This window comes from Ruegeria sp. G10, from assembly GCF_056533645.1.
The window spans coordinates 57,672-279,835 of sequence record NZ_JBQFOQ010000005.1 but is presented as its reverse complement, the minus strand read 5'-3'; the positions used below and the strand labels follow the sequence as shown (position 1 = coordinate 279,835).

Here is a 222,164-nt window from a genome sequence, read left to right as displayed (position 1 = left end):
GGGTCAGGTCGTTGATCTCGGCATTGGTGCCCAGCTTGGAACTCGCCGCGCCCAGCACGTTCAGGATTTTGCCGCGCAGGGGCAGCAGTGCCTGCGTTTTGCGGTCGCGGCCCATTTTGGCGGAACCGCCCGCCGAGTCGCCCTCGACGATGAATAATTCGGTTCCGTCCCGTGTTGAACTGGAACAGTCCACCAGCTTGCCGGGAAGACGAAGTTTTTTAGTGGCGGACTTGCGTTGTGTTTCCTTCTCGGCCCGTCGGCGCAGGCGTTCCTCAGCCCTTAGGATGAGGAAATCCAGTATCGCGCCGGCGGATTTTGTGTCGGCGGCGAGCCAGTTGTCGAAATGGTCGCGGACCGAGTTTTCGACCAGCCGTTGCGCCTCGACCGTGGCGAGGCGGTCTTTGGTTTGGCCGACGAATTCCGGTTCCGAGATAAAGCATGACACCAGCGCGCAGCCACCGGTTATCAGGTCGTCGCGGGTGATCTGACCGGCCTTTTTGTTGTTGATCAGCTCTCCGTACGCCTTGATGCCTTTGAGGACGGCGGCCCAGAAGCCTGCCACATGGGTGCCGCCTTCGGGGGTAGGGACGGTGTTACAGTAGGACTGGATGAAGCCGTCGCGTGAGGGCGTCCAGTTGATCGCCCATTCGACCTTGCCGGGGGTGCCGAATTTTTCGTTGAAATCCACGGTTCCGGCAAAGGGTTGTTCGGCGTAGGTGGAGGAGCCGTTCATCGTTTCTTTGAGGTAATCCGAGAGGCCGCCGGGGAAGTGGAAGGTCGCCTCGGTCGGGGTTTCGCCGTCGTCGATGGCGGATTTCCAGCGAATCTCGACGCCCGAGAACAGGTAGGCCTTGGAGCGGATGGATTTGAACAGGCGGGCGGGTTTGAATTTGTGGTGTCCGAAGATGTCGGCATCGGCGTGGAAGGTGACCGTTGTGCCGCGCCGGTTGGGGGCTGCGCCGATCTTTTCCACGGGGCCCAGCGGGATGCCGCGTGAGAAGCGTTGTTCGAACAGCGTCTTGTCGCGCGCCACCTGCACGACCATTGAGTCGGACAGCGCGTTCACGACCGAGGCACCGACGCCATGCAGACCGCCCGAGGTCTGGTAGGCTTTGCCCGAGAACTTGCCGCCCGCGTGCAGGGTGCACAGGATAACCTCGAGCGCGGATTTGTCGGGGAATTTCGGGTGCGGGTCGATGGGAATGCCGCGCCCGTTGTCACGCACGGTCAGGGCGTAATCTGCGTGCAACTCGACCTCGATCCGGTTGGCGTGGCCGGCGACCGCCTCGTCCATCGAGTTGTCGAGGATTTCGGCGACCATGTGGTGCAAAGCGCGCTCATCGGTGCCGCCGATATACATGCCGGGGCGTTTGCGGACCGGTTCCAGACCTTCGAGCACCTCGATCGAGGAGGCGTCATAGGTGGTGGTCGCTTCGGGCGTCAACAGATCGTCGGGCATCGGTGCTGCTCTTGTTTTTGAGTTTCCCCCATTATGGCAGGTGATGTGGTCCGGGGGAAGAGGGGCGCGAGGTGTTGTAGGTGGTTTGCTGATGCTGCCGCGTTGCAATCCGATGAAATCCCGGCTCAAGTGGTTGATGAAACAGGAGGTGCAGGCGATGAGTTGGATCAAGACAATTCCATTTGACGAAGCGACGGGCAGGTTGAGGAAGCTCTATGAGCGGGTGACCGGGCCGGACAACAATGTGGACAACATCATGATGGCGCATTCGCTGCGGCCACATACGATGGAAGCGCATATGGCGGTCTACAAGAACGTGCTGCATCACTCGGCCAATCAGGTGCCGAAGTGGTTTCTTGAGGTGTTGGGCGTATGGGTCAGTGCCTTGAACCGGTGCGGCTATTGTGTCGAGCATCATTTTGCCGGGTTGCAGCGGTTGCTGGGGGATGAGGCGCGCGGCAATGCGATCCGTGCCGCGATCGAGGCGGGTGAGCCGGGCGACGCCCCGTTGGATGCGGCGCAGGTTGCGGCGATGCGCTATGCGCGGGTGCTGACCGAGGCTCCGGCGGAGTTGACCGAGGCGGATGTCGAGGCGTTGCGGGGCGCGGGTTGGGACGATGGAGAGATATTGGAGATCAATCAGGTGTGTTCCTATTTCTCATATGCCAATCGGACGGTGTTGGGGTTGGGCTGTTCGACTGAGGGGGATGTGTTGGGGTTGTCACCTAACAACTCGGATAACCCCGATGATTGGGGACATCGGTGAGGGCTGGGTCAGGGGGCGCTGCCCCTCCCGCTCCCCGGGATATTTATGGCCAGATGAAGGGCGGATCAGCGGTTTTTTGACCAGTCGAGTATCTTTTGGGCGACCTGTTGTGGTTGTTGATGGTGGAGCCAGTGGTCGGTGCCCGGGATGGTGATGCGGGTCAGGTTCGGGGCGAAGGCTTCGAGGTCTGCGGTGGAGGCGGGGAGCAGGGCGCGGTCCTCGGGACCCCAAAGCAACAGGTGGGGGCAGGTGACACGCAGCCGATCGAGAGGCAGGTCAGGCAGGTTTGTGCGGGGCTTGCCGGGTTCGGCTACAATCAGCGGTGAGGCGCGATACCAGTTGAGCATGGCATTCAACCGACCCAGGCGGGCCCATTCGCGGCGATAGTCTTGCATCCGCGCATCTGAAAGCCAGTCGTTGCCCATGCCGTGGCGAAAGAAGCGTTCGAGTTTGGAGAAGTTTTGGGCGGACAGGCTTGCGGCGGCATCGGGCGCCCTGAGATGGTTGATGTATTGTGATGCGGCAGACTGCGCACCGCCCGAAGCCATGGCGCGCTGGAACGGAACCGGGTGAACACCGTTTGCGATGATCAGGTGGCTGACCCGCTGCGGGTGGAACATCGCGAGGCCGTAGGCCACCGACGCGCCCCAGTCGTGGCCGAGTACATGCACGGGGCCGCCGATCTGGTCGATCAGCGTCGCCATGTCGGACGTGAGCTGCGAGAGCGTGTAGTTTCCAATGCCCTCAGGTGCCCAGCTTTGCCCATAGCCGCGTTGATCCGGGGCGATGCAGTAGAAAGTCTTGGCCAGATAGGGCGCCAGGTCGGCCCATGCGCCGCCATATTCCGGGAAACCATGCAGCATCAGCAGAGGCGGAAGGTCTGGATCCCCCCACTGGCGCAGGAAGAACGGGTGGCCGTTGAGGTTTGCATATTCGGTGCGCATGGGCGCCCCTTTGGGTATTTTGAAAAGATAAGTCACTTTGACACCAATCAAAGCGGAAAAGGACAGGCTCTGCTAGGCGTTCGCTCAAACAGCCAAGCTAAGGAGAATATGCATGGACGCAGCGCCCCAGACCCCCTCGCAGATCAAAGTTGTTCCGGCCAAGGCGTCGGAGGCCTCGGCACCGACACCCGAGAAGATTCGGCAGGCCTTTGAAAGCGGCAAGTATCCCTATGGCCGCAAGATGGCGCGGAAGGAATACGAAGCGCAGAAGGCTGAGTTGCAAGCTGAATTGCTGAAGGTTCAGTTGTGGGCGCAAGAGACCGGTCAGCGTTTCGTGCTGCTGTTCGAGGGGCGCGACGCAGCCGGTAAGGGGGGTACGATCAAGCGTTTCATGGAGCACCTGAACCCCCGTCAGGCCCGTGTGGTCGCGTTGAACAAACCCAGCTGGGAAGAGAAGGGCCAGTGGTATTATCAGCGCTACGTGCAGCAACTGCCCACCGTAGGGGAAATGGTGTTCTATGACCGCTCGTGGTACAACCGCGCAGGCGTGGAACGGGTGATGGGCTTCTGTTCGCCCAATGAATATCTGGAATTCATGCGGCAGACCCCCGATCTGGAACGGATGCTGGTGCGTTCGGGCATCCAGCTTTACAAGTACTGGTTCTCGGTCACGCAGGAAGAACAGCAGCGTCGGTTCAGAAGCCGTGAAACCGACCCCCTGAAACAGTGGAAACTGTCGCCGATCGACAAGGCCAGCCTCAGCAAATGGGATGACTATACCGAGGCGAAAGAAGCGATGTTCTTCTATACGGATACTGCCGATGCGCCCTGGACCATTGTCAAATCCAATGACAAGAAACGTGCGCGTCTGAATTGCATGCGCCATTTCCTGTCGACGCTGGACTACCCGGACAAGGACCACAAGATCGTAGGTAAGCCGGACCCCTTGATCGTCGGGCAGGCGCATCACGTCATCCACCGCTCGGACCATATTCTGGGCGCGGCACTGCACCCTGATGCAAAGATCAGCAGCTAGGCCGTCGCTGCGATATTCGCGCTCTGTCACAGCCATCACCCCTTTGGGTGGTGGCTTTGCGTGATTTGAATATAAGAGTCTCATCTTGAAATAACTCTGTCTGCTCTTGTCTCTGGCTCGGGCCGGGCCTAAGGCTTTGGGCGTGAACAAGGTGATGACATATCCCGCCCATTTCAGGGCGATTTCGGTGCTGGGCCTGCCTTTGATCGGTGGGCATCTGGCGCAGTTTGCCATTGGCCTGACCGATACCATCATGCTGGGCTGGTACGGGGTCGAGGCGCTGGCTGCGGTGACGTTGGCCAACAGCTACTACTTTGTTCTGTTTCTGTTTGGCGCCGGGTTTGGCTGGGCCGTGATGCCCATGGTTGCCACTGCCGCCGCCGAGGAGAATGAGACCAGCATTCGCCGCTCGACCCGCATGGGTCTGTGGTTGTCGCTGATCTATGCGACTGTGATGATGCCCTTGTTGTGGTGGTCTTATCCGATCCTGATCGCCTTGAAGCAAGAGCCGCAAGTGGCTGAAACAGCAGCGAAATACCTGCGTGTGGCGGGTTGGGGGCTGTTCCCGGCGCTGCTGGTGATGGTGTTGAAATCGTATCTGGCGGCGCTTGAGCGGACGCAGATCGTTCTGTGGATCACGATTGTCGCTGCCTTGGTCAACGGGCTGACGAACTATGCGCTGATCTTCGGCAATTGGGGTGCACCCGAGTTGGGGGTGATAGGTGCGGCCATCGCGTCGGTGGTGACACAGATCGTGTCGCTGGTGGCGGTGGTGATCTATGCGGTGCGGGCACTGCCCGAGCACAGCCTGTTCCAGCGCTTCTGGCGCCCGGATTGGGAGATGTTCCTGAGCGTGCTGCGTCTGGGTGTTCCTATCGGCCTGACAACGCTGGCCGAGGTGTCCCTTTTTGCGACCTCGGCCATCATGATGGGCTGGCTGGGGCCGGTGCCTTTGGCGGCACATGGGATCGCGCTGAACCTCGCTTCGGCGACGTTCATGGTGCATCTGGGGCTATCGAACGTTGCAACCATCCGTGCGGGCAATGCGCTGGGCCGTCGGGATCGTCCGCATCTTGAGAAAGGGGCGATCGCGGTAACTGTGATGTCGCTGATCATGTCGGTTTTGACGGTCATCCTGTTCCTGACCTGCGCCGAGCCGCTGATTTCGTTGTTCATGGAAGCTGATGATCCCCAGCGGCCGCAGATTCTGCTGATTGGCGCTGGTCTGCTGGCGATGGCGGCGCTGTTCCAGTTGGTAGATGGCGCGCAGGTGATTGCGCTGGGCCTGTTGCGGGGCTTGCAGGATGCCAAGGTCCCGATGGTGATGGCTGCACTCAGCTATTGGGTGATCGGTATCCCGGCCTCTTACTTCTTCGGCTTTGTGCAGGGGATGGAGGGGATTGGCGTATGGTTGGGTCTTGTCGTGGGGCTGGCCTGTGCCGCAGTTTTGCTGATGGCACGGTTCTGGCTGCGCTCGGTCCGCGATGTGGGCGGTGTGCCGGCCTGACGGGTCACTCTTTGCTGATCCGGTCGGATTTCTTGCGCACAAGCACCGAGCGTAGATCATGCATCGCCATCAGGAACTGATCGGTGATCTCGTCCAGTTGTTCGTCGGTCGCCTTGGACTGCGCCCATTGCGTGGTCAGGTTCAAGTGGTCCACGGTGCGGCGGATATCGTCCATATCGCGTCTCGCCAGATAGGTCTTTCGGTCCTCCATCCAGCGCGCGATCTCGGCCTTGTCCGGGTCGGTCAGGGTATACTGACCGTGCGGTTTAACCTCGCCATTGCGGATGTTGATGATCGCGATCTGGTCCATCTCGATCCTGCGCTGGCGGTTTTCCGTGTCGATCCGGAACACCGCTGCACCGTTCTCGCGGACGCGGAAGTAATACTCGGGCAGGGCGGTTGACATGGGAACCTCAGCTCAGCGATGCGCAGAAACGCTGGATGCGGGTGCAGGCCTCGGTCAGTGCCGCGTCCGAGGTTGCATAGCTGACCCGGAAATTCGGGGACAGGCCAAAGGCCGCGCCGAAGACGACGGCGACATCAGCCTCTTCCAGCAGGGCCGTGGCGAAGGCCTCGTCTGTGTCGATCAGCGTGCCAGCGGGCGAGGTTTTTCCGATCAGTCCGGCGATGGAGGGGTAGACATAGAACGCGCCTTCGGGCGTGGGGCAGGTGATGCCGTCAATCTGGCCCAGCATATCGACCACCAGATCGCGGCGGCGTTTGAAAATCTCGTTGTTGGGCGCAAGGAAGTCCTGCGTGCCGTTCAGCGCCTCAACCGCCGCCCATTGGCTGACCGAACAGGGGTTCGAGGTGGATTGAGACTGCACCTTGCGCATCGCCGCGATCAGCTCGACCGGACCGGCGGCGTAGCCGATGCGCCAGCCGGTCATGGCATAGGCCTTCGACACGCCGTTGCAGGTCAGCGTGCGGTCGTAGAGCCCCGGCTCGACCTGCGCCGGGGTGCAGAATTCGAACCCGTCATAAGCCAGATGTTCGTACATATCATCCGTCATCACCCAGACATGAGGGTGGCGCATCAGCACATCGGTCAGCGCCTTCAACTCGTCCCGGTTGTACCCGGCCCCGGTGGGGTTCGAGGGTGAGTTGAAGATGAACCATTTGGTGTTGGGCGTGATCGCGGCCTCAAGCTGCGCGGGCGTCAGTTTGAAGCTGTTATCAAGGCTGGTCTCCACGACCACAGGCGTGCCCCCGGCCAGCAGCACCATGTCGGGATAGCTGACCCAATAGGGCGCGGGGATGATCACCTCGTCCCCGTCGTTTAGCGTGGCCATCAGCGCGTTATACAGCGTCTGCTTGCCTCCGGTCCCGACCGAGATCTGCGCGGGCGTGTAGTCCAGCCCGTGATCCCGTTTCATTTTGGCGCAAACGGCCTGTTTCAGCTCGGGGATACCGTCGGGGGCGGTGTATTTCGTCTTGCCCGCTGCGATGGCGGCAACGGCGGCGTCCTTGATGTTCTGCGGCGTGTCGAAATCGGGCTCGCCCGCGCTGAGGCCGATGACATCGCGCCCGGCGGCCTTCAACTCGGCCGCCTTGGCCGTCATCGCAATGGTGGGCGAGGGTTTGACGCGCGACAATGTCGCAGACAGGAAACTCATGGCGGCCTCGGTTTGTATGTTGGCTTTGACTGTCATAGGGTGCGCCCGAATAACGATCAAGCCATATGAGATTTGAGGATTGGAGACAGGTATGAGCGAGGAAAAAGACTGGTACGGGCCCGACGCGGCCACGTTCGGCGACCGGGTCGCGGGCGCACGTGAGTATGCTGGCATGACCCAAACCCAACTGGCGCGCAGGCTTGGTGTGAAGAAGGCGACGATCGTCTCGTGGGAAGATGACCTGTCCGAGCCGCGCGCGAACAAGCTGTCGATGATGGCGGGCCTTCTGAACGTCTCGATCATGTGGCTGCTGACCGGCGAGGGCGACGGCATGGACGCCACCAGCCTGACCGGCGAAGTGGATTCCGAGCTGCACGATCTGGTGGCCGAGCTGCGCACCATCCGGGGTGAGATGCGCGCCAGTTCCGAGCGTCTGGCCCGGGTCGAAAAGGCGCTGCGCCTGAAACTGGAGCGCGATCAGTGACAGAGTCCCGCGAAACCCGCATAAAGCGCATGAAAATGCGCTCGATGCGGCGTGGGATCAAAGAGATGGACCTGATCCTCGCCGCGTATGCCGATCGCAATCTGGCCACCATGGATGAGGCCGGGCTAGATACCTATGATGCGATGCTGCATGAGAACGATCAGGACCTGTACCAATGGGTGACAGGGCAGGCTGCCCCACCTGCGGAACTGGCCGATCTGATCTCGGATATCGCCCAGACCTTTCAAAAGTAAGGATTATTCCAGCTTAACCGATTTTTCGGAAATTCGCGCCATCCTGCCGGAAACAGCGCGAGTGAATCGGAGGATCGGATGAGTATGGAAATGCAGGTCTCCGCGCCCGGAGCCAAGGGGTTCATGACCAGTTATCTTGAGGCGCTGGCGCTGGTCGAGCGTCTGCATCGATTGCTTCTGGACGTGATCAAGGATGAGTTTGAACGCGTCGGCGTGTTAGAGATCAACGCGGTTCAGGCGCTGCTTTTGTTTAATATCGGCGACCATGAGGTGACGGCAGGTGAGCTGAAAAGCCGTGGCTATTATCAGGGCAGCAATGTCAGCTATAACCTCAAGAAACTGGTCGAGATGGGGTATATGCACCACCAGCGCTGCGAGATTGACCGCCGGTCTGTCCGGGTGCGGCTGACGCCGCGTGGGCGTGAGATACGCGACGTTGTGGCCGAACTGTTCTTGCGCCATGCCGAGGGGCTGCAAAGCCGTGGCGTGATCGGCGCCGAAGGGATCGAAGAGATTACCAGTTCACTCCGACGGGTCGAGCGGTACTGGACGGATCAGATCCGCTATATCTACTGACCGGTCTGGCGGGCGGGTGTTGGACAGAACCAGCCCCTCCAGTTCGCGGATCAGCTTGCGGGTCATCGCCTCTTCATAGGCCTCAAACCCAAGCGCGACCTCGACAAACGCATCAGGTCCCAGAATGACCCAGGCGGTGTAGTATGCGGAAAGCTCTCCGACCTGCACATAGCGCACGTCGCCGGTGGCGGGATCATCTGCACCTATGACAAGACCGTTGATCGTGATCCCCAAGGTTTGCAGCGCCGTCTTCACGTCGCGCGGGTGGGGGCCGAGATTATGCTTGCCATCGCCCGACAGATCGAGCGTGCGCCGCCAACATTCGGCCTGTTCCGCCAGCATATCGGCCCCAGCCAGCATCGCCGATCCGACGGCGGTTCCTTGCGGGGCCGTGGAGCGCTGAGTGTTGTTCAGCCTATGGCCGATCTGCTGAAGGTCGTCGGGTGACCGAATGTCGGTCCAGTCCAGCAATATGCGATGATGGCCTGGCTCGCTCCACTCGAACACGGCAAGGCGCACGTATGTGGCGGGGTTGGACAAGATCAAACCGGCGACCTCGGGGCGACGCAGGGCGGCGGCCAGACCGTCCAGTTGCAAACGATATTCATGGCTGTCGACCGAGCCGGACACATCCAGCCCCAGCGCCAGTGCTTGCCGACACTGGGCCGATAGCGGGGTGGCCATCAGGCACAGAAAGGTGGCCAGCGCGCGGATCATTCAGACACGCGCGGGCTGAGTTCGCTGAGTTCTAGCCCTTTCAACTCCCGCTCGAGCTTGCGGCGCATGGCGCGCTCGAAATCCGCGAACCCGGCGGCGATTTCAAGAAAGGCGCCGGGGCCGTGCAGGACGTTGTTTTGAAAGAAGGGGATCAGATCGATCTCGCCCTCAAAATCGGCGGCGTTGATGACCAGCCCGTTGACCGTCGTGTTTTCGAACGGGAAGTGCTTGTAGGCGATCTGAGGGTCATAGCCGTCATTGTTCTTGCCATCGCCCGAGATATCGATGGTCTGGAACAGACATCTGGGTGCGCGTTGCATCAGCCGCGCCCCATAGGCCAGCGCGTGACCCATCGCGGTGGGCCAGTCATTTGCCGAGCGTTCGGACAGGCCGATCCGATGCGCCGCGGCCACCAGATCGGCGCTGGTTTCGATCACCTGCCAATCCAGTAACAGGGACTGGTTGGAGCGGCCCGACCATTCGTAGACCGCCAGCGCAACCGGTTGTGGGGATAGAAAAAAAGCTTCCTGAACCTCTGGCGCGATCAGGGCGGCGGCCAGCCCCTTGCGTTGCAGCGCGTCCTCGGCGGCATCCACCGAGGTCGAGATATCCATGGCAAGCGCCAGCGCCAGGCGGCAGGGCTCGGCCCAAAGGGGGCTGCCCGCAAGGGCCAGCCCTGGCGCTGCCAACCAGCGGATCACCAGTGACCGGTGCTTTCCATGCTGGTCCAGGGTTCAGCCGGTTCCAGCGCCTCGCCGTTCTGCAGCAGCTCGACCGAGATGTTGTCAGGCGAGCGCACGAAGGCCATACGCCCATCGCGCGGCGGGCGGTTGATCACGACACCATTGTCCTGCAGGTGCTTGCAGGTCTCATAAATATTGTCGACACCGTAAGCCAGATGCCCGAAATGGCGGCTGTCGCTGGGCAGGTCATTGTCACCGTCCCAGTTGTAAGTCAGCTCGATCGGGGCGTCCTCTTGTCCCGGCGGGGCGAGGAAAACCAGCGTGAACCGGCCCGCTTCGCTTTCATAGCGGCGGGTCTCTTTCAGGCCGAGCAGCGTGTAGAACGCCAAGGATTTCTCAAGATCCTTCACGCGGACCATGGTGTGAAGATATGTCAGCCCCATCGCGGTTTTCCTTGCTTTGATTGTGATGTTCAGCAGCTTAGCGCGCCGTCACCCCATGTCGAGGGGCCGGTCGGACACATTTTGAGATTTACGCGGTACGCCGCACATATCGCGGTTCCGATGCCGTGCTGACCGATATATAGTGGTCAGCGACTCATTGCTGGAAAGGATAATTTCATGCCGCTGTCTGCCGACCAACTGGCCGAGATCGAAGCTCAACGCGCACAATCGAGCCCGACCCGCCGTGTCGTCGCCGAAGGTATGGAAGACCACCTGTATACCGCGCATCAGGTTCTGGATCACGGTTTTGTCCGCGTCATCGACTATATGGGCGACGATGCCGCGATCTGTCAGGCGGCGCGCGTGTCTTACGGCAAGGGCACCAAATCGGTGCAGAATGATGAGGGGTTGATCCGGTATCTGATGCGGCACTGGCACTCGACCCCGTTCGAGATGTGCGAAATCAAGCTGCACGTCAAACTGCCGGTTTTCGTGGCCCGTCAGTGGATCCGGCACCGGACGGCAAATGTGAACGAATACTCGGCGCGGTATTCGATTCTGGATCGTGAGTTCTATATCCCGGCGCCCGAACACGTCGCCGCGCAGTCCGAGATCAACAATCAGGGCCGCGGTGATACGCTGCAGGGGGAAGAGGCCGCGCGGGTTCTGGAAATCCTCAAGGCGGACAGCGCCCGCTGCTATGATAATTACGAGGCGATGATCGGGCAGGACGGTCAGCAGGGTCTGGCGCGTGAACTGGCGCGGATGAACCTGCCGGCAAATATCTACACCCAGTGGTATTGGAAAGTGGACCTGCACAACCTGTTCCACTTCCTGCGTCTGCGGGCGGATCCGCACGCGCAGTATGAAATCCGCGTTTATGCCGAAACCATGTGCAAGATCGTGGCCGACTGGGTGCCGTTTGCATTCCGCGCGTTCGAGGACTATCGCCTTGGCGCGGTGAATCTGTCAGCCCAGATGGTCACCTGCCTGCGCAGGATGATCGCGGGCGAGGCGGTCACGCAAGAGAACTCGGGCATGACCGCGCGTGAGTGGCGCGAGTTCGAAGCGGTTATTCGCGAAGGTTGAGACAATCAAACAAACCACATTGCGCGTCCCTACGCGGGCGCGTTTTGTCGGTTCTTACGGTTAACGGCCGGAAATTGGCCGCTAACCTTGTTTAACCTTCCCGCTGTTGCGGGCCTTGCTTTTAAAGCGGCTTCAAATCAGCAGCCATCTGGCGGCCATCACGTCCGTCCTGCAACTCGTACGAGACTTTCTGATTGTCAGCGAGTCCGGTCAGACCGGATCGTTCTACGGCCGAGATATGAACAAACACATCTTTGCCACCCTCGTCGGGTGCAATAAAACCATAGCCTTTGGTCGTATTAAACCATTTCACGGTGCCGGTTGGCATTTCCCGTGTCTCCTTCTACTTACACGTTGTCCCACAAATTGGTGGGGGCCGTCATGACAAGACCGCAACACATCACTGTTCGCCCACACGATACAGCCCGGATTGCGTGTTTCGTCTTTTTCAACATTGCACGGTGAAGTAAAAAATCAAGAATAACCGGGGCGGGCCTTTGGGTTTGCCTGAATTTCCAGCAAACATGGGGCCAGCCTAAATATGCGTCTATATGGGTTAAAGACCTGCGATACCTGCCGTAAGGCGTTGAAATCTCTGCCCGATGCCGAATTCGTGGACGTGCGGGCGCAGGGTGTGCCGGAAAATGTGATGGCGCAGGCGTTCGGGATTTTCGGCAAAGCCTTGCTCAACACCCGCTCGACAACCTGGCGTGGATTGGACGAGGGCACGCGCAATCGTCCCGTGCTTGAGCTGCTGGCAGACCACCCGACGCTGATGAAACGACCTCTGATCGAGGTGGACGGGCAGATGTATCTGGGCTGGACACCTGAAACCCGCGCGGGGCTTGGCGTTTCCTGAACGATTGCTTATGTGACTCGGTGTAACATACAGGAGACCTGTTTATGCGTAACGCGGCCATGGTACTCGGCGTCATTGCTGGGCTGATCGGAATGATCGTGGGCTTTTTTGGTTACGGCTTTGTCGAGTTCGTGGATCGGTTTGGAGAGATCGACGGCATCGCCGAACAGGTCGATAATCCCGGCCTGATCCAGACCGCCTCGATCGTGGCCCCTTTGCTGGCGATTGTCGGCGGCGCGATGGCCCATGCCCGCGCGCTGGTCGGGGGTGTTTTGCTGATGATCTCTGCGGCGGGGATGTATTACGCCTTTGGCTTCGGCGTCTTTACCATGTTCCCGATCGCATTCGCGGGCGTGGCGGGTTTGCTTGGGCTCGCCGCAGGTAAACCGGACGAGCCCAAGGCGCATTTCTAGCTTACTTCAGGCGCAGCGCCCGGTCGACCGACAGCGGGCCCGCGCCGTTGATCACGATCACCAGCAGCAGGAAGGTCCACATCGTCCGCTGATCCAGAATATTGGGCGCGGCGGTGAAGAACTCACCCAGTTGCGCGCCATGCCCGGCGACGTCCACAATGGTCTGCACCCATATAAAGCCGATCATGCCCAGGGCCGCCAGACGTGACAGCAGGCCCACCAGCACCAGTGCGGGCAACAGGAATTCGGCCCATGTTCCGGCCACGGCAACGATCCAGTGGAAGAAGCCCAGTTGCGAGCTGTCATAGCTGACGGCTTCCATCGCTTTCGGGAAGATTTGCACGTAGGCACCGTCGGACGGGAACAGGAAGCCGAAAAACCCGCTGCCGAGTTTTGTCGAAGCCGAGTTCCAATAATAAATCAGCAGGGTTGCGGCAAAGACCAAGCGGGCCAGAGTGGGTGTCAGCCAGCCGGAAACAACGTCCAGTTTCCCCAGAACATTATTGTGAATTGAGATCAGGGCAGTCATGTTTCCAGCCTTTCGATAGTCACAGAAGTTATTGCACCGCCTTGTAAAAGCAGAGCCAGAGTGGTTCCCAGGTCAAACTCGGGCGTTTCCGCCACGGTTGCCTCGAATGCGTCGCCAATGGTTTGGCCGTCCTGAATCCGGGTGATCCACGCCGCACCGCCTGCAGGCAGCAGATGGGGTTCGGGATCGTATTCGAGGCGGGTGATCAGCACATCCTGCGCCTCGGCCTGCGGCTTGGGGGCGTCGTCTTGGGTGTTGAACCGCCAGATCGCGTGGACTGGCCAATCTGACCGCAGGATCTGCATCGCCGGGGCAAGGGCCAGCTTGGCTTGCATCAGATCCTCGGGCGGGATGGCCAGCGCGTCGGCCTCGATGGGCTGCGCGTCGGCGGCGTGATAGGACCGGCGTAGTGCCAGTTCCAGCCGGGCGACATCAGGCAGATAGCCCAGATGCGAGAGCTGCTGCATTCCTTGCAGAAAGGCGGGGAAGTCTTCGCCGTAGAACATCATTAACGGGGACGAGGGCGGGTGTTGGCGCAGGAAAATACCGGCCAGACCGTCCATGTTCTGGGCCCCCAGAAGTTTGGTGATCACCGGAAAGGCCTGATGCATCGCTTCGGTCAGCGAGACGGCCACATTGTTGCGGTAGACGCTGAAACGACGCCCGGCGGGTTGGGCGTCGGCGTCGAGCAACCCGTCGGGGATGGGTTGGCCGGCATCCAGCAATGCGCTGTGGAATGTGGTCTGCGACACGCTCATGCGAGCACGCGGTCCAGTGCTTGTTGGGCGCGTTCGGCCTCGGCCCGCAGGATGGGCCAGTCGGGCACGTCGGTGTCCCATTCGACCAGCAGCGGTTTGGGGCCTGACTTGTCCAGAACATAGTCCAGAAGCGCCCAGACGGGATCCACCACCTCGCGCCCGTGGCTGTCGATCAGTAAGGGGTGGCCGTGATCGTCTTCATCCTCATCATGGCCGCCCAGATGAATTTCGCCGACCTGATCCAGCGGATAGGCGTCGATATAGCCCTGCGGCGAGAAATCCAGATTGGTGGCTGAGACAAAGACGTTGTTCACGTCAAGCAGCAGACCACACCCAGTGCGGCGGGTGATTTCGCGCAGGAAATCGGGCTCGGACCATGTGCTTTCCTCGAAGGCCAGATAGCTGGAGGGGTTTTCCAGCAGCATCTGCCGCCCGACAACCTCCTGTACCTGATCGATATGATCGCAGACCCGCGCCAGCGTGGCGTCGGTATAGGGCAGGGGCAGCAGATCGTTCAGAAAGTGGCTGTCATGGGTCGACCACGCCAGATGTTCCGAGAAGCTGGCGGGGTTCAGCCAGCCGACCAGATGTTTCAGCCGGGCCAGATGATCGGGGTCCAGCGGGGTTTCGCCGCCGATGGACAGGCCGACACCGTGGACGGAAATGGGGAATTGTTCGGACAGATGGCGCAGCTGTGCCAGAGGGCGGCCGCCGTCGCCCATGTAGTTTTCGGCATGAATCTCCAGCCATGCCACAGGCTTTGCCTGCTCAAGGATCTGCGAAAAATGCTGCGGTTTGTAGCCAACGCCGGGCGCTGCAGGCAACCTGTTCGATCTCAGTGCATCATCCAACATCTGCAAATCCTCTGATCATGACGAAAGGGCGGGCGAACCTGCCCGCCCTTCGCAATTCATTCGGACAACCTTATGCGGGCAGGTCGCGATCCAGCGGCTCGAGCGAGCCTTTGCGGTCCGAACCATCTGCAGTCTTGGGCAGCTCGATATCGGCACAGGTGCCTGCGTCAACCAGGGTCCATGCGTTGCCCTGATAGTCGACGGTCGAGGTGCCCGCACAGGTGGTGCCGGGGCCTGCGGCGCAGTCGTTCTGACCGGCCAGCGACACGCCATAGCATTTCTCTTTCGCCTGGGCAGTTGCGGTGGTGGCGGCGCCCGATACGGCGGCTGCAACTGCGCTTGCGATAACAAGGGTTTTTGCGGTGTTTGACATCTCGAGTTAATCCTCTTGCTGACTGTGTCTGTCTGCTTGTGACACCAATCAAGTTAGTGGCTTGGACACCGTGTTTGAATTCACGAGCCCGTGTCTCACAAGCGCGTCAAAGATAGTCATGCCATCTTGCGCCTTAACAAACTGTTTTTGAAGGGGAAAAATAGAAATGTTTCAATCCGGCCCGGTAATTGGGGCCGGATTTCAGGCAATATGCTGCCGAATGTTACAGCAGATCCGGCGGCGTTGCCGCTTGGGAAAGCTCATTTGTTACAGAGTCAAGCGGTTGAACCTGCGTCTGTTTTTCGCCCAGACGGCGTACGCTGACGGTGCGATCTTCGACCTCGCGGTGGCCAACGGCCAAAATCACGGGTACTTTACCGACCGAGTGTTCGCGGACTTTATAGTTGATCTTCTCGTTGCGGATATCCGCCTCGGCGCGGACACCGGCGGTTTTGAGGGTCTCAACCACCTCGGCCACATAATCGTCGGCCTCGGAGGTGATCGAGGCGACCACGACCTGACGCGGGGCCAGCCAGAAGGGCAGCTTGCCTGCGTGTTCCTCGATCAGGATACCAATGAAGCGTTCGAACGAGCCAAGCGTCGCGCGGTGCAGCATGACCGGGCGGTGTTTGCCGCCATCTGCGCCGATATAGGTGGCGTCCAGCCGTTCGGGCAAAACGAAGTCCACCTGATGCGTACCGCATTGCCAGTCCCGGCCAATGGCGTCGGTCAGAACAAATTCCAGCTTGGGGCCGTAGAAGGCTCCTTCGCCCGGATTGAGTTCTGGCTCGATCCCGGCTGCACGGGTGGCACTGAGCAGGGCGGCTTCGGCTTTGTCCCAGACCTCATCTGAACCCGAGCGCTTTTCAGGGCGGTCGGAGAATTTGACCGAGAAGTTCTCGAACCCGAGGTCTTTGTAGATCGCCGACAGGAAGCGAATGAACTCGGCGGTTTCAGATTCGATCTGATCTTCGGTGCAGAAGATATGGCCATCGTCCTGGGTAAAGCCGCGCACGCGCATGATGCCGTGCAGCGCGCCCGATGGCTCGTATCGGTTGCACGATCCGAATTCAGCCATGCGCAAAGGCAGGTCACGATAGGATTTCAGGCCCTGGTTGAAAATCTGAACGTGACAGGGGCAGTTCATCGGCTTCAAGGCGTTGATTGCCTTTTCGCGGGCATGTTCTTCGTCTACTTCGACGATGAACATGTTTTCCTGATACTTGTCCCAGTGACCTGAGGCTTCCCACAGTTTGCGATCAACGACCTGCGGTGTATTGACCTCGACATATCCACCTTTGCGCTGTTGGCGACGCATGTAGTCTTGAAGTTGGGTGTAGATGGTCCAGCCATTGGGGTGCCAGAAGATTTGGCCGGGGGCTTCTTCCTGCATGTGGAACAGGTCCATCTCGCGGCCCAGCTTACGGTGGTCCCGTTTGGCGGCCTCTTCCAGCATATGCAGGTGGGCTTTCAGCTTTTCCTTGCCGGTGAATGCCACACCGTAGATGCGTTGCAGCATGGCGCGGTCACTGTCTCCGCGCCAATAGGCACCGGCGATGGACATAAGCTTGAACGCGTCACCCGGCAATTGGCCGGTGTGCTGCAGGTGCGGGCCGCGGCACAGGTCCTGCCAGTGGCCGTGCCAATACATGCGCAGAGGCTCATCACCCGGGATGGCCTCGATCAGCTCAACCTTATAGGGCTCATTGTTGGCTTTGTAGAATTCGATCGCGCGGTCCCGATCCCAGACCTCGGTGGTCACGGGGTCACGCTTGTTGATGATCTCTTTCATCTTCTTCTCGATGAGGCCAAGATCTTCGGGCGTGAACGGCTCTTCGCGGTCGAAGTCATAGTACCAGCCGTTTTCGATGACCGGGCCGATGGTGACCTTGGTCGCGGGCCAGATTTCCTGTACGGCGCGCGCCATGACGTGGGCCAGATCGTGCCGGATCAGCTCATTGGCCTGAGCCTCGTCCTTCATGGTGTGGATGGCGATCTGAGCGTCGGCGTCAATGGGCCATTGCAGGTCCCAATGCTTGCCATCGACCGTGGCAGAAATGGCCTTTTTGGCCAGCGAGGTCGATATGTCGGCGGCCACCTGCGCGGGCGTGACGCCGGCATCGTAGGATCGTGCATTGCCATCGGGGAAGGTAAGAGAGACGGATTTTGAATCCAGGGCCATGGTCTGGCTCTCCTCGTCGGTTTGGCGCCCACTGAACGCCCGGTTGCGGGTTATGTGTATTGCGCTGCTTTGGCAGGTGGTGGTGCGCGTGTCAAGGCTTGGGGCGAGGGGCCAGCCCCTCGCGCTCCCCGGGATATTTTTGGCCAGATGAAGGGGGATCCCGGAATTGCACTTGGGCGGGGGGCGTGCATGATATCAGGAAAGTGAAGAGGGTTTTTATGGCTGAGACAGAGTTTCTGGAGACGGTGCAGGGGCGGCGGTTGGCGTATCACAAGAGTGAGGGGGCCGGGCCGACCGTGATTTTTCTGGGCGGTTTGAAGTCGGACATGGAGGGCACCAAGGCGGTGCATCTTGAGGCCTGGGCGCGGGCGCGGGGGCAGGCGTTTTTGCGGTTTGACTATTCGGGGCATGGTGAGAGTTCTGGTGCATTCACCGATGGTTGTATCGGGGATTGGCATGAGGATGTTCTGGCGGCTGTGTCGCGGCTGACCGAGGGGCCATTGATCGTTGTGGGGTCGTCTATGGGCGGTTGGCAGGCGTTGTTGCTGGCGCGTGTGATGCCCGAGCGCGTGGCCGGGCTGGTGACCATTGCGGCGGCGCCTGATTTTACCGAAGATGGGTATTGGGCGTCCTTTTCGGACGAGCAGAAGGCTGTTCTGGAGGCCGAAGGGCAGGTGGAGCTGCCTTCGGATTATATGGAGCCATATGTCATCACCAAGCGGATGATTGAAGATGGCCGTCAGCGTCTGGTGCTGCGCGCGCCGCTGGCGTTAGGCTTTCCGGTGCGGTTTTTGCAAGGAACAGCGGATACGGCGGTGTCGACGCAAACGGCGTTTCGGTTGCTTGAACATGCGACAGGTCCTGATATGCGTCTGCTTTTGGTCAAAGATGCCGATCACCGATTTTCGGATGGCCCGTGCCTTACTTTGATTGAGCAAGCTATCGCGGATGTGATGGGGGCGGCATGATACAGCGCTTGGGCCGGGTGCTGGGCCGTATCCTGCTGTGTCTGGTGTTGGTTGGTGGCGCAATCTACGCATTTGGGCCGCGCGAGCATGTCGACCTGCATCCGCGCTTTGATCCCCGCAAGTTCGGCGAAGGGGTGCAGGTGTATTTTGAAAGCACAGAGGCCGCTTACGATGACATTGTTCCCGGTGTGCAGAAGCGGGTGGTCTGGCAGGATGGGCATTATGAGCGCCGCACGCAGTATGCGATTTTGTACGTTCATGGGTTTTCAGCGTCGTCAGAGGAAATCCGACCCGTTCCCGACAGGATCGCCGATGCGTTGGGGGCCAACTTGGTCTACATCCGCCTGCAAGGCCATGGCAGAAGCGGAGCCGCTTTGGGAGAGGCGACCGCATCGGGGTGGATGCAGGATGTGGCTGAAGGTCTGGCTGCAGCGCGCGCGGTCGGCGATCGGGTTATCGTGATTTCGACATCGACCGGGGGTACCCTGGCTGCTGCTGCGGCTTTGGACCCTGAATTGAGCCAAGATGTAGCCGCTATGATATTTGTCTCGCCGAATTTCGGTGTGAATACGATGGCCGCCTGGGTTCCGTCCTTGCCGTGGGCGCGGAGTTGGCTGCCATTGTTGATGGGAGACGAGCGTGATGTGTCAGGGTCTGATGCGGAGCGCAGCCAATACTGGACTTTGCGTTATCCATGGGAAGCGGTGGTGCCGATGTCGGTGCTGGTCGATGTGGTTTATGCGCTGGACTTCTCGGGGGCACAGGTGCCGGCGTTGTTCTGGTTCTCGGATGACGATCAGGTGGTACGCTCCGATCTGACACATAAGGTGGCAGACGCGTGGGGCGGGCCGTCGACTGTTAGACTTGTGACCATGGGGGCGGGGGATGATCCGTCCTCGCACGTGGTTGCCGGGCGGCTGATGTCCCCGGGTCAGACCGATGCTGCTGTCTCGGGCATGCTGGAATGGCTGGCCGATCAGGGGATCGGGTGATGCGCAAACCCGGCAGTATGTGGAGCCTTGAGACGCTGGGCCGGGTGCGTCTGTCGAAGCATTTTTTCATGCGGGATTTTCTCTATTCCGAGATCGGGAATTTTCACCAGAAACAGAATATCCCCGAGAACCCCGACCTTGCGATTGAGACCGGGCGGGCTTTCTGTGCAACCCTGATGGACCCGCTGGAGGAGACCTTTGGCCGGGTTGCGGTGCGGTCGGGGTACCGCTCGCCGTCGCTGAACCGGTTCGGCAATGAGAACCGCCTGAACTGTGCCCGCAATGACAACCCGTTGGAGTGCCATATCTGGGATTGGGGGCAGGGGGAGGCGCGGGTTGCGGGGGCTTCGGTGGTGATCCCGTGGTTTGCGGACCGTTATGCGGCGGGCCGGGATTGGCGCGATCTGGCGTGGTGGATGCATGATCATCTGGACTATTCCGAGATCTGGTTTTTTCCCAAGCTTTGCGCGTTTAATCTGGTCTGGCGGCCAAGGCCGCGGCGCAGGATCGACAGCTACATCTCGCCGCGCGGTTGTTTGTTGCGCGCGGGGGATGAGCCTGCCGAAACGCTTGCACAGCGGCAGGCGCGATATGCTGATTTCCCTGCCTTTTGCGGAATTCCTTTACCGTGAATTTTGCGCTTGCTGCGTGCTGGCAAACTTCGCATCCTGAGGCAAAGCAAGAACGATTGAACCGTCGAACAAGAGGGGCCCCGCGTGATTGAGCCGCTGGTTTTTCTGCCCGGTCTGATGAGCGATACAAGGCTGCTGCGCCCGCAGATCGAAAGACTTTCTCAGGACAGGGCGGTGATGATTGCGCCGGTTTCCGGCGGAGAGCGGATCGAGGAGATCGCTTCGGGGCTGCTGGACCAACTGCCTCAGCGGTTCGCGCTTGCAGGGCATGGTTTGGGAGGGATGGTTGCGCTGGAACTTACCAGACGTGCGCCCGAGCGGATAAAGCGTTTGTGCCTGATATCCACTGACGCGCAGGCAGATACACCGCATATCGCGGCGGGGCGCGAGGAATTGATTGTCGGTGCGCAAGCTGGACGGATGGATGATGTAATGCGGCGCGTGATGGGGTCAGATGCACTGGCACCCGGGCCTCAGCGTATTCCCATCTTGCACGATGTCATCCAGATGGCGAATGATCTGGGACCTGAACTTTTCACCCGGCAGATGCGGGCGTTGCAGCGGCGGCAGGATCAGCAGGCGACGTTGCGGTTGATCAAGGTGCCGACGCTGGTTTTATGCGGTGTACACGACACGCTTACACCGGTGAGGCGACAGCGCTTCATGGCGGATATGATACCCGAATCTCAGTTCCTCGCGCTGGATTGCGCAGGTCATTTGCCGACGCTGGAAGCCCCCGAGGCCGTAAACACCGCGCTGACCGAGTGGTTGCAGGTTCCGCTCAAATTGTTCTAGCGATATAGCGCAGCGCGTTGGTCTTTGGTCAGGATGGTCGGTTTGACTGTAGGTGCGGCGGTCTGCGCCAAGAAGAACTGTGAGGTTCTCCAACTGCCAGACAGGCGCGATCTGACAAAGCGGTTGAGCAAACCGAACGCAGCATATCGCAGCTTTTCATGCTTTTGTTTGCCTCCAGGTTGCGGAACAAACCCACGTGTGGTGATCGGGCCCAGTGTTGACGGATCAACGAGACGTTTGACGTCAAAACCAGCAAAAGGGAACTTGCCCGTCTGCGGGGTCGTTGCCAAAGGCGCACCACAGCACCCGGCGTACCATCGTATCATTCCCTTTGGCCCAAGTTGCATCGCGGCAAGGTGTTCGCGGCCCGACTGGATGCAAATCTCCTCGGGCGTGGTCTGAAAAATATCGACAGGTCCGGGGGCGGGATCCGGTTGTTTGAAATACAGCTGTGCGGCGCGGCAATCGTTACAAAAACAGGCCACGTGGGTACCGCGTTTGACGCCGTTTGACGTCAAATGGCCTTGCAGTGCGCCGCAGGTGCAGGAAAACGAAACAGCACCCGGGTCTGAATCACTCATGCAACTTTATTGCTGTTCGCGGCTCGGCGGCGGGGTGCCTTGCGGCTGTTTTCGTTCATGAAATCAATCACAAGCGGGCGGATGTTGTCGCGCCAGCTGCGACCTGCGAAGATACCGTAGTGGCCCGCTCCGGGTTCGACATGGCTGGCCTTCTTGCTGTCCGGCAGCCCGGTGCACAGGTCCAGCGCTGCGATACACTGACCGGGGGCTGAGATGTCGTCATTCGCGCCCTCAACCGACTTCACAGCAACATCGGTTATTTTGCCGATATCGACTTTGTGCCCGGCAACGACGAACTCATTGCGCGCAATCTCGCGGTTCTTGAAAACCCGTTCGACCGTCGACAGATAGAATTCAGCCGTCATGTCCATCACGGCCAGATACTCATCATAGAATCGATTATGGGCATCATGATCTGATGCTTCATCGCGGATCACCCGCTGAATCTGATCCGAGAACGCCTTGCTGTGTCGTTCCGCATTCATCGACATGAACGAGGCCAGCTGCAGCAAGCCGGGATAGACCATGCGGCCCACGCCTTTGTATTTGAAGCCCACACGCTGGATCATGGTTTCTTCCAGCTGACCCATGGTCACGCGGCGGCCAAAATCGGTGACCTCGGTCGGGGTAGCGTCGGGATCGACCGGGCCGCCGATCAGGGTCAGGGTGCTGGGCTGGGCCTTGGGCTCGACCTCGGCCAGATAGGCGGTTGCGGCCAGCGTCAGCGGCGCGGGTTGGCAGACGGCGACGACATGGGTGTCGGGCCCCAGCTCTTTCATAAAATCGACAAGGTAGAGGGTATAATCCTCGACATCGAACTTGCCTTCGGACACGGGGATGTCGCGCGCGTTATGCCAATCGGTGATGTAAACTTCGCAATTGACCAGCAGGCTTTTGACGGTCGAGCGCAGCAGGGTCGCATAGTGGCCCGACATCGGTGCCACCAGCAGAACCTTGCGCGGCTGCTCTTCGCGTCCGTTGACGCGGAAATGGATCAGGTCACCGAAGGGGCGTTCCAAAACGGTCGTGATGTCGACCAGATGGTCTTTACCGTCTTCGCATGTAAAGGTGCGGATACCCCAGTCGGGCTTGACCACCATGCGCTGAAATGTGCGTTCGGTCACTTCACCCCAGGCAGCCATCCAGTTGAAGGCCGGGTTGGGCGACATAGAAAACAACGGGTAGGACGCCATGGCACTTGCGGTTGCACCAAGCCACTGGTTGGTGTTACGCATGGTTTCCATCAGGTCGTAGGTCATCATGTAGCGCATCGAATGTGCCTCCTGCGTAGTAGCCTGAGAGTTCGGACCATTCGCCGCTTTGCCCCCCGACGCCCACGACGTTATTCTGCATAGCAGCGAGATTAGGTGGGAATTGTTAAAATGACAACTACTGACGGCCAAACACCCAAGCTGACCGATGAACATATTGATCGGCTTAAGGAAAATATGGGCAAAGTCGAAGAATTGTCCAAGCGTCTGATAGAGGTCATGGCTGGCAAAACGCCGCACACCCCGGCGCTGGACGGCCCGAATCAAGAGCTTTTTGCGAAAGCAGCAACAGCGTATTGGACCGAGGCTTTTCAGGACCCGACCAAGCTGCTGCAGCATCAGATCGAGTACTGGGGAAAGTCTGTTCTGAACTTTGCCGAGGCGCAGAAAGCCATGACGGGTGGTGAAACCAGCGCGCCCGAGGCTCCGTCCAAGGACAAACGGTTTTCCAACCCGATGTGGGAAACCAACCCCTATTTCCGCCTGATCCGCCAGCAGTATCAGACCAATGCCGAAGCGATCTCGCAAGCCGTTGCTTCGGTTGAGGATCTGGATACCAAGGACAAACAGCGCCTTCAGTATTTCTCGCAACAGATCATCGACATGATGGCGCCGACAAATTTTCTGGCCACCAATCCCGATGCGCTGGAAAAGGCGATCGAGACCGAGGGGCAGTCCTTGATCCAGGGGCTGGAGAACCTTGTGTCGGACCTTGAGGCCAACGATGGCGAGATGGTTGTCAGGCTGGCCGATGAAAGCGCGTTCGAGATCGGCGGCAACATCGCCACCACCCCCGGCGATGTGGTCTATCGCAACCGGATGATGGAGCTGATCCAGTACAAGCCGGTCACCGAGACGGTGCATGAAACGCCGATCGTGCTGTTCCCGCCGTGGATCAACAAGTTCTATATCCTTGACCTCAAGGCGCAGAACAGCCTGATCAAATGGGTGACCGAGCAGGGCTATACCCTGTTTGTGGTCAGCTGGGTCAATGCCGATAGCTCTCATGCCGATATCGGGATGGAGGACTATATTCAGGACGGGTTCCTGACCGCCATTGAAGAGGCCAAGAAGATCTGCAAGGTCAAACAGGTCAACGCGGTGGGCTATTGCATCGCGGGGACGACGCTGAATCTGACCCTGTCGCTGATGAAACAACGCGGCGACAAGTCGGTGAAATCGGCGACCTTTTTCACCACGCTGACCGATTTCGGAGAGCAGGGCGAGTTCACGCCCTTCCTGCAGAACGATTTCGTCGATGGGATCGAGGATCAGGTTTCCAAAGACGGTGTGCTCAAGGCGTGGATCATAGGGCGGACCATGTCCTTCCTGCGGTCGCGCGACCTGATCTATACGCCGGCGATCCGCAACTACATGATGGGCGAAACGCCGCCCGCCTTTGATTTGTTGTATTGGAACGGGGACGGGGCCAACCTGCCGGGCCGGATGGCGATCCAGTATCTGCGCGGTCTCTGTCAGAGCAACGATTTCGTCACCGACGGGTTCGAGCTGATGGGGCACAAGCTGCATATTAAGGACGTTGACGTGCCCCTGATGGCGATCACCTGCGAGACCGACCACATCGCGGCTTGGAAAGACTGCTATCGCGGTGTGCAGCAGACGGGATCGAAATCCAAGACCTTCGTGGTCTCGGAATCGGGCCATATCGCAGGCATCGTGAACCCGCCCAGCAAGAAGAAATACGGCCATTACACCAACCCTGATATGAAGGCCGACGCTGACAGCTGGTTGAAAGAGGCCGACTTCCACGAAGGTTCATGGTGGCCGATGTGGGAGGCTTGGCTGAAGAAGCGGTCCGGCAAGCAGGTTCCGGCTCGCGATACCGGTGATTCGGACCATCCCCGACTATGCGCAGCTCCGGGGACGTATGTTTTGGTCAAGGCAAGTCGCTGATTTCAAATTGAAACTAAAATTATTCTGCACTGCAGCAAGAAAAAACTTGTAATGCTGCGGCGCAGCAATCATATTGTCCTCAAGCTGATGAAAACCGGGGCGGGCCCGGACAGACTAAGAGGACTAGGACAATGGCAAAGACCCAAGACTTTACCGCGACCCTGAAAGAGATGATGGGCGCATTCCCGGTTGACACGACTGCTCTGGAAGATGCATTCAAATCGACCGCTTCGCTGAACGAAAAGCTGTCGGGCGTTGCCCTGGACGCAGCTGAAAAGTCGGCTGAAATCTCGAACAAATGGACCAAGGAAACCCTGGCCAAGCTGACCGAGATGTCGAAAGCAAAAGCAGAGCCTGCTGACTACGCCAAAGCTGCAACCGACTTCGCAAGCGCGTCGGCTGAAGTTGCTGCTGAAAACATGGCTGCCTTCGCTGAAATCGCGAAAAAAGTTCAGACCGAAACCGTCGAGCTGCTGATGGCTGCTGGTAAAGACGCTGCAGAAGATGCAACCGCAGCCGTCAAGAAAGCCACCAACGAGGTGACTGCTGCTGCGAAGAAAGCTGCAGCTGCAAAGTAAAATAGGAACTGCGAAGGGCACCCATTCCTCCCAAATGGTGCAATCGCTGCGGGCAGGTCACTTGACCTGCCCTTTCTTTTTGTTCTGCAGTCGCATAACCTCTGCTGCAACGCATCATCCTTGGGGAGGGTAAACGGTGTCAGACCAAGAAAAGCCGTTGTTGATCAAGCGCTATGCCAGCCGTCGGCTGTATAACACCGAGACCAGCGACTATGTTACGCTCGAAGATATCGCCGGTTTTATCCGCGATGGGCGCGAGGTGCAGATCATCGACCTGAAAACCGGGGACGATCTGACCCGTCAGTATCTGCTTCAAATCATTGCCGAACATGAAAGCCGGGGCGAAAACGTGCTGCCGGTGAATGTGCTGAACGATCTGGTACGCAGCTATATGGTGCCGGGCGGTGGGATGATGCCGCAATTCCTGCAGAGCTCGTTCGAGATGCTGCGCGAGAGCCAGTCCAAGATGATGGAGAACATGAACGCGATGAACCCGATGTCGCAGATGCCGGGGTTCGAGGCGATGCAGGCGCAGCAACAGGCGTTTCTGAAAGCCATGACCGGCGGTCTGTCGGGCAAATGGTCCGGCCCGGATGCCGATAGCGAGACGTCCGAACCGAAAGAGGATCTGGACGATATCAAGAAGCAACTGGCCGAGCTGCAGCAGAAACTGTCCAAGCTCAGCTGATCGCTTCGATGCGCTGGCTGGCCGCGATTGCTGCACTGCTTTGGGGGCAGGTCGCGCTGGCGCAGGGGCAATTCTCACGCGTGTGGGAGCCGGTTTGCACATTGGGACAAGACGCCTCGGCGGGCTGCGAAGATATCCGGAGCCGCGAAATATTGGACGCTACGGAGGTGCCTTGGCGTGCCATTGGGCGCGTGAATTTCGCCAGCCGCAGCCAACGGTCTCATTGCACGGGGGTGTTGGTATCAGACCGTCTGGTTCTGACTGCGGCGCATTGCCTTTATAATTCTGGCCGCAAACGCTGGATACCGCCTTCGAGCATTCGCTTCGCGGCAGGGTATCAACGTGGTCAGGCCGTCGCCGTTTCGACCGTCAACGCCTACCGGCTGGACCCGGCGCAGGGTGTGAACGGTGCCTTCAATAACACTGCTGATCTGGACTGGGCCGTGTTGGAGCTTGCCGACCCGGTTGGCGCAGAGGTCGGGTTTCTGGCGATCGCCGGGGAGGCGTCAGGCGCAGGGTTTGTTGCAGGCTATCCCGGTCTGCGCCCGCACGTCCTGAGCCGCACCGGAAGCTGCAGGCCCGACACGCTTGGGTCGGGTCTGTTACGCGCGATTTGCCCGGTGATGATGGGGGACTCCGGGGCTCCGTTATTGGTGCAGACGCAAAACGGCCCAGCGGTGACGGGGGTACTGTCGCGCATCGCGCCGACCCCGGATGGGATCGACGCGCTGTTTTTGTCTGTTCAGGTGTTTGATTTATCGGGGACTTAGGTGCCGTAGACCGGCATCGGGCCGACGACTTCTCCGACCGAGGCCAGCAGGATGTCCGCGATCACATCCAGTTCCTCGCGCGTCAGGCGCACGGGCAGGCGCACGTCGCAGGCGGTCATCAGCATAGCGCGGGTTTGCGGCAGATCGACCTGTTCAGGCAGGAATTGCCAGTTCCAGAAGGCGCGGGCGTTGTCTTGGCTCAGGCCAAAGATCTGCACCTTGACGCCGCGCGCCTCGGCCGCGGCTGAGAAAGCCTTGATCTCATCATCGCTGAGGTCGACCAGATTGAACTGGATCGAATCCGGCGCACGGCGCTCGGGCGTCAACGGCGCGGGTACGTCGATGTAAGGTGATGTATTCAAGCGATTTGCGACGTAATCATGGTTCGCCAGACCGTCCCTTACGCGGCGTGCGAGTTCAGGGATCTGAGGCCGGATCACCGCGGCGCTGAGGTTGCTCATGCGCAGGTTATAAAGCGGTAAGCGGTTCTGCCAGCGGCCAAAGGCCTGCACAAGCTCGGGCGCGTCCGCGTGTTTCTTCCAGTTGTGCTCATACGCGCCAGACATGATCACCGCGCGGGCGACCAGATCGGCGTCGTCGGTGACCAGAATGCCCCCTTCGCCGGCGTTGATCATCTTGTAGGACTGGAACGAGAAGCAGCCCATCTTGCCGATGGTGCCGATATTGCGCCCGTGCCAGGTGGTCCCCAGCGAATGGGCCGCGTCCTCGATCACCGGGATATTGCGCGCATCGCACAGCGCCATGATCGCGTCCATGTCCGAGGTATGTCCGCGCATATGGCTGATGATGACAGCCTGCACGCCGTCCAGCTTGGCGGCGAAATCTTCCATGTCGATGCGATAGTTCTGTCCGACCTCGCAAAGCACCGGAATGCAATCCGCATGAACGATCGACGATGGTACGGCGGCGAAAGTAAAGCCCGGGATCAGCACCCGCGCATCCCGCGGCAGGTCCAGCGCCTTGAGCGATAGGAACAAAGCGGCAGAACAGGACGACACGGCCAGCGCATATTTGCTGCCCAACAGCGCAGCGAATTCGGCCTCAAGCAGGGCGACCGGCGCATCCTGCGGCGCGGTATAGCGGAACAGATCGCCGGATTGCATCAGGGCGTCGATGGCGTCTCGTGCGGCGGCGGGGATGGGTTCGGCGTCATGGACGTTGGGTACAAGCGTCATATTTGGATTTCCCGAATTTTACCTTTGGGAAACATAAAGTCATAAAGTGCCCACGCCAAGACCTGTTTCGCCAAATTGGCGAAATTTCACCAAACTGTCGTGATCTGAGGGATCAGAGGCCCAGCCGGTCGCGCAGGGCGAACCACGTCATCGCCAGGACCAGCAGGGGGCTGCGCAGGGCGGGGCCGCCGGGGAAGGGCAGGGCGGGCACGCGAGCCATGGTGTCAAAGCCCTCAGCCTGGCCCTGTATCGCCAGCGCCATCAATTGTCCGGCGTGGGTTGCGGTGCCCACACCGTGGCCGGAATAGCCCGAGGCGGACAGGATGTTCGGGGCAATGCGCGTTAGGTATGGCATCCGCCGCATGGTAATCCCCAGCGTACCGCCCCAGGCGTAGTCGATCCGGGCGTCTCGCAGATGAGGGAAGATCTCGATCATCGGTTTGCGGACTTTGGCGGCGATGTCTGAAGGGAAGCGATAGCCATAGCTTTCGCCGCCGCCAAACAGTAGGCGATTGTCGGCGCTGAGGCGGAAGTAATTCACAACAAATTTGGTATCGGCCACCGCCACGTCGCGCGTCAGAACTCGGGCGGCATCTGTGCCCAAAGGCTCGGTCGCGGCGATGAAATTGTTGATCGGCATAACCCGCGCCGCGACCTTGCTGTTCAGCCCGCCCAGATATCCGTTGCAGGCCAGAATGAGGTGATCGGCACTCACGTTGCCCTGAGCGGTTTGGACGATGGCGGGCGCGGAGTCTTCGACCCCCGTTACATCGGTGCTTTCAAAGATGCGCACACCCGCTTTGGCCGCCGCCTGCGCCAGCCCCAAAGCGTAGTTCAGCGGATGCAGATGTGCCGCGCCTTTGTCCAGATAGCCTCCGCGATAGGAGGGCGAGGGGCAAAGCGCATGGCCTGCGCCTTCATCCAGAATCTCCATCTGGTCATAGCCATATCGGTTGGACAGATGCGCCGCGTGGTCGTGAAGCTCTTGCTGTTCACTGCTACTTAGCCCCAGCACAGCGACGCCGGGTTTCAGATCGCACTCGATCTGGTGTTTGGCGATCAGAGATTTCACCAGAACCTTGGCGTCCTCGGCCAATTCCCACAGCTTGGCAGCGTCATCATCCCCGACCAGCCGTTCTAGGTCTTCCTGATCCATCCGTTGTGCGCTGCCCAACTGGCCGCCGTTGCGGCCTGATGCACCAAAACCTACGCGATGCGCCTCGAGCAGAACCACATCGAACCCAGCTTCTGCCAGATGTAAGGCGGCAGACAGGCCCGTGTATCCGCCGCCGACCACACAGACATCGGCCTTTACGTCCCCAGTAAGCGAGGGGAAGCGATCAATGGTGTTGGCCGTCGCGGCATACCAGCTGGCCGGAAATTCGGCCTTGCGGTCATTGGCATAGAGCAGGTTCATCGCTTGGCTCAGACGTTCATCAGCAGATGCTCACGCTCCCACGGAGAAATCACCTGCAGGAATTCCTCATACTCTGCTCGTTTTACGATGCCATAGACGCGGGCGAATTCGGGACCGAGCACCTCGTGCAGCGCAGTGGCCTCGTCGAACAGATCCAGCGCGTTGCCCATGACCTGCGGGATATCGCCATCGCCCTCATAAGCGTCGCCGTAGAACTGACGGCGGGGGCGTTCCTGTTGGGTCAGGCCAAGATAACCGCAGGCCAGCGAAAGCGCGATACCGAGATAAGGGTTGCAGTCCATGCCTGCGATACGGTTTTCCACTCGTCTGGCCTCGGGGCCCGACAGCGGCACGCGGATGCCGGTGGTGCGATTGTCGCGCGCCCACTCCAGATTGATCGGCGCGGCGTGGTCCTTCACATAGCGCCGATAGGAGTTCACATAGGGCGCCATCACCGCCAGACCCGCCGGAAGGTGGTTCTGCAGCCCCGCAATGAAGTGGTAGAACGCATCGGTTTCCCCCCCTTGCGGACCCGAGAAGATATTCTGACCGCTCTCGATATCTATGATCGAATGATGGATATGCATGGCCGAGCCCGGCTCATCCTCGATCGGTTTGGCCATGAATGTGGCGAAACAGTTGTGGCGCAGGGCGGCCTCGCGGATCAGGCGTTTGAAATAGAACACTTCATCCGCCAGCTTCACGGGATTGCCGTGGCGCAGGTTGATTTCAAGCTGGCCTGCGCCGCCTTCTTGGGTAATGCCGTCGATCTCGAACCCCTGATGTTCGGCGAAGTCATAAATGTCGTCGATCACCGGCCCGAACTCGTCCACAGCTGTCATCGAATAGGCCTGCCGCGCCGCCGCCGGACGTCCTGAGCGGCCCATCATCGGCTTGATCTCTTGTGCGGGATCGACATTCGGGGCGACCAGAAAGAACTCCATCTCAGGGGCAACAACGGGCTTCCAGCCTTTGTCGTGGTAGAGTTGCACAACGCGTTTCAGCACATTGCGCGGGCTGAACGGAATCGGGTTGTCGTCGCGGTCATAGGCGTCGTGGATCACCTGCAGCGTCCAGTCGCCCGTCCATGGTGCGGCGGATGCGGTCGTGAAATCGGGCTTGAGGATCATGTCGCGTTCGATGAACCCGTCTTCGCCTGCTGCCTCTCCCCAATCGCCGGTGATGGTCTGGTAGAAGATGCTGTCGGGCAGATGGAAATAGGTCTGTTTTGCGAATTTCGACGCAGGCACCGCCTTGCCGCGGGCAATGCCGGGAAGGTCCGAGATGATGCATTCGACCTCATCCAGTCGCTGACCGTCGATATAGGTTCGTGCCGCCTGCGGCAGCTCATCTTTCCAATCGGCCATCAGGCCCTCTCTTTCTTCAGGAACTCTGCCATGTAGCGCCCGATTTCGCGATTGTTGTCGGCGCCATCGCTGCGGTTGGCAGCGGCCTGCATCAACGCGTCGGGAACCACGCCTTTGCCGCGGGTGTCCATCAGGCCCCGAATAAATTCGTTGCCGTATTCCGGGTGCGCCTGCACCGTCCAGATGGTGTCGCCATAGGCAATCATGGCATTCTGGCAGAAGTCATTCCGACCAATCACTTTGGCCCCGTCGGGGACCTCGACAACCTGATCCTGGTGCCAGGCGTTCAGTGTTACGGTCTTACCCTCGAATGCATAATCCGTACGCCCAACCGCCCAGCCGCCTTTGAACTTTTCCACTTTTCCGCCAAGGGCTTGGGCGATGATTTGATGTCCAAAACAGACACCGATCAGCGGGTTTCCGGTGTCCCGAATATCGCGAATCAGATGTTCCAGCCTTGTGATCCACGGATAATCTTCATACGCGCCGAAGCGCGACCCGGTGATCACCCACCCATCAGCGTCCTGTGCGCTGTCGGGGAACTCGTCGTCAACAACGTTGAAGGTCTGAAACTCGAAATCGTTGCCGTCCAGCAGGGTGCGAAACATGCCGTCATACTCTCCGAACTGATCATGCAATTCGTCGGGCGGATGGCCGGTTACGAGGATACCGATTTTCATGGGTCACCAAATTTGATCAAATTTATTCTATCGAAGCCCACAGGGTCGGGCAAGGGGATCATACAGCCTCAAGGTAGCTGAGCCAGTGCGTCTCGGGTGCGTGATCCGCGAAACGTGCGATTTCCTGTCGTTTGGTCATGGCCATATTGCGGATCAACGCGTCCGGAAAGACACGCGCAACCAGCGGATCGGTCTCGAAGGCGGTAATCGCCGACGGCCAGTCGGCGGCCAGTTGAGGTAATCCGTCGATCTCATAGGCATTGCCCGAGATCGGTGCGGGCGGTTGCATCGCATCCTCGATCCCGACCCACGCCGCCCCCAAAACAGCGGCGAGCATCAGGTAGGGATTGATATCCCCGCCAGCGACGCGATGTTCGATCCGCCGTGCTGCCGGGGCTCCGCCCGGAATGCGCAGGGCGGCGGTGCGGTTCTCATAGGCCCAGCTTGCGCCGGTGGGCGCATGGGCCCCGGGCACAAGCCGCGTGTAAGAGTTGCCATGGGGCGCAAACACCAGAGTCGATCCCGGCATCGCCGAAAGACACCCCGCGACCGCTGAAAGCAGCGTTTGCGTACCCTCGGGGCCGCCATTGTCAAAGACGTTTTTCCCGTTAGAGTCCACAATCGAGAAATGAACGTGCATTCCGTTGCCCGCATCTTCTGCGTAAGGTTTGGCCATGAAGGTCGCGGTAAAGCCATGTTTGCGCGCAAGGCCGCGTGTTAATGCCTTGAAAAGCCAAGTGTCATCGGCGCAGCGCAGGGCCTCCTGATGGTTCAGATTGATCTCGAACTGACCAATGCCGCTTTCGGAAATAGCCGTCTGCGCGGGGATGCCCATAGCTTCGCAGCCATCATAAAGCTCGGTAAAAAAGGTGTCGAATGCGTCCATCTCGGCCATGGACAGCACCGCTTCACCCCGCAATCTGCGCCCGGTCACGGGGTTTAGCGGAGGCTGCGGCGCGGAAGCCGATGAGTCAAGCAGCGTGAATTCAAGCTCGGTGGCGGCGATCACGGACCAGCCCCGCGTGGCATAGCGGTTCAGCACAGCCGACAACGCATGGCGCGGATCGCCCGCAAATGCTGTGCCATGGTCGTCGTAGAGGCACATCGGCACCAGCGCGGTCGGCGTATCAAGCCACGGCATGGGCACCGGCTCGCGTTCGGTCGGGCGCAGAACGCCATCGGCATCGCCGCTTTCGAATACCAGCGGGCTGTCGGCGATATCCGCGCCCCAAAGATCGACATTCAGCGCCGAAAACGGCATCCGAACCGCGCCCTGATCCAGCTTGGCGGCGTAAGAGGGCGGCACGCGTTTGCCGCGCATCTGGCCATTCAGATCACATGCCGCAACGCGGAAGGTGTGCAGGGCGCTCAGGTCCATCTTAGGCTCCGTTGGTCGGTTTCCCGCAGGTTTAAAGGAGGGGAGATACCTTGTCACTAAATTTGATCAAATTGGCATAGGCGTTCGGCAAGCGATTGTACCCGCGCAGTCGAGTCTTGTAGTCTTTAGGTATGTTTGCGTTCCTGACCATAGTCTTCCTGATCGCCGCCGGGCTGGCCTATTACCTCTGGTCCAAGCGGCAAGCGCGCCAGACACTGCTGGCAACGCCACTCAGCGCGCGTCAGCGTGAAATCATCGACAATCAGGTGCCAATCATCCGGCGCTTGCCACCCGCTCTGCGCCAACATCTGGACGGCAAGGTAAACCTGTTCCTGGATCAGGTACGCTTTTACGGGTGTGACGGACTGGACGTGACCGAAGAGATGGAGCTGTCGATCGCGGCACAGGCTTGTTTGCTCGTGGTCAACAGCGACCTTTGGTACGAGAATCTGACAACGATCCTGATCTATCCCGATGCCTTCAAGTCAAAGCAGCAGCGGCGCTCGGGCTATGTTGTGTCCGAGAAAGAGATCGTTCGGACCGGTGAGAGCTGGGATCGCGGACCCGTGATCCTGTCTTGGGCGCACAGCCAGCAGGGCGCGCTGGACGATCATGATGGGCACAACGTCGTGCTGCACGAGTTCGCGCACCAAATCGACGATCTGTCCGGGGGCACCAATGGTGTGCCAATCCTGAGCGAAGGGCAGAGCTTTGCCGAGTGGGAGCAGGTATTCCTGACCGCCTACGACCACCACGTCCAGGCCGTTGAAAGTGGACGCCGCACCGTCATCGATCCCTATGGGGCGACCGGGCACGAGGAGTTCTTTGCAGTTTCAGTCGAGGTGTTCTTTGAGCGCCCCCGCGCGCTGCAGCACGAGGTGCCGCAGGTGTACGAGCAGCTTGCCAAGTTGTTTCGGCTGAACCCGGTCGATTGGGATTAGCGCGCGAGGTTCAATCGGAAACGCATTTTGGTTTTGCGTGCCTCAGGCAGGTGCCTGTTCAGGCGTTTGTTGACCATGCCAAAGCCCCAGACGATGACCAGCGTCAGCAGGATGAAATAGAACGCCAATATCGGATAGGGGACAAACGGGTTGAATGTCTTGTCCGCGAAGTAGCTGGCGTAATAAAGCGCATCGCCGCGTTGTTGCCAGGCTGGAAAGGCCGAGAAGAAGACAAGCGTCGTGGCATGGAACAGAAAGATCGCCTCGTTGGTGTAGGCGGGCCAGGCCAGCCGCAGCATGGTCGGCCAGATGATGCGGCGGAACCGCGCCCACCCGGACATGCCGTAGGCATCTGCCGCTTCGATGTCGCCCTTGGGGATCGAGCGTAGAGCACCATAGAAGATTTCGCCGGAGTAGGCGGCGGTATTCAGGAACAGAACGATCAGTGCGCCCAGCCATGCCGACGTGAACGCGTCGAACATGGGATAGGTCTTTTTGAGAGACAGGAAAAAGAAGTAGGCAAAGAAGAACTGGATGAACAGCGGCGAGCCCCGGAACAGGAAGATGAACCACTCGGACGGCTTGCGCAGCCATTTATTGGCAGATGCCTTCCCGACGGCCAGCGCGGTGGCCAGAAAGAAACCCGTCGCCAGCGCCATCAGGCCGAAATAGACATTCCAGATCATGCCCGAGCCGATCAGGGTGAATTGCTCGCACAAGGTAAAGTCGTTCCGTGGCAACAGGCGCTCACCAAAGCCGATGGAGCGCAGGCCATAGTCCTGAATGGTCTGGAGGCAGCTCATGCGGTCGTCTCCTTGCGCAGCAGCTCTCCGCCGGATGTGGCCTGACCGTGGGACAGGCGGCGCATCAGTCTCTCAAGCCCGATCTCAGACACGCGGGTCATGCCGAGATAAAAGATCAGCAGGGCGAGGAAATACCACATGCGCCAGTCCCCGTGGGGATAGTCGGTAAAGCGGGACGTCTTGGTACCGCCCAGTTCGCGGGCCCAATAGACGATGTCTTCGATGCCCAGCAGGAACAGCAGCGGGGTTGCCTTGATCAGTACCATCCACAGGTTGGAAAGTCCGGGCAGGGCGTAGACCCACATCTGCGGCACGAGGATGCGCCAGAAGGTCTGGCGGCGGGTCATGCCATAGGCCTCGGCCGTTTCCAGTTGCGCATGAGGCACGGCGCGCATGCCGCCGAACAGGACGTTGGCGGCGAACGCTCCGAACACGATCGAGAAAGTGATGACCGCCAGGAAAAAGCCATAGGTTTCGTGCATCCATTCAGGTGCGCTGCCCAGAGGCAGCTTTGCGGCCTGACAGACGATGAAATCGTTGCCCTGCCGGATCGGGTCGGTCCATTCCGGGCACAGGACCTTATGGCGCAGCCATTCGAACCCCTGATCCAGTGCGATCACGAAGAACAGGAAAAACGCGATATCGGGAACGCCGCGCACGATGGCGATATAGGCTTTGCCCAACCAGCTGAGCGGCGGGAAATGCGACCGCGCTGCCATCGCCCCGGCAAAGCCGAAGCTGAGTGCGACGGGCGCCGTGACGGCCAGCAGGCCCAGCACTTTGAGGAAAGACAGGTAGAACGACCAGTGGACGCCATTGGTCAGATAGCACGAGAACCAGCGGAACGTGCCCAGCGTGTCAGGATCAGCGCAATACGAGAACATAGGCGTCTTTCGAACGTCTGGCCCGGTCTCAGGTCCGGGCATGTCCGGCGCGCTGACGCGCCGGACCGTTGGTCGGAGGGCTTAGTTGGTTACAACCGAGCCGTCAGCGTTGTAGGTCGGAACGCCTTCGCCGAACCATTTCACGATCAACTCGTTCAGCGAGCCGTCCGCTTTCATCGAGGTGATGGCTTCGTCGAACTTGCCGCGCAGTTCTGCGTCGGATTCGCGGATGCCAAGGCCGATGCCGCCGCCCAGCGGCACGTCATCGCCCACAAAGACCAGCTCACCGCCCGATTCTTCGACGATCGGAACCAGGAAGTCCTTGTCGGCGAAAACGGCATCAGCTTCGCCGTTGCGCACGGCTGCGATAGTCTCTTCCGGGGTTGCGAATTCGACCAGAGTTGCGCCGGACTCGGCCACGTGGCCAGCTTGAATGGTCGCGGTCTGCGCCGCGACGATACCGCCGGACACGTCTACACCATCTGCCGCACCAACATAGGCAGAAGCCGCTGGCGGGAAGTAGTTCTGGGTGAAGTCGATGACCTCATCACGCTCGTCGGTGATCGACATGCCCGCGATGATGGTATCGTAGTTGCCCGAAACGAGGTTCGGAATGATCGAATCCCAGTCGTTCTTGACCCATTCGCAGTCCAGATTGGCGCGCTTGCACAGCTCGTCGCCAACTTCACGCTCGAAGCCGTCGATTTCGCCGGCGTCATTGATGAAGTTGTACGGAGGGTAGGCACCCTCGGTCCCCATGCGAACGGTGTCGGCCATGGCGATACCGGCGGTCAGCGCCAGTGCTGCAGTGGTCAGAATCAGGTTTTTCATTGTTACTCCCCTTATTGGTTCTGTCCGTTGATTATGCCGCCTGAGTGGCGGAGAGAAAGCCCTGAAGCCGTTCGGATTCAGGGGCAGTGAAAATATCTTCGGGTGTGCCTTCTTCTTCGATCAGGCCCTGATGCAGGAACACGACATGGCTGGAGATATCTGCCGCCATTTTCATGTCGTGTGTCACAATGATCATGGTGCGGCCTTCGGCGGCCAGATCCTTGATGACCTTGATGACTTCCTGCTCCAGCTCGGGATCCAGCGCCGAGGTGGGTTCATCAAACAGCAGTGCTTCGGGTTCCATGCAGAGCCCGCGCGCGATCGCGGCACGCTGTTGCTGGCCGCCCGACAGCTGCGCCGGATAGACGTCGCATTTGTCGCCGATACCAACCTTCTCCAGATATTTGCGGGCGCTGTCCTCGACCTCGGCCTTGTCGCGGCCCAGCACGGTAACGGGGGCCTCCATCACGTTTTGCAGGATGGTCATATGGGCCCACAGGTTGAACTGCTGAAACACCATCGACAGGTTGGTCCGGATTCGCAGCACCTGTTTGGCATCTGCCGGACGGCGATTATGCTGGCTGCCGGTCCACTGAACAGGCTCGCCCTTGAAGATGATCTCGCCCTGCTGGCTGTCTTCCAGCAGATTGCAGCAGCGCAGAAGCGTGGATTTCCCGGACCCGGACGAGCCGATCAAAGACACCACGTCGCCGCGATGGGCGGTAATGTCCACTCCCTTGAGCACCTCGAGATGTCCGAAGCTTTTATGCAGGTTCTTGATCTCGATGACGGGAGCGGTTTCTGTCACGGGCGGTCCAGCTGTTGTGAGTATCTTTGGTGCGGTACTAGGGCCGAAAAATCGGGCCAATGCAATGCGCAAATGACAAATTCAGGCGGCGAAATTGCCAAAATGACCAGGTGCTCTGGCCAGAATCGCCAGTTTATCGTTTCGGTTGTATTGGGCACCGTGCACTGTGCGGTTTCTCACCCTAGGTCAGCTTTGCAGGCAGAGAGGTTGATCGTCTACTCGCCCAGACGACTGAGTATTCGGCGATAGACGGTGGCTTGGGCATCGGCATCAGCGGGTCTCGTAAAAGGTTCTTGGTCGAACTTCAGCGTTCCCGCCGCGACTATTTGCCGGGCGATCTCGGGCGGAGTGGTCTGATCCGTGGTTCCATTCTTCCAATCGTGAAACGCCGACGAATAGCGGACTGCCGCGCCGCTGATTGGCAGATCAAGCACTCCGCCCTCGGCAAAGAAAGTCAACCCGTCGCCCATTTCTTCTCCGAACAGTCTGAGCCGGTCTTTTAGGCGATGCTTCAAGATCGCGACGAACACGATTGCAGCCGAAAACGTGAACTTATCCAAGAGCACGGCAACCTGCCTGCTTGCTGTTTCGCAGACTGCGTCGATCAAGGGCATCGTCTGAAGAAAATCGCCACCGGTATTTCCGCGGACGTCGATCAAGAGCGTTGTGGTAGGCTGAGCCTTTACCCTCTCTGCCGCGCCTGAGATCGCTTTTGGCAACACGCTTTTGCTGGGATCAAAGAAACTCGGCAGAGTTATGGAAAGCCCAAGATTCTTCCAATCCGCTATCTCTGCGAATGTCTCAGGTTCCCAGGTCGGATCAGCCCGTCCGTGCTCGTTTCTGGGATAGAGCGTCGACGCGCGAACCGTATGCCCGTTGTCCACGTCCACATCGGTAATCTGTCCATTCTCGTCCTGCACGCGGTACGTGGTTGTGTCGTCTGTTGAAGGAAACCCCAGATGAGCCAAAGCATACGGCCAAGCGAGAAGGATTGGCCCGATAACCCGTTTTCTTTGCGGCGTTCCTGCAAGATATTCCCTTGCGGCGCTTTCAATCTGGCCCAATGGCGCACCGTTGACGGTAAGCAGTTGTCCTCTGGAAGGTGTTATGCCTGGTGCAGCGAAAGTGAGGTGAATGGCTGTTCCGACGCTCACAAATCTCAGCGGAAGCACGGAAATCGCATCGTTCGGAATCAGTCGTGTGTGGCCGTTTCCGGGAAGTGCCATTAGACGCATCGCGGACAACAAGAACGCTTCTTTGGAACCGTCCAAAGCGTGCTGCCGGGCATCATTGACGCAATCGTCCATCGCCGCCTTTTCAATCCTGCCAAAGCTGGGGTCGCTTGGCAGGGCGGTTTCAAGAATTTGCTCTAAGTCTTGCGTCAGCGACATGGCTCACCGTGCGCACAGCACCTGCACGATGTCCAGATTGGACTCGGTGCAGTCCTTTGATCGCTTGAGATGGGGTGATCCGCGAGGGATCAGGCCTTGGCCGCTTTTTGCCGTGCGCGCGCTGAATCCACGTCGCTGACGCCCAGCAGGCTGACCACAAGGCGCAGCAGTGAATCCTCTTCGCCGGTGCGGTTCCCGTCAGCCAGTGCGACCGACCACATTGCCTGCACCACGGCGAGGCGGTCGTCATAGGCAACGGCCTCTTTGATCGCGCGGGTAAAGCGGACGGTGTCGGGGGCCTCGGCTTCGAGGTCTTCGGCGCGGGCGCGCAGGGCGGCGGCCTCGAACGGGGACAAGCCATAGCGTTCTGCCGAGATGCGGTCGATCCGGGCCATCTCGGTATCGGCGTAGTCGTTGTCAGAGCGCGCGATGCGCACCAGAAGGGCGGTCAGGGCCAGACGGGCGTCGTCTTCGACCAGCGGATCGGGCTGGGGCTGTGTCAGCCGGGACAGGAAATCACTGAACATTCTGAACCATATAGTTGTTGGTTAGGTCGCTTCCAACCGGCTTAGCACGCGTTCACGCGCGGCCTTGCTGTCATTGAAACTGAGGCCCATCGCAACGCGCGCCTCTTCGACAATTTTGATTTCACCCTCATCCGTGTCGCCGTCGGCCAATACGATCTCCCACAGGGCATCCAGCGCGGCCAGCCGTTCCTGCAGGTCGGTGGTTTCGCGGATCAATTTGCCGAACGTATCCGTTTCGGGGGCGGCCGCGTGCAGCTTCTCGCAAGTCGCACGGACCTTGGCGGCCTCGATGGCGTTATGCTGGTAAAGGCGGGCAAGGATCCGGTCGATCAGGCTGATCTCTTCCAGCTTATAGTCGCGATCCGCCTGCGCCACGCGCACCATCAATGCGCCCAAGGCCAGTTCGGCATCCGGGTCAGGCAGCTTGTCATGTTGTGGCGGACGCAGGGCCTGAAAGAATTTTTTCAACATGAGGTCAGGATATTCCCTAATTCGGGGCGCGCCAAGCGGCACTAACCCTCATAACCCTGAATGATCACAAGATCGCCGGTCGAGACCGGGTCGCGCAGCGCCTTGGCGGCCTGATACGCGTCGCTTTGATAACAGGCCAAGGCCTGTTCATAGCTGGGGAATTCGATCACCACGGTGCGGGCGCGGGCCTTGCCTTCGACCTCGGTCCTATCGCCGCCACGCACAAGAAATTTCGCGCCATACTCAGAGAAGGGAAGCGCATTGGCGGCGATGTAGGATTTGTAGGTCTCAAAGTCGTCCACATCGACATGGGCGACCCAGTATCCTTTGGCCATGAGGCATCCTCCGTGCGGTTACAACGCGCAAGGTGCTGAGGAATGTCTCAGAATGCAATCCCCAAACGGGATCAGGCCCTGCTTTGCAGCGCGTCGCGGGCCTTGTCCTGCAGCCATGCGAGCATTTGCCGGTAGGGAACCGGGCCATAGCTGATCCGCGCAACGCCCAGCCCGGCCAGCGTGGCCGTATCGGGGGTGCCGGGCAAGGCGATGATATTGACCGGCAGGCTGGTCGCGTCGCAGAGGCTTTTGATCATCGCTTCGTCTTTTAGTCCCGGCGCAAAAAAGCCGCTGGCCCCGGCGTCGGCATAGGCTTTCGCACGAGCCATCGCGTCGTCCAGCATCCCCTCGTCATGTGTGTCGGGTGCAGCTTTGAGGAAGATATCGGTGCGCGCGTTAATGAAGGCGGGAACGCCAGCGACATTGCAGCCTTCGCGTAGGGCCGCGACGCGGGCGGCTTGGGTTTCGATGTCATAAAGCTCTTTGGTTCCAATGATCTGGTCTTCGAAGTTGAAGCCGATGATCCCTGTTTCCAAAGCGCGTTGAGCATTGGCTGCGATGTCAGCAGGGTTTTCCGCATAACCGCCTTCGAAATCCAGTGTCACTGGAAGGTCGACCGCCTCGACGATGCGGCGGGCATTGGCCAGCGCCGCCCCTATCGGCACATTCTGGCCATCGGTGTAGCCTTGCGCCATCGCGACCGGTGCACTGCCCGTGGCAATCGCCTTGGCCCCAGCATCGCGCACGGCCCCGGCGCTGCCGGCGTCCCAGATGTTATACAGAATGACCGGGTCGCCCTTTTTGTGCAGGGCTGCAAACTGTTCCGCGTGGGTAATCTGATCGGTCATGGCCGGTCTCCTGTCGCTGTCATGGCGGCAGTTAACCGTGTGAACCCTCGGCGCGTAAAGATGTTTCGCGCCGAGGGGTACAATCGCTTGATCAGACCAGTCGCGAGGTGTCCTTGGCGGCGCGCACGAATTCGCGGAACAGGGGGTGCGGGTCAAAGGGTTTGGATTTCAGTTCCGGGTGGTACTGAACGCCGATGAACCACGGGTGATCCGACCATTCGACAATCTCGGGCAGGCGGCCATCGGGGGACATGCCCGAGAAATTCAGGCCAGCCTTTTCCAGCTTGTCGCGATACTTGATATCGACCTCGTACCGGTGGCGGTGGCGTTCCTCGATTGCGGTGCCGCCGTAGACCTCGGCCACTTTCGATCCGTCGGCCAGAACGGCATCATATGCGCCCAGACGCATGGTGCCGCCCTTGTCGTCACCGACCTTGCGTTCAACCTTGTGGTTGCCCTGCACCCATTCCTTGAGGTGGTAAACCACCGGTTCGAAACGTTTTTTCCCAGCCTCGTGGTCGAATTCTTCCGAACCCGCCTCGGTGATGCCAGCCGCATTGCGGGCAGCTTCGATCACCGCCATCTGCATTCCAAGGCAGATGCCCAGATAGGGCACCTTATGTTCGCGCGCATACTGGGCCGCCTTGATCTTGCCTTCAGTGCCTCGTTCGCCGAACCCTCCGGGGACGAGGATGGCGTGGAACCCTTCCAAGTAAGGGGCGGCGTCTTCGGTGTCGAACACCTCGGCGTCCACCCATTCGATCTTGACGCGGACACGGTTTGCCATGCCGCCATGGGTCAAGGCCTCGGCAATCGATTTATAAGCGTCTTCAAGCTGGGTGTATTTGCCGACGATTGCGACCTTCACTTCGCCCTCGGCGTTGTGGATACGGTCGCTGACGTCTTCCCATTTCGCCAGATCGGGCTTGGGGGCCGGGCTGATCTGGAACGCGTCCAGAACCGCCTGATCCAGACCTTCCTTGTGATAGGCCAGAGGGGCGTCGTAAATGGTGGAAAGATCCTGCGCCGCGATCACGCTGTCGGGGCGGACGTTGCAGAACAGGGCCAGCTTTTCACGTTCTTTGACCGGAATCGGACCCTCGGAACGGCAGACCAGAATGTCGGGCGCTAGGCCGATTGAGCGCAGTTCCTTGACTGAGTGCTGAGTCGGCTTGGTTTTCAGTTCACCGGACGCCTTGATATAGGGCAGCAGCGTCAGGTGCATAAAGATACACTGACCGCGCGGCTTATCCTGACTGAACTGACGGATGGCCTCGAAAAAGGGCAGGCCTTCGATGTCGCCGACGGTTCCGCCGATCTCACACAGCATGAAATCAACCTCATCCTCGCCAATGGCGATGAAATCCTTGATCTCGTTGGTGACGTGCGGGATCACCTGAATGGTCTTGCCGAGGTAGTCTCCGCGGCGTTCCTTCTCAAGCACGTTGGAATAGATCCGCCCCGAACTGACCGAGTCGGTCTTGCGCGCGGCAACACCGGTGAAGCGTTCATAGTGGCCCAGGTCCAGATCGGTCTCGGCACCGTCATCGGTAACGAACACTTCGCCATGTTCAAACGGCGACATGGTGCCGGGATCGACGTTCAGATAAGGGTCCAGCTTGCGCAGCCGCACCGAGTATCCCCGGGCCTGCAACAGCGCGCCCAAGGCCGCCGAAGCCAGTCCTTTACCCAAGGACGAAACCACACCACCAGTGATGAATATAAAACGCGCCATGATTTTCGGCTGCTCCCGTGAGAGGTCATTATCTGCTGCCCGACGGCTTGAAAAAACCGCAGCATCACGGGACTTCACGTATAAAGGATTCGCGCCCAAAGCGCAAGAGAACCGCAAGATGCTGTTGCAGTTCTCCTCCGTAATTCTAGGTTTTGTGGCTCAGTCCGCTTGCGGGATCAGCGGTGCATTGTCGCCCTGCGCCGGCGGAAGCAGGTCATCCGCCGTCGGAACCGCGGGTGCGCTTTCCTCGGTCGCGGCCGGGGCGGGGACGCCCAGACGGTCGATGACCGAGCTGCCCGAAGATTTCTGGGCCGCCAGGATGGTCAGCGTGATCGAGGTGACGATGAAACACCCGGCCAGAATCCATGTGACCTTGCCCAACGCGGTTGCTGCGGCACGGCCTGTCATAGCGCCGCCACCGCCGCCGCCCATGCCAAGGCCTCCACCTTCGGACCGCTGCATCAGAACGACGGCGATCAGGCCAAGGGCCAGAAGAAGATGGATGATGAGAACGACGTTTTCCATGGGTGTCCCGTACAGCGTGGCGTGTATCGCGTGGTACTTATGCAAGTTTGGTTCCGGGGGCAAGGGACGAGTTGGCATCACGGATGCTGATGTTGCACATCACGTCAAAGGGACTGGACAGGGCGTTGATCTGTAACGCAGGCTGCGTGTCATGCCACATGACGATCACGACCACCCGCACGCCCTTTTGCCATCTGAACCCGCTCTGCGCGTCAAAGCGCTTGAGACGATTCTGACCCGCAAGGGGCTGATCGATCCGGCGGCGCTGGATGAGATCATCGACACCTATCAGAACAAAATCGGCCCGCAGAACGGTGCCCGCGTCGTTGCCAAAGCGTGGAGCGATCCTGCGTTCAAGGCGGCCTTGCTTGAAGATGCGACGCCGGTTGTGGCCGATCTGGGCTATTTTGGCCGTCAGGGCGAGCACATGGTTGTGGTCGAGAACACGCCCGAACAGCACAACATGGTCGTCTGTACCTTGTGCAGTTGCTACCCGTGGCCGCTGCTGGGTATTCCTCCGGGTTGGTACAAGTCCGACGCCTACCGCGCCCGTGCCGTGCGCGAGCCGCGCAAGGTGCTGGCCGAGTTTGGCGTGACGTTGCCAGAAGAGACTTTAGTCCGGGTCTGGGATTCGACTGCCGAGATGCGCTATCTCGTGCTGCCGATGCGCCCGGAAGGGACCGAGGGGCTGGGTGAGGACGAACTGGCCGCGCTGGTCAGCCGCGACAGCATGATCGGCACCGGACTGGCGCGGGTGCCCTCATGACCCGGGTTCACGATATGGGCGGACGGTTTGGCGATGGTCCGATCAACCCTGAAGCCGAGGATGCCCCGATCTTTGCCGAGGACTGGCACGCGCGGGCGCTGGCGGTGACTCTGGCCTCGGGCTTTCTGGGGCAATGGAATATCGACGTGTCGCGTCATGCGCGTGAATGCCTGTCGCCCAAGGATTACGCCCGGTTTTCCTATTACGAGAAATGGATGGCCGGACTGGCCGATCTGCTGGTGAAGCAGGGTGTGCTGACACTGGATGACCTACGCGGAGAACCCGCGGACACGGGTCACCCGCTGGCCTCGCGCAAGCTTAAGGCCGGTAACGTGGCGACCGCGCTGGCCAGAGGCGGCCCCGCCGATCGCCCGTCGAATGTCGCGGTGCAGTTCGAGGCCGGGCAAGCCGTCCGCACCGTGCGCCCCACCGCCAACCGGCTGGTCGAGGGTGGCCATACCCGCCTGCCGATCTATGCCGCCGGCGCTACGGGCCGCATCCTGCGCCTGCACGGAACTCATGTATTGCCCGATTCCAACGCGCACGGGCTGGGCGAAGCGCCCGAGCCGCTTTACGCGGTGGTATTCCCCGCGTCCGAGCTTTGGGCCGATCCGGAACACCCCCGCGATGAGGTCGTGCTGGACCTGTGGCAATCCTATCTGGAACCGGCATGAGCGAGTGTATCACCCATTCCGCGCCCGAGCCGGTCTTTGCTGAACCCTGGCACGCGCAGGTCTTTGCCGTCACCGTGGCGCTGAACGAAGCGGGCCGTTTTGACTGGCCCGACTGGGCGGCGCGCTTTTCGCAGACGCTGAAACGCAATGGGTTGAATAAAGAGCTGGATGGCGGTGACGACTACTTTCACGCCTGGCTTGAAACGCTCGAGACGCTTCTGACCGAGCAGGGCGATGCCGCCCCCGACGACATCGCGGCTGTGCGCAATGCTTGGGAAGAGGCGTATCTGACCACTCCCCATGGTAAACCTGTGCGCTTGTCGCACGGCTAGAGGGGGCTCTGCCCCCGCCGCCCTTTGGGCGACTCCCCCGGGATATTTTTGGCCAGATGAAGCAGGGGATCCGCTCTTCATCTGGCCATAAAGATCCCCGCCGGAGGCACCGCGCGGCACGCGCGGTTCTGATCTGCGGCGAATTATCGGTTTCCCTACCGCGGTCGCGCCGTTATACGAGCCGGGTTTGAAGACTCAGCGTAAAAAGGACCGGATATGGCCAACGTGGTTGTTGTCGGCGCCCAATGGGGTGACGAGGGAAAAGGCAAGATCGTCGACTGGCTCAGCGAGCGGGCGGATGTGATCGCGCGTTTTCAGGGTGGGCATAATGCCGGGCATACGCTGGTCATTGATGGCGAGGTTTACAAGCTGCACGCGCTGCCTTCGGGCGTTGTGCGCGGCGGCAAGTTGAGCGTGATTGGCAATGGCGTTGTTCTGGACCCGTGGCATCTGATCAAGGAGATCGGCTCGATCCGGGCGCAGGGTGTGGATATTACTCCTGCGACGCTGATGATTGCCGAGAACACGCCGTTGATCCTGCCGTTCCATGGTGAGTTGGACCGGGCGCGCGAGAGTCAGAACTCGGTGGCAAAGATCGGCACCACTGGCCGTGGGATCGGGCCGTGCTACGAGGACAAGGTGGGGCGCCGGGTAATCCGGGTGGCTGATCTGGCGGATGACGCGACTTTGGCGTTGCGCGTGGATCGGGCTTTGGTGCATCACAATGCGCTACGCAGCGGGCTGGGGCTGGAGCCGATTGACCGGGATGGGTTGATCGCGCAGCTGAAAGAGATTGCGCCTGAGATTCTGCCGTTTGCGGCTCCGGTCTGGAAGGTTCTGAACGAAAAGCGCAAGGCCGGCAAACGTATTCTGTTCGAGGGCGCGCAGGGCGCATTGCTGGACATTGATTTCGGGACCTATCCGTTTGTGACCTCGTCCAACGTGATTGCCGGTCAGGCCTCGACCGGGGTGGGGATCGGGCCGGGCTCGATCGATTTCGTGCTGGGGATCGTCAAGGCCTATACCACCCGCGTGGGAGAGGGGCCGTTCCCGACCGAGTTGGATGACGCCGACGGGCAGCGTCTGGGTGAGCGAGGGCATGAGTTCGGCACCACCACCGGGCGCAAGCGGCGCTGTGGCTGGTTCGATGCCTGTCTGGTGCGTCAGACCTGTGCGACCAGCGGTGTGAACGGCATTTCGCTGACCAAGTTGGACGTGCTGGACGGATTCGAGACGCTGAAAATCTGTGTAGGATATGAGCTGGACGGAACCCGTCTGGACTATCTGCCCACCGCGGCCGACCAGCAGGCGCGGTGTACGCCGATCTATGAAGAAATGCCGGGGTGGAGCGAATCCACGGAAGGCGCGCGCAGCTGGGCCGATCTGCCCGCCAATGCGATCAAATATGTGCGCCGGGTCGAGGAACTGATCGACTGCCCCGTTGCATTATTGTCGACCAGCCCGGAGCGGGAGGACACCATTCTGGTGACCGACCCGTTTGCAGACTGATGAGCGACAAGGATAAACCCTTGCTCAGCTACAAAGCGCGGCGGCGATGGTCGTTGGTGCTGCTGCTGATCGGGCTGCCCGCTTACATCGTTGCGGTCGTAACAATCGTGAACTGGCTGGATCGACCACCGATCTGGCTGGAGTTTCTGGTTTATGTGGCGTTGGGCATCGTTTGGGCGCTGCCGTTCAAGTTTGTCTTTCGTGGTGTGGGCAAAGAAGACCCGGATCAGGATTAAAACTGCCTCCGCTCATTGCGCGCACATCGTTCGCCTGCCAAGCTCGCGACATCAGGAAAGAATAAATTAAAGGGGCAGCTCGGCATGAAAAATCGGGTGTTTGCAGCTCTGATCGCGGCTTGCGTGTCTGGCGGCGCTCAGGCGAGCGATTGGAACTACGTCGTTGCACCATACGTGTGGGGGCCGGAGTTCAAGACCTCTTTGGACGTGGGGCCGAACCCGCCCGTCAATGGCGATACCTCAATATTTGATATCCTCGATGGCGCGTTCCTCATCGCAGGCGAAGCCCGAAATGGGCGCTGGGGTATCGGCGGCGAGTTCAACTATCTGGACCTTGGAGACGACGTTACGGTTGGCCGCTTCGACGACGCGGCCAGTTGGGACCTCAATGGCATCATGTTCTCATTAGGGGTCAGCTATGCCATCCATGAGGATGACCAGTCGCGGATCGAGGCACTGGGCGGGTTGCGCCACTGGGATCTTGATGTCTCGACCACGGTGCTTGATCGCACTTTCAGTACCGATCAAAGCTGGACAGATCCGGTGATTGGAGCGCGCTATAGTCGAGCGCTGAATGAACGTTGGAGCCTAACCGCGATGGGCAATGTTGGCGGCTTTGGCTATGGATCGGAGTTCCAGTGGGAAGCGCTGGCACAGGCGAGTTGGAAATGGAAACACGGAATAAGTGTTGCGGGTGGATACCGGCATCTGGACGTTAACTTTCGCGAGGGGCGCGAAGTGATCGATCTGATCCTTACCGGGCCTTACGTCGCGATCGGCTTTGGGTTCTAGTCCGGCCAGCTAAAGACCGCGCGGGCAAAGGCGTGATATTCACCGGCGATCTCTTGCGCCATACTTTGCGGCGTCGGCCAGGCCGGGGTTAACTTGGCTGCGACTTCTCCGGTCATCAGGTTCAGGTCGGCGCTGTGCTTGCTGGCCAGGTGGCGCATCCTTTGATTGGTTGCAAGGCAGATCATATGCACCTCACGTATCCGGCGGTTGCGCGCCCCGGCGATCACGCGCGACAGTAACGCGTCGCCGATACCGCGATCCTGCCAGGGTGCTTCGACGGTGAATGCTGCCTCGGCGGCGCGAGGGTGGCTGTCGCCCAGCGGCCGCAACTCGGCCATACCGCGCAGGCACGTGTCAGGAAACGCGCCGAAAACCAATGATGCGTCATCAAACAGAGATGATACGTATCGATCCAGAAACGTGTCGGGAACGGCAGCGCCAAACCGCGCGCGAAGGGCGTCCGGTGCAAGATTCTGAAAATGTGTGGTTACAAGGGGTTTATCAAAGATGCGCAGCCGTCGAATTGCAAGGTCGTACATAACAGATACCTCAGGTCGGAAACATGGGCATTCAGAAACACGAGATTAAGCTTAGTCGGTGCCCAAAGCTTAGCAGATTTCTGCGATGCAGCATAATAACGGTGCGGCAAACTCTGAAAATGAGCGGATTTGCCGCTGTGGCGCGCGCGAACCGCACAAGGAAAGGGCCAGAGTAACCTCTGGCCCTGTCTAGTTTCGAGGGGGTATTGCAGTGCGCCGGGTTTAGCCCGCGGCGCGTTCGTCATCATCGGGACGGAACCCGATCAGGGTTGAGGCCGCGAAGCGTCCTCCGCCCGCCTTTTCGATTTTACCGTCGCGCAGAAGCTGGCCGAAAGAACGCAGGCTTTCTTCGCGATTGAACGCCTCCTGTTTCAGCGAGCGGACCTTGTTCATCAACTGCGGGCGCGAAAACTGTTCCTGGCCTTCGATGAAGGACAGGTAAGAGGCGGCGGCCTCTAGCAGATCGGGCAGCGACTGCGCGCCCTGTTCTTGTGCAAAGGTGGCAAAACCACCTTCTTCCTCTGCAATGTCTTCATCGGTCGATCTCACGCGTCGCGGCATAACCGGGCCGGTGTCGCCGGTTTCGGTATCGATACGCTGCTCTGCGACCAGTTTCAGCGGTGCGGCTTCGTTGGTCGAGGGGCGTTTGCTGGTGACTTCAACCTCGGGGCGGCGAGGGCTGACGACCGAAGCAAGATCGCCGCGATAGTCATCCTCGCGTTCGCCTGCCGCGTCCTTGCCTTCGGCACGCTCTGCCTCGGTTGCGGCAACCGCAGTGCGCAGGTGCGAATAGGCTTCGCGCTGATCGGTGGTTGCGGGATCATCAAGCTGTGCATCCGCTTCGTCCATCAGGCGCGAGACGTCCTGATCGAGACCTGAAATCTCTGCCCGATGGGAAGGTGCCTGAACGGACAGCTCGGATTCAACCAAAGCGATTTCATCCAGCAACAGTGCTTCATCCTCGGCCGAAATCACGTCGTGCGCGAGATCGTCCAGCGTATCCTCTTCGTCCGCCTCGGCTTCGTTGAGGATATTGGGCTCATCCTCGACCTGGGGATCTGAGCTGTCATCGAGGTCCGAAAACAGCACGTCAGTGTCGGTGACCTCATCCTGTTGCGGTGCGTCCTCGATGTCTTGGGGCAGAACCAGCGCGGTTGCATCGGCTTGGTCGTCTGTTTCGGGCTCGGGTGTCGCGTCGGTGGCTTGCGCAGCGGGTGTTTCGATTTCTTCCTGCTGCGGTTCAGGCGCCTGAGTCTCTTCTATTGGCGCAGCTTCCGGCGTCTCATCGACGGTCTCCTGCAGATCAGTCGGAGCAAGCGCACCGGCTTCGAACGCGGCGGCGATGGCATCGACCTTGGGTTTGGCCGGCTGCAAATAGCTGGTGTCTTCGTCCTCGGAATAAGCGCCCGGCGCGGCATCGGAGTGCGAAACGACAGCACGAATCCGCTGCAGTTTGGCGGCAATGCTATCGGCGGGCTCATCGGTGGGGTTTGCAGGCGCCGACGGGGCGTTTGTGCTGACAGAGGGGGTTTCCAGGGTCGGTGCAGGGGGCGTCGGCGCAGGGGCAGCGGGGGTCGGTGCTGCGGGTGCGGTGCCGGTGTCGGTGGCGGTATCCGTGGCGCGTAGCACCAAACCGGTATCATTCTGACTGGCTTCAACCCGGCGCGCTTCGTCGCGTTGGGCGATGCGCGTCAGCATCTGGGCGTCCGGCTGAGGGGGCTCGGACCCGAAATAGCGGTCATCCGCGGAAAGGTCCCGGAAATACTCGGCAATGGCTTTCATCGTTTCGAATGAATCGTCGAAGCCTTCCAAAGTGCACGAGAAGGTTCCGTAAGAAACGGTTAAAACCTTGTTGTTCTGTACCATCAGACGCACGTCCTCTACAAACTACCCAGTCACACTGCCCGACACGGATTTGGGCAATCGACTTCAAACTGTAGCCATGAGTCTATCATTTTGTGGTCTCATTATGTCCAAAACCGGGAAATATGGTCAATCTTGCGAAAAATGAGTCAATTGTTCGGTCCAGAGGGCCAATCGGGCTGTTTGGAGGCGGAGAAATCGGCCCGGATGACGTGAATCTGGTGCTGAAACGCGTCGATTCTGCTGTTGCGGCGGATGGCGGAGCGGTTGCTTTGATTGATTCGGGTCGTATTCCGGATGCCGTGATTGGGGATTTCGACTCGTTGTCCCCCGCTTATCAGGGCCAGATTCCCAAAGATCGGTTGTTTCCGATCCGAGAACAGGACAGCACAGATTTTGATAAGGCGCTGCGGCATGTTCAGGCCCCTCTGCTTCTGGCGGCCGGATTTCTGGGGGCGCGGGTGGATCATCAGTTGGCGGTGTTCAACAGCCTCATACGCAGGCCAGAGCGCGTTTGTATTTTGCTTGGCGCACATGAACTGGCGTTTGTTGCGCCGCCCCGGATCACGCTGAACCTGGTGCCGGGGGACACGGTGTCATTGTTTCCATTTCGGCGCACAAAAGGGCGGAGCAAGGGATTGGAGTGGCCGATCGACGCTTTGCTGTTCGAACCGGACGGTCAGATTGGAACTTCCAACCGCGCGCTCGGAGAGATCACGCTTGAGGTGGACGCGCCGGGGTTGCTGGTCATGGTGCCGCGTGCTGCGCTGGATCAGGTTATGCAGGCGTTTCTGTCGGGCCAGACCGGGCATTGGCCCGCTCGTGCAGGATGACATAAAGGCCCGCAGCGATGGTGATCAGGATACCGATGGCAGCAAGACCATTGGGGAGGTCGCGGAAGATGATCCATCCGATCAGCGTGGCCACGGGGATTTCCAGATATTGCATGGGCGCCAGCGTAGCCGAAGGGGCATAGCGCAGTGACCATGTCATCAGCAGATGCGCCACCGTGCCCAGAACGCCGATCGCAAGGAGCAGCCAGAGAGTCTGGCCATCAGGGGCAATGAACGAAAGCTGATCGACTTGGGCATATGTCCCCAGCAGCAGGAGGGGCAGCAGGAATGCCGTCGCCATCGCTCCGGACACAGCTTGAAGCGCGATTGGATCAACCTCTTTGGCGATTTGCCGGGTCACCAACATAAATAGCGCAAATACCACTGCCACGATCAGCGGCAGCAGGGCAGGCGCGCCGACCTGAGCGAAACTGGGCTGGATGACCAGCAACGTCCCGATGAAGCCGACGATACACGCGATCAGCCGTCTGGGCCCCACATGCTCGCCCAGCACGAAGCGACCCAGCAGGAGCATGATGAACGGCATCACAAAGGCGATGGCGACCGCATCGGCCAGCGGCAAGTACAGCAGCGCGCTGAACATGGCCGAGATACCCGCGATATGCAGCAGTGTGCGGATCATCGTCAGACGCAGCACGCGCCCGCGCATCCGCCAAGGGCGACCTGTTGCGACGATCAGCGGGGTCAGGATTACAACCTGTACTGCAAAGCGAACCCAAACCAGCAGGGCGATGGGAGTCGTTTCACCCAGCACCTTGGCCATGGCGTCCCCCAGAGGGGCAAGCACACAAAAGCCAAGCATCAGTACGATGCCGAATACGGGGCGATCCTGAGTCATGGCGGCGACGCTAGCGGTTTCGCGTCCCGCTGGAAAGGTCAGGCTTCGGGCAGGGGGTGCACCTTGGTGTAATCCGGGCCGATGCAGGCTGGCAGGCCGTCATCCAGGCGCAGCCAGCTCAGTTTTTCCTCATGCGCCACATTCAGGGTGGGCTGCAGCGCCTCGGGGTTTTCGAGCGTGGCGACGTACAGGTGTAGTACATCTGACATCTTCTCGGACCGAAACGAGATCGGTGTCCCGCATTGAGGGCAGAAACTGCGCTCGACCCCCGGAGAGGAGTTGAAGCGTTTGGGTTCTGCACCGGTCCAGCGCCACTGGCCGTCGCGCACGCCGAAATAGGTGGTCATCGGGGCCGCACACTGGCGGCGGCAGCTGTCGCAATGACAGGAGACACAAGACAGCACCGGGGGATCGATCTCAAAGCTGATCCTGCCGCACAGGCAATGTCCGCGCATGTCTGTCCTCCGCGATGCTGTCAGCAGTTTGGCACATTCACGGCCAGCCCGCCCAATGAGGTTTCCTTGTACCGTTCATGCATATCATGGCCGGTCTGTCGCATGGTTTCGATCACTGAATCCAGCGGCACAAAGTGATGACCATCCCCCCGCAGCGCCAGCGAAGCGGCCGAAACCGCCTTGATCGCGCCCAGTCCGTTGCGTTCGATGCAAGGGACCTGAACCAGCCCCGCCACGGGATCGCAGGTCATGCCGAGATGGTGCTCCAATGCGATTTCAGCGGCGTTTTCCACCTGTTCAGGGGTGCCGCCCATCACCGCGCACAAACCCGCTGCCGCCATCGCAGATGCGCTGCCAACCTCGGCCTGACAGCCCGCTTCGGCGCCCGAGATCGAGGCATTATACTTGACCAGCCCGCCGATGGCCGCAGCGGTCAGCAGGAAGTCTTCGATATGGTTTTCAGAGGCCCCCGGCACATGGTCGAGGTAATAGCGCAGCACCGCAGGCAGCACACCCGCCGCACCGTTGGTTGGCGCGGTGACGACCTGACCACCGGCGGCGTTTTCCTCGTTCACTGCCATGGCATAGACGCTCATCCAGTCGTTGATCGTGTGCGGTGCGGTCAGGTTCTTGCCGCGCTCGGCCAGCAGCGCGTCGTGGATACCCTTGGCGCGGCGGCGCACATACAGCCCACCCGGCAGGATACCATCCGTGTTCAACCCACGCTCGATGCAATCATTCATCACCTGCCAGAGGCGGGCCGAGCCTTTGGCAAAGCTTTCCGGACACCCGCGCGCGATTTCATTTGCGCGCTTCATCTGGGCGATGGTTTTGCCGCTGCTTTTGGCCATGCGCAGCATTTCATCTGCAGATTTGAACGGAAACGGGATGGGCGCACCTTCTTCGGTCGCCTTGCCTTCAGCCAGTTCCTCTTCGGTCAGGACAAAGCCACCGCCGACGGAATAAAAGACCTGCTGCAGGATCACATCCCCCTGCGCGTCCGTAGCCATCAGGATCATGCCATTGGCATGGCCCGGCAGTGATTGTTCGAAGTCAAAGATCAGATCGGCCTTTGGATCAAAGCTGAGCGTCGGTAGTCCTTCAGGTGTCACCGTTTGGGTCGCATGAATCTGGGCCAGCGTCGCCTCGGCTTTGTCGTTGTCATAGGTGTCGGGCACAAATCCGGCGAGGCCCAGAATGGTGGCGCGGTCGGTCGCATGGCCAACGCCGGTGAACGCCAGCGAGCCGTGCAGCGATCCGCGCAGGCCTGAGAATTCGAACGGTGACGCGCGCATCATGTCCAGAAATCGCGCGGCGGCCACCATCGGCCCCATGGTATGTGAAGAGGACGGGCCAATGCCCACTTTGAACATATCGAAGACAGAGAGAAACATATCAGATAGCTGAGCCTTCCGGAGGATTGGCGTAGGTAGGAGAAGTGAACGGCGTAGCCCCGAGCCCTTCGGCGATCAAGGCAGCGCGTGTTGCCGGGCGCTGTTCCAATTGCCCCAGAATGTACCGCAGGTTCGGAGTTGTGTTCAACTGATACCAGCTGCGGTCGGACTGCACCGGATAAAGTGCCATCCATCGCATCATGCAGGCGATGTAGTAACTCAGGACCGAAGGCTTGCTGCTGAACCAGTCGGGGCCGGTTTGGGCCAGATCATCCAGCAGCTTCAGATGCTGGCGCAGTCTGGGGCGGATGCCCGCCCGCAATGTCTCGGCCTCGGCGGCGTCGATGTATTTTTCAGCATAGAAGAGGATGCGCAAATCGGCGTGCAGCGTGTTCGAAGCGAAGAAGAGCCATTTCAGAAACGCGGCGCGCTGGGGGCTGTCGGGGGCAGGAGCCATCTGGCCGTGCGTGTCGCTCAGCCAAAGCAGGATCGCGGCGGTCTCGAAGATCGGGCCCTGCGGCGTTTCAAGCACCGGGATCAGCCCGTTGGGGTTGAGACTGCGATAGGCAGCACCGTCCTGCTCGTTCCGGGCGCGGTCCACCAGAACGGTGTCATAAGGCAGGCGCATCTCTTCCAGTGCCAGCCGGATCACCAGCGAGGCGTTGTCAGGGGCATAGTGCCGGCGGTATCGCGTTTCCATACTCCCTATCTATGTGCGGCGACCGCACGAGGTAGCCCTGATTGCGACCATTCCCATCAGAAAGGCGTATTTCAGCGGCATCTTAGCGCCGGTGCGGTGCGATTTGCCTCTCGCAGTTGGCAGGGGCATTCCGTATAAGGCCCCCCAGACTACTCGGGGGATGTTGTCATGAGCAGAGATTTGTCGCCGATCGACAAAGCCAAATATGTTGCGGCCTATCGGGCCGCGGATCTGGTCGAAGACGGAATGCGTGTGGGGCTTGGCACGGGGTCGACCGCCGCGTGGCTGGTGCGGCGTTTGGGGGAACGTGTGCGCGAAGAAGGGCTGAAGATCAAAGGCGTCCCAACGTCGACAGCGACCGCACAACTGGCGCGCGAGGTCGGGATCGAGGTTGTCTCGCTGGATCAGGCCGGGTGGTTGGACCTGACCATCGACGGCGCGGACGAGTTTGATGACGAATTCAATCTGATCAAAGGCGGTGGGGCGGCGCTGTTGCAAGAGAAAATCGTGGCCACGGCCAGTGATCAAATGGTGGTGATCGCGGATGCGGGTAAAGAGGTTGAAACGCTGGGGGCGTTTCCCTTGCCGGTCGAGGTGATTCCCTTTGGTTGGCAGACCACGCGCACTCTGATCGAGGAAGCGTTGGATACGATGGACGTTCTGGGCACCTCGGTCACGTTGCGCATGAATGGCGAGGCCCCGAAGGTGACAGATGAGGGGAACCATATTCTGGACCTGCATCTCAAACGCATTGGCAACGTGCGTCAGCTGGCGCTGGTGCTGAACCAGATTCCGGGTGTGGTGGAAAACGGGCTGTTTATTGATATCTGTGACAAGGTTGTGGTCGGGTATGGTGATGGCCGCGTCGAGCTGCGCGATATCAACGCCGGCACGGTGCAGACCGACCTTCTGGGAGAGAGCGGAGACAACCTGTTTTCTGATATCGCGGACTAGGGCCCGGCGGTGTGGTTTGTGAGTTATTGAAAGAAAACCAATGTTTCGGCTGCCCTAGGGGTTGGCAGTTGGAATTTCACGCCCAGATAACCTGTGCATTTTGGCCAAGCGGAATACAGAAGGAACGCACCCATGAGCTTTGACTATGATCTTTTCGTCATCGGAGGCGGCTCGGGCGGGGTGCGCGCGGCGCGTGTGGCGGCGGGCGAAAACGGCGCCAAGGTCGCTCTGGCGGAAGAGGATCGTTACGGCGGGACCTGCGTCATCCGCGGCTGCGTGCCCAAAAAGCTGATGGTATTCGCAAGCGAATTCTCGGGCATGGTGGGCGATGGACAGGAATATGGCTGGGATATCAGGCCCGGTGAGTTCAACTGGAACACGTTTCACGGAAAACTGGTTACGGAACTGGACCGGCTGGAGGGCATCTACCGCAACATCCTGAAAAACAACGGGGTCGAGAGCTTTGATCAGCGCGCTCATGTGGTTGATCCGCATACGGTTGAGCTGGCTGATGGGACGCGCAAGACGGCCAAGCATATTCTGATCGCCACCGGCGGTCGCCCTGTTGTGCCAGATTTTCCCGGGTCCGAGTTGGCGATCACCTCGAACGAGATTTTCCATCTTGAGAAGCTGCCCGAAAGCCTCCTGATCGTCGGCGGCGGATACATCGCGTGCGAATTTGCCGGGATTATGAACGGGCTGGGGGTCAAGACGACTCAGTTCTATCGCGGTGCGCAGATTCTGCGGGGCTTTGATGATGAGGCGCGCGGGCTGATCAGCGAAGAGATGTGCCAGAACGGTATCGATCTGCACCTGGGCACCAACGTGCTTGAGATGCAAAAGCGGGACGACAAGATCTGGGTCAAGGCCACCAACGGGTCCGAACAGTTGTTCGATGTCGTCATGTACGCCACAGGGCGGACGCCAAATGCCGACAATCTGGGACTTGAGGCAGTGGGCGTCGAGCGCGGTCGCAAGGGTGAGATCGTCGTGGATGAATACAGCCAGACGGGCGTGCCCTCGATCTATGCTATCGGAGATGTGACGGACCGGGTGAACCTGACTCCGGTGGCCATTCGCGAAGGCATGGCCTTTGTCGAAACCGTCTTCAAGGGCAACCCGACCCCCGTCGATCACGAGTTGATCCCGACCGCAATCTTCACACAGCCCGAAATGGGCACCATTGGCCTGAGCGAGGAAGAAGCTGCCGAACAGGAACCGATCGAGGTCTATGCGACATCGTTCAAGCCGATGCAAAAGGCGTTTGCCGGGGGCACGCAGCGTGTTCTGATGAAGCTGATCGTGTCTCAGGCGACGCGCAAGGTGCTGGGCTGCCATATCGTGGCACCCGGCGCGGGTGAGATGATCCAGCTGGCGGGTATCGCGGTAAAGATGGGCGCAACCAAGGAAGATTTCGACCGCACGGTCGCCGTTCACCCGGTCATGGCCGAGGAATTGGTGACAATGCGGCAACCTGTGCGCACGGCTTGATTTGCAACCGCGCGCACACAAGTTACAAGGGAACCCGTGATCACACGGTCCAATCGGTCTAAACAAGGGAAAAGACACATATGGCGGGCAACAGCGGTGGCCCCTGGGGGGGCGGAGGCTCATCCGGTGGCGGAGGAAATCGGGGCAACAACGGCGACGGACGCAAGCCGCCCCAAGACGATGGTCCGCAGATCCCCGAGATCGACGAGCTGATGAAAAAAGGCCAGGAACAGCTGCGCGTCCTGATGGGCGGCCGCGGCGGTGGTGGCCGTGGCACCAACGGTTCAGGCGGCGGCGGTGGTCCGGCGTTCACCAAGGGGACCGTTGCGATTGGTTTAGCTGCAGCAGCTGTCCTTTGGGGGCTGGCCAGCTTCTACACCGTCAAGCCCGAAGAACAGTCGGTTGAACTGTTTCTGGGTGAATTCTCGGCCGTGGGTAATCCCGGTCTGAACTTTGCCCCGTGGCCGTTCGTGACGGCCGAAGTCGTCGCGGTCACCAGCGAACGCAACGAGGACATGGGCGGTTCACGCAGCAGCGATGATGGTCTGATGCTGACGGGCGACGAAAATGTGGTCGATATCGACTATCAGGTTGTCTGGAACATCAATGACCCGGCCAAGTATCTGTTCAACCTGCGCGATCCCAGCCAGACGATCCGCGCCGTGTCGGAATCAGCGATGCGCGAGATCATTGCGCAAAGCGAACTTGCTCCGATCCTGAACCGCGATCGTGGGATCATCGCAGAACGTCTTCAGGAATTGATCCAGGCGACGATGGACAGCTACGACTCGGGTGTAAACATTGTGCGTGTGAACTTTGACAAGGCGGATCCGCCGCAGGATGTAATCGCCGCTTTCCGCGACGTTCAGGCAGCCGCGCAAGAGCGTGACCGTCTGCAGAACGTCGCCGACGCCTATGCCAACCGTGTGTTGGCCGAAGCGCGCGGTGAAGCTGCGCAGGTTCTGGAAGAGGCCGAAGCCTATCGCGCTCAGCAAATCAACAGCGCCCAGGGTGAGGCGAGCCGTTTCAGCGCGGTTTTGGAAGAATACTCCAAAGCGCCGGATGTGACCCGCAAACGTCTGTATCTGGAACGGATGGAGCAGGTTCTGGGTGACGTGGACAAGATCATTCTGGATGAAAACTCGACCGGATCGGGGCAGGGCGTCGTGCCTTATCTGCCGCTCAACGAACTGCGTCGCAACCAATCTGCGGAGGGCAACTGATGCGTAAAGCAACATTTATTCTGCCGGTCATCGTGATTGCGATCGTCGGTGTTTTGTCCTCAATCTTCATCGTGGATGAACGCGAGCGGGCACTGGTTCTGCAATTTGGCCGCGTCGTGGCCGTTAAAGAAGATCCCGGTCTGGCGTTCAAAATACCGTTGATTCAGGAAGTTGTCCGCTATGACGACCGCATCCTGTCTATCGACGTGCAACCGCTGGAAGTCACGCCCCTGGATGATCGCCGTCTGGTGGTCGATGCCTTTGCGCGCTATCGGATTTCCGATCTGGAGCAGTTCCGTCAGGCCGTTGGTGTCGGTGGTATCCCGGTGGCCGAGGATCGTCTGGACCGCATCCTACGCGCCGAAACGCGTGAGGTTCTGGGTTCGGTGTCATCGCGTGACATTCTGAGTTCCGACCGTGCCGCGCTGATGCTGCGCATTCGGAACAGCGCGATTGCCGAAGCACGGGCGCTGGGCGTCAACGTGATCGACGTGCGTCTGAAGGCGACCGACCTGCCACAGGCCAACCTCGAAGCCACCTTTGACCGGATGAAGGCGGAACGTGAACGTGAAGCGACCGACGAGCGCGCCCGTGGTAACGAAGCTGCGCAGCGTGTGCGCGCGCAGGCCGACCGGACCGTGGTGGAACTGGTATCCGACGCCAACCGTGAGGCTGAGATCATTCGCGGTGAGGCCGATGCCGAGCGCAACGCAATCTTCGCCGAAGCCTTTGGCAAGGACCCCGAGTTCTTCGAGTTCTACCGCTCTTTGTCCGCGTATGAACGTGCGCTGGGTGGCGGCAACAGCTCGATGGTTCTCAGCCCGGATTCTGAGTTCTTCAACTACCTGAAATCGCCCACAGGGCAGGCGTCCCAATAATGGGTATGATCCTTCTGGCCTTCGGGCTGGTGCTGATTGTCGAGGGGCTGGCCTATGCGCTGGCCCCTTCGCTTATTGAACGCATGCTCGAGGCGCTGCGCGCGCTGCCCGAACAGGCGCGCCGGCTGATGGGGTTGCTCTGTGTCGTCAGCGGTTTCATCCTGCTGTGGGGCGCATATCAGGTCGGCTTTTGATACAAGGTTCTCACTTGCCGGTGAATTCCCCGCGATCCCGAGTTGCGGGCAAGACCAAACTGACTACATTGTTTCTCAAGAGAGGGGGCCGAAGCCGGACCCCGTGACAAAACGATCGACAAGGAGAACCCCAAGTGCAGGCGAAAGCGCGCAGTGTATCCGTCCGGCGGGACGAAGTTGGTGTCATGGTGCGGCTGATGTGGCTGGCCTTTATGGGGATGGTGCTGGTTCTGGCGCAAAGCCTGTCGGCGCAGGCGCGCGATAGCCTTGCACCTTTGGCGCAAAAGATCAGCCCTGCGGTGGTGAATATCACCACATCGACCCTGATCGAAGGTCAGACCGGCCCGCAAGGGATCGTGCCTGAGGGCTCGCCCTTCGAAGATTTCTTCCGCGAGTTTCAGGACCGCAACGGCGGGGACGGAGAAAACCGCCCGCGCCGCAGCAATGCGCTAGGGTCCGGGTTCGTGATCTCCGAAGACGGCTTTATCGTGACCAACAATCACGTCATCGCCGAAGCGGACGAGATACTTATCGAGTTCTTCCCAGGTGACGGGCAGCCGGTCAAGGAACTGGTGGCCAAGGTGATTGGCACGGATGACAAGACGGACATCGCGCTGCTCAAGGTCGAAGCCGAGGGGCCGCTGCAATATGTTCAGTTCGGCAACAGCGATACGATGCGCGTCGGCGATTGGGTGATCGCAATGGGCAACCCGCTGGGGCAGGGATTTTCGGTTTCAGCAGGCATCGTCTCGGCCCGCAATCGGGCGCTGAGCGGTTCTTATGATGACTACATCCAGACGGACGCTGCGATCAACCGGGGCAACTCGGGTGGGCCTCTGTTCAATATGGATGGCGAAGTGATTGGCGTGAATACCGCGATCCTGTCGCCCAACGGCGGCTCGATCGGCATCGGGTTCTCGATGGCGTCGAATGTGGTGATCAAGGTCGTGGACCAATTGCGTGAATTCGGTGAGACCCGCCGCGGCTGGCTGGGTGTGCGCATTCAGGATGTGACCGAGGACATGGCCGAGGCGATGGGCCTTGATAAACCCGGTGGCGCGCTGATCAGCGACGTGCCAGAGGGCCCTGCAAAAGAGGCGGGCCTGCTGGCTGGCGACGTGATCATCAGCTTCGACGGGGTCGAGGTCGAAGATACGCGCGGTCTGGTTCGTCAGGTGGGCGAAACCACGGTGGGTAAATCCGTCCGCGTAGTGGTCCACCGCGATGGTGGTACACAGACGGTGCTTGTCACGCTGGGCCGTCGGGAAGACGCCGAACGCGCCGAGGAAGGTGGAGAACCAGAGGCTGAGGCACCTGTTGAAGAAGACAAGGACATCCTGGGACTGACCATCGCCCCGCTGGGTGACAGCCAGCGAGAGGAGCTGGGTCTGGGCGCCGAGGCAGAAGGGCTGCTGGTAACGAATGTGGATGAAGGGTCGGAAGCGTTCGAGAAGGGGCTGCGCCCGGGCGATCTGATTACTGAGGCCGGGCAGCAAAAAGTGACCTCGATTGCCGATCTTGAATCGCGGATGGATGAGGCGCGCGAAGCTGGCCGCAAGTCGCTCCTGTTGTTGGTGCGCCGGGGTGGAGAGCCCAGATTCGTGGCGCTGAGCCTGGGGGAGTAGGCGGTTACCGGGGCAGATAAAGCGTAGGTACTTTGGATCTTAGATGAGTTCGACCTACGCGCCCTAAACGACCAATCGCTGTTCGCCCATGGGGCGGGTTCTATGGAAGTCCCACACAAAGAACCGCAGGGGGAGGGCAATGCCCTCCCCGTGACGATTAGGGGCGTGCGGCCTGGCAAAATCGCCTTGGCCTACGAAGCCAGATCGGCAGGGCCGCCAGCCCTGCCTCAACAGCAGTTTCTAAAATCAAGTTCGCAGGTCCGGAGCAGAATGAGCTTATTCTGCGGTTGCACTCATGTGGGCTTTCGGATGGCAGGCAAAAACCGCTGTGCGTGTAACTACTCAGTCCCCGGCAGAGTAGATATCGCCGGGCAGTGCAGCTTCAATCGTGTTCCCGCTGATAACACCTGTAACGGTGTCCAAATCTCCCCACAAAGTTTCATGTGTAAGTCCATCTTAACCACAATAAACTATCTGAGTTTTTGTGATTAGCGGTACCTAAGCCTCGCACAGCACATACTTCATCTGCCAGAAGATTAAGAATGGTGCCGGTCCGGCACAGCACAATTGGCCGTGCAAACGTTCGTTCATACTTTGTTAAGAAGAAAGCCATATGCCGGGGAAGGCATATGGCTCTGGTACAGGGAGAGGTCGGTGGACAGATATCGGGGATGATAAAACCGACCTCCTACGGTAACAGGATTGACCTTACGGCAATCTGGGCGGTCGGTATGTGAAGCGGATCACATCTGTGCCAAAAAACTAGATTAAATCGGATTCGGCCAATTGGCGCAGCGCGTCGAGATCGTGAATTTGCAAACCACCACGAGAGGCCTCGACCACGTTGTCACGCTTCCACGTCGAGATGGTTTTTGAAACCGCTTCGCGCGTCGCGCCGACGAATTCGGCCAGTTCGCTTTGCGACAGGGTGATACGCGCGGTGGGTTTGTCCTGTTGACCGGCCAGGTGCAGCAATTTGCGCGCCAGACGGATCGGCATGGGCAAAAAGACCTGTTCGTTCAGTTGATCACCCATCCAGCGCATGCGCACACCGGCAAGGCGGATCAGGTCAACGGCCAAATCTGGGTTCTTGCGAATCTGATCCATCACGTCCTTGTGCCGGACCCGCAAGACCTTTGCAGGATCAGCGGCCGTGACAGTAGCCGTTCGCGGGCCGCTGTCGAACAGCGCGATCTCACCAAACACTTCGCCCGGACGCATCAGTCTGAGCGACAGCTTGCGCCCGCTCATCGCGAGGAATGAAACTTCAAGCGTGCCAGACAGGATCGCGTAAAGCGCTTCCCCCGGGTCCCCTTGCTCGAACAGAACCTCGCCGCTGTCCAGGGTCACCTCGGACGCCAGAGAGGCCAACATCTTGCGCAGTTCTTCAGACGCTTCGGACAGGAAGCCACTGTTGGGGAATGCCATCATACGGGCGGAAATCTCCGGTGGTGAGCGGTGTGAGCTGCCCCAACTTTCCACAGCTTGGTTCCCAAGCCAAGCTGTTTTATCAGCCTCGCCAGAGATCGCAACGCAATCTATTGCTGATCCGGATCATCCATATAGCGCTGCAGGACGCTGAATTGCAGCATCAGAAACCCCATAAGCGCTATGGGAAAGCCAAACGTTTCGATCTTTACCCAGAGGTCTGTCGACAATGTGCGCCAGACCAGTTCGTTTGCCACGGCCAGCACTGCGAAACAGGCGCACAGGCGGCGGGTCAGGATCATCCAGCCTTCGTGGCGCATCGGCAGCATCTCGTCCAGGACATAGGCCAGATAGGACTTTCGCTGCAGCAGTCCTATCCCGAGGATGAGGGAAAAGACGCCATAGACCAGCGTGGTTTTCATTTTGAAGAAGCGCTCGTCATTGAACCAGGCCGTGAGGCCGCCGAAGAAGATGACCATGAAGGCAGTGAAAATCTGCATCCGGCTGAGCTTGCCGGTGAGGTACCACAGGATCCCCATGGCGGCCAGCATCAGGGGCACAAACAGGATCGTGGCGACGATAAAACCGGAGTACTCAATACCGCCGATCACGAAATTGTCATCGCGCAGGCGTAGGTAGATGAAGAAGAAGGCCAGCGGGGGCCCGAGTTCCAGCACCTGTTTGAGGAAGGGATTGATGTCTTTGTGTTCTGCCATGATTCCGACCTGCTGCTTACCCGCCCATTTCAACTATTACCGCGCCGAGCGCAATCAATGTCATGAGTGCAATGCGTCTGGGGCCGACGGTTTCTTTCAACACCAGCCAGCCAATGAGCGCCGCGAAGACGGTGGAGGTTTCGCGCAGGATGGCGGCCTCGCCCACTTTGTCGAGGCGCGTGGCGAGCATGATGGAGCCGAACGACAGTGGCGCGATGATACCGCCCGCCAGCCCGCGCAGCATCAGCGGCCCAAGCGCGGGGCGGTGGATCATGGCGCGGTATCTCAGCGCTGCGTAGAGGGGCATCGCGGCCCCGTCGATCATGAAGAACCACGCCAGAAAGGTGAACGGGTCGGCGGTCGCGCGGATGCCGTAAGCGTCATAGGTGGTGTAGAGCGCCACGAACAGGCCGGTGGCCAGCGCCAGCCCAAGGGCGATGCCCAGCGTTTCACGATCGGTTTCGAGATAGCGCAGGTTGTAGGCCGCAAGACCGAAGATTCCTGCCATCAGGGTCGCGACACCGAGCCATTGGATGATCGAGAAGGTCTCGCCGAAGAGCAGGTAGGCGCCGATGACGGTAAACAGAGGGCCGGTGCCCCGTACGACCGGGTAGACGACGGTGTAAGAGCCTTTGGTATAGGCGGCGGCCTGCAGGACTTTATAACCGATATGGATCAGCCAGACGACCGCGAAGATGGGCCACATATGCGGTTCGGGCCATGGGACCACAAACAAGGCGAAGGGTGCCGCCATGAGGCAATAGCAGGCGTCGATCGCTCCGCGTGACATCCAGGGGTCGTGACGGCCTTTTTGCAGTGCACCGAAGACGGCGTGCAGGAAGGCAGCCATCAGAGCCAACGCGAGGGCGAGGTGGTGGCCGGATTCAGTGCCTTCCAGGGAGATCAGCCAGTCGCTCAAATCGGGGCTTTCGCTTGGGTGGAGAGGCCGGGGGCTCTGCCCCCGGACCCCCGGGATATTTGTGGCCAGATGAAGAGACGGATCAGGTTTGCAGGCCGGTGAGTGCGGCAGCGAATTCTTCGGGGTCGAAGGGGGCGAGGTCGTCGATTTGTTCGCCGACGCCGATGGCGTGGATGGGCAGGCCGAATTTATCGGCCAGCGCGACGAGGACCCCGCCTTTGGCGGTGCCGTCGAGTTTGGTCATGACGAGGCCTGAGACATCAGCCAGTTTGCGGAAGGTTTCGACCTGGCTGAGGGCGTTCTGGCCGGTGGTGGCGTCCAGCACAAGCAGCGTGTTGTGGGGGGCGGTGTCGTCGACCTTACGGATGACGCGGACGATTTTGGCCAGTTCCTCCATCAGGTCGGCGCGGTTTTGCAGGCGGCCTGCGGTGTCGATCATCAAGAGGTCTGCGCCGTCGTTCTGCGCCTTGGTCAGGGCATCAAAGGCAAGTGAGGCGGGGTCGGAGCCTTCGGGGGCGGTCAGCACCGGGACGCCCGCGCGGTCGCCCCAGACTTGCAGCTGTTCGACGGCGGCGGCGCGGAAGGTGTCTCCGGCGGCGATGACGACCTTTTTGCCTGCGGCTTTGAACTGGCTGGCAAGCTTGCCGATGGTGGTGGTTTTGCCGGAGCCATTGACGCCCACGACCAGCACCACCTGCGGGCGTTTGGGGTAGAGGGGCATGGGTTTAGCGACCGGCTCCATCACGCGGGCAACTTCCTGAGCGAGCAGTTGCTTGATCTCCTGAGTGGAAAGTTTGCGGCCCAGACGACCCTCGGCCATGTTGGCGGTGACGCGCAGGGTAGTGTCGACGCCCATGTCCGAGGCGATCAGAAGCTCTTCGAGCTGTTCCAGCATGTCGTCGTCCAGGGTGCGGCGCACAACGGTGCGGTCTTCGCCGCGCTTGAACAGGCGGCCCAGCAGGCCTTTGGATTCAGAGGTTTCAGGCGCAGGTGCCGTGGGTGCCGGATCAGCAACGGCGGGCGCTTGGGGTTCTGTCGGTTGCGGCGCTGGTGCAGCTGCTGGAGCTTCGGAGACGGGTTGCGGTTCGGGTTCGGGCTGGGGGATGACCAGATCGGGTGCAGTTTCCTCGCCGCCATCCTCGACAATCGCGTCCAGCCCCTGTTCGAGGCGCGAGGAGGATTTGAACAGCTTGTCCTTGAGCTTTGAGAAAAACGCCATTTTTGGTCTCCGCAGGTGGTCCCTTCACCTAATGCGGATTTACGGCAGTTGCAAAGGGTCAGGTGAAGGCGATCAGGAACCCGGCCTGTGCGCCCCAGTAAAGCGGCCAGATCATGTAGGGGGTCAGCCGCAGGGCGGGATGGTCGGGGCGCAGCAGGAATTTCTCGGTCGCGAGGATCAGATCAGAGGCAATGAAGGCCATTGCTGCGGGCAGCGCCCAGCGGAGCGCTCCGGTATCGGGAAGGGCCAAAACGGTGACGCCCATGCCGAGAATGATCGGGACGTAGCCAAGAACGGGGGCCTTGAGGTCTCCGGCGCGCGGGGCCAGCAGGGTGGCCATGACGATGCCGAGGATCAGCAGGGACCAGAAGATCGCGGGTTGGGTCAGGATCAGGCCGGGGTCGCTGGCGGGGTGGGTCAGGAACAGGGCGACATAGGCCAGGTGTCCGGCGGCGAAGGCGGCGATACCGGCCATGAAGGTTACGTCGGTCTCGCGCGATAGCAGGGCATCTCCGATTGCGCAGAGGGTGAGGGCGAGGATCAGCAGCCATGGGGCGTTCATCAGGGCTGCGGTCAGGGCCAGCAGTGCGACTGACGCTGTTTTCAGCCCGGTACGCACCGGGCTGGCCGGGCGGGCCGTGAGCGTCAAGTAGGCCAATGCGCAGGCTGCAGCGGCCCAGAATAAGAATGTCGGCATGGTCTTTCCCCGAAGATTTGCGCTCATGTCGTCATGATTGCGAATTCGTATCAAGATGTGACGTTGGGAGAGCGCCCGCGAAACGGTGAATGGCGCGGGCGGGCGGCATCTGACAGAATGCGGATATGGTCAGGGTATGGATGATTCTGCTGGCGCTTTCGGCGCAGTCAGCCGCGGCGCAATCGCCGTTGTCGGGGACGGAGTTTGATGCCTACACCCGCGGAAAGACCTTGTTCTACGGGTTTGACGGTGAGGTCTATGGGGTCGAGCGGTATCTGCCCAACCGCCGCGTGATCTGGTCGTTTCTGGATGGCGATTGCAAGGAAGGCGTTTGGTACGAACGCGCGGGGCAGATTTGTTTCATTTATGAGGATCGGCCCGACCCGCAATGCTGGGTGTTCACCGAATCCGGAGGCGGGCTGATCGCGCAGTTCGAAGGGGATCCGACCGCGACCGAACTGTATGAGGCCGAGGATATCGGAGAAGAGATGATCTGTTACGGGCCTGAGACCGGGGTTTAAAACAGTGATCCCTGATCCGGTGGCGGCAACTTGGCTGCGCGTTTGGGCTTGGCCGTTACGCCCTGACCTGTGCTGAGCGTCCCGTCGGCGAATTCGATGTCAAAGGTGCTGTGTTTCTCGGCCTCGGCCTTGCGGGTCAGAACCTGACCGCCCGCGCGGATGACGGCATAGCCACGATCGAGCGTCGCCTTATAGCTGAGGGTTTCGCGCAGACGGTCGGTGGCCTCGAGCTGTTGGTGCAGGCGATCCAGACGGGTGGTCTGGGCGGTGTTCAGACGCTCGGTCAGGCGGTTTAGCGTGTCGCGGCGGGTTTGCAGCTCGCGCTGGATGGGGCGCAGCGACAGGCGCGAGGACAGGTTGCGCCAGCGGTCGCGGCGGGTTTCGACCAGGCCGCGCAGGGTCGAGGGGCGCAGATGGGCCGAGCTGTCCAGCAGTTTGACGCGACGGGTCTGGACGCCCCGGATCAGGGCGTTGGGCAGGCGTTCGGCCACCTGATCGAGCCGTTGGCGCGGGCTGTCCAGCAGCGTATCGGGGCGCGGCAGGGCGCGGGACAGGTCTCGCAGGCGCTGGCTGCGGCGTTGCACCGCGTCGGTGGCGGCGCGGGACAGGCGCGCGCCTTGTTCGTTGGTCCAGGCCAGCAGTTCCATACGGACGGGTACGGCCAGTTCGGCGGCGGCGGTGGGCGTGGGTGCGCGGCGGTCCGAGACATAGTCGATCAGGGTCGTGTCGGTCTCATGCCCCACGGCTGAAATCAGCGGGATGTCCGAGGCGGCTGCCGCGCGGGCGACGGTTTCTTCGTTGAAGCCCCAAAGGTCCTCGATCGAGCCGCCGCCGCGGGCGACGATGATCAGGTCGGGACGCGGCAGAGCTCCGCCCGGAGTGAGTTGGTTGAAACCTTCGATGGCGCGGGTGACTTCCGGGGCGCAGTTTGCGCCTTGCACGGCGACAGGCCAGATCAGCACCTTGCGCGGGAAACGGTCGCGCAGGCGGTGCAGGATGTCCCGGATCACAGCGCCTGAGGGTGAAGTGACGACGCCAACGATTTGCGGCAGATAGGGCAGGGGTTTCTTGCGCTCGGGCGCGAAGAGGCCTTCGGATTCGAGCTGCTTCTTGCGTTTTTCCAGCAATGCCATCAGCGCGCCTTGTCCGGCGACGGCGACCTCATCGACGTTGAGGTTGTATTTGGACTGCGCGCCAAAGGCGGTCAGTCGACCCGTGACGACGACCTCCAGCCCCTCTTCAGGGACCACGGACAGGCCCGAGATCTGACCTTTCCACGTGGTACAGGCCAGCACGTTCCGGTCGTCTTTGATGTCATAATACAGGTGGCCCGAGCGCGCCTTGAACACGCGTCCGACCTCGCCGCGCACGCGGATTCGACCGAAGGTACCTTCCAGCGTGCGCTTTACCTCGCCCGAGATGTCCGAGACGGTGTATTCTGGGGTATTTTGACCGGGAATGGGGTCGTCGAGCAGGTCGGACATTTCAGCGCCTTGTGTCAGATGTCCGCGCAGCTTAGAACGCCGCGCAGGCAAGGCCAAGCAGATCGGAGAGCTTTCATGAACATCCTTATTCTCGGCAGCGGTGGGCGTGAACACAGCCTGGCCTGGGCGGTGATACAGAACCCCAAATGCGACCGTTTGATCGTGGCTCCGGGCAATGCCGGGATCGCGCAGATCGCGGAATGTGCCGCGTTGGATATTGAGAATGGCGGTGCGGTGGTCAGCTTTGCCGAGGAAAACGCGATTGATTTCGTGATTGTCGGCCCCGAAGCGCCTTTGGCGGCGGGGGTTGCGGATCGTTTGCGCGAGGCCGGGGTGCTGGTCTTTGGGCCATCAGCGGATGCGGCGCAGCTAGAGGCGTCGAAGAGTTTCACCAAGGAGATTTGCGATGCGGCGGCTGCGCCCACGGCGGCGTATGCGCGGTTTACCGAGGCTGAGCCTGCGAAGGCGTATATTCGGGCGCAGGGCGCTCCGATTGTGGTGAAGGCCGATGGGCTGGCTGCGGGTAAAGGTGTGATCGTTGCAATGGACGAGCAGACGGCGCTGGAGGCGATTGACGATATGTTCGGGGGGGCCTTCGGCGGGGCCGGGGCCGAGGTGGTGATCGAGGAATTCATGGAGGGCGAAGAGGCATCTCTGTTCGTGCTCTGCGATGGCGAAGAGGTGCTGTCGATCGGCACCGCGCAGGACCACAAGCGTGTGGGCGAGGGCGATACTGGGCTGAACACCGGCGGCATGGGGGCCTATTCTCCGGCCCCGGTGCTGAACGCTGAGGTCGAGGCGCGTGCGATGGACGAAATCGTGCGCCCGACCATGGCCGAGATGAAGCGGCGCGGGATGCCGTTTCAGGGGGTGCTGTATGCGGGTCTGATGATCAAGGACGGGCAGCCCCGGCTGGTGGAATACAACGTGCGGTTTGGCGATCCCGAATGTCAGGTGCTGATGATGCGGCTGGGTGCGCAGGCGATGGACCTGATGCACGCCGCTGCCGAAGGGCGGCTGGGTGAGACGCGTGTGAACTGGGCGGACGATCATGCGATCACGGTGGTGATGGCGGCGAAGGGGTATCCGGGGGCGTATGAGAAGGGCTCGGCTATTGGCGGTCTGGCGGCTCTGCCCGAGGACAGCAGCAATATGGTGTTTCATGCAGGGACCAAAGCGGCGGATGGGCAGATTGTGGCGTCAGGCGGTCGGGTTTTGAATGTCACCGCGCGGGGGGGCAGTTTGCAGGAAGCGCGGGATCGGGCCTATGCAATGGTCGATGGGGTTGATTGGCCCGAGGGGTTCTATCGCCGGGATATCGGCTGGCGGGCGCTGTGATCTGATTGTCGGGCTGCGCCCGGCTTTATCTGTGGGGCGAGGGGCGCTGCCCCTCGCGCTCCCCGGGATATTTATGGCCAGATGAAGGTGGATCAGCAGTTTGGGGCTGAGGTCAGGTCTTTGCGGTTGCGCAGCGGGCCGAGGTCGGTGGTTTGCCAGCCATTTTTGTAGGAAACGCTGATGATGCGGGACCAATCCGCGCTTGCGAGGATCAGTTCGGGACCTGTCGCGCAATAGCGTAGTCCGCCGGCGATAAAAGCATCTCCGATACGGTGATTGGTCAGGCCGGGAAGGGTTGCGATTTCGGTCAGGGTGCCGTCTGAGTAGCGCCAGATGCGCAGGGTTTTGGCCAGGTGTGGGCGATCCACATAGGCGATTTCGATTTGGCCGTCATTGTCCAGGTCCCAAATCCCTGCCGGGGCGAGCCAGCGGTAGCGCGTGCCAATATGTGGCGTGGCAGCTATCTTGTCGCCGCGTGCGTTGTAGATGGCGAGTTGCGCTCCGGTGTTGTTCTGCGATTCGACGACGATGACCTCGTTCGTTCCATCAAGATCAACGTCTGATAATCGGGGGGCGAGGTCCTCGAACACCCGGTCCTGTGGCAGTCGGATCGTCAGCACCGTTTGTTCGGCCGACCGTTGCTCGGGGTCGGCGTTCTCAACGGTGATTTCCAGTGCGCCATATTCGATATCGTCGCCCAGCACGCCATGGGCATAGCGTGTGGTAGGTTCGGTATACCGGGCAGAAGTGATGGTTTCGGCGCCAGAGGCAGAGGCTTGTCCGGCCAGCCACATGCACAAGGTCAGAAGCGCGCCGCGGGCCCTGCTTTGCCACAGGTGGGCGCAGGGACGCGGCGCTTTGGTTTGCATCAGATCTGTTTTTCCGGCATTTGAACCACAAGGCCATCCAAGGCGTCGGTGACCTTGATCTGGCAGGTCAAGCGCGAGCGGGCGGGGTCGGGTTCGTAGGCAAAATCCAGCATGTCCTCTTCCATGTCGTCCTTGGCCGGAACTTTCTCGACCCAGTCTGGGTGGATATAGACATGGCAGGTCGAGCAGGCGCAGGCGCCGCCGCAATCGGCCTCGATGCCGGGAATGTTATTGTCGCGGGCCCCTTCCATGACGGTCAGTCCGTTGGCGACCTCGACTACATGTTCGGTACCGCCATGCTCGACATAGGTGATCTTTGCCATTGCGTGCGTCTTCCTTCTGCGATGTTCCAAACCTTCCTTAGTGAACGGAGTTAGGTGTTTCCAGAGGCAAATGCCAGTCCCCGCTAAACCTTGAGTGCATCGACACAAGTTTTCGATGTTCGTTCCAGCGTATTTCGCGCCCTTGGGATGTCAGCGGTGCGACCGGATGACAGATCGAATGTACTTCGAGGCTGATCGAAAATGGCTTGCCCCTGCAGCTTCGGCCCAGCGCCCCGGAGTCCACGCATTCTTTGCGCCTTTCATCGGACCTGCATAAAGCTCGGCGTCTGAATGTTCCTGAAGAAACACCATGAGCATGGCTGCACGTTGTTCCAAAAGCGCGACGGCATCGGGCCAGCCCAGGCCGGATTGGCGATCACGCAGATCTGCGTTGTAACGTTTGAGATCATTCCACTTGTAGCCTTTGGCGGGGAAGTAGACGGTCTTTCCGGCTTGCCCGTCCCGGTACCAACCCAGAAACAGATCGATCCAATGGGCGCGGTGAGCAATGACATCCTTGATCGAGGTATCCTCGTCGCGTTTTTCCATTGCAAAGGGTGAGCTAAGATCGCTGATCAATCGAGAAAGCTTGTCATATTCCTTACCCGTGATCTCGATAAGCTCTGTTTTGGTCTTCGCCACCATGCGGTTTCACTCCTGTCTCGTCTGACAGTGAGCATTCCTGTGCGGCGCGCGCTTTGCGGCAGGTCAAAAAGGTGCATGAGGGACGCGGCGCTGATCACCGCTTGAACAAAACACCTTGGGACTGCTTGTCCCGATGATCGCCGCGCAATTCCGCATGCAACGCGCGGCCGGCCTGAACGCCGGGGCGGGCGCTCATCATGTCCAGCCAGCGGGTGAAGTGCGGTTTGTCGTCCAGCACCTGCTGCTGCCCCTCCCACAGGCTGGCCCAGCCCCAGATCGACATATCGGCGATGGAATAGAAATTGCCTGCGACGTATTCGTTTTCGGCCAGACGCCGATCCAGAACACCGTATAAACGCCCGACCTCGGCGCGATAGCGATCTTTGGGGTAGGGCAGGTCTTGGGGCGGGTCCAGTTGCGGGGCGTATTTCAGGAAGTGATGCGCCTGACCGGCCATCGGACCGACGCCGCCCATCTGCCACATCAGCCATTCCTCGACGGCGATGCGGTCGCGTTCGGTCTCGCCGTAGAAACGCCCGGTCTTGCGCGCCAGATACATCAGGATTGCACCACTTTCGAAGACCGAAACCGGTGCGCCGTCCGGCCCATCCGGGTCGACGATGGCAGGCATCCGGTTGTTGGGAGAGATTTTCAGGAACGCGGGGTCGAATTGGTCACCCTTTCCGATGTTTATCAGGTGCGTGGTGTAGGGCAGTTCCATCTCTTCCAGGGCGATGGATACCTTCCAGCCATTCGGCGTGGGCCAGAAATACAGATCAATCATGGGGCCTCCTGCGTTTGGTGTGATCATGAGAGTTTGGGGCCATTCGGCAAGAGGGCGTGCAGCCGTGTTACGAAAGCGTGACCAATGTGCCGCCGGGCTTGACGATGGTCGGGACGGGGCGTAAACGCATCCGCATCACGTGGCGATTTGTTACCGGATTGCGGGCCACGCTAAACAACACCGCTAAAAGGTCAGGATGAAAGACCCCTTTCGCTTGGCCGCGTCTGGGGTTTTTTGTTTGCCCCCAAGGGGCTGAAAGGAATGACATGAGCGAGAGCTGGAACAAGCGTACCCAAGCCGTCCATGGCGGCATCCGTCGCAGTCAGTATAACGAGGTCAGCGAGGCGATCTTTCTGACGCAGGGCTTTGTTTACGACAATGCCGAGCAGGCAGAGGCGCGGTTCATCGAGACCGGCCCGGATGAGTTCATCTACGCTCGCTATGGCAACCCCACCGTGTCAATGTTCGAACAGCGCATCGCCGCGTTGGAAGGGGGCGAGGATGCCTTTGCCACAGCCTCCGGGATGGCGGCTGTGAACGGTGCGCTGACCTCGGTGCTGAAGGCGGGGGACCATGTGGTCTCGGCCAAGGCACTGTTCGGGTCTTGCCTGTACATCCTAGAGAATATCCTGACCCGCTATGGGGTCGAGGTGACCTTTGTCGACGGCACTGATCTGGATGCTTGGAAGGCCGCGATCCGGCCCGACACCAAGGCGGTATTCTTCGAATCCATGTCGAACCCGACGCTTGAGGTGATTGATATCGCTTCGGTTTCTGAACTGGCCCATGCGGTCGGTGCGGTGGTGATCGTGGATAACGTATTCTCGACGCCTGTCTTCTCGCGCGCGATCGAGCAGGGCGCGGATGTGGTCGTGTATTCGGCCACCAAGCATATCGACGGGCAGGGGCGCGCGCTGGGCGGTGTGATCATCGGCACCAAGGAATTCATTCGCGGCACGGTCGAGCCCTACATGAAGCATACGGGCGGCGCACTGAGCCCGTTCAGCGCTTGGATCATGGTCAAGGGGCTGGAAACTATGGCGCTGCGCGTGAATGCGCAGGCCGAGAGCGCGCAGAAGATTGCCGAGGCGCTGGAAGGGCATCCGGCGTTGGAGCGTACGCTCTATCCCGGTCTGAAAACCCATGCTCAGAATGCACTGGTGCAGGAGCAGCTGGGTGGCAAAGGTGGCACGGTTCTGTCGCTGGATATCAAGGGCGGCAAGGCGGGGGCGTTTGCGTTCCTGAATGCGCTGACGATTCCGGTGATCTCGAACAATCTGGGCGATGCCAAGTCTATTGCGACGCACCCGGCCACCACCACGCATCAGCGCCTGAGCGAGGAACAGCGGGATGAGCTGGGCATCACACCAGGCTTGATCCGTCTGTCGGTGGGGCTTGAGGATGCGGGCGATCTGCTGGCGGATATAGAACAGGCATTGGCCGTTTCGCAGCGTTAGCGGCCTATCGGACGGCTTCAGGTCGGGCGGAATTGATCCGCCCGATTGGGCGCTTTCGGTTGAAAAGTGACGGTTTTTCGCATCTAATTTAAATCCGGGATGGTATCCCGCGCGTATCTGAGTGGACTGGTAATTCAACCTCGGTCGTATATAACCGTCGGCCTAGCAAGGGACCCGTGCCAATGAACATTCATCCGCGCGATATCAACGAGACACCCGATCACGATCAGGCTGCCGCCGCGCTCAAGGTTCTGCGCGCATGGGCCAAAACGGCATCTTCTGCCGAGATCAGCCAGTTGGATCCCGCTGTCGCTCAGCTTGTTCCGGGCCTGCTGCCGTCGAACTACCCGGCCCTGTCGCGCGAATACCCGGACGGGTTCGAGGTCGACGCCGCGTATAAGGCCACTCTGCCGGATCTACAGAATGGGCCATCCAGTCTGATCCGCGGTGCGAAACAGCAAATCCAGCACGTGGGAATATCGAATTTCCGGCTGCCGATCCGGTTCCATCGCAAGTCAGGGTCTGAACTTACGCTTGAAACGTCGGTGACCGGATCGGTCAGCCTTGAGGCTGAGAAGAAGGGCATCAATATGTCCCGGATCATGCGGTCGTTCTACAAGCACTCGGAACGCACTTTCAGCTTCGAAGTGATGGAAGCGGCGCTGAATGACTATTTGTCCGACCTCGACAGCCTTGATGCGCGCATCCAGATGCGCTTTGCCTACCCCGATCAGATCCAGAGCCTGCGTTCGGGCCTGTCGGGTTATCAGTATTATGACATCGCCTTGGAGCTGGTCGAACGGGGTGGCGAACGCCTCAAGATCATGCATTTGGACTATGTTTATTCCTCGACCTGCCCCTGTTCGCTTGAACTGAGCGAGCATGCGCGCGCCACGCGCGGGCAGCTGGCGACGCCGCATTCGCAGCGTTCGGTGGCTCGGATCTCGGTTGTTGTGGATTGCAATGCCGATTGTTTGTGGTTCGAAGACCTTATTGCTCTGTGCCGTCGCGCGGTTCCGACCGAGACGCAGGTGATGGTCAAACGTGAGGATGAACAGGCTTTTGCCGAACTGAACGCAGCCAATCCCATTTTTGTCGAAGATGCCGCGCGCCTGTTCTGTGCGGAACTTCAGGCCGATCATCACGTCGGTGATTTCCGCGTGATTGCAAGCCACCAGGAAAGTCTGCACAGCCATGATGCCGTTTCGATCCTGACCGAGGGCCCAACCTTCGATTCTGCCAGTCTGGACCCGCGTTTGTTCACAACGCTGTTCCATGTTGGCTGATTGACCCAGCGGAAGCCTTTGAGAAAACCGATAAAAACCGGCCATTGGCGCTTTATTGCCGCAATGCAGCAATTAATGCTGCATGCGCGGCAGGCTTTGCGCTAGACTGTACCCGAGTGCAGCTGCTGCGTATCCGGCAAACCGGGGCGCAGCCTGAAAGGAAGCCGGGACATGCGACGCCTTGGATCGCGAACCTGCAATCCTGCCCAGACGATTGGGGCGGGCGGCGTGCTTTACTCTTTTTCCGGCTGCCTCGGTTTTATCAGGAGAGACATGCAATGAATCCGATTTCCCAACCGCTTGAGTTTCAGGCAGCGGCCATCCGTATGGCCGGATATGCGATGGTTAGCCAGATGGAGATCATGCAGATCATGACCCGTGCGGCGTTTGAACTGCCGATGGCTCCGCTGCAAGGGGTGAAAACAGCGGCGGCCCCCGCACCTGCTGCCCGCAAGGCGGCACCGGCAAAACCCGCGGCTGCCAAGGTAAAACCCGCAGCCAAGCCGAAAGTAGTGGCCTCTAAGCCCAAGGCGGCTGCAAAGCCTGCCGCGCCTAAGGCAAAGGCCGCACCCAAGGTGAAGCCTGCCATGGTAAAAGCTGCGCCCGCGGCCAAGCCTGCGGCCAAGGCTGCTCCGGCCAAGGCTCCTGCCAAAGCACCGGCCAAACCGGTCTCGACCGCTGCCAAGGCTGTCGCGGCAGTGAAATCGGCGGCTGCGGCAAAAGCCAAAGCGGCCCCGAGCGCGCCGAAACCGGCGGTGGCGTCCAAACCTGCACCCGCCAAGCCCGTGGCCGCCAAGCCCGCTGCGAAGCCTGCGCCTGCCAAACCTGCGGCTGCGAAACCTGCACCTGCGAAACCTGCCGTGGCAAAAGCGGCTGCGCCGAAACCGGCTGCGGCCAAGCCTGCACCCGTCAAGGCAGCGGCAAAACCGGCAGCAGTCAAACCGGCCCCTGCCAAGCCCACTACGGCCAAGGCCGCAGCGCCAAAGCCTGTCGCGGCGACCGGTGCTGAAGGATCCAAACCCGCCACCCGCCGCACCCGTGCACCGTCGAAACCGCCTGCAATGCCGACCGCTGCGGCAAAATCCGACACCTGACGCGGATCATCTGCTTGACACTGTCGGGCTGGCGCGCCAACGCTGCCCGTTATGATGGATCTTCGCCCGGTTGGATATGTGATTGGCCTGCTGGTCGCCATTCTTGGGGCGACCATGCTGCTGCCGATGCTTGCCGACCTGATCGAGGGGCGGGGCGAATGGCACGTCTTTTTTGAAAGCGCGGTTCTGACGCTGCTGGTCGGCAGTGTGCTGGCGATGAGTTGCTCAAACGGGGTGGGTGAGGGGCTCACCATCCGGCAGACTTTTTTGCTCACCTCGGGCGTCTGGGTAGCGCTGCCGATTTTCGGTGCCATACCGTTTCTGTTCGGCGAGACCGAATTGCGCTTTGTCGACGCCTATTTCGAGGCGATGTCCGGTTTGACCACGACGGGCTCGACCGTGGTGTCGGGTCTTGATGATCTGCCCAGCGGGCTGCTGCTGTGGCGCGGGATTCTGCAGTGGCTTGGCGGTATTGGTATCATCGTTGTGGCGATGGTGTTCCTGCCAGAACTGCGGGTCGGGGGGATGCAGATCTTCCGCTCGGAAGGGTTTGAGACCATGGGGAAAATCCTGCCCCGTGCGCAAGAGATCGCGGGTCAGATATCGCTGATTTACGTGTTTCTTACGGTCGTCTGCGCGCTGGTCTATGCTGGGTTCGGCATGAGCTTTTTTGACGCCGTTGTGCATTCCATGACCACAATCGCAACCGGGGGGTTTTCGAACTACGACAGCTCGTTCGCGCGCTTTTCGGGGCCGATGGAGTATGCTGCGGCTGTCTTCATGATCCTCGCGGCGCTGCCGTTCGTGCGCTATGTACAACTCGCCAACGGGTATACGAGTTCATTATGGCGAGACAGCCAGATCCGCGCGTTTCTCGCGACGATCGCTGTTTTGGTACTGGTGATGTCAGTCTTCCTGACCTGGGTTTTCCCGCATCACTGGGAGCGGGCGTTCCGCGAGTCTCTGTTCAACATCACCTCGATCATTTCAGGCACGGGATATGCCAGCGTCGACTACATGGGCTGGGGCAGCTTCCCGGTCATGCTGTTCTTTCTGATCGGTCTGATCGGTGGCTGTGCGGGGTCGACGGCGTGCTCGATCAAGGTGTTCCGCTACCAACTGCTGTTTGCCTCGATCAAAACCCAGATCCGGCGCATCCGCTCGCCGCATGGGGTGTTCGTACCACGCTATGACGGGCGCGCGATCAGCCGCGATGTTCTGACCTCGGTCATGAGTTTCTTCATGTTCTTCGTGCTGTCGATGGGCGTTCTGTCCTGGGCGCTGGCGCTGACGGGGTTGGACTTCATCACCTCGGTCTCGGGCGCGGCGACGGCGCTGGCCAATGTGGGGCCGGGGCTGGGGGATCAGATCGGGCCTGCGGGCAATTTCGCGGGGCTGAATGATGGCGCGAAATGGCTGCTGATCATCGGCATGCTGGTCGGGCGGCTGGAGCTGTTGGCCGTCTACGCAATCTTCACGCGCCAGTTCTGGAGAGGGTGATGAAGCGACCTCTGGGGGCTCAGATATCTCATATGCTGAAGGATCGCGGCGTTGATGTGATCTTTGGCATTCCCGGTGTTCATAACCAAGAGATGTATCGCGGCATCGAAGAGGCCGGGATCACCCATGTTCTGGCCCGGCACGAGCAGGGCGCGGGGTTCATGGCCGATGGCTATGCACGCGCAACGGGCAAGCCGGGTGTGGCCTATGTGATCACCGGGCCGGGGCTGTGCAACATCATGACGCCGATGGGGCAGGCCTATTCGGATTCTGTGCCAATGCTGGTGCTGTCGTCCTGTCTGGACGAGGTGCAGGCGCAGCGCGGCCAGTTGCACCAGATGAAAGATCAGCGCGCGGCAGCTGAGACGGTGGCCGACTGGTCCTGTCAGGCGCAGGACGCGCAGGCCGCCTATGGGCTGATCGAGCGGGCGTTCGAGGAATTCGAACTGTCGCCTCCGCGGCCTAAGCACATTCAGGTGCCTATCGCGCAGTTGGAGGCGGATGCCGATCCTGCGCCCTTCCCGAACCAGCCTGCGCTGCGGAACAAGGTGCTGCCGCCGGATGTGGCCTCGGTTCTGTCGTTGTTGAATATCGCGCAGCGGCCCTTGTTTATTCTGGGCGGAGGGTGCCGGTCGAACCTGTGGCGGCAGATCCTGACGCAGTTGGGGGCGGCCTGTTTCACCACCTATGCCGGCCGCGGGCTGGTCGGGGTCGGCTATCCGCTGGATTTTGGGTCAATGCTGCCGCGGCCGGGCAGCGCCGAGGTGATCGCCTCGGCCGATCTGGTTGTGGTCGTGGGGGCCGAACTGGGCGAGGTCGATCTGTGGCGGCACGATCTGGGGCACACGGCCAACATGGTCCGCGTCGATCTGGACCCCGAGGTCCTGTCGGATCGCCACCGCGCGGCGGTCAAGCTGCAGGCGGATGGAGAGAGCTTTGCCCATGCGCTGTGGGCGTCGGCTGAGAAGGTGAAGCCCGCGACCGGCTGGTCCGAAGCCGAAGTCAGCGCCGCCCGCACTCGCTGGCGGGCTGAGGTGGATGCCGGGCGTCCGGGGATCACGCCGGTGATCGACGCCTTGCGCGCGGCGATGCCTGCCGAGACGATGATCTATTCGGACATGACCCAGTTCGCCTATGTCGCCAAAGAGGTCTGGGACATGGCCGTGCCCTATCACTGGCACCACCCGACCGGGTTTGGCACGCTGGGCTACGCGCTGCCTGCCGGGATCGGCGGAGCGGTGGCGCGGCGGGGTAAGCCCACGGCGGTGATCGCGGGGGATTACGGGTTCCACTACACGATGCAAGAGCTTGGGGTTGCTGTGGAACTCGGTCTGTCGCTGCCCATCATCCTGTGGGACAACGGCAAGCTGAAAGAGATCGAGGACAGCATGGTGCGTGGCCAGATCGCACCCAATGCGGTCGTTGCCCGCAACCCGGATTTCTGCAAGCTGGCCGAGGCGTTCGGAGCCTTGTCTGCCGCGCCGGGAACGCTGGAGGAGATGCAGGAGGCCGTGCGCGCCGCGTTCAAGGCCGAGGGGCCAACGCTGATCCGGGTGACGCCGGACATCCTGTAAGTCCAAGAAAAAAGGCGCCGCACCGGGGTGCAGCGCCTTTTCATCAATCCCGACAGCTTAGTCCCAGCAGTGAACCAGAACGGTCATGCCATTGGCACGGCGGCTCAGTTCATTCGGCGAAATCTGGGCCGAAGCCTGCGCGGGCTGGCCAGCGATGCCTGCCTTGGTCAGAACTTCGGTCAGACGATCCACATCGGCGGCAAGGCTGACCGAACCGGGCAGGGCGCGCCCATCCGATGGCTTGGGCAGCAACATGCCGACGACGCTGCCGCTGTCGTCAAAGACCGGCCCGCCCGCGTCTCCGGGCTGCGACGCCAGTGCAAGGCGCTTGACGCCATCTTCGCCATTCAGACCGCGGATATCTGCGATTTCGCCAAAGGTCAGGGTGGGGGCTCCCAACGCGCCTTCGTAGGAAAAGCCCGAAACGGTGACCGGAGACTGGATGCGCGGCGGGTCCGCCCGGAACTCGGCAACGCTAATCGGCGCGAGCGTCTGTTTGGGGCGCAGAACGGCGATGCCGAGGGCTGCGTCCTGCCATGCGACCTGCAACTCCTGATCGCCGTCCAGCGTGATGCGGGTGCAACTGTCGGCGGCCTCGGCGACGGTCAGAACGGTGCCGTTGGTGTCGGCAAAGAAGCCTGAGCGCGAGAGGCGCGGTTTGCGGATTTGCAGGCCCGAGATCAGATCGATGCGCTGCTCTGCATCCGCCCCGGCACCGGCATCCAGCACGGCATCGGTGGTGGTAAAGCTGGCCCGCATCGCGGCCAGAACGCGGGCACGGCGGGCGTCGTCGCCTTCGGGCCACACCAGCGTGAAGCCTTTGATCTTGCCGTCTTTCAGCCCCGCCTGCGTGTAGGAAACGATCCCGTTGCCACGTCCTTCGATGGTAAAGCTGTTGCCGCGCAGGGCGCGTTCACCATCCAGCGGAATGATCTCGAGCGACTGCATCACCTGATAGAGCGCGCGTAGGGTGGCGGGTGAGCCCTCTTGCGAGATCAGCAGCGCCTTGGCGTCCAGATCGGAACTGGGTTTGAAATGGGCGAAGGGGGCCTCATACCGGTCAAATTCCAGAACGCCCAGCGGCAGGTCCAGTGCGATCCCGGCTTGCGGGTCGGTGTATTGCTCCATTCCGACGCTGATCAGCGGGGCGTTGTAATCGTCCAGCAGGGTCTTGCGTTGCAGGGTGGTCAGAACGCCGGTGGCCTCGAACCCGTTGAACCGCTGCCAATCGCTCATCGAGCGGCGGGTGCCCTGGCCGAAGGCCCCATCGATGGTCGAGTTGTAGAACCCGGCGGCCTGCAGCGCGGTCTGCAGGTCTTTGCGCTCTTGCGCCGTCAGCAGGCGTTCGCCCTGCAACGCCTGCGCGCGGGTTTCGTCCGAGGCTTGAGGTGTCAGACCAGCTTGCGGCTGTTCCTGCGGTTCGGGCTGGACCGGGGGCGTGATCACGCCGCGGTTCAGGATGTTGGCCCCGACGGGCCAGAATTGCTGCCCGAAGGTGTTGGAAAAGGCGATGAAACTGTCTGCGGGGATTTGCCGCTCGGCCCGGTAGACGCGCAAGACCTGCTCGGCATCGTCTCGCAAATAAGGACCGATAACAATGGCATACCAGCCAGAGTTCAGGCGAAACCCATTCACATCTGGCAGAGAGTTCGCATAAGCTTGCGCCCGGTCCTGCGCTTCGCGCAGCGAGGGTTGTGCCTCGACCTGAACCCAGACGCCAGCGTCCTGCTGGGCAAAAGCGGCGCGCAGGCCGAAGAGGAAAAAGAATGTAATAACCGTAAATACGCGTGTCATTGTCTGCCCGTGTTATGCAGTGTTTTCACTTTGGCGCAGAGTACGCGGAATCGCGGCCTGATTGCCATGCCCGGAATACGGGGAATTCTGGGTGTGGCTGCGCAGCGACAGCAAGGGCGGATTGGCCCGTTGACGCCCCTTGGTGGCTTGCATAGGAAGGGCCGAACCCACCGGAACCCGCCCAAGGGGAATGATATGACCGAACCCAGCAGCGCACCTCGTTCGTTTCAGGAGATCATCCTGCGGCTTCAGACCTATTGGGCCTCGAGAGGCTGCGCGATCCTGCAGCCCTACGACATGGAGGTCGGCGCGGGCACGTTCCACCCGGCGACGACTTTGCGCGCATTGGGGTCCAAGGCGTGGGCCGCAGCATATGTGCAGCCTTCGCGCCGCCCGACGGACGGGCGGTACGGTGAGAACCCGAACCGGTTGCAGCATTATTATCAGTATCAGGTGTTGATCAAACCCAGCCCGCCGGATTTGCAAGAGCTGTATCTGGGCTCGTTGCAGGCCATCGGCATCGACATGGACCTGCACGACATTCGGTTCGTAGAGGATGACTGGGAAAGCCCCACGCTGGGTGCCTGGGGGCTGGGCTGGGAGGTCTGGTGCGATGGCATGGAGGTTAGCCAGTTCACCTATTTCCAACAGGTTGGCGGCCATGATTGTGCACCGGTTTCGGGTGAACTGACTTATGGGCTGGAACGTCTGGCCATGTATGTGCTGGGCATTGATCACGTGATGGACATGCCGTTCAACGATCCTCAGTCCCCCAGCCCACTGACCTATGGCGACATCTTCAAGCAGACCGAAGAGGAATACGCCCGCTGGAATTTCGATGTGGCCAACACCGAGGTTCTCCTGCGCCATTTCGAAGAGGCCGAGGCCGAGTGTGCCACCATTCTGGCGCAGGAACATGATGATCCCAAGACTGGCAAGCGTATCGTCATGGCGCACCCAGCATACGATCAGTGCATCAAGGCGTCTCATATCTTCAACCTGCTGGACGCGCGCGGGGTGATCTCGGTGACCGAGCGGCAGGCTTATATCGGCCGCGTCCGCGCACTGGCCAAGCAATGCGCCGATGCGTTCGTGCAGACCGAGGCCGCCGGGTACGAGGTCTGATGGCGGGCTCAGGCCAATCCGGGCAAAAGCGCCTTCAGGCCATCGGCGATCATGCTGATCGCAATGGCCGACAGGATCATGCCCATAAAACGGCTCATGATCACGCGTGCGTTGTCCGACAGCCGCTGGGCCAGCCAAGCGGCATTCCAGAAGGTGATCAGCAGCAGGGCGACAACGGTCAGGAAAACGTCAGTATAAGCAATGGCTTCGACCGGGGTTTTGATGTGGTGGGCATACAGGATCAGCGTTGTGATCGTGCCGGGGCCGACCAGAATGGGAAAGGCCAGCGGGTAGAACGCGACGGTCTCGGGTTCGGGGTAGCTTTGCTTTTCCCCGTCGGTGCCGTGATGCGAACTGCTTTCGTTGCCGTTCAGCATGTTCAGCCCGATCATCAGAACGACCAGCCCGCCCGCGACGCGCAAGTGATCGACGCTGATGCCAAAGAGCCCCAGCGCCTGACTGCCGACCGAGGCGAAAGCGCTGCCCAGAACGATGCAGTAAATCGCTGTTTTCACGGCGACTTTGCGCTGGTCCGCTGCGGGCAGGTTCTGAGTGACGCTCAGAAACACGGGCAGGTTGGTGATCGGGTTCATGATTGCGAACAACGCGCCGAAGAACCCGACGGCAAGGGTGGTTTCCATATCTGTCGCCTTATATCAACCCGTAATGGGCTGAAATCTGGACCATTTCCGCACAACATGAAAGAGGCTGCATAAGAGATGACCGGGAAAGTGCTGGCTCTGATCCTTCTGTTCTCGGCCGCTTTGGCCGGGGGCGGTATGTATTACCTGCAGGTTTACGGGTTCTACTACGATGTCGAACCGCGGCCGGGGCAGGACGTCGCGCTGCTGGCGCAAGGGGCCGATGCGCCCGAGGCGATCAGCTATACCGCGTTTCAGGCGATTGATGCCGACAGCTCTCCGATCCGGTATCGGGCCTGTTTCGAAACCGATCTAACCCCGGATCAACTGAGCGGCTTTACCCCCGTCGAGACCCCCGAGCCGCTGACCGCGCCGGGATGGTTCGATTGTTATGATGCCGTCGCCTTGGCTGATGCCTTGAAGTCGGGGCAGGCGAAGGCGTTCATGGGCGCGAAGAACATCCACTATGGTGTCGACCGCATTGTGGCGATCACGCAGGACGGCAAGGGTTACGTCTGGCACGCGCTGAACAATTGCGGTGAAAAGGCCTATGACGGCACGGTGGTGGGCGAGGAATGCCCGCCCAGACCGCAGGAGTAAGCCCATGGGCCAGGCCGTCGCGATCCCGGACTTTCTGACCGCAACGCTGGGCTTTGCGGTCTATTTGCTGGGGGCCGAGATCAATGCCCGCGTCGCGACCTTGCGCAACTTCAACATCCCCGAGCCCGTGACCGGAGGGCTTCTGGCCTCGCTGGTGGTGCTGATGCTCTACCTCGTGTTCGGGATTGAGCTGTCCTTTGGTCTGACCGCGCGGGACTTCCTGCTGGTGCTGTTCTTTGCGGGGATTGGCCTGAACGCCCGGCTGTCGGATTTGATTGCGGGCGGCAAGCCGTTGCTTTTGTTGCTGATATTGACCCTTCTGACCATCGTCGCGCAGAACGTGATCGGTGCTGGTGGGGCGGTTCTGTTTGGATACCCGGCGCAGGCGGGCGTGCTGTTCGGCTCCGCCGCGCTGATCGGCGGACATGGCACCGCGATTGCATGGGCGCCCGAAGTGGCCGAGGCGACAGGGCTGGCGGGCGCGACTGAACTGGGCGTGGCGGTGGCGACCTTGGGACTTGTGCTGGCGGCACTGGTCGGCGGCCCCATCGCGCGGCTACTGGTCGAGGGCCGCAAGCTGAGCCCCAGCCGCCCCGAGGAAGAGCATACCGTGGGTCTGCCCGATGAGGTTGACGCAAAAACGGCGATTGATCATCAGACCATCATGCGGGTGCTGCTGCACCTGAACCTTGCGATCATCGCGGGCTATATCCTCAGCGATTTTATCAGCGCTGCGGGGCTGAAACTGCCGCTGTTCGTGCCTTGCCTTATCATGGGCATTGTCATCGCCAATCTGCGCACCGCGCTGTTCCCCAAAGCGCCGCCCGTGGCTCGGACACCGTCGCTGGCACTGATCTCGGAATTCGCTCTGGGCGCGTTTCTGGCTATGTCGCTGATGAGCCTGCAACTGTGGACCATCGCAGAGCTTGGCCTCGCTATCGCGGTGATCATGACGGCCCAGACCCTGTTCGCGGTCGCGTTTGTGCTGTGGGTCTTGTTCCCGCTGATGGGCTCGAACTACCGCGCCGCCGTGCTGGCCGCTGGTTTCGGAGGCTTCGCCCTGGGCGCAACCCCGACCGCTATCGCGAATATGACCGCAGTCACCAAGCGATATGGCCCGTCGCCTATTGCCTTTATCGTGCTGCCCCTTGTATCCGCCTTCTTTGTGGATATCGCCAATGCCATCGTCATCCAGACGATTGTAAGTTTCTAAGGACCGAAAATGCCCGACCTGCTGATCGAACTGTTTTCCGAAGAGATCCCCGCGCGGATGCAAGCCCGCGCCGGTGAGGACCTGAAAAAGCGGATCACCGATGGTCTGGTCGAGGGCGGTCTGACCTATGCCTCTGCCGCTGCTTTGACCACGCCGCGCCGCCTGACGCTGGCCATTGAGGGGCTGCTGGCCGAAAGTCCGACCATTCGCGAGGAACGCAAAGGCCCGAAAGTGGGCGCGCCGGACAAGGCAATCGAAGGCTTCCTGCGCGGCGCGGGCCTGACCCGCGACCAGTTAGAAGAACGCGAGACACCCAAGGGCGCGGTCTATTTCGCGACCATCGAGAAAGCCGGGCGTCCGGCGGCGGACATCGTGGCCGAAGTGCTTGAGGCCACCATCCGCAACTTCCCATGGCCCAAATCGATGCGCTGGGGGGCTGGCTCGATGCGGTGGGTGCGGCCGTTGCATTCGATCCTGTGCATCCTCAGCGATGAAGCGGGCGCTCAGGTCGTGCCGTTGGAGGTCGAGGGGATCACGTCCGGGGACACCACCGAAGGCCACCGTTTCATGGCCCCGAACCGGTTCGCGGTGACCTCGTTCGACGACTACGCTGCCAAACTGAAACGCGCCTTTGTGGTGTTGTCACGCGAGGAACGGGCCGAGAATATCTGGAACGACGCCCAGAACCTCGCCTTTGCCGCTGGTCTGGAAGTGGTCGACGACAAGGGCTTGCTGGCCGAGGTCGCGGGTCTGGTCGAATGGCCGGTGGTGCTGATGGGGCAGATCGATGACGAATTCCTCGACCTGCCGCCCGAGGTGCTGCAGACCTCGATGAAAGAGCATCAGAAGTTCTTTTCGGTGAAGAACCCGAAGACGGGCCGGATTGAGCGGTTCATCACGGTCGCCAACCGTGAGACCGCCGATAATGGCGCGACCATTCTGGCTGGGAACCAGAAGGTTCTGTCGGCGCGTCTGGCCGATGCGAAGTTCTTCTGGGAGAATGATCTGCGCACCGCCAAAACGGACATCGCCCAATGGGTCCGCGCGCTGGAGAACGTGACTTTCCACAACAAGCTGGGCACGCAGGCGGAACGCATCGACCGCATCGCCGCACTGGCCCGCGAACTGGCCCCGGTTGTGGGCGCGGATGCGGATCAGGCCGAGAAAGCCGCGCGTCTGGCCAAGGCGGATCTGAGTTCCGAGATGGTTTATGAATTCCCGGAACTTCAGGGACTTATGGGGCGGTATTATATCGAAGCGGCCGGCGAGGACGCCGCGGTTGCTGCGGTGGCGCAAGAGCATTACTCACCGCTTGGGCCGTCAGATGATGTGCCGACCGCACCGTTGTCGGTAGCCGTGGCGCTGGCCGACAAACTGGACACGCTGACCGGTTTCTGGGCGATTGATGAAAAACCGACAGGGTCAAAAGACCCGTTTGCCCTGCGCCGGGCTGCGTTGGGGATTATTCGGTTGGTCTTGGAAATGGCCCCTAAAATGCCACTGTTGCCGGTGCTTGTTGAAGGACTTGTTTCAAGTATCAACGTTCTGGAAAAGGTCGAAGCGCCTTTCGGAGATGTAGAAGCTAAGCAATTCATTGGAGATGATTATAAATATCTCCTTCAGAACTTAGACTTTTTGGGATTGTCTTGGTGCGCGGTCGAAAGCTCTCCTGAACATCAGGCTATCCTAGAATTCATAGATGCTGACTTTAAGAACTTGCCTGAAAACTCTGAAACGGCAGTAGCCGCTTGCCGAAAGCGGTTGAAAGACGTTTGGCTTTTTGCGCATCTGAACCGCAACCGACTAGCCAATTCGGCACACTTTCAAAATTATCAAGGTGAACACAAGGACTACGTCAACGCTAGACCTTACTTCGAGGAGGTGTCTCTTCCCGTTGCTCGCGACCTTCTTTCCTTCTTCCACGACCGCCTCAAAGTCTTCCTCCGCGACGAGGGCATCCGCCACGACATCATCGACGCCTGTATCGCGATGGACGCTAATGATGACCTCAACCTTCTGGTCAAACGTGCCCGCGCGCTCAACGCGGTGATTGCGACTGAGGATGGGGAGAACCTTGTGCAGGGGTTCAAGCGGGCCAACAACATCCTGTCTCAGGCGGAAGAGAAGGATGGGGTCGAATATTCATACGGTGCGGATGTGAAATTCGCCGAGACCGACAGCGAAAAGGCGCTGTTTGCAGCGCTGGATGCGGCGCAGGCGCAGATCGATCCGGCCTTGAAGGCTGAGGATTTCCCGGCTGCTATGGCTGCGATGGCGGCGCTGCGGGCTCCGGTCGATGCGTTCTTTGAGGATGTGCAGGTCAATACCGACAATGACATCCTGCGGCGCAACCGTCTGAACCTGCTGAGCCAGATCAGACAGGTCTGCTCTAGCGTTGCCGATCTGACCAAGATCGAGGGATAACGCCCTTGCGCCAAGGGCGCAGGGGCTTATGCTGCGGTGAAACCAAAAGGTGCCGCAGTGCAGAATAATCCGCAGACCACGCTTATCACTCCAAAAGCGCCCGTTGCCGCTAACACCCATGGCGGGCGGGCAAAATGCCTTCAACGGCTGGTCCGACTGGACATGCCGGTGCCGCGCACAGTGGCGCTGTCTTTTGACGCGGTGCAGCAGATTGCCAAGGGCGACATGCCCGATATCGCGGCCATCATGGAGCAGTTCGACGCCGAGGCGTTGTTATGTGTGCGGCCTAGCTCGGAAGACCCTGATTGGGGCGGGCCGGGGGCGGTTCTGAACATCGGTATGAACGACGCACGCTATCTGGACTTGTCGGCGGATATGGGGGCTGACGCGGCAGCTGCGCTATATCTGCGGTTCGTCCAAAGCTATGCGATTCATGTCGCGCGTCTGGATGCGGATGTGTTCGACGATATCGAGGCGGACGGTCGCGAGGGGCTGAGCCTGTCGCTGCGTGCCTACGAAGATGAAACCGACGAGACATTCCCGCAGGACCGTGGTGAGCAATTGATCGGGGTGCTGCGATCGATGGCACGGGCTTGGGATGGGACTTCGGCGCGCTTGTTGCGGCAGGCCAAGGGCGCACCTGCGGATGCCGGACTTGGTTTGGTGATCCAAGAGATGATACCGGGCGTCGGTCAAGGCGAATGCGGTTCGGGCGTGTTGCAACTGATCGACCCGGCCACCGGCATGACGCAGATCACGGGGCGCTATCTCAGCCAGAGCCAGGGGCGCGATGCGCTGGGGGAAGGGGTTTCGGCGCTCTATCTTGAGAAGGATGAGCGGGGGCGCTCGCTTGAAGATGTGGCACCTGAGGCGTTTGCTGATCTCAAGGCTCACGCGGCGCTGATGCGGAAAAAGCTGCGCGAAGAGATGCAGGTGGAGTTTGTGGTCCAGAATGGCGATGTGCACATTCTGGATGGTGTGCGCGTTCAACGCGGTTCGCGCGCGGCGATGCGGATTGCGGTGCGGCTGGCCGAAGACGGGATCATCCCGCCGCAAGAGGCCGTCATGCGGATCGACCCGCATTCGCTGAATGAGCTGCTGCACCGGCAGGTCCACCCCGGGGCAGAGCGTGATGTCCTGACGACCGGCATCGCCGCCAGCCCCGGTGCGGCCACCGGCCGGATCGTATTCACCGCCGCCGAGGCGCAGGCCAGTGCTGCGCGCGGTGAGCCTTGCGTGCTGGTGCGGCGCGAGACGTCTCCGGAAGACGTGCGTGGGATGCACGCCGCTGTGGCGGTACTGACCGAAAAGGGGGGTATCACCAGCCATGCGGCGGTGATTGGTCGGGGGCTGGGTCTGCCCTGCATCGTTGGCGCCTCCGAGATGCGGTTTCAGACCAAAAAGAAGATGCTGAGTGCGCCGGACGGACGTGTGTTCAAGACCGGAGACATCCTGACCATCGATGGCACCTCGGGTCAGGTTCTGGCCGGGCAGCCCGAGATGCTTGAGGCGGCGCTGGACGATTGCTTCCAGACCCTGATGGGCTGGGCTGACGCCGAACGTGACATTGCCATCCGTGCCAATGCCGACACGCCTGCGGATGCGCAAACGGCGCGGAATTTTCAGGCCGAAGGGATCGGTTTGTGCCGGACCGAGCATATGTTTTTTGATCCCGGCCGCCTGACCGTGATGCGCGAGATGATCTTTGCGCAAACGCCCTCGGGCCGGGCGGCTGTGCTGGAACGCCTGTTGCCGATGCAGCGGCAGGACTTTGTACAACTGTTCCGCATCATGGAGGGGCAGCCGGTCTGCATCCGTCTGTTCGACCCACCGCTGCACGAGTTCCTGCCCACCACCCGCAGCGGTCAGCGCGAGCTGGCCGAGGCGCTGGATCTACCCGTTTCGGACGTGGAGCGCCGGGTTGAGGCGATGCGGGAATACAACCCCATGCTGGGCCTGCGTGGGGTGCGCCTGGGTGTGACTGTGCCCGAAATCTACGACATGCAGGCCCGCGCCATCTTCGAGGCGACGCTGGATGCCAGTAAGGACGGTGCTCCGGTGGTGCCCGAGGTGATGATCCCTCTGGTCTCGGCCAAGCGCGAGGTGGAGCTGGTCAAGGCGCGCATCGATGCGGTCGCGGCCGAGGTTGCCTCGGAACGCGGGCAGGAGTTTGATTACCGGCTGGGTGTCATGGCAGAAACGCCGCGGGCCTGTCTGCGGGCAAATGAAATTGCACCGCATACCTCATTCCTCAGCTTCGGGACCAACGATTTGACCCAGATGACCTATGGTCTGTCGCGCGACGATGCGGGGCGGTTCATGTCGGCATATGTCCGCTTAGGCGTGTTTAACGAAGATCCGTTTCACGTTCTGGATGCAGATGGGGTGGGTGAGTTGCTGAAACTGGGGGCTGAACGTGGCCGCCAAGCACAACCAGACGTTACACTTTCTGTCTGTGGCGAGCATGGGGGCAACCCCGAATCAATCGCCATCTGTCGGGCGCTGGGATTCGACTATGTGTCCTGTTCGCCGTTCCGGGTGCCGGTCGCTCGGCTGTCTGCCGCTCAGTTGGCGATTTCGTCCAAACTTGGGGGTTGACTAACTGTCTCCCCTCTAGAAATAGTGGCTTGTGAAACGTTCCGCTGTCGATGAATTTTGACCGCGTGAGCGATTTTTTTCTTGCTTTTTTCAGAAAGCTGGACGTGTGCCCCTAAGTGGGGTATCAGCCTCGTCGCGCCCGCCGGGGGAGGGTTTGGCGCGTTTGTGCCTGTGCGAGGTTATCTGATGAGACGCTACATATTGGCTGTTGCCGTGGGGGCCACAGCCTTGCTGCCGAGTTTGTCCGTCGCTGAGAAGCCGGACGACAATACATCTGCTGATTTGGTTGCTCGTAACGAGTTGCCAGCGCAAAATTTCCGCGACTATCTGAAGCTGTTCCAGCCGCGTAAGTCGCAGGAAAAGACTGAGGTTTCCTACACCAAGGATTGGTTGGACCAGCAACCCAAAGCGACCGGAGACCAAGGTTTCCGCTGTCTCGCTGAGGCGCTTTATTTCGAGGCGCGCGGCGAAAGCGTGCGCGGCCAGTTCGCGGTGGCCGAGGTGATCCTGAACCGTGTCGACAGCGGCCGGTTTCCAGACACGCTGTGTGGTGTGATCAATCAGGGCACGGGCAAACGGTACCAGTGTCAGTTCACATATACCTGCGACGGCCAGAAAGAAGTCATCCGCGAAAAACGCGCCTATGAACGTGTGTCCAAAGTCGCGCGCGCTGCGATTGACGGTATCGCCGAAGAGATGACGGCGGGGGCCACACATTATCACACCAAGGCGGTCAAGCCGTCCTGGTCGCGGGTCTACAAGGAAACCGCGCGCATCGGCGTGCATATTTTCTACCGCCACAACTATCGCACCGCGAGCAACTGATTGACGCACCAGCGCTGGAAGGGTGCTGGTGTGCTGGGGTTTTCGCCTTATGTTGCGGGCCAGGAGGTCCGCAATGTCATTATCCCGCAGACAATTCTTAAGCTCGGCACTGGCCGTGTCGATGCTGCCGCGTGCCACAATGGCATCCGTCGAAACCTTGGCTGCGCAGCAGACACGCCAGCAGATCGCACCAGACGGCTATCCCGCGACCTCGGTCTGGAGCTATGGCACGGGTGTTCCTGGCCCTGAAATCCGCCTGCAGCAGGGCGCGCGCGTACAGCGACGGTTGGAGAACACGCTGCCTCAGGCGACGTCGGTTCATTGGCATGGTATTCGGATCGACAATGCGATGGATGGTGTGCCCGGGCTGACGCAGGACGCGGTGCCGACGGGAGGCCGTTTTGACTATGATTTCGTTGTCCCGGATGCGGGAACCTATTGGTATCACGCCCACAACCGCTCGGTTGAGCAGGTGGCGCGGGGGCTCTATGGCCCGCTGATCGTGGACGAGGCCGCCGGGCCGGATGTCGATCAGGACCTGACGCTGATGCTGGACGATTGGCGGCTGGACCCAGAAACCGGGCAGATCACCGAAGACTTTGACAACGGGCATGATCAAAGCCACGCGGGGCGTTTGGGCAATCTTGTTGTGGTGAACGGGCGGTTTGATCCGTCTTACCCCGTGAAATCCGCCGAGCGCCTGCGCCTGCGGCTGATCAACGCCGCCAACGCGCGGATTTTCGACGTGGCGCTGGACGGGCTTACAGGATGGATCGTAGCACTGGACGGGATGCCGCTAGAGGTCCCGCTGCCCATCGAAGACCGCTTTCCGCTAGCGCCGGCTCAGCGCGCGGATCTGATTGTCGATGTCACGGCCGAGGCTGGCCAGACCGCAAGCGTCGTCAGCGTCGAGCGGGACGGTGCGTTTGGGCTGATCGGATTCGACGTGACCGGGGCGTCTGCGAAGGCGGCGAGGAGCGGTGTTGAGCCATTGCCTGCGAACCCTTTGCCAGCGGTCGAGGTGCAGGATGCGCCCCTGCATCGCATGACGCTGCAGGGCGGGGCGATGCGCTGGCTCGACAGCGCCGTTCTGGGTGAGACCACGCTTTCGGGCCGCGAACTGGCGCAGCTGGGGCGGTTCTGGGCGCTAAATGGCTATGCAGAACGGCCCGCTGATCCGTTTCTTGATGCGCAGTTGGGCGACACTCATATCATTGAGTTTGTAAACGAAACGGCCTTTCCGCACGCGATGCACCTGCACGGGCATCATTTCCAGCTGATCCTGCCCGATGGCAGCCTAGGCCCGTGGCGCGATACGGTTCTGGTCGAGCGGGGACAGACCCGGCAGATTGCATTGGTGGCCGACAATCCCGGTGACTGGCTGCTGCATTGCCACATGCTGAGCCATGCCGCATCGGGGATGATGAGCTGGTTTCGGGTGACCTGACGCCGCATTCGACGGCTGGAAAGGCGTTTGTTGCGGTGCTATACGCCCGGCAAACGCCTAAATTGGGCTGATCAGTCCAACCGAGCCCGAAAAGGTCCGTCAGATGAGTTCCGAAATCCGCCTTGCCTTTGCGCACCCGTCCGAGCGCTCTGAGGCGACCGCATCGCGTGGCCCTCTGGATCGCATCTCGCTGCGCGATCATATCGTCGAGGTCGAGATCGGGGCCTTTCAGGCTGAACGCGGCACCACGCAGCGCATCTGTTTCAATATCGTGGTCGAGGTGCGCCCGCTGACCGACCCAATCGACGATGACGTGGATCGCATCCTGTCCTATGACCGGGTGACTGAGGCGATTGCGTTCGAACTGGCCGCTGAACGTCTCAACCTGCTTGAGACGCTGGCGGATCGCGTGGCGGAGCGGATATTGCTTGAACCTCAGGCTGTAAGAGCCTTTGTTCGCATCGAAAAACTGGATCGTGGCCCCGGTGCGTTGGGGGTTGAGATCGTGCGGGGGAAAGATGCGGGCCATCATGAAATCACCGAAGAAGAACGCCCCCATCCCCGGCTGGTGTTCCTGTCGAACGAGGCAATTGCCTCGGGCAATCTGACCGGCTGGATCGACCAGCTTGAGAACCGCCAGCGCCCGCTGATCCTGTGCGTTGGTGCCTCTGATCTGGCGGTATCACAGACGGGGCACGGGATGACTCAGCGCCGCATCGACCTGCTGGCGATTGAGCAGAATGCCTGGGTTCTGGCCGCACGGGATCATCGTTGCGTCGTGGTCTCGACCCGGACCGAGCTGGATTGGGCGATGAAAAACGGTCAGATTTGCGTCTGGGCCCCATCCAAGATCGTTTTGGATGCGGTGGATGGTCCCTCGGCGGCTCCGTCGGACGCGGTGGCGCTGGCGGCATGGTTTGCCGCAACTTTTGAAGCTAGCGAGATGCTGGTCATCGGCGGCGACCTACCGGAAGCTCCCAAAACACCGCTGCGCGCGGTTCCGGTGGAGCAGGCGCAGCTGTGACCGTCTACTACCGACCGCTGGTGCAGCATGGGCCGCTGCGTCCGGAGGGAGCCGTGTCGTTGGCCGGGCAATCCTTGTGGTTAACGCATGCTGAATGTCTGCAGCGGGGCAAGGTGCCCTGCATGGTTGATATTGGTTCAATACCAGAGGCTTATCTGCATAAGTTCACCCGTCTGCGCGCGCCTGTTTCCGGGCTGGATATGGCGCAACCGCAGATCATGGGCATTCTGAACGCCACGCCCGACAGCTTTTCGGATGGTGGCGTTCACAACTCGGTCGAGGCCGCCCGCGCTGCCGCCGCCGGGATGGTCGCCCACGGGGCAAGCATTCTGGATATCGGCGGGGAATCAACGCGCCCAGGTGCCAGTTTTGTTCCCGAGGACGAAGAGATCGCCCGCACGCAACCGTTGATCGAAGCCATCCGGGCCGAGACCGATGCGCTGATCTCAATCGACACGCGCAAGGCCAGCGTCGCCCGTGCTGCGCATCAGGCCGGTGCGGGGCTGATCAACGATGTCTCGGGCTTCACCTTTGATCCGCAGCTTGCGCCGTATTGTGCCCGGATCGGAGCGCCGGTCTGTGTGATGCATATGCAGGGCGATCCGGCCACGATGCAGGACGATCCGCAATATGATAACGTCTTGCTGGACGTGTACGATTTCCTTGAGGCGCAGATTGCGCATCTGGAAAGCCTCGGGCTGAGCCGCGATCTGATTATCGTCGATCCGGGCATCGGGTTTGGCAAAACCACCGAGCATAACCTGGCCCTGTTGCGCAATCTCAGCCTGTTTCACGGGCTGGGCTGCCCGATCCTGCTGGGCGTGTCTCGTAAAGGCATCATCGGTGAAATCGGCAAAGAGCCGCGCAAGGACGCCCGTGCGCCGGGATCAATCGCCGTGGCTCTGGCGGGATTGTCCCAAGGCGTGCAGATTATACGTGTCCATGACGTGGCCGAGACCGCTCAGGCCTTGCGTTTATGGGCGGCCGTCCGTTAACCCGGGCACAAGTTAGTGTTAGGAGTCTAGGTTCATGCGCAAGCTGTTCGGAACCGACGGGGTGCGGGGCACCGCCAATACCCATCCGATGACCGCTGAGATGGCCCTGCGCATCGGGGCCGCCGTGGGCCGGTATTTTCGCCGGGACGCAGGTGGCGTGCACCGGGTTGTCATTGGCAAGGACACGCGGCTGTCGGGCTACATGCTTGAAAATGCGCTGACGGCGGGGTTGACCTCGACCGGGATGAACGTGCTGCTGCTGGGGCCGGTGCCGACGCCTGCGGTTGGGCTGATGACCCGGTCGATGCGAGCCGATCTGGGTGTGATGATCTCGGCCAGCCATAACCCGGCAGAGGATAACGGGATCAAGTTTTTCGGGCCGGACGGGTTCAAGCTGTCGGATCAGGCCGAACTTGAGATCGAACGGTTGATCGAAGAGGGCGTAAATCCGGCGCAGGCCAAGAATATTGGCCGCGCCCGCCGGGTCGATGACGCACGGTTCCGCTATGGCGAGCGGGTGAAATCCTCGTTGCCGCGCGACGTTCGGCTGGATGGTCTGAAAGTCGTGATCGACTGTGCCAACGGTGCGGCGCACCGGACGGCTCCGGAAGTGCTGTGGGAGTTGGGCGCTGACGTCATCCCGATTGGCGTCGCCCCGAATGGCAAGAACATCAATCTGGACTGTGGATCAACCAAGCCGCGCGTGGCTGCGGAAACGGTTGTGGCTCATGGTGCGGATGTGGGCATCTGCCTGGATGGTGATGCCGACCGGGTTGTGGTTATTGATGAAACTGGTGCGATTGCAGATGGCGATCAACTGATGGCCCTTTTGGCGGGTGCGTGGTCGCGCGCTGACCGGCTAAAGGGCGGTGCCCTGGTGGCGACGGTGATGTCGAATCTGGGTCTGGAACGGCATCTGGCCGGGCAGGGGCTGCGGCTTGAACGCACAGCCGTTGGCGACCGCTATGTGGTCGAGCGGATGCGCGAAGGCGGTTTCAATCTGGGCGGGGAACAATCGGGCCATATCGTCATGAGCGACTATGCCACCACCGGCGATGGGTTGATGGCTGGCCTGCATTTTCTTGCCGAGATGGTGCTGTCGGAAAAGAAAGCCTCGGAACTGGCACATCAGTTTGAGACCGTTCCGCAATTGCTGAAGAATGTACGGTTCACGGCGGGACAAACGCCGCTTGAGGCGGCGAACGTCAAAACTGCGATCTCCGATGCCGAAGCGCGGTTGAATGGGCAGGGTCGTCTGCTGATCCGCAAGTCAGGCACCGAACCTTTGATCCGTGTAATGGCAGAATGCGAGGATGCGGCCCTGTTGACAAAGGTGGTCGATGGCATTGTGGCCGAGGTCGAGGCAGCGGCGGGTTAACGCCCGATCAGCATCTTGCGCAGGCTGAACCACTGGCTGATGGCCAGCCCGCACAGGATCATGACCAGTGCGATGAAAAAGCGCAGCGGTAGGGCCTCGGACAATATCCATGCTCCGAACACCATCGACCAGATGGGTACCTGATAGTTCACCAAGGTCATGAATACCGATCCCGCGCTGAGGATGATCGACACGCGCAGCAGCGTGGCGAAGGCGGTAGGGATCAGGCCCAGAACGATGATCGCCAGCCCCGAGCGGGTCCCTTGCCATGAGGGCAGACCTTCGGTCATCAGCATGATCGGCAACAGGATGACCGCGCCCACAACCAGCGTCAGCGCGGACAGGACCACCGGATCAATCGGTGGGCAACGGCGCGTGAAGATGGACGATGTTGCATAGCACAACGCCGCTCCGACGCAGGCCAGTTGTGCCAGGGGCTCGGCCCCTTTGCCGAGTTGCGCGAGGCCCGGCCCGATCAGCACAAGTGCGCCGGAGAAGCCCAGGGATACTCCGATCAACCGGCGCAGGTTCATCGGCTCGTCCGAGAAGAAATGGGCCAGTGGCAGTACCATCAGCGGAACTGCCGCCATCGACAGGCCTGCAAAGGCTGAAGGTACATATTGCTGACCCCAGCTGAGCAGAATGAAGGGCAGGGCGGTGGATAGGACTCCGATCACGGTGATCGAGGCCCACAAAGCCCTGTTCAAGTGCGGCAGTCTGCGCCCGGTCAGCCGCATCAGCAGCAACAGCATGACCGCACCCAGCGTGGTGCGGGCGGTTGCAACGGTCACGGGGCCGTACCCCTCCAGCGCTATGGCGACGACCATAAACGTGGCGCCCCAGATCAGGCCCAGAGTGATGACGCCGCCCCAGTCGCGGCTGTTGGGTTGTTGAACCATTCCATCCCCTTATCCCGCGAATCTGGCAGTGTCACGGGGTGATCTTGACTAAATGTAAGTTTTTACTTACCGTTAGTCATGGCTTACCATGATGCATTTTCAGCGTTGGGCGACCCAACCCGCCGGCAGGTGTTTGAGGCAGTCGCCGACAAGCCGCAGGCCGTTGGTGAGCTGGCCCGTGAATTGCCGGTCAGTCGCCCCGCAGTGTCACAGCATCTGAAAGTGCTTTCAGACGCAGGGCTTGTTGAATGCCGTCCAGAAGGCACCCGACGAATCTATGCCGCGCGGCCCGGTGGGCTGCGTGAAATGCGCACTTGGCTTGAGCGATACTGGTCCGACGTTCTGGAAAGTTTCGCAGCCGAAGTTAATGAAGAGGGACGGGAGTTATGACGGCGCCCATCGTCAAAACTGTGGTCGTGAACGCAGCGCCTGACACGGCTTTCGATGTCTTCGTGAACCGCACAGCGACATGGTGGCCAATGGATCGGCACGCGGTGTCGGCAGGGGCGGGTAAATCGGCTTTGGGCGTGGTGATCGAACCTCGGGTCGGGGGCGCCGTCTATGAGGTGATGCATGACGGTACGCGAGCTGATTGGGGTGAGGTTTTGTCCTTTGAGGTCGGGCGCTGCTGTGTCATGAGCTGGCATCCGGGCACTGCCCCAGACAAACTAACCCGCGTCGAAGTGACGTTCGAAGAACATGGGGCCGGGCGGACCAAGGTCACGCTGACTCATTCCGGCTGGGACGTGTGGGCCGCCGAAGCGCAAGCCAAGCGTGATGGCTATGATGGTGGCTGGGATCACGTGCTGGGGGCGTGCTACACAAGTGCCTTCACCAACTAAAAAGGGCGACCACGTGGGCCGCCCTTGCGCTGACAGAGGTCAGACTTGGGTCGTTTTGCGTTTGATTTGAACCGAAATACGCTGCCTCTCCCTTCGGTCGAACGCACATTTCGATGCCTTTTTTCTGATAAAACGCTAAACGCCTCAGTTCTTTTCTTTATCGACCATTTTACCGGCCGAGATCCACGGCATCATGGCGCGCAGTTTGGCGCCGGTTTCCTCGATCATGTGCTCGTCATTGGCACGGCGCGACGCTTTGATGGTCGGCTGGCCAACAGCGTTTTCCAGCATGAAGTCACGAACGAATTTACCCTGCTGGATATCGTTCAGAACCTCTTTCATACGCGCTTTGGTCTCGTCGTATTTCAGGATACGCGGGCCGGTGACGTACTGGCCGTACTCAGCGGTGTTCGAGATCGAGTAGTCCATGTTGGCGATGCCGCCTTCGTAGATCAGGTCAACGATCAGCTTCACTTCGTGCAGACACTCAAAATAGGCCATTTCGGGCGCGTAGCCGGCCTCGACCAGCGTTTCAAAGCCGCAGCGGATCAGCTCGACCAGACCACCGCACAGAACGGCCTGCTCGCCGAACAGGTCGGTTTCGCATTCCTCGCGGAAGTTGGTCTCGATGATGCCCGAACGACCGCCACCGATGGCCGAGCAGTAGGACAGACCGATTTCAAGCGCTTTGCCGGTTGCGTCTTTGTCGACGGCCACCAGGCAGGGCACGCCGCCGCCTTTGGTGTATTCACCGCGCACGGTGTGGCCGGGGCCTTTGGGGGCCATCATGATGACGTCGACGCCTTCTTTCGGCTCGATCAGGCCAAAGTGGACGTTCAGGCCGTGGGCGAACGCGATGGCCGCACCCGGCTTGATGTTGTCGTGGACGTATTTCTTGTAGGTCTCGGCCTGCAATTCGTCGGGCATCGTGAACATGATCAGGTCGCACCAGGCGGCGGCATCTGCGATGCTCATGACCCGAAGGCCTTCGGCTTCGGCTTTCTTGGCCGAGGGCGATCCTTCGCGCAGGGCGACGACAAGGTTCTTGGCACCCGAGTCGCGCAGGTTCAGCGCGTGGGCGTGGCCCTGGCTGCCATAGCCCAGGATGGCCACTTTTTTGTCTTTGATCAGGTTGATATCGCAATCGCGATCATAATAGACGCGCATTTTGCCGGTCCTTTCAGTTTCGATTGCGGCGTTTCTATCCTGAGGTTTGGGTATTGGCGAGAGCGTTGGGATTGAGTATTTGAGAAAAAGGTGAAGAATAATTCTTAAAATGGCAACCATGTGAAAAAATCATGCTTGATGATGTTGATCGGCGTATTCTGCGCCAGTTTCAGGCCGAACCCAGCCTGACCACGGCGGAACTGGCCGAGCGCTGCCGCATCAGCGCGGGCGTCTGCTGGCGGCGGATCGAAAAGATGCAGGCCGCAGGGGTGATCGAGGGGCAGGAGGCCGTTATCGACTGGGCGGCGCTGGGATACGCGGTCGAGGTGTCGTTGCGGGTGACGCTGGATAAGACACAGGCGCGGGCGTTCGACGAATTCACCGCTGCGGCGCGTGAGGTGCCCGAGGTGATCGAGATCCAGACCTTTCTGGGCCGGGTCGATGTGCGCCTGTCGGTTCTGGCGCGGGACATGAACCATTATCAGCAGGTCTATCGCGACCGTATTCTGATCCTGCCGCATATCGCCGATATTGAGGCGCTGATGCATATCGCGCGGGTCAAGCGGGATGAGGTGCTGCCGGTATGATCGAGTTGGATGAGATCGACCGCAAGATCCTGCGCGCCTTGGTGCAGGATGCCACGCAAAGTGCGGGCGCGTTGGGGCGGCGCTTGGGCTTGTCTCAGCCTGCCACATGGCGGCGGATTCGGCGGCTGGAGCAGGCGGGTGTGATCAAGGGGCGACGGCTGCGCCTGAATGCCGAGGCTCTTGGGTTTGGTGTGACCGTGTTTCTGGGCGTCAAGCTGGCGCGCAAGGGGCAGGTGAGCCTTGAGGATTTCGAACGCGCTGTCAGCGCCATCCCCGAGGTGCAGACCGTCGAGCATGTGCTGGGGCTCTATGACTACCGCCTACGCGTCGTCGCGCGGGATCTGGCCGATTTCGAGCGGGTGCTGCGGCGGCGGGTGATGACGCTGCCCGGCGCCGGAGAGGTCGAGGCCAACGTGCTGCTGAGCGAAGAGCGCCTGCCGGGACCGATCGGTTAGTATTTGGTTCGGATGCGGAATCCGGGATGATGCGTCATCCGGGCAAAGGTCATGGGCTGCCCGTCTTTCCATGTTGTCCGTTCAAGCTGGATCATCGAGGTGCCGGTGGTGGTACCCATGAAATCGGCCAGACGGCTGTCGGCTGAGATAGCGCAGAAGGCGATCTCGGCCTCGGTAAAGGGTGCCGCGTTCAGCAACCATTCGTGCGGGCCGCTTTTGTTCAGGTCTGCATGCTCGACCTCGGGTACGGCTTCGATATTGATCCAGCGTTCTTCCAACTGGAAAGGGCGGTTGTCGGCATAGTGCATGCAAATCACATGCAGGACCCGTGCGTCCGGCTCGACATTTAACTGCGAGGTCAGCCACCCGGGGCTATAGACCACGTTCCGTTCGACCAGCGCATAGCGATAGGCTGAGTTCTGGTTCTCGACGGCCTGACGTGCCAGAGAAATCTCAAGCTTTGCCTGTTTGCGGGGCTCTTTCTTGACCCTTGTGCCGCTTTTGCGCTTGCGTTCGACAAAGCCCTGTTCGGCCAGCTCGCGCAGAGCCCGGTTTACCGTGGCACGGGCGCAGTCGAACTCTTCCGCAAGTTGCGTTTCGGTGGGCAGAAGCGAGCCCTGAGGCCAGATGCGGGATTCAATCCGCCGTTTAACTTCGTCCCTGACGATCTGAAAACTAATCCGCTTTTGCGCAGTCACGTGTTGAAATGCCTGTTCTTGTTCAAAGTGTGTGTATCTGTTCAGAAACACGTCAGAGTGTAAAGAGAGGGTGACTCTAATTAGCGTCATTTCTGTGCGGTTTTTTGCCCGAGATATCAGGGCAATACTTCATTTTTTGCTGACCTAGGGTCAAGCTGATCACTGCTTAGGCTCTTTACCGGGCGGGGCAGACACGGCAGAAACAGATGACCAATCAGAAAGGATTCATGATGTCTGCGTTGCTGGAAACTGTTGACCCCGACGGGCTCGAGGAATTCTCGGTCGTTTTCACAGATCGTTCGCTGAACCATATGTCTGCCAGTTTTCAGCAGGTAATGCGCGATATCTCGGGTATGTTGCGCGAGGTCTACAATGCCGATGGCGTGGCTGTGATCCCGGGTGGCGGTACCTATGGTATGGAAGCCGTCGCGCGGCAGTTCGCACGCGATGCCAATGTCCTTGTGGTGCGCAATGGCTGGTTTTCCTATCGCTGGAGCCAGATCATCGAATCCGCTGCGTTGACCGCGCAGGCGACGGTGCTGATGGCGCGCGAGACTGGCAATGCCAGCCCGTCACCTTTTGCGCCGGCGCCGATTGATGAAGTTGTGGCGACAATTCGTGAGAATCGCCCGGATATTGTCTTTGCGCCGCATGTTGAAACCTCTGCCGGGGTGATTCTGCCTGATGACTACGTAACCGCGATGGCGGCGGCTGCGCATGAGGTCGGGGCGTTGATGGTGCTGGACTGCATCGCGTCGGGATGTGCCTGGGTCGACATGAAGGCGACTGGCGTAGACGTTCTGATCTCGGCTCCGCAAAAGGGGTGGAGTGCTACGCCTTGCGCCGGTCTGGTGATGCTGTCCGAGCGCGCCGAGGCGCGGTTGGAGCAGACCAGTTCGGACAGTTTTGCGATTGATCTGAAGAAATGGCGGCAGATCATGCAGGCCTATGAAAACGGCGGTCATGCCTATCACGCGACCATGCCGACAGATTCGCTGCGGGCCTTTCGCGATACGATGGCTGAGACGCGGGATTATGGGTTCGAGATGCTGCGCGCGGCGCAATGGGCGTTGGGGGATGGTGTTCGCGCCTATCTGAACGACAAGGGTGTCATGTCGGTGGCGGCCGATGGCTTTGGCGCGCCGGGCGTGGTGGTCAGCTATACGACGGACCCCGAGGTGCAGAATGGCAAGAAATTCGCCGCTTTGGGGATGCAGATCGCCGCCGGTGTGCCGTTGCAATGTGACGAGCCCGAAGGGTTCAGCACCTTCCGTCTGGGTCTGTTCGGGCTCGACAAGCTGTACGATGTCGAAGGCACGATTGCGAGGCTGAAACGCGTTCTGGATCAGGTGCTTTGAACGAGGTGGCGGGCTGAAGCCCGCCCTATGCCTAGCGGACGCCGAGGCCCATTTGCATCAGCGTCTTGCGCACGGGTGGCAGGGAATAGAGCGCATTCAGCCCCATCGCCCGTGCATCGCGCAACGGACGCGCCTCGATCATCGAGGCGCGGTTCAGCAGGTCGATGCCTTTGACGCGCAGCTCGATCTCGGGATGACGGGCCTTGTGATAGGCCGCCAGCATCTGCGCGTCGCCCAGACCTTCGGGGCGGGCCTGCGCCAACTCCAGCAGACTGCGCAGATCACCCAGCGACATATTCAGCCCCTGCGCGCCGATGGGGGGCACCACATGGGCGGCCTCGGCCATGAGTGCGATACGCTCACCGGACAGGCGCTCTGCCGACTGGCTGATGATCGGCCAGATGGTTCGGCGCGACGCCAGTTTCAACGGCCCAAACAACCCGCACGACCGCTCGGTCATCAGCGCCTCAAAGGCTTCGGGCTCGGTGTTGAACAGTTCTACTGCACGTGGGCCCCGCTCCATCCAGACGATTGCCGACGAGGGCTGACCCTGCCAGTCAGGTAGCGGCACCAGCGTGAACGGCCCGCCCGAGCGATGGATCTCGGTAGAAACATTATCGTGCGGGATCGGGTGCGTTACCGCAAAGGCCAGCGCTTTTTGTCCATAGCGCGTGGTACGGACATTGACCCCGGCGGCCTCGCGCATGGGCGAATTGCGCCCGTCGGCGGCCACCACAAGCTTACAGTGGATGCGGCTGCCGTCGCTGAGGCCCACGCGTGCCTCATTGGTGCGGGTGAACAGGCTGACGGTGCCTGTGCCGGGGCGGAAATCGACAGTGGGTAACTCGGCCAGACGGGCGACCATTTCCCGGCGCAGCAGCCAGTTGGGCAGGTTCCAGCCAAACGGCTGGTCCGAGATATCGGCGGCGTTGAAGTCCCGCACGACGCGGGGTTCGGGCACATCACCGCCCGCGTCCACGATGCGCATGATCTGCAGCGGCGCGGCATGGGTGTCCAGCCGATCCCACAGACCACATTGTTCCAGCAATCCGTGGGCAGGTTGCAAAAAGGCTGTGGTACGCAGGTCGGAGCCGTCCACGTCGCGCTCGGTGATCGGTGGGGTGGGGTCGACGCAGATTACGTCGAAACCGGCGGCTCCGAATGTGGCGGCGGCGGTCAAACCGGCGATACCGCCACCAGAAATCAGGATGTCACAGCTGTCAGTCATGAGGGCATTTCTCCGTTGCTGCGGACACTAGTGCCGTTGGCGGTCGCCCGCCAAGTGACATCCTGTCTCGTGCCTTATCCTCTGGAAATCAGGATCAGGACCAGAAACATCACCGGCACCATCAACAGGGCCGGGATATAGAGGCCGGGAAGGCCAAACAGCAGGATGGAACAGCCCCACATGCTGAATACGGCAGCGGCGGAATAGTACAGGTCCTCGGCTTCGGCATTGGCTGCATCCCTGGCCATCCAGCCAAACAGGGGAATTGCAAAGAAGAGGCGCTGCCACCAGGGCAGACGCCGCGGCATGTCAAGCGCGGTCATTTGGGTCTCCGATTCTGTTCGTCGCACGGTTGCATATGGGGGCAATGCCGCAGGCGCGAAACGCACAGATCGTCGCAGTGTGACAGCCTAGCGCAGGGCGCTCAGAAACAGTGTCAGATCATCGGTGTGGTGGTGGATATGGTCGGCGTCATGAGGGTCGGGCGCGACATGCACCGTGCGCATTCCCATCTCGTGCGGGGCGGCCAGATTGCGCGGATCATCTTCGAACATGGCGGCCTTTTGGGCCTCGATGCCGTCTTGTGCAAAGATCGCTTCGAACGCGGCCTTCTGCGGCTTGGGGCGATAGCCTGCGTGCTCGACACCGTATATTGCATCAAACAGACCCTCTAACCCGCGCGCGGCCAGAACACGCTCGGCATAGGGTGCTGACCCGTTGGTATAGACGATGCGGCGACCGGGCAGGGCGCGGATATGGTCGGCGAGCTCCGCATCGGGTTCCATATGGCTCATGTCAACCTGATGGACGGCGTGCAGGTAAGGATCGGGGTCCAGATCGTGTTCTGCCATAAGGCCGGCAAGTGTGGTGCCATACTGCCGCCAGTAATAATCGCGCAGCCGATCCGCCTCGTGCCGGTCGATGCCGATGGCCTGCATCACGTAATCCGTCATCAGCACTTCGATCTGATCGAACAGGCGCATATGCGGCGGGTAGAGCGTGTTGTCGAGGTCGAACACCCATTGGGTGACGTGAGCAAAGGCAGGTTTGACCATGTTTTGGGTTTAGGGCGGTTGCTGAAGGTTTGCAATGCCGCTCTTGATGGGGGGGCACGTGGCGGATAGACAGGTCCGAACGAGGAGACAAAACAGCCGATGCCCCAGTCCAAACAGTCCAACACGGACGCCTATACACTGATACTCGAAGCGATCGATGTGGGTGTTTACAAGCCAGGCGACCGTTTGGTCGAAAGTGAGTTGGCTGAACGGTTCGGCGTCTCGCGCACCCCGATCCGCGAAGCTCTGCAGCGGCTTGAGACGCAATCGCTTCTGGAACGTGATGGGCGATCCCTGATCGTGGCTTCACTGGATCACAACCAGATGGCCGAGCTCTATATTGTGCGGCGCGAGCTAGAGGGGCTGGCGGCCCGCCTTGCAGCCAAACATGCGACGGAAGAGGAAATCCGTGTGCTGCAAGAAATGGTGGCCGCCGACGATGCGCTGGTCAGCGATCCGCCCGCCCTGTCGCGCGCCAACCGCAGGTTTCACGAACAGATTCACCTCGCCTCGCACAACCGGTATTTGGTTCAGCAGCTTGATCTGGTGCACCGGACCATGGCGCTGATGGCAACGACCTCGCTGGCGGCGGAAGGACGCGGCGAGATTGCCCAGGGCGAGCATAAGGGTATTGTTCAGGCCATCGCCGCGCGGGATGAAGATGCAGCGGCCAAGGCGTTGCAGGATCATATCTCGGTCGCGTTCATGACGCGGCTGAAACAGGATGCGATTCGACGCGAGAAATAGGCGGGCCGGTTTCCTCAATCGCATGACCGTGCTGGGTTTTGTCCCAGAAGAACGGGTAGACTGCCAATTCCCACAGGCCTTTGTAGGCTGCCAGCACACCCAGCGGGTAATAGAGCACCATCGTAGGCACCCAAGGCAGCAGAAAGCGGCGCTGGCCCGCAATGACGCCAAGCGTACCGACCAGAAGATTGGCGGCCTCGGCCAAAAGGAAGACATAGACGCATGCGGTCAGGAAGCCGGGCGTCATGATGGTGTGGTAAGGGTGCGGCAGATCGAAAAAGATCAGCCAGAACACCCATAGGACAGGGGCCAGCAGGAATTGCCCCAACGTTCCAAGAAAGAATGCCTGCAACCCCAGAAAACGCAGCACGCCGAGATCGCGCATCAACTGGCGGGGCGCGCGCATATGCACCAGATAGGTAACCATAAAGCCTTTGAGCCAGCGTGAACGCTGTTTGACCCAGGGCCAGGCGCGAAAGTTTGCCTCTTCATAGGTCGCGGTGTTGACGATCTCGGTCCGGTAGCCAGCCCGGCTGAGCCGGACACCCAGGTCGGCATCTTCGGTGACGTTATGTGCATCCCAGCCGCCCAACTCCAGCAGCTTGTCGCGACGAAAGAAGAAGGTGGTGCCGCCCAGCGGAACCACCAGCCCCAAGCGTGCGATCCCTTTCAGGATCACCCGAAACCAACCGCTGTATTCGATGGTGAAACAGCGCGATCGCCAGTTGGTGCGGGGGTTATAGTAGTCGAGGACGCCCTGCAGGCAGACGACCTCGTCAGGGGCGGCTGCAAAGTGGCGAACAACCGTTTCGATCTGATCCGGGACCGGCGCGTCTTCGGCGTCCCAGACCCCCAGGATGTCTCCGCGGCAAAAATCCAGCGCGTAGTTCATTGCGCGCGGTTTTGTCGTCAGGTCCCCGCGCTGTGGAACCGTGATGGCGCGCATCCAACTTGGCAGTTCGATCTTCCTGAGCGCCTCTTTCGTTACGTCGTCCTGTTCTTCCAGAACCAAAATGACGTCCAACAACGCTTTGGGATAGGTCAGGCGGCGAAGCCGGGCGATCAGGACATCGGCTATCTCACGCTCCTTATAAAGGGGGACGAGGATCGAGACACAGGGCAGCCGTGGCGCACCGTCAGTGTCGGGATGGATCGGTGCCTTGCGGGGCCAGAGATAGGCCATCAATCCGGATAGTCTGAGGATCAGGAACAGGCCGAGCGTCAGCAGGGTCGCCCCCAAAAGAAGGCTGAGACCGGTGATCGGAAACAGAGCGAACAGGATTGCCAGCCCGAGAAACCCAATGACCGGACCTGTCCGTGTTCGGGCTGACCAGTTACGGCAGCTTTGCCCGGCCTCGACCCGCATCTCTGCCGCGTGCGCCAGCGGCATGGCATAGTGACGCGCAATAGCCGTATCGATCTGATCAGAGCTTGCCAGAACCGGCAGGACGGTATGGCCGCTGCCCTTCAAGGCGATCTCGACCACCGAGAAAGCGTCCGGGCGCGCGGTCGCAACCAACAGGATCGGGCCCAATCGCATCCACGGCACCACGTTATGCGCCAACCAGAATTCGACCGGTTTCATGGCACACAGCTCGGCTGACGGCGGCGTCTGTTCCAGATCAGCGATCTGCAGGCCCGTTTGGTCGGACAGGGCCGACAGAACCTGCGCCCGGCTGGCCCAACCCTGTCCGACCAGTATTTCGCCCAGTGGTGCGTTCTGCGAGGTCTGCATCCGCAGCGCCTGCGCCAGTTGATCGGTCGTGATTACGCCCTGATCCAGCAGCCATGTGCCCAGCGGTTTGCGCGAATGCGGCCCCGGCACCGGTTGCGCCAGCGTCTGCCGCTGAAGATTCAATTCGACCATAGAAAAACCCCGCCGCATGTCACGCTGGGCAGGGTTGCTCAAACAGGGTTAACGCGCGGTTAACGCTGATGATTTCGATCTTAAGCCTGTGCTTTTTGATTTGCCATAGCAGCTGCGAAGCGTTCGAACAGGTAGAAACTGTCCTGCGGACCCGGTGAGGCCTCGGGGTGGTATTGTACTGAATAGACCGGGCGATCCGTCATGCGAATGCCGCAGTTCGACCCGTCAAACAACGAGCGGTGGGTCTCGACCACCCCGTCGGGCAGTGATTGCGCATCAACGGCAAAGCCATGGTTCATCGAGGTGATCTCGACCTTGCCGGTCTCAAGGTCTTTGACCGGGTGGTTCGCACCGTGGTGGCCGTGGTTCATTTTGACGGTCTGGCCGCCAAGGGCCAGCGCCAGCATCTGGTGGCCGAGGCAGATGCCAAAGACCGGCAGGCTGGTGGTGTCCAGCACCTCTTTGATCATGGGCACCGCATATTCGCCAGTGGCGGCTGGGTCGCCGGGACCGTTGGACAGGAATACACCATCGGGGTTATGCGCCAGTACCTCGGCTGCAGTCGCGGTGGCGGGCAGGACCGTCACGTCACAACCCGCCGAGGCGAGGCAGCGCAGGATGTTGCGTTTGGCACCGAAATCCAGGGCGACGACCTTGTGCACAGGCGCTTCCTGACGGGCATAGCCATCGGGCCATGCCCACCGCATTTCGTCCCAGCGATAGCTTTGGGCGCAGGTGACGTCTTTGGCCAGATCCATGCCTTCCAGCCCGGCAAAGCCGCGTGCAGCACTGACCAGAGCTTCGATGTCGAAATTGCCCTCGGGGTCGTGGGCCAGCGCCACATGCGGGGCACCCTGCTGACGGATGGCGCGGGTCAGGCGGCGGGTGTCGACGCCACCGATGGCGATGCGGCCACGGCGCGCAAGCCAGCTTTTCAACTCTTCAGCCGAGCGCCAGTTGGATGGCTCGGTCGGGTCCCATTTGACGACCATACCCGCGGCCACCGGATCGCCGGTCTCGTCATCCTCGGGGTTCACGCCGACATTACCGATATGGGGGAAGGTGAAGGTCACGATCTGGCCCGCGTAGGAAGGGTCCGTCATGATCTCCTGATAGCCGGTCATGGCAGTGTTAAAGCACAGCTCGGCCACCGTTTGGCCGGTTGCACCGAAGCCAACTCCGTAGAACAGCGTTCCATCGGCCAGTGCCAGACATGCGGTGGGCTTGGACGGGGCGTTCTGGGCCATGGCGCGACTCTCCTGCAAGGTAAACGGGCGCATACCTAAGGGGGATAGAGCGCCGGGTCAAGCCTGTTCAAATTTTGGGCTATTGTTGAAAATCAATGACTTAAGCGCAATCATCGCCCATTGTGCCCGCCTTTTTGTTTCGATATGGTCGGGGTTCCTTTGCCATGGGGATGGACAGACCATATGGATATGCGATCACGGGTGAATGCCGCCCTGAAGCAAGCAATGAAAGACAAAGCTGCCGAGCGCCTGTCGACGCTGCGCCTGATCAATGCCGCGATCAAGGATCGCGACATTGCCTCGCGCGCCTCCGACAATGAAGAGGCCAAGGGTTGCGGCGACGCCGAGGTGCTTGAGATCCTTGGGAAAATGACCAAACAGCGCAAGGAAAGCGCGCGCGCCTATGAAGAGGGCGGACGCCTTGATCTGGCCGAGCGCGAGCTGCGCGAGGTCGAGGTGATCGAGGAGTTCCTGCCCAAGCAACTGGATGAGGATGAGGTCAGCAAAGCCATCAAAACTGCCATTACGGCCACCGGCGCAGGGTCGATCCGCGATATGGGCAAAGTGATGGGCGAGCTGAAAACGCGCTATACCGGCCAGATGGATTTCGGCAAGGTCGGGCCGATGGTCAAAGACCATTTGTGTGCGGCGTCCAACGGCGGCTGATTACTCCGGAACACGCAGTTTCTGATTGAGATCCTTGAAAAGCGCGATCCTTTCGTCCTCGGACAGGAACGCGCCGATCTCGACCTCGCGACCGTCTCCGATCAACGTTACATAGTGTGGCACCGGCCCGCCGCTCGGGTGCATCTCGGGGCGGGCCCAATATCGGTTGCAACACCATTCCTGATCACCCTTGCGGGGATGATGATGCACAAGACGCGCTTGTGTTTGATCCAGTGTCAGCACTTCGAACACGCTGCGCGCGCGATAGTTGGTTTGGATCGCCAGCCAGAGCCCCAGCACGGTGAGCAGCAGGAACGGCAGCAACCCCCAAAGAATGACCGACCCCAGCATTGCAAGCAGCGGAATCAGTCCGAACAGAAACACTGACAGGATGACGACCATTGCGCCGCGTGGGGGCAGAGAGTTATGCGGCCAAAGGCGCAACTCCTGTTCTTCTTCCGCGTTTTCTGTCCATTTGTAAGGCATGGCCGGAACCTAGCGCAGGGCATGGCAAAGTCGAAGCAAAAACTGTTAGACGACGTGCCCGACGCGTGCCCACGACAGAGCGTCGTCCAGTCGGTCATCGCCCCAGAATACCTCATCCCGGACAACAAAACTGGGCGCGCCGAACACACCCAGCTGAATGGCGGTTTCAGTCTCGGCTTCCAGGGCGGCGGTGACGTCCGGGCCGCGGGCACGGCCAAGGATCAGGCGTGGGTCTTGTTGTGCGCGGTGCAGGGCCTCGGTGATGCCGGTTTCGGAACCGGCCTCGATGCCGTCTTCGAACCAGATCCCATAGAGCGCCTGCGTATAGGTCTTGCCCCAACCTTCTGTCATGCCCAACAGGGCGACCTGATTAGCCAGCGCAAGGTCCGAGATGGGGTAGGGGGCGGGCAGCTTGGCGTGGATTTGGTACTTAGCGGCCCGGCGTTCGATATCGCGCCACATATAGGCGGTTTTGACCGACTTGCCTGCGAACGGAGTGTTCTGTTGTTCCGCCATTATGGTGCGCACGTTGAAAGGCCGCCAGTTCACGGTGGCATCATGCTGGGCGCACCAGTTGTCCAGACGTTTGATGGTCAGAAAGCTGTAGGTGCTGCCGATGGAGTACCAGAAGTCAATCTCGGGCATCGCAAAACCCTCCGGCCCCAGAATACCCGATTTCTGCCGTTTTGGCGATTGTTAGACGCACCAAACGAAAAACCCCGCCCTGATGAGCGGGGTTTTCAGTTTTACTCAGAGCGGGTTCAGTGCGCGTGGCCCTTGTCCCAGTCTTCCTGCTTGGGCAGCTGCTCGAACGTGTGTTCGGGCGGCGGGGTGGGCAGGGTCCATTCCAACGTATCCGCGTATTCGTTCCACGGGTTCGGACGCGTCTCTTTTGCGCCACGCAGCAGGGCGTAGATCACGATGCCGAAGAACAGCAGGAACGAGGCGAACGAGATGAACGCACCGATCGACGAGACAAAGTTCCACTGGGCGAATGCCTCGGGGTAGTCGATGTAGCGGCGCGGCATGCCCTGACGACCCAGGAAGTGCTGCGGGAAGAAGGTCAGGTTGGCGCCGACGAAGAACAGCCAGAAATGAACCTTACCCCAGAATTCCGAGTACTGACGGCCCGTCATTTTCGAGAAGTAGAAGTAGACACCTGCGAAGATCGCGAAGACGGCGCCCAAGCTCATCACGTAATGGAAGTGCGCAACGACGTAGTAGGTATCGTGATAGGCGCGGTCGACACCGGCCTGCGACAGAACCACACCGGTCACACCACCAACGGTGAACAGGAACAGGAAGCCGAAGGCGAACAGCATCGGAGTTTTGAACTCGATGGAACCACCCCACATGGTCGCAATCCACGAGAAGACCTTAACGCCGGTTGGAACCGCGATGACCATCGTGGCCAGCATGAAATAGGCCTGCTGACGCAGCGACATGCCAACGGTGTACATGTGGTGCGCCCAGACGACGAAGCCCAGAACACCAATCGCGATGATCGCCCAGACCATCGGCAGGTAACCGAAGATCGGCTTGCGCGCGAAGGTCGCGATGACGTGGCTGATGATGCCGAAACCGGGCAGGATCACGATGTACACTTCCGGGTGGCCGAAGAACCACAGGATGTGCTGATACAGGATCGGATCGCCACCACCGGCCGGATCAAAGAAGGTGAAGCCAAAGTTGCGGTCCATCAGCAGCATAGTGATTGCGCCTGCAAGAACCGGTAGGGACAGCAGAATCAGCCACGAAGTGACGAAGATCGACCAGCTGAACAGCGGCACCTTGAACAGGGTCATGCCCGGGGCACGCATGTTCAGGAAGGTGGTGATCATGTTGATCGCGCCGAGGATCGAGGAGGCGCCCGATACGTGCACGGCAAAGATCGCAAGGTCCATGGACATGCCGCCCTCGGTCGTCGAAAGCGGTGGATAGAGAACCCAGCCAACGCCCGAACCAAGCTGGTCATTGCCACCGGGGCTCAGCAGCGAGGCCACACCCAGCGAGGTACCGGCCACATACAGCCAGAAGGACAGGTTGTTCATCCGCGGGAACGCCATATCCGGCGCACCGATCTGCAACGGCATGAAATAGTTGCCAAATCCGCCGAACAGGGCGGGGATGACAACGAAGAACATCATCAGGACGCCGTGATAGGTGATCATCACGTTCCACAGGTGTCCGTTCGGGGTGCACGGGTCGGCCATGAAGCCTTCGAGGCACATATACTGAACACCGGGGTGCATCAGTTCGAGCCGCATATAGACGGTCATCAGGACCGAGATCAGACCGGCGAATGCCGAAAAGATCAGGTACAGAATCCCGATATCCTTGTGGTTGGTCGACATGAACCAGCGGGTAAAGAACCCACGCTGGTCTTCATGGTCATGACCATGAATGGCTGCGTCTGCCATTAGGTGCCTCCTGTTGCAACTACACCGCGCAGTCGGACCTCTCCAACGCGCGGGATTCCTGCTGGTTTTAGAATGCGAAGGGGCGACCTTCAATGGCCGAGTTTGATCTGGATCAAGAATAATTGTCGCGGGCAGGATGGACTGCGCGCGGGAAGCTGACCCTGGATGCGGGGTATCTGGGGATTGCATCCGTGATTTCAAGGGGCTTGACGCGTCCCTGGGGCCGGATCAGAACAAGGGGACGTTCAAACCCCGGAGGCCCGCCATGACCGCGTATGATCCCGAGAACATCTTTGCCAAGATCCTGCGCGGGGAAATCCCGTCGAACCGCGTCTATGAAGACGACGATACAGTCGCCCTGATGGATATCATGCCCCGGTCCGACGGGCACTTGCTGGTCATCCCGAAAACACCCTGCCGCAACATGCTGGACGCAACGCCCGAGCAACTGGCGGCGGTGATGGCAACCGTTCAGAAAATGGCGCAGGCAGTGAAGACAGCCTTTGACGCCGATGGCGTCACGGTTCAGCAGTTCAACGAGGCTGCGGGCGGGCAAGAGGTCTTTCACCTGCATTTCCACGTGCTGCCGCGCCACGAGGGCGTCTCGATGCGCCCACCGGGTAACATGGGCGATTTCGACCAGATCGCGCAGCACGCGGACAAAATACGCGCCGCGCTGGCCTGAGACTGGTCGGTTTCGGTGATAGGTTCCGGTCAGACGCGAGGCGTCCGTGTCGGGCGTTCTGAAAAACAGGGGCCCTAAAATGAGAATTGCCGTTCCGATATGGGGTCGGAACGGCAGACTCGTAACCAAAACACTTCACGGATTTCGCTGGGCAGCCCTGCGAGCACCGGTAACACACCACTCACTCTTGAACGGTCCTTACATACTATGTGGTCAGATGGCGTTTGTAAGGAGAGGATGTGAAGAATCCCTGAATTTGAGGCGAATTGAGGCAATTCAAAGGAAACGCGTGGGTGGTTTGCGAAACAGAAGGCACGGATAACTTGGATTGTTGTTTTTGCGCGGGGAAGCGCGCGATTCGACCCCGAGGGAATCGCTCCTGCCTCACGCGTCCTCGATTGCAAAAACCTCGGCAAAGGTCTTTTTCAGCGCCACATCCACGTCATCCATCGTCACCGGCAGGCCCAGATCGACCAGAGACGTCACCCCGTGTTCCTGAATGCCACAAGGCACGATTCCGGTGAAATGAGACAGATCGGGTTCGACATTGATCGAAATGCCGTGAAAACTGACCCACTTGCGCAGCCTGATCCCAATAGCGGCGATTTTGTCCTCGGCGGTCTGGCCGGTCACCGTCAGAGGTTTGTCGTGACGCTGGACCCAGACGCCCACGCGGCCCTCGCGGATTTCGCCGGTGATATTGAACTCGGCCAGCGCCGCAATCACCCATTCCTCAAGCTGTTGCACAAAACGGCGGACGTCATGGCCACGTTTGCCTACATCCAGCATCACATAAACCACACGCTGCCCCGGCCCGTGATAGGTGTACTGCCCGCCGCGCTTGCTGTCGTAGACGGGAAAGCGATCTGGATCGGTCAGATCTTCGCGCTTGGCTGAGGTGCCAGCGGTATAAAGCGGCGGGTGTTCCAGCAACCAGATGCACTCATCCGCTTCGCCTGCCGCAATCGCTGCAACGCGCGCCTCCATAAAAGCGGTGGCCTCGTCGTAGTCGATCAGCCCGTCGGTGGTCTTCCATTCCATGGCCGTTCCTTAGACCGTCTGCAGGGCGGGGGGAAGGGGTCAGGCGGCCTCGGTGAGGCATCGTTGCAGAACCTGAGCATAGGTTTCCGTGCCCTGCGCGCCGGTCAGCAGGTACTTGCCCCCAAATACCATCGACGGCACGCCGGATATGCCGCGGCTGGTCCAGAACTGCTGCTTTTCGCGCACAGGCTGGACATGCGCCCCTGAGGCAAGCGCGCTACGTGCCGCGTCCGGGTCGAGCCCGGCGGTCGTAACGGCGTCCATCAAAACGTCAGTGTCCGAGACGTCCTGTTGCAAGGTGAAATAAGCGTCGAACAGCGCTAGCTTGAGCGGATGCTGGCGCCCCTGCGTCTCGGCCCAATCCAACAGCTGGTGCGCGGCGAAGGTGTTTACGATGCGGCTGTCATCGTTGAAATTGAAGGTAAAGCCCAGCTCGGCGCCCAAAGCGGTCAAGCGATCCCGCGCCTGCTGGCTCTGCTCGGGCGTCGAGCCATATTTCTCGGCAATATGCTCACGCAGGTTCTGACCTTCGGGGCCCATATTCGGGTTCAGTTCGAAAGGGTGCCAGCGCAGACGGGCAAGTACATTCTCTTCTTTGAGGGCTGCGTCGAGTTGACGAAACCCAACAATGCACCATGGGCAAACCACATCCGACACAACGTCGATCTGAACGGTAGGACGGGGATCGGACAGTGTCATGGGGCGCTCCGGGATTGTGATGTCTGGCGCTAAGATATGACCGGGATCCGTGAATTCAATCGCGCGTGTTTTTGCCTCTTCACATCGCGCGGTTCAGGGTCTATACGCGCCTCTACCAAGTCATTGGCAGTGCGGTCGTGGCGGAATTGGTAGACGCGCAGCGTTGAGGTCGCTGTGGGGTAACACCCGTGGAAGTTCGAGTCTTCTCGACCGCACCATTTCACATTTTGATGTGAAATCCGCTAAAAAATCAAAAATTACAGACGTTTGTGGAGTTCGATAGCCGTTTTGGCGGTCGTATGCTAATGGGGCTTTGAAGGCTGCATTGAGGATAGTTTTCTTCACGAGAAGTGATCCGTTTTCATAGATATTCCAAGGACTTGAGAGGAAATCTCGCAAGAGTTCGATAATTTCACTGAGGCTGCGTGTAGGTTTCGTGGTGTGGGATATCTTATCGGTCAGCAACAGTTTGTCCTCTTCCAGCTTGGCGATTTTGCTTTCAAGCACCGCCATGACTTTTGGATTCGACGTCTCAATCATGCGCTCAACAAGCGCATCCTGTTGCTTGTCCAACTCTTTGTGCTGGCGTTTGATTTCGGCCTTCGCTTGCTTGGCCTGATCGCCGCGCTGATCCCATGCGTCTTTCAACATCGACATCGCGATATCGAGCATGTTCTTGCTTGGTGTCAGCGAGTGCAAAATTGCCTCAAAACCTGCGTCGATTTTCTCTGCACGAATACCTTTGCGGTACTCAGAGCAGCCTTTCGTCTGACAGTTGTAGTAGGGATAGCGTCTGCCTGTGGCGCTCCGCGCATGGTACGCGGTCATGGGTTTGTCGCAGCACGCGCAGTTCACTGCGCCACGCAGAGGGAAGTTCTCGTTGATGTCAGGGCGCTTGGCCGCAATACCTCTGCCATTGCGTCGCTCTTGAATGACCTCGAAAGTTTCCAGCGAGATCAGAGCTTCATGATGACCTTTGCGGCGGGAGATGCCCCACGGTTCATGTTCAACATAGCCCGCATAGATCACGCGGCTCAGCATGTCCGTCACTTTTTGCTGGCGGATTTTTCCATCTGGCAGGTCTTTGGGGAAGTCAGGCTGGCTTTCTAGAAAGCGCCGCACATCCGCCTGTGCAGAGAACCGACCAGAGGCGTAACCTTCCAACGCTTCCTTGATGATGCAAGCAATGGGTTCAACACGGGTGAGAAGTTTGCCGTGCGATCCGGTTTTCATGTACTCGTAGCCGATAGGGGCGGCGAAGACGGAATAGCCGTTCATCATTCGCCCTTTCATGCGATTGGAAGTTTGTTCAGCGTTCTTTTCGCGTTGGTGCTGGGCGACTGATGCCAGCATGTGTTCCACGAGCCGAGAGTCGCTATCTTCACCAAATTCAATCGATGGGCTTTCCAGAATGCCCCCCGCATCGCTGAGCATCTCGCGCAGGGCAATATGAGCCTGCACATTGCGGGCAAAGCGGCTGATGTCGTCAATGATGACCACAACGCTGTTCTTCGGATGCAGGCGCAGGAAAGCCAACATGCGATCCATTGCAGGTCGGCGTTCGAACTTGCCGGACATATCGTCCATGAACACCTCAACCACATCATAGTCTTTGTAAGTGGCGTATTCCCGACAACGGTTTTCCTGAGAGGCGAGGCCATCGCCTTCACGCACCTGCTTGGCACCGGACACACGGGCATAGATAACGGCCTTTGTTGGTTTTGATGTTACTCCTGCCATTGGTCCTCCTCAGCGCGGGTCTGCGCCCATTTGTTGTTCAACAAGGATACCAAATCTGTGGAATCCTGATCCAATGCTTCTCCATCTTCTCCACAGATTTGCGGGATGGGGTGTAGGTCATAGCCAAGATCGACAAACATCACGACGATGGACCATAGAGTTTCGATCAGTTCTTGCTGCTGATCCAGCGGCATATCGCTGTCTTCCAGCATGGCTGCATAGACTTCCCAGTCTACGGAGAGGCTGGGTCTAGTAGGCATGTCTTTCTTATCTGGCGGACAGGTCATGCACGAGCTCCTTTCTTCAAAATGTCTGGTGATGGGTTCGTTCCACTATGGTCTCACCATAGGCTGGAATGAGAACAAATATAGAACATACAACCACATCATCTTGCCTCACGCAAGAATAATTCTTCAATTATCCTATGCGCTTAGATGTGACCTTACCGTGGCAGGCCCACGGTCATCTCAGGTGAAAGGAGGGTGTAAACGGGTGATCGAGAGTGCTGAAACGATTACCCAATGGGGTTTTCGGGCCAGTTCTCACGGCCATGACGCACACGCAAAATTCTGACCATCCGGTTATCGTCAACCAGATAGATGATTACATGCGCATGCACCGGATGGATGCGGACGGGTGGGGTGATTTCATCTCGCAGACGAGCCATCTCTGGATTGTCGGCAATCAGTTCTATCGTTTGGTCGATCTTGTCCTGATAGGCTTCTGCCTGCACGACGCCAAAGTCTTGAACACCATCAACATAGATTTGGATCAGATCGGCTTCCGCCTTTGCAGAAAGGCGATAGTTCATTCTGAGGCTGTAGTTCCTGCCTGTTGTCTGGCGATGGCACGGATTTCTGAAAGCGATTTGTCGCTGTCTCCGCTGGCCATAGCCTCATCGACCAGACGTTGCATGGCTGCGATCTTGGAGGCGCGGTCCTGATCATGGCGGATGAGGTCACGCATGTATTCGCTGGCGTTGTCGTAACGCCCGGTTTTCATTTGCTGTTCCACCCAGTCCCGCATTGGATCGGGGAGGGAAATATTCATGCTGGCCATATCTGGTCCTCCTACGCATAGTATGTCAGAAAATGACAAATATTGCCATAGGAATATAGTCCTCATGTCATTTGATCCAAAGAGCAAAGCGCATAAAGCGAAGCTTTACAAAGCCCTAGTTGCAGTGGCGGAACTGGCAAATGAACCGTTTGATCAGTTCCTGCAAACGCCGTTCAATCCTCCATGGAGCTTGGCGGACAACTATCGGCGCAACCTGCAACGAGGCGAATACTCGGCAATTCGGGCGAAGGTGCTATATGACTTCCTGCTCAATCATCACTTCAATATCGCGCATTTGGAAGCACCGGAGATATTCCCACAAACGCCTGAGATGAGGTGGCGAGAGATATTAGATGAAATGGCGACATCAGATCGGTTTCGATTGGCCTTGGTGTCGACGGCGATGGGGATCATTGAGCGTGAAAGCGAGTTGAAATCAGCGGACACTGCTATTCGGCTTGGTGAGCGCTTTTGCTTCGAGCTCGATAGTGAGGCTGATGGGCACGTGGTTGCATTCCAAGGTGTGAGGGGGCAATGGCATAACATCCCGCTCGGCTCAGACGGTGAACCATGCGCTGAAATTCAAGCGGGTCAAAACCGCCTGCCAAAAACGATGGAAGGGAAACTTGATCCGCTGACTGAAAGCCAAGACCAAGGTTTGCATGAATTTGTACTTATTTCCGGCGATACCCCTGATATTCCAGCAAATATTGTTCAACTGAATATCTGGGTGAAAGAACACAACTGCTTAGTCCATAAAACTACGGCCAGATTCAGAGCGTAAAAGTACCAACCCAACGCGATTTACTGGCTGCGGGTTGGGTTCATTGAATTGAATCAATATCCAAACAAGTTCTTTAGGCATACGAACAATGATGATGAAATAGCCCAAGTTAGCATCGCTACGGTTGCGACAACCGCGAGCAGCATTACTCTTGCGAGACCCCGAATGATCTTCCAAGTGGGTCGCCAATTGGGGTGTCTTATTTCTGTCTGATCGCTAAATGTACCAAGAGGTGCCGTGAGGAAACGATCCCAAAGACCTCCACGATCCAGTTGAGTTCGTATATTTTTGGGTTCCAGTGCGGAGGAATGAGAAAACAGCTGACTGTGCACGTTTTTTACACACAAACTATTGAAACCCAAGTAACCCGCAGGGCCTGAATCCGGGATGGCAAATTGTGCAACCCTCACGGGTAGGTCCTTCCCGCCGCTATGGCAAAGCACGGCTTCGACACGACCTGCGGCTATGTGTCTTTCCCAGTCATATTGGGGGGAGATTACTGATCCGACGCAAATCACTCTGCCGAACTTCTGATCCGAAAACTCCTGGGACAACAATAGCTTTGAAAATAAGAGGCTACCGAAACTGTGGACGATCACATCGGGTGGTTCCGTTCGTGCTGACTTCTTTGAGTTCTCAATAGCAGATAAAATTTCTGCACCCAGCTTTCTGACCAGCTTTTCATGACGGAAACGAAAAAAAATCCCCAACCGTTCAAATCCATACTTGTAGATTAGAACTGGTGCGGCATACGCAAGTTTGTTTGAAATGCACCAACTTAGTTCTTCTTGCCAAGGCCCCCTAGTGTTGAAGCCGTGAATGACTATCATCCAGCGAATGTCTCTACTTATTGGTGAACGAGTACTGTAGTGCCGCTGCTCAAGTGGTTCACCAGCATCTGCAAAGCTCTGGTCGCATACATTACATTTTTCTGCTTCAAGTTCTTCGTCTGTCAGCGGTCTCGATACTCCAGCTTTTTCACACGATTCCGATGAGCAGTACTGGGCATCAGTGGAATAGATTATTCCTTCTTCTAGAAGCTCATCGAGAAGTGTAATCACTTCTTCAGTGCTGACTTTGTATGAGGCATCTTTTCTTATCAGGTCAGGGTCTAGTACTGATGATGTGTTGGTTTCCAATCTTGATTGAATAACCTCAACCAATTGTTCATCGTGACGACCAATGTATCTGGCAGGGTCAATTGTCATCTTGACGAATTCACTTCGTGTACAATCAAACCAACGTCTTCTCGTGTGCACTGAGCCCAAATTCTAATGCGGGAGTCCGTTCCTGAGCCCTCAACCTTTACTTGCCGAGAAAGGCCAGGAAGATTTTCTGAGTTGAAATGAAAAATTCCATCCGATGACGAAAACTGGTTTGCATCAATGCCGTTTTGAGCTTGCCGAATTGCCTCGATATCGTGAATCCCAGTTTGTGGAGCGGTTGCAACCAAATTGACATGACCTCCGTCCACGTTCATCTTGACTGAGTTAACCTTCAGCTCTGGTTTTTGATTAAGCTTGCTGAATGAGTTGCTTAGCGAAATTTTTTGCAACGGAGTGTCGGTCACAGAGAAGGTGTCCAGGTCTGACCAAATTTGTGCAAGAATCTCATCGTGGACCCCACTTTCATTAGGGTGCGTGATGAATACTGCGCAGAACGGGCTCTCAAACTCCCAAACGAAACGAGCAATTTTTCTTTCCGATTTCTCTCTATAGGCTCGGAACTCATACTCATCGCCATTGATGTCTTGTCTATAGTCTTTTGCCTTCGAACGTACCCAACTGTCTCTTCCTTCTCTCCACCCCAAGGACAGTTCTGTATCGCTCAGGGTTGCAGTTTTGAGGGTCAACTCATCTGGGAACTCGTAGTTCTCATGATCTTGTAAAATTGCGGAATGTGGTGACGCGTGCATGGCATCTGCAAGGTCCGCTTTTTCAATCTTAGGGAGTTCGAACAAATAAACATGCTGATTTCCCCAGCCTTCAATGTCGTGAAGCCACTTGTCGATCTTGGTTTGATCGATCAGACCGTCGTCAATCCCTTGACGAAGGTTAATAAGGAATTCCTCCTTGTTTTTCCCGATCCTCACACCATTGTTGCGAAGAAGCTCCTTGATAAACTTGTTCCCTTGGGAAAGTACGATTTTTTCTGCAATTTCTTTTAGTTGAGCTGTATTCATATCCGCCACATACTACTCTATTATTATTCTCTTGTGTGCAAATGCATTCAAAGTATCCACTTACCTTGACACGGATGTGAGCACCTGTCGAGGTCTCTGGATTTTGTCAGGCTTAAGTGGCCGGCTACTATACTTGGCTACCTTCTGTTCTATCTAGGGTCGAGTGATGCAAGCCGAGTACGAATGAATGATTTTGGGACCCAAAGTTACCGGGAAACTGCGGGGCTGAGGAGAAGAGAGCTCTAGGTTTGGAAGCTATCTGCAAGAAATGGTTTTAATGCTTCGTTAAAGGGCCACAATTTCGCCCACTCATTTGCACCTGTTGTAACCAGATCATCCCACTTGCCAAATTTTGCACGAGTGATGTCAGCAAAGAAATCCTCGGGCGTGCCTAGATCGGTAGCGATGATTTGAGCACCCACAAAATTTGATAGCTCCACTACATTCCAGTACGCACGCAAGACCACGTTTGAATTGAACGCTTGAATTTCTGCGGGCGGGGGTAGGGGTACATCGCTTGTACTTGACTTGCTCTGTGGTGTGGTTTTCGTGTGTGCAGGGATTGACCACATATCTACTAGATGCCCCAATAGCTGAAAAATTCGCGTTGCTGCTTTCGGGTGAGTCACTTGATTGATGCCATTTTCGGTGTCGATCGTTTCGATGAAAATCATGATGAATGCTATGCTTGTGACTTTGGCCCTCAGTTCCGCCCAATTTTCGCGGGAGTACGCACCCAGCATTACTTCGATAGCTTCATGATCAGCTTGCAACTCAAAACACATCTGAGCGTTGGAACGAAGTTCTCCAGAATGAACGGTGTGTGAGCAGAGCTTTTTGATGGTGCGTTGGACGACACCAAAATTTTCTGCGAAAGAGAAATGCCCAAGGTGGGCGTGAGCAAATTCGTGCAAAAAAAGCCACGTGTACGCAATGGTATGATTGTACCCGTTAGGTTCCAGTTCTCGCCATTCATCTAGTCGTTCAACGAATGAAGAGGTGATTAGCATTTTCCGCCCATCATAGGTCAAAGAAAGCTCTCTACTGTCTAACACTTCAAGGCAGCACTTCGGCGTAAACGCACCGCTCCAATTCGCATCAAGTAACGCCATCGCGCGTTGCAGGTAGCCAGCCAAATGTTCTGAGGTGTAAACAGCATTTTTCATGTGGAGAAAAGGCTCGTAGGTTCTTGGAATGTTCCTGACGTGAGGGTAAGGTCTGTTCAAACACAAGAGGTTAAAATGAGCAGTTTTCCAAAGCCTTCTGAGATCATGAGAGAACGTCGACCCTATCTGTATTCTGATAGCTCGAAAGTTGGAGCCTATACGCTCAGTCAGTCGGAGTTTAGCCATTTTTTGGATACTTTAACAGAGCGAAACCAACACAAGGATTTCGAAGTATTTTGTCGCCATTTGTGTGAGCGAACGTTGTGCCCAAACCTAAGGACGCAAACTGGCCCTGAGGGTGGAGGCGACGGTAAAGTTGATACCGAGACCTATGCTGTGTCTGACGAAGTGGCACAACGCTGGTATGTCGGCGGCGCCAACGCAGGGAAAGAACGTTGGGCGTTTGCAATGAGTATTAAGGAGGCGTGGGCAGCAAAGGTCCGAAGTGATGTCAAAGGCATCGTCGAAACTGGCCGAACGTATGACCGTATCTACTTTCTAACCAGCCGCCCTGTTAAGGCAAACAAATGTCATGACGCGGAAAAGAAACTAACTGACGAATACGGTGTTCCCGTTACAATTCTGGACCGCGAGTGGATTATCGAGAAAACGATACAAAATGGCTACGAGGACCTTGCTTACGAAGATCTCGGAGCGGGTCGCCACGATCCTGAAAAGTTGATGATCGGGCCAAACGATCACCGACGAAGCCAACAGTTGGACCAAATCGAAGATCGTATTTCTAAGTTGGGGAACGAGCCAAGTGATCAGACTCAGTTGGTTTCAGACACCTTTGACGCGGCCAAACTGTCGCGAGAGTTGGAACGTCCGCGATTTGAAACTGAAGGTAGGTTTCGACGCGCTATCGATATTGCCACCAAAAGCGGTACTCACGATCAGATTCTCCGTGCGAAGTACGAGTTTTCTTGGACAATGCTTTGGTGGCACGATGATATTGAGCCGTTAAATCAAAGTTACGAAGATATCGAACAAGCGGCCACAAAACTTGATCATGCGGCGGACCTTTCCAAACTTGGAAATCTGTTGCAGGTACTCGCGGCGCGTGTCCACCAAGGATGGGAAACTTCCGAACATCTAGATTTGGAGGCGAGAAGAGAACGTTTCAGTGCAAAGCTATCTGATCTTAGCCAAGACAAATCTCGCCCTAATAATGCGCTATACGCTGAAACCCTGTTGGTTTTGAACAAGCTGACCGACACAAAAGCCAAAGGTGATGCACAGGTTCTTGAAGAAGTTTGGTGCGCGCTATCTGATATTCTCGACCGCGCTGCCGGTTTGGGCGAGTTTCCAGCCGATCTTATTGATCAAGTTGTGGATGCGATGTCAGGTTTAGTACCTGAAAGTTCTGCGCTCGATAGCTTAGCAGAAAAACTAGCTGAGTTTATGGGGCAGAGGCAAAAGGAAGGTAAGGCGGGCGAAATTTATCTTCTGCGCGGGAAAAGAAAGCTAGACAACGAACTTCCCGTAGAAGCTATAAGCTGGTTGGGTAAAGCGTCTATCTGCTTTATGAAGGAAGAGTACAAAGAGGAATTGTTTGAAACCCTCTATTGTTTGACCGTTGCCTACCGTGGTGCGGGCTTGTTGTGGGCAGCTAGAGCCGTTTGTCTTTCCGCTTTGGTACAAGCCAACGCGATTTCAGCCGAAGATGCTGAGACAAAGATCGAAACCATACCGACAGTTTCATTGTTGGCTTTATTGTCTTTGCAGCTAGGGCGTGTTTCCGATTTTTTGTTTTGTATTTACTGGATACGGGGAATGCTTCACTCACTCCCTCTTGATGAGGAAAGCAAATCTCGCCTTGAAGGAAAGATATCAGAGCTAGACGCTCTGTTTTCTTGTTTCCTTGCGGGGGTAGAGAGCAATTTCCTCTCAGAATTTTCTGGATTGCCAGATATTCTCGAAGCCTTGGGGTTGTTCAGGTCCAAACTCATCCTGCTCTATCGGCTTGGCCGTGAAAACGAGTTGGAACAGCATGGTTTGATGCCCGAGGATGCTAAAGCTGGCGAAATCGCTGATTTGGTCAATGCCGCAGCATCGCAGCCTGCAAGTTCCAGTCTTCCAAAGGTGCCGAGACTAAATCAAGGGTACGATTTTATTGCTCAAATCTCGATAATTGGAGTGCGCCTAGAGTTCCTAGGTGGCTCTAGTATCGAAGATATACTTCTCTGTGAGGGGTGTGTAGCCGCGATCGAGAGTTTTCTGGCAACTGCATTCTCCAATAAAGTTTGGCCAAAGACTGAAAAGCTCAAAGTGATAGTGGCGATCAAAGATGGGATCGACGAACCCGAATTAAACTTCGAACCAGAAGTAATGACGCTTAGTTTAGGCTGGCCAAAAAAACTCTCCGTTTTGGATGCAAGTTTGGTTTCTGGCTATGGGCAATATTTGTTGGAGTTTTGCACATATGTTATGGCTGCCGTCGCAACCATGTCTGAGGGTGAAGGTTCCTTGGAATACATGGTAACGCAAGAAAACTTATTTGAGAGAACGGTTTCATTCAGTTTCGCTCACTTTGCGCAAGGACGCATTCTTGGGCAGCCCGTGTCGTCTTTGGATGATCTATCGCATCTTGCTACTAAATCGTACCCGCCGTTGGAGCCGTTGCCAGTCGTTGTTCCAAAAGACTTGGGTAAAACTGAGCCCGTTCAAGAAGAAAAGCGTGAGAGAAGCGGACAGAACTCAGAATCGTTTTCGCCCCCAAAAAAGCACGATGATCTTGCAGTAAGCACTGTGATCAACACGCATCTATGGGACAAAGCTGGTTGGGGGGGTGTGTTGTATGCACATTATGGCCCAACGGACCCTCAACCTCCATTGCTTGGATTGTTGTTTGACAACAGAGAAATGGCATCTGCCATTTTTAGAGAGTGGAACGATAAGTTCGGGCGAAAAGATGTAGAAGATCGTATTCGGATTTCTATTGTTCGCGGGATCAACTCGGACAACGCCCATCACTATCGCGTCCACATATCTCAATCAATTGAGGCCAACAAAGAAACGGTAGATGCGCCAAAAACAATGATTAGTGTATCGCGCTTGAATACTATGGAGCCTGATAATTCTGTTAACCTTGAGGGGTTTCTAAAGCAGTTTGCACGATTTGGTGCATTCTTCTTAATCCCGTGCATACCGTCAAAAGATGCTGGTGAACCCGAATTGTTGCTCAATCATTCAATTTTGAGTAGGAACCTGCATGTGCGGCAAGCTTCGGAGATTGGTGAAAATGACCAAGATACAGTTGCCGTAAGAGAAAGTGACAAAATTTCCTACCCGAGCACCACTGAATAGTTAATCTACAATAGCGAACTTACTTCATACTGGGGATATATCTCAGTGCCTGTGATCACCTTCGTGCTACATGCGATTGTGGTTAGTAGGTCATCCTGACCCGTTACCGCTGCGACCCATTCGGGAACCCCACGGCATTGGTGAATACCGCAAGCATCTGTGTGAAAAATCAAGCATGATTTACAGGTTTCCCTCCATTTGAGCTGTATGAAGGCTCTACTCGAAAAACCTGTAAATCATCATACTCAGCACCACGTTTAGACGGGCGTATTCTTGAAATATCGTTTCACCTACGGGTGAATTCTTACCGCCCCGATCAAGGCTCTAGATTGAAAGGACGCCTTACCTTTGCAGAAATAAAATCTATCGAATCCTCAGAATAGCCAGCAATCCGACGACAAACAAAACTAGCGTCACACCCCATCCGACTCTGGCGTCCACCAGAAGAGGAAGAGGAATTAGAACTTCCATAACAGATCCAATTGCCGCAATAAAAAGTAAACCTTCAATTGTTTTCTGGTATAAGCTGTTTCGTCGAGATATTTGAGTTTCGTTGTATTTTTCCACTAAATTCATTTTCAGCTTTAGTCGATCTATTTCTCCTAGCAGCTTCGATGTCTTCACCATCGCGCGAAAAAATGTGTCTGCCCGACTGGAAAACGTAGAAGAAATAGCACTTTTGGCATCATCAAAAGCGCGAACAAATTGCCAATACATTTCTTGAAAGTGAGGAACATCCGCGCCACCTTCAAAAACTTGATCCGCGTACTCACTAAATACAAAGCACCTATTCCAAGTCGCTTGAAGTCTAGCTTCCAAACAAATCAAAAGATGTTTTGTTCTTTGGTAGGCTTCCTCCTCCATTGAGTAGCTCAATATTGCTGCCCATGTAATATATGTCGTCGTTCTCGATGATGGGTCAATGTCGCGGATGCTCTCAAAAACTCTATGGTCCGGCGGTGGAAATATGACGTTTCGATCTTCATATTCCTTTGATGAAACCATATCATCCATGTCTAGAATTGAAGGTTCAGATAATATCTTCAGTAGGGTTTTTTCTTTTTCATCTATTCTTTGGTTTCGAAGAATAGATGAAAATCCAAATACATAATTTACTTTAACAGGCAGGTCAGGTCTATCTATCTCTTCTTTAATTATCGACAAGACATCTAAAAGGATTCTAGGTTTCCCAGATTCGATCATTGCAAAGTGCCTTGCCGATCTAGCGGTTAACTCGGCTTCTACGAATTCCTCACTGAGTTCATCAAATATATCTTCTTCTTCGAGTACGAGACAGATTGACGATTCACAAAAGAACACCCACGCAGGTTGGTCATATGAAACAAGAGAGTAAACGTTTGTGTTTAGAGGACTGACTTCTTTCATGACCTCGCGTAGAGCGCGATCTTTTGATTGATAGGCAATCAGTTGGTCTCGCACGAGGCGCGATTCGACCTTTTGTCGAAATTTCCTCGTGAAAAGTTCGACCGGAATCACTGATATTCTTGAAATTTTAGCCAACAGACTTAACGTATTTGACCTTTTCCAATAAACCTAGCAAGCGTGCGGAGTGCATATTCATGGTGATCTCTACCAGCAGTGCTGCCACAATAGTCTTTGAGCACAATTGGCTCGATTCCAGCCTCGAATAAGTCAACGGCGCATTTGGTTACACATATGTCGGTATCTATGCCGCATATATCTATAGTTTCTATCTCATTCGCGGCTAAGTAGCTTAAGAAATTCTCTCCGACACAGGTGTAGATAGGTTTTTCTACTACAAGTGCATCCTTTCTGAGATCAAATGCTAAGTCGAATTCACTGCTGTCCCTTTGGAGACGAGTCCACCCAATAAGCTTCCTGTAGAATGACCCTTCTTCGTTGAAAAACTGAGTGGCAACTACGTATTCGTAGGAATGCTGTAGCTGTTCCACTAGAGTGGGTATGTGCTTAGTCGAGCCGTTGACGAACCCATTCTGTACGTCAACAATCAACAAGGCGTTTGATGTATTCACTTGGTCACTCATCGGTTGAAGTTTCTCAAATTCTTTGATGAAACTCAACAGCTTCCGATACGACCGGCTTCTTGCTGTATGTGACGTCAACTCGTGTTGACTCAACCTCCTTCCGCTTTGTTTTAGACCGTAGTGTGTTTCTGGGCCTGAAGCAGCAGTACGCGACTACGATGTCCCGCTTTTGCTGTGGTTTATTTGGGCACTATACGGCATTGGTGAATACCGCAAGCATCTGTGTGAAAAATCAAGCATGATTTACAGGTTTTCCCTCGTTTGAGCTGTATGAAGGCTCTACTCGAAAAACCTGTAAAGCATCATATATTCAGCATCACGCTTAAACAGGCGCATTTTTGAAATATCGTTTTACCTACGGGCGAACTTTTGACCATCCCAACCAATGCTATAGTTTGAAAGGTCGTTACCATACCCGCTGATGGTCGGATGAACGCCTTCACCCACTTGCGCACCAATTCCCAAATACGCCACCTCGAAGTTCAGGATATCTCCGCGCATCAAGTAGATAGCAATTTCGCAAGCTCGAGCGCCACAAGTTATACTGGTCTGCGGCAAGCCTGTGCAACTAATCGCACCGTCATCAAGTATGAGGTCATCTCTATTGTCACCATCAAGGTCAGCGACCGTTATGCCTTGGGGGTTGTACATCCCACTTCTGCCGTCGCAACCGTAGGTTATCCGTTCATTGATTAGATTTTTTACAACGTTGGAAAGTGGAGAAGTTGTGCCCGCCGTGTCGCCACTTTCCGGCGAAATCAACTCTGGAAACAGACCTTGAACAATTTCGTTCACATCGCTTCGAACTGTTTCGGAGCCCTTGCACGCTGCCTCGGAAAAACACTCGTTGCTCAACGAAATAACCTGCCAGATGTCCAAAACAGCCTTTTCAATCAGAGGCTGGGGTATTTGATGTGCAGTCAATTCAGCCAACAGCCCCTGCCCAAAATCGCTGCTTCTTTGGCTATCAAGTTGAAACTTAACAATTGTGGCGTCATGGCGGTCTATTGCGTAGAGGTATTCTATGCGACTTGTATCCAGTTCTAGCTGTACGAGATATCGTAGCAATGCTGGATTAACCACATCGGTCATGTTCCGCATCAGCTCAAATGACTGATCATTTCGAACCAACTCCAGAAGAGTTTGGTTCTCTGCGCTCGAACTTGAGGGTACTGTTCCCACTGCGACCGCTAGCGCCTTCAGTAGCTTCATTTTCGATAGTCCTTTTCGAAGGGTAGAGATAGTCGAGCATTAACAGCGCTCTACCGACAATGAATTTTTCATATGCTTTGCCACATCCGTTTTCTGAGATGTAGTTTCTGAGTTTTGCGTAGTCACTCGAACACGCCCACTCAACGAATTCCATTGAATAATGGCCCTTAGATCGAACTTGAGCCGAAGCTGCTGCCCTGTGGCAAGCGTCAAACATCGAAAAACCGCCATGCAATGAACAAGGGGACGTATTGCCAAGAATGTCGACTTCTTTTTGTTGCGCGAAAGAAACCAAGGGGACAAACACTAGAAAAGCCAAAGAAGAATAAAATATTATATTCACTTCAATATCTTATCATAAATTGTGAAAGCTTGTAAATCAGCACGTTTCGTCCTGTGGTGCATGCTTTGACCAAAGCCGTTCTTCTGCGATCAGTGTATTGGCGATGATCGCCAACTTTCTCATGACTGCCGTCAGCGCGACCTTTGGGTTTTTCCCGCGCCGTATGAGATTTCGGTAGAATTGCCCCAATGGATCAGCTCGACTGATCGAGCTGACTGCGCACATATAGAGCGCATTGCGAACTGATCGGCGGCCACCACGGATCATGCGATTGCCGTGCTTCGTTCCGCTATCCCAGTTCATTGGGGCAACGCCAGCTAGAGCGGCAATCTCTTTAGCGTTCAGTCTGCCAAGTTCAGGAAGATCCGATAGCAAGGTTGAGGCCGTGATCCGTCCGATGTTTGGGATAGATGTCAGAATTTCAAAACGCTTTTTCAGATTCGGTGTCGTGCTGATCAGCGTTTGGATTTCGTTTTCCAAAGCGATCTTGTGTCGGCCACATAGTGCGATCCTTGCTTTCATTTGCCGCCGAACCAACGGACTATCCGTCGTTTGAATCTGGCGTTTTAGATCAGTGACTTCATTGATGACTTGGCGTCTTGCGGTTTGAAGATCGCTCAAATTTCGTGTTTGGTCGTCTTCCGGTACGGTTGGTCCTGGTCGCATTCGCTCAGCAAAATGCGCCAACATCTCGGCGTCGATCTTATCCGTCTTCGCCATTTTGCCCATGCTATCTGAGAATTGGCGAGGCCGAAATGGATTCACAACCGCAACAGTGATCCCGGCATCGTGCATCATTTTGTGCGCGGTTCGGTGGTATTTGCTGGTCGCTTCAAGCGTGACCAGTTTGACATCGTATTCCTTGAGTTTGCCAATAAGAATACGAATGGCTTTGCTATCATTTGCGACCTGCATCTGGCGTCCATGTGGATGGACGAAAACATCGAGTTGGCTTTTGCCAACATCAATGCCGACATAGGCTGCTGATGGTTGTCGAGTTATCTTTTCTTGCATTCGAGACATCTTGAGATTCTCCTTCATCTGTTCAGATCAATTGACGTTGTATGATCCGATCCAGCTTGCGGGTGGTCCTCAAAGACCCAAGATGTGTTCGACCCAAATCATACGCTGGCAAATCCACCAGCGGGCCAAGCATTGCAAAAACCGGGCCTTAAGAAATGATGCAAGATGTGTGCGGTAGTACCGCACATCTTGGCAAGGGGGTCCGCTGCGCGCCCCCGTTGCATCCCCCTAGGCTGTGGCTGGAGCAGGGCATTGAGCCCTGAATCAGCCAGCAAACAGATCGGTGTTTGATCCCTCGTCAGGGAGAAGTCATCTCTCCCCAACACCCCATAGATCAACCCTGCGCGGATTGAATGCCGCCAGCTTATCGAAGCTGAACCCGAGCAAGGAGATTTCACTCTCCCTGCACCCATAGACTTGGGATGCTTTCCTGCCCCCAAGACCCCAGACCATGTTCATGGAGACCAAACGGTTCATCCCGTTGGATTGCTGTCTTAGGGCTGCCGCCCCCAACGCGGCACAAAGGGTGGGTCCTCGCCATGCTCGCTTCATGTGCATTGCAGCTGCGCGTGGCTCTGGTCCCGCGTAACCGCGCCTTTGTTCCTTGCACCCCCGCTCCTCGGCGGAAGCCAGACGGTTGCATGCGCAACCCGTCATGAATGAGAGGAGAAAAAGACAATGCCGCAACTATACGCACAACCATATGATACTTCCGCCACTGGGTTTTACTTTGAGAGCTTGGATGATTTCAGGAGGAAAGCTAGGGCAAATAAAAACGACCACGGCGATGCTGTTGAGGAATACGAAATCCAATTCATTGATGGGGATCATATCGACTGTGATCTGGCCAAGGCATGGGGGATTAATCAAACGAACACGGGATCATATTTCGATGCCTGTGACGGTTGGGAACCATTCCAGAAGATGATCTTTATCATCGCCGTAGGTGAAGTTGGATACAGCTTCGACCCTGACGACGTACATCCAGAGGAGTTTGAAGTTGAACTGTATCATGTGGACAGCATGAAGGAACTAGCAGAACAAATGATTGATGAAGGGCTCTTTGGGGATATTCCGGACCACTTGGAGCGTTACATTGATATTGATGCCATCGCCCACGATCTGTCCCATGACTACACAGAAACTGAAATTGCTGGAGAATATCTGATCTATCGAGCGGCGTAGTGCATTCCATTCACGGCTTACTTGATCATAGTTAGAATGCCCCTTTGGGGGCATTCTAGGCTGGCGTGATAGGATTCATCACTGCTGACGCTTGGTTTTTTTCCAGCGTGACAGGCTGAGACAGCCAAAGGCGATAGCCAGAGCCAGGAACACAAAGAAACCCGCTTTGTCCTCGGGAAAGGCATTCTCAAACCCGCCGTGGCGTTCTGTGAAGGAATAGACGTTGTGTGCGAGGAATCCGAAACCACCACACAGCACAGCCAGCGTACCGGGATGTTTGAAAAACCGTGCCAACGCTTCCCCGGGATCACCCTCAATCAATGTCTTTGATTTATCCGACCTTGGACTGGCTGACGTATTTTGCATGTAGTGTGGAAAGTCGATCTTACGCCCCTCGACCTTGCCCATTTCAAAAAACTGGCTGACGGCCTCGAAGGCTTGAACGCGACTGACATCTTCGGGGATTGGAATGAACACCTCGGGATGATCCAGATATTTCAGCCGAATACAAAGACCAGACCCTTTCTTTGCTTTGCGTTTGGCGAGGACATTTGCAATGCCTGTGCCTGCTGCATTGCCGACGCTCTCACTGGATGCCAACAAACCACGCCCCAAATAGGCGGGCGATTTGATGATCGCATCCGGTTCGATCAAGCTCACGTCACGACAATCTTCATGCGCCGCCTCAATCATGGTCCATGACCCATCACGCTCTTTCGAAAAGATCATGAGTGTTGATGTATCGTTGCGAATGGCCAACCCACCAGTCTTGCGAACAACGGCATAGTCATGCGCGGTGACGGTGTGGAAATCGAATTTACGATGAATGTTCAAAGCAATCCCTTTCGTCGCTTGAGTCGTCGGATTGCCGGGGCCGAAAGGGGTCCCTTTTTCTACATTTACCATGATCGACGCGCCAAATCACTCAGGCGTTGATTATCCACAGAAATCTCAGATCAATGAGATCACCAAACCCAAACTCAGAGCGGCTTTGCAAAGGGACCCCTTTAGACAAGGACTTTTTGCTATGAAAACCGCTTGTTCGATGGATTTTACCTGTCACACTGGAAAGGTGAAACGGATTAAGCCAAGGAAAAACGTACCCCTTCAATATGAAACCCGGCAGGGAGTTAAGGTTGGTTATGTTCGCGTCTCTGATGCGGACCAGTCAGAAGCCCTTCAGATTGATGCGCTGGAAGTTGCAAGCTGTACGAGGCTCTATACGGATCACGGAGTATCGGGGGCCGACACAGCAAGACCTGCGCTCGATCAGATGTTGAGCGATCTGAACAGGGGGGATACCCTAACTGTTTGGAAGTTGGACAGGTTGGGTCGATCAACGATCCATTTGCTAACGATCTTGGAAGACCTACAAAACCGGGGCATCCACTTCCACGCCATCACCCAAGGTATTGACACGTCAACAGCCGTGGGGCGCATGATCTTTGGTCAACTCGCAGTTTTTGCAGAGTATGAGCGGTCTCTGATTTCTGAGCGCACTAAGGCAGGAATGAAAGCCGCAAAGGAGCGTGGTGTCCATTTGGGAAGACCCAAAAGGTCTCCCCAAACGTAGATCGTTTGAACGTATCACAGCTCTGTCCGCTCAGTTGTTTCCGTGGATTTTTCCGTCCGGTGTCTGAACTTGACCTTTCCCAACGTTGATACCCTGCACAACAGTTCCCCCAATGTTAACGTGCCCAGTTCCACCGTTGATACGCTGTTCCCCCGGAATCGGTAGGGGGGTTCCAGTGCCTTTGCTGCTCATCGCTTTGTCTCCACTATAGGACACGGCACCATACCGAGCCTTAGAAGACCTGATAAATCACTTTTGCCACAAAGTCAAACAGTAACGTTTTTATTTATCTAAACTTCGAGAGCGCAGGTGTTTCCTTGTTCGTTCTCGTTGCTTCTCTTTTCGCAAAGTAAGGATTTCGCTGTCTGACATGCCCACGTAACGAGCCGCCTTGCCGCGTGCAGTAGGGAGCGCGGTGTCTAAGTCAGCAGGGATCCCGTGCTTGTATAATGCCCGATAGGCGGATTCATCGACAATGCGTAGCACCGGTCTTGGTAGCCCGCCGGGTTGACTCAGCCATGGTTTGTAAACGCGGCGCACAAACGCATCTGGCTTTTCCTTTCGATCTTTTCGGTTTTTGTAGAGTTCAGGGGCGACTTCGGGTAACGGAAGTTTCGGTTTGCTCAATCGCTCAAAAATGGCTTGAATTGCTTGAGTACGATTTGAGCCACTGATCGCATTGTCATCTAATTTGCTCTCCGCAAACTCTATAATTTCTTGAATTACCTTATCTTCCAAATCCCAATCAGTATAATATTTCTGACTAAAATAGTCAAATTTAGGTTTCTGATCCAAGGAAGCTTCGGTATCCTCGGTGATCAAAGAAGAAGGCTGGGTGTTTTCTGTCGGCTTCATAGGGGTTGGATTCCTCTTTGATAAGCTTCAAATTGAGCAACGCTTTCGGGTTTTGATTTCCGAATTAGCCGTTCGACAATACGCAGCCCACCTTTGACGCCCGAGTCTCTGTCAGCTTGGGGCACAATGAACCGAGACAAGTCTTGCATCTGGGGGTAGCCCGGATAAACCTCTTCTAAATTTTCGCGATCTAACAAAAGATTGTGAAAGTGCCGCCTCAAAGAGTCATGAAACATGGTGTTGTCAGCAATGCGCCCCCCTACAACAATCTTTACGGGCGATGTCATAAGCACGAAATCTGAGAGCATTTGTGCAACATAGAAGGCAATCAAAGAGACGGCATGAAAGTCGTCAGTGCCAATAAACACATCAGAATTCATGTTTGGCCATCGTTGTTTTATCGCTCTCAGTGACGCTAAGCTATCCAGGCATGGGCGATTTGGGTGCGCGGCACATATGGCGTAATCTGACAATGCAAACTCGTCCCTCGGAGCGGGGAGAACTGCATGATGACCAGTGTTAATAGTCGATAACCCGTGAAAAGGTTCGCCTTCTACTATCAGCCCCGCTTGTATTGACCAATCAGCTATTACAAACAGATGATTTCCGATTTTCTTGAGTTCGCTCCCTAGAGTTCCAGCCTCACGTGCTGCAAGCATTCTAGATTGGTACATAGTTGAGAACTCACCGGTAGCTGTAGCACCACCTTGATTGTAGAGGTAGATTACAACCTCGTCCGCGTTTTGGCTTTTCGCAGCCCTAAGATGTTTCCGGAACATAGTGATAGCGTTTTTGTTTCGCCAATGCGGAACTTCTGCGTTGCGCCCTATGAGGCCGTATTTCGGGTCATCTTTGTCAATGGTACGAAATGGCCCCGGGCAGATTAACCCAACACCCTCCAGTGTTGCTCCGTCCGTAAGCGCAGCTATTCCAAGTGCAGCTTGCCGGAGATCGCGGTCCATTTTCTTTGTATCTGGACCTGTTGATGCATCAACACGGTCCACGCGAGTACAGGAGGGGTCGTCGCGGTCCCGAACCGCAAATATTACATAGTCAGCCGCGAAATAGGCTGAAGCAATTGCACGTTCCATAGTGGTTTGTCGATGCCGTTTCAAAAAAAGTCAACACAGAACGCGTTTTGTTTTCTGCTTTGTGCATAGTTACCTTGATCTCACCAGTCATCTGCCATGCGAGCGCGTATGGACACGTTCAACACAGAGCCGCCTCCTAGCGCCCCATAGGTGGCTGGTGGTTAGTGGCGTCTGTCTGGCTTGATGAAAAGGGGCACATCGACGCCATTTTTATGAAGGCGTTCTTCGCTTTGAACCAAAAGCATCTCTGCATGGCCTGAAAAACTGAACCGAAAGCCGTCATAGTCAGCCTTGCCCAGATCACATTTTTTTAGCCAGTCATCCATATCGACGCCTTGCGCGGACAGCCAATCAAAATGTTTCCAGTGCTTAAGAGGCAAAGAGATAACTTCGTCATTGCCTGATGCGTTTTTAACGACACGGGGTAGACGCTCATCTCGGTTGGGTTCTTGTCCGGGATGAGCGCGCGGAAAAAGCTCGCTGCATTCACCGCGTCTGACGGCTTCTAAGAACTCATCGTAGGCATCAGGAGGGGAGGCAGATGGGTCTGACAAACCTTGCTTGTATCGACTGCATTCCAGCTTCCAGAGCGATCCCCAGATGTGTTCGCTGAGCGTCATATCGACTGGGCGCATCACATCAATCTGCCGTACCCAGTCCTTCATGTCCCATTCTTGAGCTTCGCACCAATCGAAGTAATCCCACCACCCTTTGGGCATGACCACATTTTCTTCCGTGCCAAGCGCGTTGACCACCATTCGGCCTTCTTGCTCGGTTTCAGGGAAAAGTGGAAAGACTGGTTTATTCATCTGCAAATTATATCATAAATTCTGACCAATTTCTAGAAATCATAACTCTGGATCATTCTCGCGGTCTGGCGTTTTGAACTCGCGATCAAGACCGTTATCCATCGCTTTGGCTTCTTCAACGACTTGTTTTTCAACAAAGGTCTCAGGTTCTTTCAGCCATTGGCCTTTATCAAAATGCGCTAGTATCTCTTCGTTTCCAACTTCGCCTTGGGTGACGGTCAATCGAGAAATATAGCCGCCATCAATACCGCGACTGCTCATCTCATCTTCTTTGCGAACAAGCACCGTCAGACCTTTGTTTTCATATTGAACGGTGATGTCTTCACGATCCAGCCGAACCAGTTCTTCACGGTCGGGGACTTCTTCTGAGATGACCGATATGTTGACATTGCGAGTGCCCTTGATCGCTATCGTGCCCATAGGCGAAAAAGACGCTGCGCCGAGTGATTTGACCTGTTTGGGCTTGTGGGTTGGGGCGGTGGCATCCTTATCTGCAATGGTGCGAGGGTCTTCATCGGGTCTGAATTGAATCTTCTTGTTGTTCGCGTCATCACCTTTACGAAACTGAATGCCCTTGTTTGGTTTTTTGGGATCATCGGCCATCTTAAGAATTCCCTATCCTTGAATGTGATCGCTGGTGTCGGTCTTGCTGGATGCTCGGAGGTTTTTGCCCAGTCCACTCAATTTAGGGTCATCAAACCAACGTATTTCTTGAGCCATGAGCGGGTGCATATTCTCGATCAAGATAAGCTGTTGGCCCGGTTTGAGACGCATCAACTCGTCGGGATAGATCAGCTTGCGTTGCGATGCGGCGCGCGTATCAGAATTCGTATCGGTCGTATTCACGCTATTGTTGCTGCTGCCGAACGCATGCGAAAGGGCTGACGAGAAATTCCAAACCGTTGTTTCACCACACATGGACGAGAAATACTCGGAGGTCATTTTGTCCGACGAGCCGAAGTAGTTGATCATTCCGGCATTGGCGATGAATGACTGCCAGCCCTTGTCGTAGATGCGTTCAAGCTGATTCAGGTCTTGAACAACGGCCCAAAGCTGAATGCCAAATCCGGCCATTAGGCCGTAAGCCTGCTCAATCATGCTCAGCTTTCCGAGTGCGGCGAACTCATCCAGTATAAACAGGACAGGTTTTGGCGGTAGCACGTCGATGTTGCGGGCATTGATAGTGATTGCCTGTTGGACCAGCAGACGCAGCCAGCGGCCAAAAGTGTTCAACCGATCCGCAGGCAGTACGAGGTAAATTGTAGTTGGCTTTGTCTTTAAGTCTTCAAAACTGAAATCAGAGACCCGCAGATTGTCCTGAAGACGGGCACTATCCAGAAAGTGAGTCTGGGCTTGGGCGGACGCCATCACATTGGCAATCAGTTTTTGCTCTTTCTGCAAACACCGCGCCCCTGTGCTTGCGACGATGTGGTGGGGCGATTTGTACATATGCTTGAAAAACTCTTGCTGCATTTCACCATCAAGCAATAAGAGTTCGCGGACGCGCCCAAGATGGCGTTGACCATCTTCTTGCGGGTCAGTGGCAACATAGAGAATGACGCCTTGGATAAGGGCTTTGGCCTCTTCGGTCCAAAAGCTGTCAGAGTGATTGTCTCCGACAACAAGCGCATCTGCCAGAAGCATCGAGTTTTCCCCGATGTCAGGATCATCCGCTTGCAACCAGTCGAGCGGGTTGAAACGGGATGGTTCGATGGTGTCATTGTTCACGATGTTCCATGGGTCAACGATCCGAACATCTTGGCCCATTGCCTTGCGACGATCCGCTGTGATTTTGGCGTTTTCGCCTTTGGGATCAATGATCAGGACGGAGCCCTGATATGTCAGGAGATTGGGCACGATCTGAGTTGTGCCTTTGCCCGCGCGAGTTGGGGCAATCGTCAGGAGATGCCGATCACCGCCATATGAAATTTTCTCTGAACCTGCTGCGGTGAAGATTCTGCCTAACCTAATCCCGTTTGAGCCAAGGACGCCGTTCTCGGCGGCATCCTCAGGCGTAGCCCAGCGGCTGGACCCGAATGTTGTAGGCGGCGAGAATGCCCCAGAGAACCAACCCAATCGCCAATAGCGGAAACCGACAATGAAACCGGCCACAGCAAGGATGATGGCGGCATTCCAAGCGAGGATGGCCCAAGGCGTAAGGACCAGTGCGGCCAATCCTAGGCCAATGACTGGCACGGCAAATCGCCGAAACTGCGCGGAGTTTGCGGAGAGCAGCCACCCAATGGCCAGCCCGATCAAAGTCATACCGACTATGATGCCGATACGAATGAACATGGGTGTATAACTCAGTTCTTGAGGGAGGTTCAGCATTCAAACATCCAGTTTTCTTAAGGATTAAAGGGACAAGCCAAGTCTGGGCTTGCGTGAAATTGATTTAGATGGAGCTTGGTTCGATTTACTCAGAGCTTGATTGATGGAGCGTGCCAAAAGCTGGCGCTCGCCTTGATGTCGTTTCTTCAGTGCAACAACTCGTTTTTGCAGGGCGCGACGTTCCTTCATCTGTTCCCAAACCATGAAATCTCGTTGCTTCTGATCGCGGCGGGCACAGGCGCGCGCTTCTTTTTCGTTTTGAGAACGAATGGATTTGGCTTTGCCTGTCAGGCGATCAAACAAGCCTCGCAGCCCCTTATTGAGCCTGTCGGATCGGGCCTTAGTTTCTTCGGTCCACCGTTTTACCTGACCGTCTCTTAGCTTCTGTCGCTCTTTTTGATGGGCATGTTTGAGGTTCGTATGCTCATCGCGTAGCGGGTCAAATTCGCGGGACTGGCGATCCTTTGTTTGAGAGATGAAGTCTCGCATTTGGCTGGTGACTTTGCCTCGAATGTCAGATTGCGTATCTGCAACCGACTGCAAGTTCTCAGGTGATCCCAGCTTAGCTCTGACATCCTTGGCTTTCAGGCCCGTCCATTTGGGAATGGCAAAGATATTCCCATCGACATCCAAAGCGACGAAGCCGCGCCGATCACCTTTGGCCAAGAAGTACCCTCGATCTTCAAGGGCGTTTTTGAAACCGATCTGGCTATCGCTGCACTCCCATGCCTGCTGGAACGCTTGTTTGATCTCGCGCGGGTCAAGATTCTGGCGCTTAGCTTGCTGCCATTCTTCCAAGGTAAAGTTGAGAGGGGATTTATTCCCGTAGGTCGCCAGACCATCCGGCAATTGCCACCCATGATCGAGAAAGAGGTCTCGGGACACATCCCGCAGCTTGTTTTTGAAATGGGGCAGATTGATCGCCTTCAACTCGTCGGCGTCAATGCGGGACCACACCACATGGGCGTGGCGACGGCCTTCTTTCTCATGGAGGATAATAGCGCGGGGTTGATCACTCAGGCCGAGCTTTTCTTCGGCCCGATCTGCCGCCTCAGTAAACGCATCCTCAGTGACATCATGCCCAACAGGTGGGTTCAAACTCAGTGAAAACATAAATTGCTTGCAACAGGTTGCTTTGGAAATGGCGTGTGCCTCGGATAAGGCACCATGAAGTTGATCAGATAAAAAACCACGAAACTCTAAGCATGAGACATGATCATTGTCACGCTCATTCATAAGGTGATCAGCCAAAGCCTTTGCACCGCCACGTTGTGAGCCTTTGAGGATCAAGATTTGACCCCTAACGCTTCAATCAGTGTAGCTCGCAGCCATGCCACCTCAGCAACGGCGCGCTTGAGGTCTGCTTCCAACTCCTCGTCAAGAATCAGAGTCCCTTGATTCAAGTGTTTGGCGATCTGGTTGAGATTACTCGACGTGCGAGTCTGACCAAGACGTGCCAGTACCTCAGCCAAGAGCTGTTGCTCTGCAACAGGTGGTTTTTTCCGCCTCCGGTATTTGGGGGCCTCGTCGGCAAAAACCACGGACTTGATGTATGAAGCCAACGGCATGGACCCAGCTTGGGATATTCCAGTCGCTTGCGCTCATCGTCGGTCAGTCTCAGGGAAAACGGGGCGGGGCGTGTCATGGACGCGGCCCCCGCAGAAACGATTTGTCGTGATCTTTCAGGATGTCATGCCAACGCTCTAGCTCGTTGAATACTTCATCTAAATCAGGTGTGTTTACGCAATCGGAAGAGTTCGAAGTCGCTCTTTTCGACCGCACCAGAAATCAATCCTGAACATCTGATTTTGCAATGAATGCAGTTTCTTGGGGGCGGTAGGTGATCCGAGGGCGCAATAATTTCACGTATTTCTGCCAAGCTGACGAACGATATCAGAACTCCTTTGTGTATCGTTACTATCTACAATGTTGCCCACGCGTGGATCGTCGAGCGAGACGCCGCGGAAACTGCTTTCGACTCGGCTGGTTCGAATTACTCTGTGCTCGTCGGTTTGGGTGTTCCTTGCTGATCCGCCAGTGGGACAAGAAGGTTTGTGCACTCCACCGTCTCCTATATTGCACCACCAATGGAGAGCGGAGTCTGCCCGAGGAATGCGTCCAAGGGCAACAGCGTGACCCGAGAGCCTCGGGCAAAAAACAGTTCAGATCTAGATCGGTGAATTGTTAACTGAGCGTTAACGGGATGTTTTGCGAGTATTCAACTGGGCCCGGGTATAAAGATGATGAACGGTCTCGCCCGATGATAGTTGAGGCGTTAGCAAATCTGGATAACTTCATGTTTAACATCGCAATGACGTTCGTTACCGCCTCATTTGCAATCCTCAATGCTTTTCTGGTGTGTATTATTCTTGCTCACGGCATGGCAGAGAAAGGCGCATACAAACCGCTTGTCCCCGTTGGTGGAGAAGTCGTCGCGAACCTGGTTCAGGCAGACTGAGGTGGCCCTTCGCCAAAGCTTGCCTTGCCTTCGCAGCTTGTCCCTTCTGGCCTCAAACGCGAGATCAACCAAATCTGAAAAGCTAAGGCCGACACTGTCGCGTTCGGCGCCTCCTTCTGTCTGGTTCTGACGCCCGGTTTCATTAGGGTTCCGGCCGAACGCCACTTGCACCACGCAAGTATCAGATTTTCAGTGTTTTCTTCACCGAATTCTACGGTGGTCGGACCCTTCTTGGCCGGATGAAGGTAGTCAAAGGACCTCTTGATGAGAGGTAGGGGATGCACCTTCAGAGTCTCATTTTCCAACAAACAAAAAGTTCTCATTGGCAGGGAAGAGATCGTGCGAAGTCTTGGAAGCCGACGCTCGCGTCACCGCAAACCCGGTCGCTATCAACCAGACTGCACGCGCTGGATACGCACATGGATCAGATCAAAACCTCCGACGACGGACAGCCCACTCAGAGCCTGCAACTCGGAAAAGGACCCAAACAGCTCAAGGTTCCGGCAGTTGTCACTCGAAATTTGCGTCCTCGCATGGACATGGCCAATGGTGCCTGCAGCATGCCTTCGGATGAACCTTTCTTAATTTGCAATCATCGAACACTTGATGCCATAACTTAGTAACCGGAGATTGTTTCGGCGGTAACAGCGACCTCGTTAAAGGAGAATATCGTGAAGTTCGACTTACTCAAAACAGGACTACTTGCAGGCCTTGTTGCTTTTGCCTCTGCAGCTGCCGCAGAAGCGCCAAAGAGTTGGCTTCTTATGGAAGTCGCGGATACTGCGACGCTCGATAATGGTAAGTTGGTGCTCGAAGGAATTGATGATCAGGTCGTTGTATTTACGGACCGCCCTTATCGCGAGGCAATGGATACGCCCGTGCAGCTGATCGTTGAGAATTGGGCCAAGGGCGATGACAGCTTTGCGACTGACCCTCCGAACGCGGCCCTGACCGGGCAAAGCGATGGTAAACAGGTTGGATTGATCGTCACACTGAGCAATCCGAAGCTGGAGGACGGCAAGCTGCAGTTTGACTATCAGACTGTGAACGGAATTGACGCCAGCAAGCTAGAGGCTGTGTCACTTGTGATCGACAACGCTCTGAAGCCTTACCTGGATTGCATGTTCGATAATCCGGCTTGCAGATGGTAGTGGATCAACGCCCCAAGATTGGCGTTTTGCTCTGACTCTTTGTCCTGCTCATCAAGCCAGTCCAGGTCGGTCGACTTATGTCAATTCAATCTGGGCTGCGCGATCGTGCAGACAGCGGACGTAGCAACACAGAAATGTGGTGATATGGGGTCCGGATCTTCTCGTTCTGGGTCAACCTAACCCACATCCGGATCAGCCGAGGCGTGCGCCCTGTGCATCAAAGCGATAGGTGCGATCTGCGGCGTATCCGAAATGGACGGCTTCGCCCGTCGCCACCTGATGCTGGCCGAATAGTCGCGCCGTGATCTGGTGATCCTGCATCATCGCGACCACGTTTGTATCGCCGCCCAAATGCTCAACATGGGTGACTTGAGCCGCCAGAGGACCGTCCGGGGTCAGGCGCAGGTCTTCGGGGCGGATGCCCAGCGTGGTATCCGCGCTCTCTCCGATCAGGTTGGCGGGGAAGAAGTTCATCGACGGTGCGCCCAGAAACCCCGCGACGAACTGGTTGGCGGGGTTGTTATAGAGCTCCATGGGGCTGCCGACCTGCTCGACCCGGCCGTCACGCAGGACGACGATCTTGTCCGCGAGCGTCATCGCCTCGGTCTGGTCGTGGGTGACGTAGATCATCGAGGCGTCAAGCTGCTGGTGCAGGTTGGCGATCTCCAGCCGCGTGTTCATGCGCAGGGCGGCGTCCAGGTTGGACAAAGGTTCGTCGAACAGGAATAGCTTGGGCTCGCGCACGATGGCGCGGCCGATGGCGACGCGTTGGCGCTGGCCGCCGGACAGTTCCGAGGGGTAGCGGTCGATATAAGGCTCGAGGTTCAGCATCTTGCTGGCCTTGGCGACGCGGTCTTCAATGACCTGCTTGCTCTGGCCTTCTTGTTTCAGCGCCAGCGACATATTCTTGCGCACGTTCAGATGCGGATAGAGCGCGTAGCTCTGGAACACCATCGCGATGCCACGTTTTGACGGCGGGGTGAGGTTCATCAGGTCCCCGCCGATGCGAACCTCGCCCGAGGTTACATCTTCAAGCCCAGCGATCACGCGCAGAAGGGTGGATTTGCCACAGCCCGAGGGGCCTACGAAGACAACGAATTCTCCGTCCTCGACTTCGATATTGATGTCTTTCAGGACCTCGACGGGGCCAAAGGACTTGTTCACGTTCGTCAGCGTCAGGGCGGTCATGGGCGTGCCTCTTTCAGCGAAATGGGTTGGCCGGTGCGGATGCTTTCATCTGCCGCCAGACAGATGGCCAACGATTGCACGGCGTCGTTCATGTGGCGGGTCAGGTCGATATCCTCGGCAATTGCGCGCAGCATGTAAGCTTGCTCGGCATCGCAGAGTTCCTGATGGCCGGGTTCATCGGGCATGTCGATGGTCTGGTCGCCGCTCGGACGGTGGACCAAAATGCCGCCGACTTTGGTGTGGCCGTCAATATCGGCGGATGCGCCCTTATTGCCGTCGGTGATCGAGACCGAACCGTTGGGCGAGACGATGTCTTTCACGAAGAACGCGGTCTCGGACATCATCGGCCCCCAGCCAGCCTCGTACCAGCCGACCGAGCCGTCCTCGAAGATCACCTGAAACTGGCCGTAATTGTACATGTCATCGGCGATCTCATCGCTCAGGCGCAGGCCCATGCCGTGGACGCGTACAGGGTCGGAATCGGTGATCTGGCACATCACGTCGACATAATGCACACCGCAATCGACGATGGGCGATGTGGTTTGCATCAGGGCTTTGTGCGTTTCCCACTCGGCACCGCTGCTTTGCTGATTGAGGTTCAGGCGGAACACGTAAGGCCCACCAAGGCCGCGGGCTTCAGCGATCAGGCGCATCCATGAAGGGTGGTGCCGCAGGATATAGCCGATGACCAGCTTGCGGTTGGTTTCAATGGCCTTTGCGACGACGCGCTTGGCATCGGCCACGGTGGTTGCCAGTGGTTTTTCTACGAAAACATGCGCTCCTGCGTCCATCGCCGCGCAGGCATAATCGGCGTGGCTATCGGAATAGGTGGCGACGACCACAAGATCGGGGCCTGTCTCGGCCAAAGCCGCGTGAAAATCGGAAAAGGCTGGATAACCCGCAAGATCTGGATGGGCCACGCGACCGGATCGGTTCACCAGCCCCACGATCTGCGCGTCCGGGTGGTGGTGGTGGGCCAGCGCATGGCTGAGGCCCATGTTGCCGAGGCCAGCGATCAGAACTTTGGTCATTTGACAGCTCCTGAAGTGATGCCGCGGATCAGTTGGCGCGAGAAGATGACATACAGAACCAACACCGGCAGGATCGCCATCGACAGCGCCGACAGAACCGCATTCCAGTCGGTGACGAACTGGCCGATGAAGACCTGGCTGCCCAGCGTCAGGGTCTTGGTCTCCTCAGCGGGGGCGAGGATCAGCGGGAACCAGAGGTCGTTCCAGATGGGGATCATGTTGAATACGGCAACCGTCGCCATGGCGGGGCGGACAAGCGGCAGGACCAGCCGGAAGAAGATCGTATATTCCGACAGGCCATCGACCCGGCCCGCGTTTTTCAGATCGTCCGACACTTGCCGCATGAACTCGGACAGGATGAACACGGCCAGTGGCAGCCCTTGTGCGGTGTAGACCAGAATCAGCGCCCAGAGCGTGTTCACCAGCCCGGTGGCCACCATCATCTCCAGAATGGCAACGGTACCGATGCGGATCGGGATCATGATCCCAAGCGCCAGATAGAGGCCCATCAGCGTGTTGCCCTTGAATTTGTATTCGCTGAGCGCAAATGCGGCCATGGCGCCGAACAGCAGAACAAAGGCCAGCGACACAACGGTGACGATCATCGAGTTCTGAAAGTAGAGGAAGAAGTCCCCCTGTTTCATCACCGTCTGGTAGCCGATCAGCGAAAAGCTCTCGGCATCGGGCAGGGCGAGCGGTTCGCGAAAGATGGCGCGGCGGCTTTTGAAGCTGTTGATTATGATCACAAAGACCGGGAACAGGGCGATCAGCGTGTAGATGATCAACGCGCCATGCATTGCGGCGGTGTTGAGCGGGTTGGAACGTGCTTTGTTCATCGCTTGGCCCTCACAACTGATACCGGCGCATCCGGGACTGGATGCCGAAGAGGTAGATACAGACACCCACAAGGATGATCGCGAACATGGCTCCGGCGATGGCCGATCCCATATGCGGATCGCCCAGTTGCAGCTGGAAGCCAAAGAAGGTTCGGTACATGAAGGTGCCAAGAATATCGGTCGAGAAATCCGGCCCCGCCAGCGCGCCTTGGGACACATAAATCAGGTCGAAGGCGTTGAAATTGCCCACAAATGTCAGGATCGAGATGATCCCGATCGAAGGCAGGATCAGCGGCAGTTTGATCTTCCAGAAGGCTGACGCTCCGGTGATGCCGTCGATCTCTCCGGCTTCAAGGATTTCTTCGGGGATCGACAGTAGGGCGGCATAAATCAGCATCATCGGGATGCCGACGAATTGCCAGACTGACACCAGCGCCAGCGTGGTCAGGGCGTATTCTTCCTTGCCCAGCCACGGGGCGAACAGGGACTTGAGACCAACGGCGTCCAGCATCGATGGGGCGATGCCCCAGAGCGGGGACAGGATAAGCTTCCATGCGAAGCCGACGATGACGAAGCTCAGGATCGTCGGGATAAAGATGGCCGACCGATAGAGGGCCGCAAACCGTAGACGCGGATGTGACAGAAGCGCAGCAAGCGCGATACCAATGGGGTTCTGCACCAGCATGTGGATCAGGAAGAACCAGAAGTTGTTGCCGAGCGCATTCCAGAACTGCTCGGACCAGATCGGATCGAAAAACAGGGTGCGGAAATTCTGCAAGCCCACGTAGACGCGCGCCTGATCAACTTCGGTGAACAGCGCCAGACGCAGCGTGTTGAACAAAGGGAAGATCATCACCGCCGTGTAGACCAGCACCGCAGGGGCGAGGAAAACGGCAATGTGCCAGCGGATGCGGCGGGTTTGCATGGGAATCTCCGGGGGGATAAAGGCCCGGACGCGACACGGGTGCCGCGTCCGGTGTGAGTGGTGTAGGTCTTACTGGTGCGGTGCGTACCAGCTGGCCAAGCCGTCCTGCAGTTGTTGACCCAGCGCCTCGGGTGACTCAGCGCCCTTGATGGCGGCCACAGATGCGCCCCAGGTCTCGTTTTCGAGGTTCGGCGTGCCGCGCGACAGGATCTGGTAGGTCGAGCGGATCGTGCTTTCGCACTCATCCCGCCAGCCGACGATTTCCTTGGCCAGCGGATCTTCAAGCTCGACCGGAGTGCTGGAGAGCGGGAAGAAGCCGGGCAGGGCGTTGCCAAAGATGCTGGCAAACTCGGGGCTTGCAACCCAGGCCAGGAAGGTGCGCGCGGCCTCTTGGTTTTCGCTGGCGGCGTTCATGCCGATGCCGATGTCGGTGTGGTCCGAGATATAGCAGGTATCGCCCGCGTTCTGAACTGGCGGCTTGAAGGCACCCATTTCGAAATCAGCCTGCGTGTTGAAGCCCGAGATTTCCCAGCTGCCCGCCGGATAGATTGCAGCACGGCCCAGCGTGAACAGGTTCTGACTGTCGGGATAGGTCTGTGCCTCATACCCGTCGCCCAGATACGCGCCCCACTTGGCCAGCGTCTCATAAGGGGCAACCCACTGAGGATCGGTCAGTTTCTGCTCGCCTTTGATCAGCGCCAGACGGCCTTCCTCACCTTTCCAGTAGTTCGGGCCGATGTTGTTATAGCCCATGGTGGCGGCTTCCCACTGGTCATTGGTGCCCATCGCCATCGGGATATAGGTGCCGTCTTCTTTGATCTTGTCCAAAGCGGCAAAGAACTCGGCCTCGGTGGTGGGAACTTCGATGCCCAGCTCGTTGAAGGCATCCTTGTTGTAGATGAAGCCGTGGATCACCGATGCCATCGGGACGCAGAAGCTGGCCGATGCGTCATCGGTCTGCCATGCAGATTTCGCCACGTCCGAGAAGTTGCCCATCGCCTCCAGATCGGACAGATCGGTCAGGTGACCCGCTTCATACAGCGCCAGCGAGGCGTCGAACGGGCGGCAGGTGATCAGATCGCCCGCCGATCCGGCCTCGAGCTTTGAGTTCAGAACGGCGTTGTACTCGGCCGGGGCAGAGGGTGAGAAGATCACCTTGATGCCCGGATGCTCGGCCTCGAAGGCCGGGATGATCTTGTCCTGCCACAGGGCGAGGTCGTCGTTGCGCCAGCTTTCGATCGTCAGCGTGGCGTCTTGCGCGTAGGCGCTTGAGACCAGCGCTGTGCTCAGCAGAGCAAGGCCCAGAACTTTGCGTGTCATTTGGTGTCTCCCAGGTTGATGGTTTCTTGGTTTTGTTTCAGCCGCTCCAGGGCGGGTCGAAGGTGATCGTTGGTCTCGTGCAGCAGCGCCAGCGCCATCTCTGGCGTCTCGATGCCTGCAGCGAGTAAAGCTGCGCATTTGAGATTGCCATCGGCCGCAATCAGCGCAGAGGCCGCTTGTTCGGGGGCCGCGCCGGTCAGCTGGCAGACGATCCCGTTGGCGCGGGCCCGCAGCTTATCGTTGTCTGCCCGCAAATTGATCATCATGCCGTCTTGGACATGCCCCAACTCGACTGCCATCAGCGTTGACAGCATGTTGAGCGCAATCTTCTGCGCCGTGCCAGCCCCCATGCGCGTCGAGCCTGAGATCAGTTCAGGCGGGGTCGACAATAGGATGGCATGATCCGACAGGCGCAAAAGCTCGGTGTCGGCATTGTTTGCGATGCCGATGACCACCGCACCTTTGTCGCGCGCGATGCGTGCTGCCGCGACAGTGTAGGGGGTGGTTCCACTGGCGGACACGGCAATCAAGGTGTCGGTGTTACTCAGATCAGCTAGCTCATCGGTGAGCGAGGCCGAGACATCCTCGACATCGCCGGGCATCGCCACACCCGAAGGCAGGCCGCCCGCCATGTGAATGCGAATCTGCGTTGAAGGGATCGAGAACGTGCCGCCAAGCTCTAATGCGTCCGCAGCAGCCATCAGCCCCGAAGACCCTGCTGCCAGATAACGTAAAGTGCCACCGCTGCGGATCGTTTCTGCCATGCTCAGCGCGCCATTGCAGATTGGATCAACTGCAGCCAGCGGGGCGGTGGAGGCAGTTGCCTGCGCCTGCGCCAGAAGGGCCGCCACATCCGTCAGCGGGCGAGCGTCCAGCCCGATCGCATTTTCGTGCAGCTGCTCTGTCACAGGTGTGGCCAAGTGATTCTCCCCCAAGTCTTTCGGCATCATACCTTTTAGATACCATTAGTCTACCACTTTGTCTATTTCGCTGAATTTCGCTGAGATTGGGGCGATACTCTGTATTTTGGTCTTCAATTATCGTAAAAGGTATTATAAAGGTCTGCATATGACTCGCGACCCTGATACCATTGTTTTGGCCGTAGACGGCGGCGGCACGCGGTGCCGCGTTGCGCTGTCCGACGGTGCTGAAATCTGGCAGGCCGAAATGGGGTCGGCGAATGTATCGACCGATTTTGAGGCCTCATGCGCTGAACTGGGGCGGGGTTTGTCCGCTGTGGCGCGGCGGGCGGGCATTGATGAAAGAGAATTTGCCGCGATACCGGCCTATTTCGGCTTGGCCGGTATCACCGGACAGGCCATCGCGGATCGGCTGGCCAAGGCGCTCCCGTTTGACAAGGTGCGCATTGACGATGACCGACCTTCGGCCCTGCGCGGGGCGCTGGGGCCCGCTGATGGGTTTGTGGCCCATTGTGGTACCGGCTCATTTCTGGCGGCCCAGCGAAACGGCCGACCGCACTTTGCCGGGGGCTGGGGGCCGATTCTGGGGGATCAGGCATCAGCCCAATGGGTTGGGCGGCGGGCGTTGTCCGCGGCATTGGATTGCGCCGATGGCGTGCGCATATCTTCGGGGCTTTCTGATCAGCTTCTGTCGCGGTTTGATGGGACTGCAGGCATCGTTAAGGCTGCATCCGGCATGTCGCCGACCGCATTTGGGGCGTTGGCACCCATCGTCACGCAACATGCCGGGACCGGAGACCTGGTCGCACGGTCAATCATGCAAGAGGGTGCCGAATATCTGCAGGATCAGATGGAGAAGATGGGGTGGAGGCCCGGTCTTCCCATCTGTCTGACCGGGGGGATCGGCCCGCAATATGCCATCTATCTTCCGGAAGCGATGCAGCGGGATTTGATGGCGCCCTTGGGCGATCCGCTTTCGGGCGCGATCGCACTGGCGCATGCATTCAGGGAGGAGATCGAACATGAGCGTTGCTGATTTCCTGAGGCCCGAGGGCTGGTTGGGCCAGACCGCGGGCCCGCGATATGTGCAATTGCGTCAAAGGCTTGAGCAGGGCATTGCCGAGGGTATTCTGCCGCCCAACAGCTCGCTTCCACCCGAACGCGAGATCGCCGAGTTGACCGACCTGTCGCGTGTCACCGTGCGCAAGGCCATTCAGGAGTTGGTGCGCAAAGGGACGATCGAGCAGCGGCAAGGATCGGGGTCTTTTGTGCGCGAACCGGTTGCGCGGGTAGAACAATCACTGTCCCATCTGACCTCGTTCACCGAAGACATGGAGCGGCGCGGGTTCCAGACGACGTCAACCTGGCTGGAGCGGGGTATATTCCTGCCGTCGCCGGATGAAATGCTGGCGCTGGGCCTGTCGGCCAATGATCAGGTCGCACGCATCCACCGCCTGCGCGCCGCAGGTGGCCGCCCCATGGCGCTGGAACGCGCGGCGCTGCCGCTGGACATTCTGCCCAACCCGACCGAGGTCTCCGGATCGCTCTATGCTTTTCTGGAGCGGTCGGGCCATCGTCCTGTCCGCGCGATCCAGAAGATCTCGGCCATAAATCTTGAAGCGCCCGAAGCGCGCCTGCTGGATGTCGCCGAAGGCACTGCGGGGCTGCGCATCCAGCGCACGTCATACCTTGAAAGCGGGCGTGTCGCTGAGCTCACTCGATCCATCTATCACGGCGATGCCTACGATTTCGTGGCAGAGCTGCGTTTATCAAACTGAAAGGCCGGGCACTATGTCCATCCAGACCACGCAAATGCGTCAGGAAATCAACGAGATACCGCACGCTGTTGATCGGCTTCTGACCGATGGCGCTGACGCTGTCGAACAGGCCGCGCAGGCCGTGCGCGCGCAGGACCCGAGCTTTCTGATCTCGGTCGCCCGTGGATCGTCGGATCATGCCTGCAGCTATCTGAAATACGCGTCCGAGCTGCTTTTGGGGCTACCCATGGCCTCAGTCGGCCCCAGCGTCAAATCGATCTACGGGGTGGATATGCGCTGCCCCGGCGCGCTGTGCATCGCCGTCTCGCAGTCGGGTCAGAGCCCTGACATCGTGCGCCTGACCCGGTCGCTGACGCAGGGCGGGGCCTATTCCGTCGCCATCACCAACGACACGGACTCTGCGTTGGCAGGCGCGGCCTCGGCAGCGCTGCCGATACATGCGGGACCAGAACTGAGCGTGGCGGCCACCAAGACATTCGTCACTTCGCTGGTGGCGGGGCTTTGGCTGCTGGCCGAGGTCAAAGGGGATCGTGAGTTGCTGTCGGCGATCCGCGATCTGCCTGACTATCTGGCGCAGGCCATCACCTGCGACTGGGCTGCGGTGGTTGAGGCCGTGGATGGGCAGTCGCTGTTCACGCTGGGGCGCGGGACGTCCTGGGCGATCTCGAACGAGGCTGCGCTTAAGTTCAAAGAGACCTGCCAGATTCACGCTGAAAGTTATTCGTCGGCTGAGGTGCTGCATGGGCCGGTTTCCATCGTGGATCAGGGGTTCCCGGTTCTCGCCTTCTCATCCGGAGATGCCGCCGAGGCCAACATTGCCGAGGTGGCCGATGCGTTGGCCGCGAAGGGCGCAAAGGTCTTTGCCACGACCGATCGGGTGCAGGATGCGGTCGCGTTGCCGCATGTTCGGACGGCGCATTGGATGACCGACCCTATCGCCTCGATCGCGTCTTTCTACGGCATGGTCGAAACCGTCGCCACCGGTCGCGGCATCAACCCCGACACCCCGCGCCACCTGCGCAAAGTGACGGAGACGGTATGAACGCGTCGATTCTCACCTTTGCCGGCGGCCCGATCTTTGACGGAGAGGTGCTGTTCACCGACCATGCCGCCCGGTTCGTCGAGGGGACGCTTGAGGCCATTGTGCCGGTGGCCGACTTGCCGCCGGAGACCGAGATCGAAGACCTGTCAGGAGATATCCTCAGCCCCGGTTATGTCGATCTGCAGGTGAACGGCGGCGGCGGGGTGATGTTCAACGATGATCCCTCGGTCGAGACCCTGCAGCGCATCGCTCAGGCGCATCGCGGGCTGGGGGCGGTGTCGATCCTGCCGACGCTGATCACGGACACGCCCGAGAAGACCACCGCTGCCATCGAGGCCGCGATCAAGGCCGTTCAGCGCGGTGTTCCGGGCATTGCGGGGCTGCATCTTGAGGGGCCGCATCTGTCGGTCAAACGGAAGGGCGCGCATGATGGGGCTGTGATCCGGCCTATGGAAGAGGGCGATCTTGACCAACTTCTGGCTGCTGCCCGCGCGTTGCCAGCCTTGATGGTCACGCTGGCGCCGGAGAATGTCTCAGCCGATCAGGTGGCGGCTTTGTCGGGGGCGGGCGTCATCGTCTCGCTTGGTCATACAGACGCGTCGTTCGACACCTGTATGGCCTATGCAAAAGCCGGCGCGCGCTGCGCCACACATCTGTTCAACGCCATGAGCCAGTTCGGCAGTCGCGACCCCGGTCTGGTGGGCGCGGTGCTGTCCAATGGCGATCTGTCCTCGGGGCTGATCGCGGACACAGTGCACGTTCATCCCGAATCGATGCGTGCGGCGTTAGCTGCCAAGCGCGGTCCCGGGCAGATCTTTCTGGTCAGCGACGCGATGGCTGTGGCGGGGACCGATCTGCCGGAGTTCCGGTTGGAAGGGCGGCTGATCCGGCGAGAGCAGGGCAGGCTGACGCTGGAAGACGGCACTCTGGCCGGGGCTGATCTGGACCTGACTACGGCGATCAGGGTGCTGACGCGTGACGTGGGTATCCCGTTGGCCGACGCATTGGCGGCTGCCACGCGCATTCCCGCCCGGCTGATTGGCGTGGATACTGCCCCGATGACGCTGGGCAACGCCATACGGATTGCGCCGCATCTCAGTCAGGCGCGTCCGGTTCAATCCAGCGTGATCTCCTGACGCTGTTTTCCCGTCGTTTTGTCGAAGATCAGGATGCGATTGTCGTCGGTTACGACCGCGTACCAGTTGTTCCCGATGGTCAGCGCCTGCGCGTGCGCGCCGTCAGGCAGTTCGATCTGATCCGGCAGCGTCGGGGTCCGATCCGATAGGCGGATGACAATCAGGGCGAATGTCACTAGAACCCCGCCAATCATAACCGCGGTCAGCAGCATGACCATGCGCCGCAGCAACCGAAGCTGCGGGGTTTCCTGCGGTTCCTGAGGTTCGGAAGGGACAGTCATGGGCACCCGCCTGATAGAGTTTCATATCGCGGCCGCGCCGCCGCCCCGCCTTGATAAGGCGCTTGCGCGGGATGTGCCAGCGGAAGAGAACCTGTCACGCACCCGGTTGACCCGTTTGATTGGCGACGGTGCAGTGACGGTCGATGGGGCGGTTATTGACGACCCGAAAGCGCGCATTGCAGAAGGCGCGCAGATCGGGATCACCGTGGCCGAGGCCGAAGACAGCCATATCGGGCCTGAGGATATCCCGCTGGAGGTGGTTTATGAGGATGACGATCTGATCGTGATCAACAAACCTGCGGGGATGGTGGTGCATCCGGCCCCCGGCTCTCCGAATGGGACGCTGGTCAATGCGCTGCTGCATCATTGCGGGGATGATCTGTCCGGTGTGGGCGGCGTCAAGCGTCCGGGAATCGTGCACCGGATCGACAAGGAAACCAGCGGCCTGCTGGTGGTGGCCAAGTCGGACGCGGCGCATCATGGGCTGGCTACCCAGTTCGAGGCGCATACGGTCGAACGCTACTATCGCGCGGTCTGTTACGGTGTTCCCGACGCCAACGATCCGCGGTTACGCGGCATCAAGGGTGTCAGTTTCGAACCCGGCAACATCATGCGCCTGACCACGCAACTGGCACGGCACAAGACAGACCGGCAACGGCAGGCCGTGCTGTTCCATGGGGGGCGCCATGCGGTGACGCGGGCGCGGATTGTCGAGGTTTTTGGGACGCCGGGCGGTTTGTCGCTGATCGAATGCTGGCTGGAGACCGGTCGGACGCACCAGATTCGCGTCCATATGGCCCATGCGGGTCACGGCTTGGTGGGCGATCCAGTTTATGGCGGCAAACGTAAACTGGCCGCGCGTGCATTTACGCCTGCGGCTGCCGAGGCCGTGCGCGATTTTCCCCGTCAGGCGCTGCATGCTGCCGTTCTGGGCTTTGAACATCCGGTCTCGGGCGAGATGCTGCGGTTCGAGGCTGCGCTGCCAAAGGATATGGAAGATCTGCTTTCTGCGTTGCGTCGGCCGGTGACATAAACTGCAAAGGCCCGTGAGGCCCGCAATTTCAGCTTTTCTTTACATCAGGTTAATTCCACACTGATATTGATCCTCTTGAATGTACCGGGTGTGATACCCATATCCCATGTTAAGGGCTTAAACATTTGTCCAAGGGACGGAAATAAATGGCAAATTACTCAAATCTTCCGGCACCGTCACCCGAAGGGGGGCTGAACCGCTATATGCAGGAGATTCGCAAGTTTCCTCTGCTGGAGCCAGAAGAAGAATATATGCTGGCTAAGCGCTGGGTCGAGGAACAGGATACCGAGGCTGCGCATAAAATGGTCACGTCGCACCTGCGTCTGGCAGCGAAAATCGCCATGGGCTATCGCGGCTATGGCCTGCCGCAGGCCGAGGTGATTTCCGAGGCCAATGTGGGCCTGATGCAGGCGGTCAAGAAATTCGACCCCGAGAAAGGGTTCCGTCTGGCGACCTATGCGATGTGGTGGATTCGCGCCTCGATCCAGGAATACGTCCTGCGGTCGTGGTCGATGGTGAAACTGGGCACAACCTCGGCGCAGAAAAAGCTGTTCTTCAACCTGCGTAAGGCCAAGGCGCGTATCGGTGCGTTGGAAGAGGGCGATCTACGCCCGGAAAACGTGGCCAAGATTGCCGAAGACCTTGGCGTGTCCGAAGAGGAAGTCATCAGCATGAACCGCCGGATGTCCGGTGGTGATGCCTCGCTGAACGCGACCGTGGGGTCCGAGGGCGAAGGCACGATGCAATGGCAGGACTGGCTGGAGGATGAAGACGCCGACCAGGCGGGCGATTACGAGGCGCGGGACGAGCTTGAGGCCCGGCGCGAGTTGCTGGCTGCTGCGCTGGATGTGCTGAATGATCGTGAAAAGGATATCCTGACTCAGCGTCGATTGATGGATCAGCCCGTAACGCTTGAGGAGCTGAGCACGCAGTACAATGTCAGCCGCGAGCGCATCCGTCAGATCGAAGTGCGCGCGTTTGAGAAGCTGCAGAAAAAGATGCGAGAGCTTGCGCGTGAAAAGGGCATGCTGGGCACGGCCTGATCCAGTCGCTGTATTGAAATGAAAACCGGTCTGATGCTGTCAGGCCGGTTTTCTTGTGCGCGCAGATGACAGGGTCGCCGAGTGCTGCTACACAGCCGATAGCGCTAACTTTCAGGGGAGGAATGCAGTATGAATGAACCGGTACAGTGGGGCATTCTGGGGGGTTCTAAATTTGCGCGCCAACAGATGGGGCCTGCGATCCATGCGGCGGATGGTGCGCGCCTTGCAGGGCTGGCGACCTCTGATCCCGCCAAAGCGCAGCCCTTTCAGCAGTTTTGTCCCGATATCAACCTGTATCCAACCTATGACGACCTGCTGGCCGACCCTCAGATAGATGCGGTTTATATCCCTCTGCCGAACCACCTGCACGTCGAATGGAGTCTGAAGGCGATGGACGCGGGCAAACACGTTCTGTGCGAAAAGCCCATGACAATGCATGCCTCCGAGTTCGACGCGCTTATTACAAAACGGGATCAAACCGGCCTGCTCGCGGCCGAGGCTTATATGATTGTTCATCATCCGCAATGGCAACTGGCCCGTAAACTGATTGCGGACGGAGCCATTGGCAAGTTGGTGCATGTGACAGGTGCGTTCAGCTATGACAACCGGGCCGATACGGACAACATCCGCAATCGGCCCGAAACCGGCGGCGGCGGCTTGCGTGATATCGGCGTCTATGTGATCGGCAGCGCGCGATATGCAACGGGTCAGGAGCCGACGGTGGTCAGTGGCCAGATCCGGTGGGAGAATGAGGTGGATGTGTTCACTGAAATCCGCGCACGGTTTCCCGGCTTTACCTATTCCAGCTATGTCTCAACCCGCATGCATCCGCATCAGGAGATGGAGTTTCATGGTGAGGGCGGTGTGATACGCCTCACCGCACCGTTTAACGCTCGGCTTTTCGGTGAGGCGCGTGTTGAGCTGCATCGCCCCGGGCTGGAGGTGCAGGTAACGCGCTTTCCCGGCGATGACCATTATAAGCTGCAGGTTGAAGCCTTTGGCCGAAGCGTGCGAGAGGGCTCTGAATACCCCTGTCCTCTGGAATTCGCGCGAGGGACGCAAGAGGTGATCGATCAGGTCTTTGACAACGCCGTGACGCTCTAACTTGTCAATGGCTGGACGCCTCGACTATTCTGTTTCGACTGAAGCAGGAGGGTGCAATGGCGGGCGGATGGGCGCGCGATGGCGCGGTAAGCGAACAGATCGAAGCGTCGATTTCGGACGAACTGGCACGGATGCAGGCGCAGAAGCGACCGGTTGGCGAAAGCCGGACCCATTGCGCCGAATGCGAGGAACCCATTCCCGAAAAGCGCCGTCTTGCGCTGCCGGGGGTCAAGCTGTGTCTGGAGTGCCAACAAGAGCGGGACGGAGCCTACAAAGCACGTTCGGGGATTAACCGGCGTGGGTCGAAAGACAGTCAGCTGAAATAGCGCGAGGTTCCCGTTGCAGTCCCGGTCGCAGAAATCTTCTTTGCTGCAAAACGGCCTGCTGCTGGGCTTCCTCGCCGCGTTTCTGTGGGGCACGCACAGCGTCATCGTGCGTTACCTGACCAGCGATCTCGGCGGGTTGCAGATCGCCGTGTCGCGGTTGTTTATCGCAGCCCTTGCGATCTATGTCATGCTGCGGCTGAAGGGGGCGCAGGTTTCCGTCCGGTTCAGGGACTGGAATTTCCGGCTGGCGGTCCTGTCGACTGTTGTGAACTACATCCTGTTCCATATTGGATTGGAGCATACGGGGGCCGCCAATGCCATGGTGCTGGAAAACACGGCGCCCTTCTTTGTGTTGATTTTCCTGTATTTCTTCGCGGATACCACCATAAGGCGCAGGGATGTGCTGGCCACCGCGCTGGCGATCCTTGGCGTGTTCCTGACCGTCTATCGCGATTTTCAGGGCGGCGGCGAACCCCTGTTGGGCGACCTTATGGAGATCGGCGCGGGGCTGAGCTGGGCGGTGTTCCTGATCGCAAGCAGCCGCGCGATGCAGGCATCGGAAACCACCGCTGAGCGGCTGAATTTCCTGTTCGGAATATTCCTGTGCTCGGGTGCGCTGCTGGTGCCGCTGGCGGTCTTTTCGATGCAGGTGCCTTCAGCTAACGATATCTTCTTCCTGATCCTGCTGGGTGTTCTGCCCACTGCGTTGGCCTATTACCTTTGGTACGAGGCTGCGGCGCGGGTATCGACATTGACGGCGACGCTGTTGTTCGCCGCCTCGGTCGTGTTCACCTTTGTCAACTCCGCAGTGTTCCTGGGGGCCGCCATCACACCGCTTGCGATCGTGGGGGCGACGCTTATCGTCGCGGCGATCTTCATTACGTCTGTTAACAAAACGGGCTGAACCTCTCCGAGGTGCAGGTATTCGAGTACTCAGCGGTTGACCCGAAATGCATATTGCGCACAAGTCTGCAATCTCGTCTAAGCCAACAGTTTTTTGGTGTTAGGAAGGACGTGTTTGATCTTGATCTAGGCGCGCCATTTAGATGCAAAAGCCTGTTCGTATGTGAACCGGCACGGATTGAAAAACAGTCAGTTGAAGAAAGATGCTGCATACCTTTCAAGGCAAAAAAGGGCCATTGGTCGTTCAATCAAGGTAACAAACACATCACATTTTCAATATTTATAATGATTCTAATTTAGAATTGATCTAAGTCAGTTTCTCGATCTTTTTTCCTCCGTAAACCAGCAGGGCGCGCGAGCGTTTTAGGAGAAAAAAATGTTCAGAACACTGACACTGACGAGTGCACTTCTTGTCTCGGTCGCTCAGATCGCTGGGGCACAGAGCTTGCGGGAAGATGCGCTTGAGATTTTCAAACCGCTTCCTTCGACCGTTCCTTCGGTCAAGGACAATCCCATTACAGAAGAAAAGATCGACCTGGGCAAAGCGTTGTTCTTCGATCCGCGTATGTCGGCCTCGGGCGTGTTTTCCTGTAACTCGTGCCACAATCTGGCAACCGGCGGGGATGACAACCTTGAAACCTCGATTGGCCATGGCTGGCAGCGGGGGCCACGGAACGCGCCCACGGTTCTGAACTCGGTCTTTAATGAGGCGCAATTCTGGGATGGCCGCGCTGCAGACCTTGCCGAACAGGCCAAGGGACCGGTTCAGGCAGGTGTTGAAATGGCCAACACCCCGCAAAATGTGCTGGCGACGCTGAATTCCATGCCCCAATATGTTGATTGGTTCGGCGCAGCCTTTGAAGATGAGGCAGAGCCGGTGACATTCGACAATTTCGCAAAAGCAATCGAGGCTTATGAGGCGACGCTGATCACGCCCGCGCCATTCGATGCTTGGTTGAACGGCGACGATGGTGCTATGACCCAACAGCAGCTTGCAGGGCTTGAGAAGTTCATGGATCTTGGCTGCTCTTCCTGTCATTCGGGGATCAATCTTGGGGGCAGCGGATATTACCCGTTCGGCCTGATCGAGAAACCCGGCGCTGATATCCTGCCAGCGGGTGACAAGGGTCGGTTTGCAGTGACCGAAACGGTGGACGATGAATATGTGTTCCGCGCTTCTCCGCTGCGAAACATCGCGGTGACTGCGCCCTATTTCCATTCCGGCAAGGTGTGGGATTTGTCCGTCGCCGTTGAGATCATGGCCGAATCCCAGCTGGGTGAGGAATTGGACGCGCAAAGTGTCACGGAACTGGTCGCTTTCCTGGAAAGCCTGACAGGCACCGTGCCCGAGGTCACATATCCGATCCTGCCTGCAGAAACGGCCACCACGCCACGTCCGTCGGGTGAGGTCGTGTCAGACGGTTAACAAAGCTCAAAACACAAACGGGCTGGATCACCGGCCCGTTCTTTCATTGCCAGAGCGTATGCGCGCCTTAGCTTTCCATCGCTTCCAGTTCATCAATGAAGCCCGAGATCATCGACAGGCCCTTGTCCCAGAAAGCGGGGTCGCTGGCGTCCAACCCGAACGGGGCCAGCAATTCCTTGTGGTGCTTGGACCCACCGGCGCGCAGCATCTCGAAATACTTGTCCTCGAACCCTTCCGCGCCGCTTTCGTAAACCGAATAGAGCGCGTTTACGAGACCATCGCCGAAGGCATAGGCGTAGACGTAGAAGGGTGAGTGGACGAAGTGCGGGATATAGGCCCAGAAGGTCTCATACCCCTCCATGAACTCAAATGCGGGCCCAAGGCTTTCGGCCTGAACGCTCATCCACAGGGCGTTGATGTCATCGGGGGTTAGCTCGCCTTCGCGGCGGGCGGCGTGTAGCTTGCATTCGAAATCATAAAACGCGATCTGGCGGACGACCGTGTTGATCATATCCTCGACCTTGCCCGCCAGCAGGACCTTGCGCTGTTCCGGTGTTTCGGCCTGATCCAGCATCTTGCGGAAGGTCAGCATTTCACCGAAGACCGACGCGGTTTCGGCCAGCGTCAACGGGGTTGAGGACAGCATCTCACCCTGATCGGCGGCCAGCACCTGATGCACGCCGTGACCCAACTCATGCGCCAACGTCATCACATCGCGCGGTTTGCCCAGATAGTTGAGCATCACATAAGGGTGCACCTCGGTGACGGTGGGGTGGGCGAACGCACCCGGGGCTTTGCCGGGCTTCACCGCCGCATCAATCCAGCCTTTCGAGAAGAACGGAGAAGCAATCTCGCCCATACGCGGATCAAAGGCGTTATAGGCGTCCATCACCGTCTTCTCGGCCTCGTCCCACCCGACAATACGCGTGTCTTCCATCGGCAGCGGCGCGTTGCGGTCCCAGACCTGCATCACGTCCAGACCCAGCCATTTGCGTTTCAGCTCGTAGTAACGGTGGCTGAGTTTGGGGTAGGCGGCCACGACCGCCTCGCGCAGCGCCTCGACCACCTCGGGTTCGACATCGTTCGACAGGTGGCGACCGGTCTGCGCGGTCGGCATGTTGCGCCAGCGGTCGACGATCTCTTTTTCCTTGGCTTGCGTGTTGTGAACACGCGCGAAGGTCTTGATGTTGCTTTGGAAAACACTTGCCAGTTCGCGCGCGGCAGCCTCGCGTTTGGTGCGGTCCTGCTCGGTCAGCAGGTTCAGTGTGCCTTCGATGTTGAGTTCTTCGCCATCGACGGTGAAAGTCAGGCCTGCGATGGTCTCGTCGAACAGACGCTCCCACGCATCGCCGACAACGCCGAGGTCATGCAGGAACTTTTCCAACTCGTCCGACAGTTGATAGGGCTTCATTGCGCGGATGCGGCGGAAGACGGGTTCGTAGCGCGCCAGATCGGCGTTGGCGTCGAAATGTGCCTTCAACGCATCATCGTCCAAGCGGTTGATTTCCAGCGTAAAGAACACCAGCGGGGTGGTGAAGACGGTGATCTTTTCCTGCATGTCCGACAGGAACTTGGCGCGGTCCGCGTCGGTGGTCAGCTGGTAGTAGCGCAGCCCGGCAAAGGACATGATCCGCCCGGCGATGGCGTTGATCTTCTCGTTGCGCAGCACGCAGGTCAGCAGGCCAGCGGCATCCAGTTCGGCCAGCTTGCCCTCGTAATCCGCGGCGAAAGAGGCGCATTCGCCCTCAAGCCAGTCCAGATCGCGGGACAGCTCCGGCGCGTCTTCCGAGGCATAGAGATCCGTCAGATCCCATTCCGGCAGGTTGCCCAGATCATCGGCGCCACCGCCTGCATTTGCGTCACGAACGGGGAAGGGAAGGTCGCGCATGGATCACCTCGAATAAACTGCGTTGGCAAACATTTAGGCCTGACGCGCGCGGATCACAAGCAGCCTGTCCGGGCGGGCCTTACACGCAAGGCTCGGGCTTGGGGTCGGCCTTGGCCGCCGAGAAATGGGTGGCCAGTTGATCAAAGACAGGGCCGCGCACCTCGGGGGCTTCCATCAACACTTCGTGTTCGCCGTTCGGGATTTCGACCAACGTCCCGCTGGGCCAGTTTGCCATGCGGGCGCGGATGGCCTTGCGGTCCACGATCTGTTCGTGGCTGCCAAGGAAGGTCAGGGCCGGGATGTCGGGCGCGGTCTGCTCCATCAACCAGGCGCATTCGTCCAGTGCCTCGCGCAGCCAGATTGTTGAAGGCGCGCCAAGGGCCAGTTCGGGATGTGCGGCCAACTGGTCCCGCATCATCTGGTACATCGCTGGGTCGCGGGTCAGGACATTCCCTTCAAAGGGCTGCGAGACGACATAGCTTTCCAGTGATGTTGTCGGCGGTGTTTTTTCGCCAAGCCCCAGACGCGGCCCCCAATAGGCGGTCAACTGGCTGAGCGGTTTCATGATCGGCGTAAAGAAAATGCCCCACATCGGCCCGGTAAAGGCGCAGGCGGCAAAATCTGCCCCTTCCAGCACGGCGCGCATACCGATGGCCCCACCCATGGAATGGCCGATCACGTACCATGGTTTGGGCAAATTCAACTCCCCGGCCAACGCCAGAGTGGCACGTACATCATGCTGAAAATCGGTAAATTTCTCGACGTGGCCAATGCGCGGGTCCGGCAGCAAACGGTCCGCAAGACCCTGTCCGCGCCAGTCGACAGACAGGCTGGCAAAGCCGCGGCTGACGAACTCACCCGCTGCGTTGCCGTATTTCTCGATATATTCCGTGCGGCCGGGGAACAGCATCACTGTGCCCCGCGCATCGCCGTCGGGGCGCCAATGCCCAACGCGGATGCGTTTGCCGTCTTCGGTGGTCAGCCAATGCGCCGTTCCACCGGCAGGGCCGCCGGCCACGTCTTCGAACAGGGGGGCCGGCGAGTATTCCATCAGGCCAGTACCGCGGCAAGTTTCATGGCGACACCCATATCTCCATCCACGCTCAGCTTGCCGGACATGAAAGCCCCGGTGGGGTTCAGGTCGCCGCTGAGGATTTGCTCGAACGTATCGGCATCGGCGCTGAGCGTCACATCGGCGTCGTCATCGCTGACGCGCGCGCCGCTTGCATCCAGAACGATAGCGCCCAGATCGGCGATAGCAAATTTGGCTGACGCGTCGAAATCACCGCCCGACAGTTTCTCATTCAATGCCGCTGCGGCTTTTTCCAATGTGTCGCTCATGGTCTTCCTCATTTTGTTAGTGCGCCGTGAATGGACATCCCCGGTCGCTACGCTACACTGACCATTGTTATGGGCATTGCAATCACCAATCTCAAAGGTACCGTTGCGGCACTTGCTGCGATAGTCATGTTTTCCACCACCGGCACCGCGCAACAGGCGGATTTGCGGGACGAGGCCGCGCTGTTGCAGCAACTGGCGCAGTCCACGCCCGAGCAGGCGGTTAGTCTGGACCGCCAGTTGCAGGCGTTGTGGTCGCAGTCGGGCTCGGCCTCGGCCGACCTGCTGCTGGAACGCGGCCGCGAGGCTTTGGACGATGGCGATGTCGAGGCTGCGATTGATCACCTGACCGCGCTGACCGATCACGCCCCGGGCTTCGCCGAGGGCTGGCACGTGCGCGCCTCTGCCTTCTTCAGCATTGATCGTTTCGGCATGGCGGCGGCGGATCTCGAGCACACTTTGACACTCAACCCCAACCACTACGAGGCGATCTATGGTCTCGGCCTGATCTTCGAGATCGTGGACAAGCCGGAACAGGCGCTTGATGCCTATTCGCGCGCGTTGGCTATACATCCCCATCACGAAGAAGTAACCAATGCCGTGAATCGGCTGAAGCCTCGGGTTGAAGGCAAGGCCCTTTAGGTTCCGGATCAGGGGGCAAAGGTGAGCGGGTCATCCCGGGTAGTGGCCGTACTTGGCCCGACCAACACAGGCAAAACCCATTACGCAATCGAACGTATGCTGGGCTATCGGACCGGCGTCATCGGTCTGCCGCTGCGACTGCTGGCGCGTGAGGTCTATGACAAGATCGTTGCCATTCGCGGACCGTCCGTCGTGGCGCTGGTAACGGGCGAAGAACGCATCGTGCCGCCGCGCACGCAATACTGGGTCTGCACGGTCGAGGCGATGCCCGAAGGCATGGGGGCCGATTTCGTCGCCATTGATGAAATCCAGCTGTGCGCCGACCCCGAACGCGGCCATGTCTTTACTGACCGGCTGCTGCGCGCCCGCGGTACGCATGAGACGCTGTTTCTCGGGTCCGACACCATGCGCGGTACTATTGCGGCGCTGGTGCCAGAGGCGCAGTTCGTCCGGCGTGAGCGTATGTCGCAGCTGGTCTATTCGGGCTCCAGGAAGATCAGCCGGATGCCCGCGCGCAGTGCGATCGTCGGATTCTCGGTCGATAACGTTTACGCCATTGCCGAACTTCTACGTCGCCAAAAGGGCGGGGCGGCGGTGGTCATGGGTGCGCTCAGCCCCAGGACCCGGAACGCGCAGGTGGATTTGTATCAGAATGGCGAGGTCGACTATCTGGTCGCCACCGACGCCATTGGCATGGGGCTCAATCTGGATGTGAACCACGTGGCGTTCTCGTCCCTGACCAAATTCGACGGTCGGCGGATGCGGCCCTTGGCTCCTAACGAATTGGCTCAGATCGCCGGGCGCGCCGGGCGTGGTATGTCCGATGGCACTTTTGGTGTGACCGGAGAGGCCCCTCCGCTGGACGAAGGCGTGGCTCAGGCGATCATGGACAGCCGCTTTACGCCGATGAAAAAGCTGAACTGGCGGAATGCCGCTTTGCGATTTGGCTCGATCGAGGCGCTGATTACATCGCTTGAGGTCAGCCCCGATAGCGAACATCTGCTCAAGGCGCGACCTGCCGACGACCTGAACGTGTTGAAATCGCTCTCGCAAGTGACCGAGGTGATGGCCCGCGCGAGCGACCCGCAATCGGTCCGGTTGCTGTGGGATGTGTGCCGAATCCCCGATTTCCGAGGCATCAGCCACGCTGAACACGCCAGCTTGCTTGAGGTGATCTATGGCCACCTACACGAACGCGGGTCCATCCCCGACGACTTCATGACGCGGCAAATCCGCCGGATCGACCGATCAGACGGAGATATTGATGCGCTCTCCAAAAGGTTGGCATATATTCGCACCTGGACATATGTTGCGCAGCGAAATGGCTGGGTGCGTGACGAATCCCATTGGCGCGCGGAAACGCGCACTGTAGAAGACAGGCTGTCGGACGCTCTGCATGACCGTTTGACCCAACGATTTGTGGACCGGCGCACATCCGTGTTGCTGCGCCGGCTCAAACAGAAGGAGGCCCTTTTGGCCGAAGTAAATGACAAGGGTGAAGTGACCGTCGAAGGCGAATTCGTCGGTCGTCTGGAAGGGTTCCGGTTCATTCCGGACAAAGCCGCGCAGGGGACCGAGGCGAAAGCCTTGAAATCCGCGTCTTTGCAAGCACTCGCACCGCAATTCCATCTGCGTGCCGACCGTTTCTACAATGCGCCCGATACCGAAATTGATTTCACCGATCAGGGCGGCCTGATGTGGGGCGAATATGCCGTTGGCAAGCTGGTTGCGGGGGCTGAGCCTCTGAAACCGGTTGTCGAGGTGTTCGTGGACGAGGCCGCAGGCCCGGATGTTGAACAGAAGGTTCAGCGCCGCTTGCAGCATTTCATCGACCGCAAGGTTGCAGCTCTGTTCGAACCCCTGCTGAACCTGTCGCGCGACGAAGAACTGACCGGTCTGGCAAAAGGCTTTGCCTTCCGCATGGTCGAGGCGCTGGGCGTGCTGCCCCGCGCGCAGGTCGCGCAAGAGGTCAAGGATCTGGATCAGGATGCGCGCGGCGCGCTGCGCAAGCACGGCATTCGTTTTGGTCAGTTCACCATCTTCATGCCGCTGCTGCTGAAACCCGCGCCAACGCGCCTGCGACTGGTGCTGTGGGCGCTGTCCAGCGGGTTGCAGGAATTCCCCGAAGCGCCGCCTCCGGGTCTGGTCACAGTGCCCGTCGCCAAGGATGTGCCGCAGGGCTATGACACCATGTGCGGTTATCGTGATGCGGGCGAGCGCTCGATCCGCATCGACATGCTGGAACGTCTGGCCGACATGTTGCGCGCCGAAGACAGCCGGGGCGGGTTCGAGGCGAAGGCCGACATGCTCTCGATCACTGGTATGACGTTGGAACAGTTCGCTGACTTGATGCAGGGGCTGGGCTATAAGGCCGAGCGCGGTGAGCGCGAAAAGGTCAAGGCCGCACCGGTCGAACAGCCTGCCGCAGAAGCACCCGAGCAACCTGCCGTCGAAGAAACCCCGGCAGACGCGGTTGCGACCGATGAGGTGAGTGCACCCGCCGAGGCGTCAGCCGAGGCCACCGACAGCACCGAGGCGGCAGCCGAGGCTCCGGTCGCAGAACCTGCGTCGGATGAACCCGAGGTCGAGGTGTTCTATACCTTCACATGGGGCCGCCAGCGCCAGCAAAACCGTGGCCCGCGCCGCGAGCAGGGGCAGGGCAAGGGCAAGCCGCGCGGGAAACCCCAGGGCAAGCCGCAGGGTAAGAAGGGCGGCAAACCTCAGGGTGCCAAATCCTTCACGTCGCGGCCTCCGAAGAAGGAAAAGGCCATCGATCCCGACAACCCGTTTGCCGCCGCGCTGATGGGTCTGAAGGACGGCAACTAAAAGCCGATGGCCGAGGCCAAGCTGCGGATTGACAAATGGTTGTGGCAGGCGCGGTTCTTCAAGACCCGCAGCCTGGCCGCCAAACAGGTCAGCGGCGGCCATGTCAGGCTGAACGGGAACCGGGTGCTGAAACCGGCGCAAGCCGTGGCCCCCGGGGACGTTCTGACCTTTCCGCAGGGCCGGATCGTCCGCGTCGTCCGGATCGAAGCCCTGGGTGAGCGGCGCGGCCCGGCACCAGAGGCGCAGGCTCTGTACTTTGATATGACCGAAAAACGGGACGCACCGCCCAAAAATCCGGGATTTGAGGGAAAAGGTCGTCCAACCAAGAAAGAACGGCGTGCACTTGACCTTTCTCGCACCCCAAAGGGGTGATCTTCTCTTGAAGAGGCGCGCAGACTGAATTAGCTAATCGCCAAAGCGCAAACGGGAAATCCAAAATGACCTATGTTGTCACCGAAAACTGCATTGCCTGCAAATACACCGACTGCGTCGAGGTTTGCCCGGTGGATTGTTTTTATGAAGGTGAAAACGCCCTGGTCATTCACCCCGACGAATGCATCGACTGCGGCGTCTGCGAACCCGAATGTCCCGCCGACGCCATTCGCCCGGATACTGAACCGGGTATGGAACAATGGGTTGAATTCAATCGCAAATTCTCAGAACAATGGCCTGTGATCGTGACCAAGAAAGATCCCTTGCCCGAGGCTGAAGAACGCGACGGCGAAGAAGGCAAGATGGAGAAGTATTTCTCGGAAGCGCCGGGCGAGGGTGGTTGAGCGATTCGGCGGTCAAAATCGTCGAAATGACAATTGATCCACGCGGTAAGGCTCTGAAATAAAAATACTTTACCGGCTTGAATGCAGGTCGGCCTTTTGAGTGTCGCAATTTTGTGATATACTCAATCCCGAATGATGACTGTGATTGGGATGTGCTCCGTAAGTATGCTCGCTTTGGAGTTCTGATTTTATGACAAAAAAGCCGCCTGACGGGGCCGTTTGTGGCCTCGGCTGGGGTGTTTTTGTCGTCTCATGTCCCGGTCTCGCAACGAAGGATGTATCTGAATGTCGAAGTCCAAAAAGCTTGAGTTCCGCCCGAACGATTATGTCGTCTATCCCGCCCATGGCGTGGGGCAGATCATCTCGATCGAGGAACAGGACGTCGCGGGGTTCTCGCTCGAGCTGTTTGTGATCTCCTTTGAGAAGGACAAGATGACCCTGCGCGTGCCGACCAACAAGGTGACCGAATCCGGTCTGCGTTCGCTCAGTTCGCCGGATGTCATTTCTCAGGCCATGAAAACGCTGAAGGGCAAGGCGAAGGTCAAGCGTGCCATGTGGTCGCGCCGGGCGCAGGAATATGAACAGAAAATCAACTCGGGCGATCTGATTTCGATTGCCGAAGTGGTCCGTGACCTGCACCGCACCGATGACCAGCGCGAACAGAGCTATTCCGAGCGTCAGCTTTATGAGGCCGCGCTTGAGCGTCTGACCCGCGAAGTGGCCGCCGTGTCCGGCGCGGATGAGATTTCGGCAGCCAAACAGGTGGACGAAGTCCTGACCTCACGCGCTGCCTGATCGCGATTACGCAATGGTAAGGGTCGTTCCGGTATCCGGGGCGGCCTTTTTCGTGGTCGACTGCTTGGTCCGGCGGTGCTTGTCGGGTATTTTCCTGCTACCGCAGGAGGATACGGGGCCACGATGAAGCAAACTGTAAAGTTCCTCTATATCAGCCACGAGCCAGTATCGGTCTGGTTCCGCTATGGCCTGATCCTGTTCGACATCGCCTCGATCATCTTCTTTGTCGCCACCGCAAACATCCCGCATGGGCCCGGGCTGACGGTGGCGAGTATCGGGGTGGGGTTGATCATCCTGCTGGATTTCTCGGCCCGGATGTGGATTTCCAAGGATCGCTGGAAGCTGCTGCGGCAGATTTATACGCTGGCCGATATCGTGGTGATTGTGTCGCTGATCCTTGATCCGTTTCTGACTGGAAATCTGGCCTTTCTGCGGATTTTGCGGGCGCTGCGTCTGATCCATTCCTATCACCTGCTGCGCGATCTGCGCCGCGACAGCCCCTTCTTTCGTACACATGAGGATGCGGTGATTGCAGCGATCAACCTGCTGGTCTTCGTCTTCGCTACCTCAACCGCCGTGCTGGTGTTCTTTGTGCCCGAGGATGCGCAGACCCCCTATATCGACGCGCTGTACTTCACCATGGCAACGCTGACGACGACGGGGTTCGGGGACATTACGCTAACCACACCTGCGGGTAAGCTTTTTTCCGTTTTTATCATGGTGGTCGGCGTGGCGCTGTTCGTGCGGCTGGCGCAGGCGATCTTCATGCCGCAGAAGGTGCGCTACAAATGCCCAAGCTGTGGCTTGTTCCGCCACGATCCCGACGCGGTGCATTGCAAGCATTGCGGTGAAACGCTTCGGATCGAGACCGGCGGCGCGGCCTAGAGCGATGCGGTCAGCGCCAGAAGGAAGGCAATTTCCGAGACCTGTTGTGTGGCCCCCAGAGTATCCCCGGTCTGACCTCCGATCTTGACCCTGGCAAGCCGGGCGACGATCGCAGCCCCCAGCAAGGCGCACAGCATTGGGGCGATGGCCGATCCGCCCAACAGCAGCAGAGACAGCAGGGCGGCCAGTCCAAGCCCCGACAGCACCAATAGCAGCGGCGGCGCGCCGACCGAATGGCTCAGCCCCGAGCGGCGCGCATTCGGCAGGGCGCGCATCAGCACGGGCATCAGGGCGCGGGAAAACAGGCAGGCGGCCAGAATTCCGGTCAGCAGGCCTGCGCCGATCAGGGTCGTGATGGCAGTCACGCGCAGCATTTGGGACAGCAGCAGGGCCAGAACCCCGTAGGTGCCGATATGGCTGTCTTTCATGATCTCTAGTCGGCGTTCGGGGTTGAACCCGCCCCAGAGCCCGTCGGCGGTGTCGGCCAGCCCGTCTTCATGCATTGCTCCGGTCGCGAGGATCAGGACGGCGACCAGCAGGGTGGCGGTGGCGAGGGTCGGCAGCTGTGCCCAAATCGAAATCCATGCCACCCCACAGGCCAGCGCTCCGACAACCAGCCCGGCCAGCGGATAGGCCCACGCCGCACGCGACTGGCGGGCAAAGGCGTCCTCGGGCAGGCGCGGCAGGTGCAGGCGGGTCAACAGGACCAGAGCCAGCGGGATATCCCACAGGGAAAACGGGGTGGTGTCGTTTTTGGTCACTCCCAGGCCTTTCAGGGTCTTGTTGCTTTGCCAGCAATGGTTAAACACACAGGACCACTCTGATGCAACGAGGCTTTCCATGCTGCCCGAACTCACTGACCTCAATAGTTTCCGCGATGCGCTGACCGGTGCACCTGGCCCGGATACATCCGCCATACAGGGCGCTGAAGAGCGGAATGGCCAATTGACCAAACCTCCGGGCGCGTTGGGGCGGCTTGAGGATCTGGCGATCTGGTACGCGGGCTGGCGCGGGGATGCGCGGCCTCAGATCAATGCGCCTCAGGTCATTGTGTTCGCGGGCAACCATGGGGTGACGGCACAGGGCGTGTCAGCCTTTCCGCCCGAGGTGACGGTGCAGATGGTCATGAATTTCGAACATGGCGGCGCGGCGATCAACCAGCTGGCCAAGGCTGCGGGTGCGAAGATGGATGTGCACGCGCTGGAGCTCGATCGACCCACCGGAGATTTCACCCAAGGCCCCGCGATGAGCGAAGAGGAGCTGTTGAGTGCCCTGCGCACCGGCTGGCAGGCGGTCGATCCGCAGGCGGATTTGCTGGTGGTCGGCGAGATGGGGATCGGCAACACTACACCCGCCGCCGCCATCGCCTGCGCGTTGTTTGGCGGGGACGCCGCCGACTGGACCGGGCGTGGCACCGGGGTGGATGATGCAGGGCTGGTCAACAAGACCCGCGTTGTGGCCGATGGCGTTGCCCTGCATGGGCGCAAAGATGGCCTGGAGGTTCTGCGCTGTCTGGGAGGGCGCGAGATTGCCGCCATGGCGGGGGCAATCGCCGCCGCGCGCGTTCTGCGCATTCCGGTCATTCTGGACGGGTTTATTTGCACCGCAGCGGCAGCGTGTCTGGCGCAGCTGTCGGATGCGGCGCTGGACCACACCGTTGCAGGCCACCAAAGCGCTGAGGGTGCGCATGCAGCCATGTTGGACAAGCTGGGCAAAGAGCCGTTACTGAGCCTTGGGCTGCGGCTGGGCGAAGGTTCTGGCGGGGCGTTGGCGATCAACATTCTGAAAAGTGCCGTTGCCTGTCATTCGGGTATGGCCACCTTTGCCGAGGCCGGAGTTTCAGACGGCTGACGTTGGGGGCGGGGGCTCTGCCCCCGTCGCCTGTGGCGACTCCCCCGGGATATTTTTAGCCAGATGAAGCTGGCGGGATCGGTTTTGTAGGGTCAGGCCGATTTCTTTGCGTGTTCCTCGGCCAGTTCCAACAGGGCCGTTTCCAGGTCTTTCTCAAGCTGCTGTGCGCGTTCGATGTATTTCTTGTTCTCGGCGGTGGGCATGCCGGGTATCCACAGTTCGGCCAGTTCCCGGACCGATGTCCGGTCGTGGTGATAGAAGGTTTGTTCGGCTTGCGCGGCCTCGTATTCGCTGAGGCCGATGTTTTCCAGAACATAGCGGCCGGCGCGCAGGGACCCGTCGAACATTTCGCGGACGATGTCATTGGCTCCGGCCTGATACAGCTCGTAGACATGGGTGCGGTCGCGGGCGCGGGCGATGATGTGCAGGTCGGGGCGTTGGCGGCGGGCATAGCCGACCAGTCGGGTGACCTGTTTGTAGTCATCCATGGCTGCAACCAGAACCGAGGCTTTTTCGATCCCGGCGGCGCGCAGCAGTTCGGGACGGGTGGGATCGCCGAGGAACCCCTTGACCCCGAAGCGGCGCATCAGCTGGATGGTCTCGATATCGTGGTCCAGAACCACCGTTTTAAACCCGCTGGCCTGCACCAGCCGGTTGACGATCTGCCCAAAGCGGCCGATCCCGGCGATGATGACGGGGCCTTTTTCGTCGATCATGTCGGGCTCGACCTGCGGTTTATGATCTCCGATATAGCGCGAGAGCACGTCGTAGAGGATGAACAGCAGCGGCGTGATCAGCATGGTGAGCGCGATGATCATAAGCAGTTTCTGCGACAGGGCCGGAGGGATGACGTTTTGCTGTGTCGAGAATGCCAACAGGACAAATCCGAACTCACCTGCCTGCGCCAGCCCCAGCGTAAACAGCCAGTGATCGCGCCCGCGCAGTTTGAAGGCGCGGCCGACGAGGAAGAGGATGATCCCCTTGGCCAGAATGACCAGCAGCGCCAGCCCGATCAGGTCAAACGGGTCGGCGAAGAAGTAGCCCACATCGATCCCCGCACCCACCGTGATGAAGAACAGGCCAAGCAGCAGGCCCTTGAAGGGCTCAAGATCGCTTTCCATTTCATGCCGAAATTCCGAGCTGGCCAGAACCACGCCCGCGAGAAATGCGCCGAGGGCGGGGGACAGCCCCACCAGCGTCATCAGGAACGAGATACCGACCACGATCATCAGCGCCAGCGCGGTATACATCTCGCGCAGGCGAGTGGCGTGGATGAAACGGAACAGGGGTCGGGTCAGATATATGCCGGCCAGCACCACGAACGCGACCGCCCCGATCGTGACCAGCGTGACGGCCCATCCGGGCAGCCCCTCGACCAGCGACAGCGTGGCATGATGATCCGCGCCATGGGCTGCGTCATGGGCCCGCTGGATCGAGCCGTCATCCTCGATATGAATGCTTGCAGGGAGAGCCAGCAAGGGCAGGAAGGCAAGGATCGGGATCACCGCAATGTCCTGTGTCAACAGAACCGAGAAGGTTGCGCGCCCTCCGTTCGTTTGCATCAGTCCTTTTTCGGACAATGTCTGCAACACGATCGCCGTTGAGGACAAAGACAACGTCAAACCAACTGCCAGCGCCACTGACCACGGCTGCCCGGTATAAAACGCCACCGCCGCGATGGCGGCAGTCGACAGGCCAACCTGCAGCCCGCCAAGGCCCAAAAGCTTGTCGCGCATGTCCCACAGGGCGCGGGGTTCAAGTTCGAGCCCGATGAGAAACAGCATCATCACCACGCCGAATTCAGCCACGTGCTGCAGGCTTTCTGTTTCCGCGCCAACCAGCCCGAGAACGGGGCCGATCGCGATGCCTGCGGCCAGATAACCCAGCACCGATCCCAACCCCAGTCGGGCTGACAGGGGCACGGCGATGACTGCGGCTGCCAGATAAATTGATGCCTGATAAAGGAACTCGTTCATTTTGCCCTCTTAAATCCGCTCAGGTCGGGAGCGGCGCGTCGCGTTTCAATTGGTCCATCACGATCTGGCTTTGCACCCGTGCCACTGCAGGATGCGGCAGGATCACTTCGTGAAGCAAGCTGTTGAGTGCTGAAAGGTCGTCACAATAAACGTGAAGAAGGTAATCTGCCTCTCCGGTCATCGTCCAGGCGCTGCTGATCTCGGGGCGGGTGTTCACCATACGGGCAAAACTGGCGGATTGGTCGGGGCCGTGGGTGCCCAGATGCACCTGGATGAAGCCCTGGACCTGCAGGCCCAGTTTCAGGGGGTCCAGCCGGGCGGTGTATCCGGTGATGTACCCCTCAGCCTCAAGCCGCTGTCGGCGGCGACCTGCTTGGCTGGCGGACAGGTTCAGCATCTCGCCCAGCTGATGCGCCGTCAGGTGTGCATCCTTCTGCAAAGCTGACAACAATCGCGTGTCGGTCGCGTCCAGCATATGCGGCGATTCTCCGTTTTTCGCTCAATCTGTGCGGATAGTCCGCGTTTCAACTCAGGTTACACGAAAACAACGCGCAGAAACAGCGCACGTTAAGGCGTATTTTTGAATCAGCAAAGAAATTCCTGTTTTCCGAGGAGACGCGCCATGGGTCCTTTCCCGCACAATGCCCCGAAATCTGTCATCAGCGATGAGAATCCCGCCGGGACCGACGGCTTTGAATTTGTCGAATTCGCCCATCCCGAGCCGCAGGAGCTGCGCGATCTGTTTGCGCGTATGGGGTTCGACTATGTCGGCTATCACCGCAACTCTCCCACGGTCGAGCTGTGGCAGCAGGGCGATGTGACATATATCCTGAATGCCGATCCTGACAGCTTTGCCGCCAAATTTGTGGCCGAGCATGGCCCCTGCGCCCCTTCGATGGGTTGGCGCGTGGTGGACGCGCAGAAGGCCTATGAGCACGCGATTTCCAAAGGGGCCGAGCCCTATGACGGGGCCGACAAGACCCTGGATGTGCCTGCAATCAAGGGTATCGGCGGCTCGCTGATCTATTTTGTCGATCAGTATTATGACACCTCGCCGTATAATGAAGAGTTCGAGTGGCTCAAGCAGTCCAAACCGCGCGGCGACGGGTTCTATTACCTCGATCACCTGACCCATAACGTGTTCAAAGGTAACATGGACAAGTGGTTCAAGTTCTACGGCGACCTGTTCAACTTCCGTGAAATCCGGTTCTTCGACATTCAGGGCAAGTTTACCGGGCTCTACAGCCGTGCGCTGACCTCGCCTTGTGGTCGCATCCGTATTCCGATCAACGAAGACCGGGGCGAGACCGGGCAGATCGTGTCGTACCTGAAGAAATACAAAGGCGAAGGTATCCAGCACATCGCCGTAGGCAGCGATGACATCTACAGCTCGACCGACGCGATTGCCGAGAAGGGCCTGAAGTTCATGCCCGGCCCGAACGAGGCCTACTATGATATGTCCTATGACCGCGTCACGGGCCATGACGAGCCTAAGGAACGCATGATGAAGCACGGCATCCTGATCGACGGTGAAGGCGTTGTTGATGCGGGTGAGACCAAGATTCTGCTGCAGATTTTCTCGAAAACCGTAATCGGTCCGATCTTCTTCGAGTTCATCCAGCGCAAGGGCGATGATGGGTTTGGCGAAGGCAATTTCAAAGCCCTGTTCGAATCCATCGAGCGTGAGCAGATTGAATCGGGTGAAATCTCGGCAGCCTGACCGGTGGAATGACCAAAACTTCAAAGCGCCGTATCTGCCCGATACGGCGCTTTGCTTTTATCCGCGCGGCAATTTGAGGGTGACGTTCTTGCCGCGCTTTTGATAGCGCAGTTCACTATCGCCAATGGCAACGACGTTGCCTCCGTCGATGCGGTCCCCGACTTTTAGTTTTTTGTAACGTCCGCTTGGCAACCGCACCAGCGCGCGACGATTGGCAGGTGTGCCATACACGCCGATCAGGTTCAACTTGCGCAGGTTGATCGCGTTGTCGATGGTGGCCTGTCGCGCAACCGAGGCGCTTGAGGGGATTTTGGGTTGCACTGCTTTGGCCTGGAAAGAACCAGGCTCTTCGGCATTACTGGTCACATTTGCCGTTGAACCCAGCGACGCGCTGCCAGAGGCCGAAGGCTCCGCGACACGCGCGGCGATGGCGGAAGGGCGTGTTTTGGGGCGGGGAACACGTACGACTGCCAATGCAGTAGGGGTTTCATCCACAACGGGTTCGACCTGCAACGCCTCGGGGCGCAGCCGGGGCCGGACGGAGGCAAGCTCTTGCCGCGACCGTCCGCCGAGTTGTTGCCTCTCGAACTGATCCACCAGATTCTCGGGCCGCGGGCGCGGGCGGAAGGTTGCAAGCCTCTCATCAACGTTTTCGACAACCACCGGCTCGGTTTCAAATCGGGTCGGCGGCTCGGGGGGAACGGATGAGGGGCGGCCGAGATACACCATCACACCTGCCGGGTTCAGCGTGCCATCGGCGCTTGGAGCCACGAGGCCTCGCGCGTCGAGTTCGAACCGCTGGCCCGCCTGTCCGGGCAGAGCAAGCGGTGCGAAGGGTTCATCAGTTTCCAGGCTGGCATGCGGCGGCAAGGCGACGATATCTGTCGAAAGGTTCGCCCGATCAACCGAAGTCAGATACAGATCGTCCAACACCGGGGCGGGTGGCGCGTCCAAATCCGAAGGATCGACCGGTGCGGTGCCCGTGAACGGATGAAACGACGCTGAGTCAGCCAGAGGTTCGGCAAGATCTTCAACAACTTCCGGCTCGACCTTCAACGCTTCTAGGATCGCGGCGTCCGTTGCCGTCAGTGCGGGTTGATCCTCTACCGGTTCCGGCGCGGGTGGAAGGTTTGCAAGCGCGGTGTCGGCGGGCTCGGGGTCTGGCAGTGCGGTTTCTGGTTCTGGCTGCACCTCTGGTTCAACCGGCTGGGCCAGTTCAACGTCGCCCGAATCCGAGCTGTTGAAAGACCAGATCCCAAGCAGCATGCCGATCACCACCGAGGCGGCGATTGCCGGGACAACAAAGCGTTTCGGCTCAAGCCCGGATCGCACAGGGGCAGGCGCGGCGGCAGAGGCTGGTTCGAATGCAGGCGCCCGAGGCGCTTCGGCGATCGGGTGCACCGGAATATCGTCCGGTGGATCCTCTGGCACTGTGGCAGGGCGCACGATCGCGGCTGGTTCATCCGGCGTAAGGGGCAGCTCAAAGAAAGGTTCATCCAATCGATCACTACCGGTTGCGCTAAGCCAGAAGGCCTCGGGCACAAAGCCGTGGTCGATCGCGAATGCGCTGGCCTCGTGCAGCGTCTGCCGGGCGACCGCCGCGATGCGGGTTTCGCCATCGCCCGGTTCGGTTGCGTATGCCAGTTCGGCCAGGTCATAGGGCGTGGCTGTGGCGAGTGTGTATTCGACCTTCTGAGCAGCCTCATCAGCATTCAGATCACCTGTGTTGGCGGTCAGCAGCCGTACCTGATCGGAGGGCAGGATCAGCTTGCAGCTCAGATCATTTTCCAGCGCGAATCCCTGTTCGCGCAGTGACTGGATTTGTTCATGAAGGTCCGGTGCATCCAGCGCGGCTGTCCCGATACAATACCAATCGCCATCCGACTGGTGATGCAGGGAAATGCCGTTTTCAGAAAATGACAGCGCGAAGGCGGGTTTCATAATCCGGATGAACCATAATTGTCAGCTTTAATGCAAACGCTTGTATGTTTGCCGTCCGAGAATAGAGCAGGAACCCGCCGAGGGAAAGAAAAACGCGCGTTACCCTCTTGCCGTGTGGCGCGTGCAGCACCCATCTTGAGGTCAAGTCAATGGGAGGGATCACCTTGAAGACACTTGCTTTTCTGGCTGCAATGACCGCAGCCGTGGCGGCCATGTCGGCCCATGCGGAAGAACGTCGCATCTCGGTCAGCGGCACCGGAACCAGCCTTGTTGCGCCTGACATGGCGACCATCACATTGGGGGTGACGAACCAGGATGCGCAGGCATCGGTTGCGATGCAGGCGACCTCGGACGCGGTGGCGCTAATTCTCAAGCGGCTGGATGAGATGGGGCTTGAGGCGCGCGATGTGCAGACCCGCGATCTTTCGCTGTCCCCGGTCTGGTCGGGCCGAAACAGTTCCGGAAACCAGCCGCCCGAGATCACCGGCTTTACGGCGTCCAACCGGGTCTTGGTCCGGGTGCGTGATCTGGATCGACTGGGTCAGATCATGGATGCGGTGATCAAGGACGGGGCCAACGATTTCGGCGGCCTGAGCTTTAGTGTGCAGGACCCCAAACCGCTTGAGGCCGAAGCGCGGGCCAAGGCCGTTGCAGATGCCACGGCCAAGGCGGAACAACTGGCGCAGGCGGCTGGGATCACGCTGGGGCCGGTGATCTCGATCAACGACCACGGCGGCGGCGTGCGTCCGGTGGCTCAGATGCGCGAGATGGCGATGTCAGATGCCGGTGGCGTTCCGGTTGCTGGTGGAGAGGTCTCGGTGTCGGTCAATATCGCGATGGAGTTCGCGATCGCTGAGTAACCTCAGGCGCGGGCTTGCAGCGGCTGACGCTGCTGGCCCGTTTCATCGAAGTTGTCGGGCGACAGCCATGCCTGAAAGGCATCCCGGATACGCGGCCATTCGTTGTCTAGGATCGAATACCAGGCCGTGTCGCGGTTGCGTCCCTTGTAGTGGGTCGCCTGCCGGAAAACGCCCTCGAAGGTGAAGCCCAGCCGCTCGGCGGCCTGACGCGACGGTGCGTTTAACGCATCGCATTTCCATTCATAGCGGCGATAGCCCAATTCATCGAACACACGCTGCATCATCAGGGACATCACCTCGGTCGATTGCAGCTTGCGCTGCAAAAGCGGTGAAAAGTGGATGTGGCCGACCTCAATGGCTCCAGCAGCCGGCTCGACGCGCAGATAAGAGGCCATGCCGACAGGCGTTTCATCGGCGTCTAGCACGGTGTGAAACATCGGATCGGCATCCATGCAATTGGCCTGCGCCCAAGCGATGAATTCGGCCTCGGTCTCGAACGGACCATAGGGTAGGTAGGTCCAGTTGCGGCCGTCCGTGTCGTTGGCAAACGCCCGGTACAGGCCGGGCGCATGTCTGTTTACGTCCAGGGGTACGACTGAACATAACCGGCCAACCATCGGCGTATAAGGCGGTGTGGGGCGCGGGAACGCGCCCGTGACCGGCAAGCCGATAGGTTGACCCAGATCGTTGGTGTCGTGCCCGGCCATCGGATCAGGCGCTGGCCTTGGCGAGGGCCTGATCGAGATCCGCGATCAGATCGTCCGCATCTTCGATCCCGATGGACACGCGCACCACGCCGGGGCCAGCACCCGCCGCTTCCTGCTGCTCGGGCGTCAACTGCCGGTGCGTGGTCGAGGCCGAGTGGATGATCAGCGAACGCGCATCGCCGAGGTTGGCAACGTGGCTGAAGATCTCCAAAGCGTTGACCAGCTTGACGCAGGCGTCATAGCCACCCTTGACCGCAAAGGTGAACAGCGCACCAGCCCCGCGCGGGTAATGCGCCTTGACCCGGTCGTGATAGGGCGACGAGGGCAGACCCGCGTAGGTCACGTAGTCGACGCGGTCATCCGTTTCGAGCCATGCCGCGATCTTTTGGGCGTTCTCTACGTGACGCTCCATCCGCAGGGACAGGGTTTCGATCCCCATCAGCGTATAATGCGCGGCCTGCGGGTTCATCGTCATACCCAAATCGCGCAGACCGATGGCGATGCCGTGGAAGGTGAAAGCCAGCGGGCCGAACGTCTCGTGGAATTTCAAGCCGTGATAGGCCGGTTCCGGTTCACTGAGCGAGGGGAATTTGTCATTCGCGGACCAGTCGAACTTGCCCGAATCCACGATGCATCCGCCGGTGACGGTGCCATTGCCGGTCAAGTACTTGGTGGTTGAATGCACCACCAGCGTCGCGCCATGTTCGATCGGGCGGCAAAGGTAGGGCGTGGCCGAGGTATTATCGACGATCAGCGGAATGCCCGCCTCATCGGCTACGTCGGCAAGGGCACGAATATCAGTGACATAGCCGCCGGGGTTGGCGATGGCTTCGCAGAACACCGCGCGGGTGTTTTCGTCGATGGCCGCCTTTACAGCGTCCAGATCATCGGTGTCGACAAACTTGGCCGACCACCCAAAGCGCTTGATCGTCTGGCTGAACTGCGTGACCGTGCCGCCATACAGACGGGTCGAGGCCACCACGTTGCAACCCGGTCCCATCAGCGGGAACAGCGCCATGATCTGCGCCGCGTGGCCCGAGGAACAGCAGACCGCGCCAACGCCGCCCTCAAGCGTCGCCACACGTTCCTGCAGAACGGCAACCGTCGGGTTGGTCAGGCGGGAATAGATGAAACCCACTTCCTGCAGGTTGAACAACGCGGCGGCGTGTTCGGCGTCGCGGAACACATAAGCTGTGGTCTGGTAGATCGGCGTCTGGCGCGCGCCCGTCGCAGGGTCGGGGCGGGCCCCGGCGTGAATTTGCAGCGTGTCGAAACCGTAGGTGGGGCCGTCAGACATCTTGGAAATCTCCTGTTGGAATATGTGTTGATGAATCTCTAGGACATTGATCCGCCACGTACAACGCCCGCGTCACCGCAACCAAAGCCCCTCGGATTTGATCGTCTTGCGAATGACCTGTTCGCGCGCGGGCAGGTTGTCCCGGTCAAACAGCGCCCGGATCTTTTTACCTTTGCGCTGGATCACCAGTTTCTTCAGCGGGTCATAGCCTTTGAGCACTTTCTTGATCTTGTTCGGCGCGACCACGGTTTCCAGTACCTCGACCACATGGTCGCTTTCCCGGGCATAGAGCAGCGGGAACAGGCGGTAATGGCAGCTGACTGCGCCATCCAGCAGCCCCTCGGGCAGGGCATCGCGTCCGCCGCCGAATGAGTGGATGACCAGCGGCAGGGCGACCTGATCCAGCCAGGGGGCGAGGCTCTGTCCTGTCAGCTCGGGGATGTCTTCGTCCCGGATGGTGCGGGCATAGTCCAGAAACCGTTCGCCGAACTGACGGGGGCATTTGTAGAAGAAATACCCCGCGTTGAAATACAGATAACGCCGCCAATGGCCCGCAGGTTGGCTGAGGTCGAGGGAACTTTCGAAATCCAGCCCGAACCGGTCGTAGAGCGCGCGCCAGATGCCATCATGGCCGGGACCATAGAGCGTAGGTTTCGGCCATGTCCCGTCAACGCGAAGCGATGCGCCGGGCCGGTCAAAATCAAATGGGACATCCGTCAGCTCTCCGGTGATCAGCGTATCGCTGTCGAAGAAGATAAACGGCTCGCCTTCGGGCATCGCCAACAGGGCTTCGATTTTGTTGCCATGGGGATAGCTTGCGCCAAAGGTGTGTGATTCAAAGGGCAGGATTTCGGCCCCGAGATGCTGCAGCGCCTGCAAGACCTCGGCGTCCTGAATGGCCGGATTCTGCGGCCAAAGCGGGCCGGGCTGTGGGACGCCCACGAACAGCCGACCCTGAAAGCCGGGGGCGCTGTGACGCAGGGAGGCGGCGAACAAAAGCGCTTCGTATTGCAGCCGGTTGTTTTGCCCGATGATAAGGATGTTGAATGTAGCCGGGCTTGCCTGCATCTTGTCGCGCTTTCTGATCGGGCCGGAATTCGGCATCTGCCTCAACCGGAAGTACAACAAGCTGTGAGGGGCGTCAAAACCTCAAACACCACTGGTTTGAAAACCGGTTTCCCGGTCCCATGTTATAGGGCAGCAACGCAGGAGGATGTCGATGCGCGTCAATGCAGATTTCAGTCAGCGGGTTGCCGTTCATTTCAACGATACCGATTGGGTCGCCTCTCCCGCAGCGGGGGTCGAGCGCAAAATGCTGGATCGGATCGGGGCCGAGGTGGCGCGCGCCACGACCATCGTGCGGTTTGCCCCCGGCAGCGCCTTTTCCGCCCATACCCATGATGGCGGCGAAGAGTATCTGGTGCTGGACGGCGTCTTTCAGGACGAGACTGGTGATTTCCCAGTGGGGAGCTATGTACGCAATCCGCCGACCTCGTCACACACGCCCTCGGCCAGCGAAGGCGCGACGATTCTGGTCAAGCTGCATCAATTCGATCCCGATGACCGCACCGAGGTGCGCCGATCGGTCAACGGTGTGGGGAATATCGATTTGTTCAAAGACGCCCATGAGGATGTTCAGGTGCAAAGCTGGGCCGCAGGCGAGCGCGTTGAGCTGGACGCCAGCAAGGGGCTTGAGGTGTTTGTGATCGAAGGCAGCTTTGCCGAAACGGGCGAGGAGTTCGCAACTTGGGACTGGCTACGCCTGCCGCCGGGAACCCGCTCGGTCGCCGTAGCGGGCGAAGGCGGGGCGCGGGTTTGGATCAAATCCGGCCATCTCGCCGGGATGGTCTGACGCGGCTCGTGCTGCGAAACTAAGCAATTCGCATTGAAATCCGGGCCATGGTGCCCGGATTTTTCATTTTTTGACCAGTTGGCAAATTTTACCAATTGATAAAAAATCAGATTGTGGCAAGCTGGAGCGCATAACAAACATATCTACAGGGAGTAGAGTGATGGCACAGGGCCAGATGGCACCCGGGATCGTCCCAGGGCGGCTTTCCAGCGATGAGCTGACCTCGAATTTCACCGATCTGCATCCGCCACTGGCCCCGCATGAGGCTGCGGTGGCTGCGGATCGTTGCTATTTCTGCTATGACGCCCCGTGCGTGACGGCCTGTCCGACGGATATCGATATCCCGCTGTTCATCCGTCAAATACAGGCGGGCCAGCCCAAGGCGGCGGGGCAGACCATTCTGGAACAGAATATCCTTGGTGGCATGTGTGCGCGGGTTTGTCCGACCGAGACATTGTGCGAAGAGGCCTGCGTGCGCGAGGCCGCCGAAGGTAAACCGGTCGAGATCGGACGGCTGCAGCGTTTCGCGACCGACGATGTGATGGCCTCGGGCGCGCATCCGTTTGAACGTGCTGCCGCGACGGGCAAGACGGTTGCGGTTGTTGGGGCCGGGCCTGCCGGTTTGGCCTGTGCGCATCGCCTGGCGATGCTGGGGCATGATGTGGTGATCCACGAAAGCAAGCCCAAGGCGGGCGGGCTGAACGAATACGGAATTGCGGCCTATAAATCGACCAATGATTTTGCGCAGGCCGAGGTGGACTGGCTGTTGAAGATCGGTGGGATTGCCATCGAGACCGGCTCGGTTCTGGGTGAGGCAATCTCGCTGGACGGTCTGCTGCAGAACTATGACGCGGTGTTTCTGTCGATCGGCTTGGCGGGTGTGAACGCGCTGCGCGCCGACGGCGTTGATAAGGATGGCGTCCGGGCTGCGGTCGATTTCATCTCGGATGTGCGTCAGGCCAGCGATCTGGCGGATCTTCCGGTGGGCCGGAACGTCGTCGTGATCGGCGGCGGGATGACGGCGGTGGACGCGGCGGTGAAGTCAAGGCTGCTTGGCGCCGAGCATGTGACCATCGCCTATCGCCGGGGCCGCGACGCGATGGGGGCCAGCCGGTATGAACAGGATCTGGCGGCGTCGCACGGCGTGCGCATCCTGTGCAACGTGCAGCCCTTGGCCATTCATGGCAATGGGGCAGTGGCAGAGATCGAGCTGGAGTATACTGCCAGTGAGGACGGTCGTCTGACCGGTACGGGCGAGACCGTTCGGGTGCCGGCGGATCAGGTTTTGAAGGCCATTGGTCAGACGCTGGATGGTGCGCCCGAAGGACTGACGCTGGACGGCAACAAAATCGCTGTGACCGGGGCCGGACGCACGTCAATGGACGGTGTCTGGGCTGGCGGAGATTGCGCCGCCGGGGGTGAAGATCTGACCGTCACTGCAGTGGCCGAGGGGCGTGATGCGGCGATGGACATCCATGCCAGCCTGAGCGCGTAATGGTCGGGCGGCGCAATGAGTATTTATGAAAAGATGAAGATGCACATCTGCATCAGGGAGGCCGGATAAATGGCTGATTTGACGACAAACTTTCTGGGAATCTCAAGCCCGAATCCGTACTGGCTGGCGTCTGCGCCGCCGACGGATAAGGAATACAACGTGCGCCGCGCTTTTGAGGCCGGATGGGGCGGTGTTGTGTGGAAGACGCTGGGGGCCGAGGGGCCTCCGGTCGTGAACGTGAACGGGCCGCGTTATGGGGCGATCTATGGGGCCGACCGGCGGTTACTGGGCCTCAACAACATCGAGTTGATTACCGACCGTCCGCTTGAGGTGAACCTTGAAGAGATGGCGCGGGTCAAGGCGGATTACCCGGATCGGGCGCTGATTGCGTCCCTCATGGTGCCGTGTGAGGAAGAGGCTTGGAAAGCCATCCTCCCGCGCGTGGCCGAGACCGGCGCGGATGGGATCGAGCTGAATTTCGGCTGTCCGCATGGGATGAGCGAGCGGGGCATGGGGTCTGCCGTTGGGCAGGTCCCGGAATATATCGAAATGGTCACCCGGTGGTGCAAGCAGTATTATGACCGCCCGGTGATCGTAAAGCTGACGCCGAATATCACCGATATCCGCAAACCGGCGGCGGCCGCGCGAAACGGTGGCGCGGATGCGGTGTCGTTGATCAACACGATCAACTCGATCACCAGCGTCAATCTGGACACGTTCAGCCCCGAGCCCTCGATTGATGGCAAGGGAAGTCACGGCGGTTATTGTGGTCCGGCGGTGAAGCCGATTGCGCTGTCGATGGTGTCCGAGATTGCGCGGGCCGAGGCGACACATGGTCTGCCGATCTCTGGCATCGGAGGGGTAACGACATGGCGAGATGCGGCTGAGTTTATCTCGTTGGGCTGCGGCACCGTTCAGGTCTGTACCGCCGCTATGACCTATGGGTTCAAGATTATCGATGAACTGACCGCTGGCCTGTCAGAATGGATGGATGAGAAGGGCTATACCAGCATCGATGAGGTGATCGGGCGTGCGGTGCCCAACGTGACGGACTGGCAGTATCTGAACCTGAACTACATCGCCAAGGCGAAGATCGATCAGGATCAGTGCATCAAATGCGGCCGCTGCTATGCCGCCTGTGAAGACACCAGTCATCAGGCGATTTCGATGTCGGCGGATCGGGTGTTCGAGGTGATCGACGAGGAATGCGTGGCCTGTAATCTCTGCGTAGATGTGTGCCCGGTCGAAGGCTGTATCTCGATGGTGCCGATGGCTGCCGGAGAGGTTGATCCGCGTACTGGAAAGGTCGTTGAACCCGAATACGCGAATTGGACAACGCATCCGAACAATCCGATGGCTAAGGCGGCTGAGTAGAGGGAGATTTTTCTTCGAAAAATCTTGGGTGAGAAAATTCGACGAATTTTCTCAGAACAGGATGTCGATGGGGCCGTTGTGGCAGATGACGATGTATTGGTTGGCGGTGCGGATCAGGTGGTATCCGCGCCGTTTGACTTCGCTCTGAAAGGCCGTGTGGCCCACTTCGCGCTCGACCCACGCTACCGAGCGGCGCACGACTGCGCCTGAACGTGCAGCGCGGGATGCAAAAAGTTGGGTGATCCAAGGATCGGGGTTTGGCCTGCGGGTTATCATGCCGGGAGCTTTGCCCAACAGGGTTAATCCTCCCTTAAGGGGTCAGCAGTTTTCTGTAGAGGGTTTCGACAAAGGATCCGGCACCGTCGAAGGGGTCTTCCTCTCCCAGAATGGCGCGGACCTGGACGTCGAAATCGGCGTAGTGCTGGGTCAGCGCCCAGATCGAGAAGATCAGGTGATAGGGATGAACACGCGCAATTTTTCCCTGATCCATCCAGTCGGTCAGGATCGCGGTTTTTGCATCGACCAGTTTCTTCAGATCCGTTGACAGCGACTCGTGAATGCGCGGCGCGCCCTGAACCAGTTCATTGGCAAACAGGCGGCTTTCGCGGGGCAGATCGCGGCTCATCTCAAGCTTGCGGCGGATATAGGACAGGATCTCTTCGAGCGGGTCGCCAGTCTCATCAAGCGTGTGCAACGGGGCCAGCCAGACCTCGAGCAGGCCGGACAGAAGGGCGGTGTGAATCGCCTCTTTCGAGGGGAAGTAATACAGCAGGTTGGGTTTGCTGAGGCCCGCCTCGGCCGCGATCTGGTCGACGGTTGCGCCGCGAAACCCATGGGCTGAGAACACGTTCAGGGCGGCATCCAGAATAGCTGCGCGGTTTTTCTGCTGGATCCGGGTTGGGGCGCGGTCTTTGGGCATGTTCACCTGATGTCTCTTTTTCGGCCAGTCGGGTGCTGAATATGTCGAAAATTCCGGCAGGGCACTGCAATTTCTTGACTGATATCGAACCCGTGATAGCGTGAGTTTGACCAGATGGTCAAATCAAGACATCAAAAGCGAGCCAAATCGCAAGCGACAGGGAAGACAATGATGGCAGCTCCGGCGCAGAACCTCAGGATTAATGGCGACAGGTTGTGGGACAGCCTTATGGAGATGGCCAAAATTGGCCCGGGTGTTGCGGGCGGCAACAATCGTCAAACACTGACGGATGAAGATGCCGAGGGGCGTGCGCTTTTTCAGCGATGGTGCGAGGACGCTGGCTGCACCATGGGTCTGGATCAGATGGGGAATATGTTTGCCCATCGCGAGGGGACGGACCCCGAGGCCCTGCCGGTTTATGTGGGCTCGCATCTGGATACCCAGCCTACGGGCGGTAAATATGACGGCGTGCTGGGTGTGCTTGGCGGGTTGGAGATTATTCGCACGCTCAATGATCTGGGCATCAAGACCAAGCATCCTATCGTGGCTACGAATTGGACCAACGAAGAGGGGACGCGATATGCCCCGGCGATGTTGTCATCAGGTGTGTTCGCCGGAATGCACACTCAGGACTGGGCTTACGCGCGAGAGGATGCCGAAGGCAAGACGTTCGGAGATGAACTGAACCGTATTGGCTGGCGTGGTGATGAACAGGTCGGTGCGCGCAAGATGTACGCTTTCTTTGAGTTGCACATCGAACAGGGGCCAATTCTTGAGGCTGAAGGTAAAGATATTGGGGTCGTCACCCATGGTCAGGGGTTGAGCTGGACCCAAATCACCGTGACCGGCAAGGATGCGCATACCGGCTCCACTCCGATGCCGATGCGCAAGAATGCCGGACTGGCGATGGCGCGTATTCTTGAGAAAGTGGATGAGATTGCGTGGTCTCATGCGCCTCATGCGGTTGGGGCCGCGGGGCATATCGATGTCTATCCGAATTCGCGCAATGTGATCCCGGGGAAGGTTGTGTTTACGGTCGATTTCCGCTCGCCCGAGTTGGAGGTGATCACTGATATGGAGAACCGGTTGCGGGTTGCGGCGGAGGATATTGTCAATGAGATGGGTTTGCAGATCGAGTTCGAGAAGGTCGGCGGCTTTGATCCGGTGAAATTCGATGAGGGCTGCGTGGCCGCCGTGCGCGATGCGGCCGAGAGGTTGGGGTATTCGCATACGGATATCATCTCGGGCGCAGGGCATGATGCCTGCTGGATCAACCGGGTCGCGCCGACGGCGATGGTCATGTGCCCTTGCGTGGATGGATTGAGCCACAATGAAGCTGAAGAGATCAGCAAGGAGTGGGCTGCAGCCGGTGCGGATGTTCTGTTTCACGCGGTCGTTGAGACGGCTGAGATCGTGGAATAGGGGGCTCTGCCCCCGTCGCCCAAGGGCGACTCCCCCGGGATATTTTTGGCCAGATGAAGCAAGCGGCGCAGACCGCATCAGGGAGTTTAAGATGAGCACTGTGATCAAGAACGGAACCGTTGTGACCGCTGATCTGACCTATAAGGCGGATGTGAAGGTTGAGGGTGGGGTGATTACCGAGATTGGCCCAGACCTGCGGGGTGACAAGGAACTGGATGCGACCGGCTGTTATGTGATGCCGGGGGGGATTGATCCGCATACGCATTTAGAGATGCCGTTTATGGGGACCTATTCCAGCGACGATTTTGAAAGCGGGACGCGCGCGGCTTTGGCGGGTGGAACCACGATGGTTGTGGATTTTGCGCTGCCCAATCCGGGTGAGAGTCTGCTGGATGCGTTGAAGCGTTGGGACAACAAATCGACACGGGCGAATTGTGACTATTCCTTCCATATGGCCGTAACCTGGTGGGGCGAGCAGGTGTTTGATGACATCAAAACCGTCATCGAGACGCGCGGTATCAACACGTTCAAACATTTTATGGCCTATAAAGGCGCTCTGATGGTGAATGACGATGAGCTGTTTGCATCGTTCAAACGTCTGGCGGAGTTGGGCGGTACCGCGATGGTGCATGCCGAGAATGGCGATGTAGTGGCTGAGTTGAGCGCCAAGCTGTTGGCCGAGGGCAATACGGGCCCCGAGGCGCATGCCTATTCGCGCCCGCCGCAGGTTGAAGGTGAGGCGACCAACCGCGCGATTATGATTGCCGACATGGCGGGTGTGCCGCTCTATGTGGTGCACACCTCTTGCGAAGAGGCGCATGAGGCTATTCGGCGGGCCAAGATGCAGGGCAAGCGGGTTTGGGGAGAACCTCTGATCCAGCACCTGACCTTGGATGAGAGTGAGTATTTCCACCACGATTGGGAACATGCGGCGCGGCGGGTCATGAGCCCTCCGTTCCGGAATAAGCAGCATCAGGACAGTCTTTGGAATGGTCTGCAATCGGGGACGCTGAGTGTGGTCGCCACGGACCATTGTGCCTTTACGACCGAGCAGAAACGCTATGGTGTGGGCGATTTTACCAAGATCCCGAACGGCACCGGAGGGTTGGAGGATCGGATGCCGATGCTGTGGACCTATGGGGTGAATACCGGGCGGTTGACTCCGAACGAGTTCGTGGCCGTCACTTCGACGAATATCGCCAAGATATTGAATTGTTATCCGAAAAAGGGGGCGGTTCTGGTCGGTGCTGATGCGGATCTGGTGGTTTGGGACCCGGACAAGGCCAAGGTGATCAGCGCGGATACTCAGCAGTCGTCGATTGATTACAACGTGTTTGAGGGCAAAGAGGTGCGCGGTTTGCCCCGGTTCACTCTGACCCGAGGCGCGGTGGCGGTGCATGATGGCGAGATCAGAACTCAGGAAGGGCATGGGACGTTTGTGGCACGTGAGGCGAATACACATGTGAACAAGGCGCTGAGTACCTGGAAGGAGCTGACGGCTCCGAGACCGGTAGAGCGGACGGGGATACCGGCGACGGGGGTTTAAGGTCTTTGATCCAACCGTTTGGTGATCCGGGTTCGGGTTTCTTCAAGGCAATGGAATGAATACAGAAAATACTACTCAGCCGGTCGTTGAGGCAAGCCAGCTCGATCTTACGTTTCAGACGAATGACGGGCCCGTCCACGCGCTGAAAGACGTAAATCTGACAATCGACAAGGGTGATTTCGTCAGTTTCATTGGCCCTTCGGGCTGCGGCAAGACCACCTTCTTGCGCTGTATCGCGGCGCTTGAGCATCCGACCGGCGGGTCCTTGACCGTCAACGGCATGACCCCGGATGAGGCGCGTCGGAACAGGGCGTATGGGTATGTGTTTCAGGCCGCGGGCCTTTACCCGTGGCGGACGATTGCGAAGAACATCAAACTGCCGCTTGAGATCATGGGGTATTCTGCTGCGGAACAGGACGAGCGGGTGAAGAGTGTTCTGGAACTTGTTGATCTGAAGGGATTTGGTGGCAAGTTTCCGTGGCAGCTTTCGGGTGGGATGCAGCAGCGGGCCAGTATCGCGCGGGCGCTTGCGTTCGATGCGGACATCCTGTTGATGGACGAACCCTTTGGTGCGCTGGATGAGATTGTGCGCGACCACCTAAATGAACAGCTTCTGGATCTATGGGCGCGCACGGAAAAGACCATTGGGTTCGTAACGCACTCGATCCCCGAAGCGGTATATCTAAGCACCAAGATCGTGGTGATGAGCCCACGGCCCGGGCGGATTACGGATGTGATCGACAGCCCTCTGCCGAAAGAGCGGCCCTTGGACATTCGGGATACGCCTGAGTTCATCGAGGTCGCGCATCGGGTGCGGGATGGGTTGCGGGCAGGGCACTCCTATGACGACTGATGAGGCCTCATACCAGATCAGGCGTGCGGCGCGCCATGAGGTGCCAGCCTGTGCCAAAGTCGTGCACGATTGGCTGTGCCAGACGGAATGGATGCCTGATGAACTGTCCGTCGGACAGTTGACGGCCCTGATCGAAGAAGCCTTCGATGCACGCGATATCTGGGTCGTCGGAGATTCGGTAGAGGGTTACATGTCGGTGGATCCAAAAGAGCATAAGATTGGAGCGCTGTACTGCCGCCGAACCGGGCAGGGGCTTGGCAAGCGCTTTGTTGACAAGGCCAAGGAGGGGCGTGATTTCCTGTGGCTGACTACGCATATCCCGAACCGGGGTGCGCAAAGGTTCTATCAACGCGAGGGGTTTGAGATCATCGCAGAGGAACCTCCGGTGCCGCCCGATACCGTCGCTGTTTACCGGATGGAGTGGCGCGCATGAAGCAGTTCCTCTCGGTTATGGCGGTTTTGTGTGCGATTGCTGTGCTTTGGTATCTGGCCGTTGCGCCGATGAATATCCGCGTCTCGCTGGATCAGGCACAGCGGGCGGGGGAAACCGTGACACCCGAAGCCTCGCGAGATCGTCAGCAGATCTCGGTCTGGGTTCTGATGGCGCAGAACCCCTCGCAGATCGCGCTGGGGTATGCGTTGGATCGCCCACGTTTGCCGACGCCGGTTCAGGTGGGGCAGGAGCTGTGGAAAACCACCGGAGAGATGGCGATGAAAGGTCGCGCGATGTCGAAGCGGTCGTTGATCTATCATAGCTGGATCACCTTGCAATCGACGCTGTGGGGCTTTGTGCTTGGCACGACTGTCGGCATTCTGGCTGCCGTTGCGATCGTGTATTCCCGCGTGGTTGATATGAGCCTGATGCCATGGGCGATCATCAGCCAGACGGTTCCGATTGTGGCCTTGGCCCCGATGATAATCGTGCTGAGTTCCCAACTGGGGATACAGGGACGCGGCGTTCCCAAGGCGATCATTTCGGCCTATTTGTGCTATTTCCCGGTTCTGGTCGGCATGGTCAAAGGGTTGCGATCCCCCGCTGTGTCGCAGCTCGACTTGCTCAGGACTTACAACGCAACCGGATTGCAGGCGTTCCTGAAACTACGCCTGCCGTCTTCGGTGCCGTATCTGTTCACCTCGCTCAAAGTTGGAATCGCGGCGGCTTTGGTCGGGACCATTGTGGGTGAGCTTCCAACCGGAGCGATTTCGGGCCTCGGCGCGCGCATCCTGATCGGTGATCAGTTTGGTACGCCTCTGGCGATTTGGGCGGCCCTTTTCGCGGCGGCCATCCTGGCGGGTCTGTTGGTGACCTTGCTGGATATTCTGCAGAGGATCACCCTGAAGCGCATGGGGATGAGCGCATGAGCTGGCTGATTTTTGCGCTGATCTTCTGGGCGGGTGCTTGGGCGCTGAATGCTTGGCTGGCGCGTTCGATCTACCGTGACTCGAAAGGCGTGCGCGTCTTTGTGCCTGTGCTGTTTGGCGTCACGCTGCTGATCCTGTGGGAAGGGGTGGTCCGTGGGCTGAATGTCTCTCCGGTCATTCTGCCACCGCCTTCGATGGTGGCGCAAACCTTTGCAAGCTCGACCGATATTCTGTGGCAGGACTTTAAGCAGACTGTGTTCAAGGGGGCCTTTACCGGCTTTGCCATCGGCAGTGTCGCCGCCTTTCTGACTGCAATCCTGATAGACCGCTCTGTCTTTCTGACCCGTGGGCTGCTGCCCATCGGCAACTTCGTGGCCGCATTGCCGATCGTCGGCATTGCCCCCATTCTGGTCAGTTGGTTCGGGTTTGACTGGCAATCCAAGGCCGCGGTGGTCGTGGTCATGGTGTTCTTTCCCATTCTGGTGAACACTGTTCAGGGCCTGCGTGAGGCGGACGCGATGCAGCGCGACCTGATGCGAACCTATGCGGCCAGCTATGTGCAAACGCTGCTGAAGCTACGCTTGCCTGCGGCGATGCCGTTCATTTTCAACGGGCTCAAGATCGCGACGACGCTGGCGTTAATTGGTGCTATCGTGGCCGAGTATTTCGGCTCACCGACCCGCGGTATGGGGTTTCGTATCTCGACCGGTGTGGGCAGTTTGTCGATCGACCTTGTCTGGGCCGAGATCGTCGTGGCCGCGCTGGCCGGGACGGCATTTTATGGGCTCGTGGCTCTGCTCGAAAAAACGGTGACCTTCTGGCACCCATCGCAGCGAGGATAAGAATTCAACAGACCCCGCCAACGGGGCGATAACTAGCAACTAGGAGACTTGAAGATGAAGAAGCTACTTAGCGGGGCGGTTGCCGCCTTCAGCCTGGCCGCCACCACGGCCTGGTCGGCGGATGAGGTTACATTGCAGCTGAAATGGGTGACGCAGGCACAGTTCGCGGGCTACTACGTGGCCAAGGACAAAGGGTTCTACGAGGAAGAGGGGCTGGACGTCACCATCCTGCCCGGTGGCCCTGACATCGCACCCACTCAGGTGATTGCAGGTGGCGGTGCGGACGTCACCGTGGAATGGATGCCCGCTGCGCTGGCGGCGCGGGAAAAGGGCCTGCCGCTGGTGAATATCGCGCAGCCGTTCAAAAGCTCAGGCATGATGCTGACCTGTTGGAAGGATGCCGGGATTTCCTCGCCCGATGATCTGAAGAACCGCACGCTGGGCGTCTGGTTCTTTGGTAACGAGTTCCCGTTCATGAGCTGGATGAGCCAGCTTGGCATCGACACCGGCGGCAAAAGCGAGAACGGTGTCGAGGTGCTGAAACAGGGATTCAATGTTGATCCGCTGTTGCAGCGGCAGGCGGATTGCATCAGCACCATGACCTACAACGAATACTGGCAGGTCATTGATGCTGGCGTCGCGCCCGAGGAACTGGTGACGTTCAAATACGAAGATCAGGGCGTGGCCACACTTGAAGACGGCCTGTATGTGCTCGAAGAGAATCTGAGTGATGCGGCTTTTGTCGACAAGATGCAGCGTTTCGTACGTGCCTCGATGAAGGGCTGGAAATACGCCGAAGAGCATCCGGATGAGGCCGCCGATATCGTGCTTGAAAATGACGCGACCGGCGCACAGACGGAAGAGCACCAAAAGCGCATGATGGGTGAGATCGCCAAGCTGACCGCTGGATCGAATGGCGCGCTGGACCCTGCGGATTTCGAGCGCACGGTGGCGACACTGCTGGCGGGTGGCTCTGATCCGGTGATTACCGCCCAGCCCGAGGGGGCCTGGACGCATCAAATCACCGATGGGGCGCTGAACTAGCGGCGGCGCGCATCGACTTCTTAGGCGCGGTCCCCTCAGGGGCCGCGTTTTTCTTTGGGGTGTCGGTTTTGTGTCTGTACTTGTTTGGCTGATGAATTAGTATTTCTATGTAATTTAAGGCATTTCGCGATGATATGCCAGATTATTGGAATGAAATGCAGGGATTTGCATCGGAATTCAGTCACGCGTTGGCTCTGATCCTGAACGGGGATGCAGAGCTTTGGGCGATTGTCCTGCTCTCTTTGCGGGTCTCGGTGTTTGCCGTGTTGATTTCGGCTGCGATCGGGATGCCCGTCGGGGCGGCGCTGGCGGTTGCGCGGTTTCCGGGGCGGCGGGCGCTGATCATCCTGATGAACGCGCTGATGGGCTTCCCCCCGGTTGTCGTCGGGCTGCTGGTCTATCTGATGCTGTCCCGCTCAGGTCCGCTGGGGGTGTTGGAATTGCTTTATACGCCAACAGCCATGATCATCGCGCAAGTGGTTCTGGTGACGCCCATCGTAGCGGCCCTGACCCGGCAGGTGGTCGAGATGCTGGCCGAGGAATATTCCGAGCAGTTGCGCTCACTGGGCGTATCCCGTCTAGCTTCGGTCCCGGTGCTGCTGTGGGATGCGCGTCTTGCGTTGGTCACGGCTCTGCTGGCCGGGTTTGGGCGCGCCATCGCCGAGGTGGGCGCGGTGATCATTGTCGGCGGCAACATCAACCATGTCACCCGCGTGATGACCACGACGATTGCGCTTGAGACCTCAAAAGGCAATCTGGCGCTGGCATTGGCTTTGGGGGCGATCCTGATCGGCATCGCGGTCGCAGTGAACGCGATGGTCAGCGCGCTGACCCTGCGGGCCGAGCAGGAGGGGCTGCGCCATGCGTGACGTCGTCTCCGAAATAACCGGCACGCTTGACGTGCGCGATCTGTATATCAGTCGCAACGGCACGGCATTGCTGGACGTCTCGCGCCTCAGCCTGCGGGGACCGGGTCCGACTTTGATACTGGGACCGAATGGTGCGGGCAAAAGCCTATTGCTGCGCTGCCTGCATGGTTTGATTGTGCCGGATCGGGGGCGCGTGTGTCAGGATGGGGAACCCCTGGGCGCGAGTCACAAGGCGCGTCAGGCGATGGTGTTCCAGAACCCTGTACTGCTGCGGCGTTCGGTTGCAGCGAACCTTGATTTTGTGCTGAAACGTCAGGCCCTGCCGCGCAGTTTGCGTAAACAGCGGATCGCCGAATTGCTCGCGGAAGGCGGCCTTGAGGGCAAGGCGCGCCAGTCCGCCCGCTCGCTCTCGGGCGGTGAGGCGCAACGGCTGGCGATCTTGCGCGCGCTGGCCATCGGGCCCGAAACTCTGTTTCTGGACGAACCCACCAGCGCGCTGGATCCGAATGCCACACAGATGATCGAGCGGATGATCCTGCGCGCCTCAGAGCGCGGGGTACGCATCGTTATGGTCACGCATGACATCGGACAGGCACGGCGACTGGCAGCGGACATCGTCATGATGCAGGCTGGCCATGTGGTGGAACAAGGACCGGCCCGGCAGGTGCTTGAGGCCCCCCAAAGCAGCGCGTCGCGCCGGTATCTGGCAGGCGGCTTAATCACTTGATTTATGTAAAACGGAGATTTCGGATGATCCGGAAAACTATTCTGGCGTCGTTGGTTTCGCTTGGGCTGGCCGCTTCGGCTGGGGCTGAAGAGCCCTTTATCGTGCTGCAATCCACGACATCTACGCAAAACTCGGGATTGTTGGATTACATACTGCCGGGGTTTGAGGCCGAGACCGGCATAGATGTACGCGTGGTCGCCGTTGGCACCGGTCAGGCAATCCGCAATGCGGTGAATGGGGATGGTGATGTGTTGCTGGTGCATTCCAAGCCTGCGGAAGAGAAGTTCGTGGCTGATGGCTGGGGCGTTGAGCGGCTGGATGTCATGTATAACGACTTTGTTCTGGTCGGTCCGAAAGCCGACCCGGCCGGGATCGGAGGCGGTGACGATATCGTCGCCGCGCTGGATGCCGTGGCGCGGGCGCAGGTTCCGTTTGCATCGCGCGGGGATGACAGCGGTACACACAAGGCGGAGATGCGTCATTGGCAGGCGACGGGCGTTGATCCGACTGGCGCCTCGGGCACGTGGTACCGTGAAACGGGTTCGGGAATGGGGGCGACGCTGAACGTCGCCAGCGGCATGGACGCCTATGTTCTGACCGACAGGGCGACGTGGCTGTCGTTCGGGAACCGGGGCAACCTGCAAATCCTTGTTGAAGGTGATCCGCGCCTGTTCAATCAGTATGGCGTTATCCTAGTGAACCCCGAAAAACACCCGGGCGTTCGCGCCACCGCCGGACAGCGATTCATCGATTGGCTCACTGGGCCTGATGGTCAGGATGCAATTGCATCCTATCGGCTGGAGGGCGAGCAGCTGTTCTTTCCAAACGCGCAGTAGTTTCGCCTTCGGCGAGAGTATTTGGAAAAAGATGAAGTTCTAGCCACTGGCGCCATTATGGTGGATCTGTCCCAGATCGCTCAGGTCATATCCTCCCAGTTCGGTTGCCCGTTCGCTGAAGCGCTTGGATTGCAGGAAGTGTATCAAAGTCTGCATGGGAGCCTCGAAGTAAGCGCGACGCCAGATGGCAAGGTCCAGACGCTCGGAATGGGTGGGAACGAAGCTGAGGTCATAGGGGCGCGCGAGCGCCCCAAGCCCAAATCCGGCCTCGGCCTTGCCATCGCGCAGGGCGGTGGCCAATTCCTCTTCGGTCCTTGCGCAGACAGGCAGGGCGTTCAGGTCGTCGCGGCTTAGCTCATGGGCGCTAAGTTCGGCATCGAACAGCCGTTGGCTTGCGGCGCTGTCCTGACGCAGGATCACCCGTCTCTCTTTCAGGTCTTTGAAGCCAGCGATGCCAGAGGTACCGGGGGCCAGTAGCAGGCCGCGTTGTCGGTGCGCGATCTGATAGAGGATCACCGGGGCCTCGCCCATTGCATCGCTCAGGGCCTGCGTATTGAACCCGTTGGCTTCATGAATGTGAAGCGCCGCCGCTTGTGCGCTGCGGTCGGCAAGACGGCTAAGGCCATCGAAAGACCCGTCGTAGTAAGTCGCCAGCCCCGAACCGCTTTCCCGCAGCGCCCAGTCCAGCAGCGGATCGTGGCTGCCTGCAACAATCGGGGGCAGGGGCGGCTCGGCGACGTCCGGTCCAGAGCGCGAGGCGTTGAGCCAGGCGATGATCTCGGCCTTCGGGAAAAGCAATTTGCCCATCGCACGCACGCAGGGAATCTCGCCCGAGGACGCCAGATCATAGGCCTTGCGCTCACCAATGCGCAGAAGATCCGCCAGCTCGCGGGTGGTCAGGTATTGTGGCATTCAGTCGAGGCGTACAGCTGAACCGGACGTTTGGTCCTGCGCACTGAACCCGAACTGATCCAGGGTATAGGGCGCCGCGACAGTAATTACGACCATCGCGACGACGGCTGTCAGAAAGGCTTTCATAGTCTCCTCCGGCTCAGTCCTGTGATGCGGTGGCGCTGCGCAGGAACGCGATCAGATCGATCCGGTCCTGTGCTTGCGTGATCCGCTGCATCGGCATCTTTGACCCCGGAATGTAGTGGTCCGGACCCTCGTCGAAAAGAGCATTTATGGTCTCTTCATTCCAAATGATATCAGAGTCTTGCAACGTGTCCGAGTAGAAATATCCGGGCAGGCTGCCGGCGCGGCGTCCGAAGATGGCGTGCAAGGTCGGACCGGCGCGCCGTTCGCTGTCTGGCGTCAGGCTGTGGCAGATCGAGCATTTACGGGCGAATTGCCGTTCGCCATTTTCCATCTCGTTGGGGTCCTTGAGAAAGCTTGGCTCGGTAGCGGCCATCTGTTCCTGATCGCGCAGGGCGGCAACTGGCCAGCTGTACATCGCCTCATCAATACCTCCTGCATGGATGTTCTGCCCGTCTGCAGAGAAGGCCAGCGCCCAGACCGGTCCGCGCAAGGTGGCGCGGAAATCCTGTGCGATGCGCCAGTCGACCGTGTCGATGATCATGATGTAGCCTTCGCCGTCGCCAACCGCCAAACGCCTGCGGTCGGGGCTGAGCGCCATGGCGAGGATGGGCCTGCGGTCCAGTGTGAAATCACGCTCGTCCCCGGTGGCCGGGTGCAGGATGCGCGTTACCCCGTCAACCGCCCCATAGGCGATCCAGCCGTCTTGTGTGTTGAGCACCAGTTCGTTGATACCGAACCCATGTTCGACCAGTCGATTCGTTTCCTGACCGCTGTCGATATCCCAGATGCGCAGCGTACCATCGACCCCTGCCGAATAAAGCCGCGCGCCGTCTGGTGCGAAAGCCACCGCATTTACACCGCTGCCGGTAGGACCAAGCAGGGTAGGCTCTGATCCGTCTACGGGCCACAATCCAATAGTGCCGTCCCAACTTGCCGTTGCAATGTGGGTTTTCGAGGCTGCGATGCCCACGATTTTGCCCTTGTGCCGTCCAACCACCGCGCCGCCCGGCCAGCGTCGCAAGGTGAAATCATCCCCTGCGGAATAGATCGCGGTGCCATTGAACGTGACCGAGTTCACGGCGGCTTCGTGCCCTTCCAGCCACTCGGGCTTCTGGTCAGTCCACAGGCCGATTGAATTGTCGAAACTTGCAGTGGCGATGCGCCCGTCCGGTGCTGTGGCGATCCCCATGATAGGACCGCCATGCCCCTTGAGCGTGAAGAACTCGGACCACGCGGGCAGGGGGATCAGGGCAAGCGCGACAGCGATCCAGCGCATCTATTCCGCGGGCGAGGCCGCTGCCTTGCTGGCCTCTTTGTCCTGCACCTCTTCCAGCCATAGCGAGTGATGTTCGCGGGCCCATTGCTCTTCGACCTCGCCTGATCCCATGGCATCAAACGCGCCCTCCATCCCGACCGAGCCAAGGTATATATGGGCGATGATGATCGCGATGAACACATAGGCCACCATCACGTGCCAGACTTGGGCATACTGCATTTCTTCTTGTGGTGACATCTGCACCGGCAGGTTCAGTCCCAAAGCCTGCGGAATACCCGTGGAATTGGCGACTGCGAAGGTCTTTGCGAACATTGGCAATTCGAATGGGAACAGCAAAGACAGCCCCGACAGGCTTATCGAAACGCCCAGCAGAATGCAGGCCCAGAAGATTACCTTTTGGCCCGCGTTGAATTTCTTGGCGGGCGGGTGGCTGCCTTTGGTGAACAGCCCCCCTCCGGCGGCCAGCCATTTCAGGTCGGTCCGGTTGGGGATGTTATGGGCGATCCAGTTCACGGTGACGATGATCAGGCCCAGCATAAAGGCCCAGGCAAGGTTGTTGTGCAGCCATTTGCAGGCTTGCGCAATCGTGGCAAATCCTTCTTTGCCGAAAATCGGGATCAGGAAGTCGCGACCATAGAGCGTGAGCAGGCCAGTAACCCCCAGGATCAGGAACGACCCGGCAAACAACCAATGACCGAAGCGTTCGAAACTGTTGAAGCGCAGTACGGTACGGCCCGTCTTTTCGCCGTCTATGCGGATTTTTCCGCGGAGCAGGAAGAACAGCACGATGATCGCCACCATTCCTGCAATGATATAGCTGCCGTATTCGCGCAGCGGCCCGGTGCGGAATTCCCACCACCACATGCCGCCGTCCTGGATCAGGACACTGTCGGCAGGGCCGTGTGAGGACACGGTGACGTCCGCCGATCCAAAGCGCAGCGCGCGATATACGTCACTGTCCGAGGACACACCGCTGGGCCCAAACTGGCCCAAAAGACCTTCGACATTACCCTGGCCGGTGTTTTCCGAGCGAAAGGTATTGTCAACTTTCTCGCCGCGTTGCCGGGCCAGAATATCTTCAAGCGTTGTTGCACCGCCGGTCGAGGCGCGCTCATTTGCAGGGGCCTCGGCCCCATCGGTTTGTGCGACGGTGGCTTGTGCCAGCCCGATGGTGAACAGCAATGCGATGAGTAAGCGGAGCATCTGAACCTCGGTCAAAATCCCTGTTCAGGCGACCCACATCTGCAGGTCGCCTGTTTAGGTCATGGAAAGCTGGCTTAGCCGTCTTTCTGGTCGTAGGCCGTGCCCCAACCCCATGCGCCCGAGCCAAAGCCGCGGGCGACGACGCGCTCGCGATAGATGGCCGAGACCACGTCGCCGTCTCCGGCGAGCAGGGCCTTGGTGGAACACATCTCGGCGCAGATGGGCAGTTTGCCCTCGGCGATACGATTGCGACCATATTTGGCGAACTCTGCGGTCGAGTGCGTTTCCTCGGGGCCGCCGGCGCAGAAGGTACATTTGTCCATCTTGCCGCGCGATCCGAAGTTGCCCGCCTGCGGGTATTGCGGCGCGCCGAAGGGGCACGCGTAGAAGCAATAACCACAGCCAATGCACAGGTCCTTGGAGTGCAGGACGACCCCTTCTTCGTTCTGATAGAAGCAGTCGACCGGGCACACCGCCATGCAGGGCGCATCCGAGCAATGCATACAGGCCACCGAGATCGAGCGTTCGCCCGGGTCACCGTCATTGATCGTCACCACCCTGCGGCGGTTCACGCCCCACGGCACCTCGTGCTCGTTCTTACACGCGGTGACGCAGGCATTGCACTCGATGCAGCGTTCGGCGTCGCAGAGAAACTTTGCTCTTGCTGCCATTTTCTCTTCTCCTCCTTACGCTGCCCAGATCTTGCAGAGAGTCGCTTTGGTCTCTTGCATCTGGGTCACTGAATCATAGCCATAGGTCTGGGCAGTGTTGGTACTTTCACCCAGCACATAGGGGTCAGCACCGGCAGGGTATTTGTGCCGCTGATCTTCGCCCTGGAAATGGCCACCAAAGTGGAACGGCATGAAGGCCACACCGGCACCGACCCTGTTGGTCAGCATCGCCATAACCTTGACCTTGCCGCCCTCAGGACCTTCGACCCAGACCTGTGATCCGTCCCGAATGCCAAGGTTGTTGGCATCGCGCGGATTGATCTCAACGAACATATCCTGCTGCAGCTCGGCCAGCCACGGGTTCGACCGTGTCTCATCGCCGCCACCTTCATATTCGACCAGACGACCTGACGTTAGGATTATCGGATAATCCTTTGAAAAGTCGTTCTTTTGGATCGAAGCATAAAGGGTGGGCAGGCGATAGGCCTGACGGTCGTCGTAGGTCGGATAGTCCTCCACCAGATCGCGCCGGTTCGTATAGAGCGGCTCGCGATGCAGTGGGATCGGATCCGGGAAGGTCCAGACGACCGCGCGGGCTTTGGCGTTCCCGAAGGGCGCACAGCCATGCTTGATCGCAACCCGCTGGATACCGCCGCTGAGGTCGGTTTTCCAGTTGGTCTCTGGCCCCGCAACAGCGTCGATCGCTGCGCGTTCCTCAGCCGTCAGGTCGCCATCCCAGCCAAGGTCCATCAGCATCTGCATCGTGAATTCCGGATAACCATCCTGAATTTCCGATCCAACGCTATAGACCCCTTCGGCCAGCAGGTTGTCACCATCGCGTTCCACGCCAAAGCGCGCGCGGAAGGTCAGGCCACCTTCGGCCACCGGTTTGGACATATCATACAGGTTCGGTGTCCCCGTATGACCCATTTCGGGCGTTCCCCAGCAGGGCCACGGCAGGCCATAATACTCGCCGTCGTTGGGTCCACCAATGGCTTGCAGCGTGGTTCTGTCGAACGTGTGCTGGTTGGCCATGTGGCTTTTAAGACGTTCAGGCGACTGACCGGTATAGCCGATAGTCCAGAGGCCCTTGTTGAACTCACGCGTGATGCTTTCAACATTCGGGGTTTCCGGGTCGTCCATCTCGATGTTGCGGAACAGACGATCCGCCCAGCCGAACTTGTTGGCGAACTTGGCCATGATGACCTCGTCCGGCAAGCTTTCGAACAGTGGTTCGACGATCTTGTCGCGCCACTGTAGCGACCGGTTCGACGCCGTGACCGACCCACGGGTTTCGAACTGCGTACAGGCGGGCAACAGGTAAACACCATCGGTGCGGTCATGCAGAACGGCCGAGACTGTGGGATACGGGTCGATCACGACCAGCATGTCCAGCTTCTCCATCGCCGTCTTCATTTCCGTCATCCGGGTCTGCGAGTTGGGCGCGTGGCCCCACAGAACCATGGCGCGGACGTTGTTGTCCTGATCCATGTTGGCCGGGTCTTCCAGAACACCGTCGATCCAGCGGGAAACAGGGATACCGCGCTCATTCTGCAGCGGTTTATCCTTGCCTTCCTTGTCCTTGATCGTGGCGAACTGACCCGCCAGCCATTCAGGATCTTCACCCCAGACACGGGCCCAGTGACCCCATGCACCCTTCGACAGGCCATAATAGCCGGGCAGGGTGTGGGACAGAACACCAAGGTCCGTCGCGCCCTGCACGTTGTCATGGCCGCGGAAGATGTTGGTGCCACCACCCGAGGTGCCCATGTTGCCCAGCGCAAGCTGAAGCACGCAGTAGGCGCGGGTGTTGTTGTTGCCGTTGGTATGCTGCGTACCACCCATGCACCACACAACGGTGCCGGGGCGGTTGTTCACCATGGTCCGGGCAACGCGGCGCAGCTGCGAGCCGGGCGTGCCGGTGACGCGCTCAACCTCGTCGGGGTTCCACTTGGCAACCTCTTCGCGGATCTGGTCCATACCCCAGACACGGGTGCGGATGAACTCTTTGTCCTCCCAACCGTTGTCGAAGATGTGCCACAGGATACCCCAGACCAGTGCTACGTCGGTGCCGGGGCGGAAACGGACATATTCATCCGCATGCGCCGCGGTGCGCGTAAAGCGCGGATCGCAGACGATCAGAGGAGCGTTGTTCTGCTCTTTCGCACGCAGGATATGCAGCAGCGAGACGGGGTGCGCCTCGGCCGGGTTACCACCGATGATAAAGATGGCCCGGCTGTTGTGCATGTCGTTGTACGAGTTGGTCATGGCGCCGTAGCCCCATGTGTTCGCAACGCCCGCAACAGTAGTCGAGTGGCAGATACGCGCCTGATGGTCCACGTTGTTCGTGCCCCAGTAGGCGGCGAACTTGCGGAACAGATAGGCCTGTTCGTTGTTATGTTTCGCAGAACCCAGCCAGTACACACTGTCCGGCCCGGATTCCTGACGGATGTTCATCATGCCGTCGCCGATCTCGTCGATCGCCTGTTCCCAGCTGATGCGCTTCCACTCTCCGCCTTCCTTTTTCATCGGATATTTCAGGCGGCGTTCGCCATGAGCGTGCTCGCGGACCGAGGCCCCCTTGGCGCAGTGCGCACCCAGGTTGAACGGGCTGTCCCAGCCGGGTTCCTGCCCGACCCAGACACCGTTCTGCACTTCGGCAACGACAGTACAGCCGACCGAGCAGTGGGTGCATACGGATTTGATGTTTTCAACGGCGGTGTTCGCCGCTGTCTGGGCACTGGCTGGCGTCACGGTTCCACCCGTGGCGCTGATCGCGGCAAGGCCACCGATCGTCAGGCCCGAGCCACGCAGGAATGCGCGGCGATCGACGGTTTTCTCGCCGACCTGGGACAGGATACTTGTCCGCTGGGGGCGTCTCGCAACCCCGTTGGTCTTTTTCCTAAGCATTTCTTACCTCCCTTGCGCGCCGTGTCAGTCACGGCTGGCTTGGTACTTCGCGAAACCGACGTCAGGGCCAATCGCAACCGTCAGTCGGGTGTGACAACGTCCGGCTTAGAACCGGGCGCTCTCCAGATAGGCGCGCGTATGCGCGGTATCCTGCATCCGGGTTTCGTCCGTAGGCAGCTCGGCTGCTTCGGCCTGTCCGGTCAGGCTGGCGGCGGCGACGGCAGCGGGTGCTGCAGTTCCGGCCAGTTTGAGGAAGTCGCGGCGGGTTGCGCCTTCTTCCTTGGTCTTGCTCATGGGGGTCTCCTTTCCCATTTGCAGTTTAACGCCCAGGTCTGGGCGCTGGCGAATGACAGCGCGTCACGCTGTCGTCATCCGGAAGGCCTCGCGCTCGATCTCCATGAACGCCCGACCGGCTGTGCCGACCGAGGCATAGAGAACCGAGTTCTCGGCACCTTCCAAATCAGAATAGAAATGTGCGGCCCATGGGCCGATATGCTTGTTCCAGAACGTTTTCTGATCCTCAAGCGGAGCAGGCGCGCCGAACCGACCGACGATCATGCCCGCCATCATCTCCATCAGCGAGGCGATGTTGTCCTCGGGCTCATAGACATTCTGCGCCCGTGTGATCCCGCGTGCGGCCATATCATTGCGCAGCTGCGCCAACGGTTTCTCGTTCAGGAAACCAGTCAGGTAGAAACTGGCATAGGGCAACAGCTCACCACGTCCCAAGCCGATGAAAAGCGCGTTGAACTCACGCTCGGCGGCGGCGGGTTTGGTGACCTTTGCGACCCGCGCCATCGCCTGAATCGCCTGACCCAGATCGCTGTCATCGCCGTTCAGACCGGCCATTTGGTCCAGCAACAGCTGATCGGGTGGACCAGCCAGTAGCAGCCCCAGAAAATTGTAAAAATCCGCGCGCAGACGATCCTCGGCCGAGATATCCATGTGTTGCGCTTCGCTTGCGGTCATCAGGTCATCCTTCAAATTCAAACTTCATGCGGCGAGGGGCAGGGGCGATGTCCTCTTCCTCGGGGCCTTCGGTCTCTGCCACCAAGATGGGTTCCGGGGGTACGGCGACCGGGGCTTCAGGATCTTCCTCCGCTTCTTCCAACTCGGGCGCGGCGACGTCCGGCTCGACCTCTTCCGCCTCGGCCGCCAACGCTTCGACATGAGCCAACATGCCTTTGCCCACCTGATAAGCAGTTTGCAGGTTTTCGATCACGCAGGCGGCGTCGGTATAGTCTTCTCCGTAATCGACCAGCCCATCGACATTGGCCAGAACGGGATTCAGTCGCCATAACTTTCGCAAAGCACGACGGCGCAGACGATCCGGCACGGCCTTGGCCATAAAGCCCGAAACGTCATCTCCGGCCTGCAGCGTGTCAGGATCGGGCAGGTTGAATTCGGCCAGGATCTCGGCATCGCTCTTTTCGTCTAACTCGGCTTGCTGTGTCGCGACGATCTGTTCTTCGGCGGCCAGCGCTTCGGCCTTGGCTTCGGCCTGAACGGCGGCCTTGCGGCGGGACCAGAAATCGCGTGGCTGGCTCATTGCAGCACCCTGCGCGGCGCGCGATAGACATCCGAATCCTGACGAATGCGCGCATCGCCCTTGCCGTCCTCGACCAGATCGGTGCGTTTCTTGTCGCGGCGGCGTTTGACGAAAACCTCGTCCTGATGATGCTGTAGGGTGAAATCCCGCAACCAGGCAATCAGCCCTTCGGTCATCGGAATTTTCTCGACAATCTCTTCACCGGTATCAGCGTAATCCTGACCCTCGAAGGGTGATGCCGTGACCAGCACCGCATCCATCGGGCGCTCACCATCCAGCGCGTCGCGCAGTACCAGATAGATCGAGGGCTGACCGTCCGAAAGGTTGACCATATAGGCTTCGGTCTCATCCGCCCAAAGGGTCAGTGGTAAGGTGGCCGCGTGGTACTCGACTGCTTCGCCTTCACGGCGCAGTTCAACCCAGTCTGCGGGGCCCGCGCCAGGCAACACGGCAACGGCACGCCAGTTCCATTTGGCCCAGCGAGTTACCCCCGGGGTCTTGCGCACAACGACGCCAACCGGCATTTCGATCTGGCTTGCGGCCTTGGCCACTGGCTCCTCCCCGGAAGGCTCTCCCCTGCCTTCGCTTTGGTGTACTATGGTACATAAAAGGGGCCTGTGCCAAGCCCAGTTTGATCGCAATATGTCGCATTCACTAACTCTTTATTCGTTTGTTTCCATCGCCCAAACGTCAAAGATGTAAAATAATGCACGTTTTCGGGATTTCGCACCGCAACCGCATTGTCTCTGCGCCGATAAGGTCTAAGGTGCTGCGTTACCAAGCAGCGCCGGGAGGGGACATGGCCAGCAAGCTCGTATTATGTGACTGCGAGGGAACACAGAGCCTTGACGGGGAAGGAATCTCTGCAGCCTGTGACACCGCCTGCTCGAAACTACACACCGCGTTGTGCACGCGAGAGCTTCAGGCCGCCGCCGAACTGCTGAAAGGCGATGAACAGGTGGTGATTGCCTGCGGACAGGAAAGCGCCGTTTTCACGGAACTTGCCGAAGAACTTGGGGTCGATGTGCCCGGGTTTGTTGATCTTCGCGATCGGGCTGGTTGGTCCGAGCAAGGCGCAGATGCAACGCCCAAGATGGCGGCGCTGGCGGCTGAGGCCCTGCTGCCCCAGCCTGTGACGCCCAGCGTTGATGTTATCAGTGAAGGTACATGCTGCATCATCGGGGCTGGTGCGGTCGCCTATCCATTGGCTGAACAGTTGTCCGACGTGTTGGCCGTGACGGTGCTTGTGACGGACGGGGCGGACCCTCTTAGCCGTTCGTATGATGTCGCAAAGGCCCGGGTGCGCAACCTGACCGGCGCACTGGGTGGATTTACCTGGCATTTGGATCAGGTGCAGCAACTTGAGCCCGGCGGGCGCGGGAATTTCAGTTGGAGCGCGCCGCGCGACGGCGCCACATCACGCTGCGATATTGTCGTGGATGTGACGGGTGGCACGCCTTTGGTTGCCGCCCCGCAAAAACGCGAAGGTTATTTGCGCGCCGACCCTCGGGATGCAGTGGCCGTTGCACGCCTTGCGTTTGATGCGGCGCAACTGATCGGGACATTTGAAAAGCCGCTTTATGTCCGGCTGGATGAGACGCTCTGTGCGCATTCACGGGCCGAACAGACGGGGTGTACGAATTGTCTGGATATCTGTCCGACTGGCGCGATCACTCCGGCAGGCGATCACGTCGCGATTGATCCGATGATTTGTGCCGGGTGCGGCGCATGCTCCGCGTTGTGTCCGTCAACTGCCATTACCTACGAAGACCCTCCGGTATCGGCGGCCCTGTCGCGGATGCACATTCTTGCCCGGACGTTCCGGCGCGCTGGCGGTACGGCGCCTCGGCTCCTGGTGCATGACGCGCATGGGGCCGAGATGATCCGCATGGCGGCCCGGTTCGGTCGCGGTCTGCCTGCGGATGTCATTCCGCTGGAACTGAATGTGGTTTCGGGATTTGGCCATGCCGAAATGCTGGCCGCTCTGGCGCATGGTTTTGCCCGTGTCGATGTCTTGGCGGGGCCGAAAACCGAGCGGGATGCTTTGGATCGGGAACTGGTGCTGGCGCAGGCCATCGCCGGGGAGCAGGCGCTGAGCCTGATTGATGAGGGCGACCCAGATGCGCTGGCCGATCTGCTTTACGCACAAGAGGTACCAGCGCCTTTGACGGATCCGGTGCTGCCGCTTGGCAACCGCCGTCAAATCGCACGGCTTGCGGCTCAGGCGCTGAACCCGGATGCCGAGGCGCCGTTGACCTTGCCCGAAGGCGCACCCTACGGCGCGGTCGCGGTGAACACCGATACCTGTACGTTATGTCTCAGCTGTGTGTCGCTGTGCCCCTCGGGCGCGCTGATCGACAACCCGGACAAGCCGCAGCTGAACTTCCAACAGGACGCTTGCCTGCAATGTGGAATCTGCCGCACGATCTGCCCCGAACAGGCGATCACGCTGTTGCCTCAACTTGATCTGAGCGATCAAGCTCTGTCGCAGCAGGTGTTGAACGAAGAGGAGCCGTTCGAGTGCGTCGAATGCGGCGCGGCCTTTGGTGTCAAATCAACCGTTGAACGGATCATGGAGAAGCTGTCAGGCACGCATCCGATGTTCGCCACTTCGGATCAGGCGCGGATGATCCAGATGTGCGACAATTGCCGGGTGAACGCCCAGTTCCATAGCACTGACAACCCGTTCCAGTCGGCCCCGAGACCAAAGGTTGTCACCACCGACGACTATTTCTCAAAGCGCAAGGATCACTGAAGTTGCAGCGGAGCGCCCAGATCGGCGGCGCTGAGGGCGGCGACGAAGGCCAGTATCGCTTCGAGGTCATCAAGGCTCATCTCAACTGGATGGATGGGCGAGGGGCGCTCGGGCGGGAAAGGTGGCGTCACGCCTTCGATCTGCGTGAAGGCGGGATGCGGGTTCAGCGCGAAAAAAGCCTGAAACCGCTCGGACCAGTCTGGCATTGCGCGCAGCACCGCAAAAGAGGGGGTCGAGCCCAGACCATTCATACGGTTCCGCGGACCGATCACATGGCAGCGGCCACAATGGGTCATCGACAGGTCTTCGCCCAACAGCGCGTTGCCGTCGATTTCGACGTCCTTGGTGACAACGGCGATCTCAAAGCTTGCGGTGAAGGGCGCACCTTCGCTGGGCGTAAAGCCCTCGACCGTGCGTTTGCCGATATCGGATTGCAGCCAGTCGCGGAACCGCTGTTGCTTGTCACTGTCATCGATGCGCAGGTGATAGATCACGCCGTCACGGGCAAAGACCGGATCGCCGGGTGCGGACGGGGCCAGTGACATGACACCACTTTCATCTGCAACAACGCGTATCCCGGTCTTGAGAGAGAAGCGCGGAAGAATATGTTGCAATAAGCCCGAGTCTGTCACCTCATCCGGGGCGGCAAGGCCCAGCGTCTCCTGCGACCAAGAGGGGCTGGTGGTGAGCGTCAGGCTGAGGCACAACAGGACAAAGCGCATGCGCAACCCTAACGGCGACCAACGTAATGCGTCAAATAAACTGAATGAGACGGAGAGACATGCAATGAAAATCAACCACATGGTTGGACACTTCGACGGGGCCAAGGCATGAGTATCCGCGACGCAGTTCTGGCGAACCTGAAGAAGATCACTGACCCGGTGTCCGGGCAGGATATCGTCAGCGCTGGCATTGTGCGCGCGCTGAATGTCGAAGGCGACACCGTGCGGTTCGTGCTGGAGATCGATCCCAAGCAGGCCGAGAAGATGGAGCCCGTCCGCGCCACGGCTGAGAAAGCAGCGCAGATGGTGGATGGGGTTGCCAATGTCTCGGCGATGATGACAGCCCATTCGGACAAGGCCCCGCCGGATCTGAAGCCGAAACCCAAGCCTTCGCAAACCGGCCCGCAGGCCGTGCCCGGTGTGGACCGGATCATCGCTGTGGCGTCCGGTAAGGGCGGCGTCGGCAAGTCGACCGTTTCTGCGAATCTCGCCTGCGCCTTGGCAGCCGAAGGGCGGCGCGTGGGTCTGCTGGATGCGGATGTCTATGGCCCGTCGCAGCCCCGGATGCTGGGCGTGTCGGGTCGTCCGGCCAGCCCGGATGGCAAGACGATCCTGCCGCTGCGCAATCATGGCGTCACGATGATGTCGATGGGTCTGATGACCAACGAAGGGCAGGCGGTTGTCTGGCGCGGTCCGATGCTGATGGGTGCGTTGCAGCAGATGATGAGTCAGGTGCAATGGGGCGCGTTGGACGTGCTGATCGTCGACCTGCCGCCCGGAACCGGTGACGTGCAACTGACGCTGAGCCAGAAGTTTCAGGTGGATGGGGCCATCGTCGTCTCGACCCCGCAGGATGTGGCGTTGATCGACGCCCGCAAGGGTATTGATATGTTCAACCAGCTCAAGACGCCCATTGTCGGGATGATCGAGAATATGTCGACGCATATCTGTTCCAACTGTGGCCACGAAGAACACGTCTTCGGCCATGGCGGCGTGGCGTCCGAGGCTGAATCGCTGGGCGTGCCGCTGTTGGGGGAAATCCCGCTGCACCTGGATATCCGCGTGGCCGCCGACGGAGGCGCGCCGATCGTGGTCAGCAAACCCGACAGCCCGCAGGCCGAGGCCTTCCGCAAGATCGCCCGTGATCTGATTGCTAAGGGCAGCGCATGACCCAGCCGGTCTTTCCACCCTTGCTCAGCGGGCACCCCGCCAAAGCAGCAGAAGACCCGTTCGAGCAGGCCCAAGCCATGGCTGCGCTTGGCTGTGACGGGGGGACGGTGGTCTACAACATTCAAGCGGATCGCCTGCGCGTGGCCATCATTTTTGCGCCCGAGGTGCCGCTGCAGGATGCGATGGCGATGCTGCCGCTATGTTCGGTTGGGTTCCAGAACGCACTGGGCGCGCTGGCCCCGCCCGAGGTCGCGGTGCATCTGGGCTGGGATGGGCTGATCTGTGTGAATGGCGCGAAATGTGGGGTGCTGAAGGTTGCAGCCTCGTCGACTGAGCCGGATGAGGTGCCCGATTGGCTGATCGTCGGTTGGGAACTGGCGCTGCTGCAAACCAGCGAGGCGCCGGGCGAAAACCCGGACGTCACCGCGCTCTATGACGAAGGATGCGCCGAGGTGTCGGCGACGCAGCTGGTCGAAAGCTGGTCGCGTCACACTCTGACCTGGCTGAACCGCTGGCAAGAGGACGGCAATGCACCCTTGCACGCCGAATGGATGGGCCTGCTACGCGGTGTCGGAGAGCCAATCGGCGACACCGGCGTCTTTCTGGGCACCGATGAGCGGTTCGGTATGCTGATCCGCGACGGGGCCGACACCCACCTGCGCCCGCTGACCGATTTGTTGGAGACCACCTGATGAAACTCGCCCGTGCAATCCACTTCGATGAAAGCGACATGAACGTGTTTCATTCGCCCGCAAGAACCGGCGAGTGGTGCATCTCGGGCGGGTTCGAGTTCTCGAACTGGGGCGAGGGCGATCTTGAGGGTAAGTCGCGTCAGGCCTTCGCCAATGGCTGGTTGGGGCTGGAAACCTTCGGGCGCGTGACCTTTGTTGCCGTCACGCAGGTCGAGCCAGCCGAGATTGACCAGATCACACAGTATCTGGCCGAACATTTCGTGCAGTTCTATGGCGCACCCTCGGTCGAGGCAGCGATGGAAGTGGCGCAGACCGAAATCGCGCATATGGCCGAAATGTGCGAGGATCACGCGCCGAACACGCTGCTGACCGTTGCCCGCGAATTGACCGGGGCAGGGGTGCACGAGGCGTTTCGTGTGATCACCCCGCAAGAGACCCAGCTTGAGGCTTTGGCCGTTCACGGGTCGCTTGATGATTAGATCAGATCTGCGAAACCGCCAAACTGACCGCGTTTGAAGATCAGCCCCTGACCGGGGCGGTGCATGACCTTTTCGACCTTACCGACAAGGATCAGGTGATCCCCGGCCTCGTGTCGGGCCGAGAGGCGACAGTCAAACCGGGCGAGGCACTCTGCCAGCCGGGGTCGCCCGGCGTCATCCTCTTGCCAATCCGCATGGGAAAAATCGAATCCATTGCGCGCAAACTGCAGGGCCTGATCATGCTGATCCTGCGCCATCACGTGGATCGCGTAATGCTCGCAGGTGCTGAACGCATCATACCGGTTCGAGTTCTGATCCAGGCACCACAATACCAGCGGCGGGTCCAGCGAGACCGACGCGAACGAATTCACCGTGATCGCAGCAGGCCCTTGCGCGGTATTGGTGGTCACCACCGTCACGCCGGTGCCGAAACAACCCAACGCCTCGCGAAAGGCAAGGCTTTGTTCGGGGCCGGGAATGAATGTCTTTTCGGTCATCGCGCGCTTTCCACTGGGCCTGTCTCAGGTGCCACGCGGCGCGGGGATTGTCCACGAAAAGCTGACGCGATTTCGGGAATTTCCGGTCAGTTCAGATCTTCCAGCAACCGCCCGTGTTTGCGGGTCTCTGCGATGACGTCGCCAAAGGTCACCATGCCGCGCGCGTTCAACATTGGCAGCATCAAAACCAGCACTTCGGCGGTGGCGACAGCATCGCCCAATGCCGTGTGTCGCAAGGCTTCGGGGATGGTTATGCCCAGTCGCTCACAAACCGCATCCAGGGTGTGCGTTTCGCTGGCTCCGAACAGCACCGCCGACAGCAGGACCGTGTCCAGAATGGGGTGAGTCCACTCTACGCCCATACGCTCGGCATGGCGGTGCAGGAAGGCCATGTCAAATGGTGCGTTATGCGCAACAATTACCGCCTCGCGGGCGAATTGGTGAAAGCTGCGGCCGGCCTCTGCAATATCAGGCGCGCCCTGTACCATGTGGTCGCTGACCTTGTGCACTTTGGTCGAAGCGGGGGGGATCGGGATGCCCGGATTGACCAGAGTATCCAACCGCTCCCCCTCGACGATCTTGCCTTTTACGACGCGCACCGCACCGATCTGTACGATTTCATCTTTATGCGGCAAAAGCCCGGTCGTTTCTGTGTCGAACACCACGAAACACAGATCCAGCAGGGGTCTTTCTTCAAACGCATCATCGCCCGGTGTCTCAAGCAACTCGAAATCATAGACCAGCGGGCGGGCCTCGTCAGGTTCGATCTGGGCGGCACTGTCGTCGAAGACCAGCATGTAACCGGGCGCATCGCCCAGCGGCTTCATCCGTGCCGAATAGGTTTGCCTGCCGTCAACGCTGGTCAGGGTGCAATGCACGTCCTTGCCGGTCTTGGTCAGCTTGGCATAGGCATCCGTCAGGCCCGTCGCTTCGAGGTAGTCGAACAACGAAGCATTCAGGCGCGGATGTGCGATCTGGGCCAGCACTTCGGCGGCCTGTGCATCGTAAAGAACGATCTGGTGTTTTGGCCCGGCCAGTAGCATGGCGACCGGGATCTCGGTCAGCAGCGCCGTCAGGCGTTGTTTTTCAGCGGCCAGATGGGCAGTTTCCGAGGCGACGGCCTCGGCCGTGCTCATCGCGTTGGCCGCCAGTTGTTCGGCCAGACCAGCCGCTGCGGGGGCCAGATCGCCCAGATAGCGGGCGGCCTGCAGGTCCAGATCGGTACTGACCCCGGCATGGGCCCGCGCCCGCAACTGGGCCGAGAGCCGCTCGATCGGTTTGGCGACATTGTCGTCGAACAGCAGCCAGACACCGACGATCAGGGCCAGCAGGCCGAAGGCGATCAGAATCTCGGCGAAGATGTATGCCCCGATCAGGTCAGGATTATCAGCCCGTTCATAGCTGATCCACAAAGCCAGAGCGCTGATGACCAGCCCGCCCACGGCAAGCAAAAAGAAGAACAGGAATATTCTCAGGCGCAGGCTTAGATGGTTCAGCATGATCACACCCCGCAGGTCGCGTCGATCACGGGATCATCGGCGTCTATCCTGACCCAGCTGGCATTCAGGACCCGCCCGTCATCGGCGAATTCAGCGCCATCGACCAGGTTGGCGCGGGCATTTTCGGCGCAGTTTACGGCGACAGGCACTTTCGAGACCGGGGCCCAGCGACCAAAGAAGTAAAGATCGACCAGCCGTTCGTCGGGTACGCTGGAGTTGGTGCGCACCGATGCGGCGTCGATCGCGGCAAAGCGGTCCACGAAGGGGACAGCATAAGTCCACGGACGATAGAAGGCGCGGCTTTCAACCTCTTGTACGATAGTCAGGCTTTCGGGCAGTTGTTCACGTGTGCGGTCATACCACGAATACTCGCTGGTGATCGTCATCCCGATCATACCGGCACCTGCCGCAACCGGCGCAGCCCAGCGGGGCAGGCGGCCTCCGGTCAGTTTGTTCAGCACCATCACGACGCCCGCGCAGGCGAAACCTGCAAAAATCGTGCCGATCAGTTCCAGAAACATAGTGTCTCTCCGTTCGTTCCTGCGGGGTTAGCCCAGCATGCCTTTGCCATGCCCGACCGCCGATTGCATCGTTTTTACCACGACAAAGGCATCGCGGAGATGACTTCGCTCAAAGTCGGACAATTCACTTGGCGGCAGGTAGTTGTCTGGTGCGTCATTGGATTTGACAAGTCTGACCTGATGTTCCAGCCGCGTCTCGGCGATCAGATCATATGCGTCCAGCAGATCGCGCGCGCCAGACGCGCTGAGGACGCCAGCCGCTTCGGCTGCGCTCAGGCGGGCGCGGGTGTTGGCTTCGGTCAACTGTCCTTGCAGGCTGTAAACGCGCGCCAGATCCACGATGGGGACCACGCCATTGTGCTTCAGGTCCAGCGTGTTGCGATGTTCGCCCGACCGGATGGTCGCGAAGCCGCGCAGAAGGCCCAGCGGTGGCGTGTGTTTCAGCGAGTTTGCGATCATATGCGCCACGAAGATCGAATTCGCATTGGCCGCCGCCAACGTATCCGCTTGCAGGTCAGTGAACAGATCAAACGCGCCCCCGATCGGGCGCAGGTCAAACATCACCGAGGCCAGCATCTGCGCCTCGGGGTTTGGCTTGGCGATCCAGCTTTTGAAATAGTCGCGCCAGACACGTACCGGCTGACACCAGCGTGGATTGGTCGCCATCATGTCGCCGGGGCAATAGAAATACCCGCAAGTGTCCAGCCCGTCCGAGACGAATTTGGCCAGCGCCGCGAAATAGGCCATGTCGTCTTCGGTCGCACTGTCATCCAGCATCAGGCAATTGTCCTGATCCGAAACACCCGTCTGTTCCTGTCGTCCCTGCGAACCGCAGGCCAGCCACAGATAAGGGACGGGCGGTGCCCCAAGTTCGGCCTCGGCCAGGGTCAGCAGGCGTCTGGTGGCGGTGTCGGCAATATCGGTGATCAGTCGCGTCACGATTTCATGGCGGTTGCCACCCGCGACCAGTTGGACAAGCAGTTGTGGGATTTCAGCTGTGACCACAGCCATGTCTTGCGCCGTGTCCGCGCGTGCGATCCGGCCCACCAGTTCGGCGGAATTGACCGCCTGGTAGCGTGTAAGATCGGTTTGAGTCACGATCCCGACCAGACGACCGGCCTCGGAGATCGGGATATGCCCGATGCCGCGTTCCATCATGATATGCAGCACATCCGACCCGATATCGGTGGGCGCCAGCGTAATCGGATTAGCGGTCATGATGGCCGAAACCGCCGTATCCGCAGGCATCGCTTCGGCGACGAATTTGCCCGAGATATCGCGCAGCGTCGCGATACCCAGCAACCGCTCGCCCTCGGTCACGCACAGCGATGAGATATGCCGGTCGCGCATGATCTGCGCGGCGGTCCGAACCGGAGTTTCCGGTGGGCAGGTGGCTGGTTTCTTCGCCATCAGTACATCGACAGCACTGGTGGCCAGGCTATCGGGCCCGGTCCGCGTGCTACGGGTCCGGTCGAAGAATTTTGCGATGACGTCGTGCCCGTCAATCAGCTTGCGAACCAGATCGGGCGGCAGCAGGATCAGGACCGAAGGTGTATGGGCACGCGCTTTGGTGGCGGCTTTGCCGTCTTTCAGCAATCCACGCTCACCAAAAGAGTTTCTGAGCCCCAGATGCGAGACGACTGCGCCATTCTCATCCGTGATCTCAACCTGACCTTCATAGATCACGAACACGCCGGGCATCGCGTGGCCGACTTCGTAGACCGCGCTGCCTTCATCCAGTTCCCAGACGTCGATCTCATGTGCCAGATCGTCCAGCACCTGCGCGGGCAGGGCGTCATAGGGGTGTACGGATTTCAGGAACCGGGTGATTTCGGTGTGAGACAGGGGCATCTGCGTTCTCTGGTGATCTGAATGAAAAGTCCCGCCCGGTGGTATGCCAGGCGGGAACAGTAAGTCGAAAGACGCGGTCGAAGGCAAGGGCCGTCGACCGCATCACACTCAGTGATCCTGAGCTGCGCCCGCACCACGGGGAATACGCACGCTTTCGACCAGATCTTTGATCTCCTGCGGGGTTTCCTTGGTCGCACCGGCCACCACGTAGGCGACGGCGAAGTTGACCATGGCACCGATTGCGCCGAACGAGGTCGACTTGATCGGACCCAGCAGCGGGTCAGCATCGGTGAACGAGTTGGTGCCCGGAATGAACAGCCAGCCCTTGTGCAGGAAGATGTAGACCAGTGTGACGACCAGACCAGCCAGCATACCTGCAACCGCGCCGGTGTTGTTGATGCGGGTCGAGAAGATCCCCATCATCAGCGCCGGGAAGATCGAGGCAGCCGCCAGACCAAAGGCCAGAGCAACGGTTTGCGCCGCGAAGCCCGGGGGGTTGAGACCTAGCCAGGTTGCAACCGCAATCGCCACAGCCATCGCGATACGCGCCGACAGAAGCTCGCCTTTTTCCGAGATCTGCGGGTTGATCGCGCCCTTGATAAGGTCGTGGGACACAGCCGACGAGATCGCCAGCAACAGGCCCGCAGCGGTCGACAGAGCAGCCGCAAGACCACCGGCAGCGACCAGACCGATCACCCAACCCGGCAGGTTGGCAATCTCGGGGTTGGCCAGAACCAGGATGTCACGGTTGAATTTGGTCAGCTCGTTTCCGACCCAGCCTTTTTCTTCCGCGATTGCAGTCATCGCTTCGGATTTGTCGTTGTAGTACTGGATCTTGCCGTCGCCGTTCTTGTCTTCCCAATCCAGCAGACCGGTTTTCTGCCATGTGGCCATCCAGTCATAGCGCGGATCGTTGTCGATTTCCTCGACCGAGACAGCGCCACCTTCGATGCCACCATTGGGCCACATCATGTCGGTGATGTTCAGGCGCGCCATGGCACCAACAGCCGGAGCCGTCAGGTACAGCAGGGCGATGAAGACCAGTGTCCAACCCGCCGACCAACGTGCGTCAGACACTTTGGGAACGGTGAAGAAGCGCATGATGACGTGTGGCAGACCCGCGGTACCGATCATCAGCGACAGCGTGAACAGAACCATGTTCAGCGTGTTCGAGTGGTGGGCTGTATACTCGTTGAAGCCCAGCTCGGTCACGATGGCGTCCAGCTTGGTCAGCAGAGGCTCACCGCTTGCGGTGTCGCCGAACAGACCCAGTGCCGGGATCGGCGTGCCGGTCAGCTGCAGCGAGATGAAGATCGCCGGGATGGTGTAGGCTGTGATCAGCACGCAGTACTGAGCAACCTGGGTGTAGGTCACACCCTTCATCCCGCCAAACACCGCGTATGCAAACACGACACAGGCACCGATCAGCAGACCGGAAGTGTTCGAAACCTCAAGGAAGCGGCCAAAGGCCACGCCAACGCCGGTCATCTGACCGATCACGTAGGTCACCGAGGCCACGATCAGACAGATCACAGCAACGATACGTGCAGTCTGGCTGTAGAAGCGGTCGCCGATGAATTCCGAGACGGTGAACTTGCCGAACTTACGCAGGTAAGGTGCAAGCAGCAGCGCCAGCAGCACGTAGCCGCCGGTCCAGCCCATCAGGAAGGTCGAGTTGTCATAGCCGGTAAAGGCGATGAGGCCAGCCATCGAGATGAACGAGGCCGCAGACATCCAGTCCGCCGCTGTCGCCATACCGTTGGTGACCGGGTGAACGCCGCGACCCGCAGCGTAGAATTCAGATGTGGAACCCGCACGGGCCCAGATCGCGATGCCGATGTATAGCGCAAAAGACGCGCCAACAAACAGCAGGTTGATGGTAAACTGATCCATTATCCCCGCTCTCCCTTAATCTTCTTCCACGCCGTGTTCGGCGTCCAGCTTGTTCATGCGCCAGGCGTAGTTGAAGATCAGCACGAGAAAGACCAGAATCGATCCCTGCTGAGCGAACCAAAAGCCCAGATCGGTGCCGCCAACGGCGATCCCCGACAGCAACGGACGCAGCAGAATGCCGAATCCAAACGACACCAGCGCCCAGATCGCGAGGCTGATGTAAATGAGGCGCAGGTTGGCCTGCCAATAGCCCTTGTCGGCCTCGGCAGTCTGCGCGGAGTTTGTTGATTGATCCGCCATCGCGGGTTCCTCCTTCGCTTCCTCGTTGGGCGGCCCGTTGCCCAACTCCTCCAGTGCGTTGGGCCGCTTCTCGAATGTACCAGACGCCCCGTGACGTCAGGCAAAACTTCTCTGGTCCGCCAAGGCGGGTCCATTGAAGTATTCTGTTATAAGGATCAAAGCCCTGGGGGGCTTATCTCCTCCCCTTAATTCATGACCTCACCGACCAGACCTTGCAGGTCGCGGGCGATGTCGTCGATCTGTCCCATGGCGTCGATGCCCTTCAGCACGCCCTGGCTCTGATAGTAGTCGATCAGAGGTGCGGTCTGTGCGTGATAGGCGGCCAGCCGCGAGGCGACCGTCTCGGCATTGTCGTCGGCGCGGCGTTTGAACTCGGTATGGCCACACTTGTCGCATTTGCCTTCAACGGCGGGTTGCTTGAACGTGTCGTGAAACCCTTCACCGCATCCGGCGCAGGTGTACCGGCCTGAAATCCGTGTCACCATCTCGGCGTCTTCGACCTCAAGGCTGATGGCCGCGTTGATCTTCTGATCAGCCGAAGCCAACAGTCCATCCAGCGCCTCGGCCTGAACCGTGGTGCGTGGGAAGCCGTCCAGAATGACGCCTTTCGAGCAATCGGGCTCGGCCATGCGATCACGCAGGATGGCGATGACGATGCCGTCGCTCACCAAATCTCCGGCCTCCATCACCGCCTTGGCGGCCAGACCAGCCTCGGTGCCTGCGGCGACCGCTTCGCGCAGCAGATCACCAGTGCTGAGTTGAACCAGCCCGAACTTGTCTTCCAGCATACGGGCCTGTGTACCCTTCCCGGCGCCCGGAGGGCCGAGAAGGATCAGAACAGCGGGGGTTGTGGTCGTTGCAGCGTCCATTACTTTACCGCCCGGTTCTGGATCAGGTCATCGACAACCGACGGGTCAGCCAGCGTCGAGGTATCACCCAGCGATCCAAAGTCATTCTCGGCAATCTTGCGCAGGATACGGCGCATGATCTTGCCCGAGCGGGTCTTGGGCAGGCCCGGAGCCCACTGAATGACATCTGGGCTGGCAATCGGGCCGATCTCGGTCCGGACCCAAGTGCGCAGCTCTTTCAGCAGCTCATCCGAAGGCTCACGATCATTCATCAAAGTGACATAGCAATAGATACCTTGTCCTTTGATATCATGAGGATAGCCGACCACCGCGGCTTCGGCCACGGCAGCATGTGCCACCAGCGCGCTTTCCACCTCGGCGGTGCCCATGCGGTGGCCAGAGACGTTGATCACGTCATCGACACGGCCAGTGATCCAATAATCACCATCTTCGTCGCGACGGCAGCCGTCACCGGTGAAGTAATAGCCTTTGTAGTCCGAGAAATAGGTTTTCTCGAACCGTTCATGATCGCCCCAGACGGTGCGCATCTGGCCAGGCCAGCTGTCCTTGATGCACAGAACACCCTCGACGCCGTTGCCGTTGATCTCGACACCCGATTGCGGGTCCAGAACCACCGGCTGAACGCCAAAGAACGGTTTCTGGGCCGAGCCGGGCTTCAACGCATGCGCGCCGGGCAGGGGGGTCATCATGTGACCGCCGGTCTCGGTCTGCCACCATGTATCGACAATCGGGCACTTACCTTTGCCGACCACGTCATTGTACCAGTTCCACGCCTCGGGGTTGATCGGTTCACCGACGGTGCCCAGCAGGCGCAGATCGCTCAGGTCGTGCTTTTCCACAAACTCGTTGCCCTGACCCATCAGAGCGCGGATCGCAGTCGGGGCGGTGTAGAACTGGTTGACCTTGTGCTTGGCGCAGACCTCCCAGAAACGACCGGCATCGGGGAATGTCGGGACGCCTTCAAACATCAGCGTGGTCGCGCCATTGGCCAGTGGCCCATAGACGATATAGCTGTGGCCGGTGACCCAGCCGACATCGGCGGTGCACCAGTAAACGTCACCTTCGTGATAGTCGAACGTGATCTCGTGCGTCAGCGACGCATAAACCAGATAACCACCCGTCGAGTGGACAACACCCTTGGGCTGACCGGTCGAGCCAGAGGTATACAGGATGAACAGCGGGTCCTCGGCGTTCATCTCGGCGGGGGCGCAGTAGTCGTCTGCTTCCAGTGCCATTTCGTTGTAGTCGAAGTCGCGATCGGCGACCCATGTGGTCTGACCGCCGGTGCGCTTGACCACGAGGCATTTCACGGTGTCCTTGCAGTGCAGCAGGGCGGCGTCCGCGTTCGATTTCAGCGGGGTCTTGCGGCCACCGCGCGGCGCTTCATCCGCGGTGATGATTACCTTGGCGTCACATCCGTTGACCCGTGCCGCCAGCGCATCAGGCGAGAAACCGGCGAAAACGATCGAGTGGATGGCACCAATGCGGGCGCAAGCCAGCATGGCATATGCGGCCTCGGGGATCATTGGCAGGTAGATGATTACACGGTCGCCCTTGCGCACACCCATGGATTCCAGAATGTTGGCCATCCGGCAGGTGCGGCGGTGCAATTCGGCATAGGTGATGTGCTGGGCTTCGTCCTGAGGATCGTCGGGTTCCCAGATGATCGCAGTCTGATCGCCGCGCGTTTTCAGATGACGATCCAGGCAGTTGGCCGAGACGTTCAGCGTGCCGTCGGCATACCAGTTGATTTTGACCGAGCCGAAATCATAGTTGACGTCTTTGACCTGACTATAAGGTTTGATCCAGTCTAGGCGCTTGCCTTGCTCATCCCAGAACACCTCGGGGGTGTCGGTCGAGGCCGCGTACATATCTGCGTATTTGTCGGCATCGACATGCGCACGTGCAACGGTTTCTGCAGATGGCGGATAGGTCTTGGCATCTGCCTGGGCAGCGTTGGTCATGGTTGAGGCTCCTCCCTCTAGAACTGGATTACATTGGATTGATATCGCCGCCGATCAGGCAATGTCGATCCGGTTCCTCCCCAACTCGGATAATACGGGGTTTGGAAAAGAAAGAAATAAATTGCCGTAATCTATGGATTAGTTTGTAAAGAAATTTTTAGAATGCCTCAAATTTTGTAAATAAATGAGAGTATGTCTGGTAAAAGCGGTTAAAAAACAAATGCTAAACTGTCATGCCTTCATTGCGCCTCGGAAGGTGCCGCGCCGCCTTGTCATGACACCGCGCAAGATCGGCGGAGCAATGCCGGCTGGTTCGCGGGGGTTGGCACATTCGGGACTTAGCGCTAGCTTCGATTTCAAGCGCCTCGCCAAGGGGTGCAACAATGGGAGGAAACACTATGAAAAAGATGTTGAGCGGTGCAGCCGTCACCGCGCTGAGCTTTGCGTTCGTCGCCGAGGCCGCAGCGACGGAATGGAATGCCTCGGTCTGGGGAAAACGCCGCGCTTTCACTGAGCATGTCGAGAAGCTGGCCGAACTGGTCAGCGAAAAGACCGGCGGTGAGTTCACCATCAATGTCAGCTATGGCGGTCTGTCGAAGCCGCGCGAAAATCTGGACGGGATCGAGATCGGCGCGTTCGAGATGGCGCAATTCTGTGCAGGCTATCACCGCGACAAGAACCGTGCGATCACCGTGCTCGAACTGCCGTTTCTTGGGGTGAGCACCCTCGATGAGGAGGTCGCGGTCAGCCACGCGGTCTACGACCACCCTGCGGTCCAGGACGAGATGGCGCAATGGAATGCGCGGCTTCTGATGACCTCGCCCATGCCGCAGTATAATCTGGTCGGTACTGGCGATGCTCGCGATAAGCTCGCCGATTTCGACGGCATGCGCGTCCGCGCGACAGGTGGTCTGGGGCAGGCGTTCGAAGCAGTGGGCGGCGTTCCGACCTCGGTCCCGGCGACGGAAGCTTACAATGCGATGGAATCCGGGGTCGTCGATACGGTGGCGTTTGCACAACACGCGCACCTGTCCTTCGGCACGATTAACGAGGCTGATTGGTGGACCGCGAACCTGAACCCGGGCACGGTCAATTGTCCGGTCGTGGTTAACATCGATGCCTATGACTCACTTTCGGATGCGCATCGCGAAGCGTTGGACAGTTCCGTGGACGAAGCTATCGCGCACTATCTGGCCAACTACGGTGGTTTGTTAGAGCAGTGGGACAGCGTGCTGGAAGAAAAAGGCGTGCAGAAAGTCATGATCGAGGATGCCGTGATCGAAGAATTCCGCGCCAAGGCTGCAGATCCCATTCGCGAACAGTGGATTGCGGATATGAGCGCACAGGGTCTGCCCGCGCAGGAGCTTTATGATCTGGTGCAGGCCACGTTGCAGCAGCAACGCGGTGGTAATTGATTGCACAGGCTGGGCATCATCCGATGCCCGGCTTTTCCTGACAGCGAGGTAAAACCAAGATGGCAGGCCATGCCACAGTGCTGCAGGACGGCAGCCTGATCAGCCGTCTCGACCAGCAGCTATTGCGACTGGAGCGTAGTCTTGCCTTGATCAGCGGATTGGCAGTCTTTGGGCTGATGGTGCTTGCTGTGGTCTCGGTCAGCGGTCGCAACGCCGCCAATGCACCGCTGCCGGGCTATGTTGACTGGATTGAGCAGGCCATGCCGCTGATCGCGTTCTTGGGCATTTCTTTTGTTCAGCGCGATGGCGGTCATATTCGTATGGATATCGTGATTTCGCGGCTGAAGGGGCGCGCGCTCTGGATGTTCGAGCTGATATCTGTCCTTTTGATCCTTCTGCTGATGGTGGCCCTTGTCTGGGGCAGCTGGTCACATTTCGATCGCTCTTTTGATTTCGATGCGCCGATGTGGAGCCGCGACAGCTCGATTGATATCGGCATTCCCTTGTGGCCCGCCAAGCTGCTCGCTCCGGTGGCGTTCTCGGTGCTGTGTCTGCGGCTGCTTTTGCAGATTTGGGGCTATGGCCGGGCGCTTATCACGGGCGAGGCGCACCCGGTTGCTGTCCCGCTGATTCAGGACGCGGCGGCGCAGGCAGCCGCCGAAGCCGAACAGTACGAAAGGCAAAACTGACCCATGGACACGATCGACATCGGCCTGTGGGTCACCGGAGGGCTGCTGCTTCTTGTGGTCACCGGAATGCGCGTCGCCTTTGCCGCCGGTCTGGCAGGCCTTGTGGGTCTGATCTGGATTTTCTGGGCCAAGTTCGGCTACGACCCTGACCGGTTTGGCCGGGCCGTCACGGTGGCGGTCAAGACAGCCGGACAGGTGCCGCATTCGAAAGTGGCGTCGCATACGCTCAGCCTGATCCCGACCTTCATACTGATCGGCTATCTTGCTTATTATGCCGGTCTGACGCGGGCATTGTTCGAGGCAGCAAAGCGCTGGATCGCCTGGGTGCCTGGTGGTCTCGCAGTTTCGACCATTTTTGCCACGGCCGGTTTTGCGGCGGTCTCGGGTGCCTCTGTTGCGACATCGGCGGTGTTTGCGCGTATTGCGATCCCCGAGATGCTCTCGGTCGGCTACAACAAACGCTTCGCTGCAGGTGTGGTTGCGGCAGGCGGGACGCTCGCATCGTTGATACCGCCCTCTGCGATCCTGGTAATCTATGCCATCATCGTTGAGCAAGATGTGGGCAAACTGCTGCTCGCCGGGTTCATCCCGGGTGCATTTTCGGCTGTTGTCTACGGTTTGTTGATCATTGGAATTGCAGTGGTGTTCAAATCAGTCGGCCCTCCCGTCACCGGCTTCAGCTGGAAAGAGCGATTTACAGCGCTACCGGGCGCCATCCCGATCGTCGCGGTGATCCTGATCATCATCTGCTTTGTCTATAACCCGTTCGGTGACAAAGCCTGGGGTACACCGACCGAGGGCGGTGCGATTGGTGCATTCATCGTGTTCTGCTTTGCCCTGTTCCACGGCATGCGCTGGCCCGAGTTTAAGTCGGCGCTGCTGGAGACAGCCAAGCTGACGGCCATGATATTCTCGATCATCTGGGGAGTGCTGATCTACGTCCGTTTTCTGGGCTTCGCCGATCTTCCTGGCGCGTTTTCGGATTGGATCACCTCACTTGAAATGTCACCGATGCTGATCCTGATCTGCATTCTCCTGGCTTACGCGGTACTGGGGATGTTTATGGATGCAATTGGGATGCTTCTGCTGACACTTCCTGTCGTTTATCCCGCGGTCATGGCCCTGAACGGAGGGGAAACTGTCAGCGCCGCAGACAGCGCCTTTGGCATGTCAGGTCCGATGTGCGCAATCTGGTTCGGCATATTGGTGGTGAAGATGGCCGAGTTCTGTCTGATTACACCTCCCATTGGCCTCAATTGCTTTGTCGTCGCCGGGGTGCGCTCTGATCTGAGCGTTCAGGATGTATTCAAGGGCGTCACTCCGTTCTTTATTGCCGATGCAGTCACCATCGCGTTGCTCGTGGCCTTTCCGGGAATAGTGCTGTACCTGCCATCGCTCGCCGGATAGCGCAGGGATTCTGCGAGGCTCTGCCTCGCGCTCCGGGATATTTTTGGCCAGATGAAGTAACGGACCCTTAATCATTTCGTTGGGTCAGGAGTGGGGATTACAGGCGGGACGCCGATGACCGCGCCAGATGAAGCCCCTGGCACGCGGTCAGGGGTGGACCGATCCGTTTCATCTGGCCAGAAATATCCCGGGGGGCCGCCGAAGGCGGTGGGGGCAGAGCCCCCTCCAGGATTTTGGTTTTCTGGGGTTTGAAATGGGCGCGATGCCTAAGTCGCGCGCATCAACATGCCAAACAGGTCGCGCGGGTCATCCGGGTCGGCCAGCATGTCCAACGGCTCGAAGAAATCCGTGCCTTCGATGGCGCGCTTGATGTAGCGCAGGGCTGAAAAGTCCTCGATGGCGAAGCCAACACTGTCAAACAGCGTGATCTGGCGGTCATCGGTGCGGCCCTTGGCTTTGCCGCTGATGACCTCCCACATTTCGGTGACCGGATGATCCGATTCCAGCGCCTGAATCTCACCTTCGATGCGGGTCTGTTCGGGGTATTCCACGAAGATATCCGACCGCATCAGGATATCGCGATGCAACTCGGTTTTGCCGGGGCAGTCGCCGCCGATCGCGTTGATGTGTACGCCCGGGCCAACCATGTTGTCGGTCAGGATCGTCGCGTATTTCTTGTCGGCCGTGCAGGTGGTGATGATCTGCGCGCCTTCGATCGCGTCTTCCGGCGTCTTGCATGAGATCACCGTCAGCCCTTTGCCTTCGAGGTTTGCTGCGCATTTCGCCGTAGCCTGCGGGTCGTTGTCATAGAGGCGGACGGTGCTGATCCCGCACATCGCCTTGAAAGCAAGACACTGGAACTCGGATTGTGCACCGTTGCCGATCATTGCCATTACCGTGGCCGATTTCGGGGCAAGATAGCTGCCCACCAGCGCCGAGGTTGCTGCCGTGCGCAGGGCGGTCAGCATCGTCATCTCGGTCAGCAGTGTCGGATAGCCGGTGTAGACATCGGCCAGCAAGCCAAACGCAGTCACGGTCTGAAGTCCCTCGGATGTGTTCTTGGGGTGACCATTGACGTATTTGAACCCATAAGCCTCGCCATCCGAGGTGGGCATCAACTCGATCACACCATGGGGCGAGTGTGCCGGGATACGGGGTGTTTTGTCGAAGCTTTCCCAGCGCTTGAAATCAGCCTCGATCTGCGCCGCGATCTGGATGATCATCTGCTCTAGCCCGATGTGATGGATCAGGCGCATCATGTTGTCGACGGATACAAACGGCACAAGGGCCTTGTCAGAGGGTTGGGTCATCAGAAACTCCGGGTCGGGCGGTCAAAGATGCGGCGGCCCATCAGCGAGGCGGCCAGATCGACCATCAGTTTTGCGGTTCGGCCACGTTCATCAAGGAACGGGTTCAGTTCGACCAGATCCAGTGAGCAGACAAGGCCGCTTTCGTGGAGCAGTTCCATCACCAGATGCGCCTCACGCTCGGTAGCGCCACCGGGGACAGTGGTGCCGACGGCGGGCGCAATCGACGGATCCAGGAAATCTACATCCAGCGAAACATGCAGGAGGCCATTTGCTGCGCGTACCTTGTCGAGGAAGGCCAACAGCGGAGCCTTAATGCCGTGCTCATCAATGCTGCGCATGTCGGCCAGCATGGCCTTGTCTTTCTCAAGCGCCGCGTGCTCTGCCGGATCGACCGAGCGGAGGCCGATCATGCCGACGCGATCTGTAGGGACGGGGGTGGTGAGGGGGGGGAAGGCCTCGAACCCCGGCTGTCCAGTGAAATACGCGACCGGCGTGCCGTGCAGGTTGCCGCTGGCAGTGCTGCCGGGGGTGTGAAAATCGCTATGCGCATCCAGCCACAGTACAAACAAGGGGCGACCTATACTGTGCGCGTGCGTCGCCATGCCCGCGACCGTGCCCATCGACAGCGCGTGATCCCCGCCCATGAAAATCGGCAGGCCGTGCTGCGCGGCCTCTTGCGCCGTACGACTCAGGGCGCGGGTCCAGCCGACGCATTCGGGCAGCGCGAACAGGTGTGCGTGCTCGGCCATATCGACCTGATCGGGGACGGTGTCACCAATGTCTGTGACGGTATGTCCCAGATCGGTCAGCGCCTGCGCCAGCCCGGCCACGCGATAGGCGTCGGGCCCCATGCGGCAGCCTTGACGGCGTTTACCGGAATCCATCGGGGCCCCGGCCAGAATGAGAGTTTTCTTGTCCATAAGGCTGTATATGAATGCAGGATGGGTTGAGAAAAGAGGTCAAAATGATCAAACTGGATCAGTGAAATTCGATTTGGAAAGGTTCTATGGACGAACTGGATAGCCGATTGCTGAATGCTCTGCATCGGGACGCCCGTGCCTCATTATCCGAGTTGGCCGAGCTCTTGGGCGTGACCCGCACCACTGTGCGCAGCCGGTTGCAGCGCCTCAAGCAGTCGGGTGAGATTGTGGGCTTCACGGTGGTGACCCGTCAGGGCGTCTCGGAAAGCCCGGTTCGCGGGTTGATGATGCTTGAGATCGAGGGTCGGGGGACTGAACGAATCCGGTCTCGGATCGCGGCCTTGCGCGAGGTAGGGGCGGTGCATTCCACCAATGGCAGCTGGGATCTGATCGTCGAGATCGGCACCGATACTTTAGCCGAGTTCGATGATGTTTTATTCGCGATCAGGCGGATGGAGGGCGTTACCCGGTCCGAGACCAACCTGTTGCTGTCGACCCGCAAAGGCCGGACGTAAGACCAGACGCAACATGCTTTGATCGCTTGCAAATATGTGCAAAGCTTTGATCTGACGCCGGAACCGGCAGCAGGGCAGGGACATTTCAGAATGACTTCAGAAGCGACAAATGACGAGTCGCGGGCCCAAAGGCTGGCCGAGCGCTTAACCGGATTGCTGGAAAAGCCTCTGGTCCGGGTCGCGGTGCCGGTGTTGATCACGTTGATTGCGCTGTTTGTACTGCATGATCTGTCGGCGCATGTAAAATGGGCGGATGTGAAGACGGACATTGCCGCGACCTCGTGGAAGTTAATGTTTTTTGCGCTGTGCTGGACCGCGTTCAGCTTTCTGTCGCTGTCCTTCTATGACGTTTTCGCAGTTCAGAGCGTTGCAGATGGGAAGGTTCCGCTGCCTATTGCGGGCATGGCAGGGGCCAGCGGTTATGCGGTGTCGAACTGCCTTGGTTTTTCCTACATCACCGGCACGGCAATCCGGTATCGGATCTACGCGTCGCTGGGGCTGGATCTGGGGCGCGTCGCCGGGGTCATCGCGACCTCGTGGGTGGCGTTCTGGATGGGGCTGATCCTGATTTTGGGCATCCTGTTGACCCTGCATCCCGATGGGATATCCAACGTGCTGCCGATCGGAGAGACCACCGAAACGGCGATTGGCCTGTGCCTGCTGGCCGGTCTCGCCGCCTTGTTCGTGTGGTTGTCCAGCGGGGGGCGGCGTCTGGCCTATGGCGGCTTTGGCTTCAACTTGCCCGGTGGCAAGCTGGCCAGCCTGCTGACCATCGCAGCGATTGGGGACCTGTTCGGGGCATCCATGGCGCTTTACGTGCTGATGCCGGATGATCTGGGCGTCGGCTATCCGTATTTCTTCACCATCTATATCGCGGCGATTGCGGCGGGTATCCTCAGCCACGCGCCGGGCGGGATCGGGGTGTTCGAGGCGACGCTGATCGCTGGCCTCGGCGCCTCGGGGCGTTCGGATGTGATTGCCGCGCTGCTGCTCTATCGCATCGTCTATACGTTCTGCCCGTTTGGCATAGCCAGCCTGTCCATTGCCGGGGCCTCGGTGCTGACGCAGCGGCACAAGATTGGCGGCGCGGCGACGTGGGTCTATCGCGCCATCCGCCCCATCGTGCCAATGGTCGCTGCGGGGATTGCGGCGGTGGCTGGGGTGATCCTGCTGGTCTCGGGCGCGCTACCTGCCGGGTCGCAGAACCTGAGCGTCTTGCGCGAGGTACTGCCGCTGTCTTTTGTCGAAGCCTCGCATCTGGCGGGCAGCGCTGTGGGCGTGCTGTTGCTGCTGGTGTCGCGCGGGCTGTTCCGCAAGCTTTACCGTGCGTGGGTTGTGGCGATGCTGCTGATGGTGGCGGGCTTCTTCGCATCGCTGGCCAAGGGTCTGGACACACATGAGGCCGTCTCGCTGCTAGGGACCATCGCTCTGCTGGCGATGTTTCGGGGCGCGTTCTACCGTGTCAGCGGCGCGTCGATTTTCCGGTTGAATATCCCGTGGCTGGTCAGCGTGATGGCCTTGCTGCTGGTGATCTTCTGGGTGGGGTTATTTGCCTATTCCCATGTCGAATACCAAAACGCGCTATGGTGGGAATTCGCCTGGAACGGTGATGCATCACGCTTTCTGCGTTCCAGCCTCGTAGTGGCGGTGATCCTTGGCGTGGTGGCGGTAAACTCACTGTTTGGCCGCGAGATTCCAACCCCAATCCGCACCGAAATCCCCGAAGTGGTCGAGCGGCTGGTGATGGAATGCGAGGACACCGAATCCCAAATTTCGCTGACCGGCGACAAGCAATTCCTGATCTCGGACGATGAAACCGCCTTTCTGGCCTATGCCGATACGGGCAATGCCCTGATCACCAAGGGAGAGCCAGTGGGGGACGAGAAAGCAGGCCAGCAGTTGATCTGGCAACTGCGCGAAATGGCGGATCGCGAAGGTAAGCTGTGTGCGTTTTATAGCGTGTCGACCAAGTATCTACCGACGTTTCTGGACCTCGGCCTGTCGATCCTGAAAATAGGTGAGGTCGCGCGGGTGCCGCTGACCGATTTCTCGCTGGACGGCAAGCCGCGCAAACGATTCCGGCAGGCCAAGAACCGGGCCGAGCGCGAAGGCTATGTGTTCGAGATCATTCCTAAAGAGGAGCTGGCCCCGGTGCTGCCCGAGCTGCGCAAGATCTCGGACGATTGGCTGGCAAAGAAGGCGGGTGAGGAGAAAGGTTTCGCTCTGGGTGGCTTTGACGAAAAGTACCTGTCTTACTTTGACCATGCGGTTCTGCGGGATGAGACCGGCAAGATCATGGCCTTCGCGAACCTGTTTCAAGGCGGCCACAAGTCCGAACTATCGCTGGACCTGATGCGCTATGAGCCCGACAGTCCCAGCTTTGTCATGGATGCGTTGTTTGCCGAAATGATGTCTTGGGGGGCCGAACAGGGGTTCCACTGGTTCTCGCTGGGTGCCGCGCCGTTTTCGGGGATCGAGAACCGGCAACTGGCCTCACTGTGGAATCGCATCGGCGGGTTCGTCTATGAGCATGGCGAGCAGTTCTACCACTTCGAGGGTCTGCGCA

General features: G+C 58.9%; 223 protein-coding genes, 1 tRNA gene, 1 pseudogene and 1 riboswitch (2 of these 226 cut by a window edge). Of the genes and pseudogenes, 103 read left to right on the top strand and 122 right to left on the bottom strand.

The window, feature by feature from the left end; translation table 11 throughout:
• Positions 1 to 1,459 carry the 5' portion of a DNA topoisomerase IV subunit B gene (gene parE / locus ACR0KM_RS11525; protein ID WP_480861783.1) on the bottom strand. Its footprint begins 500 nt before the window's first position, so only the first 1,459 of its 1,959 coding nucleotides appear in the window; the start codon lies at positions 1,457 to 1,459; its stop codon lies off the left edge, out of view.
• A 157-nt stretch (positions 1,460 to 1,616) separates the two neighbouring features.
• Between parE and ACR0KM_RS11520 the strand changes: the two genes are divergently transcribed.
• Positions 1,617 to 2,225, top strand: a complete 609-nt coding sequence (locus ACR0KM_RS11520) for a carboxymuconolactone decarboxylase family protein (protein WP_480865493.1) — start codon at positions 1,617 to 1,619, stop codon at positions 2,223 to 2,225.
• Positions 2,226 to 2,290: 65 nt separating this feature from the next.
• Here ACR0KM_RS11520 and ACR0KM_RS11515 read toward each other — a convergent pair whose 3' ends face one another.
• The gene (locus ACR0KM_RS11515) at positions 2,291 to 3,169 is read right to left on the bottom strand and encodes an alpha/beta fold hydrolase (RefSeq protein ID WP_480865491.1); all 879 of its coding nucleotides are present in this window, start codon (positions 3,167 to 3,169) and stop codon (positions 2,291 to 2,293) included.
• Between the two features lie 112 nt (positions 3,170 to 3,281).
• Here ACR0KM_RS11515 and ppk2 point away from each other — a divergent pair, with 112 nt between their 5' ends.
• Positions 3,282 to 4,205 carry a polyphosphate kinase 2 gene (gene ppk2, locus ACR0KM_RS11510; RefSeq protein ID WP_480821411.1) on the top strand — a complete coding sequence of 308 codons (924 nt, stop codon included), beginning with the start codon at positions 3,282 to 3,284 and terminating at the stop codon, positions 4,203 to 4,205.
• A gap of 154 nt (positions 4,206 to 4,359) precedes the next feature.
• Positions 4,360 to 5,712 carry an MATE family efflux transporter gene (locus ACR0KM_RS11505; RefSeq protein WP_480861756.1) on the top strand — a complete coding sequence of 451 codons (1,353 nt, stop codon included), beginning with the start codon at positions 4,360 to 4,362 and terminating at the stop codon, positions 5,710 to 5,712.
• Between the two features lie 4 nt (positions 5,713 to 5,716).
• Here the strand turns inward: ACR0KM_RS11505 and ACR0KM_RS11500 are convergent, their stop codons facing one another.
• Positions 5,717 to 6,118, bottom strand: coding sequence for a hypothetical protein (locus ACR0KM_RS11500; RefSeq protein ID WP_480821415.1), 402 nt, complete (start codon positions 6,116 to 6,118; stop codon positions 5,717 to 5,719).
• Positions 6,119 to 6,125: 7 nt separating this feature from the next.
• Entirely contained in the window at positions 6,126 to 7,328 is a 1,203-nt protein-coding gene (locus tag ACR0KM_RS11495) for a pyridoxal phosphate-dependent aminotransferase (RefSeq protein ID WP_480861760.1), read from the bottom strand.
• 91 nt (positions 7,329 to 7,419) lie between these two features.
• Here ACR0KM_RS11495 and ACR0KM_RS11490 point away from each other — a divergent pair, with 91 nt between their 5' ends.
• The 3 genes from ACR0KM_RS11490 to ACR0KM_RS11480 all read left to right on the top strand — a co-directional run bounded on the left by ACR0KM_RS11490 (position 7,420) and on the right by ACR0KM_RS11480 (position 8,642).
• Positions 7,420 to 7,812, top strand: coding sequence for a helix-turn-helix domain-containing protein (locus ACR0KM_RS11490; RefSeq protein ID WP_480821417.1), 393 nt, complete (start codon positions 7,420 to 7,422; stop codon positions 7,810 to 7,812).
• Positions 7,809 to 8,066 (top strand): succinate dehydrogenase assembly factor 2, encoded by a 258-nt coding sequence (locus tag ACR0KM_RS11485; RefSeq protein WP_480861754.1) that lies wholly within the window; start codon positions 7,809 to 7,811, stop codon positions 8,064 to 8,066. The genes ACR0KM_RS11490 and ACR0KM_RS11485 overlap by 4 nt, the downstream gene beginning before the upstream one ends.
• A 78-nt stretch (positions 8,067 to 8,144) precedes the next feature.
• Positions 8,145 to 8,642, top strand: a complete 498-nt coding sequence (locus tag ACR0KM_RS11480) for a MarR family winged helix-turn-helix transcriptional regulator (protein WP_480821421.1) — start codon at positions 8,145 to 8,147, stop codon at positions 8,640 to 8,642.
• Here the strand turns inward: ACR0KM_RS11480 and ACR0KM_RS11475 are convergent.
• From ACR0KM_RS11475 to ACR0KM_RS11465, 3 genes are read right to left on the bottom strand one after another with little or no spacing between them, the layout of a single operon-like run.
• The gene (locus tag ACR0KM_RS11475) at positions 8,589 to 9,359 is read right to left on the bottom strand and encodes a DUF1194 domain-containing protein (protein ID WP_480861752.1); all 771 of its coding nucleotides are present in this window, start codon (positions 9,357 to 9,359) and stop codon (positions 8,589 to 8,591) included. The genes ACR0KM_RS11480 and ACR0KM_RS11475 overlap by 54 nt on opposite strands.
• Positions 9,356 to 10,060: a DUF1194 domain-containing protein gene (locus ACR0KM_RS11470; protein ID WP_480861750.1), complete on the bottom strand. Its 705-nt coding sequence runs from the start codon at positions 10,058 to 10,060 to the stop codon at positions 9,356 to 9,358. The genes ACR0KM_RS11475 and ACR0KM_RS11470 overlap by 4 nt, the downstream gene beginning before the upstream one ends.
• The gene (locus ACR0KM_RS11465) at positions 10,057 to 10,485 is read right to left on the bottom strand and encodes a VOC family protein (protein ID WP_480861748.1); all 429 of its coding nucleotides are present in this window, start codon (positions 10,483 to 10,485) and stop codon (positions 10,057 to 10,059) included. The genes ACR0KM_RS11470 and ACR0KM_RS11465 overlap by 4 nt, the downstream gene beginning before the upstream one ends.
• 177 nt (positions 10,486 to 10,662) lie before the next feature.
• On the opposite strand from ACR0KM_RS11465, the gene thyX reads away from it, so the two are divergent.
• Entirely contained in the window at positions 10,663 to 11,574 is a 912-nt protein-coding gene (gene thyX, locus ACR0KM_RS11460; protein WP_480861746.1) for an FAD-dependent thymidylate synthase, read from the top strand.
• A gap of 121 nt (positions 11,575 to 11,695) precedes the next feature.
• Here the strand turns inward: thyX and ACR0KM_RS11455 are convergent, their stop codons facing one another.
• Complete coding sequence (locus ACR0KM_RS11455; protein WP_008758035.1) at positions 11,696 to 11,902, bottom strand: cold-shock protein; 207 nt, start codon at positions 11,900 to 11,902, stop codon at positions 11,696 to 11,698.
• A 213-nt stretch (positions 11,903 to 12,115) separates the two neighbouring features.
• Between ACR0KM_RS11455 and ACR0KM_RS11450 the strand changes: the two genes are divergently transcribed.
• Positions 12,116 to 12,433, top strand: coding sequence for an ArsC/Spx/MgsR family protein (locus tag ACR0KM_RS11450; RefSeq protein ID WP_480861744.1), 318 nt, complete (start codon positions 12,116 to 12,118; stop codon positions 12,431 to 12,433).
• Positions 12,434 to 12,477: 44 nt separating this feature from the next.
• Positions 12,478 to 12,846, top strand: coding sequence for a hypothetical protein (locus ACR0KM_RS11445; protein ID WP_480861742.1), 369 nt, complete (start codon positions 12,478 to 12,480; stop codon positions 12,844 to 12,846).
• Between the two features lies 1 nt (position 12,847).
• Here the strand turns inward: ACR0KM_RS11445 and ACR0KM_RS11440 are convergent, their stop codons facing one another.
• From ACR0KM_RS11440 to thrS, 5 genes are all read right to left on the bottom strand, one after another.
• Positions 12,848 to 13,375 (bottom strand): DoxX family protein, encoded by a 528-nt coding sequence (locus ACR0KM_RS11440; RefSeq protein WP_480861740.1) that lies wholly within the window; start codon positions 13,373 to 13,375, stop codon positions 12,848 to 12,850.
• Positions 13,372 to 14,133, bottom strand: coding sequence for an HvfC/BufC family peptide modification chaperone (locus tag ACR0KM_RS11435; protein WP_480861737.1), 762 nt, complete (start codon positions 14,131 to 14,133; stop codon positions 13,372 to 13,374). The genes ACR0KM_RS11440 and ACR0KM_RS11435 overlap by 4 nt, the downstream gene beginning before the upstream one ends.
• Positions 14,130 to 14,987 (bottom strand): MNIO family bufferin maturase, encoded by an 858-nt coding sequence (gene bufB / locus ACR0KM_RS11430; RefSeq protein WP_480861735.1) that lies wholly within the window; start codon positions 14,985 to 14,987, stop codon positions 14,130 to 14,132. Before bufB ends, ACR0KM_RS11435 begins: the two co-directional genes overlap by 4 nt.
• 70 nt (positions 14,988 to 15,057) lie before the next feature.
• Positions 15,058 to 15,360: a BufA1 family periplasmic bufferin-type metallophore gene (locus tag ACR0KM_RS11425; protein ID WP_170683089.1), complete on the bottom strand. Its 303-nt coding sequence runs from the start codon at positions 15,358 to 15,360 to the stop codon at positions 15,058 to 15,060.
• 223 nt (positions 15,361 to 15,583) lie between these two features.
• Positions 15,584 to 17,542 carry a threonine--tRNA ligase gene (gene thrS, locus ACR0KM_RS11420; protein ID WP_480861733.1) on the bottom strand — a complete coding sequence of 653 codons (1,959 nt, stop codon included), beginning with the start codon at positions 17,540 to 17,542 and terminating at the stop codon, positions 15,584 to 15,586.
• Positions 17,543 to 17,760: 218 nt separating this feature from the next.
• Here thrS and ACR0KM_RS11415 point away from each other — a divergent pair, with 218 nt between their 5' ends.
• From ACR0KM_RS11415 to ACR0KM_RS11400, 4 genes are all read left to right on the top strand, one after another.
• On the top strand, positions 17,761 to 18,510 hold the full coding sequence (locus tag ACR0KM_RS11415) for an alpha/beta fold hydrolase (RefSeq protein WP_480821441.1): 750 nt from the start codon (positions 17,761 to 17,763) through the stop codon (positions 18,508 to 18,510).
• Positions 18,510 to 19,502 (top strand): alpha/beta hydrolase, encoded by a 993-nt coding sequence (locus ACR0KM_RS11410; RefSeq protein WP_480861539.1) that lies wholly within the window; start codon positions 18,510 to 18,512, stop codon positions 19,500 to 19,502. The genes ACR0KM_RS11415 and ACR0KM_RS11410 overlap by 1 nt, the downstream gene beginning before the upstream one ends.
• A gap of 17 nt (positions 19,503 to 19,519) precedes the next feature.
• A complete protein-coding gene (locus ACR0KM_RS11405) occupies positions 19,520 to 20,134 on the top strand; it encodes a hypothetical protein (RefSeq protein WP_480861538.1) in 615 nt (204 codons plus the stop codon).
• 84 nt (positions 20,135 to 20,218) lie between these two features.
• Complete coding sequence (locus tag ACR0KM_RS11400) at positions 20,219 to 20,929, top strand: alpha/beta fold hydrolase (RefSeq protein WP_480861536.1); 711 nt, start codon at positions 20,219 to 20,221, stop codon at positions 20,927 to 20,929.
• Here the strand turns inward: ACR0KM_RS11400 and ACR0KM_RS11395 are convergent.
• Both ACR0KM_RS11395 and phaZ read right to left on the bottom strand, forming a co-directional pair.
• Positions 20,926 to 21,510 carry a DUF6151 family protein gene (locus ACR0KM_RS11395; RefSeq protein WP_480861535.1) on the bottom strand — a complete coding sequence of 195 codons (585 nt, stop codon included), beginning with the start codon at positions 21,508 to 21,510 and terminating at the stop codon, positions 20,926 to 20,928. The genes ACR0KM_RS11400 and ACR0KM_RS11395 overlap by 4 nt on opposite strands.
• Positions 21,507 to 22,781 carry a polyhydroxyalkanoate depolymerase gene (gene phaZ / locus ACR0KM_RS11390; RefSeq protein WP_480821449.1) on the bottom strand — a complete coding sequence of 425 codons (1,275 nt, stop codon included), beginning with the start codon at positions 22,779 to 22,781 and terminating at the stop codon, positions 21,507 to 21,509. The genes ACR0KM_RS11395 and phaZ overlap by 4 nt, the downstream gene beginning before the upstream one ends.
• Positions 22,782 to 22,892: 111 nt before the next feature.
• On the opposite strand from phaZ, the gene ACR0KM_RS11385 reads away from it, so the two are divergent.
• From ACR0KM_RS11385 to ACR0KM_RS11370, 4 genes are all read left to right on the top strand, one after another.
• Positions 22,893 to 24,695, top strand: a complete 1,803-nt coding sequence (locus ACR0KM_RS11385; RefSeq protein WP_480821451.1) for a PHA/PHB synthase family protein — start codon at positions 22,893 to 22,895, stop codon at positions 24,693 to 24,695.
• A gap of 131 nt (positions 24,696 to 24,826) precedes the next feature.
• On the top strand, positions 24,827 to 25,273 hold the full coding sequence (locus ACR0KM_RS11380; RefSeq protein ID WP_480821453.1) for a phasin family protein: 447 nt from the start codon (positions 24,827 to 24,829) through the stop codon (positions 25,271 to 25,273).
• 136 nt (positions 25,274 to 25,409) lie between these two features.
• On the top strand, positions 25,410 to 25,961 hold the full coding sequence (gene phaR / locus ACR0KM_RS11375; protein WP_480821455.1) for a polyhydroxyalkanoate synthesis repressor PhaR: 552 nt from the start codon (positions 25,410 to 25,412) through the stop codon (positions 25,959 to 25,961).
• A gap of 8 nt (positions 25,962 to 25,969) precedes the next feature.
• A complete protein-coding gene (locus tag ACR0KM_RS11370; protein ID WP_480861534.1) occupies positions 25,970 to 26,731 on the top strand; it encodes a trypsin-like serine peptidase in 762 nt (253 codons plus the stop codon).
• Here the strand turns inward: ACR0KM_RS11370 and ACR0KM_RS11365 are convergent.
• The 5 genes from ACR0KM_RS11365 to ACR0KM_RS11345 form a co-directional block, all read right to left on the bottom strand.
• Positions 26,728 to 27,927 carry a DegT/DnrJ/EryC1/StrS family aminotransferase gene (locus ACR0KM_RS11365; protein ID WP_480861533.1) on the bottom strand — a complete coding sequence of 400 codons (1,200 nt, stop codon included), beginning with the start codon at positions 27,925 to 27,927 and terminating at the stop codon, positions 26,728 to 26,730. The two genes, ACR0KM_RS11370 and ACR0KM_RS11365, sit on opposite strands and share 4 nt — an antisense overlap.
• Positions 27,928 to 28,039: 112 nt before the next feature.
• Complete coding sequence (locus tag ACR0KM_RS11360) at positions 28,040 to 29,344, bottom strand: NAD(P)/FAD-dependent oxidoreductase (protein ID WP_480861532.1); 1,305 nt, start codon at positions 29,342 to 29,344, stop codon at positions 28,040 to 28,042.
• Positions 29,345 to 29,352: 8 nt separating this feature from the next.
• The gene (locus ACR0KM_RS11355) at positions 29,353 to 30,711 is read right to left on the bottom strand and encodes a glutamine synthetase family protein (protein WP_480861531.1); all 1,359 of its coding nucleotides are present in this window, start codon (positions 30,709 to 30,711) and stop codon (positions 29,353 to 29,355) included.
• Positions 30,711 to 31,391, bottom strand: coding sequence for a type 1 glutamine amidotransferase (locus tag ACR0KM_RS11350; protein ID WP_480861530.1), 681 nt, complete (start codon positions 31,389 to 31,391; stop codon positions 30,711 to 30,713). Before ACR0KM_RS11350 ends, ACR0KM_RS11355 begins: the two co-directional genes overlap by 1 nt.
• Positions 31,392 to 31,449: 58 nt before the next feature.
• Complete coding sequence (locus tag ACR0KM_RS11345; protein ID WP_480861529.1) at positions 31,450 to 32,769, bottom strand: glutamine synthetase family protein; 1,320 nt, start codon at positions 32,767 to 32,769, stop codon at positions 31,450 to 31,452.
• A 131-nt stretch (positions 32,770 to 32,900) separates the two neighbouring features.
• On the opposite strand from ACR0KM_RS11345, the gene ACR0KM_RS11340 reads away from it, so the two are divergent.
• Entirely contained in the window at positions 32,901 to 33,710 is an 810-nt protein-coding gene (locus ACR0KM_RS11340; protein WP_480821469.1) for a M90 family metallopeptidase, read from the top strand.
• Here ACR0KM_RS11340 and ACR0KM_RS11335 read toward each other — a convergent pair.
• The 11 genes from ACR0KM_RS11335 to secG form a co-directional block, all read right to left on the bottom strand.
• Positions 33,707 to 34,513 (bottom strand): ABC transporter permease, encoded by an 807-nt coding sequence (locus ACR0KM_RS11335; RefSeq protein WP_480821471.1) that lies wholly within the window; start codon positions 34,511 to 34,513, stop codon positions 33,707 to 33,709. The two genes, ACR0KM_RS11340 and ACR0KM_RS11335, sit on opposite strands and share 4 nt — an antisense overlap.
• Positions 34,510 to 35,397, bottom strand: a complete 888-nt coding sequence (locus ACR0KM_RS11330) for an ABC transporter permease (RefSeq protein ID WP_480822403.1) — start codon at positions 35,395 to 35,397, stop codon at positions 34,510 to 34,512. Before ACR0KM_RS11330 ends, ACR0KM_RS11335 begins: the two co-directional genes overlap by 4 nt.
• Before the next feature lie 81 nt (positions 35,398 to 35,478).
• On the bottom strand, positions 35,479 to 36,228 hold the full coding sequence (locus ACR0KM_RS11325) for a transporter substrate-binding domain-containing protein (RefSeq protein ID WP_480821473.1): 750 nt from the start codon (positions 36,226 to 36,228) through the stop codon (positions 35,479 to 35,481).
• A gap of 31 nt (positions 36,229 to 36,259) precedes the next feature.
• Positions 36,260 to 37,036: an ABC transporter ATP-binding protein gene (locus tag ACR0KM_RS11320; RefSeq protein ID WP_480821475.1), complete on the bottom strand. Its 777-nt coding sequence runs from the start codon at positions 37,034 to 37,036 to the stop codon at positions 36,260 to 36,262.
• 215 nt (positions 37,037 to 37,251) lie between these two features.
• A complete protein-coding gene (locus tag ACR0KM_RS11315; protein ID WP_480861528.1) occupies positions 37,252 to 38,427 on the bottom strand; it encodes a S41 family peptidase in 1,176 nt (391 codons plus the stop codon).
• A gap of 89 nt (positions 38,428 to 38,516) precedes the next feature.
• Positions 38,517 to 38,954, bottom strand: a complete 438-nt coding sequence (locus tag ACR0KM_RS11310) for a tellurite resistance TerB family protein (protein WP_480821479.1) — start codon at positions 38,952 to 38,954, stop codon at positions 38,517 to 38,519.
• A 21-nt stretch (positions 38,955 to 38,975) separates the two neighbouring features.
• Positions 38,976 to 39,425, bottom strand: coding sequence for a tellurite resistance TerB family protein (locus ACR0KM_RS11305; RefSeq protein WP_480861527.1), 450 nt, complete (start codon positions 39,423 to 39,425; stop codon positions 38,976 to 38,978).
• Between the two features lie 41 nt (positions 39,426 to 39,466).
• Positions 39,467 to 39,760: a DUF1330 domain-containing protein gene (locus tag ACR0KM_RS11300; protein ID WP_480861526.1), complete on the bottom strand. Its 294-nt coding sequence runs from the start codon at positions 39,758 to 39,760 to the stop codon at positions 39,467 to 39,469.
• Positions 39,761 to 39,831: 71 nt separating this feature from the next.
• The gene (locus ACR0KM_RS11295) at positions 39,832 to 40,608 is read right to left on the bottom strand and encodes an isocitrate lyase/PEP mutase family protein (protein ID WP_480861525.1); all 777 of its coding nucleotides are present in this window, start codon (positions 40,606 to 40,608) and stop codon (positions 39,832 to 39,834) included.
• Positions 40,609 to 40,699: 91 nt separating this feature from the next.
• Positions 40,700 to 42,343, bottom strand: coding sequence for a CTP synthase (locus ACR0KM_RS11290; protein ID WP_480861524.1), 1,644 nt, complete (start codon positions 42,341 to 42,343; stop codon positions 40,700 to 40,702).
• A gap of 159 nt (positions 42,344 to 42,502) precedes the next feature.
• Complete coding sequence (gene secG, locus ACR0KM_RS11285; protein WP_480730529.1) at positions 42,503 to 42,868, bottom strand: preprotein translocase subunit SecG; 366 nt, start codon at positions 42,866 to 42,868, stop codon at positions 42,503 to 42,505.
• Between the two features lie 151 nt (positions 42,869 to 43,019).
• Between secG and nthA the strand changes: the two genes are divergently transcribed.
• The 6 genes from nthA (at position 43,020) to ACR0KM_RS11255 (ending at position 47,177) form a co-directional block, all read left to right on the top strand.
• Positions 43,020 to 43,634, top strand: coding sequence for a nitrile hydratase subunit alpha (gene nthA, locus ACR0KM_RS11280; protein ID WP_480861523.1), 615 nt, complete (start codon positions 43,020 to 43,022; stop codon positions 43,632 to 43,634).
• Positions 43,631 to 44,308 (top strand): nitrile hydratase subunit beta, encoded by a 678-nt coding sequence (nthB, locus tag ACR0KM_RS11275; protein ID WP_480861522.1) that lies wholly within the window; start codon positions 43,631 to 43,633, stop codon positions 44,306 to 44,308. Before nthA ends, nthB begins: the two co-directional genes overlap by 4 nt.
• Complete coding sequence (locus ACR0KM_RS11270) at positions 44,305 to 44,640, top strand: nitrile hydratase accessory protein (RefSeq protein ID WP_480861521.1); 336 nt, start codon at positions 44,305 to 44,307, stop codon at positions 44,638 to 44,640. The genes nthB and ACR0KM_RS11270 overlap by 4 nt, the downstream gene beginning before the upstream one ends.
• Positions 44,641 to 44,856: 216 nt before the next feature.
• Positions 44,857 to 46,149 carry an adenylosuccinate synthase gene (locus ACR0KM_RS11265; protein WP_480861520.1) on the top strand — a complete coding sequence of 431 codons (1,293 nt, stop codon included), beginning with the start codon at positions 44,857 to 44,859 and terminating at the stop codon, positions 46,147 to 46,149.
• Positions 46,149 to 46,385, top strand: coding sequence for a DUF2842 domain-containing protein (locus tag ACR0KM_RS11260; RefSeq protein WP_480861519.1), 237 nt, complete (start codon positions 46,149 to 46,151; stop codon positions 46,383 to 46,385). The genes ACR0KM_RS11265 and ACR0KM_RS11260 overlap by 1 nt, the downstream gene beginning before the upstream one ends.
• Positions 46,386 to 46,469: 84 nt before the next feature.
• Positions 46,470 to 47,177 (top strand): hypothetical protein, encoded by a 708-nt coding sequence (locus ACR0KM_RS11255; RefSeq protein WP_480861518.1) that lies wholly within the window; start codon positions 46,470 to 46,472, stop codon positions 47,175 to 47,177.
• Here ACR0KM_RS11255 and ACR0KM_RS11250 read toward each other — a convergent pair.
• Both ACR0KM_RS11250 and ACR0KM_RS11245 read right to left on the bottom strand, forming a co-directional pair.
• Positions 47,174 to 47,716 (bottom strand): GNAT family N-acetyltransferase, encoded by a 543-nt coding sequence (locus ACR0KM_RS11250; protein ID WP_480821499.1) that lies wholly within the window; start codon positions 47,714 to 47,716, stop codon positions 47,174 to 47,176. The genes ACR0KM_RS11255 and ACR0KM_RS11250 overlap by 4 nt on opposite strands.
• A gap of 222 nt (positions 47,717 to 47,938) precedes the next feature.
• Entirely contained in the window at positions 47,939 to 49,582 is a 1,644-nt protein-coding gene (locus ACR0KM_RS11245; RefSeq protein ID WP_480861517.1) for a hypothetical protein, read from the bottom strand.
• 122 nt (positions 49,583 to 49,704) lie between these two features.
• On the opposite strand from ACR0KM_RS11245, the gene ACR0KM_RS11240 reads away from it, so the two are divergent.
• Positions 49,705 to 50,412 carry a thiamine diphosphokinase gene (locus tag ACR0KM_RS11240; RefSeq protein ID WP_480861516.1) on the top strand — a complete coding sequence of 236 codons (708 nt, stop codon included), beginning with the start codon at positions 49,705 to 49,707 and terminating at the stop codon, positions 50,410 to 50,412.
• On the opposite strand, the gene ACR0KM_RS11235 is transcribed toward ACR0KM_RS11240, so the two are convergent.
• From ACR0KM_RS11235 to ACR0KM_RS11220, 4 genes are read right to left on the bottom strand one after another with little or no spacing between them, the layout of a single operon-like run.
• Entirely contained in the window at positions 50,357 to 51,271 is a 915-nt protein-coding gene (locus tag ACR0KM_RS11235) for a DMT family transporter (RefSeq protein WP_480861515.1), read from the bottom strand. The two genes, ACR0KM_RS11240 and ACR0KM_RS11235, sit on opposite strands and share 56 nt — an antisense overlap.
• 38 nt (positions 51,272 to 51,309) lie before the next feature.
• The gene (locus ACR0KM_RS11230; RefSeq protein ID WP_480861514.1) at positions 51,310 to 51,726 is read right to left on the bottom strand and encodes a GFA family protein; all 417 of its coding nucleotides are present in this window, start codon (positions 51,724 to 51,726) and stop codon (positions 51,310 to 51,312) included.
• Between the two features lie 20 nt (positions 51,727 to 51,746).
• Complete coding sequence (locus tag ACR0KM_RS11225) at positions 51,747 to 53,120, bottom strand: L-serine ammonia-lyase (protein ID WP_480821509.1); 1,374 nt, start codon at positions 53,118 to 53,120, stop codon at positions 51,747 to 51,749.
• A gap of 1 nt (position 53,121) precedes the next feature.
• On the bottom strand, positions 53,122 to 53,820 hold the full coding sequence (locus ACR0KM_RS11220; RefSeq protein WP_480861513.1) for a glutathione S-transferase family protein: 699 nt from the start codon (positions 53,818 to 53,820) through the stop codon (positions 53,122 to 53,124).
• 168 nt (positions 53,821 to 53,988) lie between these two features.
• On the opposite strand from ACR0KM_RS11220, the gene rpiA reads away from it, so the two are divergent.
• From rpiA to ACR0KM_RS11190, 6 genes are all read left to right on the top strand, one after another.
• Positions 53,989 to 54,774 (top strand): ribose-5-phosphate isomerase RpiA, encoded by a 786-nt coding sequence (rpiA, locus tag ACR0KM_RS11215; protein WP_480821513.1) that lies wholly within the window; start codon positions 53,989 to 53,991, stop codon positions 54,772 to 54,774.
• Between the two features lie 132 nt (positions 54,775 to 54,906).
• Positions 54,907 to 56,265 (top strand): glutathione-disulfide reductase, encoded by a 1,359-nt coding sequence (gene gor, locus ACR0KM_RS11210; protein WP_480861512.1) that lies wholly within the window; start codon positions 54,907 to 54,909, stop codon positions 56,263 to 56,265.
• A gap of 80 nt (positions 56,266 to 56,345) precedes the next feature.
• Positions 56,346 to 57,488 (top strand): FtsH protease activity modulator HflK, encoded by a 1,143-nt coding sequence (gene hflK, locus ACR0KM_RS11205; RefSeq protein ID WP_480821517.1) that lies wholly within the window; start codon positions 56,346 to 56,348, stop codon positions 57,486 to 57,488.
• Complete coding sequence (gene hflC, locus ACR0KM_RS11200; RefSeq protein ID WP_480821519.1) at positions 57,488 to 58,366, top strand: protease modulator HflC; 879 nt, start codon at positions 57,488 to 57,490, stop codon at positions 58,364 to 58,366. The genes hflK and hflC overlap by 1 nt, the downstream gene beginning before the upstream one ends.
• Positions 58,366 to 58,560 carry a DUF2065 domain-containing protein gene (locus tag ACR0KM_RS11195; protein ID WP_480529449.1) on the top strand — a complete coding sequence of 65 codons (195 nt, stop codon included), beginning with the start codon at positions 58,366 to 58,368 and terminating at the stop codon, positions 58,558 to 58,560. The genes hflC and ACR0KM_RS11195 overlap by 1 nt, the downstream gene beginning before the upstream one ends.
• Before the next feature lie 185 nt (positions 58,561 to 58,745).
• Positions 58,746 to 60,185, top strand: coding sequence for a Do family serine endopeptidase (locus tag ACR0KM_RS11190; protein WP_480861537.1), 1,440 nt, complete (start codon positions 58,746 to 58,748; stop codon positions 60,183 to 60,185).
• 762 nt (positions 60,186 to 60,947) lie between these two features.
• On the opposite strand, the gene ACR0KM_RS11185 is transcribed toward ACR0KM_RS11190, so the two are convergent.
• The 5 genes from ACR0KM_RS11185 to ACR0KM_RS11165 all read right to left on the bottom strand — a co-directional run bounded on the left by ACR0KM_RS11185 (position 60,948) and on the right by ACR0KM_RS11165 (position 65,164).
• On the bottom strand, positions 60,948 to 61,616 hold the full coding sequence (locus ACR0KM_RS11185) for a Crp/Fnr family transcriptional regulator (protein WP_480821521.1): 669 nt from the start codon (positions 61,614 to 61,616) through the stop codon (positions 60,948 to 60,950).
• A 107-nt stretch (positions 61,617 to 61,723) separates the two neighbouring features.
• Positions 61,724 to 62,329: an inner membrane-spanning protein YciB gene (locus ACR0KM_RS11180; RefSeq protein WP_480821523.1), complete on the bottom strand. Its 606-nt coding sequence runs from the start codon at positions 62,327 to 62,329 to the stop codon at positions 61,724 to 61,726.
• A gap of 16 nt (positions 62,330 to 62,345) precedes the next feature.
• The gene (locus ACR0KM_RS11175; RefSeq protein WP_480821525.1) at positions 62,346 to 63,248 is read right to left on the bottom strand and encodes an EamA family transporter; all 903 of its coding nucleotides are present in this window, start codon (positions 63,246 to 63,248) and stop codon (positions 62,346 to 62,348) included.
• A gap of 82 nt (positions 63,249 to 63,330) precedes the next feature.
• A complete protein-coding gene (gene ftsY / locus ACR0KM_RS11170; protein ID WP_480859824.1) occupies positions 63,331 to 64,467 on the bottom strand; it encodes a signal recognition particle-docking protein FtsY in 1,137 nt (378 codons plus the stop codon).
• Between the two features lie 58 nt (positions 64,468 to 64,525).
• Complete coding sequence (locus ACR0KM_RS11165; RefSeq protein WP_480859822.1) at positions 64,526 to 65,164, bottom strand: lysoplasmalogenase; 639 nt, start codon at positions 65,162 to 65,164, stop codon at positions 64,526 to 64,528.
• Positions 65,165 to 65,289: 125 nt separating this feature from the next.
• Here ACR0KM_RS11165 and ACR0KM_RS11160 point away from each other — a divergent pair, with 125 nt between their 5' ends.
• Positions 65,290 to 65,685, top strand: coding sequence for a hypothetical protein (locus tag ACR0KM_RS11160; protein WP_480859820.1), 396 nt, complete (start codon positions 65,290 to 65,292; stop codon positions 65,683 to 65,685).
• On the opposite strand, the gene xseA is transcribed toward ACR0KM_RS11160, so the two are convergent.
• Entirely contained in the window at positions 65,682 to 67,169 is a 1,488-nt protein-coding gene (xseA, locus tag ACR0KM_RS11155) for an exodeoxyribonuclease VII large subunit (protein WP_480859818.1), read from the bottom strand. The two genes, ACR0KM_RS11160 and xseA, sit on opposite strands and share 4 nt — an antisense overlap.
• A gap of 75 nt (positions 67,170 to 67,244) precedes the next feature.
• Between xseA and purD the strand changes: the two genes are divergently transcribed.
• Positions 67,245 to 68,507, top strand: a complete 1,263-nt coding sequence (gene purD, locus ACR0KM_RS11150; protein WP_480859816.1) for a phosphoribosylamine--glycine ligase — start codon at positions 67,245 to 67,247, stop codon at positions 68,505 to 68,507.
• A 92-nt stretch (positions 68,508 to 68,599) separates the two neighbouring features.
• Here the strand turns inward: purD and ACR0KM_RS11145 are convergent, their stop codons facing one another.
• The 4 genes from ACR0KM_RS11145 to ACR0KM_RS11130 form a co-directional block, all read right to left on the bottom strand.
• The gene (locus ACR0KM_RS11145) at positions 68,600 to 69,376 is read right to left on the bottom strand and encodes an FG-GAP repeat domain-containing protein (protein ID WP_480859814.1); all 777 of its coding nucleotides are present in this window, start codon (positions 69,374 to 69,376) and stop codon (positions 68,600 to 68,602) included.
• Positions 69,376 to 69,699, bottom strand: coding sequence for a 2Fe-2S iron-sulfur cluster-binding protein (locus tag ACR0KM_RS11140; RefSeq protein ID WP_480859812.1), 324 nt, complete (start codon positions 69,697 to 69,699; stop codon positions 69,376 to 69,378). Before ACR0KM_RS11140 ends, ACR0KM_RS11145 begins: the two co-directional genes overlap by 1 nt.
• Positions 69,700 to 69,849: 150 nt before the next feature.
• Positions 69,850 to 70,344 (bottom strand): ClbS/DfsB family four-helix bundle protein, encoded by a 495-nt coding sequence (locus tag ACR0KM_RS11135; RefSeq protein ID WP_480859810.1) that lies wholly within the window; start codon positions 70,342 to 70,344, stop codon positions 69,850 to 69,852.
• A 94-nt stretch (positions 70,345 to 70,438) separates the two neighbouring features.
• On the bottom strand, positions 70,439 to 71,128 hold the full coding sequence (locus tag ACR0KM_RS11130; protein ID WP_480859808.1) for a glutathione S-transferase N-terminal domain-containing protein: 690 nt from the start codon (positions 71,126 to 71,128) through the stop codon (positions 70,439 to 70,441).
• Between the two features lie 129 nt (positions 71,129 to 71,257).
• A riboswitch (SAM riboswitch) is annotated at positions 71,258 to 71,335 on the top strand.
• 59 nt (positions 71,336 to 71,394) lie between these two features.
• On the opposite strand from ACR0KM_RS11130, the gene metZ reads away from it, so the two are divergent.
• Both metZ and folE2 read left to right on the top strand, forming a co-directional pair.
• Positions 71,395 to 72,585 (top strand): O-succinylhomoserine sulfhydrylase, encoded by a 1,191-nt coding sequence (gene metZ / locus ACR0KM_RS11125; RefSeq protein WP_480859806.1) that lies wholly within the window; start codon positions 71,395 to 71,397, stop codon positions 72,583 to 72,585.
• A 182-nt stretch (positions 72,586 to 72,767) separates the two neighbouring features.
• Complete coding sequence (gene folE2 / locus ACR0KM_RS11120) at positions 72,768 to 73,871, top strand: GTP cyclohydrolase FolE2 (protein ID WP_480859804.1); 1,104 nt, start codon at positions 72,768 to 72,770, stop codon at positions 73,869 to 73,871.
• Positions 73,872 to 74,178: 307 nt separating this feature from the next.
• Here folE2 and ACR0KM_RS11115 read toward each other — a convergent pair whose 3' ends face one another.
• Positions 74,179 to 74,961 carry a hypothetical protein gene (locus ACR0KM_RS11115; protein WP_480859802.1) on the bottom strand — a complete coding sequence of 261 codons (783 nt, stop codon included), beginning with the start codon at positions 74,959 to 74,961 and terminating at the stop codon, positions 74,179 to 74,181.
• Positions 74,962 to 75,016: 55 nt separating this feature from the next.
• Here ACR0KM_RS11115 and ACR0KM_RS11110 point away from each other — a divergent pair, with 55 nt between their 5' ends.
• Positions 75,017 to 76,465 carry a TrkH family potassium uptake protein gene (locus ACR0KM_RS11110; RefSeq protein ID WP_480859799.1) on the top strand — a complete coding sequence of 483 codons (1,449 nt, stop codon included), beginning with the start codon at positions 75,017 to 75,019 and terminating at the stop codon, positions 76,463 to 76,465.
• The gene (locus ACR0KM_RS11105; protein WP_480859797.1) at positions 76,465 to 78,039 is read left to right on the top strand and encodes a thiamine pyrophosphate-binding protein; all 1,575 of its coding nucleotides are present in this window, start codon (positions 76,465 to 76,467) and stop codon (positions 78,037 to 78,039) included. Before ACR0KM_RS11110 ends, ACR0KM_RS11105 begins: the two co-directional genes overlap by 1 nt.
• Before the next feature lie 57 nt (positions 78,040 to 78,096).
• Here the strand turns inward: ACR0KM_RS11105 and ACR0KM_RS11100 are convergent, their stop codons facing one another.
• Positions 78,097 to 79,833: a serine protease gene (locus ACR0KM_RS11100; protein WP_480859795.1), complete on the bottom strand. Its 1,737-nt coding sequence runs from the start codon at positions 79,831 to 79,833 to the stop codon at positions 78,097 to 78,099.
• Positions 79,834 to 80,028: 195 nt separating this feature from the next.
• On the opposite strand from ACR0KM_RS11100, the gene ACR0KM_RS11095 reads away from it, so the two are divergent.
• Positions 80,029 to 80,958 (top strand): glycine--tRNA ligase subunit alpha, encoded by a 930-nt coding sequence (locus tag ACR0KM_RS11095; protein WP_480859793.1) that lies wholly within the window; start codon positions 80,029 to 80,031, stop codon positions 80,956 to 80,958.
• 8 nt (positions 80,959 to 80,966) lie between these two features.
• On the opposite strand, the gene ACR0KM_RS11090 is transcribed toward ACR0KM_RS11095, so the two are convergent.
• Positions 80,967 to 81,599, bottom strand: a complete 633-nt coding sequence (locus ACR0KM_RS11090) for a MarC family protein (protein WP_480859791.1) — start codon at positions 81,597 to 81,599, stop codon at positions 80,967 to 80,969.
• Positions 81,600 to 81,677: 78 nt separating this feature from the next.
• Here ACR0KM_RS11090 and ACR0KM_RS11085 point away from each other — a divergent pair, with 78 nt between their 5' ends.
• The 9 genes from ACR0KM_RS11085 (at position 81,678) to glmM (ending at position 94,103) form a co-directional block, all read left to right on the top strand.
• Positions 81,678 to 82,199 carry a DUF6446 family protein gene (locus ACR0KM_RS11085; protein WP_480859789.1) on the top strand — a complete coding sequence of 174 codons (522 nt, stop codon included), beginning with the start codon at positions 81,678 to 81,680 and terminating at the stop codon, positions 82,197 to 82,199.
• A gap of 4 nt (positions 82,200 to 82,203) precedes the next feature.
• Entirely contained in the window at positions 82,204 to 83,412 is a 1,209-nt protein-coding gene (gene gltS / locus ACR0KM_RS11080) for a sodium/glutamate symporter (RefSeq protein WP_480859787.1), read from the top strand.
• 9 nt (positions 83,413 to 83,421) lie between these two features.
• Positions 83,422 to 85,836 (top strand): glycine--tRNA ligase subunit beta, encoded by a 2,415-nt coding sequence (glyS, locus tag ACR0KM_RS11075; RefSeq protein WP_480859785.1) that lies wholly within the window; start codon positions 83,422 to 83,424, stop codon positions 85,834 to 85,836.
• 36 nt (positions 85,837 to 85,872) lie between these two features.
• Positions 85,873 to 88,434, top strand: coding sequence for a putative PEP-binding protein (locus tag ACR0KM_RS11070; RefSeq protein WP_480821565.1), 2,562 nt, complete (start codon positions 85,873 to 85,875; stop codon positions 88,432 to 88,434).
• Positions 88,435 to 88,620: 186 nt separating this feature from the next.
• Positions 88,621 to 89,259 carry a cell wall hydrolase gene (locus tag ACR0KM_RS11065; protein WP_480821567.1) on the top strand — a complete coding sequence of 213 codons (639 nt, stop codon included), beginning with the start codon at positions 88,621 to 88,623 and terminating at the stop codon, positions 89,257 to 89,259.
• Between the two features lie 73 nt (positions 89,260 to 89,332).
• Entirely contained in the window at positions 89,333 to 90,706 is a 1,374-nt protein-coding gene (locus ACR0KM_RS11060) for a multicopper oxidase family protein (protein WP_480859783.1), read from the top strand.
• A 103-nt stretch (positions 90,707 to 90,809) separates the two neighbouring features.
• Complete coding sequence (locus ACR0KM_RS11055) at positions 90,810 to 91,730, top strand: dihydroneopterin aldolase (RefSeq protein ID WP_480730456.1); 921 nt, start codon at positions 90,810 to 90,812, stop codon at positions 91,728 to 91,730.
• A complete protein-coding gene (gene folP, locus ACR0KM_RS11050) occupies positions 91,727 to 92,725 on the top strand; it encodes a dihydropteroate synthase (protein WP_480859781.1) in 999 nt (332 codons plus the stop codon). The genes ACR0KM_RS11055 and folP overlap by 4 nt, the downstream gene beginning before the upstream one ends.
• A 34-nt stretch (positions 92,726 to 92,759) precedes the next feature.
• The gene (gene glmM / locus ACR0KM_RS11045) at positions 92,760 to 94,103 is read left to right on the top strand and encodes a phosphoglucosamine mutase (RefSeq protein ID WP_480859778.1); all 1,344 of its coding nucleotides are present in this window, start codon (positions 92,760 to 92,762) and stop codon (positions 94,101 to 94,103) included.
• Here the strand turns inward: glmM and ACR0KM_RS11040 are convergent.
• Positions 94,100 to 95,002 carry a DMT family transporter gene (locus tag ACR0KM_RS11040; RefSeq protein WP_480859777.1) on the bottom strand — a complete coding sequence of 301 codons (903 nt, stop codon included), beginning with the start codon at positions 95,000 to 95,002 and terminating at the stop codon, positions 94,100 to 94,102. The genes glmM and ACR0KM_RS11040 overlap by 4 nt on opposite strands.
• A gap of 78 nt (positions 95,003 to 95,080) precedes the next feature.
• Between ACR0KM_RS11040 and ACR0KM_RS11035 the strand changes: the two genes are divergently transcribed.
• Both ACR0KM_RS11035 and ACR0KM_RS11030 read left to right on the top strand, forming a co-directional pair.
• A complete protein-coding gene (locus tag ACR0KM_RS11035) occupies positions 95,081 to 95,392 on the top strand; it encodes an ArsR/SmtB family transcription factor (protein ID WP_480859775.1) in 312 nt (103 codons plus the stop codon).
• Positions 95,389 to 95,844 carry an SRPBCC domain-containing protein gene (locus ACR0KM_RS11030; RefSeq protein WP_480859773.1) on the top strand — a complete coding sequence of 152 codons (456 nt, stop codon included), beginning with the start codon at positions 95,389 to 95,391 and terminating at the stop codon, positions 95,842 to 95,844. The genes ACR0KM_RS11035 and ACR0KM_RS11030 overlap by 4 nt, the downstream gene beginning before the upstream one ends.
• Before the next feature lie 144 nt (positions 95,845 to 95,988).
• Here the strand turns inward: ACR0KM_RS11030 and ilvC are convergent, their stop codons facing one another.
• The gene (gene ilvC / locus ACR0KM_RS11025; RefSeq protein WP_480859771.1) at positions 95,989 to 97,011 is read right to left on the bottom strand and encodes a ketol-acid reductoisomerase; all 1,023 of its coding nucleotides are present in this window, start codon (positions 97,009 to 97,011) and stop codon (positions 95,989 to 95,991) included.
• Between the two features lie 131 nt (positions 97,012 to 97,142).
• Here ilvC and ACR0KM_RS11020 point away from each other — a divergent pair, with 131 nt between their 5' ends.
• Both ACR0KM_RS11020 and ACR0KM_RS11015 read left to right on the top strand, forming a co-directional pair.
• Positions 97,143 to 97,598, top strand: coding sequence for an Lrp/AsnC family transcriptional regulator (locus ACR0KM_RS11020; RefSeq protein WP_480859769.1), 456 nt, complete (start codon positions 97,143 to 97,145; stop codon positions 97,596 to 97,598).
• Positions 97,595 to 98,053 (top strand): Lrp/AsnC family transcriptional regulator, encoded by a 459-nt coding sequence (locus ACR0KM_RS11015; RefSeq protein ID WP_480859767.1) that lies wholly within the window; start codon positions 97,595 to 97,597, stop codon positions 98,051 to 98,053. The genes ACR0KM_RS11020 and ACR0KM_RS11015 overlap by 4 nt, the downstream gene beginning before the upstream one ends.
• On the opposite strand, the gene ACR0KM_RS11010 is transcribed toward ACR0KM_RS11015, so the two are convergent.
• Complete coding sequence (locus ACR0KM_RS11010; RefSeq protein WP_480859766.1) at positions 98,050 to 98,751, bottom strand: GntR family transcriptional regulator; 702 nt, start codon at positions 98,749 to 98,751, stop codon at positions 98,050 to 98,052. The two genes, ACR0KM_RS11015 and ACR0KM_RS11010, sit on opposite strands and share 4 nt — an antisense overlap.
• A 230-nt stretch (positions 98,752 to 98,981) precedes the next feature.
• On the opposite strand from ACR0KM_RS11010, the gene ACR0KM_RS11005 reads away from it, so the two are divergent.
• Positions 98,982 to 100,109 (top strand): aminotransferase class V-fold PLP-dependent enzyme, encoded by a 1,128-nt coding sequence (locus ACR0KM_RS11005; protein ID WP_480859831.1) that lies wholly within the window; start codon positions 98,982 to 98,984, stop codon positions 100,107 to 100,109.
• A 31-nt stretch (positions 100,110 to 100,140) separates the two neighbouring features.
• On the opposite strand, the gene ACR0KM_RS11000 is transcribed toward ACR0KM_RS11005, so the two are convergent.
• The 3 genes from ACR0KM_RS11000 to ACR0KM_RS10990 form a co-directional block, all read right to left on the bottom strand.
• Positions 100,141 to 101,337 carry a UbiH/UbiF family hydroxylase gene (locus ACR0KM_RS11000; protein WP_480859764.1) on the bottom strand — a complete coding sequence of 399 codons (1,197 nt, stop codon included), beginning with the start codon at positions 101,335 to 101,337 and terminating at the stop codon, positions 100,141 to 100,143.
• 74 nt (positions 101,338 to 101,411) lie between these two features.
• A complete protein-coding gene (locus tag ACR0KM_RS10995) occupies positions 101,412 to 101,660 on the bottom strand; it encodes a hypothetical protein (RefSeq protein ID WP_480821589.1) in 249 nt (82 codons plus the stop codon).
• An 87-nt stretch (positions 101,661 to 101,747) separates the two neighbouring features.
• Positions 101,748 to 102,392: a pyrimidine 5'-nucleotidase gene (locus tag ACR0KM_RS10990; protein WP_480859762.1), complete on the bottom strand. Its 645-nt coding sequence runs from the start codon at positions 102,390 to 102,392 to the stop codon at positions 101,748 to 101,750.
• Between the two features lie 99 nt (positions 102,393 to 102,491).
• Here ACR0KM_RS10990 and ACR0KM_RS10985 point away from each other — a divergent pair, with 99 nt between their 5' ends.
• Positions 102,492 to 103,139, top strand: coding sequence for a GntR family transcriptional regulator (locus ACR0KM_RS10985; protein WP_480821593.1), 648 nt, complete (start codon positions 102,492 to 102,494; stop codon positions 103,137 to 103,139).
• Here the strand turns inward: ACR0KM_RS10985 and ACR0KM_RS10980 are convergent.
• A complete protein-coding gene (locus ACR0KM_RS10980; protein ID WP_480859760.1) occupies positions 103,096 to 105,006 on the bottom strand; it encodes a glycosyltransferase family 2 protein in 1,911 nt (636 codons plus the stop codon). The two genes, ACR0KM_RS10985 and ACR0KM_RS10980, sit on opposite strands and share 44 nt — an antisense overlap.
• A gap of 80 nt (positions 105,007 to 105,086) precedes the next feature.
• Positions 105,087 to 106,253, bottom strand: a complete 1,167-nt coding sequence (gene carA / locus ACR0KM_RS10975; RefSeq protein ID WP_480859758.1) for a glutamine-hydrolyzing carbamoyl-phosphate synthase small subunit — start codon at positions 106,251 to 106,253, stop codon at positions 105,087 to 105,089.
• Positions 106,254 to 106,436: 183 nt separating this feature from the next.
• Between carA and ACR0KM_RS10970 the strand changes: the two genes are divergently transcribed.
• Positions 106,437 to 106,919, top strand: coding sequence for a GatB/YqeY domain-containing protein (locus ACR0KM_RS10970; protein WP_480821599.1), 483 nt, complete (start codon positions 106,437 to 106,439; stop codon positions 106,917 to 106,919).
• Here ACR0KM_RS10970 and ACR0KM_RS10965 read toward each other — a convergent pair whose 3' ends face one another.
• The 3 genes from ACR0KM_RS10965 to ctaD form a co-directional block, all read right to left on the bottom strand.
• Complete coding sequence (locus ACR0KM_RS10965; protein ID WP_480821601.1) at positions 106,920 to 107,405, bottom strand: DUF2244 domain-containing protein; 486 nt, start codon at positions 107,403 to 107,405, stop codon at positions 106,920 to 106,922.
• Positions 107,406 to 107,450: 45 nt separating this feature from the next.
• Positions 107,451 to 108,050: a DsbA family protein gene (locus ACR0KM_RS10960; RefSeq protein ID WP_480859756.1), complete on the bottom strand. Its 600-nt coding sequence runs from the start codon at positions 108,048 to 108,050 to the stop codon at positions 107,451 to 107,453.
• Positions 108,051 to 108,166: 116 nt separating this feature from the next.
• Entirely contained in the window at positions 108,167 to 109,825 is a 1,659-nt protein-coding gene (gene ctaD, locus ACR0KM_RS10955; protein WP_480859755.1) for a cytochrome c oxidase subunit I, read from the bottom strand.
• Between the two features lie 265 nt (positions 109,826 to 110,090).
• Between ctaD and ACR0KM_RS10950 the strand changes: the two genes are divergently transcribed.
• Positions 110,091 to 110,510 (top strand): HIT family protein, encoded by a 420-nt coding sequence (locus ACR0KM_RS10950; protein ID WP_480859753.1) that lies wholly within the window; start codon positions 110,091 to 110,093, stop codon positions 110,508 to 110,510.
• 384 nt (positions 110,511 to 110,894) lie between these two features.
• Here the strand turns inward: ACR0KM_RS10950 and lipB are convergent, their stop codons facing one another.
• Together lipB and ACR0KM_RS10940 are read right to left on the bottom strand one after the other, a co-directional pair.
• A complete protein-coding gene (gene lipB / locus ACR0KM_RS10945) occupies positions 110,895 to 111,551 on the bottom strand; it encodes a lipoyl(octanoyl) transferase LipB (RefSeq protein WP_480859751.1) in 657 nt (218 codons plus the stop codon).
• A gap of 39 nt (positions 111,552 to 111,590) precedes the next feature.
• The gene (locus ACR0KM_RS10940) at positions 111,591 to 112,250 is read right to left on the bottom strand and encodes a DsbA family oxidoreductase (RefSeq protein ID WP_480859749.1); all 660 of its coding nucleotides are present in this window, start codon (positions 112,248 to 112,250) and stop codon (positions 111,591 to 111,593) included.
• Positions 112,251 to 112,381: 131 nt separating this feature from the next.
• On the opposite strand from ACR0KM_RS10940, the gene ACR0KM_RS10935 reads away from it, so the two are divergent.
• Positions 112,382 to 112,468 (top strand) — tRNA-Leu (locus ACR0KM_RS10935).
• A 550-nt stretch (positions 112,469 to 113,018) separates the two neighbouring features.
• Here the strand turns inward: ACR0KM_RS10935 and ACR0KM_RS10930 are convergent.
• The 4 genes and pseudogenes from ACR0KM_RS10930 to ACR0KM_RS10915 form a co-directional block, all read right to left on the bottom strand.
• Positions 113,019 to 113,990 (bottom strand): annotated as a pseudogene (locus tag ACR0KM_RS10930) (recombinase family protein); the annotation flags it as partial.
• Positions 113,978 to 114,277, bottom strand: a complete 300-nt coding sequence (locus tag ACR0KM_RS10925) for a hypothetical protein (protein ID WP_480859747.1) — start codon at positions 114,275 to 114,277, stop codon at positions 113,978 to 113,980. The pseudogene ACR0KM_RS10930 and the gene ACR0KM_RS10925, both read right to left, overlap by 13 nt.
• A gap of 227 nt (positions 114,278 to 114,504) precedes the next feature.
• Positions 114,505 to 114,801, bottom strand: a complete 297-nt coding sequence (locus ACR0KM_RS10920) for a type II toxin-antitoxin system RelE/ParE family toxin (RefSeq protein WP_480859745.1) — start codon at positions 114,799 to 114,801, stop codon at positions 114,505 to 114,507.
• The gene (locus ACR0KM_RS10915; RefSeq protein ID WP_480859744.1) at positions 114,798 to 115,049 is read right to left on the bottom strand and encodes a type II toxin-antitoxin system ParD family antitoxin; all 252 of its coding nucleotides are present in this window, start codon (positions 115,047 to 115,049) and stop codon (positions 114,798 to 114,800) included. Before ACR0KM_RS10915 ends, ACR0KM_RS10920 begins: the two co-directional genes overlap by 4 nt.
• 64 nt (positions 115,050 to 115,113) lie before the next feature.
• Here ACR0KM_RS10915 and ACR0KM_RS10910 point away from each other — a divergent pair, with 64 nt between their 5' ends.
• Complete coding sequence (locus ACR0KM_RS10910) at positions 115,114 to 115,833, top strand: hypothetical protein (protein WP_480859742.1); 720 nt, start codon at positions 115,114 to 115,116, stop codon at positions 115,831 to 115,833.
• A gap of 53 nt (positions 115,834 to 115,886) precedes the next feature.
• Here the strand turns inward: ACR0KM_RS10910 and ACR0KM_RS10905 are convergent, their stop codons facing one another.
• The 3 genes from ACR0KM_RS10905 to ACR0KM_RS10895 all read right to left on the bottom strand — a co-directional run bounded on the left by ACR0KM_RS10905 (position 115,887) and on the right by ACR0KM_RS10895 (position 119,181).
• On the bottom strand, positions 115,887 to 117,041 hold the full coding sequence (locus ACR0KM_RS10905; RefSeq protein WP_480859741.1) for a hypothetical protein: 1,155 nt from the start codon (positions 117,039 to 117,041) through the stop codon (positions 115,887 to 115,889).
• Positions 117,038 to 118,015 (bottom strand): hypothetical protein, encoded by a 978-nt coding sequence (locus tag ACR0KM_RS10900; RefSeq protein ID WP_480859738.1) that lies wholly within the window; start codon positions 118,013 to 118,015, stop codon positions 117,038 to 117,040. Before ACR0KM_RS10900 ends, ACR0KM_RS10905 begins: the two co-directional genes overlap by 4 nt.
• 242 nt (positions 118,016 to 118,257) lie before the next feature.
• The gene (locus tag ACR0KM_RS10895; RefSeq protein WP_480859736.1) at positions 118,258 to 119,181 is read right to left on the bottom strand and encodes a hypothetical protein; all 924 of its coding nucleotides are present in this window, start codon (positions 119,179 to 119,181) and stop codon (positions 118,258 to 118,260) included.
• A 75-nt stretch (positions 119,182 to 119,256) separates the two neighbouring features.
• Between ACR0KM_RS10895 and ACR0KM_RS10890 the strand changes: the two genes are divergently transcribed.
• Positions 119,257 to 122,490, top strand: a complete 3,234-nt coding sequence (locus tag ACR0KM_RS10890; RefSeq protein WP_480859734.1) for a hypothetical protein — start codon at positions 119,257 to 119,259, stop codon at positions 122,488 to 122,490.
• A gap of 363 nt (positions 122,491 to 122,853) precedes the next feature.
• On the opposite strand, the gene ACR0KM_RS10885 is transcribed toward ACR0KM_RS10890, so the two are convergent.
• The 4 genes from ACR0KM_RS10885 to ACR0KM_RS10870 form a co-directional block, all read right to left on the bottom strand.
• Positions 122,854 to 123,930, bottom strand: a complete 1,077-nt coding sequence (locus ACR0KM_RS10885; RefSeq protein WP_480859732.1) for a hypothetical protein — start codon at positions 123,928 to 123,930, stop codon at positions 122,854 to 122,856.
• Between the two features lie 86 nt (positions 123,931 to 124,016).
• A complete protein-coding gene (locus ACR0KM_RS10880; RefSeq protein ID WP_480865489.1) occupies positions 124,017 to 124,553 on the bottom strand; it encodes a cysteine hydrolase family protein in 537 nt (178 codons plus the stop codon).
• 315 nt (positions 124,554 to 124,868) lie between these two features.
• Positions 124,869 to 125,729 (bottom strand): hypothetical protein, encoded by an 861-nt coding sequence (locus ACR0KM_RS10875; protein WP_480859728.1) that lies wholly within the window; start codon positions 125,727 to 125,729, stop codon positions 124,869 to 124,871.
• A gap of 379 nt (positions 125,730 to 126,108) precedes the next feature.
• Positions 126,109 to 127,086, bottom strand: coding sequence for an IS110 family RNA-guided transposase (locus ACR0KM_RS10870; RefSeq protein WP_480859726.1), 978 nt, complete (start codon positions 127,084 to 127,086; stop codon positions 126,109 to 126,111).
• 687 nt (positions 127,087 to 127,773) lie between these two features.
• Here ACR0KM_RS10870 and ACR0KM_RS10865 point away from each other — a divergent pair.
• Positions 127,774 to 128,280, top strand: coding sequence for an antirestriction protein ArdA (locus ACR0KM_RS10865; RefSeq protein ID WP_480859724.1), 507 nt, complete (start codon positions 127,774 to 127,776; stop codon positions 128,278 to 128,280).
• Positions 128,281 to 128,358: 78 nt separating this feature from the next.
• On the opposite strand, the gene ACR0KM_RS10860 is transcribed toward ACR0KM_RS10865, so the two are convergent.
• Positions 128,359 to 128,973 carry a hypothetical protein gene (locus ACR0KM_RS10860; protein WP_480859722.1) on the bottom strand — a complete coding sequence of 205 codons (615 nt, stop codon included), beginning with the start codon at positions 128,971 to 128,973 and terminating at the stop codon, positions 128,359 to 128,361.
• Positions 128,974 to 129,184: 211 nt separating this feature from the next.
• On the opposite strand from ACR0KM_RS10860, the gene ACR0KM_RS10855 reads away from it, so the two are divergent.
• Positions 129,185 to 129,853: a recombinase family protein gene (locus ACR0KM_RS10855; protein ID WP_480859721.1), complete on the top strand. Its 669-nt coding sequence runs from the start codon at positions 129,185 to 129,187 to the stop codon at positions 129,851 to 129,853.
• Positions 129,854 to 130,135: 282 nt separating this feature from the next.
• On the opposite strand, the gene ACR0KM_RS10850 is transcribed toward ACR0KM_RS10855, so the two are convergent.
• The 7 genes from ACR0KM_RS10850 to ACR0KM_RS10820 all read right to left on the bottom strand — a co-directional run bounded on the left by ACR0KM_RS10850 (position 130,136) and on the right by ACR0KM_RS10820 (position 136,507).
• A complete protein-coding gene (locus ACR0KM_RS10850) occupies positions 130,136 to 130,708 on the bottom strand; it encodes a hypothetical protein (protein ID WP_480796562.1) in 573 nt (190 codons plus the stop codon).
• Positions 130,705 to 131,799, bottom strand: a complete 1,095-nt coding sequence (locus ACR0KM_RS10845) for an ROK family protein (RefSeq protein WP_480859716.1) — start codon at positions 131,797 to 131,799, stop codon at positions 130,705 to 130,707. The genes ACR0KM_RS10850 and ACR0KM_RS10845 overlap by 4 nt, the downstream gene beginning before the upstream one ends.
• 161 nt (positions 131,800 to 131,960) lie before the next feature.
• Entirely contained in the window at positions 131,961 to 132,608 is a 648-nt protein-coding gene (locus ACR0KM_RS10840; RefSeq protein ID WP_480859714.1) for a hypothetical protein, read from the bottom strand.
• A 39-nt stretch (positions 132,609 to 132,647) separates the two neighbouring features.
• Positions 132,648 to 133,211: a DUF7678 domain-containing protein gene (locus ACR0KM_RS10835; protein ID WP_480859712.1), complete on the bottom strand. Its 564-nt coding sequence runs from the start codon at positions 133,209 to 133,211 to the stop codon at positions 132,648 to 132,650.
• Between the two features lie 12 nt (positions 133,212 to 133,223).
• Positions 133,224 to 134,939 carry a type IV secretory system conjugative DNA transfer family protein gene (locus tag ACR0KM_RS10830; protein ID WP_480859710.1) on the bottom strand — a complete coding sequence of 572 codons (1,716 nt, stop codon included), beginning with the start codon at positions 134,937 to 134,939 and terminating at the stop codon, positions 133,224 to 133,226.
• A 24-nt stretch (positions 134,940 to 134,963) separates the two neighbouring features.
• Positions 134,964 to 136,229, bottom strand: coding sequence for a relaxase/mobilization nuclease domain-containing protein (locus ACR0KM_RS10825; protein WP_480859708.1), 1,266 nt, complete (start codon positions 136,227 to 136,229; stop codon positions 134,964 to 134,966).
• Positions 136,226 to 136,507, bottom strand: coding sequence for a hypothetical protein (locus ACR0KM_RS10820; RefSeq protein ID WP_480859706.1), 282 nt, complete (start codon positions 136,505 to 136,507; stop codon positions 136,226 to 136,228). The genes ACR0KM_RS10825 and ACR0KM_RS10820 overlap by 4 nt, the downstream gene beginning before the upstream one ends.
• A gap of 728 nt (positions 136,508 to 137,235) precedes the next feature.
• On the opposite strand from ACR0KM_RS10820, the gene ACR0KM_RS10815 reads away from it, so the two are divergent.
• On the top strand, positions 137,236 to 137,397 hold the full coding sequence (locus ACR0KM_RS10815) for a hypothetical protein (protein ID WP_480859704.1): 162 nt from the start codon (positions 137,236 to 137,238) through the stop codon (positions 137,395 to 137,397).
• 671 nt (positions 137,398 to 138,068) lie between these two features.
• Positions 138,069 to 138,548, top strand: coding sequence for a hypothetical protein (locus ACR0KM_RS10810; RefSeq protein ID WP_480859702.1), 480 nt, complete (start codon positions 138,069 to 138,071; stop codon positions 138,546 to 138,548).
• Positions 138,549 to 138,740: 192 nt separating this feature from the next.
• Here the strand turns inward: ACR0KM_RS10810 and ACR0KM_RS10805 are convergent, their stop codons facing one another.
• The 6 genes from ACR0KM_RS10805 to ACR0KM_RS10780 form a co-directional block, all read right to left on the bottom strand.
• Entirely contained in the window at positions 138,741 to 139,736 is a 996-nt protein-coding gene (locus ACR0KM_RS10805) for an ABC transporter ATP-binding protein (protein ID WP_480821633.1), read from the bottom strand.
• Positions 139,733 to 140,767 (bottom strand): Gfo/Idh/MocA family protein, encoded by a 1,035-nt coding sequence (locus tag ACR0KM_RS10800; protein WP_480859700.1) that lies wholly within the window; start codon positions 140,765 to 140,767, stop codon positions 139,733 to 139,735. Before ACR0KM_RS10800 ends, ACR0KM_RS10805 begins: the two co-directional genes overlap by 4 nt.
• Positions 140,764 to 141,603, bottom strand: coding sequence for a carbohydrate ABC transporter permease (locus ACR0KM_RS10795; protein WP_480859699.1), 840 nt, complete (start codon positions 141,601 to 141,603; stop codon positions 140,764 to 140,766). The genes ACR0KM_RS10800 and ACR0KM_RS10795 overlap by 4 nt, the downstream gene beginning before the upstream one ends.
• A gap of 10 nt (positions 141,604 to 141,613) precedes the next feature.
• Positions 141,614 to 142,528: a carbohydrate ABC transporter permease gene (locus ACR0KM_RS10790; RefSeq protein WP_480859698.1), complete on the bottom strand. Its 915-nt coding sequence runs from the start codon at positions 142,526 to 142,528 to the stop codon at positions 141,614 to 141,616.
• A 69-nt stretch (positions 142,529 to 142,597) separates the two neighbouring features.
• A complete protein-coding gene (locus ACR0KM_RS10785) occupies positions 142,598 to 143,848 on the bottom strand; it encodes an ABC transporter substrate-binding protein (RefSeq protein WP_480859696.1) in 1,251 nt (416 codons plus the stop codon).
• The gene (locus ACR0KM_RS10780; protein WP_480859694.1) at positions 143,845 to 144,768 is read right to left on the bottom strand and encodes an N-acetylmuramic acid 6-phosphate etherase; all 924 of its coding nucleotides are present in this window, start codon (positions 144,766 to 144,768) and stop codon (positions 143,845 to 143,847) included. Before ACR0KM_RS10780 ends, ACR0KM_RS10785 begins: the two co-directional genes overlap by 4 nt.
• Before the next feature lie 148 nt (positions 144,769 to 144,916).
• Here ACR0KM_RS10780 and ACR0KM_RS10775 point away from each other — a divergent pair, with 148 nt between their 5' ends.
• From ACR0KM_RS10775 to nagA, 4 genes are read left to right on the top strand one after another with little or no spacing between them, the layout of a single operon-like run.
• A complete protein-coding gene (locus ACR0KM_RS10775; RefSeq protein WP_480859693.1) occupies positions 144,917 to 145,804 on the top strand; it encodes a glucosamine kinase nucleotide-binding domain-containing protein in 888 nt (295 codons plus the stop codon).
• Positions 145,791 to 146,546: a GntR family transcriptional regulator gene (locus tag ACR0KM_RS10770; protein WP_480859691.1), complete on the top strand. Its 756-nt coding sequence runs from the start codon at positions 145,791 to 145,793 to the stop codon at positions 146,544 to 146,546. The genes ACR0KM_RS10775 and ACR0KM_RS10770 overlap by 14 nt, the downstream gene beginning before the upstream one ends.
• Positions 146,547 to 146,559: 13 nt before the next feature.
• Complete coding sequence (locus ACR0KM_RS10765; protein WP_480859690.1) at positions 146,560 to 147,588, top strand: SIS domain-containing protein; 1,029 nt, start codon at positions 146,560 to 146,562, stop codon at positions 147,586 to 147,588.
• Positions 147,585 to 148,724, top strand: coding sequence for an N-acetylglucosamine-6-phosphate deacetylase (gene nagA / locus ACR0KM_RS10760; protein ID WP_480859688.1), 1,140 nt, complete (start codon positions 147,585 to 147,587; stop codon positions 148,722 to 148,724). The genes ACR0KM_RS10765 and nagA overlap by 4 nt, the downstream gene beginning before the upstream one ends.
• Here nagA and ACR0KM_RS10755 read toward each other — a convergent pair.
• Positions 148,703 to 149,005 carry a DUF6476 family protein gene (locus tag ACR0KM_RS10755; RefSeq protein ID WP_480821651.1) on the bottom strand — a complete coding sequence of 101 codons (303 nt, stop codon included), beginning with the start codon at positions 149,003 to 149,005 and terminating at the stop codon, positions 148,703 to 148,705. The two genes, nagA and ACR0KM_RS10755, sit on opposite strands and share 22 nt — an antisense overlap.
• Between ACR0KM_RS10755 and ACR0KM_RS10750 the strand changes: the two genes are divergently transcribed.
• The 6 genes from ACR0KM_RS10750 (at position 149,004) to ACR0KM_RS10725 (ending at position 154,840) form a co-directional block, all read left to right on the top strand.
• Positions 149,004 to 150,038, top strand: coding sequence for an RluA family pseudouridine synthase (locus ACR0KM_RS10750; RefSeq protein ID WP_480859686.1), 1,035 nt, complete (start codon positions 149,004 to 149,006; stop codon positions 150,036 to 150,038). The genes ACR0KM_RS10755 and ACR0KM_RS10750 overlap by 2 nt on opposite strands.
• 146 nt (positions 150,039 to 150,184) lie before the next feature.
• Positions 150,185 to 151,081, top strand: a complete 897-nt coding sequence (gene rpoH, locus ACR0KM_RS10745; RefSeq protein WP_480859684.1) for an RNA polymerase sigma factor RpoH — start codon at positions 150,185 to 150,187, stop codon at positions 151,079 to 151,081.
• A 129-nt stretch (positions 151,082 to 151,210) separates the two neighbouring features.
• A complete protein-coding gene (locus ACR0KM_RS10740) occupies positions 151,211 to 152,185 on the top strand; it encodes a Gfo/Idh/MocA family protein (RefSeq protein WP_480859682.1) in 975 nt (324 codons plus the stop codon).
• Between the two features lie 56 nt (positions 152,186 to 152,241).
• The gene (locus tag ACR0KM_RS10735; RefSeq protein ID WP_480859680.1) at positions 152,242 to 152,511 is read left to right on the top strand and encodes a DksA/TraR family C4-type zinc finger protein; all 270 of its coding nucleotides are present in this window, start codon (positions 152,242 to 152,244) and stop codon (positions 152,509 to 152,511) included.
• Positions 152,512 to 152,551: 40 nt separating this feature from the next.
• Positions 152,552 to 153,415 carry a DMT family transporter gene (locus ACR0KM_RS10730; RefSeq protein WP_480859677.1) on the top strand — a complete coding sequence of 288 codons (864 nt, stop codon included), beginning with the start codon at positions 152,552 to 152,554 and terminating at the stop codon, positions 153,413 to 153,415.
• Between the two features lie 375 nt (positions 153,416 to 153,790).
• Positions 153,791 to 154,840 (top strand): cytochrome-c peroxidase, encoded by a 1,050-nt coding sequence (locus ACR0KM_RS10725; protein ID WP_480859675.1) that lies wholly within the window; start codon positions 153,791 to 153,793, stop codon positions 154,838 to 154,840.
• A gap of 67 nt (positions 154,841 to 154,907) precedes the next feature.
• Here the strand turns inward: ACR0KM_RS10725 and ACR0KM_RS10720 are convergent, their stop codons facing one another.
• The 3 genes from ACR0KM_RS10720 to ACR0KM_RS10710 form a co-directional block, all read right to left on the bottom strand.
• A complete protein-coding gene (locus ACR0KM_RS10720) occupies positions 154,908 to 156,728 on the bottom strand; it encodes a M3 family oligoendopeptidase (RefSeq protein ID WP_480859674.1) in 1,821 nt (606 codons plus the stop codon).
• A gap of 79 nt (positions 156,729 to 156,807) precedes the next feature.
• On the bottom strand, positions 156,808 to 157,779 hold the full coding sequence (locus ACR0KM_RS10715; protein WP_480859671.1) for an alpha/beta fold hydrolase: 972 nt from the start codon (positions 157,777 to 157,779) through the stop codon (positions 156,808 to 156,810).
• Entirely contained in the window at positions 157,779 to 158,069 is a 291-nt protein-coding gene (locus ACR0KM_RS10710; protein ID WP_480859669.1) for an SCP2 sterol-binding domain-containing protein, read from the bottom strand. Before ACR0KM_RS10710 ends, ACR0KM_RS10715 begins: the two co-directional genes overlap by 1 nt.
• 30 nt (positions 158,070 to 158,099) lie before the next feature.
• Between ACR0KM_RS10710 and ACR0KM_RS10705 the strand changes: the two genes are divergently transcribed.
• The 6 genes from ACR0KM_RS10705 (at position 158,100) to ACR0KM_RS10680 (ending at position 163,990) form a co-directional block, all read left to right on the top strand.
• Entirely contained in the window at positions 158,100 to 158,708 is a 609-nt protein-coding gene (locus tag ACR0KM_RS10705; RefSeq protein WP_480821671.1) for a tetratricopeptide repeat protein, read from the top strand.
• Between the two features lie 21 nt (positions 158,709 to 158,729).
• Entirely contained in the window at positions 158,730 to 161,534 is a 2,805-nt protein-coding gene (locus ACR0KM_RS10700) for a helicase-related protein (protein ID WP_480859668.1), read from the top strand.
• 6 nt (positions 161,535 to 161,540) lie between these two features.
• Entirely contained in the window at positions 161,541 to 161,906 is a 366-nt protein-coding gene (locus ACR0KM_RS10695; protein WP_480821675.1) for an RNA-binding S4 domain-containing protein, read from the top strand.
• Between the two features lie 65 nt (positions 161,907 to 161,971).
• Positions 161,972 to 162,310 carry a ferredoxin FdxA gene (gene fdxA, locus ACR0KM_RS10690; protein ID WP_170503422.1) on the top strand — a complete coding sequence of 113 codons (339 nt, stop codon included), beginning with the start codon at positions 161,972 to 161,974 and terminating at the stop codon, positions 162,308 to 162,310.
• A 285-nt stretch (positions 162,311 to 162,595) separates the two neighbouring features.
• Positions 162,596 to 163,105, top strand: a complete 510-nt coding sequence (locus ACR0KM_RS10685; RefSeq protein ID WP_170572040.1) for a CarD family transcriptional regulator — start codon at positions 162,596 to 162,598, stop codon at positions 163,103 to 163,105.
• Between the two features lie 123 nt (positions 163,106 to 163,228).
• On the top strand, positions 163,229 to 163,990 hold the full coding sequence (locus ACR0KM_RS10680; RefSeq protein WP_480859666.1) for an ion channel: 762 nt from the start codon (positions 163,229 to 163,231) through the stop codon (positions 163,988 to 163,990).
• Here the strand turns inward: ACR0KM_RS10680 and cobS are convergent.
• Complete coding sequence (gene cobS, locus ACR0KM_RS10675; RefSeq protein ID WP_480859664.1) at positions 163,987 to 164,751, bottom strand: adenosylcobinamide-GDP ribazoletransferase; 765 nt, start codon at positions 164,749 to 164,751, stop codon at positions 163,987 to 163,989. The genes ACR0KM_RS10680 and cobS overlap by 4 nt on opposite strands.
• A gap of 79 nt (positions 164,752 to 164,830) precedes the next feature.
• On the opposite strand from cobS, the gene cobT reads away from it, so the two are divergent.
• Complete coding sequence (cobT, locus tag ACR0KM_RS10670) at positions 164,831 to 165,841, top strand: nicotinate-nucleotide--dimethylbenzimidazole phosphoribosyltransferase (protein ID WP_480859661.1); 1,011 nt, start codon at positions 164,831 to 164,833, stop codon at positions 165,839 to 165,841.
• 92 nt (positions 165,842 to 165,933) lie between these two features.
• Here cobT and ACR0KM_RS10665 read toward each other — a convergent pair whose 3' ends face one another.
• Positions 165,934 to 167,817 carry a monovalent cation:proton antiporter-2 (CPA2) family protein gene (locus ACR0KM_RS10665; RefSeq protein ID WP_480821684.1) on the bottom strand — a complete coding sequence of 628 codons (1,884 nt, stop codon included), beginning with the start codon at positions 167,815 to 167,817 and terminating at the stop codon, positions 165,934 to 165,936.
• 19 nt (positions 167,818 to 167,836) lie between these two features.
• A complete protein-coding gene (locus ACR0KM_RS10660) occupies positions 167,837 to 168,292 on the bottom strand; it encodes an Lrp/AsnC family transcriptional regulator (protein ID WP_170669588.1) in 456 nt (151 codons plus the stop codon).
• A gap of 147 nt (positions 168,293 to 168,439) precedes the next feature.
• Here ACR0KM_RS10660 and hppD point away from each other — a divergent pair, with 147 nt between their 5' ends.
• A complete protein-coding gene (gene hppD / locus ACR0KM_RS10655; protein ID WP_480859658.1) occupies positions 168,440 to 169,537 on the top strand; it encodes a 4-hydroxyphenylpyruvate dioxygenase in 1,098 nt (365 codons plus the stop codon).
• A gap of 57 nt (positions 169,538 to 169,594) precedes the next feature.
• Here the strand turns inward: hppD and ACR0KM_RS10650 are convergent, their stop codons facing one another.
• The gene (locus ACR0KM_RS10650) at positions 169,595 to 171,478 is read right to left on the bottom strand and encodes a hypothetical protein (protein ID WP_480859654.1); all 1,884 of its coding nucleotides are present in this window, start codon (positions 171,476 to 171,478) and stop codon (positions 169,595 to 169,597) included.
• Between the two features lie 164 nt (positions 171,479 to 171,642).
• Between ACR0KM_RS10650 and ACR0KM_RS10645 the strand changes: the two genes are divergently transcribed.
• Entirely contained in the window at positions 171,643 to 172,338 is a 696-nt protein-coding gene (locus tag ACR0KM_RS10645) for an SIMPL domain-containing protein (RefSeq protein WP_480859651.1), read from the top strand.
• 2 nt (positions 172,339 to 172,340) lie between these two features.
• On the opposite strand, the gene ACR0KM_RS10640 is transcribed toward ACR0KM_RS10645, so the two are convergent.
• From ACR0KM_RS10640 to ACR0KM_RS10630, 3 genes are all read right to left on the bottom strand, one after another.
• Complete coding sequence (locus tag ACR0KM_RS10640; RefSeq protein ID WP_480859649.1) at positions 172,341 to 173,045, bottom strand: GNAT family N-acetyltransferase; 705 nt, start codon at positions 173,043 to 173,045, stop codon at positions 172,341 to 172,343.
• Positions 173,046 to 173,049: 4 nt separating this feature from the next.
• On the bottom strand, positions 173,050 to 174,342 hold the full coding sequence (locus ACR0KM_RS10635) for an O-acetylhomoserine aminocarboxypropyltransferase/cysteine synthase family protein (protein ID WP_480859647.1): 1,293 nt from the start codon (positions 174,340 to 174,342) through the stop codon (positions 173,050 to 173,052).
• Between the two features lie 72 nt (positions 174,343 to 174,414).
• Complete coding sequence (locus ACR0KM_RS10630; protein ID WP_480859829.1) at positions 174,415 to 175,410, bottom strand: hypothetical protein; 996 nt, start codon at positions 175,408 to 175,410, stop codon at positions 174,415 to 174,417.
• Positions 175,411 to 175,561: 151 nt separating this feature from the next.
• Between ACR0KM_RS10630 and ACR0KM_RS10625 the strand changes: the two genes are divergently transcribed.
• The 3 genes from ACR0KM_RS10625 to preA all read left to right on the top strand — a co-directional run bounded on the left by ACR0KM_RS10625 (position 175,562) and on the right by preA (position 179,063).
• The gene (locus ACR0KM_RS10625) at positions 175,562 to 176,194 is read left to right on the top strand and encodes a cupin domain-containing protein (protein ID WP_480859645.1); all 633 of its coding nucleotides are present in this window, start codon (positions 175,562 to 175,564) and stop codon (positions 176,192 to 176,194) included.
• A gap of 160 nt (positions 176,195 to 176,354) precedes the next feature.
• Entirely contained in the window at positions 176,355 to 177,689 is a 1,335-nt protein-coding gene (locus ACR0KM_RS10620; RefSeq protein WP_480859643.1) for an NAD(P)-dependent oxidoreductase, read from the top strand.
• 69 nt (positions 177,690 to 177,758) lie between these two features.
• Positions 177,759 to 179,063 carry an NAD-dependent dihydropyrimidine dehydrogenase subunit PreA gene (gene preA, locus ACR0KM_RS10615; protein WP_480821702.1) on the top strand — a complete coding sequence of 435 codons (1,305 nt, stop codon included), beginning with the start codon at positions 177,759 to 177,761 and terminating at the stop codon, positions 179,061 to 179,063.
• A 51-nt stretch (positions 179,064 to 179,114) separates the two neighbouring features.
• On the opposite strand, the gene ACR0KM_RS10610 is transcribed toward preA, so the two are convergent.
• Both ACR0KM_RS10610 and ACR0KM_RS10605 read right to left on the bottom strand, forming a co-directional pair.
• A complete protein-coding gene (locus ACR0KM_RS10610) occupies positions 179,115 to 179,357 on the bottom strand; it encodes an N-(5'-phosphoribosyl)anthranilate isomerase (protein WP_480865487.1) in 243 nt (80 codons plus the stop codon).
• 16 nt (positions 179,358 to 179,373) lie between these two features.
• Positions 179,374 to 179,982, bottom strand: a complete 609-nt coding sequence (locus tag ACR0KM_RS10605; protein ID WP_480822409.1) for a TetR family transcriptional regulator C-terminal domain-containing protein — start codon at positions 179,980 to 179,982, stop codon at positions 179,374 to 179,376.
• Between the two features lie 171 nt (positions 179,983 to 180,153).
• Here ACR0KM_RS10605 and ACR0KM_RS10600 point away from each other — a divergent pair, with 171 nt between their 5' ends.
• From ACR0KM_RS10600 to ACR0KM_RS10555, 10 genes are all read left to right on the top strand, one after another.
• Positions 180,154 to 181,404, top strand: coding sequence for a Zn-dependent hydrolase (locus ACR0KM_RS10600; RefSeq protein WP_480859827.1), 1,251 nt, complete (start codon positions 180,154 to 180,156; stop codon positions 181,402 to 181,404).
• Between the two features lie 91 nt (positions 181,405 to 181,495).
• Positions 181,496 to 182,950, top strand: coding sequence for a dihydropyrimidinase (hydA, locus tag ACR0KM_RS10595; protein WP_480859641.1), 1,455 nt, complete (start codon positions 181,496 to 181,498; stop codon positions 182,948 to 182,950).
• Between the two features lie 55 nt (positions 182,951 to 183,005).
• The gene (locus ACR0KM_RS10590) at positions 183,006 to 183,803 is read left to right on the top strand and encodes an ABC transporter ATP-binding protein (RefSeq protein WP_480859639.1); all 798 of its coding nucleotides are present in this window, start codon (positions 183,006 to 183,008) and stop codon (positions 183,801 to 183,803) included.
• Entirely contained in the window at positions 183,793 to 184,236 is a 444-nt protein-coding gene (locus tag ACR0KM_RS10585; RefSeq protein ID WP_480821712.1) for an N-acetyltransferase family protein, read from the top strand. Before ACR0KM_RS10590 ends, ACR0KM_RS10585 begins: the two co-directional genes overlap by 11 nt.
• Positions 184,233 to 185,165 (top strand): ABC transporter permease, encoded by a 933-nt coding sequence (locus tag ACR0KM_RS10580; protein WP_480859638.1) that lies wholly within the window; start codon positions 184,233 to 184,235, stop codon positions 185,163 to 185,165. The genes ACR0KM_RS10585 and ACR0KM_RS10580 overlap by 4 nt, the downstream gene beginning before the upstream one ends.
• Positions 185,162 to 186,007, top strand: a complete 846-nt coding sequence (locus ACR0KM_RS10575; protein WP_480859636.1) for an ABC transporter permease — start codon at positions 185,162 to 185,164, stop codon at positions 186,005 to 186,007. The genes ACR0KM_RS10580 and ACR0KM_RS10575 overlap by 4 nt, the downstream gene beginning before the upstream one ends.
• A gap of 54 nt (positions 186,008 to 186,061) precedes the next feature.
• A complete protein-coding gene (locus tag ACR0KM_RS10570) occupies positions 186,062 to 187,051 on the top strand; it encodes an ABC transporter substrate-binding protein (RefSeq protein WP_480821718.1) in 990 nt (329 codons plus the stop codon).
• 155 nt (positions 187,052 to 187,206) lie between these two features.
• A complete protein-coding gene (locus ACR0KM_RS10565) occupies positions 187,207 to 187,920 on the top strand; it encodes an ABC transporter permease (RefSeq protein ID WP_480821720.1) in 714 nt (237 codons plus the stop codon).
• Complete coding sequence (locus tag ACR0KM_RS10560; protein ID WP_480821722.1) at positions 187,913 to 188,647, top strand: ATP-binding cassette domain-containing protein; 735 nt, start codon at positions 187,913 to 187,915, stop codon at positions 188,645 to 188,647. Before ACR0KM_RS10565 ends, ACR0KM_RS10560 begins: the two co-directional genes overlap by 8 nt.
• A gap of 23 nt (positions 188,648 to 188,670) precedes the next feature.
• Positions 188,671 to 189,483, top strand: coding sequence for an ABC transporter substrate-binding protein (locus tag ACR0KM_RS10555; RefSeq protein ID WP_480859634.1), 813 nt, complete (start codon positions 188,671 to 188,673; stop codon positions 189,481 to 189,483).
• A 39-nt stretch (positions 189,484 to 189,522) separates the two neighbouring features.
• On the opposite strand, the gene ACR0KM_RS10550 is transcribed toward ACR0KM_RS10555, so the two are convergent.
• From ACR0KM_RS10550 to ACR0KM_RS10505, 10 genes are all read right to left on the bottom strand, one after another.
• On the bottom strand, positions 189,523 to 190,395 hold the full coding sequence (locus ACR0KM_RS10550; protein WP_480859632.1) for a substrate-binding domain-containing protein: 873 nt from the start codon (positions 190,393 to 190,395) through the stop codon (positions 189,523 to 189,525).
• Positions 190,396 to 190,521, bottom strand: a complete 126-nt coding sequence (locus tag ACR0KM_RS10545; protein WP_480821728.1) for a hypothetical protein — start codon at positions 190,519 to 190,521, stop codon at positions 190,396 to 190,398.
• 13 nt (positions 190,522 to 190,534) lie between these two features.
• Positions 190,535 to 191,797, bottom strand: a complete 1,263-nt coding sequence (locus tag ACR0KM_RS10540) for a c-type cytochrome (protein WP_480859631.1) — start codon at positions 191,795 to 191,797, stop codon at positions 190,535 to 190,537.
• Complete coding sequence (locus ACR0KM_RS10535; RefSeq protein ID WP_480821732.1) at positions 191,798 to 193,000, bottom strand: formate dehydrogenase subunit gamma; 1,203 nt, start codon at positions 192,998 to 193,000, stop codon at positions 191,798 to 191,800.
• Between the two features lie 74 nt (positions 193,001 to 193,074).
• Positions 193,075 to 193,671 (bottom strand): formate dehydrogenase FDH3 subunit beta, encoded by a 597-nt coding sequence (fdh3B, locus tag ACR0KM_RS10530; RefSeq protein ID WP_039530246.1) that lies wholly within the window; start codon positions 193,669 to 193,671, stop codon positions 193,075 to 193,077.
• 15 nt (positions 193,672 to 193,686) lie between these two features.
• Complete coding sequence (locus tag ACR0KM_RS10525) at positions 193,687 to 196,581, bottom strand: formate dehydrogenase subunit alpha (protein WP_480859629.1); 2,895 nt, start codon at positions 196,579 to 196,581, stop codon at positions 193,687 to 193,689.
• Between the two features lie 105 nt (positions 196,582 to 196,686).
• Entirely contained in the window at positions 196,687 to 196,875 is a 189-nt protein-coding gene (locus ACR0KM_RS10520) for a ubiquinol-cytochrome c reductase iron-sulfur subunit N-terminal domain-containing protein (RefSeq protein ID WP_480650760.1), read from the bottom strand.
• A gap of 63 nt (positions 196,876 to 196,938) precedes the next feature.
• The gene (locus ACR0KM_RS10515; RefSeq protein WP_480859626.1) at positions 196,939 to 197,550 is read right to left on the bottom strand and encodes a TorD/DmsD family molecular chaperone; all 612 of its coding nucleotides are present in this window, start codon (positions 197,548 to 197,550) and stop codon (positions 196,939 to 196,941) included.
• Positions 197,551 to 197,554: 4 nt separating this feature from the next.
• A complete protein-coding gene (locus ACR0KM_RS10510; protein ID WP_480859623.1) occupies positions 197,555 to 198,130 on the bottom strand; it encodes a DUF3306 domain-containing protein in 576 nt (191 codons plus the stop codon).
• On the bottom strand, positions 198,127 to 198,681 hold the full coding sequence (locus ACR0KM_RS10505; RefSeq protein ID WP_480821742.1) for a DUF3305 domain-containing protein: 555 nt from the start codon (positions 198,679 to 198,681) through the stop codon (positions 198,127 to 198,129). Before ACR0KM_RS10505 ends, ACR0KM_RS10510 begins: the two co-directional genes overlap by 4 nt.
• A 248-nt stretch (positions 198,682 to 198,929) precedes the next feature.
• On the opposite strand from ACR0KM_RS10505, the gene ACR0KM_RS10500 reads away from it, so the two are divergent.
• Positions 198,930 to 200,885: a 4Fe-4S binding protein gene (locus ACR0KM_RS10500; RefSeq protein WP_480859619.1), complete on the top strand. Its 1,956-nt coding sequence runs from the start codon at positions 198,930 to 198,932 to the stop codon at positions 200,883 to 200,885.
• On the opposite strand, the gene ACR0KM_RS10495 is transcribed toward ACR0KM_RS10500, so the two are convergent.
• Positions 200,879 to 201,607, bottom strand: a complete 729-nt coding sequence (locus tag ACR0KM_RS10495) for a hypothetical protein (protein WP_480859617.1) — start codon at positions 201,605 to 201,607, stop codon at positions 200,879 to 200,881. The genes ACR0KM_RS10500 and ACR0KM_RS10495 overlap by 7 nt on opposite strands.
• A 108-nt stretch (positions 201,608 to 201,715) precedes the next feature.
• Here ACR0KM_RS10495 and ACR0KM_RS10490 point away from each other — a divergent pair, with 108 nt between their 5' ends.
• From ACR0KM_RS10490 to ACR0KM_RS10480, 3 genes are read left to right on the top strand one after another with little or no spacing between them, the layout of a single operon-like run.
• On the top strand, positions 201,716 to 202,777 hold the full coding sequence (locus tag ACR0KM_RS10490; RefSeq protein ID WP_480859615.1) for an Mrp/NBP35 family ATP-binding protein: 1,062 nt from the start codon (positions 201,716 to 201,718) through the stop codon (positions 202,775 to 202,777).
• Entirely contained in the window at positions 202,774 to 203,469 is a 696-nt protein-coding gene (locus ACR0KM_RS10485) for a biotin/lipoate--protein ligase family protein (RefSeq protein WP_480859613.1), read from the top strand. The genes ACR0KM_RS10490 and ACR0KM_RS10485 overlap by 4 nt, the downstream gene beginning before the upstream one ends.
• Entirely contained in the window at positions 203,469 to 203,948 is a 480-nt protein-coding gene (locus ACR0KM_RS10480; protein WP_480859612.1) for a DUF6505 family protein, read from the top strand. Before ACR0KM_RS10485 ends, ACR0KM_RS10480 begins: the two co-directional genes overlap by 1 nt.
• On the opposite strand, the gene ACR0KM_RS10475 is transcribed toward ACR0KM_RS10480, so the two are convergent.
• The 8 genes from ACR0KM_RS10475 to acs form a co-directional block, all read right to left on the bottom strand.
• On the bottom strand, positions 203,945 to 204,445 hold the full coding sequence (locus tag ACR0KM_RS10475) for a flavin reductase family protein (RefSeq protein ID WP_480859609.1): 501 nt from the start codon (positions 204,443 to 204,445) through the stop codon (positions 203,945 to 203,947). The two genes, ACR0KM_RS10480 and ACR0KM_RS10475, sit on opposite strands and share 4 nt — an antisense overlap.
• Positions 204,446 to 204,531: 86 nt before the next feature.
• Positions 204,532 to 205,944 (bottom strand): 3'-5' exonuclease, encoded by a 1,413-nt coding sequence (locus ACR0KM_RS10470; RefSeq protein WP_480821756.1) that lies wholly within the window; start codon positions 205,942 to 205,944, stop codon positions 204,532 to 204,534.
• A gap of 2 nt (positions 205,945 to 205,946) precedes the next feature.
• On the bottom strand, positions 205,947 to 206,465 hold the full coding sequence (locus tag ACR0KM_RS10465; RefSeq protein WP_480821758.1) for a hypothetical protein: 519 nt from the start codon (positions 206,463 to 206,465) through the stop codon (positions 205,947 to 205,949).
• A 27-nt stretch (positions 206,466 to 206,492) separates the two neighbouring features.
• Complete coding sequence (locus ACR0KM_RS10460) at positions 206,493 to 208,316, bottom strand: DUF294 nucleotidyltransferase-like domain-containing protein (protein WP_480859607.1); 1,824 nt, start codon at positions 208,314 to 208,316, stop codon at positions 206,493 to 206,495.
• Positions 208,317 to 208,424: 108 nt separating this feature from the next.
• Positions 208,425 to 210,209 carry a sodium:solute symporter family protein gene (locus tag ACR0KM_RS10455; protein WP_480821762.1) on the bottom strand — a complete coding sequence of 595 codons (1,785 nt, stop codon included), beginning with the start codon at positions 210,207 to 210,209 and terminating at the stop codon, positions 208,425 to 208,427.
• Between the two features lie 15 nt (positions 210,210 to 210,224).
• Positions 210,225 to 210,509 (bottom strand): DUF4212 domain-containing protein, encoded by a 285-nt coding sequence (locus tag ACR0KM_RS10450; RefSeq protein ID WP_480821764.1) that lies wholly within the window; start codon positions 210,507 to 210,509, stop codon positions 210,225 to 210,227.
• A 185-nt stretch (positions 210,510 to 210,694) separates the two neighbouring features.
• Complete coding sequence (locus ACR0KM_RS10445; protein ID WP_480821766.1) at positions 210,695 to 211,378, bottom strand: adenylate kinase; 684 nt, start codon at positions 211,376 to 211,378, stop codon at positions 210,695 to 210,697.
• A complete protein-coding gene (acs, locus tag ACR0KM_RS10440; protein ID WP_480821768.1) occupies positions 211,378 to 213,342 on the bottom strand; it encodes an acetate--CoA ligase in 1,965 nt (654 codons plus the stop codon). The genes ACR0KM_RS10445 and acs overlap by 1 nt, the downstream gene beginning before the upstream one ends.
• A gap of 398 nt (positions 213,343 to 213,740) precedes the next feature.
• On the opposite strand from acs, the gene ACR0KM_RS10435 reads away from it, so the two are divergent.
• Genes ACR0KM_RS10435 through ACR0KM_RS10425 form a run of 3 tightly spaced genes read left to right on the top strand, consistent with a single transcriptional unit; the run spans position 213,741 to position 216,853 of the window.
• On the top strand, positions 213,741 to 214,757 hold the full coding sequence (locus ACR0KM_RS10435) for a C4-dicarboxylate TRAP transporter substrate-binding protein (protein WP_480821770.1): 1,017 nt from the start codon (positions 213,741 to 213,743) through the stop codon (positions 214,755 to 214,757).
• Positions 214,758 to 214,816: 59 nt separating this feature from the next.
• Positions 214,817 to 215,446, top strand: a complete 630-nt coding sequence (locus ACR0KM_RS10430) for a TRAP transporter small permease subunit (RefSeq protein ID WP_480859603.1) — start codon at positions 214,817 to 214,819, stop codon at positions 215,444 to 215,446.
• Positions 215,447 to 215,449: 3 nt separating this feature from the next.
• The gene (locus ACR0KM_RS10425) at positions 215,450 to 216,853 is read left to right on the top strand and encodes a TRAP transporter large permease (RefSeq protein WP_480821774.1); all 1,404 of its coding nucleotides are present in this window, start codon (positions 215,450 to 215,452) and stop codon (positions 216,851 to 216,853) included.
• A 266-nt stretch (positions 216,854 to 217,119) separates the two neighbouring features.
• On the opposite strand, the gene ACR0KM_RS10420 is transcribed toward ACR0KM_RS10425, so the two are convergent.
• Entirely contained in the window at positions 217,120 to 218,163 is a 1,044-nt protein-coding gene (locus ACR0KM_RS10420; protein WP_480821776.1) for an ornithine cyclodeaminase, read from the bottom strand.
• Positions 218,163 to 219,083, bottom strand: coding sequence for an arginase (gene rocF / locus ACR0KM_RS10415; protein WP_480859602.1), 921 nt, complete (start codon positions 219,081 to 219,083; stop codon positions 218,163 to 218,165). Before rocF ends, ACR0KM_RS10420 begins: the two co-directional genes overlap by 1 nt.
• Before the next feature lie 86 nt (positions 219,084 to 219,169).
• Here rocF and ACR0KM_RS10410 point away from each other — a divergent pair, with 86 nt between their 5' ends.
• Positions 219,170 to 219,598, top strand: a complete 429-nt coding sequence (locus tag ACR0KM_RS10410; protein ID WP_480859599.1) for an Lrp/AsnC family transcriptional regulator — start codon at positions 219,170 to 219,172, stop codon at positions 219,596 to 219,598.
• 90 nt (positions 219,599 to 219,688) lie between these two features.
• A protein-coding gene (gene mprF, locus ACR0KM_RS10405) for a bifunctional lysylphosphatidylglycerol flippase/synthetase MprF (RefSeq protein ID WP_480859597.1) crosses the window boundary here: on the top strand, positions 219,689 to 222,164 show its 5' portion. Its footprint extends 131 nt past the window's final position; the window shows 2,476 of its 2,607 coding nt (coding positions 1-2,476); the start codon lies at positions 219,689 to 219,691; its stop codon lies off the right edge, out of view.

Excerpts from the sequence above, each read along its gene's own strand:
- ACR0KM_RS11520 (WP_480865493.1), top strand. The coding sequence starts at position 1,617 with ATGAGTTGGATCAAGACAATTCCATTTGACGAAGCGACGGGCAGGTTG.
- ACR0KM_RS11515 (WP_480865491.1), bottom strand. The coding sequence starts at position 3,169 with ATGCGCACCGAATATGCAAACCTCAACGGCCACCCGTTCTTCCTGCGC.
- ppk2 (WP_480821411.1), top strand. The coding sequence starts at position 3,282 with ATGGACGCAGCGCCCCAGACCCCCTCGCAGATCAAAGTTGTTCCGGCC.
- ACR0KM_RS11505 (WP_480861756.1), top strand. The coding sequence starts at position 4,360 with ATGACATATCCCGCCCATTTCAGGGCGATTTCGGTGCTGGGCCTGCCT.
- ACR0KM_RS11500 (WP_480821415.1), bottom strand. The coding sequence starts at position 6,118 with ATGTCAACCGCCCTGCCCGAGTATTACTTCCGCGTCCGCGAGAACGGT.
- ACR0KM_RS11495 (WP_480861760.1), bottom strand. The coding sequence starts at position 7,328 with ATGAGTTTCCTGTCTGCGACATTGTCGCGCGTCAAACCCTCGCCCACC.
- ACR0KM_RS11490 (WP_480821417.1), top strand. The coding sequence starts at position 7,420 with ATGAGCGAGGAAAAAGACTGGTACGGGCCCGACGCGGCCACGTTCGGC.
- ACR0KM_RS11480 (WP_480821421.1), top strand. The coding sequence starts at position 8,145 with ATGAGTATGGAAATGCAGGTCTCCGCGCCCGGAGCCAAGGGGTTCATG.
- ACR0KM_RS11475 (WP_480861752.1), bottom strand. The coding sequence starts at position 9,359 with ATGATCCGCGCGCTGGCCACCTTTCTGTGCCTGATGGCCACCCCGCTA.
- ACR0KM_RS11465 (WP_480861748.1), bottom strand. The coding sequence starts at position 10,485 with ATGGGGCTGACATATCTTCACACCATGGTCCGCGTGAAGGATCTTGAG.
- thyX (WP_480861746.1), top strand. The coding sequence starts at position 10,663 with ATGCCGCTGTCTGCCGACCAACTGGCCGAGATCGAAGCTCAACGCGCA.
- ACR0KM_RS11455 (WP_008758035.1), bottom strand. The coding sequence starts at position 11,902 with ATGCCAACCGGCACCGTGAAATGGTTTAATACGACCAAAGGCTATGGT.
- ACR0KM_RS11450 (WP_480861744.1), top strand. The coding sequence starts at position 12,116 with ATGCGTCTATATGGGTTAAAGACCTGCGATACCTGCCGTAAGGCGTTG.
- ACR0KM_RS11445 (WP_480861742.1), top strand. The coding sequence starts at position 12,478 with ATGCGTAACGCGGCCATGGTACTCGGCGTCATTGCTGGGCTGATCGGA.
- ACR0KM_RS11440 (WP_480861740.1), bottom strand. The coding sequence starts at position 13,375 with ATGACTGCCCTGATCTCAATTCACAATAATGTTCTGGGGAAACTGGAC.
- ACR0KM_RS11435 (WP_480861737.1), bottom strand. The coding sequence starts at position 14,133 with ATGAGCGTGTCGCAGACCACATTCCACAGCGCATTGCTGGATGCCGGC.
- bufB (WP_480861735.1), bottom strand. The coding sequence starts at position 14,987 with ATGTTGGATGATGCACTGAGATCGAACAGGTTGCCTGCAGCGCCCGGC.
- ACR0KM_RS11425 (WP_170683089.1), bottom strand. The coding sequence starts at position 15,360 with ATGTCAAACACCGCAAAAACCCTTGTTATCGCAAGCGCAGTTGCAGCC.
- thrS (WP_480861733.1), bottom strand. The coding sequence starts at position 17,542 with ATGGCCCTGGATTCAAAATCCGTCTCTCTTACCTTCCCCGATGGCAAT.
- ACR0KM_RS11415 (WP_480821441.1), top strand. The coding sequence starts at position 17,761 with ATGGCTGAGACAGAGTTTCTGGAGACGGTGCAGGGGCGGCGGTTGGCG.
- ACR0KM_RS11405 (WP_480861538.1), top strand. The coding sequence starts at position 19,520 with ATGTGGAGCCTTGAGACGCTGGGCCGGGTGCGTCTGTCGAAGCATTTT.
- ACR0KM_RS11395 (WP_480861535.1), bottom strand. The coding sequence starts at position 21,510 with ATGAGTGATTCAGACCCGGGTGCTGTTTCGTTTTCCTGCACCTGCGGC.
- phaZ (WP_480821449.1), bottom strand. The coding sequence starts at position 22,781 with ATGCGCTACATGATGACCTACGACCTGATGGAAACCATGCGTAACACC.
- ACR0KM_RS11385 (WP_480821451.1), top strand. The coding sequence starts at position 22,893 with ATGACAACTACTGACGGCCAAACACCCAAGCTGACCGATGAACATATT.
- ACR0KM_RS11380 (WP_480821453.1), top strand. The coding sequence starts at position 24,827 with ATGGCAAAGACCCAAGACTTTACCGCGACCCTGAAAGAGATGATGGGC.
- ACR0KM_RS11370 (WP_480861534.1), top strand. The coding sequence starts at position 25,970 with ATGCGCTGGCTGGCCGCGATTGCTGCACTGCTTTGGGGGCAGGTCGCG.
- ACR0KM_RS11365 (WP_480861533.1), bottom strand. The coding sequence starts at position 27,927 with ATGACGCTTGTACCCAACGTCCATGACGCCGAACCCATCCCCGCCGCC.
- ACR0KM_RS11360 (WP_480861532.1), bottom strand. The coding sequence starts at position 29,344 with ATGAACCTGCTCTATGCCAATGACCGCAAGGCCGAATTTCCGGCCAGC.
- ACR0KM_RS11355 (WP_480861531.1), bottom strand. The coding sequence starts at position 30,711 with ATGGCCGATTGGAAAGATGAGCTGCCGCAGGCGGCACGAACCTATATC.
- ACR0KM_RS11350 (WP_480861530.1), bottom strand. The coding sequence starts at position 31,391 with ATGAAAATCGGTATCCTCGTAACCGGCCATCCGCCCGACGAATTGCAT.
- ACR0KM_RS11345 (WP_480861529.1), bottom strand. The coding sequence starts at position 32,769 with ATGGACCTGAGCGCCCTGCACACCTTCCGCGTTGCGGCATGTGATCTG.
- ACR0KM_RS11340 (WP_480821469.1), top strand. The coding sequence starts at position 32,901 with ATGTTTGCGTTCCTGACCATAGTCTTCCTGATCGCCGCCGGGCTGGCC.
- ACR0KM_RS11335 (WP_480821471.1), bottom strand. The coding sequence starts at position 34,513 with ATGAGCTGCCTCCAGACCATTCAGGACTATGGCCTGCGCTCCATCGGC.
- ACR0KM_RS11330 (WP_480822403.1), bottom strand. The coding sequence starts at position 35,397 with ATGTTCTCGTATTGCGCTGATCCTGACACGCTGGGCACGTTCCGCTGG.
- ACR0KM_RS11325 (WP_480821473.1), bottom strand. The coding sequence starts at position 36,228 with ATGAAAAACCTGATTCTGACCACTGCAGCACTGGCGCTGACCGCCGGT.
- ACR0KM_RS11315 (WP_480861528.1), bottom strand. The coding sequence starts at position 38,427 with ATGTCGCTGACGCAAGACTTAGAGCAAATTCTTGAAACCGCCCTGCCA.
- ACR0KM_RS11310 (WP_480821479.1), bottom strand. The coding sequence starts at position 38,954 with ATGTTCAGTGATTTCCTGTCCCGGCTGACACAGCCCCAGCCCGATCCG.
- ACR0KM_RS11305 (WP_480861527.1), bottom strand. The coding sequence starts at position 39,425 with ATGTTGAAAAAATTCTTTCAGGCCCTGCGTCCGCCACAACATGACAAG.
- ACR0KM_RS11300 (WP_480861526.1), bottom strand. The coding sequence starts at position 39,760 with ATGGCCAAAGGATACTGGGTCGCCCATGTCGATGTGGACGACTTTGAG.
- ACR0KM_RS11295 (WP_480861525.1), bottom strand. The coding sequence starts at position 40,608 with ATGACCGATCAGATTACCCACGCGGAACAGTTTGCAGCCCTGCACAAA.
- ACR0KM_RS11290 (WP_480861524.1), bottom strand. The coding sequence starts at position 42,343 with ATGGCGCGTTTTATATTCATCACTGGTGGTGTGGTTTCGTCCTTGGGT.
- secG (WP_480730529.1), bottom strand. The coding sequence starts at position 42,868 with ATGGAAAACGTCGTTCTCATCATCCATCTTCTTCTGGCCCTTGGCCTG.
- nthA (WP_480861523.1), top strand. The coding sequence starts at position 43,020 with ATGCCACATGACGATCACGACCACCCGCACGCCCTTTTGCCATCTGAA.
- nthB (WP_480861522.1), top strand. The coding sequence starts at position 43,631 with ATGACCCGGGTTCACGATATGGGCGGACGGTTTGGCGATGGTCCGATC.
- ACR0KM_RS11270 (WP_480861521.1), top strand. The coding sequence starts at position 44,305 with ATGAGCGAGTGTATCACCCATTCCGCGCCCGAGCCGGTCTTTGCTGAA.
- ACR0KM_RS11265 (WP_480861520.1), top strand. The coding sequence starts at position 44,857 with ATGGCCAACGTGGTTGTTGTCGGCGCCCAATGGGGTGACGAGGGAAAA.
- ACR0KM_RS11260 (WP_480861519.1), top strand. The coding sequence starts at position 46,149 with ATGAGCGACAAGGATAAACCCTTGCTCAGCTACAAAGCGCGGCGGCGA.
- ACR0KM_RS11255 (WP_480861518.1), top strand. The coding sequence starts at position 46,470 with ATGAAAAATCGGGTGTTTGCAGCTCTGATCGCGGCTTGCGTGTCTGGC.
- ACR0KM_RS11250 (WP_480821499.1), bottom strand. The coding sequence starts at position 47,716 with ATGTACGACCTTGCAATTCGACGGCTGCGCATCTTTGATAAACCCCTT.
- ACR0KM_RS11245 (WP_480861517.1), bottom strand. The coding sequence starts at position 49,582 with ATGGTACAGAACAACAAGGTTTTAACCGTTTCTTACGGAACCTTCTCG.
- ACR0KM_RS11240 (WP_480861516.1), top strand. The coding sequence starts at position 49,705 with ATGGTCAATCTTGCGAAAAATGAGTCAATTGTTCGGTCCAGAGGGCCA.
- ACR0KM_RS11235 (WP_480861515.1), bottom strand. The coding sequence starts at position 51,271 with ATGACTCAGGATCGCCCCGTATTCGGCATCGTACTGATGCTTGGCTTT.
- ACR0KM_RS11230 (WP_480861514.1), bottom strand. The coding sequence starts at position 51,726 with ATGCGCGGACATTGCCTGTGCGGCAGGATCAGCTTTGAGATCGATCCC.
- ACR0KM_RS11225 (WP_480821509.1), bottom strand. The coding sequence starts at position 53,120 with ATGTTTCTCTCTGTCTTCGATATGTTCAAAGTGGGCATTGGCCCGTCC.
- ACR0KM_RS11220 (WP_480861513.1), bottom strand. The coding sequence starts at position 53,820 with ATGGAAACGCGATACCGCCGGCACTATGCCCCTGACAACGCCTCGCTG.
- rpiA (WP_480821513.1), top strand. The coding sequence starts at position 53,989 with ATGAGCAGAGATTTGTCGCCGATCGACAAAGCCAAATATGTTGCGGCC.
- gor (WP_480861512.1), top strand. The coding sequence starts at position 54,907 with ATGAGCTTTGACTATGATCTTTTCGTCATCGGAGGCGGCTCGGGCGGG.
- hflK (WP_480821517.1), top strand. The coding sequence starts at position 56,346 with ATGGCGGGCAACAGCGGTGGCCCCTGGGGGGGCGGAGGCTCATCCGGT.
- hflC (WP_480821519.1), top strand. The coding sequence starts at position 57,488 with ATGCGTAAAGCAACATTTATTCTGCCGGTCATCGTGATTGCGATCGTC.
- ACR0KM_RS11195 (WP_480529449.1), top strand. The coding sequence starts at position 58,366 with ATGGGTATGATCCTTCTGGCCTTCGGGCTGGTGCTGATTGTCGAGGGG.
- ACR0KM_RS11190 (WP_480861537.1), top strand. The coding sequence starts at position 58,746 with ATGGTGCGGCTGATGTGGCTGGCCTTTATGGGGATGGTGCTGGTTCTG.
- ACR0KM_RS11185 (WP_480821521.1), bottom strand. The coding sequence starts at position 61,616 with ATGATGGCATTCCCCAACAGTGGCTTCCTGTCCGAAGCGTCTGAAGAA.
- ACR0KM_RS11180 (WP_480821523.1), bottom strand. The coding sequence starts at position 62,329 with ATGGCAGAACACAAAGACATCAATCCCTTCCTCAAACAGGTGCTGGAA.
- ftsY (WP_480859824.1), bottom strand. The coding sequence starts at position 64,467 with ATGGCGTTTTTCTCAAAGCTCAAGGACAAGCTGTTCAAATCCTCCTCG.
- ACR0KM_RS11165 (WP_480859822.1), bottom strand. The coding sequence starts at position 65,164 with ATGCCGACATTCTTATTCTGGGCCGCTGCAGCCTGCGCATTGGCCTAC.
- ACR0KM_RS11160 (WP_480859820.1), top strand. The coding sequence starts at position 65,290 with ATGGTCAGGGTATGGATGATTCTGCTGGCGCTTTCGGCGCAGTCAGCC.
- xseA (WP_480859818.1), bottom strand. The coding sequence starts at position 67,169 with ATGTCCGACCTGCTCGACGACCCCATTCCCGGTCAAAATACCCCAGAA.
- purD (WP_480859816.1), top strand. The coding sequence starts at position 67,245 with ATGAACATCCTTATTCTCGGCAGCGGTGGGCGTGAACACAGCCTGGCC.
- ACR0KM_RS11145 (WP_480859814.1), bottom strand. The coding sequence starts at position 69,376 with ATGCAAACCAAAGCGCCGCGTCCCTGCGCCCACCTGTGGCAAAGCAGG.
- ACR0KM_RS11140 (WP_480859812.1), bottom strand. The coding sequence starts at position 69,699 with ATGGCAAAGATCACCTATGTCGAGCATGGCGGTACCGAACATGTAGTC.
- ACR0KM_RS11135 (WP_480859810.1), bottom strand. The coding sequence starts at position 70,344 with ATGGTGGCGAAGACCAAAACAGAGCTTATCGAGATCACGGGTAAGGAA.
- ACR0KM_RS11130 (WP_480859808.1), bottom strand. The coding sequence starts at position 71,128 with ATGATTGATCTGTATTTCTGGCCCACGCCGAATGGCTGGAAGGTATCC.
- metZ (WP_480859806.1), top strand. The coding sequence starts at position 71,395 with ATGAGCGAGAGCTGGAACAAGCGTACCCAAGCCGTCCATGGCGGCATC.
- folE2 (WP_480859804.1), top strand. The coding sequence starts at position 72,768 with ATGAACATTCATCCGCGCGATATCAACGAGACACCCGATCACGATCAG.
- ACR0KM_RS11110 (WP_480859799.1), top strand. The coding sequence starts at position 75,017 with ATGATGGATCTTCGCCCGGTTGGATATGTGATTGGCCTGCTGGTCGCC.
- ACR0KM_RS11105 (WP_480859797.1), top strand. The coding sequence starts at position 76,465 with ATGAAGCGACCTCTGGGGGCTCAGATATCTCATATGCTGAAGGATCGC.
- ACR0KM_RS11100 (WP_480859795.1), bottom strand. The coding sequence starts at position 79,833 with ATGACACGCGTATTTACGGTTATTACATTCTTTTTCCTCTTCGGCCTG.
- ACR0KM_RS11095 (WP_480859793.1), top strand. The coding sequence starts at position 80,029 with ATGACCGAACCCAGCAGCGCACCTCGTTCGTTTCAGGAGATCATCCTG.
- ACR0KM_RS11090 (WP_480859791.1), bottom strand. The coding sequence starts at position 81,599 with ATGGAAACCACCCTTGCCGTCGGGTTCTTCGGCGCGTTGTTCGCAATC.
- ACR0KM_RS11085 (WP_480859789.1), top strand. The coding sequence starts at position 81,678 with ATGACCGGGAAAGTGCTGGCTCTGATCCTTCTGTTCTCGGCCGCTTTG.
- gltS (WP_480859787.1), top strand. The coding sequence starts at position 82,204 with ATGGGCCAGGCCGTCGCGATCCCGGACTTTCTGACCGCAACGCTGGGC.
- glyS (WP_480859785.1), top strand. The coding sequence starts at position 83,422 with ATGCCCGACCTGCTGATCGAACTGTTTTCCGAAGAGATCCCCGCGCGG.
- ACR0KM_RS11065 (WP_480821567.1), top strand. The coding sequence starts at position 88,621 with ATGAGACGCTACATATTGGCTGTTGCCGTGGGGGCCACAGCCTTGCTG.
- ACR0KM_RS11060 (WP_480859783.1), top strand. The coding sequence starts at position 89,333 with ATGTCATTATCCCGCAGACAATTCTTAAGCTCGGCACTGGCCGTGTCG.
- ACR0KM_RS11055 (WP_480730456.1), top strand. The coding sequence starts at position 90,810 with ATGAGTTCCGAAATCCGCCTTGCCTTTGCGCACCCGTCCGAGCGCTCT.
- glmM (WP_480859778.1), top strand. The coding sequence starts at position 92,760 with ATGCGCAAGCTGTTCGGAACCGACGGGGTGCGGGGCACCGCCAATACC.
- ACR0KM_RS11040 (WP_480859777.1), bottom strand. The coding sequence starts at position 95,002 with ATGGTTCAACAACCCAACAGCCGCGACTGGGGCGGCGTCATCACTCTG.
- ACR0KM_RS11035 (WP_480859775.1), top strand. The coding sequence starts at position 95,081 with ATGGCTTACCATGATGCATTTTCAGCGTTGGGCGACCCAACCCGCCGG.
- ACR0KM_RS11030 (WP_480859773.1), top strand. The coding sequence starts at position 95,389 with ATGACGGCGCCCATCGTCAAAACTGTGGTCGTGAACGCAGCGCCTGAC.
- ilvC (WP_480859771.1), bottom strand. The coding sequence starts at position 97,011 with ATGCGCGTCTATTATGATCGCGATTGCGATATCAACCTGATCAAAGAC.
- ACR0KM_RS11020 (WP_480859769.1), top strand. The coding sequence starts at position 97,143 with ATGCTTGATGATGTTGATCGGCGTATTCTGCGCCAGTTTCAGGCCGAA.
- ACR0KM_RS11015 (WP_480859767.1), top strand. The coding sequence starts at position 97,595 with ATGATCGAGTTGGATGAGATCGACCGCAAGATCCTGCGCGCCTTGGTG.
- ACR0KM_RS11005 (WP_480859831.1), top strand. The coding sequence starts at position 98,982 with ATGTCTGCGTTGCTGGAAACTGTTGACCCCGACGGGCTCGAGGAATTC.
- ACR0KM_RS11000 (WP_480859764.1), bottom strand. The coding sequence starts at position 101,337 with ATGACTGACAGCTGTGACATCCTGATTTCTGGTGGCGGTATCGCCGGT.
- ACR0KM_RS10995 (WP_480821589.1), bottom strand. The coding sequence starts at position 101,660 with ATGACCGCGCTTGACATGCCGCGGCGTCTGCCCTGGTGGCAGCGCCTC.
- ACR0KM_RS10990 (WP_480859762.1), bottom strand. The coding sequence starts at position 102,392 with ATGGTCAAACCTGCCTTTGCTCACGTCACCCAATGGGTGTTCGACCTC.
- ACR0KM_RS10985 (WP_480821593.1), top strand. The coding sequence starts at position 102,492 with ATGCCCCAGTCCAAACAGTCCAACACGGACGCCTATACACTGATACTC.
- ACR0KM_RS10980 (WP_480859760.1), bottom strand. The coding sequence starts at position 105,006 with ATGGTCGAATTGAATCTTCAGCGGCAGACGCTGGCGCAACCGGTGCCG.
- carA (WP_480859758.1), bottom strand. The coding sequence starts at position 106,253 with ATGGCCCAGAACGCCCCGTCCAAGCCCACCGCATGTCTGGCACTGGCC.
- ACR0KM_RS10970 (WP_480821599.1), top strand. The coding sequence starts at position 106,437 with ATGGATATGCGATCACGGGTGAATGCCGCCCTGAAGCAAGCAATGAAA.
- ACR0KM_RS10965 (WP_480821601.1), bottom strand. The coding sequence starts at position 107,405 with ATGCCTTACAAATGGACAGAAAACGCGGAAGAAGAACAGGAGTTGCGC.
- ACR0KM_RS10960 (WP_480859756.1), bottom strand. The coding sequence starts at position 108,050 with ATGCCCGAGATTGACTTCTGGTACTCCATCGGCAGCACCTACAGCTTT.
- ctaD (WP_480859755.1), bottom strand. The coding sequence starts at position 109,825 with ATGGCAGACGCAGCCATTCATGGTCATGACCATGAAGACCAGCGTGGG.
- ACR0KM_RS10950 (WP_480859753.1), top strand. The coding sequence starts at position 110,091 with ATGACCGCGTATGATCCCGAGAACATCTTTGCCAAGATCCTGCGCGGG.
- lipB (WP_480859751.1), bottom strand. The coding sequence starts at position 111,551 with ATGGAATGGAAGACCACCGACGGGCTGATCGACTACGACGAGGCCACC.
- ACR0KM_RS10940 (WP_480859749.1), bottom strand. The coding sequence starts at position 112,250 with ATGACACTGTCCGATCCCCGTCCTACCGTTCAGATCGACGTTGTGTCG.
- ACR0KM_RS10925 (WP_480859747.1), bottom strand. The coding sequence starts at position 114,277 with ATGACCTGTCCGCCAGATAAGAAAGACATGCCTACTAGACCCAGCCTC.
- ACR0KM_RS10920 (WP_480859745.1), bottom strand. The coding sequence starts at position 114,801 with ATGAACTATCGCCTTTCTGCAAAGGCGGAAGCCGATCTGATCCAAATC.
- ACR0KM_RS10915 (WP_480859744.1), bottom strand. The coding sequence starts at position 115,049 with ATGGCCAGCATGAATATTTCCCTCCCCGATCCAATGCGGGACTGGGTG.
- ACR0KM_RS10910 (WP_480859742.1), top strand. The coding sequence starts at position 115,114 with ATGTCATTTGATCCAAAGAGCAAAGCGCATAAAGCGAAGCTTTACAAA.
- ACR0KM_RS10905 (WP_480859741.1), bottom strand. The coding sequence starts at position 117,041 with ATGACAATTGACCCTGCCAGATACATTGGTCGTCACGATGAACAATTG.
- ACR0KM_RS10900 (WP_480859738.1), bottom strand. The coding sequence starts at position 118,015 with ATGAATACAGCTCAACTAAAAGAAATTGCAGAAAAAATCGTACTTTCC.
- ACR0KM_RS10895 (WP_480859736.1), bottom strand. The coding sequence starts at position 119,181 with ATGAAAAATGCTGTTTACACCTCAGAACATTTGGCTGGCTACCTGCAA.
- ACR0KM_RS10890 (WP_480859734.1), top strand. The coding sequence starts at position 119,257 with ATGAGCAGTTTTCCAAAGCCTTCTGAGATCATGAGAGAACGTCGACCC.
- ACR0KM_RS10875 (WP_480859728.1), bottom strand. The coding sequence starts at position 125,729 with ATGAAGCTACTGAAGGCGCTAGCGGTCGCAGTGGGAACAGTACCCTCA.
- ACR0KM_RS10870 (WP_480859726.1), bottom strand. The coding sequence starts at position 127,086 with ATGCAAGAAAAGATAACTCGACAACCATCAGCAGCCTATGTCGGCATT.
- ACR0KM_RS10865 (WP_480859724.1), top strand. The coding sequence starts at position 127,774 with ATGCCGCAACTATACGCACAACCATATGATACTTCCGCCACTGGGTTT.
- ACR0KM_RS10860 (WP_480859722.1), bottom strand. The coding sequence starts at position 128,973 with ATGATTGAGGCGGCGCATGAAGATTGTCGTGACGTGAGCTTGATCGAA.
- ACR0KM_RS10855 (WP_480859721.1), top strand. The coding sequence starts at position 129,185 with ATGATCGACGCGCCAAATCACTCAGGCGTTGATTATCCACAGAAATCT.
- ACR0KM_RS10850 (WP_480796562.1), bottom strand. The coding sequence starts at position 130,708 with ATGAAGCCGACAGAAAACACCCAGCCTTCTTCTTTGATCACCGAGGAT.
- ACR0KM_RS10845 (WP_480859716.1), bottom strand. The coding sequence starts at position 131,799 with ATGGAACGTGCAATTGCTTCAGCCTATTTCGCGGCTGACTATGTAATA.
- ACR0KM_RS10840 (WP_480859714.1), bottom strand. The coding sequence starts at position 132,608 with ATGAATAAACCAGTCTTTCCACTTTTCCCTGAAACCGAGCAAGAAGGC.
- ACR0KM_RS10835 (WP_480859712.1), bottom strand. The coding sequence starts at position 133,211 with ATGGCCGATGATCCCAAAAAACCAAACAAGGGCATTCAGTTTCGTAAA.
- ACR0KM_RS10830 (WP_480859710.1), bottom strand. The coding sequence starts at position 134,939 with ATGCTGAACCTCCCTCAAGAACTGAGTTATACACCCATGTTCATTCGT.
- ACR0KM_RS10820 (WP_480859706.1), bottom strand. The coding sequence starts at position 136,507 with ATGCCGTTGGCTTCATACATCAAGTCCGTGGTTTTTGCCGACGAGGCC.
- ACR0KM_RS10815 (WP_480859704.1), top strand. The coding sequence starts at position 137,236 with ATGTTTAACATCGCAATGACGTTCGTTACCGCCTCATTTGCAATCCTC.
- ACR0KM_RS10805 (WP_480821633.1), bottom strand. The coding sequence starts at position 139,736 with ATGACCGCCCTGACGCTGACGAACGTGAACAAGTCCTTTGGCCCCGTC.
- ACR0KM_RS10800 (WP_480859700.1), bottom strand. The coding sequence starts at position 140,767 with ATGACCAAAGTTCTGATCGCTGGCCTCGGCAACATGGGCCTCAGCCAT.
- ACR0KM_RS10795 (WP_480859699.1), bottom strand. The coding sequence starts at position 141,603 with ATGAACAAAGCACGTTCCAACCCGCTCAACACCGCCGCAATGCATGGC.
- ACR0KM_RS10790 (WP_480859698.1), bottom strand. The coding sequence starts at position 142,528 with ATGCAAACCCGCCGCATCCGCTGGCACATTGCCGTTTTCCTCGCCCCT.
- ACR0KM_RS10785 (WP_480859696.1), bottom strand. The coding sequence starts at position 143,848 with ATGACACGCAAAGTTCTGGGCCTTGCTCTGCTGAGCACAGCGCTGGTC.
- ACR0KM_RS10775 (WP_480859693.1), top strand. The coding sequence starts at position 144,917 with ATGACTCGCGACCCTGATACCATTGTTTTGGCCGTAGACGGCGGCGGC.
- ACR0KM_RS10770 (WP_480859691.1), top strand. The coding sequence starts at position 145,791 with ATGAGCGTTGCTGATTTCCTGAGGCCCGAGGGCTGGTTGGGCCAGACC.
- ACR0KM_RS10765 (WP_480859690.1), top strand. The coding sequence starts at position 146,560 with ATGTCCATCCAGACCACGCAAATGCGTCAGGAAATCAACGAGATACCG.
- nagA (WP_480859688.1), top strand. The coding sequence starts at position 147,585 with ATGAACGCGTCGATTCTCACCTTTGCCGGCGGCCCGATCTTTGACGGA.
- ACR0KM_RS10750 (WP_480859686.1), top strand. The coding sequence starts at position 149,004 with ATGGGCACCCGCCTGATAGAGTTTCATATCGCGGCCGCGCCGCCGCCC.
- ACR0KM_RS10755 (WP_480821651.1), bottom strand. The coding sequence starts at position 149,005 with ATGACTGTCCCTTCCGAACCTCAGGAACCGCAGGAAACCCCGCAGCTT.
- rpoH (WP_480859684.1), top strand. The coding sequence starts at position 150,185 with ATGGCAAATTACTCAAATCTTCCGGCACCGTCACCCGAAGGGGGGCTG.
- ACR0KM_RS10740 (WP_480859682.1), top strand. The coding sequence starts at position 151,211 with ATGAATGAACCGGTACAGTGGGGCATTCTGGGGGGTTCTAAATTTGCG.
- ACR0KM_RS10735 (WP_480859680.1), top strand. The coding sequence starts at position 152,242 with ATGGCGGGCGGATGGGCGCGCGATGGCGCGGTAAGCGAACAGATCGAA.
- ACR0KM_RS10725 (WP_480859675.1), top strand. The coding sequence starts at position 153,791 with ATGTTCAGAACACTGACACTGACGAGTGCACTTCTTGTCTCGGTCGCT.
- ACR0KM_RS10720 (WP_480859674.1), bottom strand. The coding sequence starts at position 156,728 with ATGCGCGACCTTCCCTTCCCCGTTCGTGACGCAAATGCAGGCGGTGGC.
- ACR0KM_RS10715 (WP_480859671.1), bottom strand. The coding sequence starts at position 157,779 with ATGGAATACTCGCCGGCCCCCCTGTTCGAAGACGTGGCCGGCGGCCCT.
- ACR0KM_RS10710 (WP_480859669.1), bottom strand. The coding sequence starts at position 158,069 with ATGAGCGACACATTGGAAAAAGCCGCAGCGGCATTGAATGAGAAACTG.
- ACR0KM_RS10705 (WP_480821671.1), top strand. The coding sequence starts at position 158,100 with ATGGACATCCCCGGTCGCTACGCTACACTGACCATTGTTATGGGCATT.
- ACR0KM_RS10695 (WP_480821675.1), top strand. The coding sequence starts at position 161,541 with ATGGCCGAGGCCAAGCTGCGGATTGACAAATGGTTGTGGCAGGCGCGG.
- fdxA (WP_170503422.1), top strand. The coding sequence starts at position 161,972 with ATGACCTATGTTGTCACCGAAAACTGCATTGCCTGCAAATACACCGAC.
- ACR0KM_RS10685 (WP_170572040.1), top strand. The coding sequence starts at position 162,596 with ATGTCGAAGTCCAAAAAGCTTGAGTTCCGCCCGAACGATTATGTCGTC.
- ACR0KM_RS10680 (WP_480859666.1), top strand. The coding sequence starts at position 163,229 with ATGAAGCAAACTGTAAAGTTCCTCTATATCAGCCACGAGCCAGTATCG.
- cobT (WP_480859661.1), top strand. The coding sequence starts at position 164,831 with ATGCTGCCCGAACTCACTGACCTCAATAGTTTCCGCGATGCGCTGACC.
- ACR0KM_RS10665 (WP_480821684.1), bottom strand. The coding sequence starts at position 167,817 with ATGAACGAGTTCCTTTATCAGGCATCAATTTATCTGGCAGCCGCAGTC.
- ACR0KM_RS10660 (WP_170669588.1), bottom strand. The coding sequence starts at position 168,292 with ATGCTGGACGCGACCGACACGCGATTGTTGTCAGCTTTGCAGAAGGAT.
- hppD (WP_480859658.1), top strand. The coding sequence starts at position 168,440 with ATGGGTCCTTTCCCGCACAATGCCCCGAAATCTGTCATCAGCGATGAG.
- ACR0KM_RS10650 (WP_480859654.1), bottom strand. The coding sequence starts at position 171,478 with ATGAAACCCGCCTTCGCGCTGTCATTTTCTGAAAACGGCATTTCCCTG.
- ACR0KM_RS10640 (WP_480859649.1), bottom strand. The coding sequence starts at position 173,045 with ATGGCCGGGCACGACACCAACGATCTGGGTCAACCTATCGGCTTGCCG.
- ACR0KM_RS10635 (WP_480859647.1), bottom strand. The coding sequence starts at position 174,342 with ATGTCTGACGGCCCCACCTACGGTTTCGACACGCTGCAAATTCACGCC.
- ACR0KM_RS10630 (WP_480859829.1), bottom strand. The coding sequence starts at position 175,410 with ATGCAGGCAAGCCCGGCTACATTCAACATCCTTATCATCGGGCAAAAC.
- ACR0KM_RS10625 (WP_480859645.1), top strand. The coding sequence starts at position 175,562 with ATGCGCGTCAATGCAGATTTCAGTCAGCGGGTTGCCGTTCATTTCAAC.
- ACR0KM_RS10620 (WP_480859643.1), top strand. The coding sequence starts at position 176,355 with ATGGCACAGGGCCAGATGGCACCCGGGATCGTCCCAGGGCGGCTTTCC.
- preA (WP_480821702.1), top strand. The coding sequence starts at position 177,759 with ATGGCTGATTTGACGACAAACTTTCTGGGAATCTCAAGCCCGAATCCG.
- ACR0KM_RS10605 (WP_480822409.1), bottom strand. The coding sequence starts at position 179,982 with ATGCCCAAAGACCGCGCCCCAACCCGGATCCAGCAGAAAAACCGCGCA.
- ACR0KM_RS10600 (WP_480859827.1), top strand. The coding sequence starts at position 180,154 with ATGGCAGCTCCGGCGCAGAACCTCAGGATTAATGGCGACAGGTTGTGG.
- hydA (WP_480859641.1), top strand. The coding sequence starts at position 181,496 with ATGAGCACTGTGATCAAGAACGGAACCGTTGTGACCGCTGATCTGACC.
- ACR0KM_RS10590 (WP_480859639.1), top strand. The coding sequence starts at position 183,006 with ATGAATACAGAAAATACTACTCAGCCGGTCGTTGAGGCAAGCCAGCTC.
- ACR0KM_RS10585 (WP_480821712.1), top strand. The coding sequence starts at position 183,793 with ATGACGACTGATGAGGCCTCATACCAGATCAGGCGTGCGGCGCGCCAT.
- ACR0KM_RS10580 (WP_480859638.1), top strand. The coding sequence starts at position 184,233 with ATGAAGCAGTTCCTCTCGGTTATGGCGGTTTTGTGTGCGATTGCTGTG.
- ACR0KM_RS10575 (WP_480859636.1), top strand. The coding sequence starts at position 185,162 with ATGAGCTGGCTGATTTTTGCGCTGATCTTCTGGGCGGGTGCTTGGGCG.
- ACR0KM_RS10570 (WP_480821718.1), top strand. The coding sequence starts at position 186,062 with ATGAAGAAGCTACTTAGCGGGGCGGTTGCCGCCTTCAGCCTGGCCGCC.
- ACR0KM_RS10565 (WP_480821720.1), top strand. The coding sequence starts at position 187,207 with ATGCAGGGATTTGCATCGGAATTCAGTCACGCGTTGGCTCTGATCCTG.
- ACR0KM_RS10560 (WP_480821722.1), top strand. The coding sequence starts at position 187,913 with ATGCGTGACGTCGTCTCCGAAATAACCGGCACGCTTGACGTGCGCGAT.
- ACR0KM_RS10555 (WP_480859634.1), top strand. The coding sequence starts at position 188,671 with ATGATCCGGAAAACTATTCTGGCGTCGTTGGTTTCGCTTGGGCTGGCC.
- ACR0KM_RS10550 (WP_480859632.1), bottom strand. The coding sequence starts at position 190,395 with ATGCCACAATACCTGACCACCCGCGAGCTGGCGGATCTTCTGCGCATT.
- ACR0KM_RS10545 (WP_480821728.1), bottom strand. The coding sequence starts at position 190,521 with ATGAAAGCCTTTCTGACAGCCGTCGTCGCGATGGTCGTAATTACTGTC.
- ACR0KM_RS10540 (WP_480859631.1), bottom strand. The coding sequence starts at position 191,797 with ATGCGCTGGATCGCTGTCGCGCTTGCCCTGATCCCCCTGCCCGCGTGG.
- ACR0KM_RS10535 (WP_480821732.1), bottom strand. The coding sequence starts at position 193,000 with ATGCTCCGCTTACTCATCGCATTGCTGTTCACCATCGGGCTGGCACAA.
- fdh3B (WP_039530246.1), bottom strand. The coding sequence starts at position 193,671 with ATGGCAGCAAGAGCAAAGTTTCTCTGCGACGCCGAACGCTGCATCGAG.
- ACR0KM_RS10525 (WP_480859629.1), bottom strand. The coding sequence starts at position 196,581 with ATGCTTAGGAAAAAGACCAACGGGGTTGCGAGACGCCCCCAGCGGACA.
- ACR0KM_RS10520 (WP_480650760.1), bottom strand. The coding sequence starts at position 196,875 with ATGAGCAAGACCAAGGAAGAAGGCGCAACCCGCCGCGACTTCCTCAAA.
- ACR0KM_RS10515 (WP_480859626.1), bottom strand. The coding sequence starts at position 197,550 with ATGACCGCAAGCGAAGCGCAACACATGGATATCTCGGCCGAGGATCGT.
- ACR0KM_RS10510 (WP_480859623.1), bottom strand. The coding sequence starts at position 198,130 with ATGAGCCAGCCACGCGATTTCTGGTCCCGCCGCAAGGCCGCCGTTCAG.
- ACR0KM_RS10500 (WP_480859619.1), top strand. The coding sequence starts at position 198,930 with ATGGCCAGCAAGCTCGTATTATGTGACTGCGAGGGAACACAGAGCCTT.
- ACR0KM_RS10495 (WP_480859617.1), bottom strand. The coding sequence starts at position 201,607 with ATGCGCTTTGTCCTGTTGTGCCTCAGCCTGACGCTCACCACCAGCCCC.
- ACR0KM_RS10490 (WP_480859615.1), top strand. The coding sequence starts at position 201,716 with ATGAGTATCCGCGACGCAGTTCTGGCGAACCTGAAGAAGATCACTGAC.
- ACR0KM_RS10485 (WP_480859613.1), top strand. The coding sequence starts at position 202,774 with ATGACCCAGCCGGTCTTTCCACCCTTGCTCAGCGGGCACCCCGCCAAA.
- ACR0KM_RS10480 (WP_480859612.1), top strand. The coding sequence starts at position 203,469 with ATGAAACTCGCCCGTGCAATCCACTTCGATGAAAGCGACATGAACGTG.
- ACR0KM_RS10475 (WP_480859609.1), bottom strand. The coding sequence starts at position 204,445 with ATGACCGAAAAGACATTCATTCCCGGCCCCGAACAAAGCCTTGCCTTT.
- ACR0KM_RS10470 (WP_480821756.1), bottom strand. The coding sequence starts at position 205,944 with ATGCTGAACCATCTAAGCCTGCGCCTGAGAATATTCCTGTTCTTCTTT.
- ACR0KM_RS10465 (WP_480821758.1), bottom strand. The coding sequence starts at position 206,465 with ATGTTTCTGGAACTGATCGGCACGATTTTTGCAGGTTTCGCCTGCGCG.
- ACR0KM_RS10460 (WP_480859607.1), bottom strand. The coding sequence starts at position 208,316 with ATGCCCCTGTCTCACACCGAAATCACCCGGTTCCTGAAATCCGTACAC.
- ACR0KM_RS10455 (WP_480821762.1), bottom strand. The coding sequence starts at position 210,209 with ATGGATCAGTTTACCATCAACCTGCTGTTTGTTGGCGCGTCTTTTGCG.
- ACR0KM_RS10450 (WP_480821764.1), bottom strand. The coding sequence starts at position 210,509 with ATGGCGGATCAATCAACAAACTCCGCGCAGACTGCCGAGGCCGACAAG.
- ACR0KM_RS10445 (WP_480821766.1), bottom strand. The coding sequence starts at position 211,378 with ATGGACGCTGCAACGACCACAACCCCCGCTGTTCTGATCCTTCTCGGC.
- acs (WP_480821768.1), bottom strand. The coding sequence starts at position 213,342 with ATGACCAACGCTGCCCAGGCAGATGCCAAGACCTATCCGCCATCTGCA.
- ACR0KM_RS10435 (WP_480821770.1), top strand. The coding sequence starts at position 213,741 with ATGAAAAAGATGTTGAGCGGTGCAGCCGTCACCGCGCTGAGCTTTGCG.
- ACR0KM_RS10430 (WP_480859603.1), top strand. The coding sequence starts at position 214,817 with ATGGCAGGCCATGCCACAGTGCTGCAGGACGGCAGCCTGATCAGCCGT.
- ACR0KM_RS10425 (WP_480821774.1), top strand. The coding sequence starts at position 215,450 with ATGGACACGATCGACATCGGCCTGTGGGTCACCGGAGGGCTGCTGCTT.
- ACR0KM_RS10420 (WP_480821776.1), bottom strand. The coding sequence starts at position 218,163 with ATGACCCAACCCTCTGACAAGGCCCTTGTGCCGTTTGTATCCGTCGAC.
- rocF (WP_480859602.1), bottom strand. The coding sequence starts at position 219,083 with ATGGACAAGAAAACTCTCATTCTGGCCGGGGCCCCGATGGATTCCGGT.
- ACR0KM_RS10410 (WP_480859599.1), top strand. The coding sequence starts at position 219,170 with ATGGACGAACTGGATAGCCGATTGCTGAATGCTCTGCATCGGGACGCC.